The organism is Streptomyces sp. NPDC000345, from assembly GCF_042898825.1.
GTDB lineage: Bacteria > Actinomycetota > Actinomycetes > Streptomycetales > Streptomycetaceae > Streptomyces.
Map to the genome: position 1 here is coordinate 215,671 of NZ_JBIAZE010000008.1, position 207,024 is coordinate 422,694.

The following is a 207,024-nucleotide window of genomic DNA, read 5'->3' on the forward strand; positions in this document are numbered from 1 at the left end:
CCCCGTCGTTCTTCCGGGGCGCCCGCTGTCACGGGATCTCCGGGGGAACCCGCCGTCGTCACGGGTTCCTCGTCTTCAATGATCTCTCCGGTCGCCGTGTTCACGGCGGGGGCCGGCGGAGCCGCCTGGGCGAGCGCCGCGGCGATGGTCTCCGCGGTCTTGCGGCCTATGCCCGGGACCTCGCAGATCTGGTCGATCGTCGCGGCTCGCAGCTTCCTCACCGAGCCGAAGTGCTTGATCAGCGCCTGCTTGCGGGTCTCGCCGAGGCCCGGCACGTCGTCCAGGGGGCCGGCGCGGAAGCGCTTGGCCCGCTTGGTGCGCTGGTAGGTGATCGCGAAGCGGTGGGCCTCGTCGCGGACGCGCTGGAGGAGGTAGAGGCCCTCGCTGGTGCGGGGCAGGACGACCGGGTCGTCGTCCTGCGGCAGCCAGACCTCCTCCAGTCGCTTGGCGAGACCGCAGACGGCGATGTCGTCGATCCCGAGCTCGTCGAGGGCCCGCCGGGCGGCCGCGACCTGGGGCTGCCCGCCGTCGACGACGACGAGCTGGGGCGGGTAGGCGAAGCGCTTGGGGCGGCCCTCGTCGTCCTTGAGGCTGTGGGCGAGGGGGGCTTGCGAGCCGTCGGTCGGGGAACCGCCGGCAGCGAGGGCGGTTCCGTCGGTGAGCGTGATGCCGTCGGTGAGGGTGTTCTCGCCGTCGGCCCACTCGCCCGTGCGCTCCTTCTCGGCGAGGTAGCGCCGGAAGCGGCGGGTGATCACCTCGTGCATGGAGCGGACGTCGTCCTGGCCCTGGAAGCCCTTGATCTGGAAGCGGCGGTACTCGCTCTTGCGCGCCAGACCGTCCTCGAAGACGACCATGGAGGCCACCACGTCGTCGCCCTGCAGGTGCGAGATGTCGTAGCACTCGATCCGCAGGGGGGCGCTGTCCAGGTCGAGGGCCTCGGCGATCTCTTCCAGGGCACGCGAGCGCGTGGTCAGGTCGGAGGCGCGCTTGGTCTTGTGCAGGACGAGCGCCTGCTGGGCGTTGCGCTCCACGGTCTCCATCAGGGCCCGCTTGTCGCCGCGCTGCGGGACGCGCAGCGAGACGCCCGAGCCGCGGCGCCCGGTGAGCCACTCCTGGACGGGCTCGACCGGGTCGGGCAGGGCGGGGACGAGCACCTCCTTGGGGACGGCGTCGCCGGTCTCCTCGCCGTACAGCTGCTGCAGGGCGTGCTCGACGAGGGCGCCGGTGGTGATCTCCTCGACCTTGTCGGTGACCCAGCCGCGCTGGCCCCGCACGCGTCCGCCGCGGACATGGAAGATCTGGACGGCCGCCTCCAGCTCGTCCTCGGCGACCGCGATCAGGTCGGCGTCGGTGGCGTCCGCGAGCACGACCGCGTTCTTCTCCATGGCCTTCTTCAGTGCCTCGATGTCGTCGCGCAGGCGGGCGGCCCGCTCGTACTCCATCTCCTCGGCCGCCTCCGTCATCTGCTTCTCCAGACGGCGGAGGTGGGTGCCGGTGCGGCCGGCCATGAAGTCGCAGAACTCGTCGGCCAGTTCCCAGTGGTCGTCGGCGGAGATCCGGCCGACGCAGGGCGCGGAGCACTTGCCGATGTAACCGAGCAGGCACGGCCGGCCGGTGCGGGCGGCGTTCTTGAAGACGCCGGCGGAGCAGGTGCGCACGGGGAACACGCGCAGAAGCAGGTCGACCGTGTCCCGGATCGCCCACGCGTGCGCGTACGGCCCGAAGTACCTGACGCCCTTCTTCTTGTGGCCGCGCATCACCTGCACGCGCGGGAACTCCTCGTTCATCGTCACCGCGAGGTACGGGTAGCTCTTGTCGTCGCGGTACTTCACGTTGAACCGGGGGTCGTACTCCTTGATCCAGGAGTACTCCAGCTGCAGCGCCTCGACCTCGGTGGACACGACCGTCCACTCCACGGACGCGGCCGTGGTGACCATCGACCGGGTGCGCGGGTGCAGGGCAGCCAGGTCCTGGAAGTAGTTCGCCAGGCGCTGGCGCAGGCTCTTCGCCTTTCCGACGTAGATCACCCGGCGGTGCTCGTCGCGGAACCTGTACACCCCAGGAGAGTCCGGGATCTGTCCCGGCTTGGGGCGGTAGCTGGAGGGGTCGGCCATGTCTCACACCCTACTGGCGCGGGGTGACACTCCGACGGGCCTGTGGACAACCACGGGCCTCCCGACGGGCCTGTGGACAACTCCGGCGCCCGGTGTGACTCCGGACACCGTCCGCCCGGCGGGCTCCGGCCCGGCGGCCGGTCCCCGGGGGTGAGCCTCACGGACCGGCCAACCGCATGTGCCACTCGGGCATCAGGTGTTGTCGGGACTTGGTCAACACGCTTCAATGCGGGGGAACTCGGGGCCCTGAGGGACGCCTTACGGATGTGAAGGAGCCCCCCGGCGTCAGCGGGGAAGCCCCGAAACCTCATGCGACGGTCCGACCAGCCGTCGCGAGCATTCACAGAAAGGCCTCTGCATGCCGCACGCCACACAGCACGCGGACGCCGCCGACGGCGTCGTCGCCGCGCACCTGGACACGGTCCTGCGAGGCGGCCCGTTCCACGTCGCGCTGCGCGCCGCGATCGCCGCCCGTGGACTGCCCCTGCAGCGTGTCCAGCATCATCTGTCGCGTCACGGGGTCAAAGTCGGCGTCACAAGCCTGAGTTACTGGCAGCAGGGCGCCCGGCGCCCGCAGCGCCCCGAGTCGCTGCGGGCCGTCCGCGCACTGGAGGAGATCCTGCGCCTGCCGGACGAGTCACTGATCCGGCTGCTGGAGGACACCGACGGACGGGACGGCACCGCCTCCGCGGCCGGGCAGCCCTCCGGGCGGTCCTACCGCTCCTTCCTGGAGGCCTCCGACGTCCTTGAACGGCTGCACGCCGAACTGGAGTGCCCTCTCGACGGCGGACTGCACACCCTGGGCCACCACGAGCGGGTCCGCATCGGGGCGCGCCGCGAGCTGCTGAGCCGCGAGTCGCAGCACATCGTGCGCGCCCACCGGGACGGCGTCGACCGCTTCGTGGCCGTCCACCAGGGGGATCCCGGCTGCGCGCCCGAGCGGATGACCGTGCACGCCCTCGAGAACTGCCGCGCCGGCCGGGTCCGCCGCCACCACGACACCGGCGTCGTGGTCGCCGAGCTCCTCTTCGACACCCGGCTGCGGGCCGGCGACACCTTCCTCTTCCGCTACGCCGTCGAGGACGGCACCGCCGACGCCTCCCGCGAGTACGTCCGTGGCTTCGGGGCGGCGGGCGGCCAGTACGCCCTGCAGATCCGGTTCGACGAGCAGGCGCTGCCCCTGCGCTGTCACCGGTTCACCCAGCACTCGGCGGCGGCGCCGCGCGGCGGTCGTCAGGAGCTGCCGCTCAGCTTCCGCCACCGCTCGGTCCACCTCGTGGAGCCGCGCGTGCGCTCGGGAATGGTGGGCATCGGCTGGGACTGGGAGTGAACCGGGAGTGAGCGGGAGGGCCACCGGAGGGGATGCGGCGCCGCGAGGACGTAAACGCTTGCGCAATCGTTTACGCGCGCCCTGAAATGAGATAACTTCCCATCCGTAGGGCTCGGGCGGCGGGGGCGGCGTACCGGAATTCCGCCACACCCGCAGGGCCTGGGAGGGAGACGCGATGCCGACCATGGCCGACGTCGCACGGCGCGCGGGCGTGTCCGTGGCGACCGTCTCGCACGTGCTGAACGACACCCGCCCGGTGCTCCCGCACACCCGTCAGGCCGTCCTGGACGCCATCGACGCGCTCGGCTACACGCCCAACACCCTGGCCCGCTCCCTGGTGACCTCCCGCACCCGCTCCATCGGCCTCGCGGTGTCGGCGATCAGCAACCCGTACTTCACGGAGATCCTCCAGGGCGTCGAGACCGCCGCCCTGGAGGCTGGTTACAGCCTGCTGATCGCCGATCCGCACGACGACCCCGAGCACGAACGCAAGGTCGTCCAGCTCCTGCACGAGCGCCGCGTGGACGGCATGATCGTCGCCCCGTCCGCCGACCCGCGCGGGCTCCTCACCTACCTCACCCGGCACACCGTCCCCACCGTGTTCCTCGACCGGCTCGTCGACGCCCCGGGGACCATCGCGGTGGAGGGCTCGGCGGACGGCTCCCCCCGCTTCGACCAGGTCTGCGCCGAGAACACCCAACCGACGGCCCGGCTGGTCACCCATCTCGCCGAGCTCGGCCACCGCCGCATCGGCCTGGTCGCGGGCCTGCCCGGCCTCAGCACCACCGCCGAACGCATCACCGGCTACCGGCACGGCCTGGCCGCCGCCGGGCTCCCCCACGACGAGCGCCTCGTGGCACACGGCGACTCCGCGTCGGCCGGAGCCGAACGGGCCACCGCCGCGCTGCTGGCCCTGTCCGCCCCACCCACCGCCCTCGTCACCGCCAACAACGCGATGACCATCGGCGCCCTGCGCGCCCTGCGCGACCGTGGCCTGTCCGTGCCCGGCGACATCGCCCTGTGCTGTTTCGACGACTTCGCGTGGGCGGATCTGTTCGCGCCCCGGCTCACCGCGATCGCCCAGCCCAGCAGGGAGATCGGCGCCCAGGCCGTGCGGGTGCTCCTCGAACGCCTGGCCGCTCCCGACCGCCCGGCCCGGACGGTACGGCTGCCCTGCGCGTTCGTGCACCGCACGTCGTGCGGCTGCGCGGATCCGTCCGTTCCGCCGATGGGGGCGACTCCGTCCGTGGGGGTGACTCCGTCCGTGGGGGCGACTCCGTCCGTGGGCGCCTCGCAGAGCGGGCGGGGCCGGCAGCCCGCGCCGTCCGAGCAGCCTCAGTGGCCCGAGCGGCCCGCGCCGTCCGAGCAGCCCCAGCACGCCGAGCCGCCCGCACCGTCCGCCCGGCCCGAGCCTTCCGAGCGGGCCCAGCGGTCGGAGCACACCAGGCAGTCCGACCAGCAGCCCCAGCAGTCCGCAGCGTCCCCGAAAGGAACCGCCCCGTGATCGTCGTCGCCGGTGAGGCTTTGATCGACCTGGTACCGCAGGGCACGGGTGCCCTGGCGGGTCTGCGGCCGGCGCTGGGCGGCGGGCCGTTCAACACCGCCGTCGCCCTCGGCCGCCTCGGCTCCCCCGCCGCCTTCTGCTCCCGCGTCTCGTACGACGCGTTCGGGGACGCGCTGCTCGGCAGGCTGCGGGAGTCGGGCGTGGACGTGTCGGCGGTGCAGCGCGGCACCGAGCCGACCACCCTCGCGGTCGCCACCGTCGACGGGAACGGCTCCGCCGCCTACTCGTTCTACGTCGAGGGCACCGCCGACCGCCTGTTCACCGCCCCGGCCGGCCTTCCCGCGGGGACGCGCGCGGTGTCCTTCGGCACCTGCTCGCTGGTCCTGGAGCCGGGCGCGAGCGCCTACGAGGAGCTGCTGCGGACCGCGTCGGGGCAGGGCGTGTTCACCGCGCTGGACCCGAACATCCGGCCCGGGCTGATCCCCGACGCCGATGCCTACCGGGCCCGGTTCAAGAGCTGGCTGCCCTCGGTGGACCTGTTGAAGCTCTCGGAGGAGGACGCGCTGTGGCTGGGCGGCACCCCGCACGAGTGGCTGTCCGCCGGTCCCTCGGCCGTCGTGATCACGCACGGCGCCGACGGGCTGAGCGTCATCACCCGGGACGGGTCCGTGCACGCCGTGCCGGGCGAGCGGGTCGACGTCGTGGACACCATAGGCGCCGGTGACACCGTGAACGCGGCCCTGCTGCACGGCCTCTCGGTGCGGGACGCCCTGTCCCCGGCGGCCCTCGCCGGGCTGGGCGCGGACGGCTGGCGGGAGTTGCTGGGGTTCGCGGCGCGCGCGGCGGCGATCACCTGCTCGCGGGCGGGGGCGGAACCGCCGTACGCCTCGGAACTGGGTGAGGACTAGGGGGTATTTCGAAAGGCGCCGCGGGTGCTGTGCGGGACTTTCGAAACACCCCCTGGACGGCCGTCAGCGGTCTTGCGGCAGACGGACGGTGCCCCACGGGATTTCCCCGTGGGGCACCGTACTGCTCGGGTCCGCTCGGCTCCGCGAAGGGGCGTCTCAGGCCTTGCGGGTCCGCGTGGTCTTCGCGGGTGCCGCCTTCTTGGTCACCGCGGCCGCCTTCTTGGTGGCGGTGTTGTTGGCGGTGCTCGTCCTGGCCGTCGCCGTCTTCCGCGCCGTCGAGGCGGCCGCGACCGCCTTCTTGGCCGCGGCCTTGCGCGGGGCCTTCACCGGCGCCGCGTCGCTGACGCGGTCGGCGCCGAGGATCTCGCGCAGGAACTTGCCGGTGTGGCTGGCCGGTACCCCGGCGACCTCCTCCGGCGTGCCCTCGGCGACGACGAGGCCGCCGCCGGCGCCGCCCTCGGGGCCCATGTCGACGATCCAGTCGGCGGTCTTGATCACGTCGAGGTTGTGCTCGATGACGATGACCGTGTTGCCCTTCTCGACCAGGCCGGAGAGGACCTTCAGCAGCTTGCTGATGTCCTCGAAGTGAAGGCCCGTGGTCGGCTCGTCCAGCACGTAGACCGTGCGGCCGGTGGAGCGGCGCTGGAGCTCGCTGGCGAGCTTCACTCGCTGAGCCTCACCGCCGGAGAGGGTCGTGGCGGACTGGCCGAGCCGGACGTAGCCGAGGCCGACGTCCTTCAGGGTGTTGAGGTGGCGGGCGATCGCCGGGACGGCCTCGAAGAACTCCGTCGCCTCCTCGATCGGCATGTTCAGCACGTCGGCGATGGACTTGCCCTTGTAGTGGACCTCCAGGGTCTCCCGGTTGTACCGGGCGCCGTGGCAGACCTCGCACGGGACGTACACGTCCGGGAGGAAGTTCATCTCGATCTTGATCGTGCCGTCACCGGCGCAGTTCTCGCAGCGGCCGCCCTTGACGTTGAAGGAGAAGCGGCCCGGCTGGTAGCCGCGGACCTTCGCCTCGGTGGTCTCGGCGAACAGCTTGCGGACGTGGTCGAAGACGCCCGTGTAGGTGGCCGGGTTGGAGCGGGGGGTACGGCCGATGGGCGACTGGTCGACGTGTACGACCTTGTCGACGAGGTCGTCGCCGTCCACGCGCGTGTGCCGCCCCGGTACGTTTCTCGCGCCGTTGAGCTCACGGGCCAGGTGGGTGTACAGGATGTCGTTGACCAGCGTGGACTTGCCGGAGCCGGAGACGCCGGTGACCGCGGTGAACACACCCAGCGGGAAGGACACGTCGATGTCCTGCAGGTTGTTCTCGCGGGCGCCGTGCACGGTGAGCTGCCGGGAGGGGTCGCGGGGGCGCCGGATGTCCGGCACCGGGATGGACTTCTTGCCGGCCAGGTACTGACCGGTCTGCGACTCGGCGTTGGCGAGCAGCTCCTTCAGGGAGCCGCTGTGCACGACCTTGCCGCCGTGCTCGCCGGCGCCGGGGCCGATGTCGACGACCCAGTCGGCGACCTTGATGGTGTCCTCGTCGTGCTCGACGACGATGAGCGTGTTGCCCATGTCGCGCAGCCGGACCAGGGTCTCGATCAGCCGGTGGTTGTCGCGCTGGTGCAGGCCGATGGACGGCTCGTCGAGGACGTAGAGCACGCCGACGAGGCCGGAGCCGATCTGGGTGGCCAGGCGGATGCGCTGGGCCTCGCCGCCGGAGAGCGTGCCGGCCGCGCGGTTGAGCGAGAGGTAGTCGAGGCCGACGTCGACCAGGAAGCGCAGCCGCTCGTTGACCTCCTTCAGGACGCGCTCGGCGATCTTCTTGTCGCGGGCGTTGAGCTTCAGCTCGCCCAGGAAGTCGGCGCAGTCGCTGATGGACATGCCGGAGACCTCGGCGATGGACTTGTCCATGATCGTGACCGCGAGGACGATCGGCTTCAGGCGCGTGCCCTCACAGGTGGGGCACGGCACCTCGCGCATGTAGCCCTCGAACCGCTCGCGGCTGGCGTCGCTCTCGGCCTCGCTGTGCCGGCGCTTGACGAACGGCACGGCGCCCTCGAAGGGCGTGGTGTACACGCGCTCGCGGCCGTAGCGGTTGCGGTAGCGGACCTCGATCTGCGTCTTGTGGCCGTGGAGCAGCGCCTTCCTGGCGCGCTGCGGCAGTCCCGCGAAGGGGATGTCGGTACGGAAGCCCAGCGCGTCCGCGAGGGCGCCGGTCAGGCGGCCGAAGTAGTCCTTGGTGTGGCCGTGCGACCAAGGGTGGATGGCTCCCTCGTCGAGGGACTTGTCCTCGTCGGGGACGATCAGCTCGGGGTCGACCTCCATGCGCGTGCCGATGCCGGTGCACTCGGGGCAGGCGCCGAAGGGCGAGTTGAAGGAGAAGGAGCGGGGCTCCAGCTCCTCGAAGGACAGGTCGTCGTAGGGGCAGTACAGGTGCTCCGAGAACATGCGCTCGCGCTCGGGGTCGTCCTCGGGGAGATCCACGAAGTCGAGCACGACCATGCCGCCGGACAGGCCGAGGGCGGTCTCCACGGAGTCGGTGAGGCGGCGCTTGGCGGAGTCCTTCACCGTGAGGCGGTCGACGACCACCTCGATGGTGTGCTTCTCCTGCTTCTTCAGCGTGGGCGGGCTGGACAGCTGGATCGTCTCGCCGTCCACGCGCGCGCGGGAGTAGCCCTTGGTCTGGAGGTCGGCGAACAGGTCGACGAACTCGCCCTTGCGCTCGCGCACCAGCGGCGAGAGCACCTGGAAGCGGCTCCCCTCGGGCAGCTCGAGGACCCGGTCGACGATGGCCTGCGGCGACTGGCGCGAGATCGGGCGGCCGCACTCGGGACAGTGCGGCTTGCCGATGCGCGCGAAGAGCAGACGCAGGTAGTCGTAGACCTCGGTGATGGTGCCGACCGTCGACCGCGGGTTGCGGGAGGTCGACTTCTGGTCGATGGAGACGGCGGGCGACAGACCCTCGATGAAGTCGACGTCCGGCTTGTCCATCTGGCCGAGGAACTGGCGGGCGTACGACGAGAGCGACTCCACATAGCGCCGCTGCCCCTCGGCGAAGATGGTGTCGAAGGCCAGCGAGGACTTGCCCGACCCCGACAGGCCCGTGAAGACGATGAGCGAGTCGCGCGGCAGGTCGAGCGAGACATTCTTCAGGTTGTGCTCGCGCGCGCCACGGACGATGAGACGGTCGGCCACGCCGGTCCGCACCTTTCTTGAGAGAAGTGACAGGGGCGGGGCCCCCGTCTTTCTCAGACTAGGGGGAGCCACTGACAACGCCGGTCGGATTCACCGGTTGACAACAATCCCCGGCCATCCAGCATGCCCGACGTCGCCATCGACCATATAGCACGTGCATTCGATTTCGGGCCACGCTGCGGCACCTTCACCCGAAGGAGTGGCGCGGCTAAGGTCAGCAGCATGATTGATCACGCTCATGACCTGGTGTCTGTACATGACGCGACCGAGCGGCTGCTCAGCGCAGTCGGCAAAATGGACAACGCGGCGGTGAGAGAGCCGTCACGCCTGCCCGGCTGGAGCCGCGGTCACGTCCTCGCCCACCTCGCCCGCAACGCGGACGCCCTGGTGAACGTCCTGGAGGGCCGGCCCATGTACGCCGACGCCTCCGTCCGGGACGCCGACATCGAGCGGGACGCCCCGCGTCCCCTGGAGGTCCAGCTCACGGACCTCGGGGAGAGCGCGGCCCGCTTCCAGGACACCGGGGCGGCGCCCGCCGACTGGTCGCGCACGGTGGAGCTGCGCAACGGCGTGACGGACGTCGCCGCGCGGGTGCCCTTCCGGCGCTGGGTGGAGGTCGAGCTCCACCACGTGGACCTCGGGATCGGCTACGAGCTGGAGGACCTGCCGGCGGACTTCGTCGCGCGGGAGACCGACTTCCTCGCGGAGCGGTTCGCGGGACACCCCGACGTGCCGCCGACCCGCCTGACCGACGGCACACGCGCGTGGCGCACCGGGCGGGAGGCGGACGGCCCGGAGGTGACCGTCACGGGGTCCCCCGCCGACCTGCTGGGCTGGCTGGCCGGGCGCCGCGCCGGAACCGGCCTGAGCGTGGCCGGCGGGACGCTCCCGGCCCTGCCCCCGCTATAGGCTGCCGCCATGACGTACAGCGGAGAGGTGACGGTCGGCGGCCCGGCGGACGTGCACGAGCTCAAGGACCTGATGATCACCAAGATCGCGGTCGGCCCGATGAACAACAACGCCTATCTGCTGCGCTGCCGGGCCACGGACGAGCAACTGCTGATCGACGCGGCGAACGACGCGCAGGCGCTGCTCGGGACGATCGGCGACGACGGCATCGCGTCCGTCGTCACCACGCATCAGCACGGCGACCACTGGCAGGCGCTCGCCGAGGTCGTGGCGGCCACGCGTGCGCGTACGTACGCGGGCCGGGAGGACGCCGGGGGCATCCCGGTGCCGACCGACGTCCTGGTCGACGACGGCGATGTCATCAGGGTGGGGAACGTGGAACTCACCGCGCGGCATCTGGTCGGGCACACGCCGGGCTCGATCGCGCTCGTCTACGACGACCCGCACGGGCATCCCCACGTCTTCACGGGAGACTGTCTCTTCCCCGGCGGTGTCGGCAACACCCGCAAGGACCCCGAGGCGTTCGCCAGCCTGATCCACGACGTCGAGACGAAGCTCTTCGACGTGCTGCCCGACGAGACCTGGGTGTACCCGGGGCACGGCAACGACACCACGCTGGGCGCAGAGCGGCCCCACCTCGCGGAGTGGCGCGCACGAGGCTGGTAGTCGTCCGACGACGACCGCCCCCGTTTCGAAACCGAAGCGGGCGCGGTCGCGCGTTCAGGCCCGTCGGCGCTCGGGGAGCGTCATGCCCCACGGACGGTGGCGTCCAGAACTCCCTCACCGACGCCGGCAGCGCCGGCGGCAATGTTGGTGCTGCTGAGCGTGGTAGTGACTTTCCGTGATCTCCAGCGGGTTGCCCCCGGTCCCGCTGCTCTTGCGTCAGCTCGTGGTGCCCGCGTAGTTGCGCAGGACGTTCAGAGCCCTGTCGAAGGCCGAGTCCCTCTTCTTGTCGAACTCCTCCTTGGTGAAGACCGGCTCCGTGAGGTGCGGCGGAATGCCCGTGCCGTCGAAGGTCCTGCCCGACCGGGTCAGGAATTCCTCGTTCGGCAGCCAGGCCGACATGCCGTTGGGGAGCTTGCGCGGCATGACGTCCCAGAAGACGCCCTGTGTGGGCTGCCCGATCCGGACCGTCTTGCCGGGCCGGTCCATGAGGGCCTGGGTGAAGGTCTCTCCCGCGCTGACGGTCGAGCCGCCGGTCAGCACGGCGACCGGCCCGGTGTATCGGGGGCCTTGGGCGGGCGTGACGTACGCGGGCTGGGGGCGAGTGTGCCGGGTGGGGTCTGCGGGGTCGTTGCGGGCCCGCTTGGAGTAGGCGAGGTAGGGGGTGTCGGTGAGGCGCTCGGCGACGTGGATTCCCAGGGCGTCGGAGCCGCCGCCATTGATCCGCAGGTCGATGATCAGGCCGGTCAGGCGCTGGGTGCGCTCCTGGCTGAGGACCGTATCCAGCGCCCTGTCGAGCTCGGCCAGCTGGGCGGCACAGGGGGCTCCATCGCCCGCGTATCCGCCGAAGCCGGAGATCCGCACATAGCCCTGCCCGCCGGGGAGGTCGGCGTAGGTGATCCGTCCGTTGGCGAAGTCCTGGAGGTTCCGGGCGTCCTGGAGGTTGTGCGCCACGATGAACTTCTTGACCTTGGTGTCCAACTCCTGGGTGGGCAGGACGGTGCCGGGGCGAGCCTGCGCGAAGACGCGGTCGCCGTCCTGAACGGCGACGTGGGAGTCGTAGAGCGGCTTGACCATCTCGCTGAATACGGCGTAGAGCTCGTCCCTGGTCGTCTTCGCGTGCACCTCGGGCCGGTATTGGTCGCGTACGGCGTGCCAGTCGATGCCCTTGGCGGAAAAGAAGGGGTAGTTCTCCTCGAAGGACTGCCAGAAGACGTCAAAGGCAGCGAGCGGCCCCTTGGGAGCCGGACGCGTGCAGGCGTCGGGCAACTCCGGGATCCGGCGCAGGTTCCGGTCGCCGACGGAGCCGTCCACCCGCATGGACCCGCGGTCGCGGCCTCCTCGGGTGCGCACCGTGAGGACAGTGCCGTCGGGCGTGGTGTAGGTGCCGGGGCCGGTCCGCTGCGCGGAGTCGCCCTTGAGGCAGCTGACGGCGGTGGTCTGGTACTCCTGGAAAGTTCCGTTCCGGATCAACAGCACTGTTCCGTAGCCGTCCATGCGCCAGATTCCGTCGGTGGTCGGCTGGTGGGCGGTGGCGGCCGGCGCTGCTTGGCCGACGAGGGCCAGTGCGACGGCGGTGACAGTGACGATGCGCACGATCTTGCCTTCTCTGTAGGCGACTTGCTCGGGACAGCCCCACGCTTGCCGACACAGCGTTCTCCCGGCCATCCGGCTGTCCGGTTGATCGGGGGTGGGGCCAGCCCCCACCCGCCCCACCCATTACCCGCAGTACTCGGGGGTCATCGCGGCCGGCCCGCTGCTGGGCTTGTCCATGGCCACCAGCAGGATGCTGCCGCACAGCGCGTGGCCGAACTCCTCCCAGGTCTCGCCAACGGCCTCCCACCACACGTTCTTGATGTGGCCATCGGCCACGCCATGCGCGTCCAGGGCTGGCCGAGGCGAGCCTGGCCTGCTTGCCGAGGGAGCCGCTGTTTCCCCGGCGGTGTCGGCAACACCCGCAACCTCACACGGGGCGCGCGGTGCTGTACGCGCGCCCCGTGTGAATTCCGCGCACGCGTCGGTGCCCCACGCGCGCTCCCCGCACACGTGGTTGCGCGGTCAACTGGTTGCAGCCCCGCGCGGGATGACGGCTCCGGCGCGGAATGGGCCGCCGGTCTTCGATCCCCGCCCTCGACCGGCGGCCCGGGCAAGCCGTCCCTCCGCTGTTCACGAGAACGCAACACCCGTTCCCAGCATGCGGACAAACGCCCATGTGACCTGGACAGACGTGGATTTGGCTGCCAATCTCCCGCCATGCACCTCGCCCCTCGTGTTCTGCGCCGCGCCGTCGCCGGCGCCACCGTCGCCCTTCTCGCGACCGCGGTCGGCTGCGCTCCGCAGCCCGAGGCCGACGCGTCCGCCACGTCCTCCGGCTCGACCGGAACGACCTGCGCCAAGGGCGAGTTGGCAACCAAGACCGCGGGCAAGCTGACGATCGCCACCGACGAACCCGCGTACGAGCCCTGGTTCAAGGACGACAAGCCGTCCAACGGCGAGGGCTTCGAGTCGGCGGTGGCCTACGCCGTGGCGCAGCGGCTCGGGTACGGCAAGAGCGCGGTCGTCTGGCAGAGCGTGCCGTTCAACAAGGCCTTCGCGCCGGGTGAGAAGACCTTCGACTTCGACATCAACCAGGTGTCCATCAGCGACGAGCGCAAGAAGGCCGTGGACTTCTCGTCCGGCTACTACGACGTGCGCCAGGCCGTCATCGCGCTGAAGGGCACCAAGGCCGCGCAGGCGACCGGCATCGGGGACCTCAGGGGCCTCAAACTGGGCGCCCAGGTCGGCACGACCAGCCTCGACTACATCGACGACGTGGTGAAGCCGACCCGGGAAGCCGCCGTCTACGCCAAGAACGACCAGGCGAAGTCCGCGCTGAAGAACGGTCAGGTCGACGCGATCGTCACCGACCTGCCGACCGCGTTCTACATCACGGCCGCCGAGGTCACCGACGCGAAGATCGTCGGCCAGTTCGAGAACCAGGGCGGTACGCCGGAGCAGTTCGGGCTCGTGCTCGACAAGGGCAGCACGCTCACCTCCTGCGTGACGGACGCCGTGGACGCCCTCCGCAAGGACGGCACCCTGGCGAAGATCGAGCAGCGGTGGCTCTCCGACGCCGTCGACGCCCCGGTGCTCAAGTGACGGTCACGAAGGAGGAGTCCGGCCAGGAGGACGCGGACGACAAGGGCGACATGACCGGGGACGGCAGCGGTGACGCCTACGTCCCGTCGCAGCGGCGGCTGGAGCGCGAGCGCCACCAGCGCACGCGTGCCCGCCGCGCCACGGCGATCGCCGCGCTGTCCACCCTGGTCACCGCCGTCGTCCTCTACCTGGTCGTCGTCAGCGCCCCCGGCTGGCCGCGCACCAAGGAGACGTTCTTCAACGGGCAGTACGCACGCGAGGCGTTCCCCAAGGTCCTGGACGGGCTCTGGCTGAACCTCCGGCTGCTGCTGGTCTGCGGCGTAGCCGTGCTGGTGCTCGGCATGCTCATCGCCGTGGCCCGCACCCTGCGCGGCCCCGTCTTCTTCCCGCTGCGGGTGCTCGCGGCGGCGTACACGGACTTCTTCCGCGGACTGCCGCTGATCATCACCCTGATGATCGTGGTCCTGGGCGTCCCGGCGCTGCGTCTGCAGGGCGTGACGGTCGACCCGGTGCTGCTCGGCGGTACGGCGCTGACGCTGACCTACTCGGCGTACGTCGCCGAGGTGTTCCGCGCCGGCATCGAGTCCGTGCACCCCTCCCAGCGGGCCGCGGCCCGCTCCCTGGGGCTGTCCAACCGGCAGGCGCTGCGCTACGTGGTGCTCCCCCAGGCGGTGCGCCGCCAGGTGCCGCCCCTGCTGAACGACCTGGTGTCGCTGCAGAAGGACACCGGTCTCGTGTCGATCGGTGGCGCCGTCGACGCCGTACGCGCGGCGGACATCATCGTGGGCCGCAGCCTCAACTACACGCCGTACATCGTGGCGGGGCTGGTGTTCGTCGCCCTGACCATTCCGATGACCCGCTTCACGGACTGGGTGACGGCCCGGATGGACCGTCAGCGGGCCCAGGGAGGAACGACATGAGCGACGTCCCGGTGCTGCGGATGCAGTCGGTCCGCAAGACCTTCGGCCACTCGGTCGTCCTGCGGGACGTCGACCTGGAGGTCGCCCCGCACACGGTGACCGCGCTGATCGGCGCCTCCGGCTCCGGCAAGTCCACGCTGCTGCGCTGCGCCAACCTCCTGGAGGACGTCGACGACGGCGCGATCTGGCTGGACGGCGAGGAGATCACCGACCCGCGTGCCGACCAGGACGCGATACGGCGCCGTATCGGCGTGGTGTTCCAGGCGTACAACCTGTTCCCGCACATGACGGTGCTGGAGAACATCACGCTCGCCCCGCGCCGTGTGCACGGCGTCGCGCGCGCGGAGGCCGAGGAACAGGCCAGGGGGCTGCTGGAGCGGCTCGGGCTGGGCGCCAAGGCGGGCGAGTACCCCGACCGGCTCAGCGGCGGCCAGCAGCAGCGCGTGGCCATCGCGCGGGCCCTCGCCGTACGTCCCCGGCTGCTGCTGCTCGACGAGGTCACCGCGGCCCTGGACCCGGAACTGGTCGGCGAGGTCCTGAACGTGGTGCGCGATCTGAAGGGCGACGGCATGACCATGGTGCTGGCCACGCACGAGATGGGCTTCGCCCGCGAGGTCGCCGACCAGGTCTGCTTCCTGGACGCGGGCGTGGTGCTGGAGCGCGGCACGGCCGAGCAGGTCTTCGGTGATCCGCAGCAGGAGCGCACGCAGCGGTTCCTGCGGCGGATCGTGGAGGCGGGCCGCCTGTAAGGGGCGTACGCCTGGAGGCCGGTGCTTACGCGTCCGCCTGTCCCGCCCCGGCGAGCGCGGCGACGCGCTCCACCCCGAACACGTACCCCTGCACCCCGCACCCCGCGATGACACCGTCGGCGCGCAGGGAGACGTACGAGTGGTGACGGAACGTCTCCCGCTTGTGGATGTTGGAGATGTGGACCTCCAGCACCGGCAGGCCGTCGCAGGTGTTGAGCGCGTCCAGGATCGCGACCGAGGTGTGCGAGTAGGCGCCCGGGTTGATCACGATGCCGCAGTGGCCGAGGCGGGCCTCGTGGATCCAGTCGACGAGTTGTCCCTCGTGGTTGGACTGCCGGAAGTCCACCGTGCCGCCGTGCGCCGCCGCCGCCTTCGCGCACATCGCCTCGACGTCGGCGAGCGTGTCGGACCCGTAGATCTCCGGCTGGCGCTGACCCAGGAGGTTCAGGTTGGGGCCGTTCAGGATCATGATCGGGGCTTGGGCGAGGGTGCGGGGCACGGTTCCTCCGGTCCGTTCGGGGGCGGTCCGCCGGGGACCGCTGCTCGGACCCGGTCTATCACGGTGGAAGGGCGCGGCGAGAGGCCGTGTCCGTCACCGGCCGTCCGCCCCCGTCACCCCCGCGCGCCCCCGTAACCGGCCGTCACCGTGGGTAGTTGACCCGACATGCACGATGTACGCACCGTAAGGGCGCCCTCCCTGCCACGGCTCGCCGCCGCCTCGCTCGCGGGGACGGCCATCGAGTTCTACGACTTCTTCGTCTACGGGACCGCGGCCGCGCTGGTCCTGGGGCCGCTGTTCTTCCCGACCTTCTCGCCGCTGGCCGGGACGCTGGCCGCGTTCGGGACGTTCGGTGTGGGCTTCGTGGCGCGCCCGCTCGGGTCGGTGCTGTTCGGACATGTCGGGGACCGGCACGGCCGGCGTCCGGTCCTCGTCGGCTCGCTGCTGCTGACCGGGGCGTCGACGGTCGCGGTCGGGTGCCTGCCGGTGTTCGACAGCATCGGCGTGGCCGCTCCCCTGCTGCTGCTCGTGCTGCGCTTTCTGCAGGGGCTCGGGCTCGGCGGGGAGTGGGGTGGCGCGGTGCTGCTCACGGCGGAACACGCGCCTGCCGAGCGGCGCGGGCTCTGGTCGAGCTTCCCGCAGGTCGGGCCCGCGATCGGGTTCCTTTTCGCCAACGGGGTGGTCCTGGTGCTGTCGGCGACGCTGACGGAGGCGCAGTTCGCCCGGTGGGGGTGGCGGGTGCCGTTCTGGGCGGCCGGGGCGCTGGCCGTGCTCGGGCTGTGGCTGAGGTCGTCACTCCCGGAGAGCCCGCGGTTCCTGGAGATCGGCGAGCACGCGCGTGTACCGCTCGCGGAAGTGGTGCGCGACCACTGGCGACTGGTCCTGCTGACCGCCGGCGGGCTCGCCGTCGGATACGCGATCTTCTATGCCGTGACGACCTGGTCCCTGGCCTACGCCACCGAGCGGCTGGGGGTGAGCCGGACGGTCATGCTGGCCTGCATCATGGCCGCGGTGGTGGTGAAGGGCGCGCTGACACCTGTGGCGGCGATGCTCGGGGACCGTTTCGGACGGCGGACGCTGTGTCTGGCGGGGTGCGCGGCGGCCGCGCTGTGGATGCTGCCGATGGTCGCGCTGCTGGCGACCGGGGCTCCCCTGCCGATGTTCCTGGGCTTCCTGGGAGCGCTGGCCGCGTTCGTCACGATGTTCGGGGTGATCGCGGCCTACCTGCCCGAACTGTACGAGCCGAGGGTGCGCTGCACGGGCGCGGCCGTCGGCTACAACCTCGGCGGTGTCCTCGGGGGCGCCTTGACGCCGATCGTGGCGACGGCGCTGGCGGAGCACTCGGGGCGGGTCCCTTGGGGCGTGGGCGCGTATCTCACCGCGATCGCCCTGCTCAGCCTCGGCTGCTTCGCGCTGCTGCCGGAGACACGGCCGGTGCCGGTGGCGGCCGTGCGGCCCGTCCTGGACTGACCGCCGACGGGAGGGGCCGGCCGCCGTCGGCAGGGTGCTGCGCCGTCGGTCATGGGTTGACCGCCAGTTCCAGATAGGCGGCGAACAGCACGAGGTGCACGCCGCCCTGAAGGGGGGGTGGCCCGTCCCGGCACCACCGTCAGGGAACTGACCACGACGGTCAGTGCGAGCAGGTGTAGGTGGCGCCCAGGCCGAGGACGAGCGGGCCGGAGAGCCAGACGGAGGCGAGGGCGACGGCGGGGATCGTCAGTCCGATGCTGGCCACGGCGGAGCCGCGCGCGAGGTTGAGGCTGGTCTGTACGCGGTCCCGGCGGGCGGAGCGCAGTGCGGCGATGGTCTCGGGAAGCAGCACGAGCAGGGCGATGACCACGCCGACGACGGCTTGGTGCAGGCCGGCCGCCTCCACCCCGGACTCGATCGTGGGTGAGACGCCCTTCGCGAGACCGACCCCTGCGATCAGGGCGAGGGCCGAGGAGCCCCAGACTGATCAGGGCGGTTCGCAAGGACGGTGCGCTCGCGTGGTCGGCGGCGGTGATCACTTCTCCCTGCCGGGTGACCGGCAGGAAGTAGTCGCGGTGTCTGACGGTCTGGGTCGCCACGAACAGTCCGTACAGGATCAGTGAGGACAGCGCGGCGAAGGTGAGCTGGACGGTGGAGAACTCCGGGCCCGGTTTGCTGGTCGTGAAGGTCGGCAGGACCAGACTGAGCGTGGCCAGGGTCGCGACGGTGGCCAGGGCCGCGCCGGTGCCCTCGGCGTTGAAGACGGCCGTGCCGTGGCGCAGGGAGGCGGCGGCCAGCAGGCACAGGCCCACGATGCCGTTGCGGGTGATCATCACGGCCGCGAAGACCGTGTCCCTCGCCAGAGCCGCGCTCTTGTCGCCGCCGTCCACCATCAGGGTCGCGATCAGGGCGACCTCGTGATCGTCACGGCGATCGCGAGGACGAGGGAGCCGAAGGGCTCACCGACCCGGTGGGCGACGACCTCGGCGTGGTGCACGGCGGCCAGCACGGCTCCGGCGAGGACCACGGTCACCAGCGCGACGACCGCCGCGGGCAGGTCGCGGCCCCAGGTCAGGGCCAGGAGCACGACTGCGAGCACCGACACGAGGGACGTCCACCGGGTGGTGAGCGACCTGAGCCGAGCGATCACGCAGCGATCGTCGCAGAGCTGACGGGGCTTCGCATTCCGGCTCCCGGGGGCCGGCGCGCCCCCTGCCTCACTCGAACTCGGTCGTGTCCTGGATGTCGCAGTCGGTGAAGGACGGGGGCCTGGTGCAGAGCGCGGCCATCCGCTCCGCGAACTTGCTCGTCTCGGGGGATTCGCTGTTGCGCATGGCCTCCTCGTGGGAGTCGAACTCGACCAGGACCAGGTAGCGGTTCGGCTGGTTCCTGTCCTTGAGGACGAGGCGGCGCCGGGGGCCGTCGGCGCGGTTCCCGAGGTCCTGCTCCCCCTCCTCGGCGAGCGCCCGCATCTCGTCGATGCGGTCGGTCTCGAAGTCGATGATCTGTACGAACCTCGGTGCAGTGCCCATGGTGCCTCCGCCGGTAGCGGGTGTCTCCGGATGGAGAGCGCCCGTGTTCCAAACAAGCACCGGGAGCGGTGCCCGGCAATGCGCCGCGCACCGCTCCCCGGGCTGGTTGTTCCTACGTCGTCCGTGGTCAGGCCTGGATGCTGTCCTTCGGAGCGCCTTCGCTCGCCGTCTGCGCCGCCTCGGCCGCCGCCTGCTTCTTCGAGGCGCGCAGGCTGGTGATCGTGGTGACGATCAGGACGGAGCAGATGACGCCGAGCGAGACCGGGATGCTGATCTCGGGGACGTGGACCCCGGACTCGTGCAGCGCGTGCAGCACCAGCTTGACGCCGATGAAGCCCAGGATGATCGACAGGCCGTAGCTGAGGTGGACCAGCTTCTTCAGCAGCCCGCCGATGAGAAAGTACAACTGCCTCAGGCCCATCAGCGCGAAGGCGTTGGCGGTGAACACGATGTACGGGTCCTGGGTGAGGCCGAAGATCGCGGGGATGGAGTCGAGGGCGAACAGCACGTCGGTGGTGCCGATCGCGAGCATGACGACCAGCATCGGGGTCATGACCCGCTTGCCGTTCTGCTGGATCCACAGCTTGGTGCCGTGGTAGCGGTCGGCGACGCCGAACCGGCGCTCGGCGGCCTTGAGCAGCTTGTTCTCCTCGAACTCCTCGTCCTCCTCTTCGGCCCGCGCCTCCTGGACGAGCTTCCAGGCGGTCCAGATCAGGAAGGCACCGAAGAGGTAGAACACCCAGGAGAAGCTGGCGAGGATCGCGGCGCCCGCGGCGATGAAGAGGGCCCGCAGGACCAGGGCTATGAGGACGCCTATCAGCAGGACCCGCTGCTGGTACTGCGACGGGACCGCGAACTTCGCCATGATCAGCACGAAGACGAAGAGGTTGTCGACGCTGAGCGACTTCTCGGTGATGAAGCCGGCGAAGAACTCCCCGGCGGGCCGGCCACCGCCGAAGACGAGCAGGCCGAGTCCGAAGAGCCCGGCCAGGGCGATCCAGACGACGGTCCAGATACCGGCTTCCTTGATCGACACGTCATGCGGCTTGCGGCCGATGAAGAAGTCGACCGCGATCAGGGCGGCCAGGCCCACGATGGTGAGAACCCACAGGTTCAGGGAAACATCCACTGCGCCTCCGGCAGTACGTAACGGCAGGTAATCAGCGTCGTCGCGCTGCCGGAGGTCTCTTCCGCCCGGTCCCGGGCCGACGCCCCGGGATCGAGTCGATCCGTATTGACGGGTGCGCCGCAGCAGGGAGTACTCCCCTCCGTGAGGAAGACAGTACCCCAATCACCAAGGAAAGGTAAAGCGATTGGCAAAAGAAGTGCCAAGTTCCCAGGTCAGAGTTCTTTACGTGTACTTGGTACGGGCCGTCGCGACCTGGGCCAGCACCTGCTGGAGCACCTGGCTCCCCGGGGGCACGAGCGCCGGTTCGTACGTCCAGGCGTGCCCCACCCAGGGATCCGCCAGGTGGTCGTCGGGCACCGGGGTCAGCCGGAGCAGCCCGCGCCACAGCGGGTCCAGCAACGGACCGTAACCGGCGGCGTCCTCCCGGTCGGCGACCAGCATCAGATGGACGCCGACGGAGGGACCCTCGTCCGCGAGGTAGCGGAGCTGGTTCACCGCGCGGTCGTCGAAGCCGTGCGGGAAGTCGTTGACCACCAGAAGCTGCTGGGAGGTGTCGAAGCCCGGCGGGAGGGAGTCGGCCGCGCCGCCGCGCACCGCCATCTGCACCAGGTCGACACGCTGGGTCAGCCGGCCCAGGACGTCCGCCACACCCGTCGCGCCGGCGGCCGGCGGGGCGGCGAGCACTCCGGACCGCACGAGCGGTGCGAGCGCCTGGGCGCCCGCCCCGGCCGGGTCGATGACGTGCACGGTGAACTCGCCCGCCGGGTACGCCGCCAGCAGCCTCGCGGTGTGGGCCACCGCGGACACCAGGGCGAGGTGCCGCAGCTCGTGGGAGTCGAGGAGGGAGTCCTCGGACGACTGCGTGGTTCCGCTGTCGAGCCACAGCCCGCGCTCCAGCGGGAGACGGACCAGCAACGGGATGCGCAGGGGGTCGCTCTCGGGCAGGTGGAGGTCCCCCAGACGCAGGGCCATGGGCATCTCCATGGGGACGCGGTAGGCGTGCCAGACCGGGTTGTCCCAGCGGGCATAGGCCGGCGGCAGCGCCGGTTCGACGACATCGGCCTCGGCGGTGAGCTGGACGAGGTCGCGGTCCAGCGCCTCCCGGGCCTGGTCGACGAGCTGGATGTGCCTGGCCTGGGCCGCTTCGCGGGCGGCGTCGCCCTGGCCGCCGATCCTGCTGCGCGGGTCGGACAGGACCTGGTCCAGCTCCTTCTCCAGGCGCGTGTCGGCGAAGTCGACGGCACTGCGGTAGGCGGCCGTGGTGCGGGCCAGGTCCTCGAACATGCCCCAGACCTGGTTGTACAGCCGCTCCTCCATGGACCAGCCGGTCGCGTCACCCGCGACGGGCGTCGCGGGCTGCCCGGGCTGGGCCGGCGGCGCGGTGGGCGCGGGCGGCGGAGCGGCGTTCTGCCGACGGGGGTGGACGTAATTGACCGGGCCGCCCGCGGCGGCGGTCGGGGGCGTCGACTGGGGGTGCGGCACAGGCGCGGAGTCCGGCTGCACCGGCCCCGCCGAGGCGCCCGTCGGCACGGAACCCGTGGGCGCGGAACTCGCCGGCGCGCCCGTCGGGCAGGCCGTCCCCGTACCCGACTGCGGGCTCTGACCCGTGCCGTACGGCCCGTTGGTGCCCTGGCCCGCCGCGTGCGGACCGGGGCCGCCCTGGGCTCCGTACGGGGAGCCGCTCGAGTCCGGGCCGAGTGCGGAGGCGGCAGCCTGCCGGGCGCGGTCGCCGTCGGCCGTACGGGGCGGCGGGGCCGTCACCGAGCGGGCCAGCCCCTGGGCCACCGCCTCGTTGATACCGGCCGCGAGCTGGTGCGCCTGCGGCAGGCCCTGGTCGGTGAGGAGCTCGGCGAGACCTCCCGCGTACCCCTGGCCGACGGCGCGCACCTTCCATGCGCCCTGGCGCCGGTAGAGCTCCAGCGCGACGACCGCCGACTCGGCGCTCAGGCCGGTGAGGGTGTAGGTGGCGACCTCGGTGCCGTCGAGGCCGGTGACCGCGACGGCGGGGGGCGGGACGGAACCGAAGCTGACCGGCCCTCCCCCGTCGCCCGGGGGCAGGGAGAGCAGGACGTTGACGCGGTGCACGCTCTCCGGCATGGCGTCCAGGTCCACCGCGAGACGGTGGTCCGCGGCCGCCTGCCGGGAGACCTCCAGCCCGGGCAGCGTGGGAGAGCCCGGGTGGGCCACCCACTCGACGTCCTGTGCCCTGCCGTTCTCGTCGCTGAGCGTGGCCACGGCCACGACCGGCGTACCGGCCGAGACCCTGATCTCGAGGCGGACCCGGGAGAGCGGGTGGTTCTGCCCCCGCACCAGCTCGGCCGTCATCGCCTGTCCCCCTGTGTCGCGTGTGGTGTTGTCGTGTCCGCGGGCCGGCTCCTGTCTACAGGAGCGGCAGGACGGTGGGCATCAGGTCCTGGAAGGTGCGGCCGTTGGCCGGGGCGCCGAGGGCCGTCATCGTCCAGCCCTGGCCCGAGCGGTGCACCTTGGCCATGATCTGGGCCGTGTAGGCGCCGCCGCCCGCGAGCGTGTAGCGCGCCAGCTCCTGGCCGTTGGTCTCGTCGACCAGACGGCAGAAGGCGTTCTGCACCTCCTGGAAGGTCTGCCCGGTGAAGGAGTTCACGGTGAAGACGATCTGGTCGATGTGGACCGGGACGCGCGCCAGGTCGACGAGGATCGCCTCGTCGTCGCCGCCCTGGCCGACGCCGCCCACCAGGTTGTCACCGGTGTGCCGGACGGAGCCGTCGTCGCTCACCAGGTGACGGAAGAAGACGACGTCGACGGGCTGCTTGTCCGCGAACAGGACGGCGGAGGCGTCGAGGTCGATCTCCCGGGTGCGGGAGCCGAAGAGGCCGCGCCGGGGTGCCGCCTGCCAGCCGAGACCCATGCGGACCGCGGTCAGGCTGCCCCCGTCGTTCTTCTGCAGACTGATGGCCTGGCCCTTGGTCATGTTGACGGTCACGGGCTGATTCCCCTCTCGAACTGTCCCCTGTTGCCGCGGAGTCCGCGGTTGCCGAAAACCCTACGCACAGGCACTGACAGTGCCGTACCCGGGCACGCACTTTGTGTCGGTCTTGCAACACTCGGCGTGTGCGGCCCGGGCGCCGGAACCGCGCGGGTCCGTCAGGCCAGACCCGCCTCCTTCATCTGACGCAGTTCCTTCTTCATCTCGGAGACCTCGTCGCGCAGCCGGGCGGCGACCTCGAAGTGCAGGTCGGCGGCGGCGGCCCGCATGCGCTCCGTCATCTCCTCGATCTGCTGGGCGAGTTCGGCCGCGGGACGGTCGGTGGGCACCGTCTCCTTGGCCTTGCCCTTGGCGGACTTGGCCTTCGCAGCCTTGGCCGCCTTGTCGCCGAGGGAGGGCACCGGGGCCTTGGTGCCCCCTCCGTCCTTCTTCGCCCGGTAGCCGGTGCCGAGCAGCTGCTCGGTGTCGACCTCCTCGCGCGCGATCTGCGCGACGATGTCGTTGATCTTCTTGCGGAGCGGCTGGGGGTCGATGCCGTTCGCCTTGTTGTAGGCGACCTGCTTCTCGCGGCGGCGGTTGGTCTCCTCGATGGCCCGCTCCATGCCCGGGGTGATCTTGTCGGCGTACATGTGGACCTGGCCGGAGACGTTGCGCGCGGCGCGGCCGATGGTCTGGATCAGCGAGGTGCCGGAGCGCAGGAAGCCCTCCTTGTCGGCGTCGAGGATCGCCACGAGCGACACCTCGGGCAGGTCGAGGCCCTCCCGCAGGAGGTTGATGCCCACCAGGACGTCGAACTCGCCGGCGCGCAGCTCGCGCAGCAGCTCGATGCGGCGCAGCGTGTCGACGTCACTGTGCAGATAGCGCACCTGGATGCCGAGTTCCAGGAAGTAGTCCGTGAGGTCCTCGGCCATCTTCTTGGTGAGCGTGGTGACCAGGACGCGCTCGTCCTTCTCGGTGCGCTTGCGGATCTCGTGCACGAGATCGTCGATCTGGCCCTCGGTGGGCTTGACGACGACCTCCGGGTCGACGAGGCCGGTGGGACGGATGATCTGCTCGACGACGCCGTCCCCGCGCGAGAGCTCGTACTTGCCGGGCGTCGCCGACAGATAGACGGTCTGCCCGATGCGCTCCTGGAACTCCTCCCACTTCAGCGGGCGGTTGTCGAGGGCGGAGGGCAGGCGGAAGCCGTGGTCGACCAGGGTGCGCTTGCGGGAGGCGTCGCCCTCGTACATGGCGCCGATCTGCGGGACGGTGACGTGCGACTCGTCGATGACGAGCAGGAAGTCGTCCGGGAAGTAGTCGAGCAGGGTGTTCGGCGGGGAGCCGGGGCTGCGGCCGTCGAAGTGCATCGAGTAGTTCTCCACGCCGGAGCAGGAGCCGATCTGGCGGAGCATCTCGATGTCGTACGTGGTGCGCATGCGCAGGCGCTGGGCCTCCAGGAGCTTGCCCTGCTTCTCCAGCTCGGCCAGCCGCTCGCCGAGCTCCTTCTCGATGTCGTTGACGGCCCGCTCCAGGCGCTCGGGGCCGGCGACGTAGTGGGAGGCCGGGAAGACGTACAGCTGCTGGTCGTCGCTGATGATCTCGCCGGTGAGCGGGTGCAGCGTGGAGAGGGCCTCGATCTCGTCGCCGAACATCTCGATGCGGACGGCGAGCTCCTCGTAGACCGGGAAGATCTCGATGGTGTCGCCGCGCACCCGGAAGGTGCCGCGGCTGAACGCCATGTCGTTGCGCGAGTACTGGATGTCCACGAAACGGCGCAGCAGCTCGTCCCGGTCGATCTCCTCGCCGACCTTCAGGGGGACCATCCGGTCCACGTACTCCTGCGGGGTGCCGAGGCCGTAGATGCAGGAGACCGAGGCGACCACGACGACGTCACGCCGGGTGAGCAGCGAGTTCGTCGCGGAGTGGCGCAGTCGCTCGACCTCCTCGTTGATCGAGGAGTCCTTCTCGATGTAGGTGTCCGACTGCGGGACGTACGCCTCGGGCTGGTAGTAGTCGTAGTACGAGACGAAGTATTCGACCGCGTTGTTGGGCAGCAGTTCCCGGAACTCGTTCGCCAGCTGGGCGGCCAGGGTCTTGTTCGGGGCCATCACCAGGGTGGGCCGCTGGAGCTTCTCGATCATCCACGCGGTGGTGGCGGACTTGCCGGTGCCGGTCGCGCCGAGGAGGACGACGTCCTTCTCGCCGCCTTCGATGCGCTTGGCGAGTTCGGCGATGGCCGCCGGCTGGTCGCCGCTGGGCTGGTAGGGGCTGACGACCTCGAAGGGCGCCACCGTGCGTTCGATGTGAGAGACGGGCCGCATGCCATCAACCGTACGACCACCCACTGACAACGAGGCCGGATCAGCGGTTCTGCGGGGTGCGGGACTCCCGGTGGGGCACCCTGCGGCGGGCGCGCGGCGCGGGACGGCCGGCGGAGTGCCGCACGGGCGGGTGCGCCGGGACGCCGGGCCGGTGCTCGGCGCGGGTCCGGTCGGGCCTGCCCACCACCATCAGCGGGTCGAACACCACGACGACGCCGGCGAGGAGGAGGAAGGCGAGGGGTCCGACCAGCATCGGGGCGAGGAGGGCGGCGGGCGAGTCGCCCTCGGCCGGCGTGCCGGTGGCGTGCAGATGGACGCTCAGGGCCGCCATGCCCGTGTAGTGCATGCCGGTGACGGCCAGCCCCATGACGAGGCTGGCGCCCACGCTCCACGCGAAGCCCCGGACCTGTCCGGCGGCCCACAGGGCGGCGGTGGCGGCGGCCATGGCTATGGCCACGGAGACGGAGACGGTGAACGTGTTGTATTCCAGCTTTCCGCTGAAGCGCATCCCGGCCATGCCGAGGTAGTGCATCGACGCGATGCCCAGGCCGGTGATGGTGCCGCCGGTGAACAGCGCGGTGCCGGTGGCGCCCCGGTAGCCGACGATGAAGATCCCCACGCCCACCATGATGATGGCGACGCCGAGGCTCGCGTAGGTCGTCGGTTTGTCGTAATGGATCGGGGCTCCCGCGACCGTGAAACCCATCATCGCGATGAAGTGCATGGTCCATATGCCGGAGCCGATCGCCGCCGAGCCGAGGGCCAGCCATCCGGGGCGCCAGGAGTGGGCGACGAGCCGGGCTCTGGTCGTGCAGCGCAGGCCGAGAGCACCGCCGAGGCAGGCCATGACGTAGGCCACCAGCGGTGTGACGAGTCCGTAGCTGAAACCGTCGACCGTGCCTTGCATGCGCGGTTGCCCTTCCGCCCCGTTTTGCTTGATTTCCCTGAAACGCGCCCCTCCCCAGGGCCGCGCGAGCGGCCAAGGCTGAGAGAGAGTATGACCCCCACCGGAATGGTCGAACGATTTTCCGGCAAAGAAACACGCCCTTACCCCACATGTGCGGCAGCGGTGAGCGGTCTCGGGCATCTCCGTTCATCGTGTGGTCGTCCCGCACCCCTCCGTCGTTGACTCTGTGCTGTCACAGTTGAGCTGTACGTGATCAACCGACGCGAGGAGTACGTATGCACGCGCGCGCAGTTGCCGCCACGACCACCGCGCTCCTGGGCACCGTCGCCCTTCTGCTCCCCGTCCACGACGCCCGGGCCGGCATCCCCGCCCGGGCCGTGGTGATCGCCCACCGGGGGGCCTCCGCGGTCGCCCCGGAGAACACCCTCGACGCCGTCGACGAGGCCGCCGCCCTGGGCATCCGCTGGGTGGAGAACGACGTCCAGCGCACCAAGGACGGCGAGCTCGTGGTGATCCACGACGACACTCTCCGCCGTACGACCGACGTCGAGGAGGTCTTCCCCGACCGTGCCCCCTGGAAGGTGAAGGACTTCACCGCGGCCGAGATCGCGCTGCTGGACGCGGGCAGCTGGTTCGGGGAGACGTACGCGGGCGCGCGTGTGCCGACACTCGAGCAGTACGTCGAGCGTGTGGAGCGCAACCACCAGAAGCTGCTCCTGGAGATCAAGAACCCCGCGCTCTACCCGGGGATCGAGCAGCAGACGTTGAAACTCCTGAGCAACGAGGGCTGGCTCGACCGGCGGCATCTCGGCGCCCGGCTGATCGTGCAGAGCTTCAGTGCGGAGAGTCTGCGCACCGTGCACGAGCTGAAGCCGGGGGTGCGGACGGGTCTGCTGGGTGCGCCGGCCGCGGCGGACCTGGCCCGGTACGCGGGCTTCGCCGACCTGGTCAACCCGTCGTACACCGCGCTCTCCCGGGACTACGTGGACGCCGTGCACGCGCTGACGGGACCGCACGGCCGACCGGTGCGAGTCTTCGTCTGGACCGTCGACGACGCCTCCACCGCGAGGACCGTCGCCGGATACGGCGTCGACGGCGTCATCACGAACAAACCCGACGTGGTGCGCAGGGCCCTGTACTGGTACTGACCCCGTCGTACCGACCCCGTTGTCAGTGGCGGGCCGTACGGTGGGTCGCATGAGCAGCCACGGGCAGAACGAGCAGCAGGTCGTGTGGGCCGTCGTCGGCACCGACATCGGTCCGCTGCTGCTGGCCGCGACCGGAAAGGGCCTGGTCAACGTCGTGTTCCATGCCACCGACGCGGTCCGCGACACGGCTCTGGGCAGGCTGGCGGACAGGCTGGGCACGGACCCGGTCGAGGCCCCCGGTTCCCCTCTGCTGGCCGAGGCGATAGGCCAGGTCGAGGCCTACTTCGCGGGTGACCGGCGCGACTTCGAGCTGCCTCTGGACTGGTCGCTGATCTCGGGATTCAACCGCCAGGTCCTGCGCGAACTCGCCACCGGCGTGCCGTACGGCGCGGTCGTCGGCTACGGCGACCTGGCCAAGCGGGTCGGGCAGCCGGGGGCGGCGCAGGCGGTGGGCACGGCCATGGGCGCCAATCCGCTCCCGGTCGTCGTGCCCTGCCACCGGGTCGTCGAGAGCGACGGCGGTATCGGCGGGTTCGGCGGCGGTCTGGAGACCAAGCGGAGACTGCTCGCGCTGGAAGGGGTGCTGCCCGAGCCGCTGTTCTGAGGATCACGTCGGGCCCGCCTGGACCGGGTTTCGTCCGCCATGCCTCGCGGGCCGGTGGCGTCCCCCACAGGCCGTCGGGGTTTGGCCGGGCGCGCCGCCCGCCAGAGATGAGGGAAGACCCGAGGACAGGAGACAGGCGCATGGTGCTGGTGGTGTCGGAAGAGGTGCGGGAGGCGGTCGACGCGCGTCGACCTGTGGTCGCGCTGGAGTCCACGATCATCGCGCACGGGCTGCCGCGCCCGCGCAACCTCCAGGTGGCGCTGGAGCTGGAGTCGGTCGTCCGCGCGGAGGGTGCCGTTCCGGCGACCATCGCCGTCCTGGACGGGCGGCCCCATGTCGGTCTGGACAAGGAGCAGTTGGAGCGGGTCGCCAACGAGGACGGGATGCGCAAGCTGGGCCATCGCGACCTGCCGCTCGCGGTGGCCTCGCGGGCGAGCGGGGCGACGACGGTGTCGGCGACGGCGCTGCTGGCGGCCCTGGCGGGTGTGCGGGTGTTCGCGACGGGCGGGCTCGGCGGGGTGCACCGGGAATGGACGGTGACCCAGGACGAGTCCGCCGACCTGGGGCTGCTGGCGCGTACCCGGATCACCGTGGTGTGCGCGGGGGTGAAGTCGATCCTGGACGTTCCGGCGACCCTGCAGCGTCTGGAGACACTGGGCGTGGCCGTCGCCGGTTACGGCACGGACCGCTTCCCGGGCTTCTACCTGTCCGACTCGGGGCATCCGGTGGAGTGGACGCTGGACACGCCCGCGCAGGTGGCCGACGTGATGCGGGCTCAGGACACCCTCGGCGAGCCGGAGTCGGCGCTGATCGTCGCCAACCCGGTGCCCGTGGAGGAGCAGCTCGATCCCGGGCTGCACGCGCGGGTGCTCGCCGAGGCGCTGCAGGCGTGCGAGGAGAAGGGCGTGACCGGCCAGGGCGTCACACCGTTCCTCCTCGACTACCTGGTCCGGCACACCGACGGGGCGTCCCTGAGCGCCAATCTGGCGGCGGTGCGCGGCAACGTGCGGCTGGCGGCACGGATCGCCGCGGCCTGGGCCGAGGTGTGACCGGGCGGCCGGGCGGAGCGGAACGCGCGCACGGCGGGCCGGCGCCGGCTCCGGGCGGGGCGCTTCTGGTCGTCGGGGACGTGGTGACGGACGTCGTCGCGCGCCATCGGGGGCCCTTGGCTGCGGGGACGGACACGGCCGCCGTGATCCGGACCCTGCCGGGCGGCGCGGGCGCCAATGTGGCGTGCTGGGCCGCGCATTGGGGGTGTGCGGACGTACGGCTGCTCGGCCGGGTGGGCGAGGATGCGGTGGCCTGGCACGAACGGGAGCTGACCGCCTGCGGGGTACGGCCCCGGCTCGTCGTCGACCCGCAGGCGCCGACCGGGACGGTGATCTGTCTGGTCGACGCGGACGCCGCGGCCGAGCGGACCTTCCTCACCGACAGCGGCGCCTCACTGCGGCTCGAACCCGGCGACTGGTCGGACGCGCTCCTGGACGGGGCCGGCCGGCTGCACCTGTCGGGCTACCTGGTGTTCTCCGGGTCCGGGCGCGCGCTGGTGCGTACGGCGGTGGCGGCGGCGCGCGCCCACGGAGTGCCGGTGAGCCTCGATCCGGCGTCGGCGGGATTTCTGGCCGCACTGGGCGTCGACCGCTTCCTGGACCTGGTCGAGGGGGTGGACGTGCTGCTGCCCAGCCGTGACGAGGCGTGTCTGCTGACCGGGTTGCCCGACGGGGCGGACGCCGCTGCCGAACTGAGCCGCCGTGTCCCGCTGGTGGTGGCCAAGGAGGGCGCGGCGGGGGCGCTGATCGCGCGGGACGGCAGCGTCCTCACCCGCGTCCCCGCCGTCGCGGCGACGCCCCGGGACACCACGGGCGCCGGCGATGCCTTCACGGGCGCATTTCTGGCCGCCCTGCTCACCGGCGCGGAGCCCGGGGCCGCGGCGGCGGAGGGGTGCAGAGCGGGGGCCCGGGCGGTCGAACAGGTCGGCGCGCGACCACCCGCGCCCGGCACCGCGTCGACGCCGAGGATCGCGGACGGGACCCGCGTCGGCTGAGGCCGGGTCCGGGGGGCCGCGTCAGCGCTGAGGAACACTTCGCTCGCGGGCGGGAAACCCGCCCCGGGCGACCGTCGCCGCGCCTCGCCACCTCGCCGTGCCGCGCCTCTAACCCTTCCGTCCCCACGCCGAGATCATCGGGGCCGTGGCCAGGTCCATGGTGCCGGAGGCGACGTTGGCCAGGTGGCGGTCGATCTCCTCGTCGGTCGCCAGGCCGGCGCTGACGAGCCCGCCCCGGATCTGCCGGACGGTCGCCGACTCCAGGGCCGCGCAGGCCGGTGAGGTGACCGGGAAATAGGCGTCGGCCTCGACCCGTTGCAGCCCGGCCTCGCGGAGCAGACGCGGGAGCTTACGGCCGTAGGAGAGGTCGGCTCCCCGGTCGGCGAGCAGCTTGCGGAAGCCGTGCCGCAGCCGGTTCGCCAGCTGCTGTCCGGGGCCGTGCTCGTCGGGGCAGAGCAGGGGCTGCAGCGCGGGGTCGCCGTCCTCGATCAGGAGGCGTCCGCCGCGGCGCAGGGCCTTGACCATCGAGCGCAAGGCCCGCTCCCGGTCCGGGACATGGACCAGGACGAGCCGGGCGTGCACCAGGTCGAAGCCCTCGGTGGGGGGTTCGTCGACGCCGACGTCGTGGACGCGTACCTCGACCGGCGGCCGGGCGGCCGGGGTCAGCCGGGAGGTGTCGATGTCGGTGGCGACGACCTTGCCGGTGGGGCCGACCTTCTTCGCCAGCCAGGTCACGACGGAGGTGCCGCCGGCCCCGACCTCCCAGCAGCGCCAGCCGGGGCCGACGCCCAGCCCTTCGAGGTGGCGGAACGTCGTGGGGTCGAAGAGTGCGGCGAAGGCGTCGAAGCGTTCCCCCGCCTCGGACTGCTGGTTGTCGAGAAGGTACCCGTCGGTTCGCGTCATGTGCCGATCATCCCAGTTGTCCCGCTTGCCGCAGCCGGTCGACGCGGCCCGGATCGCTCGTCGCGCCCACGGTGACAGGGCGTGGAATCCAGGCGTGGGCGGCCGCCAGTCGCGTCGGAGCGGCCGGGCAGTCCGTCTCGGTGGTGGCCCGAAGTCCCGTCGTCCACAGGCGGGAACAAAGCGGAACCGGCCCTTTCCACAGGCTTTCCCACGGCGGGCGCGAGCCTGGCAGACTGGCTGGCCAGGGCGCAGGAGCGCGACGCGAGGAGATGCACGCAAGGAGATCCACATGACCATGGCGGGGAATCTGCGGAAGGTCACCGGCCTCGGAGGGGTCGGCGGCCTGCGGAAGGTGGCGCGGTTGGCCCGGCGGCGCACCCGGGTCGACCTCAGCCACCCCGCGCGCTCCCCGCTGGGGTCCTCGGTGGTGAACTGCGTGACGTACAGGGACGGCGTCCGGACCCCCGTCAGTGCCGATCTGGTCGACACGGTGGAGCGGGTGCGCAAGAGCAGCCACGGATTCGTCTGGCTCGGTCTGCACGAGCCGACGAACGACGAGTTCGCAGGGATCGCCGAGCTCTTCGACCTGCATCCGCTGGCCGTGGAGGACGCCGTCGAGGCCCATCAGCGCCCCAAGGTCGAGCGGTACGGCGAGACGCTCTTCGCGGTGTTCAAGACGGTGTGCTACGTCGAGCACGAGGAGCTCACGGCGACGAGCGAGGTGGTGAACACCGGCGAGATCATGGTGTTCGTCGGCCAGGACTTCGTGGTCACGGTCCGGCACGGGCGGCACGGTTCGCTGGGTCCGCTGCGCGAGGAGCTGGAGTCGGATCCCGCCCAGCTCGCCAAGGGGCCGTCGGCGGTTCTGCACGCGATCGCGGACCATGTCGTCGACGACTATCTGAACGTCACGGACGCCGTGCAGGCCGACATCGACCAGGTCGAGGCGGACGTCTTCGCGGAGAACGGCGCACGGGCCGACCCCGGACGCATCTATCAGCTCAAGCGTGAGCTGCTGGAGCTGAGGCGGGCGGTGGTGCCGCTCAAGCGCCCGCTGACGGACCTCGCCGACCGGCCGGTGCGGGTGGTCGACCCGGAGATACAGGCTTACTTCCGGGACGTCTCCGACCACCTGCTGCGGGCCACCGAGCAGATCGCCGCGTTCGACGAGTTGCTGAACTCGATTCTGCAGGCGCATCTGGCGCAGGTCACGGTCGCGCAGAACGAGGACATGCGGAAGATCACGGCCTGGGCCGCGGTGATCGCGGTGCCGACGATGGTCTGCGGGGTGTACGGCATGAACTTCGATCACATGCCGGAGCGGCACTGGACGTTCGGCTACCCCCTGGTCATCGGCGTGATATCCGTGGCCTGCCTGGTGCTGTACCGCGGCTTCCGGCGCAACGGCTGGCTCTGAGGGGGCGTCGCCCGGAGACGGGGCGACGCCGGCGGGACGTCAGTACGGGGTGGAGCCGGTCGTGGCGTAGACGCTCTCGGCCCAGGAGGCGATCTGGTCCTCGCTCAGGTTCCGGGCGAGGTCGGCCTCGCTGATCATGCCCACCAGGCGCTTGTTCTCGATGACGGGCAGCCGGCGGATCTGGTGGTCCCGCATCTCGCGGAGCACGTCGCCGACGTCGGCGCTCGCCTCGATCCAGCGCGGGGTGCCCTGGGCCATCTCGCCCGCGGTGACCCTCGACGGGTCGCGGCCCATGGCCACGCAGCCGACGACGATGTCGCGGTCGGTGAGGATGCCGCAGAGCCGCTCGTTCTCGTCGCTGATCGGCAGGGCTCCGACATTGAGTTCGCGCATCAACTGTGCGGCGCGGTCGAGTGTTTCGTGAACGGGGATCCAGCGGGCGCCCCGGTGCATGATGTCTCCGGCTGTGGTCATGGATACCTCCCGGTGCCGGACGGCCGGCGCGGCGCGGGGAGCACCGCTGGTCCCGGCGGCCTCTCCATTCTCGTCGGGCTTGCGGACACCCGCATCTCACCGGTTGCGTCCGGCGCCCGGGTCGCAACCGCACGGCGGGGACGGGCAGAAGCGGTCCGCCGCCTGGCGGAGGGGATGACGCCAGGGCGTGGTGGATCGCCCGCCCCCCCGGGACCGGCTCACCCGCCCCACGCCGGATGGCGCGGATCGTCCGCCCGGACGAGGACGTCGGCCGTGGCGGCCGGGTCGGTCTCCTCGGCGTAGCTGTCGAAGGCGGGCAGAGTCCACTGGTCCGCCTCCGGGGTGCGCCGGCGCAGGGCGGCCGGGGAGAGCTGGACATGGACGGTGAGGTCGAACGGGAACCAGTGCCGCAGCAGGAGGGGGCCGTGCAGCAACAGAAAACCGCCGGGCGGGAGTCGGACGTAGGGGCTGCGCGTGGCGCGGTCGGTGGCGGGGTCCCAGAAGTCGGGGAGGATCCGTCCGTCGCCGCCGGGTTCGAGGGGGCCGAACACCTCGCGCCAGAGGGCGCCGGTGTCGAACCAGCCGCTGGAGTAGGCCTCCACGTCGTGATGGCCGTACTCCAGTCGAACGGAGGCGGGGCGCAGGAAGCCGTGCGCGTCGACGACACGGGACGCGCGGCCTCGTATCCGCAGTGCTTCCGCGACGCGTGCGGCGAGGTCTCCGGGGCGGGCCGCCGGAGCTCCGTCGAAGGCGACGCGGGGCCACGGGCTGCCGTCCGCCGGCTTCAGGTCGAGCAGCCGCTCGGCGAGAAGGTCGCCGAGCCGTTCCCAGGTGATCGCTTCGAGTCGCACACGGCCCATGATGCGTCAGGCGCCGGCCCGGGCGCGCCGGGGTCCTCGTGCACGGGGCCACGTCCCGTGCGCACCGGGCCCGCAGGGACGGGCGGACCGGAGCCCCTGACCACGCGGTGCTGGATACCGCGCCCACCGGCGGGAATGAAGCCCTCATGGCAGCAGTCACGACTCCCCCGTCCCGCACCGGGCTCCTCGTCGTACAGCCGCTTCGGCGCAGGCACTGTGCCGGGTGCCGCCGGGGACCGCAGCCGATGCTGGTCCTGGACGAGGGCGGCCCGCGCTGCCTGGACTGTGCCGATCTGGGGCACCTGGTGTTCCTGCCGCGCGGCGACACGGCACTGACGCGCAGGTCGAGGGAGGAGAGCACGCTCTCGGCGGTGGTGGTGCGGTTCAACCGGCGCAAGGGGCGGTACGAACGGCAGGGCGTCCTGGTCGAGGAGGCGGGACTCGCCCGGGCCGAGGAGCGGTGCCTGGCCGACGCCGAGGCGCGGCGGCGGCGCCGGCTGCGGGACGCGCGGCGGCGGGCCGCGCAGGACGAGCGGTTCACGCAGGCCTTCGCGGCGGAGATCCTGCGGCTGTTCCCCGGCTGCCCGGCGGACCGGGCCGGGGAGATCGCGGCGCACGCCTCGGTGCGGGGCAGCGGGCGGGTGGGGCGCAGCGCGGCCGGGCGGGCGTTGTCCGAGGGCGCGGTCGTCTCGGCGGTCGCGGCGTCCGTACGGCATCTGGACACGCCGTACGACGACCTGCTGATGGGCGGCGTGCCGCGCAACGAGGCGAGGCGGCGGATCGCCGCGCGGACGGAGCGAAGGCTGCGGGAATGGCGGGAGAGCACCGGCGCCGGCTCGCCCGAAGGCACGGGGGCCGGCTCGCCGGAAGACGCCGGGACCGCCGCACAGGGCTGCCGCCCGACCACCGGGAGGCGACCGCACATGACCTCCCCCGTCCCGGCCGCGGTCACCGGGCAGGTACGGGATTTCACTTGAGGTGACTGATCCGACCGGGCAGGATCTGCGCACGACACGGGGAGTTGACGTCGATGGCAGAAGGGCCGTATCCGATGCTCGCGCTGCTGGGAGTACTCGCGACGGGGCTGATGGCGGGGGTGTTCTGTGCCTTCTCGGTGCTGGTGATGCGGGGTCTCGCCGCGTTGCCGCCCGCGCAGGGCGTCGCCGCGATGCGGGCGATCAACTCCTCGGCGATCACCCCGGCGTTCATGGCGCTGTTCCTCGGCTCGGCGGGGCTGTGCGCGGGAATCGCCGTGGTGACGTTCCTGCTGTGGCCGGACGAGGGCAGGATCCCGCTGCTGCTGGGCAGCGCGCTGTATCTGGTCGGTGCGTTCGGGGTGACGGTGACGGCGAACGTGCCGCGCAACGAGGCGCTGAGAAAGCTGGAGCCGGACACGCCCGAGGCGGTCACGTACTGGCCGACGTACGTGCGCGAGTGGACGCGGTGGAACCATGTGCGGGCGATCGCCTCGGTGGCGGCGGCGATCGTGTACGCGCTGGCCCTGCTCTGACTCTCTGCGCGGGTGGCCGGCGGGACGTATCGTGGCCGAAAGAGTGCCGCCCGATGACGCTCGGCCTGTCCACGCGTACGCAAGGAAGACGCCCATGGCCGATCCCAAGGGATTCATGACCACGCCCCGCCAGGACTGGCCCCGGCGGCCGGTCGAGGAGCGGGTCCGGGACTGGGACGAGGTGTACGTCCCCGGGGCCCTTCTGCCCGTCATCAGCAAGCAGGCCGACCGCTGCATGGACTGCGGCATCCCCTTCTGTCACGACGCGTGTCCGCTCGGCAACCTGATCCCGGAGTGGAACGACCTGGTGTCGCGGGAGGACTGGCGGGCGGCGAGCGACCGGCTGCACGCCACGAACAACTTTCCGGAGTTCACCGGGCGGTTGTGTCCGGCGCCGTGCGAGGCGGGGTGCGTCCTCGCCATCAACCAGCCCGCCGTGACGATCAAGAACGTCGAGGTGGCGATCGCCGACCGGGCCTGGGAGGAGGGGTTCACGCCGCCCCGGCCGCCGGACCGGCTCTCGGGGAAGACCGTGGCGGTGATCGGCTCCGGACCGACCGGGCTGGCCGCGGCGCAGCAGCTGACCCGGGCCGGGCACACGGTCGCCGTGTACGAGAGGGACGACCGGATCGGCGGTCTGATGCGGTACGGCATCCCCGCGTTCAAGATGGAGAAGCACCATCTGGAGCGGCGGATCGAGCAGATGCGCGCCGAGGGGACCCGGTTCCGTACGGGGACGGCGGTCGGCCGGGACGTCGGTGCCGCGGAGCTGCGGGCCCGCTACGACGCGGTGGTGATCGCCACCGGGGCCACGGCCTGGCGGGAGCTGCCCGTTCCGGGGCGCGAGTTGACCGGAATACACCAGGCGATGGAGTACCTGCCGCTGGCCAACCGGGTGTGCGAGGGAGATCTGGAGGTCTCGCCGCTGTCCGCCGCCGGCAAGCACGTCGTGATCGTCGGCGGGGGCGACACCGGAGCCGACTGTCTGGGGACGGCGGTCCGCGAGGGCGCGGCCTCGGTGACCCAGCTGGACATCTACGCCCAGCCCGGCGTGGACCGCGACGAGGACATCGACCCCTGGCCGACGTACCCGAAGATCTACCGGCTGTCGGCCGCGCACGAGGAGGCGCGCGACCTGCGCAGCGCGCCGGCGGCCGACGCGGACGCGCGCCTGTTCGCCGCCTCCACGCTCCGCTTCACCGGCGACGAGGGCGGGCAGGTGCGCGCACTGCACCTCGTCGAGGTCGACGCGCTGCGCCGGCCGGTGGCGGGCAGCGGGCGGGCGCTGCCCGTGGACCTGGTCCTGCTGGCGCTGGGGTTCTCCGGGCCCGACCGCGAGGACGGGCTCGTGGACCAGCTGGAACTGGCGCTGGAACCGCGCGGCACGATCGCGCGGGACGCCGGCTTCGCGACGAACGTCCCCGGGGTGTTCGCCGCCGGGGACGCGGCGCGCGGACAGTCGCTGATCGTGTGGGCGATCGCGGAGGGGCGCGCGGTCGCGGCGGCCGTCGACCGCCACCTGTCGGGCAGTTCGCGGCTGCCGGCTCCCATCTCGCCGCACGACCGGCCCATGAGCGTCTAGGGCGCGCCCTCGGCGACGAGGTGACAGGCCTGACGGTCTCGCGCCGATTCTCCGCATTTATGCCCCACTAATGTCCTAAAAGTGGCTTACGGGCTACAGGGATCGGCACAGCGGTGGAATCATCGGAACAGGAGGTGTGCTGTCGCCGTGTCCTGATCCGGGTCGGCAGCGGCCCGCCCCGTCCTTCGTTCCGCCGTCAGGCGCAGGGTCCGGCCCCGCGCGTCCCCCCTGTTGGCGGTCGGTCCTGGAGGGTGTCGATGACGACGCTCGACGAACGTCACGGAGAAGGCGCCCGCGGGGAAGGCCCACGGGACGAGGTCACCCTCGGCCCGGTGGCGGCCCACGGCCCGGCCACCGTCCCTCTGCGGGAGCCCGGCGCCGCGATCCCCGGACGGGCGGGATCCAAGGCCGCGAACCTCGCCCGCGCCGCCCGCGCCGGACTGCCCGTCCTCCCCGGATTCGTGATCCCGCACCGCGCGGGCGGCCATCCGGTGGCCCTCTGGCGGGCCTGGGACGAGCTCTCGGAGGGCGGGGCCCGCCCGCTCGTCGTACGTTCCTCGTCGCCGCAGGAGGACACCGAGGAGTCCTCGCTGGCCGGCCGGTTCGTCTCCGTGCTCGACGTACGCGGCTGGCCCGCCTTCCGTGCGGCGGTGCGGAGCGTGCTCGACTCGGCGCACCGGCCGGACGGGCCCACGGCGCCCATGGCGGTGCTCGTGCAGCCGATGCTCACGGCGCGTGTCGGAGGGGTGCTGTTCGGTGCCGACCCGGTCGAGGGGCGGGCCGACCGGATGCTGGTGAGCGCGGTGCGCGGTGGCCCGGACAGCCTGGTCAGCGGGGCGCAGGCCGGTACCAACTACTGGCTGAGCGGGCACGGTCTGCTGCTGCGGACCGAGGCCGCACGGGCGAAGCCGCTGCTCACGCGCGCGGAGCTGGTCCGGCTGGCGAGGCTCGCGCGGCGGGCCCGGAAGGTCTTCGGCGGGCCGCAGGACATCGAGTTCGGTTTCGACGCCGACGGCCGGCTGTGGCTGTTCCAGAGCCGCCCCATCACGGCGATGGCGGTACGGCCGCCGCGCGGGGCGCGGCTGCTCGGGCCCGGACCGGTCGCCGAGACACTGCCCGGCCTGCTGACGCCGCTGGAGGAAGACCTGTGGGTGACTCCCATGGCCCGCGGGCTCGCCGCCGCGCTCGACATCGCGGGCAGCGCACCGCGTCGGCTGTTGCGGACGGTGCCGGTGGTCACGACGGTCGGTGGGCGCGCGGCCGCCGATCTGCGCCTGCTCGGCGCGGTCGCGCCCGCGCACCGGTGGCTCGCGCTGCTCAATCCGGCGCCGGGAGCGCGCCGGTTCGCAGCGGCCTGGCGGGTGGGGCGGCTGGCCGCGGCGCTCCCGGGTCTGGCCATGGACCTGGCGGCGGACGTCGACCGCCGGCTGGCCCGCATCCCCCCGCCGGCCGGGCTGCCCGCCCCCGTCCTCGCCGCGGAGCTGCGCTGGACCCGCAGGGTCCTGGTGTCGCTGCACGCCCAGGAGACCCTCGCGGGCGCCCTCCTGCGCGAACCCCCGAGGAGCCGCACCGCGGCCGGAACGGCACTCGCCGCCCGCGCCGCCGCCCGCGCCCGGGGCCTGTCCGACGACCGCGCGACCGCCGCGCACCCGGTGATCCTGGCCCTCACCGCACCGAGCCTCCTGGACCGGGGACGGCCACCCCCGGCACGGGCGCCTGCGCCGGAAGGGCCGGAGACGGGGACAGAGACGGAGACGGAGACGGCAGTGACAGAGGCACCGGGGCGGACCGCCGTCGACCGGAGCCGCCACAACGGCGGACCGCCCGGCACCGGCACCTCCCTCACGGCCGTCACCGCCCCGGGCGTCCCCCTCCCCGCCGGCGCCCCCGCGCTCCCGCCCCGCGAGGCCCTCCGGCTGCGGATCCGCTGGGTGCAGGAGCTGCAGGTCCGGCTGGTGCGGGAGGCGGCGCCGCGGGTGGGAGTCGAGGTGGCGGACGCGGCGCTGCTGCGCTGGCGCGAACTCGGCGCCGCGCTCGACGGCGGCGCGCTGCCGGACGACGTCCACGCGCGCGTGCCCCGCCCCGCGTCGCCACCGCTGCCGGACGTCTTCCGGCTGACGGAGGGCGGGGTCGTGGTCGCCGAGCACCATGACGGTCACGGCGGACGGGGCGTGTCCGGGGGCCGTGCGGTCGGGACGGTCTGGGACGGGACGGGCCCCCGGCCCGAGGATCCGGTGCTCGTCGTGCGCACCCTGGACCCCGCGCTCGCCCCCCTGCTGCCCGGCCTCACCGGCCTGGTCGCGCAGACCGGCAGCCCGTTGTCCCACCTGGCGGTCCTGGCGAGGGAGTTCGGCCTGCCCGCGGTCGTCGGCGCCACGGACGCCGTACGCCGCTTCCCGTCCGGGGCGCGGCTCACGGTCGACGGGACCACGGGAGACGTACGACCGGGGGAGGCGCCATGAGGAGAGTCGCGTTCGTCCTCGCCGGCCTGGCCGCCGCCGGGGCGGCCACCTACCTCGTCGTCTACCTGTACTGGTGGCAGTGGCAGCGGGCCCTGATCTGCGGGGTGCTGCTGCTGGTCGTGGAGGTGATGCTGTTCGGCGTCGTCCTGCTGGGGCGGCTGACCAGGATCGAGCAGCGACTGCGCGACACGGACCGGCGGCAGCGGGAACAGGACGCACGGCACGAGGACGTCCACGCCCGGCTCCGGCAGACTCCCGCCGAGCTGGAGGAGGCCCGCTTCCGGTGGCTGGCGGACCCCGCGGACCGTACCTACGTCTTCGTGCCGGTCCTCATGGTCACCGGCGTACTGCTGTCGGGGCTGGCCTGGGTGGTCCAGCGGATCGCCTCCGCGACCGCACGTCCGGCGGAACACCGGCTGGCAGGGCGGCTGGCGGTCCTGACCGCACCCGACCCCGAAGGCCCCGCCCACCGCCATGCCCTCAGCGGCACGCACGGCGGCCACGACGGCTACGACAGCCACGACAGCGGCCACGGCATCCGCGACCGCAACGGCTCGCTCGGCCCCTACGGCCCCCACGACCCGTACGCCTCGTACGACCCCTACGACCCGTACGCCCCCCACCCCTACGCCCCCCTCGACCTGGAGGACCTGCCGCTGCCCGGCAGCTCGCCGCCCTCCCGTGGCCGCACCGCACGCGTGGCCGTGGTGGGGACCGTCGGCGCCGCCCTGCTCGCGGGGACGGTGGTGGGGATCGCCGAGCTCACGCAGACCCGGGAGGAGGCGGAGAACAGGAACAGGGCGACCTCCGTGATCGTCCGGGTCGACATACGGGGACCGGACATGACGGCCGCGCGCAGGACCCTGGCCGCCGAGCAGGTCTGGGAGCGCTGCCGGGACTCCACCTCCGTGCCGCTGCGCCACGCGGCCCTCGGCGACCTCGGCGACGGTCTCTTCGCCGGGACCGTACGGCCCGCGCTCACCGAACACGACCGGCTGCGGCTCACCGGCTGCCTGGAGGACGCGACGCTGGAACGCGCCCATCTCACGGTGGTCGGGATCGGTGACGCGGACGCGGAGGACGGCTGATCGGACACCGGGTGACGCGCGGACCGCCGTGTGGTGCGCATATGCACACGTACACGGACAAGACTCTCAGGGGGCACCCGGGCTACCCTTGGCAGCGCGTCCACGTCCCCTACCGTCTGGTCGCCCATGGCTGTTCTCACCGCTGCCCTGCCCACCCCTGCCCTGCGCAAGCGTCCCCTCCCACGGCGGGCGCTGCGCGTCCTGATCGCCCTGGTCATCGGGTACGTCGCCCTCTGGGCCGCCGGCGCCGGCGGCATCGCGGCTCTGTCGTACTGGGCCCGTGAGGAGACCTCCGCACCCGCGGGCACGCGGACGGTGCAGGGCATCCACAACTTCCAGCCGGTGGGCACCGAGGGACGGCTGTGGCGCGGTGCGGCCCCCTCCCCTGCCGGGTACCGCGCACTGGCGGGCCTGGGCTTCACCACCGTCATCGACCTGCGCGCCGAGGACCTGAGCGCGGCTCAGCTCGCCCACCCCCGTGACGCCGGTCTGAACGTCGTACGCCTGCCCATCCGTGACGGACAGACACCGCGGCCCGAGCAGGTGAAGCGGTTCCTCGCGACCGTCGGGCAGGGACCCGGGAAGGTGTTCGTGCACTGCGGCGCCGGAGTGGGCCGCACCGGCACGATGGCGGCCGCGTACCTCGTGGAGACGGGACAGGAGTCCGCGTCGGGGGCGGTCCGGCGCAACCTCGCGGTCGGACCGCCGTCGATCGAGCAGATCTACTACGGGCTGCACCTCGAACGCACCGAGGCCGAGCAGCCGCCGCTGCCGGTCGTCGCCGTGAGCCGTCTGGTGGACGCCCCACGGCGGATGCTGACCTGGTTCTGACCTCACGGGCCCCGGCCAGGCCGTCGCCGGCCCGCCGGCCCGCGCGGGATCACGGCTTGCGGGCGACCGCCCCGTAGCCCGGGATGACCCCGTCGTCCTGACCGGGGACCGGTTCGCCGAGTTCGGGGTGCCAGTCGGGGACGACCGCCACGCCCGGGTCGACCAGGTCGAGGCCGTCGAAGAACCGGCTGAACTCCTCGCGGGAGCGCAGGGCCAGCGTGACGCCCGCCGCCCTGAGCTTCTCGGTGGCCGCCGCGGACTCCTCCGGGGTGAAGTCGGCGGTGGCGTGGGTCATCATCAGGTAGCTGCCCGAGGGTAGCTCGGCGAGCAGCCGTCCGACGAGTTCGTGGGCGCCGTCCTCGTCGGAGACGAAGTGCAGCAGCGCGACCAGCGACAGGGCCACCGGCCGGCTGAAGTCCAGGATCTTCCCGGCCCCTTCGACGATGGCGGCCGGGTCCCGGACGTCCGCCTGCAGGTACTCCGTGACGCCGTCGGGCGTGCTGCGCAGCAGGGCCGCCGCGTGGGCCAGCACGATCGGGTCGTTGTCGCAGTAGACCACCCGGGCGTCCGGTGCGATCCCCTGGGCGACCTGATGCAGGTTGGGCTCGGTCGGGATGCCCGTGCCGACGTCCAGGAACTGGCGTACACCGTTCCCGGCCAGCCAGCGCGTGGCGCGGTGCATGAAGGCGCGGTTGACTCGTGCCATCACCGGCACGCGCGGGTCGAGCGCGAGCATCTGGCGGCCCATCGCCTCGTCGACGGGGTAGTTGTCCTTGCCGCCGAGGTACCAGTCGTACATCCGCGCCGGATGGGGTCTGCTGGTGTCGATCTGGACGCCGGGGGTGGGTTCCTGCCCGGTCATGAGGCCCTCCGTAAAACACAACGAGTAATCAAGTCAGCACCGAAATAGGGAAGTTGAACGAAAAGACGACCATCGAAAGGCAAGGTACAGGGCAGCCGGGTCACGACAGCAGGAAGTCCGCCTCCCCCGCCTTGGCGCCCTCGATGAACGCCGTCATCTCGTCGGTGGTGTAGATCAGCGCCGGACCGTCCGGGTCGGTCGACTGCCGGACGGCGATCCTGCCGTCGGCGAGCTTCATCGCCTCCAGGCAGTTGCCGCCGTTGCCCCCGCTCCATGGCTTGTGCCAGCCTTCGCTGCCCAAGTCCCGCGCGGGCATGCCGTTGTAGACCCGTTTGCGCGGCTTGATGCGATCCATTCACAGCTCCTTGCGGAAATCCCTGAGGATCTCCTTCGTGCGATGTGCAGTAGCGGCCTGCGCCGCCATGCGGTCCATGACCTCGAGGTGGGTCGCCACCTCGGAGCGCGCGTCGAGATAGACGGCGCCGGTCAGGTACTCGCTGTAGACCATGTCCGGAAGCTCCGGCATGGCGAATCGGAACAGCACGAAGGGCCCGTAGGTGCCGGGGTGCGGCCCGCCCGCGAACGGGGCGACCTGCAGCGTCACATTGGGCAGCTTCGTCGCCTCGAGCAGTTTGTCGATCTGCGCGCGCATCACCTCCGGGCCGCCGACCGGGCGGCGCAGCACCGTCTCGTCCATCACGACCCACAACCGGGGCGCGTCCTGACGAGTGAGCAGTTCCTGGCGTTGCATGCGCAGGGCGACGAGACCCTCGATGTCCTCCGGCCGCGTCTGGCCGATGGCACCGGACCTCAGGACGCCACGCGCGTAGTCCTCGGTCTGGAGCAGACCGGGGACGAAGTGCGGTTCGTACTGGCGGATCAGGGCGGCCGCGCCCTCCAGGCTGACGTGCATCGAGAACCAGCCGGGCAGGACGTCGTGGAACCGTTGCCACCAGCCGGGCTTGTTGGCCTCCTCGGCCAACTGCACGAACCCGTCCGCCTCCTCGTCGGTGACGCCGTACGCCTTCAGCAGCAGCTGGAGGTACGGAATTTTGAGGCCGACCTCGGCCATCTCCATACGGCGGACGGTGGCGGGTGCGACGCGGAGGATTCGGGCCGCCTCCTCGCGCTTGAGCCCTGCGCGTTCCCGCAGATCCAGCAGGCGCCGGCCGAGGACGACCTGTCCGACGGTCGGCGCGGACCGCGGTTCGCTCACGCTCCACCTCCACGAAGAGCCCGGCAGGCCGGTCGCCTTGGCCGCACTGGGCCCCGACCGGCCGGTACCGAAACGAATCCTGACAAGCCTTACGGCGCCATTCGAAGACCCATTCGAAGACCTGTACGACTATGTACGGATCTTCGGCGATCCCAACTGGCGCCGCTCAACGTGCTGTTGCGAGCAGTGTGCCACGGCGTTCCACTACGTCACACAGCACTCTGCATTTTTCAGAGTGACACTTGCCAAGTGTTCACGGCGGGGCGATAGTGGCAAGCGTGATTCCGTCCGCGCCCTTAGGAACAGACGCCGCCGCAGGCCACCCCCAGGGTCTCGGTGCCGCCGATGGGGGTATCCCCGCTCGAGTCGGTTCGGGAGTGGGGGAGGGAGCCGGCCCCGACCAGGCCGCTGCCGAGCGCCGGTTCCGCTTCGAGCTGGCCGCCCACCCGGGTTCCCCCGCCCAGGCCAGACGCCTGGCACGGGCGCGGCTGACCGGCTGGTCGGTGTGCGAGGACACCTGCGACACCGCGCTGCTCGTCATATCCGAACTGGTCACCAACGCGATCGTGCACACGGCCAGCGACATCGTCGTGTGCGAGCTGCTCGACAGCGGCGACGTGGTGCGCATAGCCGTGCGGGACCAGGGCTGCTCTCCCGACGACCCGCATCCCTCTCCGCAGCGCCCCGAGGAGGAGCACGGGAGGGGGTTGCTCCTCGTCGAGGCCCTCTGTCAGTCCTGGGGCGCCCAGGAGCACGGTTCCGGCCTGCTGGTCTGGGCGGACCTGCCGCGCGGTGCCGACGCGCCCGGCGAGGCCGCCGAGCCCGCCGAGGCCGGTGACAGCGCGAGCGCCGACCCGGTCCGCGACCCCGCGGAGCCGCGCGACGACCTCGGCTGGGGCGCCCGCCCCCAGCCCGGCCCCGCCGACGGCTCCGAGGACGAGGACGAGCCCGCGGAGCAGTCCCTGCGGGCGGGGCGGAGCGAGGCACCGGCGCCCCGGGTGGGCCACCCGCACGACCGCACGGCGGGGACGGAGACGCGTGCGACACCCCCGACGCCCTCACACGGCGCGGCGGAGGCGTACGCGGCCGAGTTGATACGCCCGACCTCGCACGACGCCCCCGGGACGGCCCCCCGCACGGTCCGCACCGCCGGCCCCACCCCGCAGGGCGCCCCGGAGCCCGGGACCCACGCGGCCCGGCCGGCCCGTCCCGCCCCGGAGCCCGGGACCCACGCCGGCCGTCAGGCCCACCCCGCCCCGGAGCCCGGCACCCGATCTCCGCAGGTGGCACCCCAGCGCAACCACGGCCCGGAGCACCTCGGCAGGGACCGCGCGGACCAGCACGCGCCGCAGCGACACGCACCGGATCACGACGGCGCCGCCGCCTCCCCCGCCACGCGTCACCGCGACACGGCTCACCACCCCCAGGGCACCGCCGACCGGGACCTGCACGCGCCGCAGTCCCACGCCCCGGAACGCCAGGGACCGAGCCCGCGTGTCCCGGACCCCCGCACCCTGGGGGCCCTCGGCCCGGACCACCGCGCCTTCAACCCCTTCGGTCCGGACCGGCGCAGCCCGGACCAGCACGTGCCCGACCTCTGCGTCCTCGACCACCACGGCCCGAGCCACCACGCGCTGGACCACACTCCCTTCACGCACGCCCCGCTCGGCCACGCCCCTCTCAACCACCGCGCACCGGACCACCGGACCCTCGACCGCCACGTCCCGGACCAGCACGGCACCGAGCACCGCACCCCGGCCCATCAGGTCCCGGGCCACTCCCCCGCCCCCGTCGGCGAGGCCCCCGCGCCACGTCCGTTCCCCGGCGGCGGTGCCGGGCCGGGCGGCACCGGGCTGCCCGCGCTCGAAAGAAGCCGAGAGCGAGGGAGGGCATGAGCGGCGCGCCCCGCCTCCGGCCGGTGCGCTCCCTCGACACCCTCGTCCGCGTGCGGCGCGGCCTGGGCACGGCTCCGGAGCCCCCGCGCCGTCTCGCCGTGCCGGACGGCATGACCGCCCCACTGGGCTGCGACGCCGTGGCCGTCCCCGCCGGGATCGGCCCGCTGCTCATGCCCCGACTGCCCCGCGTGGGCTGCGTGTACGCCGACGAGGCGCACTGGTGGTGGCTCGTCCCGTCCGACTCCGACTACGCCCTGGAGTGGCCCGCCCCGGTGCGCTACACACGGGGGGCGATCGTCCCGGACTCCGTGCCCGTCCCCGATCTCATCCACCGACCGGACGGTACGCTTCCGTACACCCCGCCGATCCCCCTCTACCTGGCCCTGTGCCGCCTCACGGGCACGACGCCCACCTGGTCACGGCCGATCAGCGCGTAAAGCACCGCCGGCCGGGCGGACGCCTCCCGCACCTCCCCGGCCCTCTCCCAGCCCCGCTCGTGCACCCCTTCCGGAACGGGCGGACCCGGCGTACCCAGGGGCCCCGAGCGGTGCGCTCTCCCCGCACCCGGGCGTACGCCCGCGCGCATCGCTCCTCCGCGTCCCGCGCCCTGTCCTCACCCGTCCCCTGCCGCGATAGTGGCCGTTCGTCCACGATCGCGGGAGGCGGAAAAGGTGGGGAAGGCGCACAAACCGAACGGTCCCGACGAACGCGAGGTGTCCGAGTCGGAGCGGCTGCTCTTCGGTGGCCCGCTCCGCTACGACATGGGCTGGAACCAGCACCGCGACGCCTTCCTCGAGCTGAGCTTCCGCGCCATGGTGACCCGGCTGCCCTCCCTGCTGGCCGCGAGCCTGCGGCTGGCCCGGCAGGCCGACCCCAGGGCCGCCCGGATCGTGCTGGGCGCGGAGACCGGCCGCGGTGCGGCCCAGGCGGTGAGCCTGCTCGCGGTGAACTCGGTGCTGGGCCGGCTGATCGCCGGCGGTCCGATCGAGGACCGGCTGCGCGGCGCCCTTCCCGCCCTGCTCGTCATGGCCGCGGTCCTCCTCGTCGGAGCGCTGCTGCGGGCCGCGTCGACGTATGCGACGGGGCGTCTGGAACCCAAGGTGGAGCGGGTGGCGACCGAGCTGTACCTGGAGCGGGCGGCGGTGGTGGAGCTGGCCGCGATCGAGGACCACGCCTTCCACAAGCTGCTGGACACCGCGCAGTACGGCGCCGCGTCCGCCCGTCGCATGATCATGTACGGCACGCGCGTGGTGAACGCGATGATCTCGCTGATGGCGGCGGCCGGTGTGCTGACGGTGCTGCACCCGCTCCTGCTGCCCCTGCTGGTCACCATGACCCTGCCCAGCGCCTGGAGCGCCCTGACGAACGCCCGGCGCCGCTACGAGTCGTTCCACACCTGGGTGCAGCACGCGCGCGCGGGTCATCTCATCGCCAGTCTCCTCACCGAGCCGGCGGCCGCGCCCGAGATCCGTGTGCACGGTGTCGGCCCGTTCCTGCTGAAGCACTTCCGCGCGATGTCGGAGACCGCGGAGGCGGAACAGGCCCGGCTGGCCCGGCTCGCCGCCCGGACCGGTCTGATCGCGGCCACCTGGACGGGGCTGGCGACCGTCGCGACGTACGCCACGCTCGGCGGGCTGCTGCTCACCGGGACGATGGCGCTGGCGGTCGCGGGCACCGCGGTCATCGCGATCCGCAGCGGCTCCACGAGCCTGAACACCCTCGTCCTGGAGGTCAACCAACTGCACGAGGAGGCCCTGTTCGTGGGCGATCTGCAGCGTCTGTACGTCGAGGCGGCCGAGCGGGCGATCCCGGTGGGCGGCGCGGCCCTGCCGGACGAGCCGCGGGAGATCCACTTCGAGAACGTCACGTTCGGCTATCCGGGCGAGTCGACGCGGCCCGCCCTCGACGACGTCACGCTCTCCCTGCCCCTCGGCCGGATCATCGCGCTGGTCGGGGAGAACGGCTCCGGCAAGACGACCCTGGTGAAACTGCTGGCCGGGCTGTACAGGCCGGACCGAGGGCGGATCCTGTGGGACGAGGTGGACGCGGCGGACGCGGACCGGCACCAACTGGCCGAGCGCATCGCGATGGTGGCGCAGGACTTCAAGCGCTGGCCGTTCACGGCACGGGTGAACGTGGCGGTGGGGCGTTCGTCGGCGCCGCTGACCGAGGAACGGCTGACCGGCTCGATCGCGGAGGCCGGCGCCGAGGACGTGGTCGCGGATCTGCCGCGCGGTCTGGACACCCTGCTGGCCCGGCACTTCAGCGGCGGCCACGAGCTGTCCGGCGGCCAGTGGCAGCGCCTCGGCATCGCCCGGGCCGCCTACCGGCGCGGCCACATCCTGATCGTGGACGAGCCGACGGCGGCTCTGGACGCCCGGGCCGAGCTGGAGGTGTTCGAGAAGATCCGGGCGCTGGCGGGCACCGGCCAGACGGTCGTCCTGATCACCCACCGGCTGGCGTCGGTGCGGCACGCGGACCTGGTGCACGTCCTGGACCAGGGCCGGCTGGTGGAGTCGGGGACCCCGGACGAGCTGCTGGCCCGCGGGGGCGTCTACGCGGAGCTGTACGCGCTGCAGGCGGAGCAGTTCACGGTGCAGGTGCCGGCGCGGGCCGTCCCGGAGAAGCTGCCCACACCGCAGGTCGGCTGACGGCTCAGTCGGCGGCCTCGCCGCCCCGCACGATCACCAGGAACGTGTCGGTCGCGAGGTCCATGACGACCTCGGCGGCCATCCCCTCCATGCGTCGTGCGTGCGCGAACTCCTCCGCGGGCCACGATCCGCGCGGCCCGCCTGCGGGAAAGCACTCGAGCACGGTTCGCCCGTTCACCATCTCGCACCTCCAGAAAGCGTCGTACTTGTAGGAGTTAACGCCGTCCGGAGGCCGAGCGGCTCGGCCAGTTGCGTTACTGAGACGTAGTTGACACGGGTTCGGGGCGGACCGTGAGCATTCGGTCACTTTCCGAACATCACGCGCACCGGGTGTGCCGGAAGCCGTACGCGTCGTGACACCGGGCGAGGCCGCTAGACCGCGAGCGGCAGCACGGGCACGGGAGCCGTCAGTCCCGCGCGGTCCCGGCGCACGGCGAGTTCGCCGAGGAGTTCGGCGAGCTCGGCCCGGTACCCCGGGGCGAGCCGGCCGGTGTCGTCGAGGTGGACGGCGCAGGCGGTGGTCGTGTCGACGAGGCGTTCGAGGACGGCGGCGACCTCGTCCGTGCCCTCCGTGTGGCGGGCGAGGGCGGGCAGTTCGTGGGCGGCGAGGGCGATGGCGGTACGGGCCTCGGCGAGGGTGCGGTAGGCCTCCCGGCGCAGGGTCCAGCGGGCCGCTCGGTCGTCGGAGCCCTCGAGGACGTGGGCGAGGTAGGCCTGCGCGGCGTCGCCGGCCGCGGCGAGCCGGGCGCGCACCTGGCCGCCGCGCTCCCCCGGCATCGGCAGATGCCCGACGATCAGCACGATCGCGCAGGCCAGCAGGGTTTCCGCGATCCGGCTGACGGAGGCCTGCGGCTCGCCGCCGACCATCACGAGGGACAGCACGAGCACGGTGACGACGGCGGTCTGCGCGGCGAAGTGCCGGGTGGAGACGGGGACGAGCGCCCCGCAGACCGCGACCAGCGCGACGAGCCCCTCCGGACGGGGCAGCACGGCGGCGAACCCGGCGAACAGCAGCGCCCCGAGCACGGTCCCGGCGGCCCGGCACAGCACCCGGGACACCAGGGGGCCGAGGTCGGGCTTGACGAGGAAGACGGCGGTGGCGGGCAGCCAGTACCAGTGCGTGTGCCGGCCGTACCAGTGGGAGTGGTGCAGGGCCTGGGCGATGGCCGCGCTGGCCCCGAAGCAGAGCGCGACCCGCAGCCCGTACTCGCGTCCGCCGGCTCCGAACGCGGTCCGCAGCAGGTCGCGGGCGCTGCGACGGCGGGTGTGCAGATCGCCGCCGCCGCCCCGGTCGAAGGCCTCCGCGGCGTGCAGCAGCGCGTCGTCGAGGGCGCGCAGGGCGGGCGCGGACCGGGTGGGCGCGGGCAGCGGTCCGCTGGGGGTGTTCTCGCGTACGGCGGCGGCGAGCCGCCGGGGGCCTTCGGCGGCACGTCCGGTGAGGGGGTCCCCGGCCCAGGCCAGGGCGGTCGCGGCCTCGGCGAGGGGCAGGGCGGCGGCGTACTGGGCGTGCAGTCGCCGTTCCGCGGAGGAGCCGGCGCAGCGGCGCAGGCGGGGGCCGGCGAGGGCGTCCTGGGCGTGGTCGAGAGCGGCGGTGAGGGCGGCGCGGCGGGCGGTGGCGTGCCCGGTGCCGGTGGCGTCGAGCAGTCCGGCGACGGCGTCGTACACCCCGGCCACCGCGTCACGCTCGCCGTCGAAGCGGAAGTCGCCGGTCATCGCGCCGGGCGTGGGCAGGGCGAGCCGCAGCGCGAGCAGCCATCCGGCGCCCGCGACGAAGGCGAGGGCGCGCGTCCAGCCGGCCTCCGGCACCGGCATCCCGGCGCCGACGGCCGCCGCGACGAGCAGCTGCGTCCCGGCGCCGGAGGCGACGGGCCCGATGGCGCTCAGCCCGCCGGCGAGAAGCCCCAGTCCGGTGAGGACGGCCGTCAGCGTGACGGCGCCCACGTGGTCCCCGACGTACGTCCCGGCGAGCATGCCGCCCGCTCCGGCGAGCGCGGGCGCTCCGAGCCGCTTGACGGCGGCCCGCCTGCTGCCGGGCCGGTCGTTGATTCCGGCCAGCATGGCGGCGATGGCGGCGACGACCCCGAGGGAGGCGCGCCCGGCGAGGACCGCGACGAGCAGCAGCGGACCGGCGGCCAGCGCACCCCGCGTGACGGCACTCCACGGGACGGGCCCGCGCTGGGCGCGCAGGGCGTGGGCGAGCCAGGGCGGCAGAACTGTGCGAAGCGCAACGGTGGAACGCGGGGACACGAAGCTCCTGTCGTGGCGAGGGCGGGGTGTGCTCTCGGGCGACGGTGGCCGGGGCGGTCAGCGGTGAGCTGTGGTGTCCACGGTACGGGGTGGCCTTGAAGGAAGTGGGGCAGTCGCGTTTCGGTGAGGTGACGGCTTGGACCAATCCCGCTTTCTTTATGAACGCAACTCCCGGAAGGGCACGGATGAACACATCCGGAACGGCACTTCTGATGCCGGAAGGGCGGGAAAGCGGGAGCGGGACCGGAGGCGTAGCCTGCCCCCGGCCCCTGTCGATGCCGCCCAGGTGGCACGCCGGCACGCTTGAGGACCCAGGTCAGTCTCATGTCGTCGTGTCCTGCCTTTGGACCACCGCGCATCGAGCTGCGCGGGCCGGACTTGAACCGGCACTTCGACGTCCGGGGCCCTGGGCCCGGTCGATCCGGCGATCGGCGGCGAATGCTGAGTCTGGAGCGAGAGTCTGAGATTCATCGCGGTCCCGCCCCGACACGCTGTGGGGTACGGACCGTTTCGTCACGACAAGCTTCAGCGTCAGCTTGCGCTCCTCGCGCACCCCGGCCGCAGTGGGCCGGGGGGTCTGAAATGGTTACTCGAAGAGGTAACCGAATACCGCGTCACCGACCCGCTGGTCGACGACCTCGATGCCATTCGCCTCTTCCCGCGCAAATTTCACGGCCTGCTGCAACTTCTCGACCCGGGCCAGGATTTCATTGATCCGGCGGGCCGGAAGGGCTCCGGAGAACTTCACGGTCGTCCAATAACCGACCGGCACGTCCTCGTAGTACACCTCGACCTGCGCCGGGTGCTTGTCGGTCGCCTCCGCCTTCACATGGTTGCGCGGCACCTTCTTGGTGCGCAGGGTCCGCACCGGCTCGGTCTTCCACGCGTCGGTGGAGGGGTCCCGCACCCAGGCCTCGGAGGCGTCGAGGACGGGCAGCTTGCGCACGAACGTATGGAGGTCGACGAGCTGCTTCTCGAGGAAGAGCAGGTAGGAGACGGGCACGTCCGGGACGAGGACCCGCCCGTCCACCTTCACGTCCGCGCGGGCCGTGCAGTTGGCCCAGTCCTTGGTGGCGGTCACGTCGAACAGCCGGGTCAGCGTGGCCGCGGTCTCCCGCAGCACGTCCTCGGCCTGCACCTGCACGCGCGTCGACTCGGGCGGCAGCTGCTCGCCCTCCTCGTCCTTGGGCTGGTAGGTCCGCGAGATGCCGGCCAGCAACGCGGGCTTCTGCAGCCCGTGGTGGGCCGCGGTCAGGTCCTGGTGAGCCTTGGACTTGATGCCCTTCTCGACTGCGATGATCTGATTGAGTTTCGCCACGAGAAGGACCGTAGCAACGGCAACTCTCCTGTCTCCAACGATTATTCGGCGCCGTGCTTTTCCGAGGCCGCCCGTACGCATTCCGCGAGGAGGGACTCCGCCCTTTCGACGACGGTCACGAGCTCACCGGATTCGGCGCTCCCGAGAAGGCCGACGAGTTCGTCGACGCCGCGCAGCCCCGCCCTTTCCAGCAACCGCTTCTCGTTCGTCACCCACTCCCCCGCGCGCCGCCAGCACCGCGTGTCCGGGTTCCGGGCCGCCGCGGCCGCCCCGACCCGGCGCTCCACCGCCGCGCGGGCGGGGGCGCGGCGCAGGCGGCGCAAACCGCCGGCGCGGATCGCGGCGCGGTCCCTCCCGGACGGCGGCACCGAGCGCACGCCGTCCAAGGCGCCGGACACCTGAAGGAGCGGCCCTTCATGCGCCGTACCGGCCCGCGCCCCACACCCTCCCTTTCGGCACCGGCCTGGCGAAGCTCCCCGCCCGGCTCGTCGTCAGCCCCAGGCCCACCAGCGCCTCGGCCAGCCTCACCGCCGCTCCGACGCCGTCGACGACGGGAAGGTCCAGTCGCTCGCTCACCACCCGCTGCAGTCCCGTCATGCCGGCGCAGCCCAGGACCAGCACCTCGGCGCCCGCGTCCCGGGCCCGTTCGGCGGCGGCGAGGAAGGCTGTCTCCGTGCGGTCGCCGGCCCCGGAGCCGAGGTCCAGGACGCGCAGGCCGGTGCCGACGACGGCGGCGCAGTTGCGGCCCACGCCCGCCAGTTCCAGGCTGTCCTCGATCTGGCCGCAGGACCGCTCCAGGGTGGTGACGACGCCGTAGCGGCGGCCGAGCAGACAGGCCAGGTGGGCCGCCGCCTCGGTGATGTCGACGACGGGTACGTCCACGAGTTCCCGTACGCCCTCGCGGCCGTGCTCACCGAAGCCGGCCATGACGACGGCGTCGTAGGGCGGCCCCTCGTAGGTGCGCAGGCCGTCGATGACCGCCGCGGCGGAGAGATAGCTGTCGAGCCAGCCCTCGGCCGACTCGGGCCCCCAGGCGGGGGTCAGTCCGGTCACGGTGGTGCCCGGGCCTGCCGCGGCCCGGGCACCTCGCACGATCTCCTCGGTCATCTCCTGCGTGGTGTTGCAGTTGGTGACGACGATCCGCACGTTCCGCACGCTGCTCAGACCTCCACGGGCTGCTCGGGGGCGGTGTCCTCGGCTCCGGCCGTGCGCTCGCCGCCGGTCGCAAGGACGTACAGGCCGGCCGCGAGGGCCGTGCCGATGAACCAGGAGTACGGGGCGACGTCGCTGAAGGTCTCGACCAGGGCGAGCACCGCGGCGACCGCGGCGGAGGGGAGGAACGCCCACAGGGCCTTGGGGTTGACGCCCTTGCGGTAGTGGTAGCGGGAGCCGGGAGTGGCGTCGAACAGGGCGTCGACGTCGACGCGGCCTCGCTTGACCAGGTAGTAGTCGACCATGATCACGCCGAACAGCGGGCCGAGGAAGGCGCCGAGGCCGCCCAGGAAGTAGTTGACGACGGTCGGGTTGGAGAAGAGGTTCCAGGGGGTCACGACCAGCGCGGCGACGGTGCTGATCATGCCGCCGACCTTGAAGGTGATCTTCTGCGGCCAGACATTGGCGAGGTCGTACGCCGGGGAGACGAAGTTGGCGACGATGTTGACGCCCATGGTGGCGACGGCGAAGGTCAGCGCGGCCAGGACCAGCACCCAGGTGTTGCCGACCTTGGCGACCAGTTCCGCCGGGTCGGTGATGGCCTCGCCGAACACCTCCAGCGAGCCCGCCGTCACGATCACCGACACGACCACGAACGCGGTCGAGTTGACGGGCAGGCCCCAGAAGTTGCCGCGCCGCACCGTCCGGTGGTCGGGCGCGAAGCGGGAGAAGTCGCAGAAGTTCAGCATCAGCGTGCCGTAGGTGGCGAGGATCAGCCCGATCGCGCCGAACCACTGCCGCCACTGTTCTCCGACGGAGACCGGATGCGGGGTGGTGGTGAGGGAGATGGTCCAGTCCGCCTTGGCCAGCACCCAGACCGCCAGCGCGATCATCACCAGCCAGATCGCGGGGCCGCAGAAGTCCTGGAACTTGCGCACCGACTCCATGCCCTGGCTGATGATCAGCGCCTGGACGAGCCAGAGGGAGACGAAGGAGACCCAGCCCAGCGCGTCGAGGCCCAGGAAGGAGCTGTGCGTCCAGGACTCCAGGCCCGGCCAGGCCGCCAGCAGCATCACGTTCACGGCGACGGAGGCCAGGTAGGTCTGGATGCCGTACCACATGATGGCGATCACGGCCCGGATGAGGGCCGGGATGTTGGCACCCCAGACACCGAAACTGATGCGGCTGACGACGGGGAAGGGCACGCCGTGGCGCTGGCCGATCCTCCCCATCCAGTTCATGCCGACGTAGATGAGCACGAAGCCGACGAGGAGGGAGGTGAAGACCTGCCAGACGTTCATACCGAGGACCAGCAGACCGGCCGCGAACGTGTAGTTGCCGAGGTTGTGGACGTCGGACATCCACAGGGCGAAGAGGTCGAAGACCTTCCAGGTGCGCTTGCCTGCGGGGGCGAGGTCTTCGTTGGTGAGCCGGGGGTCGGGGACGAACGCTGGTGCGCCGGTGGCTTCGGCGCTGTCGGCGAGGGACACGGGGCCTCCATGAGCGAGGGGCGGGAAGGGGCCGGGGGGTGGCGGAGGGCTGTTTTCCGAGTCGTTTGGTCGACACCGTTTGGTATACCAAACTGCCGCCATGGTCCTCTCGTCAAGCGTTCCGACCGATGTCCGCCCCGTTACGGCTCCGTAAAAGCACCGCCGGGTCGGCGAAGATGGCACCCATGAGTTCCACGGCGAAGACCGAACCCCTCGGAGCGGTGCGCGAGCGGGTCCTGGCCGCCCTGCGGCAGGACATCATCGCGGGCCGCCTGCGCCCCGGCGACCGGCTCGTCGAGCGCGAACTGGCCGAGCGGTTCGACGTCTCACGGGTACCGGTCCGGGAGGCGATCCGGTCGCTGGTCTCCGAGGGCTTCGTCCTCTTCGAATCGGCGCGCCGCACCGTCGTACGCCGGCTGACGCCCGACGACGTCAAGGAACTCTTCGAACTGCGCGAGGCGCTGGAGGTCTACGCGGCGGGGCTGGCCGCCTCACGGGCCACCCCGGAGGCGCTCGCGGAGCTGCGCGGACTCCTCGGCCGGGCGGCCGCGGCGACCGCCGCCGGGGACGCCGAGACGATCACCGACGTCAACACCCGCTTCCACGACGGCATCCTGGCCATGGCGGGCAACAGTCTGCTGATCTCGGTCATGGAGCCCGTCGACGGCCGGATGCGCTGGCTCACCCGGCAGAACGAGGAGTGGCCCCAGCTCCTCGCCGAACACCGCGAGCTCTACGACGCCATCGCCTCCGGCGACCCCGACCGGGCCCGCGCCCACGCCCTTCGGCACGTCCAGGCCAACTACCGCTCCAGCGTGCGACACCTCTTCGGGAACCCCGCCGCGGAGTCGCCCGGCCAGCCGACCGAACAGTCGTCCGAATAGACTCTCCCGACGCTGTACGCGCAACGGGAGGAGAAGAGGAAATGGTCAGCAGACGTGGGCTGTTGAGCGGAGCCGCACTCGTGGGGGCGGGCGCGATGACCGGCGTGCTCGGCGGTGCCGGAAGCGCCGCCGCCGACGCCCCGCTGGACACCCCGTTCACCCCGGTCACCGCACCGCACCTGGTCGAGGCCGAGCGGATGGTGCAGTACCAACGGCTGCTGGCGGCCGGCCATCTGCCCACCGGCCTCGCCGGGCACTGGCCGCTGGACGGCAGCGGCGCCGACCGCTCCGGCCGGGAACAGCCCCTCACCCTCGGCACCGCCGCAGCCTGGACCACCCTGCGCGCCGGCGGCGAACTGAACCTCGCGGCCGCCGGAGCCTACGCCGCCACCTCCTCCGTGCTGGACACCACCTCACCGTTCACGGTGTCGGCCTGGGTGCGTCTGTCGGACGACACCGCCGACCCCGCCGTTCTGACGAGCATGTACACGGCCGTCAGCCAGGACGGCGCCCGCTGCAGCCGCTTCCTCCTCCAGTACGACGACACCGCCGGCACCTGGGCCTTCAAGGTGCGCAGCGAGGACCAGAGCGTCAAGATCTCGGCGGTGGCCGCCGGCCCCGTCACCGCGCCCGGCACCTGGACCCATCTGACCGGCGTCTGGGACGGCGCCCGCATCCACCTGTACGTCGACGGCGCACCGCAGAGCAGCGCCGACGCGCCCCTGTCCTGGGCCGCCGCCCAGGGCTTCAACATCGGCCGGGCCCGCTGGGACGGCGCGTACGTGAACCGCTTCAAGGGCGCGATCGACGACGTCCGCGCCTACGGCCGCGCCCTGACCGCCGCCGAGATCTCCCTGATCAGCGGGCAGACCGCGCGGGCCAACAACGTCTACCTCGTCGACTCCCCCTCCACCGTCACCTGGGGCACGCCCGACGACCCGGCGAGCTGGATCGCCCACGCGCGCTGCTCGTCCTTCCTCACCTGGGTGCTGAGGCACACCTACGGCTGGGCCACGGACGACTACTTCCGCCAGTACTTCCAGGACCGCATCCCCGAGGCCGCCGACTACCGCAAGGCGTTCACCGACGGCACCGGCGGCCCCCGCTTCCAGCGCATCCGCAAGGTCGCCGACCTGCGGCCGGGCGATCTGATCGCGGTCGACTACCTGGGCAAGGTCGAGGGCAACACCGGGCACATCGTCATGGTCCGCGAGGTCAAGGGCGTCTTCAGCGGGACAGCGGACTTCAGCGGGGAGACCCAGTACGCCGTCCAGGTGGTCGACTGCACCTCCGATCCGCACGGCGTCCACGGAAAGCCCAACTACCCTCAGTATCCCGACACCCGCATGGTCAGCGACGTGGCGGGCGAGAACTTCGAGGGCGTCGGCATCGGCCACATGATGTTCTACGCCTCGGACGCCACCGGCGAGTTCTCCCGGTACCGGTGGAGCGTCAACTCGTCCAAGTCGACGAACACATGGTCCGTGTCGGACCGGCCGGTGTCGGCGGCCCGCATCGTGTGAGCCTGCGTCAGCGCCGGGCGTACGCGTCGGTGGCCGCGACCAGTGCCTCCACCACGCCCGGCGCGGTCGCGTTGTGCCCGGCCTGGTCCACGACCACCAACTCGCTGCCCGGCCAGGCGTGGTGGAGCCGCCAGACGACACCGAGGAGGTTGCCGAAGTCGAGGCTGCCCTGGACCAGGGTTCCGGGCACGCCCTCGAGGAGACGCGCGTCGCGCAGGACCACGCCCTCCGCACCCGCCTCGCCCAGGAAGTGGCCGTTGCCCCAGTAGTACGTGACGGTCCGGGCGAACCCCATACGGAACGCCGGATCCTCGAAACGCTCCACCGACCGCGGAGGCGCGGGGATGGTCGCCGTCTCCCAGTCGGTCCACGCCCGCGCCGCCCGCTCCCGCACCCGCGGGTCGGGCGACTCCAGGAGCCGGTTGTACGCGGCCGCGAGGTTCCCCTCCCGCTCAATGCCCTCCGGCAGACCCGCCAGGAACCGTTCGAAGGCCTCCGGGAAGATCTTCCCCAGCCCCCTGGTCAGGAGCTCCACCTCCGCGTCGGACCCGGTCGCGACCCCGGTCAGCACCAGCTCGCTCACCACCCCGGGGTGCGTCTGCGCGTAGCGCAGCGCCAGCACCGACCCCCACGACACGCCCCACACCAGCCACCGCCCGATTCCCAGCCGCTCACGCAGCAGCTCCAGGTCGGCCAGGAGGTGCGCCGTCGTGTTGACGCTCATGTCGGTGTCGTACGCGCTCGCGCTCGGCGTGGACCGCCCGCAGCCCCGCTGGTCGAGCAGCACGATCCGGTACGCCTCCGGGTCGAACAGCCGCCGCGCCCACGGACCGGCCCCGGAGCCCGGGCCGCCGTGCAGCACCAGCGCCGGCTTGCCGCGCGGGTTCCCGCAGGTCTCCCAGTAGACCCGGTTGCCGTCCCCGACGTCGAGCATGCCGTGGTCGTTCGGTTCGATCTCCGGATACAGGCTCATCCGGGCACCCTAGAGGCCGTGCGCCGCCGGGAGCACGCCCTTTACCGCCGTCGGGCCGGGGCGTCCTCCCCCTCCTCGGCGGTGCCCTGCTCGGCCGGCCCCGCCGCCTCCGCCGCCCTGCGCAGCACATCCCTCAGCATCTCGGGGGTGAGCCGCCCGGTGAAGGTGTTGCGCTGACTGACGTGGAAGCAGCCGAACAGCTCCAGCCCTCCCGGCCCCGCCTGCCTTTCCGGTCCCATCTGCCCTTCCGGCATTTCCAGCCCGTCGTCCCCTTCCGTTCTTTCCAGCCTCACCCGTGTCCCGTGGGTGAAGACCGGCCGTGGCCGGGGTACCGTCCAGCCCGCCTCCGCGAAGGCGGGGAGCGCGGCCTGCCAGCCGAACGCGCCAAGAACGACGACCGCGCGCAGTGTCGGCCGCAGCAGGCGCAGCTCCTGGACGAGCCAGGGCCGGCAGGTGTCCCGCTCCGCGGGGGTGGGCTTGTTGGCGGGCGGCGCGCAGTGCACCGGCGCGGTCACCCGCACGCCGTGCAGCTCCAGTCCGTCGTCGGCGGAGACGGACGTGGGCTGCGAGGCGAGCCCCACGTCGTACAGCGCCCGGTACAGCACGTCACCGGAGCGGTCGCCGGTGAACATGCGGCCGGTGCGGTTGCCGCCGTGCGCCGCCGGGGCGAGCCCGACGATCAGCAGCCGGGCGTCCGGCGGACCGAAGCCGGGGACCGGACGGCCCCAGTACGTCCAGTCGGCGAAGGACGCCCGCTTGGTACGGGCCACCTCCTCACGCCAGGCCACCAGCCGGGGACAGGCCCGGCACCCCGCGACCCGCCGGTCGAGTGCGGCGAGACCGGCGGACCCAGTGGGCCCCAGGGGCCCGGAGCGGTGCGGGGCGTCCATGCCTCCACCGTACGGCCGGTTCCCGCCCCTCCCCTCAGGCGGCTCGGCCGCGCACCGCCCTCACCCAGATCCCGTCCTCCGTCAGATACCGGTCCACTCGCAGGCCCGCCTCCGCCAGCGCCTCCTCGAACTGTTCCTCGGTCAGGGGTCTGGCGCGGAAGGTCTGGGTCCACACCGCGTCCGGGAACGCGTACTCCGCGCGGACCGAGTGGACTCCCTCGCCGACCGGTTCCGAGGACACCATCCGCACGGTGAAGCCGCTCGGGTCGACGCGCTCGCGCGGCAGGTCGGTGTGGTAGTCCGCCCCCTCGCGCTGGATCAGCACGCATCCGCCGTCGGCCACATGCCGGGCGCAGGCGCGCAGCAGGCCCCGCCGGACGTCGGCGTCCCCGCTGTGCACGAGGAACGACGCGAGCATCACCACGTCGAAGGTCTCGCCCAGGTCGAGGGTCTCGATCGAGGCGCATATCGTGCGCGCTCCGCGGACGCGCTCCAGCATCTCGGCGGACTCGTCGACGGCTGTGACCGTGAACCCGCGCTCCAGGAGGGCGTGGGTCACCCGGCCGACCCCGCTCCCCAGTTCCAGGATGTGGGCGCCCGCGGGCACCGCCGCGGAGATGACATCCGGCTCGTCCCCGACGGGCAGTCGGGAGTAGAGCTCGACCGCGCAGCCGTCCGGGGTGATCGCTCCGGGCCCCGTGCCTTCGTGTCCCTCTCGCATGTCCAGCCTCATGCCCGTCCAACGGCCCGGCCTCGGACGGCCGTTCCCGCCCCGCACCGGTTCACCCGTTCGAGCTGCAGGGGGCGAGGTCGAGGAGCGTCTCGGCCAGTTCGCCGGTGTCCGGCAGCACGGCCCCCACCCTCTCTGTCTCCCCTGGAGAACGTCCGGACGGAAGAGTACGTTGCCAGGGAGGAGTGATGGTTCCGATGCGTACGGGCAGTGAACCGACGACAGCGCGCAGTGCACTGCGGGTGCGTTTCTGGCTGAGCGTGTGGGGGCTGGTCTGGGCCGTCTTCGGGACGGCGGCGTTCGCTCTCGCGGGCCGTCCCGGGTGGGCGGCCGCCTGCGGGGTGCTCTGGCTGGTGGTCACCGTGGATCTGGTGATGGTCCTCCGGCACATCCGGCAGGGCCCGCACTACCAGCCGGGCCGTGACATCCCGCCGTACCGGCCGCCGGAGCACCATCACCCGTGAGGTCCGGCTGACCGGGGCCGGTTCCGGGCGGGTGCCGCTCAGGTCTCGAAGCGTGCCGCCTTGAGGTACTGCGGGTTGGGGTCCAGCGCGGCCGCCAGGCGGAAGTGTCGTTTGGCCTGGTCACCGCGTCCCTGCCGCTCGTAGGTGCGGGCGAGCGCGAAGTGCGCGAAAGCGTTGTCCGGCTCCCGCTCCAGGACGACGGTGAACTCCAGCTCGGCGGGCCTGAGTTGCGCGGCGGCGAAGAAGGCTCGGGCGCGCAGCAGGCGGGCGGCGGTGTTCTCGGGATGTGCGGCGATGACACGGTCGAGCAGTTTCACCGCGCCCCGCGGGTCCCGTGCGGCGAGCAGTTGCTCCGCGGCACGGAAGTCGATGACGTGCGTCTCCGGAGTACGTCCGGTCGAACCGCTGATATCGGGCACGGAAAAATCCTTCCCTTGCTGGGAGGGTTCAACGCGCGGAGCGATGCCTCCTATTCCGCGCGCCCTGTCGCCGTGAGCGTTCCGTGGGCCCCTGTCTCCGCGAGGGCTACCGCCTGGTCCGGTGCTCCTCGTGTGCCCCGCGCACGAGCTCGGCCCACACGTCCTTCACCCGCCGCCGCAGCTCCGGCAGCGGCACGTCGTTGTCGATCACGATGTCGGCGATCTCCCGGCGCTGCTCCCTGGTCGCCTGGGCGGCCATCCTGGCGCGGGCGTCCTTCTCGCTCATGCCGCGCAGCCGGACCAGCCGGTCGAGCTGGGTCTCGGGAGAGGCGTCGACGACCACCACGAGGTCGTAGAGCGGGGCGAGGCCGTTCTCGGTGAGGAGGGGGACGTCGTGGACGACCACGGCGTCCTCGGGGGCCGCGGTCTCCAGCTCACGGGAGCGGGCGCCGACCAGCGGGTGCACGATCGCGTTGAGAACGGCCAGTTTCTCCGGGTCGGCGAAGACGATCGAACCCAGCCTGGGGCGGTCGAGGCCGCCGTCCGGGGCGAGGACGTCCTCCCCGAAGGCGTCGACGACCGCCGCGAGTCCCGGCGTTCCCGGCGCGACGACCTCGCGCGCGATGCGGTCCGCGTCGATCAGCACGGCCCCGCACTCGACGAGCAGCCGCGACACCTCGCTCTTGCCGGCGCCGATCCCGCCGGTCAGGCCCACCTTCAGCATGAGCGGAAGCTTAGGGCCTGCCGTCGGCGGCGCCCCCGGCAGGCCCCGGCCCCGGGCGAGGCGGTGGTCAGTTGTCGCCCTCGCGCTCCGCCAGGAAGCGCTCGAACTCCTGGCCGATCTCGTCGGCCGACGGGATGTCCACCGGCTCGGCGAGCATGTTGCCCCGGGTCTCGGCGCCCGCCGCGGCGTCGTACTGGTGTTCAAGGCCCTGGACCAGCGCGGTGAGCTCCTCGTCGCCCTCCTGGATCTGGCGGTCGATCTCGGTCTGGGTCCGGTGCGCGTCCGTGCGCAGGCTGTGCGCGATGCCCGGCAGGACCAGGCCGGTCGCCGCGGTGATCGCCTCCAGGACGGTCAGCGCCGCGTCCGGGTACGCGGAGCGGGCGATGTAGTGCGGGACGTGCGCGGCGACGCCCAGGACGTCGTGCCCCGCCTCCACGAGGCGGTACTCGACGAGCGCCGCCGCGCTGCCGGGCACCTGGGCCTCGTCGAAGGGGCTGCGGTGGCCCGGCACCAGGTCCGTGCGGTTGCCGTGCGGGGTCAGGCCCACGGGGCGGGTGTGCGGAACGCCCATCGGGATGCCGTGGAAGTTCACCGACAGGCGTACACCCAGCCGCTCCACGATCTGCTTCACGGCCACGGCGAAGCGCTCCCACTCGACGTCCGGCTCGGGCCCGGACAGCAGCAGGAAGGGCGCTCCGGTGGTGTCCTGGAGAAGCCGCACCTCGATGGCGGGCTCCTCGTACTCCGTCCAGCGGTCGCGCTGGAAGGTCAGCAGCGGCCGGCGCGCGCGGTAGTCCACCAGTCGGTCGTGGTCGAAGCGGGCGACGAGTTGGTGGGGCAGCGAGTCGAGGAGCCGGTCGACGATCTGGTCGCCGGTCTCGCCCGCGTCGATGTATCCGTCGAAGTGGTAGAGCATGACAAGTCCGGCCGACTCCTGGGCCAGCGCCATGTCGACGACGGCCAGCCCCTTCGGCTCCCATGCGTACAAACCCTGCGGATCAAGCACTTGGACCGCTCCTCCTCGTGTTCGTACATCTCAACGCGCGTGGAGGCACGGTCATTCCCGCCCGGACCCATGATCAGTCGGCTCACACCCGTCTCAGGACAGGCGGGCAGGACAACACCGAGGGGCCGCACCTCGGAAGGTACGGCCCCTCAGTCAGGAGCTACAGCTCAGTGAGCGGCGATCAGCTCTGGCCGCCGGCCAGCTTCTCGCGAAGCGCGGCGAGCGCCTCGTCCGAGGCCAGCGCACCGGAGGTGTCCGCACCCTCGGAGGAGTACGAGCCGCCACCGGACGCGGCCGGAGCCGCAGCCTCGCCGCCCTCGGCGGCAGCAGCCGCGTCGGCCTCGCGGGACTTGATGACCTGCTGCTGGTGCTGCTCGAAGCGGGTCTGCGCCTCGGCGTACTGGCGCTCCCACTCCTCGCGCTGCTTCTCGTAGCCCTCGAGCCAGTCGTTGGTCTCGGGGTCGAAGCCCTCGGGGTAGATGTAGTTGCCCTGGTCGTCGTACGACGCGGCCATGCCGTACAGGGTCGGGTCGAACTCGACCGAGGCCGGGTCGGCACCGAAGGACTCGTTGGCCTGCTTCAGGGACAGCGAGATCCGGCGACGCTCGAGGTCGATGTCGATGACCTTGACGAAGATCTCGTCGTTGACCTGGACGACCTGCTCCGGGATCTCCACGTGGCGCTCGGCCAGCTCGGAGATGTGGACCAGACCCTCGATGCCCTCGTCCACGCGGACGAACGCACCGAACGGAACCAGCTTCGTGACCTTGCCGGGCACGACCTGGCCGATCTGGTGGGTGCGGGCGAACTGCTGCCACGGGTCTTCCTGGGTCGCCTTCAGCGACAGGGAGACGCGCTCGCGGTCCATGTCGACGTCGAGGACCTCGACCGTGACCTCCTGGCCGACCTCGACGACCTCGGAGGGGTGGTCGATGTGCTTCCAGGACAGCTCGGAGACGTGGACCAGACCGTCGACGCCACCCAGGTCCACGAAGGCACCGAAGTTGACGATCGAGGAGACCACACCGGAACGGACCTGACCCTTCTGGAGGGTCGTGAGGAACGTCTGGCGGACCTCGGACTGGGTCTGCTCCAGCCAGGCACGGCGGGACAGGACCACGTTGTTGCGGTTCTTGTCCAGCTCGATGATCTTCGCCTCGAGCTCCTTGCCCACGTAGGGCTGGAGGTCGCGGACGCGGCGCATCTCGACCAGGGAGGCCGGGAGGAAGCCACGGAGGCCGATGTCGAGGATGAGGCCACCCTTGACGACCTCGATGACGGTACCGGTGACGATGCCGTCCTCTTCCTTGATCTTCTCGATGGTGCCCCAGGCACGCTCGTACTGGGCGCGCTTCTTCGAGAGGATCAGGCGGCCTTCCTTGTCCTCCTTCTGGAGGACCAGGGCCTCGATCTCGTCACCGACGGCGACGACCTCGTTCGGGTCGACGTCGTGCTTGATCGAGAGCTCTCGGCTCGGGATGACACCTTCGGTCTTGTAACCGATGTCGAGCAGGACCTCGTCCCGGTCGACCTTCACGATGACGCCGTCGACGATGTCGCCGTCGTTGAAGTACTTGATCGTCTCGTCGATCGCGGCGAGGAAGGCTTCCTCGTTACCGATGTCGTTGACCGCAACCTGCGGGGTGGTGGCGGTGGTCTCGGTGCTGCTCGTCATGTGGGAAAGGGCTCCGGTACGGACATTGAAGTCGTAGGTACTGCTACGCCGGGAGCCCGTATCGCTCTGAAGAAGCCGGACAGCTCAAGAAGCGCCCCACCAGCGAACTGGCGATGCGCCTCGACAACCGAGGGGACATACAACAGATGCGAGCGCAGCCTGCTCCGTCTGAGGCGCGCAGGCCCGCAGCGCAACTTGTAGCATACGGGGGCAGCCGGGCAGGGTCAATGCGCGAAGGCGCACACCCGGGGCAGAACGCCGCATACCCGGCACACAACCTTTCTCCTGAGGCCACGCAGGCCGCAGGAAGCCCCTCCGGTGACACTCCGGTGGCACCGTCGGGCGGGTTGCACGGAAGAGTACGACGAGGGAGCCGATCATCCAAGAGCCCGTATCGCCCGCGCAGGTCCCCGAGCCGGGCTTCGAACCCGAGGCCACCCGGCGCGACGCCGACGTCACGGAGAGCTCCCGGGCCAACCGGGGCTGGTGGGACCGCAACGCGGACGAGTACCAGACCGAGCACGGCACCTTCCTCGGCGACGACCGCTTCGTGTGGGGTCCCGAGGGTCTCGACGAGGTGGAGGCCGAGCTGCTCGGGCCGCCCGAGGACCTCAAGGGCCAGGACGTCCTGGAGATCGGCGCCGGCGCGGCCCAGTGCTCGCGCTGGCTGGCCGCCCGGGGCGCGCGCCCGGTCGCCCTGGACCTCTCGCACCGGCAGCTCCAGCACGCGCTGCGCATCGGTGGGGGTTTCCCGCTGGTGTGCGCCGACGCGGGGGCGCTGCCCTTCGCGGACGGCTCCTTCGACCTGGCCTGCTCGGCGTACGGGGCGCTGCCCTTCGTGGCCGATCCGGTGCTGGTGCTGGAGGAGGTCCACCGGGTCCTGCGCCCCGGCGGCCGGTTCGTGTTCTCGGTGACCCATCCGATCCGCTGGGCGTTCCCGGACGAGCCGGGCCCGGAGGGCCTGTCGGTCTCCGCCTCCTATTTCGACCGTACGCCGTACGTGGAGGTGGACGAGCGGGGCCAGGCGGTCTACGTCGAGCACCACCGCACGATCGGCGACCGGGTCCGCGATCTGGTGACCGCCGGTTTCCGTCTGGTGGACCTGGTCGAGCCGGAGTGGCCGGCCTGGAACACCTCCGAGTGGGGCGGCTGGTCGCCGCTGCGCGGAAACCTGATCCCGGGCACCGCGATCTTCGTCTGTGAGCGCGGCCAGGAGAGCAACCGCTCTCGTTAGACAACGCGCGCGCGTGAGCGCGGGTGACGCACGCGTGCGTGAGGCGCGTGAGCGCGGGCGGCGCACGCGGGCGTGGGGCGCGAGGTCGCGGCCGTACGACACTGGGGGCGTGATCCTCCGTACCGACGCCCTGGACGCGCTGCCCGTGCGCACCGCCCTGCCCGCCCTGAACGAGGCTCTGGACGGGCCCGGCACCGCCGTGCTGGCCGCGCCGCCGGGCACCGGCAAGACCACGCTGGTGCCGCTGGCGCTGGCCGGGCTGCTGGGCGAGGGGCCGGCGCGGCGGGTGGTCGTGGCCGAGCCGAGGCGGATCGCGGCTCGGGCGGCGGCCCGGCGGATGGCGTGGCTGCTGGGCGAGAGAACCGGGGAGAGCGTCGGCTTCACCGTGCGCGGGGAGCGGTCCGTCGGGCGGCACACGCGCGTGGAGGTCGTCACGACCGGCGTGCTGCTGCAACGGCTCCAGCGCGACCAGGAGCTGACGGGTGTCGACGTCGTGATGCTCGACGAGTGCCACGAACGGCATCTGGACGCGGACACGTCGGCCGCCTTCCTGTGGGACGTGCGCGAGACGCTGCGGCCCGGGCTGCGGCTGGTGGCCGCCTCCGCGACGACGGACACGGCGGGGTGGGCGGGGCTGCTGGGCGGGGCGCCGGTGGTGGAGGCCCACGGCTCCTCCTACGACGTGGAGGTGGTCTGGGCTCCCCCGGCCCGTCCGGTACGGCCGCCGCACGGGATGCGGGTGGATCCGGCGCTGCTGGCACATGTGGCCTCGGTGGTGCGGCGGGCGCTGACCGAGCGGTCGGGGGACGTGCTGTGCTTCCTGCCGGGTGTCGGCGAGATCGCCCGGGTGGCGGGGTTGCTCGGCGCCCCGGACGGCGTGGACGTGCTCCAGGTGCACGGGCGGGCTCCGGCGGCCGTGCAGGACGCGGTGCTCTCGCCGGGTGAGCGGCGCCGGGTCGTGCTGGCGACGTCCGTGGCGGAGTCCTCGCTGACGGTCCCCGGGGTGCGGGTGGTCGTGGACTCGGGGCTGGCGCGGGAGCCCCGGGTGGACCACGCGCGCGGGCTGAGCGCGCTGACGACCGTACGGGCCTCGCGGGCGGCGGCGCGGCAGCGGGCCGGACGCGCCGGACGCGAGGCGCCGGGCGCGGTCTACCGCTGCTGGACGGAGGCGGAGGACGCCCGGCTGCCGCGTTTCCCCGCACCGGAGATCAAGGTGGCCGACCTCACCGCGTTCGCCCTTCAGGCGGCCTGCTGGGGCGACCCCGAGGCGACGGGGCTGGCGTTGCTGGATCCGCCGCCTGAGGGCGCGATGGCGGCGGCGCGGGCTCTGCTGACGGCCGTCGGAGCGGTCGACTCCGCCGGCCGGGCCACTCGCAGGGGGGTGCGGCTGGCCCGGCTGGGGCTGCACCCCCGGCTGGGGCGGGCGTTGCTGGACGGGGCCTCGCTGGTGGGAGTGGAGCGGGCCGCGGAAGTCGTCGCGTTGCTGAGCGAGGAGGTTCCGCGGGAGTACGGCGACGATCTGGGCGCCGCTCTGCGCAGTGTCCGGCGCGGGGGTGACGCCTATTCGGGGAGGTGGCGTTCCGAGGTCCGGCGGCTGCGGGCCGTCGTCGGCACGGACGTCAGCGCCTCCCGGCCGCCCGCCGGTGAGTCCCGGCCGCCCGCCGGTGGCTCTCGGCCGCAGACCGGCGTCCCGGCCGGGCCGGGCGCCGGGGACGATCACGTCGCCGGGCTCGTCGCCGCGCTCGCGTTTCCGGAGCGGATCGCCACGCTCGACGGCGGGTCCTACCTCATGGTCTCCGGAACTCGCGCCGAACTCCGCGAAGGCTCCTCCCTGCGCTCCTCCCCCTGGCTCGCCGTCGCCGTCGCCGACCGGCCCGTGGAGAAGGGTCACGCGCGGGTGCAGCTCGCGGCGGTCGTCGACGAGGAGGTGGCGCGAGGGGCGGCGGGTGCGTTGCGCGACGAGCGGGACGAGGTGCACTGGGCGGGCGGGGACGTCGTCGCGCGGCGGGTCGAGCGGCTCGGCGCCGTGGAGCTGGCGGTGCGTCCCCTCACGGGCGCCGACGGCGGTCTGGTACGCGCCGCACTGCTCGACGGGCTGCGGCAGGAAGGGTTCCGGTTGCTGCGGTGGTCCGCCGAGGCGGAGGCGCTGCGGCAGCGGCTGGCGTTTCTGCGGCTGCGTCTGGGCGAGCCGTGGCCTGACGTGTCGGACGCAGCGCTGCACGCGCGCGTGGACGAGTGGCTCGAGCCGGAGCTGGGGCGGGCCCGGCGGCGGGCCGACCTCGCGCGGATCGACGCCGGGGAGGCGCTCGGGCGGCTGCTGCCCTGGGCGTCCGGGGAGGCGGCCCGGCTCGACGAGCTGGCGCCGGAGCGGATCACCGTACCGAGTGGGTCCAGGATCCGGATCGACTACACGGATCCCGAGCGGCCGGTCCTGGCGGTGAAGCTGCAGGAGATGTTCGGGCTGCAGGAGTCGCCGCGGGTCGCGGGGGTTGCGCTGCTGGTGCATCTGCTGTCGCCCGCCGGGCGGCCGGCCGCCGTCACCGCCGATCTCGCGTCGTTCTGGAGGGACGGGTACAGGGGGGTGCGGGCGGAACTGCGGGGGCGGTATCCGAAGCATCCGTGGCCGGAGGACCCGGCGTCCGCCGAGCCGACGCGGCACACCAACGCGCGGCTCAGGCGGTGACCGGTTCCGGTTCGGCCGTCCTGACCGGTGGCGGGTCCGCCGGGCGGCGGCCACGGGCCTCCAGGTACAGCGACAGGGCGAGCAGCAGGGCGCCCAGGGTGAGGAAGCCCCGGGGCAGGTGGGAGGTCATCAGCAGGACCAGGGTGCGGTTGTGCTTGACCAGGGCCACGGTGTGCTCGGTGTAGTCCTCGCGCATCTTCACGTGGCCCGCGAAGGCCGTGACCTTGGCGCGGCCGCCCAGGAGGGAACCGCCGCGCAGTTCCTCCTTGTGGATCTCCTCGCCGTAGACGGGCGCGCCGGTCAGGGGCTCGACCCAGAACCTGCGGACCGTGGTGTACCAGCGGGTGGTGCCGGTCCTGGCGACGGTCTCGGGGGTGATGCCGGCGACGGGCATGGTCTTCGGCATGGGGACCTTGGTCCAGGGGACCGTCTGCTCGAAGTAGTAGACCTTGACCCCGCGGAAGTCCCGGGTGCCCCGGTAGTGGATGGGGGCGGTGGTGCGGGCCTGGGCGTCGAAGTACTCGTAGTCCCGTTTCTCCGTCATGAAGGGCCACTTGAACTCGATGCCCTCGCGGCGGACCGGGTCGCCGTCGACCGTCTCTCCGGTGGCGTGGACGGGTTCCTGGGTGTGGGCGTCGAAGATGTAGCGCTCGGGGACCTTGGAGACCATCTTGCCGTCGGGGCCCTGGACGTAGGACAGGCCGTCCCAGACGACGACGTCCCGCCCCGCGGTCTTCTCGATCTTCTCGGATGCCTCCACGTTGCCCTTGAGGGTCTGCACGACGGTGACCCGGGGGACCGTGCGGGCGGTCATCGTGCCGTAGTCGAGGAGGGTCGCGTTCTTCGCCTCCAGGACCATCGTCTGGTACTCGTTCGCGGGGATCTTGGCCAGACGCGGGAAGGCGTACCAGCGCAGGAGCGGGGACAGCGCCGCGAAGAACACGGCGAGGGCGAGCAGGACCAGGCTTGCCTTGCGGCGCATCTCGACCTCCCTCCGGGGCGGTTACGGGTGGGCGGGCACCGTCGTGAGCAGTGGCTTCGGTGAGGTCTTCCCGGTCGGTGTGCCGAGCGCGGTGAGGGTGAGGACCAGGGCGAGCGCGACGGCGAGTCCGGTGGTGGCGGCGATCAGGGCGCGCATACGGGCCTCCCGGCGGAAACGGCCGACCTCAAGAGCTGACATGACGTCAGGTGCGGCACCGTAGCAACGGGCGGTCGAGATGAGAACACGTCGGACACCACTGCGGCGCCCCTCCGCCGGGAGGGGCGCCGCAGTGGTCGTCGGGCGGTCGTGCGCGCCGGCGGTTACGAGCCGGTGGTGGAGGACCCGCTCGGGGAGGCGCTCGCGCTCGGGTCCGTGGTCGGCTCGCTCGACGGCTCGCCGGGCGTCGGGCTGGGCGACTCGGACGCGGGGGCCGTGACGGTCAGTTCGACGGTGAGGGTCGCTCCGCCCGTGGTGGTGATGCGCAGCAGGAACGTCCCGGTGGTGTCGTCCGCGTACAGCTTCGGCAGCTTCAGCAGGCCGTTGGCGTCGGTCTGAAGACCCGTCAGGGTGCGGACGGGGTTGCCGGAGGCGTCCTTGAAGTAGGGGCCCTTGTCGTTGGCGGTCGGGTCGTCGGCCGACTTCACGAGGGTGGCGGTCGCGGCGACCTTGTCGGCGACGGCCCCCTTGTAGGTGGCCTTCACCTCGACCTGTTCGGCGAACTCGCCGCCCGCGACACAGGTCGGCGCGGTGGTGCCGGTACGGGCGAGGGTGTCGGCGGCGCGCGCGGTGACGGTGGCCTTGTAGTCGAGGGCGGTGATCGTGCGGCCCACGACGGTGGCACGGACGGTGAACGTGCCCGTCTTCTCGCCCGCCTGGAGCGCGGGTGCGACGGCGACGCCCTTGCTGTTGGTGACGACCGCGGCGACGCTCTCGCCGCCGGTGAAGGTGGCGTCGGTGTCGCCGACGATCGTGAAGCGGACCCTGACCTTGGCGACGGCCTTGCCGGCCGCCGTCTCCGTACGGGTGCTGATCTTCGAGGTGAACGCGTCACCCGCCATCGCGGTCAGCTTCGCCGTGCCCGCGTCCTCCAGGTGGTCGACCGTGTCGGTCGGGGTGCTCGGTGCGGGCGGCGTGCTGGGAGTGTCGGGGGCCGGCGGCGTGCTGGGGGGCGTCGACGGGGTGGGCGGCGTGGACGGCGTGGACGGCGTCGACGGGGTGGAGCCGGTGTCGCTGTCGTCGCTGCGGTTGGACGGTACGGAGCCGGTGCCGTCGGGGATCTCGTGGGTGCCCTTGCGGTAGTACTCCAGCCACGACATGACGGTGTTGTAGTAGGCCGTCGAGTTGTTGTAGCTGAGGATCGCGCTGCGCATGCCCGACGTGGTCGACATGTCCCAGCTGTTGCGGCACAGGTAGTGGCCGGCGGCGAGCGCGGCGTCGTAGATGTTGTTGGGGTCCTTCTTGCCGTCGCCGTTGCCGTCGCGGCCCGCCCACGCCCAGGTGGAGGGGATGAACTGCATGGGGCCGACGGCGCGGTCGTGGGTGGAGTCGCCGTCGTAGGCGCCGTCGTCGGTGTCGCTGATGTTGGCGAAGCCGTTGCCGTCGAGGACGGGGCCGAGGATGGGTGTGATCGTGGTGCCGTCGGCGGTGACGTTGCCGCCGCGGGCCTGGCCCGACTCGACCTTGCCGATGGCGGCGAGGAGTTGCCAGGGCAGGTTGCAGCCGGGCTTGGACTCGGCCAGCTCCGCCTCGGCCTTCTTGTAGGCGTCCAGGACGGTCGCGGGGATGCCGGCCTCGGAACTGCCCGTGCCGGTCGGGGTGGTGGCGCCCTCGCTCGGAGCGGGGTTCGGGCTGTTCAGCGGCGGCAGGTCCGTGTAGTACGGCGAGTTGCCGGTGGCGCTGTCGTCGGTGCTCGCGTCCGTGGCGGGGGTGTCGGCGGCGGCCCGTCCGCCCACACCGCCGGCCGTCACGTCCGGGGCCTGGGACGCGGCCAGGGCCGCGACCGCCAGTGCGGCCACGGTGGTGTTGACCGCTCCCTTGCGCAGCCTGCTGCCGAAATGCGCCGACGACATGAAGTGAACCCCTCCCGTGGACGCCCGAGCGCCCGTGTCCTTGTCTGCACCACGTCCGTGGCCACTGTGAGATGCCTGTGGCTGTTGTGACGATCGACCCGCCCCGAGGGTTGCACCCGGAGCGGACCGCGCTGGTCTGTTCTTTTGTTCGACCGTGCCGTACGGCACGGTAACCCCAGCGACCCTACGACAACTTCTTTTGCACCGGCACCCGTTGGACCGCCGATTTCACCGGTTGGCCGCGGCGCGTTCGCACGGGAACCACTCCCGCATACTGGACGTCTTCGGTCACCGTGCCCGTCGAAAACCGCACCATGCGCCACAGGGAGCCGCGTTGCCGTTCACTCTGAGCCACGCGGCGGCGGTGCTGCCCGCCGTGCGCACCGACGGAACCGGCCGCGGACGGCTGGTGCCGGCCGTCCTCGTGGCGGGTTCGTTCGCCCCCGACATGACCTACTACGCGGCGAGCGTCCTGTCCGGGGCCATGGAGTTCGGCGACGTCACGCACTCCTTCCCCGGCGTCTTCACCGTCGACGTGCTCATCGCCTGGGCGCTGGTGGGGCTCTGGCTGCTGCTGCGTGAACCGCTGGTGGCCCTGCTGCCGTCGTCCCGGCGGGCCGGGCCGGCCGCGCTGACCCGCTGTGGAACGCCACGCGCGCGCGTACGGCCCGCGGCCGCGGCGTGGTGGTACGTCTCCGCGGTGCTCGGCGCGCTGACACACGTGGTGTGGGACGCCTTCACGCACCTCGACCGCTGGGGCATGCGACTGTTCCCGGTCCTGGGCGAGAAGGTCGCGGGCTCTCCGCTCTACTGGTATCTGCAGTACGGCGGTTCGGCCGTGGCCGCCGTCGTGCTCGCCGTGTTCGTCGGGTGCGCGCTGCGCCGGGCGCCCGCCGGTGAGCCCGTCGGGGTGCCGTCGCTGTCCGTACGGGACCGGTGGTGGGCCGGGGCGGTGATCGGCGGCTGCGCGCTGGCGGGGGCCGCCCAGAGGGTGACGCGGTGGTGGGCATACCGGGAGCCGCGGGACGCGAGGCCGTGGGAGGTGATCCCGACGGTCTGTTTCGGCGCGGGCGCGGGCCTGGTGCTGGGGCTGCTGCTGTACGCCGTCGGCGTGCGCGTGTGGCGTCCGGCCGCCCGGGGCGCCGTCACCGCGGGCCCCTCGGAGGTCAGGGCGCGGCGGAGCCGTCAGGGCGTGCGCTGAGGGGTGCCGTTGTCGCGACGAAGACCTCGATACGGCGGGGCCGGCGGGGGCCGCGCAGCCGGCCCAGGGAGCCGAGCGCGAGGCGCAGCCGGCCGCGGGCCCGCTCTGCCCACGGACGCGGACTGCCGTCCCGGGGGACGAGCCGGGCCGGGAACCGGGTCACGAGCCGGGCCGGGAGCCGGGCCGGCCGGGGGTGGCTCAGGCGGGCGGCGGCCGCGCGCAGGGCGGTGGCCGGGGTGCCGGGGACGCGGGGTGTGGCGGCGCCGGGCGCGCGGGCGGGGAGCGGTCGGGGCGCGGCGGCCGCGTCGGGGTCGACCCGCGTGTCCGCGGTCGCCGTGGTGTGAACGCGTGCGGTGGCCGTCCGGCGGTGGTGCATGCGTATACCCATGGCCGCATCCTGGCGGGCGGAGGGCGTCGGGGGCGTGTTCTCGGGGGCCACGCGGGTGAGGGCCCTTCGGGCGAAGCACCGGGAGTGACGGACGGGCGGCCACGGGCCCTGCCCGTTGGCAGGGCCCGCTCCTCGACGGGCCTTGAGCCGGCGACGGCCTGCCCGTCCCGGCCCTCGCGCACGGCTCCCGCTCCTTCTCCGGAGGCCGGGGGGTGTGGCGAAAGTCCCGCACAGCACCCGCGGCGCCCGGCTCGCTCCCCCACTCTCGGCTTCGCCCGAGCGGGAGGCACCCCCACCGCGGCACCGACCGAAAGCCCGCTTACGCCCAGTACGTGGACTTTCGTCCGGCACGCCGGGAGCACGCACCGGACACCCCGGGCACCGCACAGGACCTTCGCGACACCCCCTAGTGCGCCGCCGACTCCCAGTCCGGGCCCGCGCCGACCGAGACGTCCAGCGGGGCCCTGAGGTGGACGGCGCCGGTCATCTCGCGGCGGACCAGTTCCTCGACGGCCGCGCGCTCGCCGGGGGCGATCTCCAGCACGATTTCGTCGTGGACCTGGAGCAGCATGCGGGAGGTGAGGTCCGCCGCGCGCAGCGCGCCGTCCACCTTCAGCATGGCGATCTTGACGATGTCGGCCGCGGTGCCCTGGATGGGTGCGTTCAGGGCCATGCGCTCGGCCGCCTCACGGCGCTGGCGGTTGTCGCTGTTGAGGTCGGGGAGGTAGCGGCGGCGGCCGAAGAGCGTCGCCGTGTAGCCCGTCGCCCTGGCCTCGTCGACGGCCCGGCGCAGATAGTCGCGGACGCCGCCGAAGCGCTCGAAGTACGCGTCCATCAGGGCGCGTGCCTCCGCCGCCTCGATGTTCAGCTGCTGGGACAGGCCGAACGCCGACAGGCCGTAGGCCAGGCCGTACGACATGGCCTTGATCTTGCGGCGCATCTCGGCGTCCACCGCGGTGGGCTCGACGCCGAACACCTGGGAGGCGGCCGTGGTGTGCAGGTCCTCGCCGGAGGTGAACGCCTCGATGAGGCCCTCGTCCTCGGAGAGGTGGGCCATCACCCGCAGTTCGATCTGGCTGTAGTCGGCGGTCATCAGGGACTCGAAGCCCTCGCCGACGACGAAGCCGCGGCGGATCGCGCGGCCCTCGTCCGTGCGGACCGGGATGTTCTGCAGGTTCGGGTCCGTGGAGGACAGGCGGCCGGTCGCGGCGACCGTCTGGTTGAACGTGGTGTGGATGCGGCCGTCGGCGGCGATGGTCTTGATCAGGCCGTCGACGGTGACGCGGAGCTTCGCCTGCTCGCGGTGGCGCAGCATGATCACCGGCAGCTCGTTGTCCGTCTGGGTGGCGAGCCAGGCCAGGGCGTCGGCGTCGGTGGTGTAGCCGGTCTTGGTCTTCTTGGTCCTGGGCAGGCCCAGTTCGCCGAAGAGGACCTCCTGGAGCTGCTTGGGCGAGCCCAGGTTGAACTCGTGCCCGGCGGCCGCGTGCGCCTCCTTCACGGCCTGCTGGACGGCGCCCGCGAACATCTGCTCCATGGCCTCCAGATGGGCGCGGTCGGCCGCGATGCCGTGCCGCTCCATGCGGGCGAGGAGGGCGGAGGTGGGCAGTTCCATGTCCTGGAGGAGGTCCGCCGCGCCGACCTCCTCGAGCTTGCCCGTGAAGGCCTCGCCGAGGTCGAGGATCGCGCGGGCCTGCACCATGAGGGCCTCCGCCTCGGCGCCGTCGTCCGCGCCGAAGGCGAGCTGGCCGTCGGCAGCGGCGGCGGGGGCCAGCTCACGGCCCAGGTACTCCAGGGACAGCGCGTCCAGGTCGAAGGAGCGCCGGCCCGGCTTGACCAGGTAGGCGGCGAGGGCGGTGTCCATCCGGACGCCGGTGACCGTCCAGCCGTGCTCGGCGAACACGCGCATGGCGCCCTTGACGTTGTGCAGGACCTTGGGGCGGTCCCCGGCGGCCAGCCAGGCCACCCACGCGTTCTCGTCGGCCTCGTCCAGCTGGGACGGGTCGAACCAGGCGGCCGGTCCGGCGGCGGTGGCCAGCGCGACCTCGGCGACCGAGCCGGTGCCCAGCGCCCAGGTGTCGACGGTGGCGACGCCGAGCGGCTCGCCGCCGTGCTCGGTGAGCCAGCCGGCCAGCTCGCCCGTGGCCAGTACGGTGCCGTCCAGCTGCACACCGCCGGTGATCACCGGAGTCGTCTCGGCCTCGGCGCCGCCCGGGTCGACGGCGAGGAGCCGCTCGCGCAGGGACGGGTTCCGGATCTCCAGGGTGTCCAGGACCATCGCGACGGCCGTGCGGTCGTACGGGGCGCGCTCCAGGTCGGCGACCGCCTTGGGCAGCTCGACCGTGCGGACCATCTCGGTGAGGCGGCGGTTGAGCTTGACCGCCTCCAGGTGGTCACGGAGGTTCTGCCCGGCCTTGCCCTTGACCTCCTCGACGCGCTCGACCAGCTCCGCGAACGAACCGAACTGGTTGATCCACTTCGCGGCCGTCTTCTCGCCGACGCCGGGGATGCCCGGGAGGTTGTCGGAGGGGTCGCCGCGCAGCGCCGCGAAGTCGGGGTACTGGGCGGGCGTCAACCCGTACTTCTCGAAGACCTTCTCCGGGGTGAACCGGGTCAGCTCCGAGACGCCCTTCGTCGGGTACAGCACCGTGGTGTGCTCGCTGACCAGCTGGAAGGAGTCGCGGTCGCCGGTGACGATCAGCACCTCGAATCCCTCGGCCTCGGCCTGGGTGGCGAGGGTGGCGATGACGTCGTCGGCCTCGAAGCCGTCGACGGCGAACCGCGAGACGTGCATCGCGTCCAGCAACTCGCCGATCAGCTCGACCTGGCCCTTGAACTCGTCCGGGGTCTTCGAGCGGTTCGCCTTGTACTCGGTGAACTCCTCGGAGCGCCAGGTCTTGCGGGAGACGTCGAAGGCCACCGCGAAATGCGTGGGCGCCTCGTCACGCAGGGTGTTGGCCAGCATCGACGCGAAGCCGTAGATCGCGTTCGTCGGCTGGCCCGTCGCGGTGGTGAAATTCTCCGCGGGCAGCGCGAAGAACGCTCGGTAGGCCAGCGAGTGCCCGTCCATGAGCATCAGGCGCGGGCGACTGCCGCCGGAGGGGGTGTCGGTCTTCTTCGATGCTGTCTCTGCCACGCCCCCGATCCTGCCACGCCCCACTGACACTCGGTCCCGGCCGCCGTCCCGCCGACCCAGGCGGGTTGCCTCTTCCGCAACCATTGCTCATTGCGCAACCATGGGCTCCGCCCTCCGCACGCACCGGCTGCCCAGGCTGTCGGCGGTGCGTGCGAGGATCGAGGACAGAGCAGTGCACGTGCCGGCGAAGGAGAGCGCAGCGATGGCAACGAAGCCGCCCAAGGCCGACCCGGTCCAGGACGCGCCGCAGGTCGCCGAGCCCAAGCATGCGGCGGCGGGCCTGCCGGCCATCGGGCACACCCTGCGCATGGCGCAGCAGCAGATGGGTGTGAAGCGCACCGCGCTGACCCTGCTGCGGGTCAACCAGAAGGACGGCTTCGACTGCCCGGGATGCGCCTGGCCCGAGCCCGACCACCGGCACGCGGCGGAATTCTGCGAGAACGGCGCGAAGGCGGTGGCCGAGGAGGCGACCCTGCGCCGGGTCACCCCGGAGTTCTTCGCCGCCCACCCCGTCGCCGACCTCGCCGGCCGCAGCGGCTACTGGCTCGGCCAGCAGGGGCGGCTCACCCACCCGATGTACCTCCCCGAGGGCGGCACGCACTACGAGCCCGTCAGCTGGGAGCGCGCCTTCGGCATCATCGCCGAGGAGACGGCCGCGCTCGCCTCCCCCGACGAGGCCGTTTTCTACACCTCGGGCCGCACCAGCAACGAGGCCGCCTTCCTCTACCAGCTCTTCGCGCGTGAGCTCGGCACGAACAACCTGCCGGACTGCTCCAACATGTGCCACGAGTCCTCCGGTTCGGCCCTGTCGCAGACCATCGGCATCGGCAAGGGCAGCGTCCTGCTGGAGGACCTCTACCGGGCCGACCTGATCATCGTCGCCGGCCAGAACCCGGGGACGAACCACCCGCGGATGCTCTCCGCGCTGGAGAAGGCCAAGGCGGGCGGCGCGAGGATCATCAGCGTCAACCCGCTGCCCGAGGCGGGCCTGGAGCGCTTCAAGAACCCGCAGACCCCCAAGGGCCTCACCGCGGGCGCGGCGCTCACCGACCTCTTCCTGCAGATCCGCATCGGCGGCGACCAGGCCCTCTTCCGTCTGCTCAACAAGCTGCTCCTCGAGACCGAGGGTGCCCTGGACGACGCGTTCATCGCCGAACACACCCATGGCTTCGAGGAGTTCGCCGAGGCCGCCCGCGCCGCCGACTGGGACGAGACGCTCACCGCGACGGGCCTCACGCGCGCGGAGATCGAGGAGACCCTGCGCATGGTGCTCGCCTCCGAGCGCACCATCGTCTGCTGGGCCATGGGACTCACCCAGCACAAGCACTCCGTGCCGACCATCCGCGAGGTGGTCAACTTCCTCCTCCTGCGCGGCAACATCGGCCGCCCGGGCGCGGGCGTGTGCCCGGTGCGCGGCCACTCGAACGTGCAGGGCGACCGCACCATGGGCATCTTCGAGCGCCCCGCCCCGGCCTTCCTGGACGCCCTGGAGAAGGAGTTCGGCTTCGCGCCCCCGCGCGAGCACGGCTACGACGTCGTACGGGCCATCCGCGCCCTGCGCGACGGCGAGGCGAAGCTGTTCTTCGCCATGGGCGGCAACTTCGTCGCCGCCTCCCCCGACACCGAGGTCACCGAGGCGGCCATGCGGCGCGCGCGGCTGACGGTGCACGTGTCGACGAAGCTCAACCGCTCCCACGTCGTCACGGGCGCGCGTGCCCTGATCCTGCCGACGCTGGGCCGCACCGAGCGCGACCTCCAGGGCAGCGGCGAGCAGTTCGTGACCGTCGAGGACTCCATGGGCATGGTGCACGCCTCGCGCGGGCGCCTGGCACCCGCGAGCGCCCACCTGCTGTCGGAGCCGGCCATCGTCTGCCGGCTCGCCCGGCGTGTGCTCGGCGAGAGCAGCAAGGTGCCGTGGGAGGAGTTCGAGAAGGACTACGCGACGATCCGCGACCGCATCGCGCGCGTGATCCCCGGCTTCGAGGACTTCAACACGCGCGTGGCGCGCCCCGGCGGCTTCACGCTCCCGCACGCCCCGCGCGACGAGCGCCGCTTCCCGACGGCCACCGGCAAGGCCAACTTCACCGCCGCGCCGGTGGAGTACCCGAAGCTGCCCGAGGGCCGGCTGCTGCTGCAGACGCTGCGCTCGCACGATCAGTACAACACCACGATCTACGGCCTCGACGACCGCTACCGGGGCATCAGGAACGGCCGCCGGGTCGTCCTGGTCAACGCCGAGGACGCGCGCGCGTCCGGGCTCGCCGACGGCTCGTACGTGGACCTGGTGAGCGAGTGGGAGGACGGCGTGGAGCGGCGGGCGCCCGGTTTCCGCGTCGTGGTGTACCCGACCACGCGGGGCTGTGCCGCCGCGTACTACCCGGAGACCAACGTGCTCGTCCCGCTGGACGCCACCGCCGACACCAGCAACACCCCGGCCAGCAAGTCCGTCGTGGTCCGTCTGGAACAATCGACGACCGACTGAGCGTTTGCTCAGTCATCGCGTGACGTGGATCGACGAACGGAGCCGGGCCCCATGGGCGAGCAGCAGCAAGTGAAGTTCCCTCAAGAGGTCATCGACGAGTACGCCGCGCTCGGCGTCGACCTCGTGGCCCTGTTCTCCGCGGGGCATCTCGGCACCCGCATGGGCGTGCAGATCATCGAGGCCTCGGCGGACCGCGTGGTCGGCACCATGCCGGTGGAGGGCAACACCCAGCCCTACGGGCTGCTGCACGGCGGTGCCTCCGCGGTGCTGGCCGAGACCCTCGGCTCGGTCGGTGCGATGCTGCACGGCGGCAGCTCCAAGATCGCCGTCGGGGTCGACCTCAACTGCACCCACCACCGGGGCGCCCGCTCCGGCCTGGTGACCGGCGTGGCCACACCCGTGCACCAGGGGCGCTCCACGGCGACGTACGAGATCGTGATCAGCGACGGGGAGGGGCGGCGGGTGTGCACCGCGCGGCTGACCTGTCTGCTGCGGGACGCCCCGGCCGCGGGCTGACGGCGCACGGGCGCCCCGAGCCGGCATGCGTCGGGCGCCCGTTGCCCTTCCGCGCCCCGGCGGCCTAGCGTCGGGGCATGACAAGGGGAGGGGCACACACGGCGGCGCGGGCGGCGGCCCGGCTGCTCGGACTGGCGTTGCTCGCGGGGGTGTCGGCGACCGCCTGCGGCGACCCGGCGGGGCACGGCACGGCCCGAAGCCCCTCCCCCTCCCCCGCCACCACCGCGCCCGAGGAACTGTGCACCCGCCTCGTCGCCCACTGGTCGCGGGAGGCCCTGGACGGCGGCACCTACGGCGACTACCAGTCGATGGGACTGTCCAACGGCCAGTACGAGATCCTGCGCAGCGTCGTGGACGCCGCGCGGGCGGAGAAGAAACGCCACGGAGCGGACGCCGCCGACGAGTTGATCGACCGTGAGACGCGCGCGGGCTGCACCGAGTGGTACCGCTCCGGCGGCCCGGGCGAAGGTCCCTGGCAGTGAGCGGCATCGGCCCGGTCGAGCCCGGCGAGGGCACGCACGCGTGGGACGCCACCGCCGGTGCGGGCACGCACGCGGGGAGCACCCCCACCGGCGCCCCCGCGCCCTCCCCGCACCCCAGCCCGCACCCGCGCCTCGCCCGCCTGACCCTGCTCTACGCCGCCCACCGCAGGGCCGTGCTCGCCACCGTCACCGCCGTCGGCCTCCTCGCGGGCGGCGGCCTTCTGTACGCGACCCGCCCCCACGGGCGCGAACAGGCCACCCCCCGACCGCCGTTCCCCGCCCAGGTCGTCGACGTCAGCTACCTGGGCGGGCACACCGTCCCGCCGGGCGCCCCGCCCCACACCCTCGCCTTCGAGGTGCTGCTGAACGTGGAGTCGGGCCCGCCGGTCACCGTGACACGGGTGTCCCAGCCGTACGCCGGCGTTTCCCTGACCTCGGATCCCCGGGCTCCGTTCCGCACGGGAGCGGGTTCCGCGCGCAAGATCGTCATCGCCCTGCACGTGACGGAATGCGGGAAAGTGCCGGAGAACGCAGGGCTGCCTTTCATCGACGTAACTCTACGTAATGCGCGTGCAATACAAGTACGGAGTTTCATCCTGGGTCCCCGCTATGCGCGAGACCTCTCCCAGGCCCTACAGGTCGCCTGTAGCAACGATTCCATGTAATCACCAAAACGCCCGAGACGCCTGAACCCATCAGGGTTCATCCTGCGCGTTCTCAACATGCGGACAGGGCGAATCGGCCTGAAATTCGCTGTTCCACCCGTCAAGTACCGCTCTGCATTACCTCGTGTCATAACAAGAGAGTCACAGCATGCTTCAGACCCTCCTCCCCGTTCCCTCCACCCGCTTAGAGTCACGCCCAGTCACCGCGCCACCGGAAAACCCCTTCGGCTCAGCGCTGTACTCGGCCTCTTCCAGGGGGGAGGGCCGCCCAGGGAAAGGACTGGAACGTGCGTCAACGTTCGCTCATCGCCATCACCGCTGCGCTGTCCGCCGGAGCGCTCACCCTCACCGCCTGCGGCTCGCGCGACAGTGACGACAAGGGCTCCGACAGCGGCGGCACCACCGTCACCATCGGCGTCGACGCCCCGCTCACCGGCGACCTGTCCGCGATGGGCCTCGGCATCAAGAACTCCGCCGACCTCGCCGCCAAGACGGCCAACAAGCAGAAGTACGTCGACGGCGTCACCTTCAAAATCGTCGCCAAGGACGACCAGGCGCAGCCCTCCGCGGGTCAGCAGAACGCCACGGCCCTCGTCGCCGACAAGAGCGTCCTCGGCGTCGTCGGCCCGCTGAACTCCTCCGTCGCCGAGTCGATGCAGAAGGTCTTCGACGACGCCAAGCTGGTCGAGGTCTCCCCGGCCAACACCAACCCGGCGCTCACCCAGGGCACCGACTGGGCGAAGTCCAAGAAGCGGACCTACAAGTCGTACTTCCGCACCGCGACCACGGACGCCATCCAGGGCCCGTTCGCCGCGCAGTACGTCTTCAACGACGCCAAGAAGAAGAAGGTCTTCGTCATCGACGACAAGAAGACCTACGGCGCCGGTCTGGCCGCCACCTTCACCGAGGAGTTCAAGAAGCTCGGCGGCACGGTCGTCGGCACCGAGCACATCAACCCCGACTCCAAGGACTTCTCCGCGGTCGCCACCAAGGTCAAGAACTCCGGCGCCGACGTCGTCTACTACGGCGGTGAGTACCCGCAGGCCGGTCCGCTGAGCAAGCAGATCAAGGCCGCCGGTGCCAAGATCCCGCTGGTCGGCGGCGACGGCATCAACTCCGCGGACTACATCCCGCTGGCCGGCTCCAGCGCGACGGGTGACCTCTCCACCTCCGTCGGCGCCCCGGTCGAGGAGCTGGACTCCGCCAAGGAGTTCGTGGCCAACTACAAGGACGCCGGCTACAAGGAGGAGTACTCCGCCTACGGCGGTTACGCCTACGACTCCGCCTGGGCCATCATCGAGGCCGTCAAGAAGGTCGTCGAGGACAACGACGGCAAGCTGCCGGACGACGCCCGCGCCAAGATCACGGCCGCGATGCAGAACGTCTCGTTCGACGGTGTGACCGGCAAGGTCTCCTTCGACGAGTTCGGTGACGCCACGAACAAGCAGCTCACCGTCTACTCCGTCGAGAGCGGTGCCTGGAAGCCCGTCAAGACCGGCACCTACACCGGCTGACCTCCGCCCGCACCACTCCTGAGCCGCGCGGGGCGCTGTTCCACTGGCGCCCCGCGCGGACTCGCATCCGGCCCCACCCGTCGAAACATCCGAACCGTCTCGGAGGACATGCGGTGAACGAACTGCCGCAGCAGCTGGTCAACGGCCTGCTACTGGGATCCATGTACGGCCTGGTCGCCATCGGCTACACAATGGTCTATGGCATTGTCCAGCTCATCAACTTCGCCCACGGCGAGATCTTCATGACCGGAGCGTTCGGCGCTCTCACGGTCTACGTGTACATACTGCCCGACGGCACCGGCATGGCCGTCGCCCTGCCCCTGATGCTCGTCGGCGCCGTCCTGGTCTCCGTGACCGTCGCCGTGGGAGCGGAACGGTTCGCCTACCGTCCCCTCCGCAACGCACCACGCCTCGCGCCCCTCATCACCGCGATCGGCCTCTCCCTCGGCCTGCAGCAGGCCGTGTGGGCCTGGTACCCCGAGGCGAAGTCCGCCCGTGTGTTCCCCCAGATCGAGGGCGGCCCCTTCGAGATCGGCAGCGTCACCATCCAGACCGGTGACATCTTCCTGCTCGTCGCGGCGCCCCTCAGCATGGCCTTCCTCGCCTACTTCGTGATGAAGACCCGCACCGGACGCGGCATGCAGGCCACGGCCCAGGACCCGGACACCGCGAAGCTCATGGGCGTCAACACCGACCGCATCATCGTGATCGCGTTCGCCCTCGGCGCCACCTTCGCCGCCGTCGGAGCCGTCGCCTACGGCCTCAAGTACGGCCAGATCTCCTTCACCATGGGCTTCCTGCTCGGCCTCAAGGCCTTCACCGCGGCCGTCCTCGGCGGCATCGGCAACATCTACGGAGCCATGATCGGCGGCGTCGTCCTCGGCATCGCCGAGACGCTGGCCACCGCCTACATCGCCGACATCCCGGGCATGGACCAGTTCGGCAGCAACTCCTGGGCAGACGTCTGGGCCTTCGTACTCCTCATCCTCGTTCTGCTGTTCCGGCCCCAGGGCCTGCTCGGCGAGCGCGTCGCGGACAGGGCGTGACACCGATGACGACACAGACCACCACCCCCGAGGCGTTCGGCAAGACCGCCTCCGCCCCGGCCGGCCTCATCGGCATCCCCGAGACCGCGGCCCGCGCCCTCGCCGCCGGCGGCTCCGTCCTCACCATCATCTCCACCTTCCTCGCCTGGACCTGGACGGCCGCCTTCCCCGGCGACCTCACCGTCTACGGCTACCCGGGCGGACTGCAGGTCCTCGTCCTCATCGGCGGCGCCCTCACCACGCTGTTCTGCCTGGCCTCCTACTCCGTCAAGGGCCTCGGCTGGCTCGTCCCCGCGGGCGCCGACTCGGCGATCAAGTTCGCCGCCCTCGCCACCTTCGCCACCAGCTGGTACACGGTCATCGCGATCAGCGTCGACCTCGGCGGCGTCGTCAACCTCGAACCGGGCGGCTACGTCGTCGCCGTGGCCAGCCTCGTCGCCTTCCTCGGCGCCCTGGCCCTGCCGTTCGAGCACCCCGAGCCCGACCCGATCGACCCCGACGACACGTCGTGGGAGCACACCAAGCACAAGGCCGCCCACCAGTGGCAGACCGTCAAGGCCGCCTTCGCCACCGGCACCGCGCGCCCCGTCGGCAAGCTCCCCGCCTACGCGGAGATCCTGGTCATCGTCGCGGTCCTCGCCGTCGTCCTCACGGTCTTCACCTACGGCATCGGCACCGAGTACGACGAGCTCTTCATCGGCTTCCTCATCACCGCCGGCTTCGGCTTCGCCGCCCTCAACAAGTCCGGCCTGGTGGCCCAGGCCAGCCAGATCACCGCCCGGCACCAGAACATCACCATCTGCGGCGCCTTCGTCGCTGCGGCGCTGTTCCCCTTCACCCAGACCGACGACCAGTACGCGACCCTCGGCGTCTACATCCTCATCTTCGCCACGGTCGCCCTCGGCCTGAACATCGTCGTCGGCCTCGCCGGCCTCCTCGACCTCGGCTACGTCGCCTTCCTCGGCGTCGGCGCCTACGCCGCGGCCATGGTCTCCGGCTCGCCCAGCTCGCCCTTCGACGTGCACTTCCCGTTCTGGGCCGCCGCCCTGGTCGGCGCCGCCGCATCCCTCGTCTTCGGCGTCCTCATCGGCGCCCCGACCCTGCGGCTGCGCGGCGACTACCTGGCCATCGTCACCCTCGGCTTCGGTGAGATCTTCCGCATCACCGCCAACAACCTGGACGGCACCTCCGGACCCGACATCACCAACGGCTCCAACGGCATCTCCTCCATCCCGAACCTGAACATCCTCGGGTTCGACTTCGGAGCCGTCCACAACATCCTCGGCGTCGACATCGGCCGCTTCGCCAACTACTTCTTCCTGATGCTGATCATCACCGCCATCGTCGTGACCGTGTTCCGGCGCAGCGGCGACTCCCGCATCGGCCGCGCCTGGGTCGCCATCCGCGAGGACGAGACCGCCGCCCTCGCCATGGGCATCAACGGCTTCCGCGTGAAGCTCATCGCCTTCGCCGTCGGCGCCTCGCTCGCCGGCCTCGCCGGCACCGTCCAGGCCCACGTCACCTACACCGTGACCCCCGAGCAGTACCTCTTCGCCGGGCCCATCCCGCCCAACTCCGCCTTCCTGCTCGCCGCGGTCGTCCTCGGCGGCATGGGCACCATCGGCGGCCCCCTCATCGGTGCCTCGCTGCTCTTCCTCATCCCCAACAAGCTCCAGTTCCTGGGCGACTACCAGCTCTTCGCCTTCGGCCTCGCACTCATCCTGCTGATGCGCTTCCGCCCGGAGGGAATGATCCCCAACCGGCGCCGTCAGCTCGAGTTCCACGAGGAAGCGGAAGCGCCCACCGTCCTGACGAAGGCAGGGGCCTGACCACCATGACCACCGACACCACCACCCAGGTCGCCCCCGCCGGCGAGAAGGTCCTCGACGCACGCGGCGTCACCATGCGCTTCGGCGGCCTCACCGCCGTCCGCAACGTCGACCTCCACGTCAACGCCGGAGAGATCGTCGGCCTCATCGGTCCCAACGGCGCCGGCAAGACGACCTTCTTCAACTGCCTCACGGGCCTGTACATCCCCACCGAGGGCGAGGTCCGCTACAAGGGCGACGTCCTGCCGCCCAAGTCCTTCAAGGTCACCGCCGCGGGCATCGCCCGCACCTTCCAGAACATCCGCCTGTTCGCCAACATGACGGTCCTCGAGAACGTCCTCGTCGGCCGCCACACGCGGACCAAGGAAGGCTTCTGGTCCGCCGTCCTGCGCGGCCCCGGCTTCCACAAGGCCGAGGCCGCCTCCCGCGAACGCGCCATGGAACTCCTGGAGTTCGTCGGACTGGAGAAGAAGGCCGACCACCTCGCCCGCAACCTCCCGTACGGCGAGCAGCGCAAGCTGGAGATCGCGCGGGCCCTGGCCAGCGAGCCCGGCCTGCTGCTCCTGGACGAGCCGACCGCCGGCATGAACCCGCAGGAGACGCGGGCGACGGAGGAACTCGTCTTCGCCATCCGCGACAAGGGCATCGCCGTTCTCGTCATCGAGCACGACATGCGCTTCATCTTCAACCTGTGCGACCGCGTGGCCGTCCTCGTCCAGGGCGAGAAGCTCGTCGAGGGCGACAGCGCCACCGTCCAGGGCGACGAGCGCGTCGTCGCCGCCTACCTCGGTGAGCCCTTCGAGAACGCCCCCGGCGACGAAGAGGTGGCCGAGGTCGAAGCGGCCGAGGCACACGCCGCGGCCCCGACGGACGCCGACACCACGACGGACGCCGTGCCCGGCAAGGAGAACGACCGATGACCGCACTGCTCGAAGTCGAGGACCTCCGGGTCGCCTACGGCAAGATCGAAGCCGTGAAGGGCATCTCCTTCAAGGTCGAGGCCGGCGAGGTCGTCACCCTCATCGGCACCAACGGCGCCGGCAAGACGACGACCCTGCGCACCCTGTCCGGCCTGCTGAAGCCGGTCGGCGGCCAGATCAAGTTCGACGGCAAGTCGCTGAAGAAGGTACCCGCCCACAACATCGTCTCGCTGGGACTCGCCCACTCCCCCGAGGGGCGGCACATCTTCCCCCGCATGACGATCGAGGACAACCTCCGCCTCGGCGCCTTCCTCCGCAGCGACAAGGCGGGCATCGAGAAGGACATCCAGCGCGCCTACGACCTCTTCCCCATCCTGGGAGAGCGCCGCAAGCAGGCCGCGGGCACCCTGTCCGGCGGTGAGCAGCAGATGCTGGCCATGGGACGCGCCCTGATGTCCCAGCCGAAGCTGCTGATGCTCGACGAGCCGTCCATGGGCCTGTCGCCGATCATGATGCAGAAGATCATGGCCACCATCGCCGAGCTGAAGTCCCAGGGCATGACGATCCTGCTCATCGAGCAGAACGCCCAGGCGGCCCTGTCGCTCGCCGACCAGGGCCATGTGATGGAGATCGGCAAGATCGTCCTCTCCGGCACCGGCCAGGACCTGCTACACGACGAGTCCGTCCGCAAGGCCTACCTCGGCGAGGACTGAGCCTCCCCGGCACGACGAGGCCCGCGCCCCTTCTCCGGGCGCGGGCCTCGTCGCTCGTGTGCGGGCGTCCTTGTGTACGGGCGTCCTTGGCTACGGGCGTCAGGGAATCAGCCCTTGTTCGCCTTCTTCTCCTCGGCATCCTGGATGACGGCCTCGGCGACCTGCTGCATCGACATGCGCCGGTCCATGGACGTCTTCTGGATCCACCGGAACGCGGCCGGCTCGGTCAGCCCGTACTCCGTCTGGAGGATGGACTTCGCCCGGTCGACCAGCTTGCGGGTCTCCAGGCGGAGCGTGAGGTCGGCGACCTCCCTCTCCAGCTCCTTCAGCTCGGTGAACCGGGAGACGGCCATCTCGATCGCCGGCACGACGTCACTCTTGCTGAACGGCTTGACGAGGTACGCCATGGCACCGGCGTCGCGGGCCCGCTCGACGAGGTCGCGCTGCGAGAAGGCGGTGAGCATCAGCACCGGGGCGATCCGCTCCTCGGCGATCTTCTCGGCGGCGGAGATGCCGTCCAGCTTCGGCATCTTCACGTCGAGGATCACGAGATCCGGCTGGTGCTCGCGGGCCAGCTCGATCGCCTGCTCGCCGTCACCCGCCTCGCCCACGACGCTGTAGCCCTCCTCCTCCAGCATCTCTTTCAGATCGAGCCGGATCAGGGCCTCGTCCTCGGCAATGACGACACGGGTCGTCAGCGGAGGCACGTGCGACTTGTCGTCGTCGGGCGCGTCTACGGGCTGGGGCGACTCGGGGGCGGTCACGGGGGCTCCTCGTTCAGGGCAGGGGTACTGCTGACAAGAGCCTACCCAGCTGCGGTAAGGTGGGGGCACGGCGGGTGGCTGTCGACCTTGTTTTTAAAGGGAGCCCCGGTAGCCCAGCGGTAGAGGCAATGGTCTCAAACACCATACAGCGTCGGTTCGAATCCGACCCGGGGTACTTTTCCTTGTTTTTCAAGGATGTCATTCAGAAGCGGATGTTCTCGTTCTCGTGAACATCCGCTTTCTCACCTCCAAGAACTGACGAAAGCCCGCTACTTGGGGCTGTCGTCCTCCCCCACGTGGTGTACGCGGACCAGGTTGGTCGAGCCCGACACGCCCGGAGGCGAGCCGGCGGTGATGACCACGACGTCCCCCTTCTCGCAGCGGCCGTACTTCAGCAGGAGTTCGTCCACCTGGTCGACCATCGCGTCGGTGGAGCCCACGGGCGGATTGAGGAACGTCTCCACACCCCAGGTCAGGCTGAGCTGTGAGCGGGTCGCCGGTTCCGGGGTGAACGCGAGCAGGGGGATCGGGGAGCGGTAGCGGGAGAGGCGGCGGGCGGTGTCGCCGCTCTGGGTGAAGGCGACCAGGAGCTTCGCGCCGAGGAAGTCGCCGATCTCCGCCGCCGCGCGGGCCACCGCGCCGCCCTGAGTGCGGGGCTTGTTGCTTTCCGTCAGCGGGGGCAGGCCCTTCGCGAGGAGGTCCTGTTCCGCGGCTTCCACGATCTTCGCCATCGTCCGGACGGTCTCCACCGCGTACTTGCCGACGCTCGTCTCGCCCGACAGCATCACCGCGTCCGTGCCGTCGATGACGGCGTTCGCCACGTCCGAGGCCTCGGCGCGGGTCGGCCGGGAGTTCTCGATCATCGAGTCCAGCATCTGCGTCGCGACGATGACCGGCTTGGCGTTCCGCCTGGCCAGTGCGACGGCCCGCTTCTGGACGACCGGGACCTGCTCCAGGGGCATCTCCACGCCCAGGTCGCCGCGAGCCACCATGATCCCGTCGAAGGCGGCGACGATCTCGTCGATGTTCTCGACGGCCTGCGGCTTCTCCACCTTGGCGATGACCGGCAGCCTGCGCCCCTCCTCGTCCATGATCCGGTGGACGTCCACGATGTCCCGCCCGCTCCTGACGAACGACAGGGCCACGACGTCGAAGCCCGTGCGCAGGGCCCAGCGCAGGTCGTCCTCGTCCTTCTTGGAGAGGGCGGGGACGGAGACCGCGACGCCGGGCAGGTTCAGGCCCTTGTGGTCGGAGATGACGCCGCCCTCCACCACGCGGGTGCGGACACGGGGGCCGTCGACCTCGGTGACCTCCAGGCAGACCTTGCCGTCGTCGACGAGGATGCGCTCCCCCGGCGTCACGTCGTCCGCGAGGCCCGCGTACGTGGTGCCGCAGCGGTTGCCGTCGCCTGCCACGCCTTCCTCGACGGTGATGGTGAAGGTGTCGTCGCGTTCAAGGAGTACGGGTCCTTCCGCGAAGTGGCCGAGGCGGATCTTCGGGCCTTGAAGGTCGGCGAGGACGCCGACGCTGCGGCCGGTCTCGTCGGAGGCCTTGCGGACGCGGTGGTAGCGCTCCTCGTGTTCGGCGTGGCTGCCGTGACTGAGGTTGAAGCGGGCAACGTCCATTCCGGCGTCGACCAGGGCTTTGAGCCGGTCGTAGGAGTCGGTGGCGGGGCCCAGGGTACAAACGATTTTTGCTCGGCGCATGAGTCGAGCCTATGACTTACCGATCGGTAGCGAATTGGGAGGACATGACTGCTCAACAACCTTTGAGTGAAGGGTAGTTGACAACTGGTTCATTGTGCGGGGTGCCGCTCTTATGAGCATTCGATATCTGATTCACACGCCCGCTCGATTTCTCCGCCCGCCCGAATGCGCGGTCCGGGTGAATTCACAGGGCCGGTGGAACCATCGTGAATTGCGCGCCGACCTCCGCCCGGACCCTCATCCGCTGCGGCTCCAGATCCAGGGGCTCCGGCGCCGGTTCGATCTCCTCCGCGGCCGCCGACATCCGGCGCATACGGCGCCCGAAGCCGGCCCGGGGACGTCCGGGCACCGAGTCGTTTCCGGTGTCGGCGAGCTCGATCAGCGCGCCCACCGTCGTCCCCAGGGCCTCCGCGTACTCCTTGGCCCGCCGTACGGCGTCCCGTACGGCCTCCTGGCGGGCGCGGCGGTGGACGGGCGAGTCGGGGCGCAGGGTCCACCAGGGGCCCTCCACCCTGGTCAGATCCAGGTCGGCGAGGCGGGTGGTGAGTTCGCCGAGTGCGGTGAAGTCCGTCAGCCCGGCGGTGAGGTGGACCCGGCCGTGGTAGGCGCGGACGCGTTCGCCCCGGCCGCGCTGCCCGAGTTCGGGAGTGAGGGACACGGCACCCGTCGAGACGTCCTCGACGGCGTCGCCGTAGGACTTGATCAGCTCGACGACCGTGGCGTTGCGGCGGGTGAGGTCGTCGAGGGTCGCGCGGCGGTCCTTGCCGCGGGCGGTGACGGTGACGCCGATGCGGGCGAGGTCGGGGTCGGCCTCGATCTCGGCCTCGCCGCGTACCGCGAGGAGGGGGGTCTCGGGGGTGCCGTACGGAGGAAACTGCGGTGAGGTCATACGCCCCACCTTGTCATGGCTTTCCCTTTTGACGGGCCGGAGTTGACCGGTCTGGTCACCAGATCGAAACCTCCGGGACCTGTTGCCTTCGGTCATGGACGGGTCAGAATCTACGCGCGTTTGTCTACGCGCGTCGCTGACCATTCCCCGAGGAGCACGAGACATGCCGTTGAACCGCCGGAAGTTTCTGAAGAAGTCCGCCGTGACCGGGGCGGGGGTGGCGATCGCGGGCGCGGCCGCGGCTCCGTCGGCGCAGGCCGCGGAGGCGAAGAAGCCGGGGAAGCAGCCGAAGCGGTACTCGCTGACGGTGATGGGGACGACGGACCTGCACGGTCACGTCTTCAACTGGGACTACTTCAAGAACGCCGAGTACGCGGACAAGGCGGGCAACGCCCAGGGGCTGGCGCGCATCTCGACCCTCGTCAACCAGGTCCGCGCCGAGAAGGGGCGGGAGAACACGCTGCTGCTGGACGCGGGTGACACGATCCAGGGCACGCCGCTGACGTACTACTACGCGAAGGTGGACCCGATCACCGCGAAGGGTGGTCCGGTGCATCCGATGGCGCAGGCGATGAACGCGATCGGGTACGACGCGGCGGCGCTGGGCAACCACGAGTTCAACTACGGCATCGAGACGCTGCGGAAGTTCGAGTCGCAGTTGCGGTTCCCGCTGCTCGGGGCGAACGCGGTGGACGCGAAGACGCTGAAGCCGGCGTTTGCGCCCTACGTCATCAAGACCTTCTGCGTGCGGGGCGCGCGGCCCGTGAAGGTCGCGGTGCTGGGCCTGACGAACCCCGGTATCGCCATCTGGGACAAGGCCTATGTGCAGGGCAAGCTGGCGTTCCCCGGCCTGGAGGAGCAGGCCGCGAAGTGGGTGCCGAAGCTGAAGTCGATGGGCGCGGACGTGGTGGTCGTCTCGGCGCACTCCGGCTCCTCCGGCACGTCCTCCTACGGTGACCAGCTGCCGTACGTCGAGAACTCGGCGGCGCTGGTGGCGCAGCAGGTGCCGGACATCGACGCGATCCTGGTCGGGCACGCGCACGTGGAGATTCCCGAGCTGAAGGTGACGAACGCGAAGACCGGCAGGACGGTGGTGCTCTCGGAGCCGCTGGCGTACGCGGAGCGGCTGTCCCTCTTCGACATCGAGCTGGTGTTCGAGAAGGGTCGGTGGACGGTCGAGTCCGTGTCGTCGAAGGTGCTGAACTCCAACACGGTGGCCGACGACCCGAAGATCACGAAGCTGCTCGGCGACGAGCACGCGAAGGTCGTGGAGTACGTCAACCAGGTGGTCGGTACGGCGACCGAGACGCTGACGACGGTGGAGGCGCGGTACAAGGACGCCCCGATCATCGACCTGATCACCACGGTCCAGGAGGACGTCGTCAAGGCGGCCCTGGCGGGGACGTCGTACGCGTCGCTGCCGGTGATCTCCCAGGCGTCGCCGTTCTCCCGTACGTCGGAGATCCCGGCCGGCCAGGTGACGATCCGGGATCTGTCGAGCCTGTACGTGTACGACAACACGCTGGTGGCGAAGCTGCTGACGGGTGCGCAGATCAAGGCGTACCTGGAGTACTCGGCGGAGTACTTCGTGCAGACCGCGGCGGACGCCGTCGTGGACGTGGAGAAGCTGACGAACGCGAACAGCCGGCCGGACTACAACTACGACTACGTCTCCGGGCTGTCGTACGAGATCGACATCGCGCAGGCGGCGGGTTCACGGATCAGGAACCTGACCTACAACGGTGCCGCCCTGGACGACGCCCAGCAGTTCGTGTTCGCGGTGAACAACTACCGGGCGAACGGCGGCGGCGCGTTCCCGCACGTGGCCTCCGCCACCGAGGTGTGGTCGGAGTCGACGGAGATCCGGACCCGGATCGCGGAGTGGGTGACCGCGAAGGGTGTGCTGGACCCGAAGGACTTCGCGTCGGTGGACTGGAAGCTCACGCGCAACGGTACGCCGGTGTTCTAGCCGGGCGTCGGGCCTGATGGTCCGGGGCGGCGGCCTCAGATCCCGTCCTTGAGGGGTGTCAGCGTTCTCGGCTGGCGTGCGGGCGGGATCTGGGGCTGTCGTTGTTCCAGGCCGAAGGTGGTGAAGGCGGTGCGGGCGGGGAGCGGGTAGTTCTCCTTGCCGGTGACGGTGTTGAGGATGCTGGCGCCGCGCCAGGCGGCGAGGCCGAGGTCGGGGGCGCCCACACCGTGGGTGTGGCGTTCGGCGTTCTGGACGTACACGGCGCCGGTGACGGCGGGGTCGAGGACGAGGCGGAACTGTTCGTCGATGCGGGGGCGTTCGCTGTTGTCGCGGCGCATGTAGGGGTCCAGGCCCGCGAGGATGCGGTCGAGGGGCCGTTCGCGGTGGCCGGTGGCGAGGACGACGGCGTCGGTGATGAGGCGGGAGCGGGTGTTCTGCTGGGTGTGCTCCAGATGGAGTTCGATCCTGGTGGTCGCGATGCGGCCCGCGGTGCGGACGCGGACGCCGGGGGTGAGGACGGCGTCGGGCCAGCCGCCGTGGAGGGTGCGGCGGTAGAGCTCGTCGTGGATGGCGTCGAGGGTGCCGGCGTCGATCCCCTTGTGGAGCTGCCATTGGGCGGCGACGACCTCGTCGCGGACGGGTTCGGGGAGGGCGTGGAAGTAGCGGGTGTAGTCGGGGGTGAAGTGTTCGAGGCCGAGCTTGGAGTACTCCATGGGGGCGAAGGCCGCGGTGCGGCCGATCCAGAGGAGCTGTTCGCGGCCTGGGGGCCGGTGGCGCAGGAGGTCGAGGAAGACTTCGGCGCCGGACTGTCCTGAGCCGACGACGGTGACGTGGCCCGCGCCGAGGAGGGTGTCGCGGTGGGTGAGGTAGTCGCCGGCGTGGAGGACCGGGACGCCGGGGGCGTCGACGAGGGGGCGCAGGGGGTCGGGGACGTAGGGCTCGGTGCCGATGCCGAGGACGACGTTGCGTGTGTGGGTGCGGCCGAGGGCTTCGGCTTCTCCGTCGCTGTCGAGCTGGGTGAAGTCGACCTCGAAGACGTCCCGGTCGGGGTTCCAGCGGACGGCGTCCACCTGGTGGCGGAAGTGGAGGGCGGGGAGGTTGTCGGCGACCCAGCGGCAGTAGGTGTCGTACTCGGTGCGGCGGATGTGGAAGCGCTCGGCGAAGTAGAAGGGGTAGAGGCGGTGGTGGGCCTTGAGGTAGTTGAGGAAGGTCCAGGGGCTGGCGGGGTCGGCGAGGGTGACGAGGTCGGCGAGGAACGGGACCTGGACGCGGGCGCCGTCGATGAGGAGACCGGGGTGCCAGTCGAAGCGCGGGCGTTGTTCGTAGAAGACGGTGTCGAGCTCGGCGAGGGGGTGGGCGAGGGCGGCGAGCGAGAGGTTGCTGGGGCCGATGCCGATGCCGACGAGGTCGCGGGTGGTGTAGGGGGGTGGGGGCGTGTTCATGCGGGGGTTGTTCCTTCCACCAGATGCAGGAGGGCGGCCAGGTCGTGGGGGTGGGTGTGGGGGTTGAGGAGGGTGGTCTTGAGCCAGAGCCGGCCGTCGACGCGGGCGCGGCCGAGGACGGCTTGGCCGTCGGTGAGGAGGCGGCGGCGTATCGCGGCGACGGCGGCGTCGGGGGCGCCCGTGGGGCGGAAGAGGACGGTGCTGAGGGTGGGCGGGGCCTGGAGTTCGAGGCGGGGGTGCTCCTGGACGAGGGCGGCGAGTTCCCGGGCGCGGTCGCAGACCTGGTCGACGAGGGCGCCGAGGCCCTGGCGGCCGAGGGTCTTGAGGGTGACGGCGATCTTCAGGACGTCGGGTCGGCGGCTGGTGCGCAGGGAGCGGCCGAGGAGGTCGGGGAGACCGGCCTCGGTGTCGTCGTCGGCGTTGAGGTAGTCGGCGTGCTGGTGGAGGGGGATGAGGTCGGTGGGGTCGCGGACGGCCAGGAGGCCGGCGGCGACGGGTTGCCAGCCGAGTTTGTGCAGGTCGAGGGTGACGGTGTGGGCGGCGTCCAGTCCGGTGAGTGCGGCGCGGCGGCGGTCGCTGAAGAGGAGTCCGCCGGCGTAGGCGGCGTCGATGTGCAGACGGGCGCCGTGGGCCCGGCAGCGGGCGGCGACATCGGGGAGGGGGTCGATGAGTCCGGCGTCGGTGGTGCCGGCGGTCGCGGCCACCAGGTGGGGGCCGGGGTGGGTGGTGAGGGCCTCGTCGAGGGCGGCGGGGTCGAGCGTGCCGCCGGGGGCGGGGAGGACGACGGGGGCGGGCAGGCCGAGGAGCCAGGCGGCGCGGGTCAGGGAGTGGTGGGCGTTGGCCGCGCAGACGAGGCGGACGGCGGGGCCGAGGGTCTCGCGGGCCAGGAGGAGCGCGAGTTGGTTGGATTCGGTGCCGCCGGTGGTGACGAGGGCGTCACCGGTCGCCGTCCCGTACACCTGCGCGGCGAGCGCCTTGGTGACCAGTGTCTCCAGTTCGGAGGCGGCCGGGGCCTGGTCCCAGGAGTCGAGGGAGGGGTTGAGGGCGGAGGCGGCGAGGTCGGCGGCGGTGGCGACGGCGAGGGGTGGGCAGTGCAGATGGGCGGCGCACCGGGGGTGCGCGGGGTCGGCGGCGCCTTCGGCGAGGGCGCGGACGACGGTGGACAGGGCGTGCGGGTCGCCCCCCTCGGGGAGTACGTCGCCCACGGCGGCCCGGAGCCGGGCCGCGACCGCTTCGGGGCCGCCGGCCGGGAGCGGTCCCCCGCGTGCGCGTGCGCCCGCGTCCAGCGCGTCGAGGACGGTGGTGAGCAACGGCCGCAGGGCGCCGGTGCCTTCGGGGCCTGAGGCGAGCGGCGGGGTGCTCATGGAGGTACTCCGGGCGGGCGCGGGACAGAGGGGGTATCCAGCTTGTACGCCGTTGCGCAGACACGCCCGAAAACACCGGCGATCGGTACCCGAAAGGGGGTACCGATCGCCGGGGGGAACCTGCCGGTCAGGCGGCGCCGTGGGTGGAGCGCACCTTCAAGGCCCTCGCCAGGTCGTCGAGTTGGTCGGCCAGCTTGCGCCGCAGTGCCGGGATCGGGTCGGCGTCGCGCAGGCAGGCCTCGCCGAGGCGGAGTGCCTCCGGGTCGATGGCGTGGGCGGGGAAGGCCCAGTGGCCCGCGGCGTCGGCGATCGCGGGCCCGCGGCGGGCGGCGACGGCGACGGCGTCCTCGTAGAAGCGGGGGACGTAATCGCTTACGAGGTCGGCCTGTTCGGGCTGCCAGAAGCCCTGGGCGGTGGCCGTGAAGAGGTAGTTGGAGAGGTCGTCGGAGGCGAACATCGACGCCCAGGCCTTCGCCTTGGCCTCGGCGTCGGGCAGGGCGGCGCGACAGCGGGCGGCGCCCTCCCGTCCGGTGGCGGAGGGGTCGCGTTCCAACTCGGCGGCGATGGCGGCCTCGTCGGTGGCGCCGAGGACGGCGAGCCGAGCGAGGACGCGCCAGCGCAGGTCGGGGTCGAGTTCGGGTCCGCCGGGGACGGTGCCGTCGGCGAGCCAGGCGTCGATGGTGTCGGGGTGGGCGGCGACGTTGATGAAGTGGCGTACGGCGATCAGGCGCAGGCCGGGGTGGTCGCCGTCCTCGGTGCGGCGGATGAGGTCGCGGCACAGGGAGGAGAGGGTGGCGAGGGCGGCGGGGCGCTCCTCGGGGGCGGTGTAGCGGTTGGCCCCATGGGCGGAGGCGAAGGCGAGGACGCCTTGGACGAGGGCGAGGTCGGTCTCGTGCGGGAGGTGGGCGCGGGCGGTCGCCAGGTAGGCGGCGGGGGCGAGTTCGCCGTCGCGGACGGCGTCGCGCAGGGCGTTCCAGACGACGGCGCGGGTGAGCGGGTCGGGCAGGCCGCTGAGGCTGGTGGTGATGCTCTGGGAGGACCGCGGGTCGAAGCGGATCTTGGCGTAGGTGAGGTCGCGGTCGTTGAGGAGGAGCAGGGTGGGGCGCTTGCCGAGCGGCAGCGGTTCGCTCTGCGGGATGTCGAGGTGGAGGCGTTCGCGCAGGACGAGGCGGCCGCCGTCGTCGGCGGGATCCTGGTCGTAGAGGCCCACCGCGATGCGGTGGGGGCGGCTGCCGGTGTGCCCGACGGTCAGGTGGTGGTCGCCGTTGTCGCCGGTGACGACGGGGGTGAGGGTGTCGACGCCGGTGGTGCGCAGCCAGGCGTCGGCCCAGGCGTGGACGTCGCGTTCGGTGGCGGCGGCGAGGGAGTCGATGAAGTCGGCGAGCGCGGCGTTGCCGAACCTGTGCCGGCCGACATGGGTGTTGATGCCGGCGAGGAAGTCCTTCTCGCCGAGCCAGGTGACCAGTTGGCGCAGTGCGGAGGCGCCCTTGGCGTAGGAGATGCCGTCGAAGTTGAGGAGGGCGGAGGCGGTGTCGGGGACGGCTTCGGGTGCGACGGGGTGGGTGGAGGGCCGCTGGTCGGCGTCGTAGCCCCAGGCCTTGCGCACGACGCCGAAGTCGGTCCAGGTGTCGGTGAAGCGGGTGGCTTCGGTGAGGGTCTGGTAGCCCATGTACTCGGCGAAGGACTCGTTGAGCCAGATGTCGTCCCACCAGCGCAGGGTGACGAGGTCGCCGAACCACATGTGGGCCATCTCGTGGGCGATGACCATGGCGCGGGTCTGGCGTTCGGTGTCGGTGACGGCGGAGCGGTAGACGAACTCGTCGCGGAAGGTGACGAGTCCGGGGTTCTCCATGGCGCCGGCGTTGAACTCGGGGACGAACGCCTGGTCGTAGGAGTCGAAGGGGTAGGGCTCCTCGAACTTCTCGTGGTAGCGGTCGAAGCACGCGCGCGTGATGTCGAGGATCTCGTCGGCGTCGGCGTCGAGGTGTGGGGCCAGGGAGCGGCGGCAGTGGATGCCGAAGGGCAGGCCGCGGTGTTCGGTGCGCACGGAGTGCCAGGGCCCGGCGGCGACGGCGACGAGGTAGGTGGAGATGAGGGGGGTGGGGGCGGCCTGCCAGCGGCCGTCGCCGAGGTGCCGCGCGATGCCGTTGGCGAGGACGGTCCAGCCTTCGGGGGCGTCGACGGTCAGCTCGAAGACGGCCTTGAGGTCGGGCTGGTCGAAGGCGGCGAAGACGCGTTGGACGTCGTCCATGAACAACTGGGTGTAGAGGTACGTCTCGCCGTCGCTGGGGTCGGTGAAGCGGTGCATGCCCTCGCCCGTGCGGGAGTAGCGCATGGTCGCGTCGACGCGCAGTTCGTGTTCGCCGGCGCCGAGGTTCTTCAGGGCGAGCCGGTTCTCGTCCAGGCTCTCGGGGTCGATCGGCTGTCCGTCGAGGGTGACGGAGCGCAGCTCGGCGGGCTTGATCTCGACGAAGGTGTCCCCACCGGCGCGCGCGGTGAACTCGATGACGGTGCGGGAGCCGAAGGTCTCGTCGCCGGTGGTCAGGTCGAGCTCGATGGCGTAGCGGTGGACGTCGAGGAGCTGGGCACGGTTCTGCGCTTCGTCGCGCGTCAGTACGGACATGAACGACATGCTGCCTGATACCGCAGGCCGGGCACAGGGGCGGATCGGTACGCGCCCTATGTCCCTTCTCGCGCCGGAGGCGCCGGGCCTGAGCCGGGCCGGGCGCCCGCAGATCGCCGGGGTGGATCCCGGGCCGTGACGGGGGTCCGTCAGCCGGCGGTGGGGGCCGTTTCGTGGACGGCGTCCTCGGCGATGCGCTCGTGGTGGCGGATCACCTCGGCGATGATGAAGTTGAGGAACTTCTCGGCGAACGCGGGGTCGAGCTTGGCGTTCTCGGCGAGGGTGCGCAGCCGCTCGATCTGGCGGGCCTCGCGGGCCGGGTCGGCGGGCGGCAGCTGGTGGCGGGCCTTGAGGTGGCCGACCTGCTGGGTCGCCTTGAAGCGTTCGGCGAGCATGTGGACGACGGCGGCGTCGATGTTGTCGATGCTGTCGCGCAGCCGGGCGAGCTCGGCGCGGACGGCCGGGTCGACGTCGCCGGTGCCGGGGGTGTTGCGGGTGGTCATGGGCGATCACCCTAGGGCATCCCCCTGCGGGCGTCCGCGCTGCCCGTACAGTGGAATCGGGTGCTCGGCGTCTTGGGGGTGCGGGCGTGGCCGACGGCGGACCGGTGCAGCACGGCTATCCGCATCTGGAGACGGTGCGGGCGGCCGTCACGGCGTTGTACCGGCGGTTGTCGTACGACACCATCCACCAGTACGGCGCCAGTGTGGCCCCCGCGGACGTGGCGTTCTGCGACACCGACGACCTGCATCTGGGGGCGCAGCGGGTGGCGCGGGAGCTGGTGCGGCACTTCCGGCTGCCGGACGCGCGGATGATCGTGGCGTTCCGGGAGATGGAGCACGCGGCGAACGTGGAGCTGACGGCGGGCCCGGAGTACTTCGTCGAGCTGAACGACCGGTTCCGCAGGCACCGGCGGGACATCGGCGCGGCGCTGGCGCACGAGATCATGCACGTCTGTCTGCACCGTCTGGACCTGTCGTTCCCGGGGACGCGGGACAACGAGATCCTCACGGACACCGCGACGACGTATCTGGGGGCGGGCTGGCTGCTGCTGGACGCCTACCGGGAGGACGCGGCCTCCTCGCAGAAGCTGGGGTATCTGACGCCGGAGGAGTTCGGGTACGTGCTGGCGAAGCGGTCGCAGGTGTTCGGAGAGGATCCGTCGACGTGGTTCACCAGTGCGCAGGCGTACACGGCCTATGTGCGGGGCCGGGAGCGGGCGCTGCGGGACGAGCGGCAGCCGCCGCTGACGGCGGCGGGCTGGGCGGGGCGGCGCCGGTACGCCCGGGACCGTCGGCACGCCCAGGACCACCGCCCCGCGGGGGCACCGGACGTGCCGTACACGTTCGCACCCGACCCCCAGGGGCCGTTGCGGGTGACGTTCCCCTGTCCCACCTGTCATCAGCGGATCAGGGTGCCCGTGAAGGGGCGGGTGCGGGCGAGGTGCGGATTGTGCCGGACGGTTCTGGAGTGCGACACGTAGGTCACGGCGCCCAGGCGACCGGCCCGGGTCAGTCGGCCCGGGACGGTCGGGGAGGTGGCCGTTCGCGGGAGCGGCCCGGGGTCACTCGTGGGAGGTGGCCGTTCGCGGGAGCAGCGCGCACAGGCCCGCGCACGCCACGAACCCGCCGGTCACCCAGGGCATCGCCGCCCCCAGCGCCTCGGTGAGGCCGTCGTCGGCGTGGCCGAAGAACACCGTGCCGACGACCGCCGCGCCGAGCGCGCCGCCGAACTGCTGCGCGGTGGAGAAGATCCCGGAGGCGCCGCCGGCGAGGTCGGCGGGTACGGCGGACAGGACGACGTTCACCAGGGGCACCACCAGGAAGCCGAGGCCGGCGCCGGCGACGACCAGGCCGGGGACCAGCGGCCAGGCGCCGGTGTGGGTGTCGGCGGCGCCGTCGACCGCGGCCCACACCCAGGCGTGCCCACCGGCCATGAGCAGCGCTCCGGCGCCGAGGACGAGCCGTCCGTACCGCACGGCGAGGCTGTCGGCGGCCGGGGCGGTGAGGAAGCCGCCGACGGAGAAGGCGACGGTCAGCAGGCCGGCCTGCAGCGGCGTGTAGCCCTCGCCGGCCTGCAGCCAGACGGCGAAGGCGAGGAAGAAGCCCTGCATCGCGAGGGAGAAGAGGAGCTGGACCAGGACGCCGACGGAGAACGCGGGGAGCCGGAAGGCGCGGGCCGGGAGCAGGGGGACCCTGGTGGTGCCGTGCCGGCGCGCCTCGGACACACCGAGGCCGGTGACGGCGAGCAGGCCTGCGGCCAGGCAGATCCAGCCCCACAGGGGCCAGCCGTTCTCGCGTCCCTGCACCAGGGGCAGCACGACGGCCACCAGGCCGCCCGCGAGGACGAGGCTGCCGAGCGCGTCGGGGCGCCCCGCGGAGCGTTCCCTGGTGGCGGGCACCAGGAGTGCTCCGGCGACGAGGGTGGCCAGGGCGACCGGCACGTTCACCAGGAACACCGAGCGCCAGCCCCAGCCGAACAGGTCGGCGTCGGTGAGTACCCCGCCGAGCAGCAGCCCGACCGCCGAGGCGAACCCGGCGACGGCGCCGTACATGCCGAAGGCGGCGCCGCGTTCGCGGCCCTGGAAGAGGGTGCGGAAGGAGCCGATGACCTGGGGGACGAGGACGGCGGCCAGGACGCCCTGGACGGCGCGTGCGGCGATCAGCTGGCCGGGGGTCTGGGCGATTCCGCAGGCGAGGCTCGCCAGTCCGAAGCCGGCCGTGCCGGTGAGGAAGAGGGCGCGGCGGCCGAGGCGGTCGCCGAGGTGGCCGGCGACGATGAGAGCGGCCGCGAAGCCGAGCAGATAGGCGGAGACCGTCCACTGCAGCTCGCTCGGCGAGGCGTGCAGGTCCGTGCCGATGGAGGGGATCGCGACGTTGACGATGGTGGTGTCGAGGAGGTCCATGAGCGCGGCGACCATCATGACGACGGCGGCGGCCCAGCGGCGCGGATGGGGGGCGGTGGCGCAGGGCGGGGACGGCGTGACGGTGGTGGACATGGCTCTCTCCTGCCGGTGAATTTATTTCGTTCGACCTAACGAAAGACTTGCACCGGCAACGGTCCGTCCGCAAGTGTTTAGTTCGACCGAACGAAATATTCGTCTACCCTGGAGGCATGGCAGAGACCGGAAACGACGCACGGCGGGCCGCGGCCCTCGACCGCCTCATGACCGTGGGCCGGCAGAACAGCGCCGTCACCGTGATGTTCCATTCGGCGGTCGCCGCCCGGCAGGGGCTCAACGCCACCGAGGAGAAGACCCTCGACTTCCTCCAGCGCCAGGGCCCGCTCACGGCGAAGGACCTGGCCGGGCTGACCGGCCTCGCCCCGGCCTCGGTGACCGGGCTGGTCGACCGGCTGGAGGCCAAGGGCTTCGTCCGCAGGGTCAAGCACCCCACGGACAAGCGGCGGGTGCTCGTCGAACTGGACGAGGACAAGCTGGCCGAGCTCGCGGGGTTCTTCGAGGACTGGGCCCGCGACATCGTCGAGGTGTGCGAGGAGTTCGGCACGGAGGAGCTGGAGACCGTGAACCGCTTCCTCGAAGCCATGACCGAGGCCCAGCGCAAGGCCACGGCCCGCCTGACGGACGGGGGCGGGGCGGACGCTTGACGGACCGGGGCGGCGCGGACGCTTGACGGACGGGGGCGGGGCGGACGCTTGGCGCACCGGGGCGGCGCAGCGTGGACGCTTGACGGACCCGGGCGGCGCGGACGCTTGACGGACGGGGGCGGCGCAGCGTGGACGCTTGACGGACCCGGGCGGCGCGGACGCTTGACGGACGGGGGCGGGCGGGCGGCATTGGCCCGGCCCGCCGGCCGAAGGACGAGGACCGCCGCCTCACGGACACAGGCGGTGCGCCCCCTCACGGACGGAAGCGGGACCGTGGGCCCGCCCGACGAACAGGGCCCCGGTCGCCGTCCGACAGCCGTCCGACAGGCCAAGACCGCGCGCCGCAGCGCAGGCGCACGCCGCACGGCCGCTCACGGGCGGAGGCGGGAGGGGGCCGGCCGTCGGCCGGTGGCGGCCGAGGGCGGCGGCCGGGCGCGTGGTCGGCCAACGGGGCTAGGCCCCGTACACCGGCCCCGGCGTCTCCGCCTCGGCGAGCAGTTTCTGTACGGTCTCCCCCGCCTCCGCCGGGCTCCGGCGCGCGCCCTTGTCGGCGGTGGGGCCGGGGCGCCAGCCCTCCATGACGGTGATCCGGCCGGCCTCCGCCTCGAAGACCCGGCCGGTGACGCCGGCGCTGGCGGCGGAGCCCAGCCAGACGACGAGGGGGGAGACGTTCTCCGGGGCCATGGCGTCGAAGCCGGACGCGGGGGCCGCCATGGTCTCGGCGAACGTCCGCTCCGTCATCCGGGTGCGGGCGGCGGGTGCGATCGCGTTGACCTGGACGCCGTAGCGGGCGAGTTCGGCGGCCGCCACCAGCGTCAGGGCGACGATCCCGGCCTTCGCGGCGCTGTAGTTGCCCTGCCCCACCGAGCCCAGCAGCCCCGCCCCGCTGCTGGTGTTGACGATCCGGGCGGCGGGCGTCCGGCCCGCCCTGGCCTCGGACCGCCAGTGTGCGGCGGCATGCCTGAGCGGCAGGAAGTGGCCCTTGAGGTGGACGCGTACGACCGCGTCCCAGTCGTCCTCGTCCAGGTTGACCAGCATCCGGTCGCGCAGGAAGCCGGCGTTGTTGACGAGGGTGTCGAGCCGGCCGTACGTGTCCAGGGCGGTGGCGATCAGGGAGCCGGCGCCCTCGGACGTGGCGATGTCGCCGCCGTGGGCGACCGCCTCGCCGCCCGCCGCCCGGATCTCTTCGGCGACCAGCCGCGCCGGGCCGCCGGCACCGGGCCTGCCGTCCGGGCCCACGCCGAGGTCGTTGACCACGACCCGCGCCCCCTCCGCCGCGAACGCGAGCGCGTGCGCCCGTCCGAGCCCGCGTCCGGCGCCGGTGACGACGACGACCCGCCCGTCGCAGATTCCGCTCATCTCATGTCTCCTTGTTGACAGTTGCGGCGTCGAGGAAGGCGGGCCGCTCCCCTCCCCCGTGCACGGACAGACTCGCCCCGCTGATGTACGCGGCCGCGTCGGAGGCGAGGAAGACGGCAGCCGCGCCCACGTCGGCGGGGAGGGCCAGCCGGCCCAGCGGGACCGTGCGGGCCACGGCCCGGACGCCGTCCGCGCCGCCGTAGTGGAGGTGGGCGAGTTCGGTGTGGACCATGCCGACGACCAGGGTGTTCACCCGCACGTCCGGCGCCCACTCCACGGCCATCGAGCGGGCGAGGTTCTCCAGGCCCGCCTTGGCCGCGCCGTACGCCGCCGTGCCGGGCGAGGGGCGGCTGCCGCTGACGCTGCCGATCATCACGATCGAGCCCTTGACGCGCCTGAGGTGGTCGTGGGCGGCGAGGGACGCGGTCAGGGGGGCGAGGAGGTTGAGCTCGATGACGCGCACGTGCCGTTCGGCGTCGGCGTCCGCGAGCAGGCTGTAGGGGGCGCCGCCCGCGTTGTTGACGAGGACGTCGAGGCGGTCCAGCCCGGCGAAGAACCGCCTTACGGCGTCGGCGTCCCGCACGTCCAGCGACACGAACCGAGCCTCGGGAAAAGGGACTTCCGGCGGCCGGCGGGCACAGACCAGCACCTGCGCGCCGGCCTCGGCGAAGGCCCGTGCGACACCGGCGCCGACGCCCCGGGTGCCGCCGGTGACGACGACGGTCCTGCCGCGCAGCGAGTTATCCACAGGCTCTCCCGCTCGTCTTCGACGGCTGCTAGCTTCGAAGCCTCACACCTAACAAATGTTTGGTGGAAAGGCAGCTGAGTGCGAAGGTAGCTGATGCGTCCATGGGTGTCTCCACCTCGTCCCCGGAAAAGGGGATTTCGCTCGTCACGGTCGACTTCCCGCCGGTGAACGCCCTGCCGGTGGCGGGCTGGTTCGCGCTGGCCGACGCCGTGCGCGCGGCGGGCCGCGACCCGGAGACCCGGTGCGTCGTCCTCACCGCCGAGGGGCGGGGGTTCAACGCGGGCGTGGACATCAAGGAGATACAGACGCGGGGTCCGAGCGCGCTGGTCGGCACCAACCGCGGCTGCTTCGAGGCCTTCGCGGCGGTGTACGAGTGCGAGGTCCCGGTGGTGGCGGCGGTGCACGGCTTCTGCCTGGGCGGCGGCATCGGCCTGGCGGGGAACGCGGATGTGGTGGTGGCGAGCGAGGACGCCACCTTCGGGCTGCCCGAGCTGGACCGCGGCGCCCTGGGCGCGGCCACCCATCTGGCCCGGCTGGTTCCCCCGCACCTGATGCGCGCCCTGTACTTCACCTCGCGCACGGTCACCGCGGCCGAGCTGCGCACGCACGGCTCGGTGTGGCGGGTGGTGCCCCGGGACGGCCTGCGGGCGGCGGCCGTTGAGCTGGCACGGGAGATCGCCGCCAAGGACGGGGAGCTGCTGCGGCTGGCCAAGGAGGCGCTCAACGGCATCGATCCGGTCGACGTGCGCCGCAGCTACCGCTTCGAGCAGGGCTTCACGTTCGAGGCGAGTGTCAGCGGAGTCGCCGACCGGGTGCGGGACAGGTTCGGGAAGGAGGGGGCGTCAGGTGAGTGACAAGACGATGAGCGCCGACGAGGTCGTCTCCCGGCTGGAGAGCGGCATGACGGTGGGCATCGGCGGCTGGGGCTCGCGGCGCAAGCCGATGGCGCTGGTGCGGGCCCTGCTGCGGTCGGAGGTCACCGATCTGACCGTCGTGTCGTACGGCGGACCGGACGTCGGCATGCTCGCCGCGGCCGGCCGCATCCGCAGGCTGGTCGCCGCCTTCGCCACCCTCGACTCGATACCGCTCGAACCGCACTACCGCGCGGCGCGCGAGCGCGGGGCGTTCGACCTGACGGAGGTCGACGAGGCGATGTTCATGTGGGGCCTGCACGCGGCCGCCAACCGGCTGCCCTTCCTGCCCGTGCGGGCGGGGATCGGTTCGGACGTGATGCGGGTCAACCCCGGCCTGCGGACCGTGACCTCTCCCTACGAGGACGGGGAGACGTTCGTGGCCATGCCCGCCCTGCGGCTGGACGCGGCGCTGGTGCACGTCAACCGGGCCGACCGGCTGGGCAACGGACAGTACCTGGGCCCGGATCCGTACTTCGACGACCTCTTCTGCGAGGCGGCGGACGCGGCGTACGTCTCCTGTGAGCGGATCGTCGACACGGCCGAGTTGACGAAGGCGGGCCCGCCGCAGTCGCTGCTGATCGGCCGGCACACGGTGACGGGGGTCGTGGAGGCGCCGAACGGCGCGCACTTCACGTCCTGCGCCCCCGACTACGGCCGGGACGAGGCGTTCCAGAAACGGTACGCGACCATGCCCTGGCCGGAGTTCAGGGCCCGCTATCTCACCGGCGACGAACAGGCGTACCAGTCGGCGGTCGGGGAGGAGTCATGACCGGGGCCGGCCGTGCCGAGTACTGCGTCGTGGCCTGTGCCGAGGCGTGGCGGGGCGGGGGTGAGATCCTGGCGAGCCCCATGGGCCTGATCCCCTCCCTCGGAGCCCGTCTGGCCCGGCACACCTTCTCTCCGGATCTGCTGCTGACCGACGGCGAGGCGCTGCTCCTCTCGCCCGACGGCACGGTGGAGGGCTGGCTGCCGTACCGCCGGCACCTGACGCTGGTCACCGGGGGGCGGCGGCACGTGATGATGGGCGCGAGCCAGATCGACCGGTACGGCAACCAGAACATCTCGTGCATCGGCGACTGGGCCAGACCCCGGCGGCAGCTGCTCGGGGTGCGGGGCGCCCCGGTCAACACCCTCAACAATCCGACGAGTTACTGGGTGCCGAGACACTCGCGGCGGGTCTTCGTGGAGAAGGTCGACATGGTGTGCGGCGTGGGGTACGACCGCGCGGCCGGGGCTCGCCATCACCGCATCCCGAGGGTCGTCTCCGACCTGGGCGTCTTCGACTTCGCCACGCCCGACCGGTCCATGCGGCTGGCGTCGCTGCATCCCGGGGTGACGGTGGAGCAGGTCCGGGAGGCGACGGGTTTCGCACTGGAGGTACCGGAGGAGGTGCCGTACACGCGTGAACCGTCCGCGCGGGAGCTGCGGCTGATACGCGAGGTGCTCGATCCGGGGAACACCCGTGCGAAGGAGGTCGCGGGGTGAGGGAGACCGCGCTCACCCGGCTGACCGGGGTCCGCTGTCCGGTGGTGCAGACCGGGATGGGGTGGGTGGCGGGGCCGCGGCTGGTGTCGGCGGCGGCGAACGCGGGGGCACTGGGCATCCTGGGCTCCGCGACGATGACCGCCGACGGGCTGCGGGAGGCGATACGCGAGGTCAAGTCCCGTACGGACGCGCCGTTCGGGGTCAATCTCCGGGCCGACGCGGGGGACGCCGGTGACCGGGTGCGGATCCTCGTCGAGGAAGGCGTGCGGGTGGCGTCCTTCGCGCTCGCGCCGTCCCGGGAGCTGATCGCCGAGCTGAAGGAGGCCGGGGTCGTGGTGATCCCGTCCGTCGGCGCCCGCCGGCACGCCGAGAAGGTCGCGGCCTGGGGTGCGGACGCGGTGGTGGTCCAGGGCGGGGAGGGCGGCGGGCACACCGGCGAGGTGGCGTCGACGGTGCTGCTGCCGCAGGTGGTGGACGCCGTGGACATCCCGGTGGTGGCGGCCGGGGGCTTCTTCGACGGGCGGGGCCTGGTCGCGGCGCTGGCGTACGGCGCGGCGGGCGTCGCGATGGGCACGCGGTTCCTGCTGACGTCGGACTCGACGGTGCCGGACGCGGTGAAGGCGCGCTACCTGGCGGCGACGGTCCAGGACGTCACCGTGACCCGGGCGGTGGACGGGCTGCCGCACCGCATGCTGCGCTCGGAGCTGGTGTCCGCGCTGGAGGACTCCGGCCGCCCCAGGGCGCTGGTGCACGCGGTGCGCCGGGCGGCGGGCTTTCGCAGGCTGTCCGGGCTGACCTGGCGGCAGCTGGTCCGCGACGGGCTCGCCATGAGGCACGGCAAGCAGCTGTCCTGGAGCCAGGTCCTGCTGGCCGCGAACACGCCGATGCTGCTGAAGTCGGCGATGGTGGACGGCCGTACGGATCTGGGGGTGATGGCGTCCGGGCAGGTCGCCGGGGTGATCGACGACCTGCCCTCGTGCGCGGAGCTGCTGGAGCGGATCATGAAGGAGGCCGAGGAGGTACTCGACTCGCTGGGGGCGCTCAGAGCGGCCTCCTGACCCCCGCCCGTCGGCCCGTCGCCACCGCGCCGCTCCCGGTCACAGCCGCTCGATGATCGTCACGTTCGCCTGGCCGCCGCCCTCGCACATCGTCTGGAGTCCGAAGCGGCCGCGGGTGCGCTCCAGTTCGTGCAGCAGCGTCGTCATCAGCTTGGCGCCCGTCGCGCCGAGCGGGTGGCCGAGGGCGATCGCGCCACCGTTGACGTTGACCTTCTCCGGGTCGGCGCCCGTCTCCTTCAGCCAGGCGAGGACGACGGGTGCGAAGGCCTCGTTGATCTCGACGAGGTCCATGTCGTCGATGGTCAGACCGGTCTTCTTCAGGGCGTGGGCGGTGGCGGGGATCGGTGCCGTCAGCATACGGACGGGGTCCTCGCCGCGGACGGAGAGGTGGTGCACCCGGGCGCGGGGCGTCAGCCCGTGCTCCCGCACGGCCCGCTCGGAGGCGAGCAGCAGGGCGGCCGCTCCGTCGGAGACCTGTGAGGAGCAGGCGGCGGTGACGGTCCCGCCGGGCATGACGGGCTCGAGGGCGGCCATCTTCTCCAGGGACGTGTCCCGGCGCGGCCCCTCGTCCACCGCGACCGCGCCGTGGGCGACGGTCTCCCGCTCGAAGCGCCCCTCGTCGATCGCGCGCAGCGCCCGCCGGTGGGAGCGCAGCGCGAACTCCTCCTGGTCCCGGCGGCTGATGCCCCACTTGGCGGCGATCATCTCGGCGCCGGCGAACTGGTTGACGGGCCGGTCGCCGTAGCGGGCGCGCCAGCCCTCGCTGCCCGCGAAGGGTCCCTGGGTGAAGCCGAGCGGTTCGGCGGCCTGGCGGGTGGCGAAGGCGATGGGGATCTGCGACATGTTCTGCACCCCGCCGGCGACGACCAGGTCCTGGGTGCCGGACAGTACGGCCTGCGCGGCGAAGTGCACGGCCTGCTGCGAGGAGCCGCACTGGCGGTCCACGGTCACGCCCGGGACCTCCTCGGGCAGTCCGGCGGCCAGCCAGCACGTGCGCGCGATGTCGCCGGCCTGCGGCCCGACCGCGTCCAGGCAGCCGAAGACGACGTCCTCCACGGCCGCCGCATCGATGCCCGTGCGCGCGACCAGTTCCTTCAGCACGTGCGCCCCGAGGTCCGCGGGATGGACTCCGGCGAGCCCTCCCCCGCGCCGCCCCACGGGCGTACGGACCGCTTCGACGATGTAGGCCTCGGCCATGGCGACTCCCAGAAATCAGCGGTTATGCACGTACGGCGATCCCGTCCAGCACCATCGACAGGTACTGCCGGGCGATCTCCTCCGGGCTGTGCTGTCCGCCGGGCCGGTACCAGGACGCGGCGACCCAGACGGTGTCGCGGACGAACCGGTAGGTGAGGCGGACGTCGAGGTCGGCGCGGAAGACCCGGTCGGCGACCCCGCGCTCCAGCGTGGACAGCCACGCCTTCTCGAACCGGCGCTGTGACTCGGCGAGGAACGCGAACCGCTCCTGCGCGACGAGTTGCCGGCTCTCCTTCTGGTAGATCGCGACGGCGGCGCGGTGCCGGTCGATCTCCCGGAACGACTCGGTGACCAGCGCTTCGAGGGTTTCGCGGGGTCCGAGGCCGGCGGCGAGGACGGTGTCGTACCCGTCCCACAGCTCGTCGAGGAAGGTGCGCAGGATCTCCTCCAGCATCGACTCCTTGGAGTCGAAGTGGTAGTAGAGGCTGCCCGCGAGCATGCCCGCGTGGTCGGCGATCTTGCGGACGGTGGTGGCGTTGTAGCCCTGCTCGGCGAAGACCTCGGCGGCGGTGCTGAGGAGTTCGCCGCGGCGGTCGCGGGCGGCGGTGGCAGCGGGCGGCTCGGTGGCGGTCACCTGGGGCTTCTTCTTGGTCGGCACGGGCCCATTGTCGTCCTAGGCATGCTGGCTGCTGACGGAGACGACCTCTCCGGTCATGTACGAGGAGTAGCCGGAGGCGAGGAACACGATCACGTTGGCCACCTCCCAGGGCTCGGCGTACCGTCCGAAGGCCTCGCGCGCGGTCAGTTCCTCCAGCAGGCCGGGGGTGGTGACCTTGGCGAGGTGCGGATGCAGGGCGAGGCTCGGCGAGACGGCGTTGACCCGCACGCCGTACTCGGCGGCCTCGATCGCCGCGCACCGGGTCAGCGCCATCACCCCCGCCTTCGCGGCGGCGTAGTGGGCCTGGCCGGCCTGGGCGCGCCAGCCGACGACGGAGGCATTGTTGACGACGACGCCCCCGCCGGACTCCCGCATCAGCCGCAGGGCCGCCCGGGTGCAGCGGAAGGTGCCGTTCAGCGTCACGTCCAGCACACGGCCCCACTGCTCGTCGGTCATGTCCACCAGGTCCGAGGTGCCGCCGAGTCCGGCGTTGTTGACGACGACGTCCAGCCGTCCGTGCTCGCGCACGGCGGTGTCGAACAGCGCGCGCACCTGGGTCTCGTCGGTCACGTCGCAGGGCAGCGCGGCCACCGACGCCGCGCCGAACTCCTCGGCCAGCTCGGCCTCGTACGCCTTCAGGCGCCGCGCGTGCGCGTCGCTGATCAGCACGCGCGCGCCCTCCTCCAGGAAGCGGCGCGCGGTCGCCCCGCCGATGCCCGCGCCGGCCGCGGCGGTGATGACGGCGCTGCGGCCGGCGAGGAGCGCGTGCCCGGGAACGTACGGCGGACCCTCGACGTTCGTCATGACAGCACGCTAACCTACCAAACACTTGTTAGGGAAGCACGCGCACCGAAGGAGGGCGCCCGTGGACCTCGACCACTCCCCCGCCGACGAGGCGTTCCGCGCCGAGGCCCGGGACTGGCTGCGCGCGCATGTGCCGCCGGAGCCGCTCCCTTCGCTGGAGACGGCCGGGGGTTTCGCCGCGCACCGCGCGTGGGAGGCCGAACTGGCCGCGGACCGCTGGTCGGTGGTCGACTGGCCGGCGACGTACGGCGGGCGGGACGCGGGTCTGGTCCGGTGGCTGCTCTTCGAGGAGGAGTACTACGCGGCGGGCGCCCCGGGGCGTGTCAACCAGAACGGGATCGGCCTGCTCGCCCCCACACTCCTGGAGCACGGCACGCCGGAGCAGAGGGCCCGCGTCCTGCCACCCATGGCCACCGGCGAGACCGTCTGGGCACAGGCGTGGTCGGAGCCCGAGGCCGGTTCGGACCTGGCCGCACTGCGCTCCCGGGCGGTGCGCGCTGACGGCGGCTGGCTGCTGAGCGGCCAGAAGACGTGGTCCTCCCGCGCGGCCTTCGCCGACCGCGCCTTCGGCCTGTTCCGCGGCGAACCCGACACCCCCAAGCCCCACCAGGGCCTCACCTACGTCATGTTCGACCTGCGCGCGCCCGGGGTCACCGTCCGTCCGATCGGCCGTCTCGACGGGAAGCCGGCGTTCGCCGAGGTGTTCCTGGACGAGGTGTTCGTGCCGGACGAGGACGTGATCGGCGAGCCCGGCCAGGGCTGGCGGATCGCGATGTCGACGGCCGCCAACGAACGCGGCCTCACCCTGCGTTCCCCCGGCCGCTTCCTGGCGGCCGCCGACCGTCTGCACGCCCTCTGGCGGGACCGGGGCAGCCCCGCGGAGACGAGCGCGCGCGTCGCCGACGCCCTCATCGGCGCCCGCGCCCACCAGCTCTTCACCTACGCGGCAGCCTCCCGCTTCCTGGCCGGTGAACGGCTCGGACCGGAGTCCAGCCTGAACAAGGTCTTCTGGTCCGAGTACGACGTCGCGCTGCACGAGACGGCCCTCGATCTCCTGGGCGAGGAGGGCGAGCTGGCGGACACCGAGTGGGCGCAGCGGTATGTGTTCTCCCTGGCGGGACCGATCTACGCGGGGACGAACGAGATCCAGCGCGACATCGTCGCCGAGCGTCTGCTCGGCCTGCCGAAGGGACGCCGCTGATGCGTTTCCTCCTCGACGCCGAGCAGCGGGCGTTCGCCGGCTCCCTGGACGCGCTGCTCACGGCGGCCGACACCCCGGCGGTGGTCCGGGACTGGAGCCGGGGTGAGCACACGCGCGGGCGTGCCCTGTGGCGCCGTCTCGCCGAGGCGGGGGTGTTCGCCCTGGCGGTGCCGGAGGCGTACGAGGGGCTGGGCCCCCGGCCCGCCGACCTGGCGGTGGCGTTCGTGGAGCTGGGCCGGCACGCGGTGCCGGGGCCGCTGGTGGAGACGGTCACCGCGGCGGCCCTGATCGAGGCACCGGGGCAGGCCGAGCGTTTCCTGCCCGCGCTGGCCTCGGGCGAGTCGATGGCGACGGTGGCATACGAGGGGTCGTACGCGCTGGACGGGGACGCGGCGGCCGTACGGCTCTCCCTGGCACCCGGCGGGCTGCGCCTGGCCCCCGGCCGGGACGGCCCGGTCCGCGCCTCCCTGGATCCCGCCCGCCGGCTCACCCGTCTGCGGCCCGGCGGCGAGCTTCTCTGCGCGCGCCCGCCCCTCGGCCGCGCCCTGCTCTGGGCCCGGCTCGCCACCGCCGCCCAGGCCCTCGGCGTGGGACTGGCACTCCTCGACCGGACGGTGGCGTACGTCGGGCGGCGCACGCAGTTCGGCGTACCGGTCGGATCGTTCCAGGCGGTCAAGCACCGGCTGGCGGACGCGCGGATCGCGGTGGAGTTCGCGCGCCCGCTGGTCTGGGGCGCGGCCGTGACGATGGCACCGGCGGACGTGGCCGCGGCGAAGGTGAGCGCCTGCGAGGCGGCGTACACGACCGCCCGGACCGCGCTTCAGCTGCACGGCGCGATCGGGTACACCGCGGAGCACGATTTGTCGCTGTGGCTGGCCAAGGCCCGCGCGCTGCGGACGGCGTGGGGCACTCCGGCGCAGTGCCGGGCCGCGCTGCTGGCGGCCCGCGCCTGACGGTCAGCCGGTGACCTTGGCGAAGAAGGCGGCCAGGTGGGTCACGGTCCGCCGGATCTTCTCCTCCAGGGTGATGGTCTCGTGCAGCCGGGCGCCGATGCCCGCGTCGCGCAGACCGCGCACGTAGAGCGAGCAGGCGAGGTCGGCGCAGAGATAGGCGCCCACCGAGTTGCCCTGCTGTCCGGCCCGGCCCGCCTTCGGGGCGACCATCAGCGAGACACCGCCGGAGTGGGTGGTCAGGCACATCGAGCACATGCTGCGCCGCGCCTGCCCGACGGCCGGGGCGGCGGCGCGCAGGACGAGGGCCCTGGGCCCGCCGTCCAGCTCGGCGACGAGGTAGGCCCGGCCGGGGGCCTGCGGGTCGCGCCAGCCGAGGTAGTCGAGAGCGTCCCAGGGACGGTCGGCCAGGTCGCGCGGCACGGACAGGCGGGTGGCCTCGCCCTTGGTGCAGTTCACGAAGGCGGCGCGGATCTGCTGCTCGGTCAACGGCTTCATAAACATGACGGTAATTTGCCTAAACCTTTTAGGCAAATGCATAATCGACTCGGACGAGCGAGAGGACGGCGATGGCACGGGTCGGACTGACCACGGAGCGCCTGGTGCGGGCGGGCGCGGAACTGGCCGACGAGGTCGGCTTCGACGAGGTGACCGTCTCGGCATTGGCCCGCCGGTTCGACGTCAAGGTGGCGAGTCTGTACTCGCACGTGAAGAACTCCCAGGACCTCAGGACCCGGATCGCCCTGCTCGCCCTGGAGGAACTCGCCGACGCCGCCGCCGAAGCGCTGGCGGGGCGGGCCGGCAAGGACGCCCTGACCGCGCTGGCGAACGTCTACCGCGACTACGCGCACCGCCACCCCGGCCGCTACGCCGCCGCCCAGCTCCGCCTCGACCCGGAGACGGCCGCAGCGAGCGCGGGCGTCCGGCACGCGCAGATGACCCGGGCGATCCTGCGCGGCTACGACCTCACCGAACCGGACAGCACCCACGCGGTCCGGCTGCTGGGCAGCGTCTTCCACGGCTATGTCGGCCTGGAGCTCGGCGGCGGCTTCAGTCACAGCGCCCCCGACACGGACGAGACCTGGAGCCGCGTCCTGGACGCCCTCGACGCCCTGCTGCGCAACTGGCCGGCCGCCGCGTGACCGGGCCCGCGTGGATCACCACGCCCGTCACCGACGACCTGCTGCGCGGTGCCCTCGACCTGGAACGCACCGAGCACGGAGTGCTGCCGCACCGGCTGCCGGCCCGGGCCCGCGCCCAGTGCTCCGACGACCAGCTGGCGATGGCCGAGTCCCAGCCCTCGGGCGTACGGCTGGTGTTCCGCAGCCGGGCCACCGCCGTGGAGCTGGACGCGCTGCCCACCCGGCGCGTCTACGTCGGCGCCCCGGCACGTCCGGACGGCCTGTACGACCTGCTGGTCGACGGCCGCCCGGCCGGGCAGGCGAGCGTGACGGGCGGCGGCCGCGTCCTGACCGTCGACCTGACCGACGGCACCACCCGCACGCAGTCCGGCCCGGTCGGCACCGTCCGCTTCACCGGGCTGCCGGGCGGGATGAAGGACATCGAGATCTGGCTGCCGCACAACGAGACCACCGAGCTGGTCGCCCTGCGCACGGACGCGCCCGTGGAGCCCGCGCGGCCCTCCGGCCGCAGCGTGTGGCTGCACCACGGCAGTTCGATCAGCCACGGCTCCGACGGGGCGAGCCCCACGGCCATCTGGCCGGCGGTCGCCGCCGCCCGCGCCGGAGTGGAGCTGGTCAACCTGGGGCTCGGCGGCAGCGCCCTGCTCGACCCGTTCACCGCCCGCACCCTGCGGGACACCCCCGCGGACCTGATCAGCGTCAAGATCGGAATCAACCTGGTCAACATGGACCTGATGCGGCTGCGTGCCTTCGGACCCGCCGTCCACGGGTTCCTCGACACCGTCCGGGAGGGCCACCCGAGCGCACCGCTGCTGGTCGTCTCACCGATCCTGTGCCCGATGCACGAGGACACACCCGGCCCGACCGCCCCCGACCTCACCGGAGGGCGGCTGTCGTTCCAGCCGATGGGCGATCCGGCCGAGGTGGCGAGCGGGAAGCTGACCCTGCGCGTCATCCGCGAGGAGCTGGCCCGCACGGTGGAGCGGCGCGCGGCCGAGGACCCGAACCTCCACTACGTCGACGGCCGCGACCTCTACGGCGAGTCCGACGCCGCCGAACTCCCGCTGCCCGACGGCCTCCACCCGGACACCGCCACCCACCGCCGGATCGGAGAGCGCTTCGCCGAGCGCCTCCTCGCCCTGCGACGGACCGCGGAGCGAGCCGTGTGAGGGACCTACGGCCGTACGATCCCCGCCGCCCGCGCCGCCACCAGCCACTTCGGGAACTCGCCGACCAGCCGGTCGTACAGCTCGGCGTCGGACACCCGGCGCGGGTCCGAGCCCGCGTGGAAGAAACCGGCGTTGTCGACCACCCGCTTGCCGGGCACCGCCAGCTCGTCGAGCTTGCGCAGGAAGTCGAACTGCTTGCTGCCCGGGTCGCCGAAGCCGATGAACTGCCAGAACAGCGGCAGCCGCGCCGCCTTGCACAGATAGCGCTCGGCGGCGAGCTTGTTGATCGGGCCGCCGTCGGTCTGGAAGACGACGAGGGCGGGCTCGCGCGCGCCGCTGTCGAGGTAGTGGTCGATGACCGCGTCCATCGCCAGGTGGTAGCTGGTCTTGCCCATGTGTCCGAGCCCCGCCACGATCCGCTCCACGCGCCCCTGGTGGCCGGCGAGCGCGATGTCGGTGACGGCGTCGACATCGGTGGAGAAGAACACGACGGGGACCCGGCCGTCGTCGTCCAGGTGCGCGGACAGGCCCAGCACCCGGTCGGCGAGCGCCTGCACACTGCCGTCCCGGTAGTACGGCTTCATCGACCCCGAGTAGTCCACCACCAGGTAGACGGCGGCGCGCTGCCCGTCGAGGCCGTGCTTCGTGAGGGACACCCCGGCGCTCTTGTAGAGGTTCACCAGCGCGGGAGCGGTCTCCTGGACCTTGCTCAGACTGATCGCGACCATGGCGCACACCCTCCCACATCCGCCGGTGCCGGCTCTCGTGAGCCGGGATCACCGTGACACCGGCTGGGCTCAGCCCTCGACGACCTCGCCGTCGCTCAGCTCCAGCACCCGGTCGGCCAGCCCGAGGAGTTGGGGGTCGTGGGTGGCGACGAGGGCGGTGACGCCCTCGCTGCGGACCACGGCCCGCAGCAGCTCCATGACCGCCAGGCCGGTGGCGGCGTCGAGTTGGCCGGTCGGCTCGTCGGCGAGCAGCAGGGCCGGGCGGTTGGCGAGGGCCCGGGCGATGGCGACCCGCTGCTGCTGGCCGCCGGACAGCTCGGCGGGCCGCTGCGCCGCGTGACCGGCGAGGCCCACCAGGGCCAGCAGCAGGGCCACCCGTTCCTCGCGTTCGCGAAACCCGGTCCGGCGCAGCCGCAGCGGCACGCCCACGTTCTCGGCGGCCGTGAGGATCGGGATGAGCCCGAAGGACTGGAAGACGAAGCCGATCCGGTCGCGGCGCAGTGCCAGCAGCTCGCTCTCGCCGAGCTCCGACAGGTCGGTGCCGTCGAGGACGACCCGGCCGCGCTGCGGGGAGTCGAGCCCGCCGATCAGATGGAGCAGCGTCGTCTTGCCGGAGCCCGAACGGCCCTTGAGAGCGACCAGTTCGCCGCGCCGGACGGCGAAGGAGGCCCCGCGCAGGGCGTGTACGGCCGCGGTGCCCGCGCCGTAGGAGTGATGCAGGCCCTCCACCCGCAGCACCGGCCGCTCGGACGGGTCGCCGGCGAGAGCGGCCCCGGACGCCGGACTGGTCTTCTCGGTCATCACCGCATCCCATACGGAACCCGTCCGGACGGTCAAGAGCGGAACGACCCGTCCTCGAACGCATGTGCCTGACAGGTAACTCCGTGATATGCATGCCGGGTTGGGGGAAGGGCGGCTCGGGCATCGCGTGGGGGAAGAGTGACGGGCTTCGTGCTGCTGCGCCTGCGCGCGCATCGGCTGCTGCTCACGGCCGCCCTGCTCGCCGTCCTGCTGACCACCTCGGTGCTCGCCGCGCTCGCCGCCTTCTCCGGCTCCGTCGGGGACGCTGCCCTGCGCGGCACCCTGGCCGGCCGGTCCGCGGCCTCCGCCTCCCTGGTGGTCGAGGCGGACGTGCCCCGGGAGCGGGGGGAGGCGGCGCAGCGGGCCGTGGCGCGGGAGGCCCGGAAGGCCTTCGGCGGGCTGCCGGTGACCGTGCGGAAGCTGGAGCGGTCGGGGCCGTACGCGCTGCCCCGTTCCCTCCAGGACGCCGACGCCCGCGCCGGGCAGCCGGACCTCACGCACCTCGCCGCCCTCGACCGGTCCCGGATCAGGCTGGTCTCGGGCGCCCTGCCCGGCCGGGTCCCGGCGGCCGGCACCGCTCCCGTGCCCGTGGCGCTGCCCGAGGCGGCCGCCGGCCGGCTGAGGCTGGGGCCCGGGGCGCGCGTCGCGCTCACCGACCGGCTGAGCGGCGCGTCGCTCGAGGTCCGGGTGACCGGCGTGTACCGGGCGGCGGACGCCTCCGATCCCTACTGGCAGGCCGACGCCCTCGGCGGCCAGGGCGTGCGCACCGTCGTCTTCACCACGTACGGGCCGCTGCTGGCCGACGCGTCCGTGCTCGCCTCCGGCCGGGTCGCCCGGGACGGCACCGGCTGGGTGGCGACGGCCGACTACCGGACCCTCACCACCGACGGCATCGGCGCGCTGCGCGCGGCGGCCGCGCGCGCGGCGAAGACGCTGCGCGAGGACCCGGCGCTCGGCGGTGACGCGACCGTGCGCACGGCGCTGCCCGAGGTGCTCGACCGGACCGGGCGGGCCCTGGTGGTGTCCCGGTCCACGCTGATGATCGTCTCCGTGCAACTGGTGCTGCTCGCCGGATACGCGCTGCTGCTGGTGGCCCGGCTGCTGGACACCGAGCGGGCGGGCGAGACCGGGCTGCTGCGGGCCAGGGGCGGATCGCGCGGCCGGATCGCGGGACTCGCCGCGCTGGAGGCGCTGCTGCTCGCCGTACCGGCCGCGGTCTGCGCCGCGCTGCTGTCCGGCCCGCTGGCCCGGCTGCTGGCCCGGTGGTCCTCGCTCGACCGGATCGGGCTCGGGCTCGACACCGCCCCGGCGGGCCGGGTCTGGCTGGTCGCCGGCGGCGTGGCCGTGGCCTGCGCGGTCGCGGTCGTCGCGCCCGCGCTGACGGTCACGGCGAGCGCTCCGGTACGGCTGCGGCGCCTGCGGGCCGCCACCACGGCCGCACCCGTGCGGGCCGGAGCCGACGTCGGGCTGCTGCTGATCGCGGGGGTGGCGTACTGGCGGCTCGACCGGCAGACCGACGCGTCCGGCGGCGGGGCGCTCAGCCGGGACCGGGCCGGGGAGCTGGGCATCGATCCGCTGCTGGTCGCGGCGCCCGCGCTGGCGCTGCTGGCGGGCACGGTGCTGACGCTGCGGCTGCTGCCGCTCGCGGCCCGGCTCGCGGAGCGGTGGTCCGCGAGCGGGCGCGGCCTGCCGGCGGCGCTGGCGGGCTGGCAGTTCAGCCGGCGTCCGCTGCGCGGGGCGGGTCCGGTGCTGCTGCTGGTCATCGCCGTGACGACCGGGATGCTGGCGATCGGGCACGGCGCGTCCTGGGACCGGTCGCAGCACGACCAGGCCGACTTCAGGACGGGCGCCTCCGTGCGGGTCCTCGACAACAGACCGGGCAGCCCCGGGCAGACCGGTCTCTACGCCGGGCTGCCCGGGGCCCGGGACGCGGCTCCCGCGCACCGCACCACCCTGGACCTCTCCGGCGGCCGTACGGCGACGGTCCTCGCCCTGGACACGGCCCACGCCGGCGACGGGATGCTGATGCGCGGCGATCTCGCCGGCGAGCCCCCGGCGGAACTGCTGAAGGCACTGGCCCCGCCCGCGCCGGACGTCCGGCGCGCGATGCGGCTGCCCGAGGACACCCGGCGGCTGGAGCTCGACGTGCGGATCGCCGACCTGCGGGCCCGGTCGGGACGCTCCCCCTCCGGGCGCGCGCCGCAGCTCACCGTGGTCGTGGAGGACGGGTACGGCATCGCGTACCGGCTGGGTGCCGGGAAGGTCCCGGTGGACGGCCGGGTCCACCGGATCGCGCTCGCCGTGGACCTGACGGCGACGGGCCGCCGCGCCGCCCCGGCCGGACCGCTCCGGCTGACGGGGCTGCAGCTCGACGACGCCTCTCCCGTCGGCCGCCCCGAAGCGCACCGGCTCACCGTCGAACGCCTGCTCGCCGCGGGCCGCGACGGATCCGCGCGGACGGTCCCGGCGCCCGCCGGGCTGCGCTGGCGGGGCGACTGGGCCGTGTCGGAGAACGGCGACGTCGTCTCCCGTACGGCCGCCGAGCCCGGCGTGGCGCACGCGGCGCCGCTGACCGTGTCGTACGGCACCGGCGTGGATCCCGACGGGGGTGCCATCGCCCCGCCGGTGTTCACCGTCCGCGTCGACACCGCCGGAGCCGGGGTGCCGCGGAGCCTGTCCGCCGTCGCCACCCGGGACTTCCTGCGGGCGGCGGGGGCCGGTGTCGGCGACGCCCTCGACGTCCCGCTGTCCGGGGAGCGGCTGCGGGTGCGGATCGTACGGGCCGTCGACGAGCTGCCGACGACCGCCACCGGCCTGGACGGGGAGACCGTGGACGGCGGGGCGCTGCTGCTCGACCTGCGGGCCGTCGACGCCGTGCTGGCCCGGCGGGCGAGCGCGCCGCTCACCCCCACCGAGTGGTGGGTGAGTGCCGCCCCCGGCAGGACCGCCGAGGTCGCCGCCGCGCTGCGGGCGCGCCCCGACCTCGCGCCGGACCAGGTGCTGGTGCGCGACGAGACCGCGGCCGAGCTGCTGCGGGACCCGCTCGGTGCCGGGCCGCGCGCGGCGCTGACGGCGGTGGCGGTGGCCGCAGCCGTCCTCGCCGCCGGGGGCTTCGCGGTGAGCGCCGCCGGCGCGCGGCGGGAGCGGTCCGCGGAGTTCGCGGTGCTGCGCGCCCTGGGCACGCCCCGCCGGGACCTCGCCCGGCTCGTCGCGACGGAGCAGGTCCTGCTCGTCGGCTCCGGACTGCTCGCCGGGCTCGCCCTGGGGACCGTCCTGACCCGGGCCGTCGTCCCGCTGGTCGTGCTGACCGCGGACGCCGCGCGGCCGGTCCCGCCCGTCCTCGTCGACCTCCCGGCGTCCCGGGTGGCCCTGCTCCTCGCGGGGGTGGCCGCCCCGCTCCTGCTGATCACCGCCGCGTCGGCGCTGCGCCGTGCCGAGCCGGCGGCCGCGCTCCGCCGTCAGGGGGAGGACTGAGATGCCCCTGGACGACCACGGCGCGCCCTGGGTGCGGACCAGGCTGCGGACCGCACCCGTGGCCGCCGTCGCCTTCGGTGTGCTGGTGCTGGTCACGGCGTTCCTCGCGGCGCTGCTGCCCCGGGCGGTCGAGGCGTACGAGACGGACGGCCTGCGCGAGGCTCTCGCCGCCGCGTCCCCCGCGTCCACCGTGCTGGAGCTGAATGCTCCGCAGCCCGGGCTCGAACTGCCGCGTGAGGCCCGCGAGGAGGCGGTACGGCCGGCGGCGCTCGCGGCGGTGGACGCCAAGGCGTCGGCGCTGCTGCCGGGGCCGCTGCGGGCGGACCCGGCCGAGTCGGCGTACGGGGTGCGGACCGCGAGGAGCCTGGAGGCGCGGGACGCGTCGCTGCCCCGGCCCGACGGGCTGCCGCCCCGGTTCACCCTGCTCGCGCAGTCGGGTGTCGCCGGCCACGCCACCGTGCGGGAGGGGCGGCTGCCCCTCGCCGGACAGCCGGTGACGACGGGCACCAGGGTGGTGGAAGGCGCCGTCACCACGCGGACCGCCCGGACGCTGCGGCTGCGGGCCGGCTCCACCCTCACCCTGGCCGGCTTCACGGACCGGCCGCTGACCGTACGGATCACCGGGATCCTCGAACCCCGGCATCCGCAGCGCGGTTACTGGTCCGTGGAACCGGTGCTGCGCTCCCCCGCCCTGGCCTACGTGAAGAGCGGTCCGCCGCGGTTCTACTGGGAGGCGGGCGTGCTGCTGGCGCCCGAGGCCGCCCCGGTGCTGCTCGGCGGCCAGGGCGAGCCGGAGAAGTACTGGCGGATCGCCCCCGCGACCGGGGCGCTCGACGCGCGGGACGCCCCGGCGCTCGTCGAGGGGGTCGCGTCCCTGGAGGGCGGCCCGGCGCTGCTGCGGATGCGCGAGGTCGCCGGTCCGACGGCGCGGCTGTCCACCGGCCTGGAGCAGGTCGTCGGCTCCTGCACGGCGATCCGTGACGCGATCACGCCCGTGGTGGCGGTCGCGGCGTTCGGGATCGCCGCGGTCGCCGTCGTCGTCCTGGTCATGAGCGGGGGTCTGGCCGCCGCCCGCCGCGACACCGAACTGGCCCTGCTGCGGGCCCGGGGCGGCTCCCTGCGCGGCATCGCCGGGCGGCTGCTGGCCGAGACCGCGGTGGTGGCGGTGCCCGCGGCGCTCTGCGGTCTGCTGCTCGCCGTGCGCGCCGTCGACGGGGCCCGGGTGCTGCCCGCCGCGCTCGGCGCGGCCGCCGTGGCGCTGCTCGCCTGTGCCGCGTTCCCGGTGTGCGCGGTCGTAACCCACCGCAGGCCGCGGGCGCACCGGGAACGCGACGACCTCGCCCACGCCCGGCCCGGCGGGCGGCGCACGGTCGCCGAACTGACCGTGCTGGTGCTGGCCGCGGGCTCGGTGGCGGCGCTGCGCCGCCGTGGTACGGACGGGACGGGTGACCTGCTGGTGAGCGCCGCACCGGTGCTCGTGGGGCTGGTCGCGGCGCTGGTCCTCGTCCGGCTGTACCCGCTGCCCCTGCGGTGGGCCGCCGGCCCGGCCGGACGGCTGCGGGGGCTGGTCGGGTTTCTGTCGCTGGCCCGCGCGGGCCGCTCGTCCGCGGCGGTCGCCACGCTGCCGCTGCTCGCCCTGCTGACGGCCCTGACGACGGCCGCGTTCGGGGGGTCCGTGCTGGCGGGGGTGGCGGACGCCCGGGACCGGGCCGCGCTGCTGGCGACGGGCGCGGACGCGCGGATCTCGACGACCGACGGGAGGCCGGTCCCGGCGGCGGTGACCCGGGCCGTGCGGGACGCGGCGGGCGTACGGAAGGTGACGGGGGTGCGCGTGGAGCGCGCCACCTACGGCGAGGAGAACGCGCTGACGCTGGTCGGGGTCGAGCCGGACGCGTACGCCGGACTGGCCCGCGAGGTGGGACTCGGGGCGTTCCCGGCCGGCGCGCTGCGCGGCGGGGGCACGGTGCTCGGCGCCGTCGCCTCGCCCGGGGTCGCCGAGCGGCTCGGGCGGGCACCGCGCCGGATCATGACGCCGTGGGGCGAGGTGACGGTGCGGATCTCCGCCGTACGGCCCCGCACGCCCGCCGTTCCCGACGGGGACTTCCTCCTGGTGGACGCCTCGCGGACGGCGCGTTCCGGCGGGCCCACGGTGCTGCTGGCGACCGGCGCGGGGCTGGACGCGAGGGCGCTGCGCGGCGCCGGGAAGGAGCTGTCCGTGACGTTGCGGAGCGAGCGGCGTGCGGCGCTGTCCGACACACCGCTGCAGTCGGGCGCCGGGCGGATCTACGGGTGGGCCGTGGTGGCCGGCGCGGGGTACGCCGTACTGGCGATGGTGCTGTCGTTGCTGCGGGCGGCCCCGGAGCGGGCCGCGCTGCTGGCCCGGTTGCGCACGCTGGGCCTGACCACCCGCCAGGGCCGGCGGCTGCTCGGTCTGGAGGCGCTGCCGCAGGCGCTGCTCGCGGCGGTCGGGGGCGTGGCCGCCGGCTGGACGACCGTCGGGCTGCTCGCGCCCGGCGTCGACCTGGACCGGCTGGCGCTGGCCGGCAGCGAAGCGGCGCGGGGGGCGGCCCTGCGGGCGGATCCGTGGTCGCTGGTGCTGCCCGCCGCGGCGACGGTACTGCTGGCGGGCGCGGTGGCCGTCGCGCAGGCCTGGTGGGCGGGGCGCCGGACACCGATCGGTCATCTCAGGGCGGGAGACACGCGATGAGCGGTACGACGGAGTCGCTCGCGGAGCTGGAGCGGCGGGCGGCGGCGCACCGCGACCGGCCCGCGTACGGGCACGACGCCCTGATCGCCTGCGACCGGCTGGTCCGGATCTTCGCCGGGCGCGGCGGGGGCGACGCGGTGGAGGTGCAGGCGCTCCAGGGCCTCGATCTGCTGGTCCGGGAGGGCGAGTTGATGGCCCTGGTGGGGGCGTCCGGCAGCGGCAAGTCGACCCTGATGAACATCCTCGCGGGCCTGGACGTCCCCACCGCGGGCGCCGCGAGGGTGGCGGGCCGCGATCTGCTGGCGATGGACGCCAAGGCGCGGCTGCGCTACCGGCGTGAGGTGGTCGGCTTCGTCTGGCAGCAGACGGCCCGCAATCTGCTCCCGTATCTGACGGCGGCGCAGAACGTCGCGCTGCCGATGCAGCTGGCGGGCGGCCCGCGCCGGAAGCGGGCCGGGCGGGCACAGGAGCTGCTGGCCCTGCTCGGGGTCGCCGACTGCCGTGACCGGCGTCCGCCGCAGATGTCCGGCGGTCAGCAGCAGCGGGTCGCGATCGCCGTCGCCCTCGCCAACTCGCCCTCGGTGCTGCTCGCCGACGAGCCCACCGGCGAGCTGGACTCGGCGACGGGACAGGAGGTGTTCGCGGCGTTCCGCCGGGCCAACGAGGAACTGGGCACGACGATCGTGGTGGTCACGCACGACCAGGCGGTCGCCGGCGAGGTCCGCCGCACGGTCGCGATCCGCGACGGCCGCACCTCGACGGAGGTACTGCGCCGCACGGAGGTCGACGAGGAGGGCCGGGAGTCCCTGGTGGCCCGGGAGTACGCGATGCTCGACCGCGCGGGCCGTCTTCAGCTGCCCGCCGAGTACACGACGGCCCTGGGCATGGCGGACCGGGTGCTGCTGGAGCTGGAGGAGGACCACATCGGGGTGTGGCCGGACGAGAACCGCTGAGGACGTGCGACAGCGCCTGCCCAGTCGTCCGGTCGGGGACTGTGGGGCAGACGCTGTCAGTGTTCCGCACGCCGTTGTACGGGACGTCTTGTGATCCGGGACGGATCAGACCATGAGCGAGCGGTCCGTCGGGCGGATCGGCGCCGGCAGGTCGCTGGCACCGGTCAGGAAGCGGTCGCAGCCGCGGGCGGCCGAGCGGCCCTCGGCGATCGCCCACACGATGAGCGACTGGCCGCGGCCCGCGTCACCGGCGACGAACACGCCCGGCACGTTGGTCTGGAAGTCGGCGTCGCGGGCGATGTTGCCGCGCTCGTCGAGCTCCAGGCCGAACTGCTCGACCAGGCCGTTCTCCCGGTCGGTGCCGGTGAAGCCCATGGCCAGGGTGACCAGCTGGGCGGGGATCTTGCGCTCCGTGCCCGGCTTCTGGGTCAGCTTGCCGTCGACGAACTCGACCTCGACGAGGTGCAGCCACTGGACGTTGCCGTCCTCGTCGCCCTCGAAGTGGGTGGTGGAGACGGAGTAGACCCGCTCACCGCCCTCCTCGTGCGCGGACGTGACCTTGTAGAGCATCGGGAAGGTCGGCCACGGCTGGGAGACCGGGTTCCGCTCCTCGCCCGGGCGGGGCATGATCTCCAGCTGCGTGACGGAGGCCGCGCCCTGGCGGTGGGCGGTGCCCACGCAGTCGGCGCCGGTGTCGCCGCCGCCGATGACCACGACGTGCTTGCCCTCGGCCGAGATCGGGGAGGTGACGTAGTCGCCCTCCTGGACCTTGTTGGCCAGCGGCAGGTACTCCATGGCCTGGTAGACGCCCTTGAGCTCGCGGCCGGGGACCGGGAGGTCACGGGCGGTCGTGGCGCCGGCGGCGATGACGATCGCGTCGTACCGCTTCTTCAGGTCGGTCGCCTTGAGGTCGCGGCCGATCTCGACGCCGGTACGGAAGCGGGTGCCCTCCGCGCGCATCTGCTCGATGCGGCGGTTGATGTGCCGCTTCTCCATCTTGAACTCGGGGATGCCGTAGCGGAGGAGGCCTCCGACACGGTCCGCGCGCTCGTAGACGGCCACGGTGTGGCCCGCCCGGGTGAGCTGCTGGGCGGCGGCCAGGCCCGCCGGGCCCGAGCCGATGACCGCGACGGTCTTGCCCGACAGGCGCTCGGGGGCCTGCGGGGCGACGGTGCCCGCGTCCCACGCCTTGTCGATGATCGAGACCTCGACGTTCTTGATGGTGACGGCCGGCTGGTTGATGCCGAGCACGCACGCCGACTCGCAGGGAGCCGGGCACAGCCGCCCGGTGAACTCCGGGAAGTTGTTGGTGGCGTGCAGGCGCTCCGACGCGGCCGACCAGTCCTCGCGGTAGGCGTAGTCGTTCCACTCGGGGATGAGGTTCCCGAGCGGACAGCCGTTGTGGCAGAACGGGATGCCGCAGTCCATGCACCGGCTGGCCTGCTTGCTGATGATCGGCAGCAGCGAGCCGGGGACGTAGACCTCGTTCCAGTCCTTCAGACGCACGTCGACCGGGCGGGACTTGGCGACCTCGCGGCCGTGGTTCAGGAAGCCCTTCGGGTCAGCCATTGATCGCCGCCTCCATCATCTTCTCGGTGATCTCGGACTCGGAGAGTCCCGCTCGCTCGGCGGCGTCCTTGGCGGCGAGCACTGCCTTGTACGTGCTGGGGATGATCTTGCTGAACCGCTCCGCGGACGCGTCCCAGTCCACGAGGAGCTTCTCGGCGACCGTCGAACCGGTCTCCTCGGCGTGGCGGCGCACCACGTCGTGCAGCCACTGCTTGTCCGCGTCGTCCAGGGCCTCGACCGCGTCCAGGTTGCCGACGTTGACGTTGTCGCGGTCGAGGTCGATCACGTAGGCCACACCGCCGGACATGCCGGCCGCGAAGTTGCGGCCCGTCTCGCCGAGGACCACGGCGTGACCGCCGGTCATGTACTCGCAGCCGTGGTCGCCCACGCCCTCGGAGACGACCAGCGCGCCGGAGTTGCGGACGCAGAACCGCTCGCCGGTACGGCCGCGCAGGAACAGCTCGCCGCCGGTCGCGCCGTAGGCGATGGTGTTGCCCGCGATCGTGGAGTACTCGGCGAGGTGGTCGGCGCCCCGGTCGGGACGGACGATCACCCGGCCGCCGGAGAGGCCCTTGCCGACGTAGTCGTTGGCGTCGCCCTCCAGACGCAGCGTGACACCGCGCGGGAGGAAGGCGCCGAAGGACTGGCCGGCGCTGCCGGTGAAGGTGATGTCGATGGTGTCGTCGGGCAGGCCCGCGCCGCCGAACTTCTTCGTCACCTCGTGGCCGAGCATGGTGCCGACCGTGCGGTTGATGTTGCGGATCGAGACCTGGGCGCGCACCGGCTGGGCGTCGTTCGCCGAGTCGGCGGCCAGCGCGTCGGCGGCGAGCTTGATCAGCTCGTTGTCGAGCGCCTTCTCCAGGCCGTGGTCCTGGGCGATGACCTGGTGCAGCGCCGCGCCCTCGGACAGCTCGGGCACGTAGAACAGCGGGGCGAGGTCCAGGCCCTGCGCCTTCCAGTGGTCGACGGCGCGCTGGACGTCGAGGACCTCGGCGTGGCCGACGGCCTCCTCGATGGAGCGGAAGCCCAGCTCGGCCAGCAGCTCGCGGACCTCCTGCGCGATGAACCGGAAGAAGTTCACCACGTACTCGGCCTTGCCGTTGAACCGGTCCCGCAGGACCGGGTTCTGGGTGGCGATGCCGACCGGGCAGGTGTCCAGGTGGCAGACGCGCATCATGACGCAGCCGGAGACGACGAGCGGCGCGGTCGCGAAACCGAACTCCTCGGCGCCGAGCAGCGCGGCGATGACCACGTCACGGCCGGTCTTCAGCTGGCCGTCCGTCTGGACCACGATCCGGTCGCGCAGGCCGTTGAGCAGCAGCGTCTGCTGGGTCTCGGCGAGACCGAGCTCCCAGGGACCGCCCGCGTGCTTCAGCGAGGTCAGCGGGGAGGCGCCGGTGCCGCCGTCGTGGCCGGAGATGAGCACGACGTCCGCGTGCGCCTTCGACACACCGGCCGCGACCGTGCCGACGCCGACCTCGGAGACCAGCTTGACGTGAATCCGCGCCTGCGGGTTCGCGTTCTTCAGGTCGTGGATCAGCTGGGCCAGGTCCTCGATGGAGTAGATGTCGTGGTGCGGCGGCGGGGAGATCAGACCGACGCCCGGGGTCGAGTGCCGGGTCTTGGCGACCCACGGGTAGACCTTGTGGCCGGGCAGCTGGCCGCCCTCGCCGGGCTTGGCGCCCTGGGCCATCTTGATCTGGATGTCGTCCGCGTTGACCAGGTACTCGGAGGTCACGCCGAAGCGGCCGGAGGCGACCTGCTTGATCGCCGAGCGGCGCGCCGGGTCGTACAGGCGCTCCGGGTCCTCGCCGCCCTCACCGGTGTTGGACTTGCCGCCCAGCTGGTTCATGGCGATGGCGAGGGTTTCGTGCGCCTCCTTGGAGATGGAGCCGTACGACATGGCGCCGGTGGAGAAGCGCTTGACGATCTCGGAGACCGGCTCGACCTCGTCGACGGAGATCGGCGCGCGGCCCTCCGCGCCCGTCTTGAAGCCGAACAGGCCGCGGAGGGTCATCAGCCGCTCGGACTGCTCGTTCACGCGGTCCGTGTACTTCTTGAAGATGTCGTAGCGGGCCGTGCGCGTGGAGTGCTGGAGGCGGAAGACCGTCTCCGGGTCGAACAGGTGCGGCTCGCCCTCGCGGCGCCACTGGTACTCGCCGCCGATCTCCAGGGCGCGGTGGGCCGGCGCGATGCCGGACGCCGGGTACGCCTTGGCGTGCCGGGCGGCGACCTCCTTGGCGACGACGTCGATGCCGACGCCGCCGATCTTGGTGGCGGTGCCGCTGAAGTACTTCTCGACGAAGGCGTCGTCGAGACCGACGGCCTCGAAGACCTGGGCGCCGCGGTAGGAGGCGACGGTGGAGATGCCCATCTTGGACATGACCTTCAGGACGCCCTTGCCGAGCGCGTAGATCAGGTTGCGGATCGCCTGCTCGGGCTCGAGGCCGCTGATGAAGGTGCCCGCGCGCAGCAGGTCCTCGACGGACTCCATCGCCAGGTACGGGTTGACGGCGGCGGCGCCGTAGCCGATCAGCAGGGCGACGTGGTGGACCTCGCGGACGTCACCGGCCTCGACCAGCAGGCCCACCTGGGTGCGCTGCTTGGTGCGGATGAGGTGGTGGTGGACGGCCGCGGTGAGCAGCAGCGACGGGATCGGCGCGTGCTCGGCGTCCGAGTGGCGGTCCGACAGGACGATCAGACGGGCGCCGTTCTCTATGGCGGCGTCGGCCTCGGCGCAGATCTCGTCGATGCGCGCGGCGAGGGCGTCACCGCCGCCGTGCACCCGGTACAGACCGGACAGGGTCGCGGCCTTGAAGCCGGGCATGTCGCCGTCGGCGTTGATGTGGATGAGCTTGGCCAGCTCGTCGTTGTCGATCACCGGGAAGGGCAGGGTGACCGAGCGGCAGGAGGCGGCCGTGGGCTCCAGCAGGTTGCCCTCGGGGCCGAGGGACGAGCGCAGCGAGGTGACCAGCTCTTCGCGGATCGCGTCCAGCGGCGGGTTGGTGACCTGCGCGAACAGCTGGGTGAAGTAGTCGAAGAGCAGGCGCGGGCGGGAGGACAGCGCGGCGATCGGCGAGTCGGTGCCCATGGAACCGATCGGCTCGGCGGCGGCCTTGGCCATCGGCGCCAGGATGACGCGCAGCTCCTCCTCGGTGTAGCCGAAGGTCTGCTGGCGGCGGGTGACCGAGGCGTGGGTGTGCACGATGTGCTCGCGCTCGGGCAGGTCGCCCAGCTCGATCTCGCCGGCCTCGAGCCACTCGGCGTACGGGGCCTCGGCGGCGAGCTGCGCCTTGATCTCGTCGTCCTCGATGATGCGGTGCTCGGCGGTGTCGACGAGGAACATCTTGCCGGGCTGCAGCCGGCCCTTGCGGACGACCTTGGCGGGGTCGATGTCCAGGACGCCGACCTCGGAGCCGAGGACGACGAGGCCGTCGTCGGTGACCCAGTAGCGGCCGGGACGCAGACCGTTGCGGTCGAGGACCGCGCCGACCTGGGTGCCGTCGGTGAAGGTGACACAGGCCGGGCCGTCCCAGGGCTCCATCATCGTGGAGTGGAACTGGTAGAAGGCGCGCCGGGCCGGCTCCATGGAGTCGTGGTTCTCCCACGCCTCCGGGATCATCATCAGCACGGAGTGCGGCAGCGAGCGGCCACCGAGGTGGAGCAGCTCGAGCACCTCGTCGAAGGACGCCGAGTCGGAAGCATCCGGCGTACACACCGGGAAGATCCGCTCCAGGCCCTTGTCACCGAACAGGTCGGAGACGAGCTGGGACTCGCGGGCGCGCATCCAGTTGCGGTTGCCCTTGACGGTGTTGATCTCACCGTTGTGCGCGACGAAGCGGTACGGGTGCGCGAGCGGCCACGACGGGAAGGTGTTCGTGGAGAAGCGCGAGTGGACGAGCGACACGGCCGAGGCGAAGCGGCGGTCGGACAGGTCCGGGAAGAAGGGCTCGAGCTGGCCGGTGGTCAGCATGCCCTTGTAGACGATCGTCCGCGCGGACAGCGACGGGAAGTACACGCCGGCCTCGCGCTCGGCGCGCTTGCGCAGCACGAAGGCCTTGCGGTCGAGGTCGATGCCCTGGCTGGCCCCGTCCGTCACGAAGATCTGGCGGAAGGCGGGCATCGTCGAGCGGGCGGTGGCGCCGAGCAGCTCCGGGGCGACCGGGACCTCACGCCAGCCGAGGACGGTGAGGCCCTCACCGGCGGCGATCGTCTCGATCTGCGAGACGACGTCCTGGATGCCGTCCTCCGGGAGGAAGGCGATGCCGACGGCGTAGGAGCCGGCCTCGGGCAGCTCGAATCCGGCCACCTCGCGGAAGAACGCGTCGGGTACCTGGGTGAGGATGCCCGCACCGTCGCCGGAGTCCGGCTCGGAGCCGGTGGCGCCGCGGTGCTCGAGGTTGCGCAGAACGGTCAGCGCCTGCTCGACCAGCGTGTGGCTCGCCTCACCGGTGAGGGTGGCCACGAAGCCGACGCCGCAGGCGTCGCGCTCGTTGCGGGGGTCGTACATACCCTGCGCAGCAGGGCGAGCATCCATGAAGGACCAGTTCTGGCCATTCGCGGAATGCTGGGACGGCTGGCGCGGCGTACGCATCGGCTCTCCCGTCGTCGTCTCAAGTGGCATGTCTGGCGTGCCGAGGGACGACGTTGGCCCTCTGCGTGTGCGCAAAATTTCGTGCAGGTTACATGATGGAGCGGTTCTCGGGAACCGGATACTCCGTTCCAACATGCGGACGCCACGGGCTCGCGGCGGGGGTACCGCGCGCGTGGCTGGAAGTATGGGGGGACCGAACGGGACAGATCGATGTCCGTCGGTCCGAGGGGGCGGGAGGAGCGTCGTCGTTCACCCCGCGAGTGCGCCCCAGGCGTCATTGCCCACAGCGCTTACGGCTCATGCCCGCTGGTTAACCACTCGAAACCAGTCAGTAACGGCTACTTATGCGGCCCAACGCATAAGTAGCGGTCGACCTATCCTACGGCCGTTCCGAACAAACTGCCCAGGGCGTACGTCACACCGGCCGCCGCGCCGCCGAGCGCGAGCTGCCGCAGCCCGCTGTACCACCAGGTCCGCGCGGTCACCCTGGCCACGACGGCCCCGCAGGCGAACAGCCCGAAGAGCGCCAGCAGGACGGCGGGCCACAGCGCGCTCGCCCCGAGCAGATACGGCAGTACGGGCAGCATCGCGCCCAGCGCGAACGAACCGAAGCTGGACACGGCGGCGACCAGCGGCGAGGGCAGGTCGGAGGGGTCGATGCCCAGCTCCTCGCGGGCGTGGATCTCCAGCGCCTGCTCGGGGTCACGGGAGAGCTGCCCGGCGACCTGCCGGGCCAGGTCGGGCTCGACGCCCCGCGCCATGTACAGGGCGGCGAGCTCGGCCTCCTCGTCCTTCGGGTGCTTCCTGAGCTCCCGCCGCTCGACGTCCAGTTCGGCCTCGACGAGTTCGCGCTGCGAGGCGACGGAGGTGTACTCGCCGGCGGCCATGGAGAAGGCGCCCGCGGCCAGCCCCGCGAGCCCCGTGAGCACGATGGTGTGCTGACTCACCGACCCGCCCGCGACACCGGTCATCAGGGCGAGGTTGGAGACCAGGCCGTCCATCGCGCCGAAGACGGCGGGGCGCAGCCAGCCGCCGTTCACATCGCGGTGGGTGTGGTTGTCACGGTGCGCCTCGTGGAGTGGCGCTTCGACGTCGATGATGGCCATGAATCCCCCAGAACAGGTGAGCCAAGAAGCTAAGGCAAAGCTAACTTTGGACAGGTTCTAATTTCTGACAACGCAAAAATACGCCTCCCGATTCCCGTCCGCCAGGAAGGAAAGGCTGGGCTAACCTGCACTTTTACCTTCGAGCGCTCATTCGATCGCAAGGGTGCACAGATGTCGACCGGGTGACATGAGGGGGTGGGAGGCACGGGTCAACCGCCGATGGTGGGACACATCCGCAAACGGTTCCGCGTCCGTGCGGAGCCTCCGTCAGGAGAGGCCGCGTATGACGACGACCCGTGAACGAGCCCGCGGCGCCCTGCTCGGCCTCGCCGTCGGAGACGCCCTGGGCGCACCGGCCGAGAACCTGAAGCCGTCCGAGATCCGCGCCCGTTGGGGCCGCGTCACGGGCTATGTGACGGAGAACCCGGCCGGAACGGACGACACGGAGTACGCGATCTTCTCCGGTCTCCTCCTCGCCCGGCACGGCTCGGCCCTCACCCAGGCCCATGTCGAGGCGGCCTGGCACGAGTGGATCGCGGACCGTGCCGAAGGACCCTTCCGCGGCGCCGGCTTCAGCGAACGGGGCACGCTGGAGAACCTCCGCCGAGGCCTCGCCGCCCCCATCTCGGCCCAGCACCGCCACGCCTGGAGCGACGGCCTGGCCATGCGCGCGGCGCCCTTCGGCGTCTTCGCGGCGGGCCGCCCCGCCGAGGCGGCCCGCCTGGTCGCCATCGACGGTTCGGTGAGCCATGACGGCGAGGGCATCTACGGCGGCCAGGCGGTCGCCGCGGGCGTCGCGGCGGCGATGGCGGGCGCGTCGACGATCGCGGTGGTCGCGTCCGCGCTGGCCGTGGTCCCGGAGGACTCCTGGACGGCCCGCTCGCTGCGCCGGGCGGTGGCCGTCGCCCACCGCGGCGAACGCGCGGTCCGCTCCGCCGTCGTCATCGGCGGCTACCCCTGGACCGACCTCGCCCCCGAGGCCGTCGCCCTCGCCTTCGGCGCCTACGCGGCGGCGGACGGCGACTTCCCGGAAGCCGTCCTCACGGCCGTGAACATGGGCCGGGACGCCGACACCACGGCGGCCGTGGCGGGCGCCCTCGCCGGCGCCACGCAAGGCGCCTCGGCCATCCCCACGGCCTGGTCGGCCGCGATCGGCCCCGCCCGGGGCAGCTGCCTCCCCTCCATGGCGGGCCACCACGTCCTGGACGTCGCCGAACTGCTGGTGCCGGGCGAGGGGGGCAAGTGGGGAGAGGGCCTGGTCGTACCGGAGTCGGTGTCGGAGCTGCTCCGCCGCGACACCCCGGCCCCCTTCGCCCTGGCGGCGGACACCGACACGGAGGCACCCGTATGAGACCCCCCGGCCCCTGGGACGAAGGCCCGAACACCGCCTCGACACCCGGCGAACACACCCCCGAGGAACCTGCCACCCCACCCGCACCCGCACGCGACGAAGGCGAGAACACCCCCCAGCAGCCACCCGCACCCGCCGACGGCGAGAACGCCCCACAAGGGCCACCCGCACCCGACGACGAAACCCGCACGGGTGGTGCGGGTGGGAGACGACGGGCCGAAGGCGAAGCCGAGGCCCGGTCGACCACGCACCCGCACCCGCCCGCGCACGCACACCGCGTCGAGGGCCTCCTCCTGGGCCTGGCCGCGGGCGACGCCGCCGGCTGGCCCGCCGCACGGCACCGCGCCGCCCGCATGCCCGAGTGGACCCGCCGCCTCACCCGCGAACTGGACACCTTCGCCGAGCGGAACGCCACCACCACCCTCCCCGTCCCCATCGCCCTCAACCAGCCCCCCGAACCCCTCCGCCTCGGCCCCTCCGACGACGCCGAGTGGGCGGCCTTCGCGGCGGAGGCGGTCCTGAGGGCCGGAGACGACACCGTCCTCGGCGACCTCAGCCGGGAACGCCGTATGCGCGCCGCCATCGACCTCACCTGGAACGCGATCGCGAGCGAGGTCGCCGCCGCTGCGGACCGCGCCCCCGAGATCGAGTCCGCCGTCCTCCCGCTCCGCGCCCGCATCTCCGTCCGGGCCGGCCTCGGCAATCTCGCCACCGGCCTGCGCCCCCCGGCGACCGGCCACGACAACCCCCACTACTTCGACGACGCCGCCTGCGTCCGCGCCTGCGTGCTGGCCGTCGCCCACCCCGGCAATCCCCGGCTGGCCGCCGAACTGGCCGAGTTCGACGCCCGCTACACCCAGGACGGCGACGGCGTGCACGGCGCCAGGGCGATGGCGGCGGCCCTCGCCGTGGCCCTGGCCGGGGCGACCCCCGAGGCCTGCGTGAGCGCGGCGCTCGCCGAACTCCCCGAGCACACCGAGATCGGCCGCAACGCCCGCCACGCCCTCGAGCTCGCCCAGGACGCCGACGGCGCCTTCGCCCTGATCCCCCTCCTGGAACACCAGATCGTCGACCACGTCTACAGCTACGGCATCGCGGCGGCGGAAACGGTCCCGGTGGCCCTGGCCCTGGCCCGGGCCGCTCACGGCCGTATCTCCGAAGCGGTACCGGCGGCGGCCTGCCTGTCCCGCGTCGCGGACTCGGCCCCGGCGCTCGTCGGCGCGCTGACGGGTGCCCTCGGCGGCAGAAGCGCGATCCCCGCCTCCTGGCGGGACACCTGCCGTGTCCTGTCCGGCTGCGTCCTCCCCCGCCTCACCGGCACCGATCTGGTGGAACTCGCCGAACTCCTGGAAGCCGCACAACCGGCGTCACCAGGAGGATGATTCGGGCATGACGCCCAAAGAATCAGAAAGCGGTCTCGAAGACCGGATCACCGGCGCCCTGGTGGGCGCGGCGGTCGGCGACGCCCTCGGCGGCCCCGTCGAGGGCTACTCCCCCGACCAGATCCTCGAACGCCACGGCGGCCGCGTCCACGGCATCGTCGGCCCCTGGAACGGCGACGCCTGGCGCACCGCCCGCCCCATCGCCCCGTACCACAAGGGCGACGGCCACGTCACCGACGACACCTTGATGACGCATGCGCTGATCAGGGTCTACGCCCGCGTCCGCGACCACCTGGACGCCTACGCGATCACGGACCACCTGGTCCCGGACCTGATGACCAACCCCCGCTGGATCCCGGAACTGGAAGCCGAGGCCCTCCCCCTCCACCGCCTCTTCCTGGCGGAGAAATGGCTGGTGACGAAACTGCACTACGGCCATGCCGACCCCCGGGAGGCAGGCGTCGGCAACATCGTCAACTGCGGTGCGGCGATGTACATGGCCCCGGTCGGCCTGGTCAACGCGGCCCATCCGGCGGGAGCGTACGCCGAGGCGCTGGACATCGCCGGTGCGCACCAGTCCTCGTACGGCCGTGAGGCGGCGGGCGTCTTCGCGGCGGCGGTGGCGGCGGCCTGCGCCCCGGGGGCCACGGCGGAGTCGGTCGTGTCGGCCTGTCTCGCCCTGGCCAAGGACGGCACCCGCACGGCGATCGAGAAGGTCTGCGAAGAGGCGTCCCGCCACCGGGACTTCGAGTCGGCGCTGCTCCCCCTGCGGCAGGCGGTGGCCCCGTACGACACGGTGGGTCCCGACTACCGGCGGCCCTCGCTCGCCGCCCGCCGCCCGTCCCGCCTGCACGCGATCGAGGAACTCCCGGTCGCCCTGGGCATGTTGCTGGTGGCGAGGGGCGACTACCGCCACGCGGTCCTCGGCGCGGTGAACTACGGCCGGGACTGCGACTCGATCGCGACGATGGCGGGCGCGCTGGCCGGCGCCCTGGGCTCCCCGGTCCCCGACGACTGGTCGAAGCAGGTCGCGGAGGCCAGCCGGCTGGACCTCCGGGAACCGGCCCGCGTCCTCACCGAGGTCACCCGGGAGATCTTCGAGAAGGACGTCCGCGGACGCCGCACCCACGAGGCGGCCTTCACCACCCTCGGAGGCCCGGGATGCTGCGCCTGACCTGGGTCCAACCGGAGGACCTCCTCGGCCACGAACTGCGCCAGGCGACCGAGGACGGCCGGGAGCCCTGGGCCGTCGCGGCCCGCTGGCGAGCGGCGGGCGGCCCGCAGTCCCCCGCCCGGGCGGGGGCGTCGTCCGACCGCGCCTCCCGCTATCTGCGCCAGCTGGCGGAGGACCTGCTGGACGAGCTGGCGGACCTGCCGAGCAGACGGGCGGAGGACGAGCCGACCGACCTGGCCGCCATCCGCCGCAGCTGCGGGCAGTCGTTCCGCCGGGGCGGCACGGACGGCACCCCGCAGCCGCGGGCGAGCGGAACCCGCTCCCGCCCGGCCCCCGGCCCGGCCGCCCTGGAAGCGGCCTGGCTCGGCAGAGCGGCGGGCTGCCTGCTGGGCAAACCGGTGGAGAAACTTCCCCTCGACGCCATCCGCGGCCTCGCCAGGTCCACCGGCAACTGGCCCCTCCACACCTACTTCACCGCCCGGGGCGTCCCCCGGGAACTCCTCGCGGCACACCCCTGGAACCGCCGTTCGGCAGAGACCTCCCTCGCCGAGAACATCGACGGCATGCCGGAGGACGACGACCTCAACTACCCCCTCCTCAACCTCCTCCTGCTGCAACGCCACGGCCGCGGCTTCACCACCACCGACGTGGCACGGCTCTGGCTCGACGAACTCCCGGCAGGCCGCACCTTCACGGCCGAGCGCATCGCCTACCGCAACCTCCTCTGCGGCATCGAACCCCCGCGCACCGCCCGCCACCGCAACCCGTTCCGTGAATGGATCGGCGCCCTCATCCGCGCCGACGTCCACGGCTGGACCAACCCCGGCGACCCGGCCGCCGCGGCGGAACAGGCCCACCGGGACGCCATCCTCACCCACACCGCCAACGGCGTCTACGCGGCGATGTTCACGGCCGCCACCGTCGCGACGGCCGCGGCCGGCACGCACGACGTCCACGCCTGCCTCCGCGCCGGCCTCACGGTGGTCCCACCCCGCTCCCGCCTCGCCGAAGCGATCACCCACGCCGTCCGACTGGCCGAGACCCACCGGGACTTCGACACGGTGGTGGACGAGCTGCACGCCGCCCACAAGACCGCCCACTGGGTCCACGCCGTCCCCAACACCGCCCTGATCGCCGCCGCCCTCACCCACGCGGACGGCGACTTCAGCGGCTCCATCTGCCGTGCCGTCTCCGGCGGTTGGGACACCGACTCCAACGGCGCGACGGCCGGCGGCATCGCGGCGCTCCTCGCCGGCGACCCCGCCGCCCTGCCCGACCGCTGGACGGCCCCGCTCAAGAACCGCCTCGCCACCTCCGTCGCCGGCTTCGACGGCACCGGCTTCGACGCCCTCGCCCAGCTCACCTGGTCCCTCACGCCCCGGAAGGCATTCCGCCCATGACCGACACCGTGGTGCCAGACGGCACGACCCCGGACCTCATCGCCTCCGCCGGCCTGCCGGTGCCCCACGGGTCCGGCGCGGTGGTGCACGCCTCATGACCGAGAAGACCGTCACCGCCACGACCGTGTCGACGCCCCTGCACGGCCTGCGCGTCCTGGACCTCGCCACCCTCTTCGCCGGCCCGCTCGCGGCCACCCTGCTCGGGGACTTCGGCGCGGAGGTCGTCAAGGTCGAGCACCCCGCGAAACCGGACCCCTCCCGGGGCCACGGCCCGGCCAAGGACGGCATCGGCCTGTGGTGGAAGCTCCTCGGCCGCAACAAGCGCACGATCACCCTGAACCTGTCCACCCCCGGCGGCCGCGCCACCCTCCTGCGGCTCGCCGCCACCGCCGACGTGATCATCGAAAACTTCCGTCCGGGCACCCTGGAGAAGTGGGATCTGGGGTGGGAGGAGCTCTCCGCCGCCAACCCCCGCCTGGTCCTCACCCGTGTCACCGCGTTCGGCCAGTTCGGCCCGTACGCCCACCGCCCCGGCTTCGGCACCCTCGCCGAGGCGATGAGCGGCTTCGCCGCGATCACCGGTGAGCCGGGCGCGCCCCCGACGCTCCCGCCGTTCGGCCTCGCCGACTCGATCACCGCCCTGGCCACGGCCTACGCCGTCATGACCGCTCTCGCCGCCCGCGAGCGCACCGGCGAGGGCCAGGTCGTCGACATGGCGATCATCGAGCCGATGCTGGCGGTGCTCGGCCCCCAGCCGCTCTGGTACGACCAGCTGGGATACGTCCAGGAGCGCACCGGCAACCGCTCCGCCAACAACGCCCCGCGCAACACCTACCGCACGGCCGACGGCACCTGGGTCGCCGTCTCCACCTCGGCCCAGTCGATCGCGGAACGGGTGATGCGGCTGGTCGGCCGCCCGGACCTGATCGAGGAACCGTGGTTCGCGACGGGCGCCGGCCGCGCCGCCCACGCCGACGTCCTCGACACGGCGGTCGGCACCTGGATCGCGGCCCGCACCCGCACCGATGTCCTCGCCGCCTTCGAGAAGGCGGAGGCCGCCGTCGCCCCGATCCAGGACGTACGGGACGTGATGGCCGACCCCCAGTACCAGGCCCTCGGCACGGTCACCGCCGTCGAGGACCCCGAACTGGGCCGCATCCGCATGCAGAACGTCCTCTTCCGCCTCTCCGCCACCCCCGGCGCGATCCGCTGGACCGGCCGCCCGCACGGCGCCGACACGGACGAGGTCCTGACGGAACTGGGCCTGACAGCGGCCGAACTGACCGCCCTTCGCGCGGAGGGCGCCCTGTGACCCCGTTCCCCCTCACCTGGCTGTACGCCCCGGGCGACCGCCCCCACACCGTCAGCAAGGCCCTCGCCTCGGGCGCCGACGTCGTCGTCATCGACCTTGAGGACGCCGTCGCCCCGGACCGCAAGGCGTACGCCCGCAAGGCCACCGCCGAGCGTCTCTCCGAACCGCAGCCGGTCCCGGTGCACGTCCGGGTGAACGCCCTCGACGGCCCGCTGGCCTCCGCCGACCTCCAGGCGGTGGCCTCCCTGCCCGGGGTCCGCGGCCTGCGGCTGCCGAAGGTCACCTCCCCTCGGCAGATCGTCCGCATCGCCGAGGCCACCGTGCCGGCCGACGGCGGCGCACCCCCGCTGTACGCCCTCCTGGAGAGCGCCCTCGGCATCGAACACGCCTTCGCGATCGCCGCCGCGCACCCCGCGCTGCGGGGCATCGCCCTCGGCGAGGCGGACCTCCGCGCCGACCTCGGCATCCGTGACGACACGGGCCTCGACTGGTCGCGCTCCCGGGTGATCGTCGCCGCCCGGGCCGCGGGCCTCGCCCCGCCCTCGCAGTCCGTCCACCCCGACACCCGGGACCTGAACGGACTGGCGGCCTCCTGCGCCCACGGCCGCGCCCTCGGCTTCCTGGGCCGCGCCGCCATCCACCCCCGCCAGCTCCCCATCATCGAACGCGCCTACCTGCCGACCGAGCAGGAACTGGACGAGGCCGAGACGATCGTCAAGGCCGCGGTGACGGAACAGGGCGCCCAGGCCCTCCCGGACGGCCGCTTCATCGACGCGGCGGTGGTGGCGGCAGCCCGGCGCACCCTCTCGCTGGCTGCCCGCAGAAGCTGACTTCTCCTTCTCTTCCCCCCGTACGACGAGGGCGCCCGGCAGACCCCGGGCGCCCTCGTCGTCGTAGAACCGGCCGTCAGCTCTTCTTGCCCGCCGACTCGGCCTCGTCCTTCACCTTGTCCTTGTCCTCGTCCTCGGCCTCGGCCGCCTCGGTGTCCGAGGGCTCAGCCGCCGCGGCCTCGTCCTTCGCCTCGGCCTTGGCCTCTGCCGTGGACTCGTCCTCCGGCTCGCCCGCACCGTCGGCCTCGGTCTCGCCGCCTGCGGCATCCGCTCCGGGCTCGACGATCTCCTCCCGGCCCGGCCGCTTCTTCGCCGACACCACGATGTAGGTCACCGCGAGCAGACCCACGGCGATCGCGGTCCAGACGTTGAGCCGGAGGCCCAGGATGTGGTGGGCGTCGTCGATGCGCATGTACTCGATCCACCCGCGCCCCGCGCAGTACGCGGCGACATACAGCGCGAACGCCCGGCCGTGGCCCAGCTTGAAGCGGCGGTCCGCCCAGATGACGAGGAGGGCGACGCCGACGCACCACAGCGACTCGTACAGGAACGTCGGGTGGTAGTAGCCCGGCACCCGGCCGTCCGCCGAGGACGTGATGTGCAGGGCCCAGGGCACGTCGGTCGGCTTGCCGTACAGCTCCTGGTTGAACCAGTTGCCCCAGCGGCCGATCGCCTGCGCGAGGGCGATGCCGGGCGCGATGGCGTCGGCGTACGCCGGCAGCGGGATGCCGCGGCGGCGGCAGCCGATCCACGCGCCGACCGCGCCGAGGGAGATCGCGCCCCAGATCCCGAGGCCGCCCTCCCAGACCTTGAAGGCGTCCACCCAGTCACGGCCCTCGGTGAAGTACAGCTCGTAGTCCGTGATCACGTGGTACAGCCGGCCGCCGACCAGTCCGAACGGCACCGCCCAGACCGCGATGTCGGCCACCGTGCCGGCGCGCCCGCCCCGGGCGAGCCAGCGCTTGTTGCCGAGCCAGACCGCGACGAAGACGCCGATGATGATGCAGAACGCGTAGCCGCGCAGCGGGACGGGGCCGAGATACAGCACTCCGCGCGACGGGCTGGGAATGTAGGCAAGTTCCATGGCAGGTCCGACGCTACCCTGCCGCGGCGGGCCCACGGCGGGCAGCCCGGCTACGGCTCCATAACGGGCCGGTGAGAAACCCTCACCCTTGGTTGGCGTCCTCCACCATCTGCTTGAGCTTCGCCGGGGTCATCGTCTGGTCCTGGTAGATGTTCTTGCCGTTGAACAGCACGGTGGGCGTGCCGCTGAAGCCGCCGTTCCGGAAGGCCTCGTGGGACTTCGCCACCCAGCTGTCGTGCGTGCCCTTCTCGACACAGGCGCGGAACGCCGGCGTGTCGAGGCCCTCGACCTTGCCCGCCAGTTCGATGAGCTTGCTGTTCTTGCTGTACGCGTCGTCCGTCTCGGTCGGCTGGTTCTCGTACAGCACGTCGTGGTACGCGGTGAACTTTCCGACGTCCTGGGCGCAGGCCGCCGCGTTGGCCGCCTTGCGGGAGCCGCTGCCGCCCATGTTGCCGTCGATGAGGGTGGCCAGGTGGTACTCGACCTTGAGCTTGCCGGCGTCCGTCAGCTCATGGATCGTCGGTCTGTACGCCGTCTCGAAGGCCTTGCAGGCCGGGCAGCGGAAGTCCTCCCACACGGTGAGCGTGGACCTGGCGCTCTCCTTGCCGGCCGGGATCGCCAGGGCGTCCTTGCCCTGGGCCCCCGAAGGCGCCACGACCGGGCCGGACTTGGCGCTGTCCTCGTCCTTGCCGGAGTTCGCGGCGAGGACGCCGATCACCGCGGCCAGGCCCAGCACGCAGACCACGCTCGCGCCGACGATCAGTGTGCGCCGCCGCCGCTCGGCGGCCTTCTGCTTCTCGCGCTCCACCGCCAGTCGCTCCCGGGCGGTGCGCTTTCCCTCACGATTCTTCTCGCTCACACCCCCAGAACGAACCGGGGAGGCGCAATGCGCCTCCCCGGTCCCAGGTCCACCCCTTCGAGTGAGCCGACAGGTGTGTCACAGCGTGCGGCGCACACCCTCCGCCAGTTCGCCCGCCAGTTTCCTGACCGCCTCGACGCCGGCCGCGTGGTCCGGGGCGTCCAGCATCCGCTTGACGAAGGCGGAGCCGACGATCACACCGTCGGCGAAGCCGGCCACCTCGGCGGCCTGCCCGGCGTCGGAGACCCCGAGGCCGACGCAGACGGGCAGGCCGGTGCCGGTGGCCCGGGTCCGTTCGACCAGGTCCTGGGCCTGCGTGCCGACCGACTCACGGGTGCCGGTGACCCCCATCAGCGAGGCGGCGTAGACGAAGCCGCTGCCCGCCGCGGTGATCTGCGCGAGCCGCTCGTCCTTGCTGCTGGGCGCCACGACGAAGACCGTCGCCAGGCCGTGCTTCTCGGCGTGCTCCCTCCACAGCTGCGACTCCTGCACCGGCAGGTCGGGCAGGATGCAGCCCGCGCCGCCGGCCGCGGCCAGTTCGGCGGTGAACCGCTCGACGCCGTAGCGGTCGACGGGGTTCCAGTAGGTCATCACGAGCACCGGCTTCCCGGTGGCCTCGAACGCCTCGCGGACCGTGCGCATGACGTCCGCGATCCGCACCCCGCCGCGCAGGGCGATGTCGTCGGCGGTCTGGATGACCGGCCCGTCGAGCACGGGATCGCTGTGCGGCAGACCGACCTCGACGACGTCCGCCCCGCCGTCGAAGACGGCCTTGATCGCCTCGATGCCGCCGTCCACGGTCGGGAACCCGGCCGGGAGGTAGGCGATGAGCGCGGAGCGGCCCTCGGCCCTGGCGGCGGCGAGGGTGTCGGACAGCAGCTGAATGTTCCCGCTCACTTGGCGTCCCCCTCGATCTCGGCGGTGTCGGCCGCGTTGGCGGCGACCTCGGCGTCGGTGTCGTACAGCCCGAAGTAGCGGGCGGCCGTGTCCATGTCCTTGTCGCCGCGGCCGGACAGGTTGACGACGATCAGCCCCTCCGGGCCGAGCTCCTTGCCGACCTCCAGGGCGCCGGCCAGGGCGTGCGCCGACTCGATGGCCGGGATGATGCCCTCGGTGCGCGACAGCAGCCGCAGCGCCTGCATGGCCGCGTCGTCGGTGACCGCGCGGTACTCGCCGCGGCCGCTGTCCTTGAGGTAGGAGTGCTCGGGGCCGATGCCCGGGTAGTCCAGGCCCGCCGAGATGGAGTACGGCTCGGTGATCTGGCCCTCGTCGTCCTGGAGGACGTAGGACCGCGAGCCGTGCAGGATGCCGGGCTCGCCGGCGGTGAGGGTGGCCGCGTGCTCGCCGGTCTCCACGCCGTGTCCGGCCGGCTCGCAGCCGATCAGACGGACGGAGGTGTCCGGGATGAAGGCGTGGAAGAGGCCGATGGCGTTGGAGCCGCCGCCGACGCAGGCGACAGCGGCGTCCGGCAGGCGCCCGGTGCGCTCCAGGAGCTGGCGGCGGGCCTCGACGCCGATGACGCGGTGGAAGTCGCGGACCATGGCCGGGAAGGGGTGCGGTCCCGCGACCGTGCCGAAGAGGTAGTGGGTGTGGTCGACGTTGGCGACCCAGTCGCGGAACGCCTCGTTGATGGCGTCCTTCAGGGTGCGGCTGCCGGACTTCACCGCGACGACCTCGGCGCCCAGCATGCGCATCCGGGCCACGTTCAGGGCCTGGCGCTGGGTGTCGATCTCGCCCATGTAGATCGTGCATTCGAGCCCGAACAGGGCGCAGGCGGTGGCCGTCGCCACGCCGTGCTGGCCTGCGCCGGTCTCGGCGATCACGCGGGTCTTGCCCATGCGCTTGGTGAGCAGGGCCTGGCCGAGCACGTTGTTGATCTTGTGGGAGCCGGTGTGGTTGAGATCCTCGCGCTTGAGGAACACACGGGCGCCACCGGCGTGTTCGGCGAACCGCGGCACCTCGGTGAGGGAGCTGGGGCGGCCGGTGTAATGGACGAGCAGGTCGTCGAGCTCACGGGCGAACTCGGGGTCGTGCTTGGCCTTGTCGTACTCGACGGCGACCTCGTCCACGGCGGCCACCAGGGCCTCGGGGATGAACTTGCCGCCGAACGCGCCGAAGTAGCCCTCAGCGCTGGGGACCTGACCCTCCGGGTCGGGGATGAAGAACTCGCTGGGCATGCGGAAACCTCACGGTGAGTTGGGAATACCTGATCGCCGTGGGGGCGGGGCTCGTCCGACGGTGAGGGACCGTCCGTGGCTCTTGTCGCGCAGTTCCCCGCGCCCCTAAAGGGCGCGCTGCCATCGACGGCCGTTCACCTGTCCCGGTTCGTCTCCGATGACGTACCTGACCCTGCGGCCGTGCACCCTGCGGGCGGGCGCGCGGCAGCCACGGGGACGGCAGCCGCGCGCGAGGCGGGCGTACCGGTCCGTGGTGGCGGCGGGGGTCGTGGGAGTCATCGGGGCCAGCCTAGCGAAAGATCAGCCCCGGCCGTGCCGCAGCGCGGGGTGCTCGCCCGCCGCGACGAGGTCGGCCACCGCCGTCTTGGGGTCGCGGCCGGTCACCAGGGACTCGCCGACCAGGACCGCGTCGGCGCCGGCGTTGGCGTAGGCGATGAGGTCGTGGGGGCCGCGGACGCCGGACTCGGCGACCTTGACGATGCGGTCCGGGATCTCGGGGGCGACCCGCTCGAAGGTGGAGCGGTCGACCTCCAGCGTCTTCAGGTTGCGCGCGTTGACACCGATGATCTTCGCACCCGCGTCCACCGCCCGCTCGACCTCCTCCTCGTCGTGCACCTCGACGAGCGGGGTGAGGCCGATGGAGACGGCGCGCTCGATCAGCGACTCCAGGGCCGGCTGGTCGAGGGCGGCCACGATCAGCAGCGCGAGGTCGGCGCCGTACGCGCGGGCCTCCCACAGCTGGTACGACGTGACGATGAAGTCCTTGCGCAGCACGGGGATGTCCACGCGCGCGCGGACCGCCTCGAGGTCGGCGAGCGAGCCGCCGAAGCGTCGCTGTTCGGTGAGGACGGAGATGACGGCGGCGCCGCCCGCCTCGTAGTCGGCGGCCAGGCCCGCGGGGTCGGCGATGGCGGCCAGCGCGCCCTTGGACGGGCTGGAGCGCTTGACCTCGCAGATCACCTTGACACCGTCGCCCCGGAGTGCGGCGACCCCGTCCTTGGCGGCGGGAGCCTTCGCCGCGCGCTCCTTGAGCTCGTCGAGGCTGACGCGCGCCTGCCGCTCCGCGAGGTCGGCACGGACTCCGTCGATGATCTCGTCGAGCACACTCACGCGAGCGGCCCCCTTCCGGATGGCTGAGAGACGACTGACAGTTCCAGCGACCACGACCGGTGGAAAAGCGATGGTCACTGCGATGGTATCCGGAGGAGGCCGAAGGCCTCACATCCGGTTGAGGGCGGTCCCACTACCTGGACATTCGACTGTTGATCAAGGGTGCAGCCAGCCACCGGACGGCAGGTTCCGGACAACGGTGAAGACCAGCACCAACGCGCCCAGGGACCACATGCGCAGGGGGCCGAGGGCGATCCGCAGGGGGCGTCCGCGGGCCGCGCGGACCACCCAGACGGTCCATACGACGGCGAAGGCCAGATAGGCGACGACGGCCAGCGCGTTGTCGTGCAGGGCGGTCGTGAGGTCGCCGTGGACGAAGGCGTGCGCGCTGCGCAGGCCGCCGCAGCCGGGGCAGTACAGGCCCGTGAGGCGCAGCAGGGGGCAGGCCGGGTAGTGGCCGGGCTCGTTGGGGTCGACGGCCCCGACGTAGGCGAAGGCGCCGGCGACGGCGGCGAGGATCCCGGCGGGCACGGCCAGTCGTCCCACGGCTGTCGGCGTCGTCGTCCGGCTCTCGGCGTTCACGCCTCGCATTCTGCCCGGCGCGGGCCGTACACGCGCGTGAGGGGCGGCCGGTGTGCTCCCGGCCGCCCCTCACACGGGGTCCGGCAGGCTCAGCCCTCGACGCTCGCGGGCTCGGCCGTCGCCTTCGGCGCGACCTTGTGCGCGGGGCGGGCCTCCTTCGGCTGGCCCAGGCCCGCGGCGCGCATGAGGGCGCCGACCACACCGCCGAGGGCCACGATCACCATGCCGGCCCAGAAGCCGACCGGCTGGGCCATCACCATGAACGCGCCCGCGACGCAGAAACCGATGAAGGCGATGGTGACACCGGTCCAGGCGGCCGGGGTGTGTCCGTGGCTGCTGCCCGCCATGACTTGCTCCTCATTACTGTCTGTGGGTCCGTCCGAGCCGGAGGCTCGCGGTCCATTGTCCCGTACGCGGACGCGTCCCGGACGCTGGGGTGGCTTCCGGCGACGTCTGATTCGCCACACCGGGAACCGGACGCGGATCCCGGTCAGGCCGGGTCGACGCCCGTGGGGTCCTCGCCGCGGTCCAGGGCCTTCCAGATCTCCTCGGGCCGGTCGGGGTCGACGGGCCTGGCGTTGCGCCGGCGGGGGGCGCCGCCGCGCTCGTAGCGGCCGGACATCGCAGGCCACTGGCGGCCGTAGCGCAGGGCCAGCAGACCCGCCAGGAGGATCAGGACACCACCGACGACCGCGACGTAGGGCCAGGCGGTGTGGGTGAAGGAGGCGACGGTGGCGGAGGTGTCGCCGGAGGCCTTCGCGGCCTGCTCGTCGAGCGCGGAGTCGTCGGAGGCGCCCATCAGGGCCGCGACGACGATGCCGGCGCCGGAGAGCGCGAGGAGGGCGGAGACCGCGAGGCGGCCGGCCCTGCGGACGGCGAAGACGGCGACGAGCGCGGCGAGGCCCACTATGGCGAGCGCCGCGGGCACGCCCGTGACGTCGCTGCCCTTGGCGGTGAGGGGGAAGGCGCCGCCGGCCACCGTCGCCGTGCCCTGCGACCAGCGCTGCCGGGTGGCCAGCAGGGCCACGGCCGCGCCCAGCGCGCCGGACAGCAGGGCGAGCCCGAGGCTCAGGCGGCCGGCCCGGGCGGAGGCGGCTGATGCGGAACGGGGGTGAGGTACGGCAGTCACGGAGTCCACTATCGCCTGAACCCCGGGCGAACCGTCACCCGGGGCCCAGTGATTCGCGCCCCACTGCCGCGGGCGAGGCCTACCCGCGCAGCCGGTTCGCGGTGTGGACCGCGCGGAGTACCGCCGCCGCCTTGTTACGGCACTCCTGGTCCTCGGCGACCGGGTCGGAGTCGGCGACGATGCCCGCGCCGGCCTGGACGTAGGCGGTGCCGTCGCGCAGCAGGGCGGTGCGGATGGCGATGGCGGTGTCGGAGTCGCCCGCGAAGTCCAGGTAGCCCACACAGCCGCCGTACAGGCCGCGCCGGGACGGCTCCAGCTCGTCGATGATCTGCATGGCGCGGGGCTTGGGGGCGCCGGAGAGGGTGCCCGCGGGGAAGCAGGCGGTGAGCACGTCGAAGGCGGTGCGGCCCCGGGCGACCTTGCCGGTGACCGTCGAGACGATGTGCATGACGTGCGAGTACCGCTCGACGGACATGAAGTCGACGACCTCGACCGAGCCGGGTTCGCACACCCGCCCGAGGTCGTTGCGGCCCAGGTCGACGAGCATGAGGTGCTCGGCGCGCTCCTTGGGGTCGGCGAGCAGTTCGTCGGCGAGGGCCTGGTCCTCCTGCGGGGTGGCGCCGCGGTGCCGGGTGCCGGCGATGGGGTGGACCATGGCCTGTCCGTCCTCGACCTTCACCAGGGCCTCGGGGGACGAGCCCACGACGTCGAATCCGTCGAAGCGGAACAGGTACATGTACGGGGAGGGGTTCGTCGCCCGCAGGACCCGGTAGACGTCCAGCGCGCTCGCCGTGCACGGTGTCTCGAAGCGCTGCGAGGGGACGACCTGGAAGGCCTCGCCCGCGCGGATGCGCTCCTTGATGTCCTCGACGGCCTCCTGGAAGTCGGGGCCGCCCCACCGGGCGGTGTACTCGGGCAGCTCGGAGGGCGGCAGGACCGCCGGTGGCTGGGCGACCGGGCGGGAGAGGTCGGCCTCCATGGCGTCCAGCCGGGCCACCGCGTCCGCGTACGCGTCGTCGACGCCGGTGTCGAGGTCGTTGTGGTTGATCGCGTTGGCGATCAGCAGGACGGAGCCCTCCCAGTGGTCCATGACGGCGAGGTCGCTGGTGAGGAGCATGGTCAGCTCGGGCAGCCGCAGGTCGTCGCGCTCGCCGGGGCCGATCTTCTCCAGGCGGCGCACGATGTCGTAGCCGAGGTAGCCGACCATGCCGCCGGTGAACGGCGGCAGGTCCTCCTGGTGGGGGGTGTGCAGGGCCTCGATGGTGGCGCGCAGGGCGGCCAGCGGGTCGCCGTCGACGGGGACGCCGACGGGCGGGACGCCGAGCCAGTGCGCCTGGCCCTCGCGCGCGGTGAGGGTGGCCGCGGAGCGGACGCCCACGAACGAGTAGCGGGACCAGGACCGGCCGTTCTCCGCGGACTCCAGGAGGAAGGTGCCGGGGCGCTCGGCGGCGAGCTTGCGGTAGAGCCCGACCGGGGTGTCGCCGTCGGCGAGGAGCTTGCGGGTGACCGGGATGACCCGCCGGTCGGTGGCCAGCTTGCGGAACGTCTCGAGGTCCATGGCGGCTGACCTTACTGATCCGAGGCGGCGGCGCCGGAATCGGCGCCGTCCTTGAGCAGGACGTCGGCGTCGAAGCAGGTGCGCGCGCCGGTGTGGCAGGCGGCGCCGACCTGGTCGACCTTGACCAGCAGGGTGTCGGCGTCGCAGTCGAGGGCGACGGACCTGACCCACTGGAAGTGACCGGAGGTGTCCCCCTTGACCCAGTACTCCCGGCGGCTGCGCGACCAGTAGGTGCAGCGGCCGGTGGTGAGCGTGCGGTGCAGTGCCTCGTCGTCCATCCAGCCGAGCATGAGCACCTCACCGGTGTCGTACTGCTGGGCGATGGCGGGGACGAGCCCGTCGGCGCTGCGCTTGAGGCGCGCGGCGATCTCGGGGTCCAGGCGGCTGGGCGAGGGCGTGCTGGTCATGGGTGCCATTGTGCCGCGCGCGACGGACAGTGACGGCCCGCTGTCCACTGGGCGGACCTGTTACGTAGTCGTAGGCTGACTGCATGTCGACCTTCGCCAAGCGTGAACGACTCCTTTTCGCCGACCTCCTGGAGACCGCCGGTCCGGGCGCCCCGACCCTCTGCGAGGGCTGGGAGACGCAGGACCTGGCCGCGCACGTGGTGGTGCGCGAGCGCCGCCCGGACGCGGCCGGCGGCATCCTCATCAAGCAACTGGCCCCCCGCCTGGACAGGGTGATGGCGGAGTTCGCCGCGAAGCCGTACGACGAGCTGATCACCCTGATCCGCACCGGCCCGCCGAGGTTCTCGCCCTTCCAGCTGAAGCAGCTCGACGAGGCGTCCAACACGATCGAGTTCTACGTGCACACCGAGGACGTCCGGCGGGCCCGGCCCGACTGGACGCCCCGGGAGCTCGACTCCGTCTTCCAGGACGCGCTGTGGTCCCGTCTGGAGCGCACCGCGCGCCTGATGGGCCGCGGTTCCCCGACCGGCCTGGTGCTGCGCCGCGCGGACGGCCGCACGGTGGTCGCCCAGCGCGGCACCCCGGTCGTGACGGTCACCGGGGAGCCGTCGGAACTGCTGCTGTTCCTGTACGGCCGCCAGAGCGCCGCAAAGGTGGAGCTGGACGGCGACAAGGAAGCGATCGAGAGGCTGCACAGCGGCAAGCAGCTCGGGATCTGACCCGCCGACCGGGAGGCGCCGCCGTGATCAAGGTCGCCATGACGAGCGTGTACGTCGACGACGTCGCCAGGGCCCACACGTTCTACACGGAGGTGCTGGGCTTCGAGACCCGTCTCCACATGGACCTGGGCGACGGCACCCTGTTCGTGACGGTCGGCGCGCGCGAGGGCGCCCAGCCGGACCTCCAGCTGCTGCTGGAGCCGGGACAGGGCCCCATCGCGGAGCCGTACCGCACGGCGGTGAAGGAGGCGGGGCTGCCGTGCATCGTCTTCTCCGTCGACGACATCGAGGCGGAGTACGAGCGGCTGCGCGCCCTCGGCGTCCGCTTCACCCAGGCCCCGCGGGAGCAGGGCCCGGTCGTGACGGCCGTACTCGACGACACGGTGGGCAACCTGGTGCAGCTCGCTCAGTCGAAGGAGTGAGCCTCAGCGGGGGAGTTCGGCGCGGCGCAGGCCGGGTACGCCGAGGGCGACGACTCCGCCGAGGCCGCACAGCGTCGCGCTGGCCACGAAGACCGGGCCGGTGCCCCAGGCTCCGATCGCGGCGGCGGACAGCGGCATGCTGAGCGGGGTGAGCCCCAGGCTGACCAGGCTGGAGACGGCGGTGACGCGGCCCAGGTACGCAGGATCGGCCTGCGTCTGCAGCAGGGCCCCGCACATGGCTCCGCTGAGCCCGGCGAGCAGCCCGATCAGCAGGGCCGTGACGACGGCGGTGGCGACGGTCGGCATGTACGCGAGGGCGCCGATGGCGAGCGCGCCCGCCAGGATCGACCAGCCGGCGACCCGCCCGGCGTGGGGAAGCCGTCCGCGCAGGGTCAGCAGCAGCGAGGCGGCGCCCGCGCCGACGCCGAACCCCGCGAGCACCCAGCCCATCCCGGCGGCACCCCATCCGCGCTCGTCGGCCAGCAGGGTCAGACCCACGTTGAGCGGTCCGACGAAGCCGAGGTCACCGAGCGCGACGGCGAGCATCAGCGGCCCGAGCACGCGGTGGCGGCGGATGTACCTCAGCCCGGCCGTCAGGTCGGCACGGGCGGTCGTCCTCCGCGCGCCGACGGTGTCGTCCGGCGGCAGGTCCCGCACCCGTACGCAGACCAGCAGGGGCACCGACATCGCGATGAGCAGCCCCGCGAGCCCGAACGCGGCCGCCGCGCCGCCCGCCGCCACGGCGAAGCCGCCGAGGGGGGCGCCGACGACGCCGGCGAACCGGATCGCGAGCCCGCGCATGCCCTGCACGCGCGCGAGCTGGTCACGGCTCGTCATACGGGCGGGCAGGGCGCCCACGGCCGGTACGAACACGGCGTCGACGGTGCCGAAGACCAGGGCCAGCAGGGCCAGCGGCCACAGGCCGGGGCTGGTCACGAACAGCAGGGCGGCCACCGCGAGGACGGCCGCGCAGCGCACGGCGTCGCTGCCGATGACGACCCGGCGCGGGCCCAGCCGGTCGGCGATCACTCCACCGCCCAGCATCAGCAGCGCCCGCGGCACGGCGCTCGCGGTCATCACGAGCCCCGCCTGCGAGGGAGTGCCGGCCTGTACGGCGGCCCAGGACAGGGCGAGGTAGTAGACGCTGTCGCCGGCCATCGAGGAGGTGTAGGCGGCGAGCCAGCGCAGGACGGCGGGGTCGCGGTGGGCAGGCCTGGCACCGGTGAGCGCGGGTGTGAGCGTGGCCGTCACGGGCGGTGGTCCTCTCAGACACGGAACGGGAACCCGTACAGGTGCAGCGCGACATGCTCGCGCCCCTCGGTGTCGCCGTGGGCTTCGGCGGCCCGGCCTTTCTCGTCGTACCTCTTGATCACGTCGTGCAGGGCCTGTTTCAGCTCGGCCAGCTCCGCGGCTGTCAGGCGCAGCAGCGACTCGGAGTCCTGCGCTGCCTCGTTCCACTCCCGCCCCCAGTGCGGACGCTGGTCGAGATAGGTGCGGTACATCTCGGAGCGCTGCTCCTGGAAGAGCCGTGAGGCCGCCAGGTGCGCGGTGACCTTCTCGGGTGCGTCCTGGAAGTCCGTGTCCCGTACGGTCACCCCGTCGGAGGACGGTCGCCACCACCGTTCCCGGCCGTCCGCGCTCTGCGGTTCCGCCGCCTCGATCAACCCGTGCTCGGCGAGCTTGCGCAGGTGGTAGCTGACCAGGGACACCGCCTCGTCGACCTGCTCGGCGAGCTGGGAGGCGGTGGCGGCCTCGGTCACGAACAGCAGGCGGTAGAGCTTCATGCGCAGCGGATGGGCGAGCGCCTTGAGCGTGCCGACATCCGTGATCCGGCGGTTCTCCTTGCGGGCCATGCCCCCACGCTAGACGCGAAAGAAAAATTGCGCAATAAATTTTGCGCAAGTTTCGTTTCGTGTCTCCTCGCACAGAAGCCCCGGCCGCCATCGGGCAGCCGGGGCTGAGAACTCGGCGCGGCGTCAGCGCACCGGGTGGCCCGCCTCTCGCAGGGCCTGCTTCACTTCGCCGATCCGCAGGTCGCCGAAGTGGAACACCGATGCGGCGAGCACCGCGTCCGCGCCCGCCTCGACGGCCGGCGGGAAGTCGGCGAGCTTTCCGGCGCCGCCGGAGGCGATGACGGGGACCGTCACGTGCTTGCGGACGGCGGCGATCATCTCCAGGTCGTAGCCGTCCTTGGTGCCGTCGGCGTCCATCGAGTTCAGCAGGATCTCGCCGGCGCCCAGCTCGGCCGCCCGGTGCGCCCACTCGATCGCGTCGATGCCGGTGCCCTTGCGGCCGCCGTGCGTCGTCACCTCGAAGGACCCCGACCCGGTGCGCCGCGCGTCCACCGACAGCACCAGCACCTGGCTGCCGAACCGCTCGGCGATCTCCTTGATCAGCTCCGGGCGGGCGATGGCCGCCGTGTTGACGCCCACCTTGTCGGCACCTGCCCGCAGCAGCTTGTCCACGTCCTCGGGCGTACGCACCCCGCCGCCGACGGTCAGCGGGATGAACACCTGCTCGGCGGTGCGGCGCACCACGTCGTAGGTGGTCTCGCGGTTGCCCGACGAGGCGGTGATGTCCAGGAACGTCAGCTCGTCGGCGCCCTCGGCGTCGTACACCTTGGCCATCTCGACCGGGTCGCCCGCGTCGCGCAGGTTCTGGAAGTTGACGCCCTTGACGACCCGGCCGTTGTCCACGTCCAGGCAGGGGATGACTCGGACCGCCAGGGTCATGAGTTCACGGCTCCTCTGAATGCCTCTAGTTCCACTTCGACCAGGATGCGCGGGTCGACGAAACCCTCCACCACCAGCAGGGTGGACACCGGACGCACCGCGTCGAAGAACTCCTTGTGGGCCCGGCCCGCGTCGTCGACGTCCCGCTGATGCGTCAGGTACATCCGGGTACGGATCACGGACTCCACTCCGAGTCCGAACGCGCCGAGCGCCTCGACCGCGCTGGTGAAGGCCACTTTGGCCTGCTCGTAGGGGTCGCCCTCCCCGTAGAGCACGCTGCCCTTGAAGGACGTGGTGCCCGCCACCAGCACACGGTCTCCCGCCATGACGGCCCGTGCGAAACCGAAACTCTCTTCCCAGGGACTTCCGCTCTGCACCCGCCGCACGGCTTCGGACGTCATGACGACACAGCCTCCAGGGCCTCTTCCAGGGTGAACGCCTTCGCGTACAGCGCCTTCCCGACGATGGCGCCCTCGACACCGAGGGGCACCAGCCCGGCGAGGGCCCGCAGGTCGTCCAGGGAGGACACGCCACCGGACGCCACGACCGGGCGGTCCGTCGCCGCGCACACGTTCTTCAGCAGCTCCAGGTTGGGCCCCTGCAGGGTGCCGTCCTTGGCGATGTCGGTGACGACGTACCGGGCGCAGCCCTCCTTGTCGAGTCGCTCCAGCGTCTCGTAGAGGTCGCCTCCGTCGCGGGTCCAGCCCCGGCCGCGCAGGGTGGTGCCCCGAACGTCCAGGCCGACGGCGATCCTGTCGCCGTGCTCGGCGATGACCCCGGCGACCCACTCCGGGGTCTCCAGCGCGGCGGTGCCGAGGTTGACGCGGGTGCAGCCGGTGGCGAGGGCGGCGGCGAGGGTGGCGTCGTCGCGGATGCCGCCGGACAGCTCCACCTTGATGTCCATCGCCTGCGTGACCTCGCGGACCAGCTCCCGGTTGTCGCCGGTGCCGAAGGCGGCGTCCAGATCCACCAGGTGCAGCCACTTCGCGCCCGACCGCTGCCAGGCGAGGGCGGCCTCCAGGGGCGAACCGTAAGAAGTTTCCGTCCCCGACTCGCCGTGCACGAGGCGGACGGCCTGGCCGTCGCGGACGTCGACGGCGGGGAGGAGTTCGAGCTTGCTCACAGGGTTCCGATCCAGTTGGTGAGGAGCTGGGCTCCGGCGTCGCCGGACTTCTCGGGGTGGAACTGCGTGGCCCACAGGGCGCCGTTCTCCACGGCGGCCACGAAGGGCTTGCCGTGCGTCGACCAGGTCACCCTCGGCGCGTGCATGGCCTGGTTGTACGTCTCCAGGGACCAGTCGTGGACGGCGTAGGAGTGCACGAAGTAGAAGCGGGCGTCCGCGTCCAGGCCGGCGAACAGCTCGGAGTCGGCGGGGGCGTCCACGGTGTTCCAGCCCATGTGGGGCACGATCTCGGCCTGGAGCGGCTCGACCGCGCCGGGCCACTCGTCGAGGCCCTCGGTCTCGACGCCGTGCTCGATGCCGCGCGCGAACAGGATCTGCATGCCGACGCAGATGCCCATCACGGGACGGCCGCCGGAGAGCCGGCGGTCGATGATCCAGTCGCCGCGCGCCTCCCGCAGGCCCTGCATACAGGCGGCGAAGGCGCCGACGCCCGGCACCAGCAGCCCGTCGGCGTTCATGGCCCGGTCGAAGTCACGCGTGATCTCGACGTCGGCCCCGGCGCGCGCGAGGGCACGCTCGGCGGAACGGACGTTGCCGAAGCCGTAGTCGAAGACCACGACCTTCTTGCTCACCGCGCTCAACTCCACACCTCCAGCCTCATGACACCCGCGACGAGGCACATGCCGGCGCCGATCGACAACAGCACGACCAGGCTCCGGGGCATGTCCTGCTTGACGAAGGAGTAGATGCCGCCGGCCAGGAAGAGACCGACGACGATCAGAAGGGTCGACAGACCGTTCATGGTGTTACAGCGCGCCCTTCGTGGAGGGGAGGATGCCGGCCGCGCGCGGGTCGCGCTCGGAGGCGTAGCGCAGGGCCCGGGCCAGCGCCTTGAACTGGCACTCCACGATGTGGTGCGCGTTGCGTCCGTAGGGCACGTGCACGTGCAGCGCGATCTGGGCCTGGGCGACGAAGGACTCCAGGATGTGCCGGGTCATCGTCGTGTCGTACTCGCCGATCATCGGCGCCATGTTCTCGGGCTCGGTGTGCACGAGGTAGGGGCGGCCGGACAGGTCGACGGTGACCTGGGCGAGTGACTCGTCCAGCGGGACCGTGCAGTTGCCGAAGCGGTAGATGCCCACCTTGTCGCCGAGGGCCTGCTTGAAGGCGGCGCCGAGGGCGAGGGCGGTGTCCTCGATGGTGTGGTGCGAGTCGATGTGCAGATCGCCGTCGGTCTTCACGGTCAGGTCGAACAGACCGTGCCGGCCGAGCTGGTCGAGCATGTGGTCGTAGAAGCCGACGCCGGTCGACACGTCGACCTTGCCGGTGCCGTCGAGGTTGATCTCGACGAGGACCGAGGTCTCCTTCGTCGTCCGCTCTATACGTCCTACGCGGCTCATGCGCTCTGCTCCTTCTTCAACTCACGGACCGCGTCGAGGAACGCGTCGTTCTCTTCCGGGGTTCCGGCGGTCACCCGCAGCCAGCCCGGCACGCCGTTGTCCCGGACCAGGACGCCCCGGTCGAGGATCTGCTGCCAGACCTCGTGGGCGTCGGCGAACCGGCCGAACTGCACGAAGTTGGCGTCGGACGCCGTGACCTCGTAGCCGATCGCGAGCAGTTCGGTCACGAGCCGGTCGCGCTCCGACTTCAGCTGCTCGACGTACTTCAGCAGCGTCCCGGTGTGCTCCAGGGCGGCCAGCGCGGTCGCCTGGGTGACGGCCGAGAGGTGGTACGGCAGCCGGACCAGCTGTACGGCGTCCACGACGGCCGGGTGCGCGGCGAGGTAGCCGAGGCGCAGTCCGGCGGCGCCGAAGGCCTTCGACATCGTCCGCGAGACGACGAGATGCGGCCGCCCTTCGAGCAGCGGCAGCAGCGAGTCGCCGTGGCTGAACTCGACGTAGGCCTCGTCGACGACCACCATCGACGGCTTGGCGGCCTGCGCGGCCTCGTACAGCGCGAGGACCGTCTCGGCGGGCACGGCGGTGCCGGTGGGGTTGTTGGGGGTGGTGATGAAGACGACGTCCGGTCGGTGCGCGGCGATGGCCTTCTCGGCCGCCGCCACGTCGATGGTGAAGTCCTCGTTGCGCGGGCCGGAGATCCATCCGGTGCCCGTGCCGCGCGCGATGAGTCCGTGCATCGAGTACGACGGCTCGAAGCCGATCGCCGTACGTCCCGGGCCGCCGAAGGTCTGCAGCAGCTGCTGGATGACCTCGTTGGAGCCGTTGGCGGCCCACACGTTGGCCGGGCCGACCTCGTACCCGCAGGTGTCGGTCAGGTACGCGGCCAGCCGGGTGCGCAGCTCCACGGCGTCCCGGTCCGGGTAGCGGTTGAGGTCGCGGGCCGCCCCGCGCACCCGCTCCGCGATCCGCTCGACCAGGGCGTCGGGCAGCGGGTAGGGGTTCTCGTTGGTGTTCAGCCGTACGGGGACGTCCAACTGGGGAGCGCCGTAAGGGGACTTGCCGCGCAGCTCGTCCCGTACGGGAAGATCGTCGATTCCGGGGTTCACTTGCTCGTCGGTACCTTCCACCCGAACCTTGCCTTGATCGCCGCGCCGTGCGCGGGCAGGTCCTCCGCCTCCGCCAGCGTCACCACGTGGTGCGCGACCTCGGCCAGCGCGTCCTTCGTGTAGTCGACGATGTGGATGCCGCGCAGGAAGGACTGGACGGACAGGCCCGAGGAGTGGCAGGCGCAGCCGCCGGTGGGCAGCACGTGGTTGGACCCGGCCGCGTAGTCGCCGAGCGAGACCGGCGCCCAGGGGCCGATGAAGACCGCGCCCGCGTTCTTCACCCGGTCGGCCACCGCGGCGGCGTCGGCCGTCTGGATCTCCAGGTGCTCCGCACCGTAGGCGTCGACCACCCGCAGGCCCTCCTCGATGCCGTCGACGAGCACGATCGCGGACTGCCGGCCCTTGAGGGCCGGGACGATCCGGTCGTCGATGTGCTTCGTGGCGGCGATCTGCGGTTCCAGCTCCTTCTCGACCGCGTCGGCGAGTTCGACGGAGTCGGTGACCAGGACGGCGGCGGCCAGCGGGTCGTGCTCGGCCTGGCTGATCAGGTCGGAGGCCACGTGCACCGGGTCGGCCGTGCTGTCGGCGAGGACCGCGATCTCGGTCGGGCCGGCCTCGGCGTCGATGCCGATCTTGCCGGTGAAGTAGCGCTTGGCGGCGGCGACCCAGATGTTGCCGGGGCCGGTGACCATGTTGGCGGGGGCGCAGGACTCGGTGCCGTACGCGAACATCGCGACGGCGGTGGCGCCGCCCGCCGCGTACACCTCGTCGACGCCGAGCAGGGCGCACGCGGCGAGGATCGTGGGGTGCGGCAGGCCGTCGAACTCGGCCTGCGCGGGCGAGGCGAGCGCGACGGACTCGACGCCGGCCTCCTGGGCCGGGACGACGTTCATGACCACGGAGGAGGGGTAGACCGACCGGCCGCCCGGCGCGTACAGCCCGACCCGCTCGACCGGCACCCACTTCTCGGTCACCGAGCCGCCCGGCACGACCTGGGTCGTGTGCGTCGTACGCCGCTGCGCGCGATGGACGAGACGGGCCCGCCGGATGGACTCCTCCAGGGCCGCGCGCACGGCCGGGTCGAGCCGCTCCAGGGCGTCGGCGAGGGCCTGCGCGGGGACGCGGACGGATTCCAGCCGTACTCCGTCGAACTTCTCGGCGAAGTCGATCAGCGCCGCGTCGCCCCGATGATGCACGGCCTCGCAGATCGGTCGCACCTTCTCCAGGGCGGCCTGAACGTCGAAGTCGGCTCGGGGCAGCAGGTCACGCAGGGCGGGGCCCTCGGGAAGGGCGTCGCCGCGCAGATCGATTCGAGAGATCACAGCCCAATTCTCTCAGACCGGCATCCGGCACCGTCCGCGCGTATCAGTGGCTGATACAGAACGTGGCCGGAACCCGGAAGATCACCTTCACGTCTTGCTTCCGTGGGGTCACACAGGGGCATGAACGGCTCGGCGGAGCCGGTGGGCGAGGGAAGCGGGGAAAGGGGGCGGGCAGATGGTGACCGAAGGGGACGGAATCGACACGGGGGACATTCCCGATGACCTGACCGCCGCCGAGGCCGGCATGTGGCAGGCCTTCCGCAACGGCAGCGTGTACGACCTGAGCAGCGGGGACTCGGTCGTCGACGACCCGCACGGCGGTCATCCGTGGGGCGCGGCGCGGACCGTGCGGGCCCGGATCGTCGCCTGGCTGCTCCTCGACGGGCCGCCCGCGCTGGCCGGCCGGGTGTCCTGCCTCAAGCTGGTCGGCGTGCAGATCAACGGCAGCCTGGACCTGGCGGGCGGCACCGTGGTGCCGTACGTGGAACTGCAGCGCTGCCGGTTCGAGCAGGACGTCCTGCTGCCGGAGGCGCGGTTCGCGACCCTGCGCATGGTGGACTGCTCGGTGCCGCGGCTGGAGGCGGCCCGGCTGCACACCGAGGGCGATCTGCATCTCCCCCGCTGCCGCTTCCACAACGGCGTCCGGCTCACCGACGCGCACATCGGCACCGACCTGCTGCTCAACCAGGCGATCGTCTACCGCGACCGCACCGGCCGCTCGGTCTCCGCCGACGGGCTGAGCGTCGGCCAGGACCTCCAGGCGGAGTTGCTGGAGTCGCACGGCGAGCTGAGGCTGCGCAGCGCCCAGATCGGCGTGTCGCTGAGCCTGCGCGGGGCCCGGCTGACCAACCCGTACACCCGGTTCGCGCTGAACGCGCCCCAGCTGACCGTGGAGCGCTCCCTGTACCTGACGCCCGCCGGGGTGGGCGGCCAGGCGCTGAGCGGGACGACGCCCGCGCGCGGGACGCGGGTCCAGCGGTTCGAGTGCCGGGGCGGGGTGCGCCTGGACGACGGGCGGTTCGGGGACGCCGTGGACCTGGAGCAGGCGCGGTTCTCCTTCACGGAGGAGCAGGAGCTGTCGCTGCGCCGGGTCCAGACGCCCGAGCTGCGGTTCCTCGGGGAGAGGCCGCAGCGCGGGAAGGTGGTGCTGTCCGGCGCCCGGGTGATCAACCTGGTGGACCGGGCGAGCGCCTGGCCGGGCCCCGGCAATCTGCACATGGGCGGTTTCGCGTACGAGAATCTGGTGCCGCAGGGCCCGTTCCCGCTGGCCGCGCGGCTGGAGTGGGTGGCCGCCGCGACCGCGGAGTACGCCCCGGAGCCGTACGAGCGGCTGGCGACGGTGCTGCGGGCGGGCGGCGAGGACGAGGACGCCCGCGAGGTGCTGCTCGCCAAGCAGCGCCGCCGCCGGGAGACGCTGCCGCCCGCCGCCAAGCTCTGGGGCTATGTGCAGGACTTGACGGTCGCCTACGGGTACCGGCCGGGCCGGGCGGCGGTGTGGATGGCGGTGCTGTGGGCGGCGAGCTCCCTGGCCTTCGCCAACGCCCCGCATCCCCCCGTCGACCGCGACGGGCACCCGCCCTGGAACCCGGCCCTGTTCACCCTCGACCTGCTGCTGCCGGTGATCGACCTGGGCCAGGTGGGCCAGTGGCAGCTCACCGGCGGCTGGCAGTGGCTGTCGACGGCCCTGATCCTGCTCGGCTGGATCCTGGCGACGACGGTGGCGGCTGGGGCGACACGGCTGCTGCGGCGGGGGTGAGGCCCTGGACCGTGAGCACTGAACAGATGTCACCTTTTACGTTTCCTTGACCTGACGGCGTACAACTTTCCCGAGGTTGCCCGCTCCCTCTGGCGCAACCCGACCTGCGCCTTTTCAATGGGCCGCACGATGGCTCTGCTGCCCCCCTTCATCCGCGCCTCCCGGATCTCCCGGCCGGCCCGGACCGCCGCCCCCCACCACCCCGGCGCCGGGCTCCCCGCCGACGACGAGGTGCTTCTCGACGTGCCCGACGACCGGCTCGGACCCGCGTTGGTCGCGGCGGGCCGGGGTGCCTACGCGCCGGCCGCCGAGCTGCTGTCCCGCACCCGGGAGCGAGCCGAGTGGGAGTACCGCGACCGGTACGTGACCCGGCTCGCCTCCTTCGCCCGCTCGCGCGACGAGTGGTTCGCGGAGTGGCGCGCGGCCGCTCCGCGCGACCCGGACGTGCTGCTGCTCTCCGCCCAGCTCGCGGTGGAACGCGCCTGGCGCTCACCTGCCCGGGCGGAGCTGCTGCGCGAGGTGAGCCCGCTGATCACCGCGGCCGCGCAGGCCGACCACCGCGACCCCGTGCCGTGGCGCATCGCCCTGGACCACGCGCGCGGCACCCGGGCCGGGCACAAGTACCTCGGCGAGCTGTGGACGGCAGCCGTGCGCCGCGCCCCGCACCACTACGGCTGCCATGTGGCCGCCAAGCGCTACCTCGCCGAGTCCTGGCACGGCTCGCACCGCGAGTGCTTCGACTTCGCCGACCGGGCGGCACAGGACGCCCCGGCGGACTCACTGGTCCAGGCTCTCCCCGCCCGGGCGGCCTTCGCCTACCTCACCGACGGCTGCGGCCCGGACGTCCCGCGCGAACGGCTGGACGCGGCGGCCGACCGTGCCGTCGCCCTCTCCGCGCGCTTCCCGTCCCTGGACCCGTGGCCGGCCGAGATCCGCAACCTGCTGGCGTACGTCCTCGTCCGCCTCGGCCGGCTCGACGACGCCCTCGTCCAGCTGCGCCTGATCGGCCCGTACGCCACGTCCTTCCCCTGGGACCGGCTGTCCGACGACCCGCTCGGCCACTTCCTCGCGGTGCGCGAGGACGTGCGCGCGGGGAGGCCCGTGACGGGCCCGTGGCATCCACGAAATGGTCACGGCGACCGAGCGCACCCGGACGACCACTAGGCTTCTGCGCCGTGACCACCGTCCGTCTGCCGCTCTTCCCCCTGAACACGGTGCTGTTCCCGGGGCTCGTGCTTCCGCTGAACGTCTTCGAGGAGCGCTATCGCGCCATGATGCGCGATCTGCTCAAGACACCCGAGGACGAACCGCGCCGTTTCGCCGTCGTCGCCATCCGCGACGGCCACGAGGTCGCGCCCAGCGCCCCGGGCCTGCCCGACCAGACGGCGCTGCCCGAGCGCGGCCCGGCGGCCGGCTTCGGCGAGGACGCCCTCAAGGCGTTCCACGGCACCGGCTGCGTCGCCGACGCGGCCACGATCCGCGAACGCGCCGACGGGACCTTCGAGGTCCTGGCCACCGGCACGACCCGCGTACGCCTCCTCTCCGTGGACGCCTCGGGCCCCTTCCTCACGGCGGAGCTGGAGGAACTCCCGGAGGAGCCGGGCGACGGGGCGGGAGCGCTGGCGGAGGGCGTCCTGCGGGCCTTCCGCCAGTACCAGAAGCGCCTGGCGGGCGCCCGGGAACGCTCCCTGGCGACGGGCGCGGACCTGCCCGACGACCCGTCCGTGGTCTCGTACCTGGTGGCGGCGGCGATGATGCTGGACACCCCGGCCAAGCAGCGCCTCCTGCAAGCCCCCGACACGGCCTCCCGCCTCCGGGACGAGCTGAAGCTCCTGCGCTCGGAGACCGCGATCATCCGCAGCCTGCCCTCGCTGCCCGCGTCGGAGCTGACGCACGGGCCGACGAGTCTCAACTGACGTCCCGACCACCTGAAGGCGCTCACGAAGCATGGCGAAGAAGCCGAAGAAGCAGCAGTCCGGCGGCACCCCCGCCACGGTGGCCCTGGCCTCGGCCGGCGTGGACTTCACGCTCCACTCCTACGACCACGACCCGGGCCACCCGTCCTACGGCGAGGAGGCCGCCGAGGCGATGGGCGTCTCGCCCGACCGCGTCTTCAAGACCCTGGTCGCGGACGTGGACGGCACCCTCACCGTGGCCGTCGTCCCGGTCGCGGGCACCCTGGACCTCAAGGCCCTGGCCTCGGCGGTGGGCGGCAAGCGAGCGGCCATGGCCGACCCCACCCTGGCCGAGCGCGCCACGGGCTACGTCCGCGGCGGCATCTCTCCCCTCGGCCAGCGCAGGAAACTCCCCACGGTCCTCGACGACTCGGCCACGGCCCACCCCACGATCTGCGTCTCGGCAGGCCGCCGGGGCCTGGAGGTGGAGCTCTCCCCCACCGCCCTGGCCGAACTGGCGGAGGCGGTCCTGGCGCCGATCGGCCGCGGCTGAGTCCGCCGGGCGACCCGCGGCACACCGCGGGCGCCGGCCGAAGCACCCGTCCCGTCGGGCGGGCGAGGACGAGACGCCGTCAGGCCGGGGCAGGCGGCACCCCGCCTACGCCGTCAGGCCGGGGGCGGGCGGCACCCCGCCGCCAGGACGTGTTTCGCAGCGTCGTCCGCCCGAAGGGCGGGCCCGGCGGCGTCCGGTCCGTGCGAGCGCAAGGCGGAGCGCCGTCCTGATCAAGGGCGTACCGGGGACGATCCCGGCAAAGCGGATGGAGGTCCCCCCGCTGCGGGAGTGCGTGCCAGGCGTCGCCGGGCGGACGGGCCTCTCGCGACAGGCCCTCAGGTGAGCGGCGCCCCGTAGGAATCCTTGGGGACCGGCCCCTGCGGCACGTGCTCGGGGTCCCGGGGGCCGAACAACGCCGTGAGCCCCAGATGGACCAGCAGCGCGGCCAGCGACCAGGCCAGCAACGCCCCCTTGGCCCCGAGCTTCAGCGGCGCGGAGAAGGTCACCCCCTTGCCCGCGGCCTTGGCCTGCGCGATCACGTCCGAGCCGGGCCCGAGCCACACCCCGAGCCGCCACCCCAGCACCGACCCCAGCAGCCCGCCGACCATCAGCGCCACCACCAGCGGCACACCGCCGCGCCGCCGCCAGGCGAACACCGCCCCCGCGCTCACGGCCCCGAACGCCAGCGCCAGCAGAGTGAAGGTCCCGTCCACCCCGATCGCCTGCTCCCCCTCGGTGTCCTTGAGGTAGACGACCCACTGCCCGCTCACCACGTCACCGACCAGCGGCACCGACGGCGCGAGCCACTTCCACAGCAACCCGAGCAGAGCCCCGGCCAGCGTCACCACCACCGTGACCACGGCGGCTTCCCGCAACTCGGTCTTCATGCCAGGCCCGTCCTGTCCGTACACGGCGTCGTGCGGCGCGGCGGCCGCCACCCCCGCGTACCCGCCCGGCGAGGGCGGCCAGGCACCCTGCGGAGACGGTTCGTGCGGCGGCGGAGGCGGAGTCAGCGGTGCGGTCACCCTGACATCGTGCCAGGCCCGCCTGTGCGGCGCGTCACCGGACGGCGGCCCGGCGGTAGGCCCAGGTGGCGGCGGCCAGCGAAACGACGCCCACACCGGCGCACACGGCGAGGTCCCCGAGCACGAACGCCCAGTCGGGATCCGGTCCGAACGTCCGCGCGAACGCCTCGACCCCGTACGTCGAGGGCAGCAGATCCCGCGCGAACCGCACCGCCTCCGGCATCCGGTCCGGCGGCAGCACCCCCAGCAGCAGCGCCGCCGACATCCCGAGCTGCCCGAGCACGGTGGCCAGCTCCGGCCGCGGCGCGAGCAGCCCGAAGGCCGCGCCGAGCCCGGAGAGCGCGGCACCCGCCAGCGGGATGACGGCCGCGAGCACCCACAGATGCGTCAGCGGCAGTCCGAACAGCACGCACCCGAACACCGCCGTCACCAGCGTTCCGGGCACGGTGAAGGAGGCGTAGGCCCCCGCCGCCCCCAGCACCACGGCGGCGGGCGGCACCGGCAGCGTCGCGTAGTGGTCGAGGCCGCCGCTCGCCCGCAGCTGCCCGAAGTACTGCGCCAGCAGATTGAGCGCGACGAACGCGACGACGAGCACCGCCGAGCCGGCCACGACCGACTCCGCCTCGCTGCCGCCGTCCACGACGCCCCGCATCATGATCAGGATGCCGACCGACTGGAAGGTCGCCACGAACAGCAGCGGGATCCGCGCCACCCGCGCCCGGGACAGCTGCGCCCGGTACACGGCCACGAGCGACGGCCACAGCCGCGCACGGGGCGCCAGCTCGGCGGCGGCAACCCGGACGGTCTCGGTGACGGCCCGGGTGCTGCCCGGCAGAACCTCGGCGGGTACGACACTCACGTGGCGCTGCTCCTCTTCCCTACGGCTCTCACAGCGTCCCATACGGACACGAGGGCACCGTCTGATACGGCCCCGGGCCTCCCCGCGCTCACGCCCTCACCAGCCCCTGCCGCGCGGCCCCGCCCAGCGCCAGGTACACGTCCTCCAGGCTGGGCGTGGCGAGGGTGAAGTCGTCCAGGGCGGCGAAGGCGGCCCCGCCGGTGACGGTGGCGACGATCGCGCGGGCCTCGTCGGGGGCCAGCCGCAGCGTCCAGCGGCGCCCGGACTCCACGGCGCGCTCCCGCAGCGCGGCGACCTCGGGCACGTCCAGCGGCGCCCGCTCCCGCCACACCAGCTCGACCCGCACCTCGCCGGCCACCTGCTCCTTGAGCCCGGCGGGCGTGTCGCAGGCGATGACCCGGCCCTTGTCGAGGACGGCGACCCGGTCGAGCACGGTCTCGGCCTCGATGACGTTGTGGGTGACCAGGAGCACGGTCGTGCCCCGTTCGGCCCTGCGCCGGTCGACGGCGCTCCACACCGCCCGCCGCGCGACGGGGTCCATCCCGGTGGTCGGCTCGTCCAGCACCAGCAACGGCCGTTCCCCCACCAGGGCGGACGCGAAGCACGCCAGTCTCCGCTGTCCGCCGGACAGCTTGCGCAGCGGCCGCCCGGCGATCGGGGTGAGCCCCAGCTCGTCGAGGACGGCGTCCCGCTCCCGCCGGGCCCGGTGTACGTCGAGGCCGCGCAGCCGTCCGGTGGTCTCGGCGGCCAGGGAGACGGTGAGCTCGTCGAGGGCGGTGGACTCCTGGCCGAGGTAGGCGAGGATGCGCGCGGCCCGCTCGGGGTGGCGCACGATGTCGTGCCCGAGGATCTCCACACTGCCCGCGTCGGGCCGCATCAGCCCGGTGAGCTGCCGTACGAGGGTGGACTTGCCGGCCCCGTTCGGGCCGAGCAGCCCGAAGATCTCACCGCGCCGGATGTCCAGTTCCACGGCGTCGGTGGCGCGTACCTCGGGGGTCGCCGGGGTGCCGCGCCGGCCTCGTACCGCCGGGTAGGTCTTGGTCAGTCCGCGCACGGCGCACACGACCTGGTCCTCGTGCCGGATGGCCGATGCCGCGCGCGTACTCACAAGGGACGAGACTACGGGGTCGGGGCGGCCCGGTCGCCGTCGGGGGCGCCCCGAGTGCCCGGTTCGGCCCCCGTCAGTCCCCCGCGGGCGCGTGCTCGGCGGCGGTCCGGACGTCGACCTCGCGCCAGAAGCCCGCCCGGATGGCGTAGCGGTCGTGCTCGTCGATCTGGTCGTCCTTGTGCGCGAGCAGTCCGAAGCGGGCCGCGTACCGGAGCAGCTCGCCGTCGATGCGGTGCGGGATCCGCGGGTACATGCCGGACAGCTTCTGCAGATGGCTCTGGTCGCCGAGCCGCCCCATCCACCGGCGGGCGAAGACCTGCCCCACCTCGTACGGGTCGCCGCCGACGGTGGTGATGTCCTCCTCCCGGTCCGCCCACCGCTGCTCCGCCGTGGTCAGCTGCGCCAGCGTCGGCATGGAGGCGGCCTCGGGGGGCTCGGCGACGACACCGGGCCGGTCGACCCAGCCCCGGTCGGAGGACCAGCGCAGGGTCGCGGTGGCGGGGTGCTGGACCGGGTGGGTGCCGGGCGCGCGCAGGGCCGCCAGGTCCTTGGGGGTGGGGACCCCTTTGGGCGCGGGGACGCGCTCCTGCGTGCCGTCCCGGTCGTCGGAGGCCGCGGTGGTGTGCTCGGGCTCCTCGGAGGGGCGCTCGGCGGCGGGGGCGAGGCCGGCGTCGGGCAGCGGCGCGGAGAGGATCGCGGCGATCTCGGGCCGGGGCGCGGGCGGCGGCGCGCACACCCCGCCGAGCTCCTTGGCGCGTACGGCCTTGGTGATCCACGTACGATCCAGGACGCGCCGCTCGTCGGCCTCCGCGACCAGGTCCTCGGACTGGTTGTAGTCGCCGTCGGCGGCCTGGACGGCCCACAGATGGACGGCGACGCCGTGCTCCTTGGCGGCCATCATGCCGGGCAGCAGATCGCCGTCGCCGGTGACGAGCACGACGTCGGAGCAGGCGCGGTTGCGGGCCAGCTCGGTCAGCTCGGCGTGCATCGCGGCGTCGACGCCCTTCTGGGCCCACCGTCCGTCGCTGCGGGTCAGGGCGCCCAGCCGGACGGTGACCCGGGGCATGACCCGCAGCCTGCGGTGCTCGGGCTGGGGCACGCGGTCGGGGGCGCCGTCGAACCAGTAGATGCGCAGCAGCGGCCGTTCGGTGTCGGACTCGGCCTGTTCGCGCAGGCCCTGGACGAGGGCGGAGTGGTCGACGGTGATCCGGGATCGCGAGGGCTCTCCGGCGAGAAGGCTGGCGGCGGCCCCCAGCAGATACCCGGCGTCCACCAGGACGATGCAGCGGTCCACGCGACTCACCCTCTTCCCTGGAGGTTTGCTTCGGGCTTCCTTCGAGTCTGCCCGACCGTGCGGGGGTTAACGGCCCGAACTCGATCTTCGGCGTGGCGTTTCGGGGCGATCCGCTCCGAGAATCCCTGTCACGGACGGTAATTATCCGAAATGCGTCGTAAGTCAGCCTATGTGAATCTGGTCGCGGCCCTGGCCCCTAGATCCCCCACAGGAGGCAGATCACCATGGCCAAGAACAAGAAGCAGGATCGTAAGCAGCCGCAGTCCGAGCGTGGTCCGCAGCAGGCGCAGCACTCCTCGATGCAGGAGCAGGGCGAGCAGCAGATCGCGCAGGTGACTCCCGCGGACGTCGCCCGCAAGGGCCGGCAGAAGCGCTTCGGTCACAACTGACATCCGCGCGGCGGGCTGTTGCAGCCCAGGCACACCGAGGGGCGCGTCCGGATCCGGACGCGCCCCTCGCGTGGACCACCGCGGGTCCTCGTCAGCCCGCCAGGCAGGACGGCCCGAGCAGCACCTTGAGGTCGCCGAACAGCGCAGGATCGGGCTTGACCCGGTGCCGGTCCAGGCGCAGAACGGTCGTCCTGGTCGGCCCCTGGAGCTTGATCCGGACCTCGCTGTCACCCTTGTGGTGGGTCAGGATCTCGTTGAGCCGGCTGACCATCGGGGGGGTGACCCGGGTGGCCGGGATGGTGAGGACCACCGGCGCGTTGGTGCCCGCGGTGGACAGGTCGGGGACCATCAGCTCCATCGCGACCAGACGGGGCACGTCCTCGCGCTTGTCGAGGCGGCCCTTGACGAAGACCACGGCGTCCTCGACGAGTTGGGTCGACACCAGCTGGTAGGTCGCCGGGAAGAACATGCACTCGATGGAGCCGGCGAGGTCCTCCACGGTGGCGATCGCCCAGGCGTTGCCCTGTTTGGTCATCTTGCGCTGCAGACCCGAGATGATGCCGCCGATGGTCACCACCGCGCCGTCGGCGTGCTCGCCTCCGGTGAGCTGGGCGATGCCCGCGTCCGCCTTGTCGGACAGCACGTGCTCCAGACCGAAGAGCGGGTGGTCGGAGACGTACAGACCGAGCATCTCCCGCTCCTGGGCGAGCAGATAGGTCTTCTCCCACTCCTCGTCCGTGAAGACCACGTCGAGTCCGAAGCCGGGCTCGCTCGTCTGCTCCTCGCCCATCCCGCCGAAGAGGTCGAACTGCCCCTCGGCCTCCTTGCGCTTGACCGCCACCACGTTGTCGATCATCGGCTCGAACTGCGCGGTGAGGCCCTTGCGGGTGTGGCCCATGGAGTCGAAGGCGCCGGCCTTGATCAGGGACTCCGTCGTCCGCTTGTTGCAGACCACGGCCTCGACCTTGTCGAGGTAGTCGGGGAAGGAGGCGTACTTCCCCTTGGCCTTGCGGCACTTGATGATCGACTCGACGACGTTGGTGCCGACGTTGCGGACCGCGGACAGGCCGAAGAGGATCACGTCGTCGCCCTGGGCGGCGAAGTTGGCCTCGGACTCGTTGACGTTCGGCGGGAGCACCCGGATGCCCATGCGACGGCACTCGTTGAGGTAGATCGCCGACTTGTCCTTGTCGTCCTTGACGGACGTCAGCAGCGCGGCCATGTACTCGGCGGGGTAGTTCGCCTTCAGGTACGCGGTCCAGTACGAGACCAGTCCGTACGCGGCCGAGTGGGCCTTGTTGAAGGCGTAGCCGGCGAACGGGACCAGCACGTCCCACAGGGCCTGGATGGCCTCGTCGCTGTAGCCGTTCTTCTGGGCGCCGGACTGGAAGATGGTGAAGTTCTTCGCCAGCTCGTCGGGCTTCTTCTTGCCCATCACGCGGCGGAGGATGTCGGCCTCGCCGAGCGAGTAGCCGGCGATGATCTGGGCGGCCTTCTGCACCTGCTCCTGGTAGACGATCAGGCCGTAGGTGACGTCCAGGACCTCCTTGAGCGGTGCCTCCAGCTCGGGGTGGATCGGGGTGATCTCCTGCTGGCCGTTCTTGCGGAGGGCGTAGTTCGTGTGGGAGTTCATGCCCATCGGGCCCGGGCGGTACAGGGCCGACACGGCGGAGATGTCTTCGAAGTTGTCGGGCTTCATCAGCCGCAGCAGCGATCGCATGGGGCCGCCGTCGAACTGGAACACGCCGAGGGTGTCGCCGCGCTGGAGCAGTTCGAAGGTCGTGGGGTCGTCCAGCGGGAGGCCCAGGAGGTCGATGTCGATCCCCTTGTTGGCCTTCACCATCTTGACGGCGTCGTCCATGATCGTGAGGTTGCGCAGGCCCAGGAAGTCCATCTTCAGCAGGCCGAGCGACTCACAGCTCGGGTAGTCCCACTGGGTGATGGTCACGCCGTCGGTGTGCCTCACCCAGACCGGGACGTGCTCGGTGATGGTCTCGCTGGACATGATCACGCCGGCGGCGTGCACACCCATCTGCCGGACCAGGCCCTCCACACCGCGCGCGGTGTCGATGACCTTCTTCACGTCCGGCTCGTTCTCGTACATCGAGCGGACCTCGCCCGCCTCCGAGTAGCGGGGGTGGGCGGGGTCGGTGATGCCGGAGAGCGGGATGCCCTTGCCGAGGACGTCGGCGGGCATGGCCTTGGTGATGCGGTCGCCCATCGCGTACGGGTAGCCCAGCACGCGCGCGGAGTCCTTGATCGCGTTCTTGGCCTTGATGGTGCCGTACGTGCCGATCATGGCGACCTTGTCGGCGCCGTACTTCTCGGTCACGTACCGGATCACCTCGACGCGCCGACGCTCGTCGAAGTCGATGTCGACATCGGGCATCGAGATGCGCTCGGGGTTGAGGAACCGCTCGAAGATCAGACCGTGCGGGATGGGGTCGAGGTCGGTGATGCCGAGGGCGTACGCGACGATCGAACCGGCCGCGGAGCCTCGGCCGGGGCCGACCGCGATGCCCTGCTTCTTGGCCCACATGATGAAGTCGGCGACGACGAGGAAGTAGCCCGGGAAGCCCATCGAGATGATGGTGTCCATCTCGTACTCGACCTGCTTCATACGGTCGTCCGGGATGCCGTCGGGGAAGCGGCGGTGCATGCCGCGCATGGTCTCCTCGCGGAACCAGCTGACCTCGGTGTAGCCCTCCGGGATGTCGAACCGGGGCATGAGGTCGCGCTTCTCGAACATCCCGGTGGTGTCGATCTGCTCGGCCACCAGCAGCGTGTTGGCGCAGCCCTCCTGCCAGGCGTCCGAGGAGTCGATGGCGTACATCTCCTCCGTGGACTTCAGGTAGTAGCCGGTCCCGTCGAACTTGAAGCGGTCCGGGTCGGAGAGGTTCTTGCCGGTCTGGATGCACAGCAGGGCGTCGTGCGCGGTCGCCTCGTGCGCGTACGTGTAGTGCGAGTCGTTCGTCACCAGCGGCGGGATGCCGAGCTTCTTGCCGATCTCCAGGAGGCCGTCGCGGACCCGGTGCTCGATGTCGATGCCGTGGTCCATCAGCTCCAGGAAGTAGCGGTCCTTGCCGAAGATGTCCTGGTAGTCGGCGGCCGCCTTCAGTGCCTCGTCGTACTGGCCGAGGCGCAGCCGGGTCTGGAGCTCGCCGGAGGGGCAGCCGGTGGAGGCGATGAGCCCCTCGGACCACTTGGCGATGGTCTCCTTGTCCATGCGGGGCCACTTCTGCAGCCAGCCCTCGGCGTACGCGTCCGAGGAGAGCCGGAAGAGGTTGTGCAGGCCGGTCGCGTTCGCCGCCCAGATCGTCTTGTGGGTGTAGCCACCGGAACCGGAGACGTCGTCGCGCTTCTGGTGCGGCTGGCCCCACTGGATCTTGCGCTTGTTGCGCCGCGACTCGGGAGCGACATACGCCTCGATCCCGATGATCGGGGTGATTCCGGCCTTCTTCGCGGAGTGGTAGAAGTCGTACGCCCCGTGGAGGTTGCCGTGGTCGGACATGGCGATGTGGGTCATGCCCATCTCGTTGCACGCGTTGAACATGTCCTTCAGCCGCGCGGCACCGTCCAGCAGCGAGTACTGGGTGTGGACGTGCAGGTGCGTGAACGGCGGCTTTGACACGGCGTGGCCTCCAAGGGAAACACTCGACGACGGGCTGGGGGACAGTCCGGGGGTCAGCGTCGAAGTCTATGCCTCGCCACTGACACTCGGACCGCTTCCCCGCGTACCTTCACACCGGGGTCCGCGGGCACTTCCGCGCGGCTCCGCCCGTTGGAGACGACAGAAACGCTGTCGTACACGTCATGCACCAGGAGGCACCCGCGATGTCGGTCCCGCAGCTCAACGACGAGCACCGCGGCGAGGAGATCCTCGCCGTCTTCGACACCGCGTTCGGCGAGCTCCTGGCCGCCGACCCGGCCGCGTTCCGTGTGAAGTTCCGCAAGATGGCGGCCTCGGCGTTCGCCTTCTACCGGGGCACGGCGGCGCTCTTCTACCACGACCTGGACGGGGAGAAGCTGGGAGGCCCCTACCTCGACGAGCGCACCTCGCGCGTGTGGATCCACGGCGACCTGCACGCGGAGAACTTCGGCACGTACATGGACGCCACCGGCCGGCTGATCTTCAACGTCAACGACTTCGACGAGGCGTACGTCGGCCCCTTCACCTGGGACCTCAAGCGCCTCTCCGCCTCGATCGCCCTCATCGGCTACGCGAAGGCGCTCAGCGACGACCAGATCACCGAGCTGGTGCAGGTGTACGCGGGCGCGTACCGCGAGCGCATCCGCGCGCTGGCCTCCGGCGCCAAGAGCGACGAGGTACCGCCGTTCACCCTGGACACCGCCCAAGGCCCGCTCCTGGACGCGCTGCGCGACGCCCGTTCGCTGACCCGCTTCGGTCTCCTGGACTCCATGACGGAGATCCGCGACTTCGAGCGCCGCTTCGCGCCGGGCGGCGGCTCCATCGAGCTGGACGCGGCCACCCGCTACAAGGTGCTCGCGGCCTTCGACGGCTACCTGGAGACCCTGCCGGAGGCGTCCCTGTCCCGCCCCGACTCCTACCGCGTCAAGGACGTCGTCGGCCGCCGCGGCATCGGCATCGGCTCGGCCGGGCTGCCCTCGTACAACATCCTCCTGGAGGGCCACACCGACGCCCTGGAGAACGATGTCGTGATCTACATCAAGCAGGCCCAGACCCCGGCCGTCTCCCGTCACATCACCGACCCGGCGATCCGCGGCTACTTCCAGCACGAGGGCCACCGCACGGTGATCTCCCAGCGCGCCCTCCAGCAGCACGCCGACCCGTGGCTGGGCTGGACCGAGCTGGACGGCGCGGGCCAGCTGGTCGCCGAGGTCTCGCCGTACGCCGTGGACCTGGACTGGGGCGACATCGACGACCCGGAGGAGATCGCGGGCGTCGTCGCCGACCTGGGCCGCGCCACGGCGACGATGCACGCGGCGGCGGACGACACCTCCGGCGAGTCCCTGGTGCCGTTCTCCACCGAGCGGGCCATCGACGCGGCGATCGCGGCCGACGAGGAGGGCTTCTCCCCTCTCCTGGTGGACTTCGCACACAGCTACGGCGCACGCGCGCGTGCGGACCACCAGGTCTTCGTCGACCTGTTCCGCAACGGCCGGATCCCCGGTCTGTGACAACGGCTCGCTAACAGTCCGCCTTCTCACAGGGCCCCTTTAGGGGTCTCTTACGGGAGTGCGTGACAGACTTCCTCCGCCATGGACATATCCGGGACCCGACTCAGAGCCGTACGCGCGGCGCTGTTCACGGCGGTCGTCGTGACGCTCAGCACCGCGTCGCACGTCCTGCTGTCCCGGGCCCCGCTGCCGTTCAACACGGTGGCCGCCGTCGCGGCCGCCGTGTTCGTCCTCGCGTACGCCCTCGCGGGCCGCGAGTGCGGCTTCGGGCGGATCGCCGCCCTGCTGATCCCGCTGGAGCTGGCGGCCGACACCGTCTTCACCACGGGCCAGCACGTCTGCTACGGCCGCGCGGGCGGTCCGGTGGCAGGCCCGCTGGCCTCGGTCGGCTGGGACGTCCTGTGCGGCGACGGCACCCGCGTCGGCGCCCCTCTGGCCCAGGTCACCGGCACCGATCCCGAACGGCTCGGCGGGCTCCTCGCCCACGCCGACCCGGCCACCGCCTGGCTGCTGCTCGGCGCGCACGTCACCGTCGGCCTGATCGCGGCCGCCTGGCTGCGCCGGGGCGAGCGGGCGCTGGCCCAGCTGCTGCGGGCGACCGCCGCGACCACCTTCCGGCCGCTGCTGCTGGCGGTCGCCGCCGTGACCGTACGACGCGCCCCGGCGGCCCGCCGCCTGCCGCGGCCCGCGCACCGCACGGCCACCGCCCGGGACCTGCTCCTCGTGCACTCCGTGGGCCGGCGCGGACCACCGCGCCCGGCCGACCTCGCCCTCGCCGCCTGAGCGGCACGGCCCGGAGACACCCTTCGCGCGGCCTCGCCCGCGCACCTCACCGAGCACGAGCAGTCCCTCACACGTATCCGCGCACGATCTGTGCGCGTCCCTGATGGAGAACACCGACATGAGCAAGCGGAACAGCCAGGCGGCGAAGACGGCGGCCCGGGAGCGGCTGCGCATCGAGCGCGAGAAGCAGGCCAAGCGGGCGAAGGCCAGGCGGCAGCTCATCGTGGCGGCTTCGGCCGTCGGCGTGCTGGCCGCGGCCGGCGGCATAGGTTACGCCGTCGTCCAGGCCAACAAGCCGGGCTACTGGGAGGAGGCCAAGACCGCCAAGCTGGTCAAGCCGGCCAACACCAGCGGCAAGAACGGCACGACGGTCGTCCTCGGCAAGGACAGCGCCAAGAAGACCCTCGTGATGTACGAGGACGCGCGCTGCCCGGTCTGCGCCCAGTTCGAGCAGACCGTCGGCGCGACGGTGAAGAAGGACTACGACGACGGCAAGTTCAAGCTCCAGTACGTCGGCGCCACCTTCCTCGACCGCAGTCTGACCGGCGAGGGCTCCAAGAACGCGCTGAGCGCCCTGGGTGCCGCGCTGAACGTCAGCCCCGAGGCGTTCCTCGAGTACAAGACCGCCATGTACTCGGCGAAGTACCACCCCGAGGAGAGCGAGGACAAGTTCAAGGACGACTCCTACCTGATCAAGGTGGCGAACACCGTCCCGGAGCTGAAGGACAACACCGAGTTCCAGGACGCCGTGAAGAACGGCACCTATGACCGGTGGGCACTGGAGATGTCCAAGACCTTCGACAAGAGCGGCGTCTCGGGAACCCCGACCCTGAAGATGGACGGCAAGACGCTCACCGGCTCCGACGGGAAGAACGCGCCGATGACCGTCGCCGACTTCAACACGGCGATCGAGGCGGCCCTGAAGGCCTGATCCGACGCTCGGTCAAAGAGCGGGCGAACATTTACACGTTCGCCCGCTCTTTTGTCGTACCGGTCAGTAATCTCATCGTCCGTGACCAGTCGACTCAGATCCTCCGAGAGCGCCGACACCTCGTCAGAGCGCCCCAACCCGCTGTCTCCGCGCCGCCGTACGGTCGTCAAGGCCGCGGCGGCCACTGCTGTGCTGGCCGGCCCGCTCGCCGCCGCCCTGCCGGCCCGCGCCGCCTCGGACACTCCGTCCTTCCTGCACGGTCTCGCCTCCGGCGACCCGCTGCCCGACGGCGTCCTGCTGTGGACCCGGGTGACGCCCTCCGCCGAGGCGGTGCCGGGCTCGGGGCTCGGGCCGGACATCGAGGTCAGCTGGACCGTGGCCAGGGACAAGGCGCTGACGAACGTCGTCGCCAAGGGCTCCACCACCGCGACGGCCGCCTCCGACCACACCGTGAAGGCCGACATCCGCGGCCTGGAGCCGGCCACCGACTACTGGTTCCGCTTCTCGGCCGGCGGCACGGACTCCCCGGTGGCGCGCACCCGCACCGCGCCGGCGGCGGGCGCCCCGGTGGCGAACCTGCGCTTCGGCGTGGTCTCCTGCGCCAACTGGGAGGCCGGCTACTTCTCCTCGTACCGCCATCTCGCGGCCCGCGGCGACCTGGACGCCTGGCTGCACCTCGGCGACTACATCTACGAGTACGGCACCGGCGAGTACGGAGCCCGCGGGACCGTCGTCCGCCCGACCTCGCCCACGCACGAGATCCTCACGCTCGCCGACTACCGCACCCGGCACGGCAAGTACAAGACGGATCCCGATCTGCAGGCCCTGCACGCGAAGGCGCCGGTCGTCGCGATCTGGGACGACCACGAGTTCGCCAACGACACCTGGTCGGGCGGCGCCGAGAACCACACCGAGGGCACCGAGGGCACCTGGACGGCCCGTCAGGCGGCCGCCAAACAGGCCTACTTCGAGTGGATGCCGGTCCGCCCGGCGATCGCCGGCACCACCTACCGCCGGCTGCGCTTCGGCAAGCTGGCCGACCTGTCCCTGCTCGACCTGCGCTCCTTCCGCTCACAGCAGGTCAAGGTCGGCAACGGCTCGGTCGACGACCCGGACCGCACGCTCACCGGCCGCGCCCAGCTCGACTGGCTGAAGGCCGGTCTGAAGGCGTCCGACACCACCTGGCGGCTGGTCGGCAACTCCGTGATGATCTCGCCGTTCGCCATCGGCTCCCTCTCCGCGGACCTGCTCAAGCCGCTCGCGAAGCTGCTCGGCCTGCCCCAGGAGGGCCTGGCCCTCAACACCGACCAGTGGGACGGCTACACCGACGACCGCCGCGAACTCCTGGCCCACCTGCGCTCCAACGCCATCGGCAACACCGTCTTCCTGACCGGTGACATCCACATGGCGTGGGCCAACGACGTGCCCGTGGACGCCGGGACCTACCCCCTGTCGGCCTCGGCCGCCACGGAGTTCGTGGTCACCTCGGTGACCTCCGACAACCTCGACGACATCGTGAAGGTCCCCGAGGGCACCCTCACCGCGATCGCCGCGCCGATCATCAAGGCGGCCAACCGGCACGTCCACTTCGTCGACACCGACCGTCACGGCTACGGCGTCCTGGACATCACCGCCGACCGCGCGCAGATGGACTACTACGTCCTGTCCGACCGCACCAGCGCCACCGCCACCTCCTCCTGGTGGCGTTCGTACCGCACACGCAGCGGTACGCAGAAGGTGGAGCGGACGTACGACCCGGTCTGAGCCGGCTAGAGCGACTCGAGGAAGCCGAGTGCCACCCGCCAGGTGGCCTCGGCGGCCTCCGCGTCGTAGTCCGGCAGGCCGGGGTCGGTGTACAGGTGCCCGGCGCCCGCGTACCGGTAGATCTCCACGTCGGCGCCCGCTCTGCCCATCTGCAGGTACCAGGCGCTCAGCCAGTCGTCGGTCTCGAACGGATCCGGCTCGGCCACGTGCAGCTGGACCGGCAGCCCGTCCACCGAGACGTTGGGCGCGAGGTCCGAGGTGCCGTGCAGGAGGAGCAGGCCGCGCGCCTTCTCGTCGCCGAGGGCGAGGGTCTGCGCGATCGACGCGCCCAGCGAGAAACCGGCGTACACGAGTCCTCTCTCCGAGTAGGGCGCGGCGGCCAGGACGGCTCTCCTCAGCAGCTCGTCCTTGCCGATCTCCTCCTTGTGGGCCATGCCTTCCTCGGCCGTCCCGAACGTACGCCCCTCGAAGAGGTCCGGCGTCCACACCTCGTGGCCGGCCGCGCGCAGCCGGTCGGCCGCCGCGCGCACCGCGGGACGCAGTCCGTAGGTCGAGTGAAAGAGCATGATGTTCATGCGCCCATGGTGCCAGCCTGCACCGACAACCCTGTGAGTGCGCCTCCTCACAGAAACCGCATGTTCAAGGTCCCGCCGACCCGGTTACGTTCGAAGGCATGGAGAACCTGCTCCGACCTGTGATCGTGGTCGGCGGTTCGGTCGTACTGGGAGTACTCATCGGCTGGGCCACCGACCGTCTGCTGTCCAAGGCCGACCGACGGCATCCGGAGACCCCGCTGTGGGGTCTGCTGCGCCGTGGCCGCATTCCGTATCAGCTGGTGCTGTGCGCGGCGATGCTGAGAGGGTCGTACGACGAGGCGCAGCTGCTGGAGGACCACCGCACCGGGATCGGCCAGGTGCTCACCCTGGTGCTGATCGGCTCGGCCGCCTGGCTGGTGATCCGCATCGCGGCGGCGATCGTCGAGACGTCGTACTCCCGCTACGCGCGCGTGCACCGCGACCCGGCCCGGGTGCGGCGGGTCCGCACCCAGGTGTCGCTGATCATGCGGGTGGTGTCGGCCGTCGTCGGAGTGGTGGCGGTGGCGGCGATGCTGCTGACGTTCCCGGCGATGCGGGCGGCGGGTGCCTCGCTGCTGGCCTCGGCCGGCATCCTCGGCATCGTCGCCGGTGTGGCCGCCCAGTCGACCCTCAGCAACATGTTCGCCGGGCTGCAGATCGCCTTCGGCGACATGGTGCGCATCGGCGACACGGTCGTGGTGGACGGCGAGTGGGGCACCGTCGAGGAGATCACGCTGACCTTCCTGACGGTGCGGACGTGGGACGAGCGCCGGATCACCATGCCGGTGTCGTACTTCACCTCGAAGCCGTTCGAGAACTGGTCGCGCGGCACACCGCAGATGACCGGCATCGTCTACTGGCACGTCGACCACACCGCGCCGGTGGACGCGATGCGCGAGAAGCTGCGCGACATCCTGCGCGAGTGCCCGGCCTGGGACGGCCGCGCCTGCGGCCTGGACGTCACGGACACCACCCCGAACACCATGCAGGTGCGGGCCCTGGTCACGGCGAAGGACGCCGACGACATCTGGACGGTCCGGGTCGCGGTCCGCGAGCAGATGGTCCGCTGGCTGGCCAAGGAACATCCGTACGCGCTCCCGCGCGTCAACACGGCGGACGCCACCCTGCCGCCGGGCCGGCTCCCCGGCCAGGCCTCCTCGCGGGACCGGGACGGGGCCGTGCACCGCATGTGACCCCCGGCGGGCTCAGTTGCCGCGCTCGGCGCCGCCGTTCACCTGGATCACCTGCGAGGTGATGTGTCCGGCGGCGGGCGAGGCGAGCCAGTGCAGGGTGGCCGCGACGTCCCCCGGCGTGCCGGCCCGTCCGGTGAAGGTCTCGCCGATGAGCCGCTCACGCCGGGCGGGGTCGATGGCCTCCCCGAAGAACCCGGTGTCCTCGACATAGCCGGGCGCGACGACGTTCGCCGTGATCCCGCGCGGCCCCAGCTCCCGCGCGAGATCACGGGCGTACGGATGCAGCGCGGCCTTGGCCCCGCCGTACGCCCCGCTGCCGGACCCCCGGTAGGCGGCGATCGAGCTGACGAACAGCACCCGTCCGCCCGGGGAGGCGAGCCGGTCCTTGAGGGCCTCGGTGAGCAGGGCGGCGGAGAGGGTGTTGATCCGGAAGTTCACGGTCCACAGGTGCGCGACCCGGTCGAGCGGATCCTCGCTCCCGGCGGCGGGTTCGAGCTGTCCGGTCCCGCCGGCACTGTGGACGAGCACGTCGACGGTCCCGAACTCCGCCGCGACGAACCGGGCGACACCCCTGACGTCCTCGGGCTCACCGAGGTCGGCGGCACGGGTCAGGGCTCCGTCGACCCCGGCCTTCTCCAGCACCTCCGCCCGCCGCCCGAGCAGGAGGACCCGGTCCCCGTCCGCGGCGAAGGCGTGCGCCGCGGCGAGCCCGATTCCCGTACCACCACCACTGATGACGACGTTGCGTGCCATGGGAACCGATCCTATGGACGGGAGGCCGCCGACGCCGAACACCACGGCGGGCGACGACGCTTTCCGGCCAGCCGGCGATCACCGCAGGCTGCGCACGTCCAGATGCCGCAGCACCCGGTCCACGATCTCCGGATCCGCGCCCGGCTCACTGCGCGCCGCCACCACCTCGTGCCGCGCCGCGCTCAGCATCTCGCCCTGGATCCGCCGCACCCGCTTCAGCCGCCGCACCCGCTGCTCGTGCCCCTCACGCCGCTCGTCCTCCCCCACGTCCGGACTGATCCGCACGCCGATGTCGAGGGCCCGCCGCAGCATCTGCTCGGACAGTTCCTCCGGCAGGTCCTCGGCCGCCTCGATCTCCCGCAGCCTGCGCTTGGCCGCCTTCGCCGCCCGCACCGCCAGCTCCTTCTCGAACTCCTTCTCGCGGTCGGTGTCGGACTGCACGTCGAGCCGTTTCACCAGCCACGGCAGGGTCAGCCCCTGCAGGATCAGCGTCGCCATGATCACACCGAACGCGATGAAGATGATCTCGTTCCGGTCGGGGAACGGCGATCCCTCGTCGGTCTCGAGCGGCACGGCCAGCGCCAACGCGACCGACGCGACCCCGCGCATCCCCGACCACCACATGACGACGGTCTCCCGCCAGGTCATCGGGATGTCCTCGTCGTGGTCCCGCCGGGCGTGCAGCCGCTTCGTCAGCCAGGTCGCCGGCATCAGCCACAGCAGCCGCACGACGACGACCACGGCCACGATCACCGCCGCCCAGCCGAGCATCTCCCCCCACCGCCCGGACGCCGTCCGGATCGCGATGTGCAGTTCCAGGCCGATCAGCCCGAACGCGACGCCCGTGACGAGCGTGTCGATGATGTCCCAGAAGGTGTGGCCGGCCAGCCGGGTCAGCACGTCGTCGGGGTCGGTGGCGTACTCGGCGAGGAACAGCGCGGTGGTCAGGACGGCCAGCACCCCCGACCCGTGGAACTCCTCCGCCAGCACGTACGAGGCGTAGGGCACCAGGAGCGTCAGCCCGATCTGCAGGGTCGTGTCCCCGAGCATGTCCAGCAGTCTGTTCGCGCCCCACCCGAGCGCCACGCCCACCGCCACCGCCACCACGGCGGACAGCACGAGGTCAAGGCCGGCCTGCCACGGCGAGAAGGAGCCGCTCACGGCAGCGGCGATCGCGACGTGGTACAGCACGATGGCCGTCACGTCGTTGAACAGCCCCTCGCCCTCCAGGATGGAGACGAGCCGGCGGGGGAGCCCCAGCTGCCCTGCGACGGCGGTCGCCGCCACCGGGTCCGGCGGCGCGACCAGGGCGCCCAGCGCCACGGCCGCGGCGATCGGCAGCCCCGGCACGACCGCGTGGGCGACGACGGCCACGCACACGGTCGTGACGAACACCAGCGCGACGGCGAGCAGGAAGATGGGCCGTTTGTTGGCCGTGAACTGCCGCCACGAGGTCCGCCGTACGGCGGCGTACAGCAGGGGCGGCAGCAGCAGGGGCAGGATCAGGTCCGGCGGGACGTTCACGTTGGGGACGAAGTCGGCCACGGCGAGGACGATGCCGAGCAACGTCATGAGCACCGGCGCGGGCAGTCCGAACCGGTCCCCGACCGGGACGCTCACCACGGCCCCGAGCAACAGGACGAACAGAAGGGCCAGCTGATCCACGGTCAGCGCTCCGAAGGTCTAGACGATCAAGTACATCCAGATCTCCAGCGTCGCACGCGCCCCTGCCGGGCACGTCGCGCGCATCACCGGCGGCACTACGGGAGGGAGCGGCGCATCGACCGGTGCGCGATCCCCGCCTCCATGTCCTGCGGCCCGTACGCCTCGTAGCCCAGCCGCTCGTAGAACCCCAGTGCCCGGGTCTGCGCGTGCAGGTCCACGGCCGTGAGCCCACGTGCGTGCGCCGCCTCCTCGATGGCCCGCACGAGCGCCGCCCCGACGCCGAGCCCGCGCGCCTCACGCACGACGGCCAGCCGCCCCAGCGATCCGACCGCCAAGTCGCCGCCGGTCCGCGCCGCGGCCGCCTCGCCGTACAACAGCCGCCCGGTCCCGAGCGGTACGCCGTCCTCCCGGACCGCCAGCACATGGACCGCGCCGGCGTCGTGCTCGTCGTACTCCAGGTCCTCAGGGACGCCCTGTTCGCGGACGAAGACCTCCTTGCGCACCGCGAAGCACGCCTCCAGGTCGGCGGGGTCCTCGGCGACGCGCACCGCGTACCCGCGCGTGCCGGTCATCCGTAGGTCTCCTCGCGGACCTGGTCCAGGGCCTTCTGCAGGTCGGCCGGGTAGTCGCTGGCGAACTCCGCCCACTGCCCGTCGCCGGGGTGCTCGAAGCCCAGCCGTACCGCGTGCAGCCACTGGCGGGTCAGGCGCAGCCGCTTGGCGAGGGTGGGGTCGGCGCCGTAGGTGAGGTCGCCGACGCAGGGGTGGCGGTGGGCGGCCATGTGGACGCGGATCTGGTGCGTGCGGCCGGTCTCCAGCTTCACGTCCAGCAGGGAGGCCGCGCGGAAGGCCTCGATCAGGTCGTAGTGCGTCACGGACGGCTTGCCGTCGGCGGTGACCGCCCACTTGTAGTCGTGCTGCGGATGCCGGCCGATGGGCGCGTCGATGGTGCCGCTGGTCGGGTCCGGGTGGCCCTGGACGAGCGTGTGGTAGCGCTTGTCGACCGTGCGCTCCTTGAACTGGCGCTTGAGCGACGTGTACGCGCGCTCCGACTTGGCGACCACCATCAGGCCCGAGGTGCCCACGTCGAGGCGGTGCACGATGCCCTGGCGCTCGGCGGCACCGGAGGTGGAGATCCGGTAGCCGGCGGCGGCCAGCCCGCCGATGACGGTCGGACCGCTCCAGCCGGGCGACGGGTGCGCGGCCACGCCCACCGGCTTGACGATCACGACCACGTCGTCGTCGTCATGCACGATCTCCATGCCCTCGACCGGCTCGGCGACGATCTGCACCGGCGCGGGCGCCTGCGGCATCTCGACCTCGAGCCAGGCCCCGCCGTGCACCCGCTCCGACTTGCCGACCACCGAGCCGTCGACCGAGACCTTCCCCGCGGCGGCGAGCTCCGCGGCCTTCGTGCGGGAGAAGCCGAACATGCGGGAGATGGCGGCGTCGACGCGCTCGCCCTCCAGGCCGTCCGGCACGGGCAGGGTACGGATCTCGGGAATCGTGCTCACCCGACGAGTATGCCGGAAGCCTCCGACCCGCCCGTACGGGCCTGTGGACAAACCGAGGGGCGGCCCCGGGGCGGGCTCAGTCCCTGTGGACGGTCCCGTCCGGGTCGAGTCCCTTGAAGGACAGCAGCACGATCAGGATGCCGCCGCACACGATCGCCGAGTCGGCGAGGTTGAAGACCGCGAAGTGCTTCGGCGCGATGAAGTCGACGACCGCGCCCTCGAAGACACCCGGCGAGCGGAAGATCCGGTCGGTGAGGTTGCCCAGCGCACCGCCCAGCAGCAGCCCCAGGGCGATCGCCCAGGGCAGGCTGTAGAGCTTGCGGGCCAGCCGCGCGATCACCACGATCACCGCCGCCGCGATCACCGTGAAGATGACCGTGAAGGCCTCGCCGAAGCCGAAGGCCGCGCCCGCGTTGCGGATGGCCTCGAACTTCAGCCAGTCCCCGATGATCTCGATCGGCGCGTGGTGCTCCAGCTTGGCGACCACGATCATCTTGCTGATCAGGTCGAGGGCGTAGGCGAACGCGGCGACGGCGAAGAGCACGGCGATACGGCGCCTGCCCCTGGGCCGCGCCTCGGTGCTCTCCTGCCCGTCCGGGAGGTCCGGGCCGGGCGACTGCTCCGGCTCGGCCCCCGCCGCCTCTGGGGTATCCGGCGTACCGATGATGCGCTCCGCCTCTGCCACGTGAGTCCCTCGACCTAGGTACCTGACTGAGGACGAGGGTACGACACGCCCCCGCGCCCGCACGCGATCAGTACCGGCGCTCCTGCTTCTGCTTGCACTCGACACAGAGGGTGGCCCGGGGGAAGGCCTGCATCCGGGCCTTTCCGATGGGTTCGCCGCAGTTCTCGCACAGGCCGTACGTACCGGCGTCCAGCCGCTCCAGGGCGTGCTCGGTCTGGATCAGCATCTCGCGCGCGTTGGCGGCCAGCGCCAGTTCGTGCTCGCGCGTGATGTTCTTGGTGCCGGTGTCCGCCTGGTCGTCGCCGGCGCCGTCACCCGAGTCCCGCATCAGCCCCGCCAGGGCCGTCTCCGACGAGGCGAGCTCCGCCCGCAGCCGTTCCATCTCCGACTGCAGTTCGTCGCGGGCCCCCTCGACCTCCTCCGGGGTCCAGGGTTCCTCACCGGGGCGCACCGCGAGTTCGCCCGGTTCCACCGCGGCGAGGCGTGCCTTGGGAACGGCGCTCTTCGCAGCCGCCGTGGCCGTGCCAGGAGTCTTCTTCGCAACCACTGTCGTGGCTCCCGTCTGCTCCGCGGCCGAGGCCGCGCCCACCTTCTTGGCCGTGCTCTTCCTTCCCGCGCCCGCCGCGCCCACGCCCCCGGCGTCCGCGGCCTTGCCGGCGACTGCCGCCTTCCTGCCGGCCGTCCTCCCGCCGGCCGCCTTCCTGCCGGCCGTCCTGGGAGCGGCTGTCTTCCCGGCAGCCGCCTTCTTCGCCGCCGCCGTCGGCGCGACCGCCTCCTCGACGGCCACCTCCTCCACAGCCCCCTTCACGGCTGCGGCCTGCTCCCCGAGAGCCTTCTTCCCCGCGGTCTTCCTCCCGGCGGTCTCCTTACGCACCGCGCTCTTCCGGGCGGGCTTCGCACCGGCGGCCTCTTCACGGGCGACCCGCGCCCCGGCGGCCTTCTCACCGGCGGCCCGCGCCCCGGAGGACTTCCCGCCGGCGGCCCGCGCCCCGGAGGACTTCCCGCCGGCGGCCCGCGCCCCGGAGGACTTCTCACCGGCGGTCGGCTTGCCGGCAGTCGGCTCGCCCCCACTCGGCTTGCCCGCGGTCTCCTTGCCCGTGGCGGGCTTGCCCGCGGTCCCCTTGCCCGTGGCGGGCTTGCCCGCGGTCCCCTTGCCCGTGGCGGGCTTGCCCGCAATCTCCTTGCGGGCGGTCTTCTTCGCGGCGGGCTTGCGGGCACCCGCCCGCTCGGCCGCCGTCTTCCTGGCCGCCGGTTCCGGGGCGACGGCCGCCTCGGCGGCGGCCTTCGCGAGGTCTGTGTCCAGTGCGGCCCTCTCCTTCACCGCCGCCTTCTCGGCAGCGGTCTTCCTGGGGGCGCGCGTCTTGGCGCCCGTCCCGCCACCCGTTGCGGCGGCCGTCCTGGCGCTCGTCCTCCTCGCGGCCGTCTTCCTGCCGGCCGCGGTCCCGCGGGCCGCCGCCCCGCCCGCCTCCGCCGCCCGCACGGTCTTCACCGTCCTGGCGGCACGGCCGGCGTCCTCCGCCAGCGTGCTCTTCTTCCCGCCGACGTCCTTGGCCGCGCCGTCGGAGGCCTTCGTGGACCTGCCGGACGGCTGTACGGCGGTCTTCTTCGCCACCATGGCCGCGGCCCCTTCACATATTGTGATCTTGCACGCGAATCGTGCTGGGACGATAAATCGACTTGAAGGCCGCGGCAACGGGGCACACCGCCCGGATCGCCCGCCTCGCGCACACCACGCGGCCGGCCTGCCTGCGTTGTGCCCAGCTCCCCGCCGGGTAATCCGCCGAGCCGACCGCCCTGGAATCCGAACACGCGTACCCTGTGAACAGGCCTCCATTCGGGTCGCCCCACCCCGGGTCCCACCGCCCGCCCGGGGGCGGCGTAAAGCGGTCGGCCGCGGTCGGTGCGGCGCCGTACACTGGGCGGAGCGAAAAGCGTGGATGGGGACGAGTAGCGGCGTACGCAGCCCAGAGCGACCCGGGGACGGTGGAAGCCCGGGGGCGAGCGCGACGTGAAGATCACCCCGGAGCCGCCGGAAGAAAGCCCGGGCCGTACGGCACAGGCGAGTAGAACCGGCATCGCGACCCCAATGAGGGGGCTCACCGGAGCGCAGGGTGCGCCGGAGGGCCAAGGAGGGTGGTACCGCGGGAGCGCGCCGCACACGGCGTAGACAGGCAACAAGGCTCTCGTCCCTCCGACGGAAGGCAGTACGTCCGCCGGAGGAAGATCGATGACGCAGTACCGCCAGGTGCCCGCCCAGGTCGACCTGCCCGCCCTCGAGCACGCCGTGCTCGACTTCTGGCGCGAGCAGAAGATCTTTGCCAAGAGCCTGGAGCAGTCCGAGGGCCGCCCCGAGTGGGTGTTCTACGAGGGCCCGCCCACCGCCAACGGCATGCCGGGCGCCCACCACATCGAGGCGCGCGTCTTCAAGGACGTCTTCCCCCGCTTCCGCACCATGCGCGGCTACCACGTGGCCCGCAAGGCCGGCTGGGACTGCCACGGCCTCCCCGTGGAGCTGGCGGTGGAGAAGGAGCTCGGCTTCTCCGGCAAGCAGGACATCGAGGCGTACGGCATCGCCGAGTTCAACGCCAAGTGCCGCGAGTCCGTGACCCGGCACACCGACGCCTTCGCCGAGCTGACGACCCGCATGGGCTACTGGGTCGACCTCGACGACGCCTACCGGACCATGGACCCGGAGTACGTCGAGTCGGTCTGGTGGTCGCTCAAGGAGATCTTCAACAAGGGTCTGCTGGTCCAGGACCACCGTGTCGCCCCCTGGTGCCCCCGCTGCGGCACCGGCCTCTCCGACCACGAGCTGGCGCAGGGCTACGAGACGGTCGTCGACCCGTCCGTGTACGTCCGTTTCCCGCTCACCTCCGGTCCGCTCGCCGGCGAAGCCGCGCTGCTCGTCTGGACGACGACCCCGTGGACCCTGGTCTCCAACACGGCCGTGGCCGCGCACCCCGACGTCACCTACGTGGTCGCGACCGACGGCGAGGAGAAGCTCGTCGTCGCCGAGCCCCTCGTGGCCAAGGCGCTCGGCGAGGGCTGGGAGACCACCGGCCAGACCTTCACCGGCGCCGAAATGGAGCGCTGGTCCTATCAACGTCCTTTCGAGCTGGTCGAGTTCCCGGCCGACGTCACGACGCACTACGTGGTCAACGCCGAGTACGTCACCACCGAGGACGGTACGGGTCTGGTCCACCAGTCCCCCGCCTTCGGTGAGGACGACCTCAAGGTCTGCCGCGCCTACGGCCTGCCCGTGGTCAACCCGGTCCGCCCCGACGGCACCTTCGAGGAGTCCGTCCCGCTGGTGGGCGGCGTCTTCTTCAAGAAGGCGGACGAACAGCTCACCGAGGACCTCCAGCAGCGCGGCCTCCTCTTCCGGCACATCCCGTACGAGCACAGCTACCCGCACTGCTGGCGCTGCCACACCGCGCTCCTCTACTACGCGCAGCCGTCCTGGTACATCCGCACCACGGCGATCAAGGACCGGCTCCTCCAGGAGAACGAGAACACCAACTGGTTCCCGGACACGGTCAAGCACGGCCGCTTCGGCGACTGGCTGAACAACAACATCGACTGGGCCCTGTCCCGCAGCCGCTACTGGGGCACCCCGCTGCCGATCTGGCGCTGCGAGGAGGACCACCTCACCGTGGTCGGCTCCCGCGCGGAGCTGACCGACCTGACCGGCACCGACCAGTCGGAGCTGGACCCGCACCGCCCGTACATCGACGAGGTCACCTTCACCTGCCGCCACGACGGCTGCGGCAGGACGGCCACGCGCGTGCCCGAGGTCATCGACGCCTGGTACGACTCGGGTTCGATGCCGTTCGCGCAGTGGGGCTACCCGTACAAGAACAAGGACCTGTTCGAGTCCCGCTACCCGGCGCAGTTCATCTCCGAGGCCATCGACCAGACCCGCGGCTGGTTCTACACGCTGATGGCGGTGGGCACGCTCGTCTTCGACAAGTCGTCGTACGAGAACGTCGTCTGCCTGGGCCACATCCTCGCCGAGGACGGCCGCAAGATGTCCAAGCACCTGGGCAACATCCTGCAGCCGATCCCGCTGATGGACCAGCACGGCGCCGACGCGGTCCGCTGGTTCATGGCGGCCGGCGGCTCCCCGTGGGCGGCCCGCCGGGTGGGCCACGGCACGATCCAGGAGGTCGTCCGCAAGACGCTCCTCACGTACTGGAACACCGTCGCCTTCCAGGCGCTGTACGCCCGTACGTCCCAGTGGGCGCCCAGCGAGGCCGACCCGGCCCCCGCCGACCGCCCGCTCCTGGACCGCTGGCTGCTCTCCGAGCTCCACGCGCTCACCGACCAGGTGACGCAGGCCCTGGAGGCGTACGACACCCAGCGCGCCGGCAAGCTGCTCTCGGCGTTCGTCGACGACCTGTCCAACTGGTACGTGCGCCGCTCCCGCCGCCGCTTCTGGCAGGGCGACAAGGCCGCGCTGCGCACCCTCCACGAGGTCGTGGAGACCGTCACCAAGCTGATGGCCCCGCTGACCCCGTTCATCACCGAGCGGGTCTGGCAGGACCTCGTCGTGCCGGTCACCCCGGGCGCCCCGGAGTCGGTGCACCTGTCGCCCTGGCCGGAGGCGGACCTCTCCGCGATCGACCCGGAGCTGTCGAAGCAGATGGTCCTGGTCCGCCGGCTGGTGGAGCTGGGCCGCGCCACGCGCGCGGAGTCGGGCGTGAAGACCCGCCAGCCGCTGAGCCGCGCCCTCGTGGCGGCCGCCGGCTTCGACGCCCTCTCCCCCGAGCTGCACACGCAGATCACGGAGGAGCTCAACGTCGAGTCGCTCGCGTCCCTGTCGGAGGTGGGCGGCAGCCTGGTCGACACCACCGCCAAGGCCAACTTCCGCGCCCTGGGCAAGCGGTTCGGCAAGCGCGTCCAGGACGTGGCGAAGGCCGTCGCGAACACCGACGCGGCCGCGCTCTCCCTCGCCCTGCGCGAGGGCACGGCGTCGGTGGAGGTCGACGGCGAGACCATCAGCCTCGCCGCCGACGAGGTCATCATCACGGAGACCCCGCGCGAGGGCTGGTCGGTCGCCTCCGACTCCGGCGCCACGGTCGCCCTCGACCTGGAGATCACCGAGGAGCTGCGCCGCGCGGGCCTGGCCCGTGACGCGATCCGGCTGATCCAGGAGGCCCGCAAGAACAGCGGCCTCGACGTCGCCGACCGCATCGCGCTCCGCTGGACCGCGACCGACCCGGCCACCGTCGACGCCCTGACCGGCCATGCCGGCCTGATCGCCGACGAGGTCCTCGCCACGGACTTCGCCCAGGGCGAGGCGGACGACACCTACGGCACGCCGTTCACCGACGAGGGCCTGACCCTGACGTTCCGCCTGCGCAAGGCGTAAGGACGTACGAAGGGCCCGGTCCCCCGCGGGGGACCGGGCCCTTCGGCGCTCGGGCGGGCGCACCGTCACCCTCGTCAACACGCGTAAAAAGGGCGGGACCCCGGATCGGAATCCGGGGCCCGCCCTTTGAACGCTGCCGACGCCTAAGGCGTACTACTGGCCGTCAGTTGTCGTCCTCGTCGATGAGGAAGCCACGCATCGGCGAGGGAGCCTGGCCCATCGGGGAGGGACCCTGCGGACGAACCGGCGCCATCGGCTGAGTCATGGCCGGGGACATCTGCTGCTGCCCGCCGTACGACGGCGCGGCCGGGCCCGGGCCGCCCATGCCCTGGTTACCACCGTAGGACGGAGCGCTGGCGCCGGCCGGTGCCATGGAAGGCGCCGGGGACGGCGGCAGAGAAGCCGTGGCCGGGGTACGCGGCGGGGCGAGGGAGTCGTCGGCCTGGGTCTCCAGCTGACGCAGCTGGGACTCGAGGTACGACTTCAGGCGCGTACGGTACTCGCGCTCGAAGCCGCGCAGGTCCTCGACCTTGCGCTCCAGCGTGGCGCGGGCGGACTCCAGGGAGCCCATCGCGACGCGGTGCTTCTCCTGCGCGTCCCGCTCCAGGGCGTCGGCCTTGGCACGGGCGTCACGCTCCAGACCCTCGGCGCGGCTGCGGGCCTCACCGACGATCTTGTTCGCCTCGGAGCGGGCCTCGGCGATCGCCTGGTCGGCGGTCTGCTGGGCCAGCGAGAGGACACGGGCGGCGCTGTCGCCACCGGGGCCCTGACCGGGGCCGCCCATCGGACCGCCCATGGGGCCGCCCATCGGGCCACCCATCTGCTGCTGCATCGGGGGCTGACCGCCCATCGGGCCACCCATGGGGCCCTGGCCCATCGGACCCTGGCCCATCGGGCCGGGACCCTGCGGACCACCCTGACCGCCGGGACCGGCGGGCAGCTGCGGGGCACCGCTCGGCAGCTGGGGCGGGCCACCCATGGGGCCACCCATCTGCTGCTGCGGCGGGCCCGATATGCCGGCGGGCACCGGAGCGCCGGGACCTCGCATGCCCTGCTGCGGCATCCCCTGCTGAGGCATACCGCCCTGCTGCATGCCGCCCTGCTGGGGCATACCGCCCTGCGGCATACCGCCCTGCTGGGGCATGCCGCCCTGCTGGTCCTGCGGCTCCGGGGGCTTGCGCATGTTCTGCTGGTTCTGGGCAGCAGCACGCGTGGCCGCGGCCAGTTTGGCGCGCAGGTCCTCGTTCTCGCGGAGCAGGCGCGTCAGTTCGGCTTCGACCTCATCGAGGAAGGCATCGACCTCGTCCTCGTCATAGCCTTCTCGGAGGCGGACGGTCGTGAACTGCTTGTTCCGCACGTCCTCGGGGGTCAACGGCATCTCTTCACCTCAACGTAGTCGTCGGCATCGGCAAGACGGTAGTTCACATCGCTCACAGCCGGCTCACGATCGAGATCAGGATGTAGACGATGATCATCAGTACGAAGAAGGACAGGTCGAGCGCCACGCCCCCGAGACGCAACGGCGGGATTACCCGCCGCAGAAGCTTGAGCGGTGGATCGGTGACAGTGTAGGTGGCCTCCAGAACGACCACCATCGCCTTGCCGGGTTGCCATGAGCGGGCGAACTGGAAGACGTAGTCCATGACCAACCGGAAGATCAGCACGATGAGGAACACCATCAGCGCGATGTAGACGACATCCAGGACCACGCCCATGTTCGGTGCTTCCCTCTCCCCTGTTTCCGTGCCGCTCTGTACTGCGTTGTACTTCTTTGTACTGCTTTTTCCGGTCTTGCGTCTCAGCTCTGGTTGAAGAACCCGCCCTCTGCGATGCGGGCCTTGTCCTCCGCCGTGACATCGACGTTAGCAGGCGACAACAGGAACACCTTCTGCGTCACCCGCTCGATGCTGCCGTGAAGACCAAACACCAAACCGGCCGCAAAGTCGACAAGTCGCTTCGCGTCTGTGTCATCCATCTCAGTCAGATTCATGATCACCGGGGTGCCCTCACGGAAGTGTTCCCCGATGGTACGGGCCTCGTTGTAGGTCCGGGGGTGAAGCGTGGTGATCCGGTACGGCTCTCGTTCCGACACGACCTTGGGCATGATCACCGGTGCGTTCTTCTCCAGGGACTGACGTTCTTGTGTGATGGATGCCACGGGCGCGATACGCGCCGGGCGCCCGGATTCCGCGGCGAGCGAAGTGGATCTGGCCACCGGCTCGCGCGGCGCGGGCGGCTGCACGATACGCACCTCTTCGTCCCTCGGGGACTGGTGTGATCCGTGCGACTGGTGGGACTGTTCGTGACGCCGGTGATCCCGCTCGGGTTCCGGGTCGAGCTCGGGTTCGAAGTCGTCATCGGGGTCGAAGCCCCGGCCGTCGTACCCATCGTCCTCCACGAGGCCGAGGTAGACCGCCATCTTGCGCATCGCGCCGGCCATGCTCTGAGTCCTCCGCTCTGTGGTGGATCGGCTTTCGACTGCCAAGTCCCGCGATCCACGTGGCCCTTGTGCCCGCCTACCGGCGGTAATGACCATATTTTCTGCTGTGGTCCGACTTCCTGGCGACGTTACCCGAGCCTGGGGCGGACTCCGAGTACCGCAGTGCCGACGCGCACATGTGTCGCCCCGGCCGCCACGGCCTCCTCGAGGTCCGCACTCATCCCTGCGGAGACCATGTTCGCAGCCGGATGGGCTCGGCGCAGGTCAGTCGACAAATCCATCAACCGCTCGAACGCCGCCCGTTGACGCCCCGCGTACTCCCCGGTCAGAGGTGCGACGGTCATCAGTCCGTCCAGCCGCAGCCCCGGCGAGCCGGCCACCAGATCGGCCAACTCCCGGATCCCGCCGGGCGCCACGCCGCCCCGGTCCCCGCGCGCCGAGTCACCCGCGTCGAGCGCCACCTGGACGAGGCACCCGACCTCCCGCCCGGCGCGCACCGCCTCCTTCGACAGCGCGGTCACCAGCCGGGCCCGGTCGACGGACTGCACGAAGTCCGCGTAACCGACCACAGAGCGCACCTTGTTGGTCTGCAACTGGCCGACAAAGTGCCATGAAAGCGACAGGTCCGAGCAAGTCGCGGCCTTGGGTGCGGCGTCCTGGTCCTTGTTCTCGGCGACATGGCGCACGCCGAGCTGCGACAGGATCCGCACGTCGCTCGCCGGGTAGGTCTTGGTGACCACGATCAGGGTCACTTCCTCCCGCTTGCGCCCGGCGGCCGCGCACGCGCGTGCGATGCGCTCCTCCACCTTCGCCAGATTTCCGGCGAGTTCGTCCTTACGGTCCGTCATGTCCATCAGTCCAGCCAGACATATCCCGCGAGTCGCCCCGTGGCGCGGTCGCGGCGGTACGAGAAGTGGTCCTGCGACTCCCGCGTGCACACCGGCGACTGCTCCCGGTCGCGCACCCCGAGCCGCGCGAGCTGCGCGTGCACCCCGGCGGTCACGTCGACCGCCGGCGTGCCCCAGCTCGTCTCGGCGTGCGCCCCCGGCTCGACGGCGGCCACCTGCGCGCGCATCGCCTCCGGCACCTCGTAGCACCGGCCGCAGACGGCGGGTCCGGTGCGGGCGAGGATCCGGGACGGCTCAGCGCCGAGTTCCACCATGGCCCGTACGGCGGCGGGGACGATCCCGGCGACCATGCCGGGCCGGCCCGCGTGGGCCGCGGCGGCGACCCCGGCGACCGGGTCGGCGAGCAGTACGGGTGTGCAGTCGGCGGTGAGGACGGCGAGCGCGAGCCCGCGCCGCACGGTGACGACCGCGTCGACCGCGGGCACCGGCTCGTCCCCCCAGGGCCCGTCGACGACCGTCACGTCGGCGCCGTGCACCTGGTTCATCCAGACCACGTCTCCAGGGTCCAGCCCCAGAGCCTTGGCGGCCAGTTCCCGGTTGGTGCGTACGGCGCCGGGGTCGTCGCCGACCGCGCCGCCGAGGTTGAGCTCCTCATACGGAGCGGCGCTCACCCCGCCCCCCCGGTCGGTGAAGGCGAAGTGCGCGCCGCTCACGCTCTCGCGCTGTCCTATCACTTCAGGAAGTCCGGCACGTCCAGCTCCTCGGCCGCGCTGTCCGAGTAGGTCCGCGACGGCGGCACCGGCGGGGCGACCGGGAGGTCGGCCACCGGCTCGGGCGCCGGCTCCGGCTCCTCCTTCGGCGTGACGCTGCCGAGCGAGCCGAAGGACGGGCGGCTCTCCGGCTGCCGTACCGGAGTGGGCTCCTCGCGGCGGGGGGAGGCCGTGGACGAGCCGAGGACGTTGTCCCGGCGGGCCGGCGGCTGGCCGCCGTCGAAGCCGGCCGCGATGACCGTGACCCGGACCTCGTCGCCGAGCGCGTCGTCGATGACCGCGCCGAAGATGATGTTGGCCTCGGGGTGGGCCGCCTCGCTGACCAGCTGGGCGGCCTCGTTGATCTCGAACAGGCCGAGGTCGGAGCCGCCGGAGATGGAGAGCAGGACGCCGCGGGCGCCGTCGATGGAGGCCTCCAGGAGCGGCGAGGAGATCGCCATCTCGGCGGCGGCCACCGCGCGGTCGTCGCCGCGGGCCGAGCCGATGCCCATGAGGGCCGAGCCGGCCTCGGACATGACCGACTTGACGTCGGCGAAGTCGAGGTTGATCAGGCCGGGGGTGGTGATGAGGTCGGTGATGCCCTGGACACCCGAGAGCAGGACCTGGTCGGCCGACTTGAAGGCGTCCAGGACCGAGACCTGGCGGTCCGAGATGGACAGCAGGCGGTCGTTGGGGATGACGATGAGGGTGTCGACCTCTTCGCGGAGTTCCGCGATGCCGTCCTCGGCCTGGTTGGCCCGGCGCCGTCCCTCGAAGGTGAACGGGCGGGTGACCACGCCGATGGTGAGGGCGCCCAGGGACCGGGCGATGTTGGCCACGACGGGCGCCCCGCCGGTGCCGGTGCCGCCGCCTTCACCGGCCGTCACGAAGACCATGTCGGCCCCCTTGAGGACCTCCTCGATCTCCTCGCGGTGGTCCTCGGCCGCCTTGCGGCCGACGGCCGGGTTGGCGCCGGCGCCGAGTCCGCGGGTGAGTTCGCGGCCGACGTCGAGTTTGACGTCGGCGTCGCTCATCAACAGCGCCTGCGCGTCGGTGTTGATGGCGATGAACTCGACGCCCTTGAGACCGACCTCGATCATCCGGTTGATGGCATTGACACCACCGCCGCCGACACCGATGACTTTGATGACTGCGAGGTAGTTCTGCGGTGCTGCCACGTCGAAGGCCTCTCGCCTCGAGTTACGTGTCGCCGCCTCGCAGGTGGTGCGAATCCGACGACTGATGCCGAATGGGACGGTCCGTTTCGCCGACCCGAACCCTAACGCTGAAGTTTAGGGTTACCAGTGTGTCTGTTCCTTGGAGTCTTCTGAACAGGACACTAAGTCGACAAGTGGCGCCCGTTCAACGAACACGCCGAACCTCCCGTTTTTCTTTTCACCCTATGTGATCAGCCGTGTCGCTGCCCAACCAGGGTGCTGGCCTGCGCGGATGTGCGTCAACTGCCCGATGACGCAGGGGCCGTGGGCGCGCTGACGTCGAAGTGCCGTGCGGCCGGGGAGGCTTTCATGAGAGCACTGAGGGTACTGGCCTTCAGGGCGCCCTTCTCGGCGCTCCCCCAGGCGACCGTGCGGCCGTCGGTCAGCTCCAGCGAGATGTCGTCGTAGGAACGGACCTTGAGCGCGCGGGTCCGCCGGGCGACGGCGTCCGGCATGTCCCCGGCGACCCTCACCGCCTCGCGCACCAGCCGGTGCTCACCGAAGCGGCGCAGACTCGCGGCACCCGACCCCCCCGAACCCGACGCGGAGACGGCCATTTCGAGGAGCGGTACGTTCTTCAGCGCTTCGGGAATCGTGGCGAAACGGACGCCTTCATCGTCCACTTCCACGAAGTTCGACCCTTTTCGGATAAGCAGAACGGGCTTGCGCTCGGTCACTTTCAGGCCGATTCCATGGGGCCAGGAACGCACCACGTCCACCTCGTCGACGCGGGGCAGCTTCGCCCGCAGACGGGCCTCGATCGCCCCCGTGTCGACGGAGATCAGCGGCGAACCGACCGGCACCGCGGCCGCCTCGCGCACCTGGGCGGGCGTCAGCACGTCCGTGCCGGACACCGGGACGCGCTCGACACGCGTCCACGGAGAGCCGTACAGCACCCACACCGCGCCCCCGCCGAGGAGGACCACGGCGAGCGCGAGGATGATGATCACACGAAGCCGACGGGGGCCCAGCCTGCGGACGAGGGGCGGGCCGGACGACTCCTCCTGGCGTGCACCGCGCTCGGCGGTGGCGGATCCGGCCACGCTCCCTGCCCTTCGCTCACATAGCTCTGCCTGCCGTGCTCAGGCCCCGCCGTCCGGGATCGTCCCGGCGTCGCGGGGGCCTGGCACGCACCGCACCGCCGGCCCGATCCGGACGACAGGCCCTAGCGGTGGGCACGATGGGCGGCGATCGCCTCGTACACCATGCCCACGAGCAGGTCGTCGGCGTCCCGGCGGCCGAACTCACCGGCGGCGCGGGACATCTCGTACAGCCGGTGCGGATCGGCGAGCACCGGCAGGACGTTCTCCCGCACCCACTCGGGGGTCAGTTCCGCGTCGTCGACGAGGAGTCCGCCGCCGGCCTTGACCACCGGCTGGGCGTTCAGCCGCTGTTCGCCGTTGCCGATGGGCAGCGGCACATACGCGGCCGGCAGTCCGACGGCGGAGAGTTCGGCGACGGTCATCGCGCCCGCGCGGCAGAGCATCATGTCGGCCGCGGCGTACGCGAGGTCCATCCGGTCCAGATACGGTACCGGGATGTACGGGGGCATTCCCGGCATCTGCTGGACGTGCGGCAGTTCGTTCTTCGGGCCGACCGCGTGCAGGATCTGGATGCCGGCCTGCTGCAGCCAGGGCGCGACCTGCTGGACCACCTCGTTGAGCCGGCGGGCACCCTGCGAGCCGCCGGAGACGAGCAGCGTCGGCAGGTTGGGGTCGAGGCCGAACATGTGCCGGGCCTCGGGGCGGGCCGCGGCGCGGTCCAGGGTGGCGATGGAGCGGCGCAGCGGGATGCCGATGTAGCGGGCGTCCCGCAGCTTGCTGTCGGGCGTGGAGACGGCGACCCGGGCGGCGTACCGGGAGCCGATCTTGTTGGCCAGGCCCGGGCGGGCGTTGGCCTCGTGGACCACGATCGGCACGCCCAGGCGCTTGGCGGCGAGGTAGCCGGGCAGGGCGACGTAGCCGCCGAACCCGACGACGGCGTCGGCCTTGGTGCGCTCCAGGATCTGCTCGGCGGCCTTGATCGTGCCGCGCAGCCGGCCCGGGACGGTGATCAGCTCGGGGGTGGGCTTGCGCGGCAGCGGTACGGCCGGGATCAGCGCGAGCTCGTAGCCCCGCTGCGGAACGAGCGTGGTCTCCAGTCCGCGCTCGGTGCCCAGGGCCGTGATCCCCACGGTGGGGTCCTGCCTGCGCAGGGCGTCCGCGAGGGCGAGCGCGGGCTCGATGTGGCCGGCGGTCCCCCCACCAGCGAGTACGACATGCACCGAAATTCACCGCTCTCCGGACGAACGCGCCGCCGAGGCACGCCGTCGCATCGTGTTCCATCTCCGAGGTCCCCGGTCGGGCTGGGGACCCCCAGCCCCCCGCTTTCTACCAAAGCGGGGGTGCCGCATCGCAAGCGCCGTCCGCGCAGCGGGGTCGTCGCGTGCGAAGGCGATCAGCAGCCCGATCGCGAACATGGTCGGCAGCAGGGCGGATCCCCCGTAGGAGAACAGCGGGAGGGGGACGCCGGCGATCGGCAGCAGGCCGAGCACCGCACCGATGTTGATCACCGCCTGAGCGGTGATCCAGGTGGTCACACCTCCCGCGGCATACCTGACGAAGGGGTCCTCCGTGCGTCCGGCCACGCGGATACCCGCATAGCCTAGAGCCGCGAACAGGGCGAGCACCGACAGCGTCCCCGCGAGGCCCAGTTCCTCACCGGTGACGGCGAAGATGAAGTCGGTGTGGGCTTCAGGGAGTTGTCCCCATTTCTCCACACTCGCCCCCAGTCCTGAGCCGAAGATCCCGCCGGACGCGAGGGCGTAGATCCCGTGCACGGCCTGCCAGCAGTCCGCGGCCCCCGACTTGGGTTCGGTGGCGCCGATGCAGGCCAGCCGGGCCATCCGGTTCGGGCTCGTTCTGATCAGGACGATGCCGATCGCGGCGGCGACCGAGAGCACCCCGACGAACAGCCGGGTGGGCGCCCCCGCGAGCCACAGCAGTCCGAACAGGATCGCCGTGAGGATGATCGCGGTGCCCATGTCGCCGCCGAGCATGATCAGCCCGAGCAGCATGAAGGCCACCGGCACGAGGGGCACCAGCATGTGCTTCCACTGCGTGAGCAGCTTCTTGTCCTGCTTGCGGGCCAGCAGGTCGGCGCCCCACAGCACCAGGGCGAGCTTGCCGAACTCGCTGGGCTGGATCTGGAAGGAGCCGCCGAGCGAGATCCAGTTCTGGTTGCCGTTGACCGCCATCCCTATCCCGGGCACCTGCACCAGGGCCATCATGAAGACGGCTCCGGCGAGGATCGGATAGGCCAGCGCCCGGTGCAGCTTGACCGGCATCCGGGAGGCGACGAGCAGCAGCACGGCGCCGATGGAGGCGGCCAGGAACTGCTTGCGGAAGAAGAACGAGCCCGGCAGCGACATCTGCAGCGCGGTGATCTGCGAGGCGGAGTACACCATCACCAGACCGAGCACGGTGATCAGCAGGCTGCCGCCGAGGATCACGTAGTACGCGGTCAGCGGCCGGTCCCAGGCCTTGCGCGCGCGCGTGTAGAGCCGCAGGACGGGGTTGTCGCGCGGGGGGCGGGCGGCGGGGGGTCTGCGGACGGCACGCTGAACCGGCGGACGGCCGGTACGGCTAGTGGGCACGACGGCTCCCGTGCGACCGGCGCGACCGCGACTCCCCCGGGGCGCGGGGCGATGACATACGCGGCTGTGCCGCGTGGGCGCGACCAGCCCCCCACGACCCGCAGCCGAACGACACAGTCACGCGTCCTCCCATGGTCCTGGAGCAACCGTCACGGCCAAGGCCCGCCGTCAGGCGAGGTCGCGCACCGCCTGAGCGAACGCGTCCCCGCGCTGGTTGTAGTTGACGAACATGTCCATGGAGGCGCAGGCCGGGGCGAGCAGCACCGTGTCTCCCGCGCGCGCGAGGCGCCGGGCCTCCTGGACAGCCGCGAGCATCGCCCCAGTGTCGGTCCGGTCGAGGTCGACGACGGGTACCTCGGGGGCGTGTCGCGCGAGGGCTTCCCGGATCAGGGCGCGGTCGGCGCCGATGAGGACCACTCCGCGCAGTCGCTTTGCCGACTTGGCGACCAGTTCGTCGAAGGTCGCGCCCTTGGCGAGCCCGCCCGCGATCCACACGATCGACTCGTACGCCGCCAACGAGGCTTCCGCCGCGTGGGTGTTGGTGGCCTTGGAGTCGTCGATGTACGTGACGCCGTCCACGTCGGCCACGTGGGCGATGCGGTGGGCGTCCGGGGTGAAGGCCCGCAGGCCGTCCCGTACGGCCTGGGCAGGCACGCCGAAGGCGCGGGCGAGGCCCGCCGCGGCAAGGGCGTTGGCGACGTTGTGCGGGGCGGGCGGGTCGACGTCGGAGACCTCGGCGAGCTCCTGGGCGTTCTTCTGCCGGTTCTCGACGAAGGCGCGGTCGACCAGGATGCCGTCCACGACGCCCAGTTGGGACGGCCCCGGGGTGCCGAGGGTGAAGCCGACGGCCCGGCAGCCCTCCTCGACGTCCGCCTCGCGCACCAGGTCCTCGGTGGCCTTGTCGGCGACGTTGTAGACGCACGCGACCCGGTTGCCCTCGTAGACACGGCCCTTGTCCTTGGCGTACGCCTCCATGGAGCCGTGCCAGTCGAGGTGGTCGGGGGCGAGGTTGAGGACGACGGCCGAGTGGGCGCGCAGCGAGGGCGCCCAGTGCAGCTGGTAGCTCGACAGCTCCACGGCCAGGACGTCGTACTCCTCGTCCCCGAGGACGGCGTCCAGCAGCGAGACGCCGATGTTGCCGACGGCCGCCGTGCGCAGGCCGGCCGCCTTCAGGATGGACGCCAGCATCTGTGTGGTGGTCGTCTTGCCGTTGGTGCCGGTGACACACAGCCAGGGGGCCGCGTCGGGGCCGCGCAGCCGCCAGGCGAGTTCGACGTCGCCCCAGACCGGCACGCCGGCTTCGGCGGCCGCCGCGAAGAGCGGCTTGTCCGGCTTCCAGCCCGGTGCGGTGACGACGAGTTCGGTGCCTTCGGGCAGGGTGGCCCCGTCACCGAGGCGCACGGTGACGCCCAGTGCCTCCAGCTCGGCGGCCTGCTCACGCGCGCGTGCGTCGTCGCCGTCGTTGACGACGGTGACCCGCGCGCCGAGCCCGTGCAGCACCTTGGCCGCCGGGATGCCGGAGACGCCGAGCCCGGCGACGGTGACGTGCTTGCCCTCCCAGGAGAGCCCCTGCCCATCGGTCACTTGTCTGCTGCCCATCCCGCGTAGAAGAGACCCAGTCCGACGATCACACAGATGCCCTGAATGATCCAGAATCGGACCACGACAAGGACTTCCGACCAGCCCTTGAGTTCGAAGTGGTGCTGGAGTGGCGCCATACGGAAGACGCGCTTCCCGGTCAGCCGGAACGAGCCGACCTGGATGACCACCGACATGGTGATGAGGACGAACAGACCGCCCAGGATGGCGAGCAGCAGCTCGGTGCGGGAGCAGATCGCGAGACCCGCGAGCACACCGCCGAGCGCCAGCGAACCGGTGTCGCCCATGAAGATCTTGGCCGGCGAGGTGTTCCACCACAGGAAGCCGAGGCAGGAACCCATCAGCGCGGCGGAGACGACCGCGAGGTCCAGCGGGTCGCGCACCTCGTAACAGGCGCCGGGGTTGGTCAGGGTCTCGCCGTTGGCGCAGGACTCCTGGTACTGCCAGACGCCGATGAACGTGTAGGCGCCGAAGACGAGAACCGAGGCACCGGTGGCGAGGCCGTCCAGACCGTCGGTCAGGTTCACGCCGTTCGACATCGCGAGGATCATGAACAGCGCCCAGACGACGAACAGCACGGGGCCGATCGTCCAGCCGAAGTCCGTGATGAACGACAGCTTCGTGGAGGCCGGCGTGTTGCCGCGGGCGTCCGCGAACTGCAGCGAGAGCACCGCGAAGGCGATACCGCCGAGCAGCTGGCCGGCCATCTTCGCCTTGGCCCGCAGACCCAGCGACCGCCGCTTGACGATCTTGATGTAGTCGTCCAGGAAGCCGACCAGGCCCATGCCGAACATCAGGCCGAGCACCAGCAGGCCCGAGTAGGTCGGCGGCTTGCCCGTGATGACCTTCGACAGGAAGTACGCCGCGATCGTCGCCAGGATGAACGCGATACCGCCCATGGTCGGCGTACCGCGCTTGCTGGCGTGCTCGCGCGGGCCGTCGTCGCGGATGTACTGGCCGTAGCCCTTGCGCGCCAGCAGCTTGATCAGCAACGGAGTGCCGATCAGCGTCAGAAAGAGGCCAATGACACCCGCGAACAGGATCTGCTTCATCATCGGGCGGAAACCTCACCCTCGGCACCGGTCGCGAGCAGCGCCTGGGCGACGCTCTCGAGGCCGACCGAACGGGACGCCTTCACGAGTACGACGTCCCCCGGGCGCAGCTCGCTGCGCAACAGGTCGACCGCCGCCTGTGCGTCGGACACGTGCACCGACTCCTCACCCCACGAACCCTCGTTATATGCGCCCAGTTGCAGCCAGGCGGCTTCCCTGCCCCCGACCGCGACGAGCTTGCTGACGTTGAGCCGGACGGCGAGCCGCCCGACCGCGTCGTGCTCGGCGAGCGCCTCGTCCCCGAGCTCGGCCATCTTGCCGAGCACCGCCCAGGTCCGGCCCCCCTTCGCCCGTGGGGCTCCACCCATGGCGGCCAGCGCGCGCAGCGCCGCCCGCATGGACTCGGGGTTCGCGTTGTAGGCGTCGTTGACGATCGTCACGCCGTCCGGGCGCTCGGTGACCTCCATCCGCCAGCGGGAGAGGGAGCCCGCCTCGGAGAGCGCGGTGGCGATCTCAGTGACGGACATGCCCAGCTCATGGGCGACGGCGGCCGCGGCGAGCGCGTTCGACACGTGGTGCTCACCGTACAGGCGCATGGTCACATCACTGCACCCGGAGGGTGTGTGAAGACTGAAGGAGGGCTGTCCGCTGTCCGTGAGTCGTACGTTCTCGGCCCGTACGTCCGCTTCGCCGGACTCTCCGAAAAGGACCACCTTCGCCTTCGTACGGGAGGCCATGGCCCGGACCAACGGGTCGTCGGCGTTGAGGATCGCGATGCCGCCCTCGCTCGCCGCGGGGAGGGCCTCCACCAACTCGCCCTTTGCCTGTGCGATCTGTTCACGGCCGCCGAACTCGCCGATGTGGGCGGAGCCGACGTTCAGCACGAGGCCGATCCTCGGGGGCGTCAGACCGGCGAGGTAGCGGATGTGTCCGATGCCGCGGGCGCCCATCTCCAGTACCAGGAAGCGGGTTTCCTCGGTGGCGGACAGGGCGGTCAGCGGCAGCCCGATCTCGTTGTTGAGGGAGCCGGGCGTGAAGACGGTCGGCGCCTTGCGCCGGAGCACCTGGGCGATGAGGTCCTTGGTGCTGGTCTTGCCCGCCGAGCCGGTGAGCGCGACGAGCGTCGTGCCGAGCTTGCGCACGACGTGCCGGGCGAGGGCGCCGAGGGCGGCCTGGACGTCGTCCACGACGATCGCGGGCACGCCGACGGGGCGCGAGGCCAGTACGGCCACCGCGCCCGCCTCGACGACCGCGGCCGCGAAGTCGTGGCCGTCCACGCGTTCGCCGGCGAAGGCGACGAAGAGGCTGCCGGGCACCGCCTCGCGGGAGTCCCGGACGACCGGTCCGGTCACCTGCGCGGACGGATCCGGTATGTCGTACGTCTGCCCGCCGACGACTGCTGCGATCTCGGCGAGGGAGAGGGCGATCACAAGTTCATCCCTGGGTCTGCTGGATAGCTTCGCGAAGCACCTGGCGGTCGTCGAACGGACGGACCACTCCGGCGATGTCCTGGCCCTGCTCATGGCCCTTGCCCGCGACCAGCACGGTGTCACCGGCGTGCGCGCGGGCGACGGCCGCGGCGATGGCGGCGGCCCGGTCCTCGAACAGGACCACCTCGCCGCGCTCGTGCGAGGGCACGGACGCGGCGCCTTCGAGCATCGTCGCGAGGATCGCGAGGGGGTCCTCGGAGCGGGGGTTGTCGGAGGTCAGTACGGCGGTGTCGGCGAGCCGGGCGACGGCGGCGCCCATCGGCGCGCGCTTGGTGCGGTCCCGGTCGCCGCCGCAGCCGAGGACCACGTGCAGCCGGCCCTTGGTGACCTTGCGCAGCGCCCTGAGGACCGACTCGACGGCGTCCGTCTTGTGGGCGTAGTCGACGACCGCGAGGTAGGGCTGGCCGGCGTCCACGCGCTCAAGGCGGCCCGGCACGCCGGGCACGGCGGCCACGCCGTCGGCGGCGGTCTGCGGGTCGAGTCCCGCGACGGCGAGGGCGACGATCGCGGCGAGGGTGTTGGCCACGTTGAACGGGCCGGGCAGCGGCGACTTGGCGGCGATCCGCACGCCGTCGGGGCCGAGGACGGTGAACGTCGAGTCCAGCGGGCCGATGTGGACGTCGGCCGCGCGCCAGTCGGCGTCGGGGTGGCCCTCGGCGGAGAAGGTGACGACCGGGACCTCGGCCTCCCGGACCAGCCGGCGGCCGTACTCGTCGTCGAGGTTGACCACCCCGAGTTTGCTGCGTTTCCGGGTGAACAGCCGCGCCTTGGCCTGGAAGTAGTCCTCCATGCCGGAGTGGAACTCCATGTGCTCCGGGCTGAGGTTGTTGAAGACGGCGATGTCGAAGACGCAGCCGTCGACCCGGCCGAGGACCAGCGCGTGGCTGGAGACCTCCATGGCGACCGCCTCGACGCCGCGCTCGCGCATCACGGCGAACAGCGCCTGCAGATCGGTGGCCTCGGGCGTGGTGCGCTCGGACTTGATGCGCTCCTCGCCGATGCGCATCTCGACGGTTCCGATGAGGCCGGTGGCGCGGGTGGTCTTCAGACCGCCCTCGACCAGGTAGGCGGTGGTGGTCTTGCCGGAGGTGCCGGTGATGCCGATCTGGAGCAGGTCCCGGCCCGGACGGCCGTAGATCGTGGCCGCCAGCTCGCCCATCCGTCCGCGCGGGTCGTCGACGACCAGGACCGGCAGGCCGGTCGCGGCGGCGCGCTCGGCGCCGGCCGGGTCGGTCAGCACGGCGACGGCGCCGAGGCCGGCGGCCTGGGTGACGAAGTCGGCGCCGTGCAGCCGGGCGCCGGGCAGGGCGGCGTACAGGTCGCCGGGCCGGACGGCGCGCGAGTCGTGGGTGATGCCCGTGACGGCAGCGGCGCTCTCCACGGCGGCGGCACCCAGCTGGCCTGCAAGCTCCGCGAGGGGTGTGGCGGAGACCTGGGCCGGCCTGGGCGGTCCCGGATATGTCACGGAAGCGCCCTTCTGGGTGGTTTGGGACTGATCAGCGTGTGGCACGGCGGTGAGCGTACCGGGCTCACCCGCCTGCGGGCGAAGCGAGGAGGCGGGCGAGGCCTGGTTCCCGGGGTCGGGAGTGATCATGGTCACGGGCTGGTTCCTGGCTGGTTCGGCGCTGAACACGGGCGGGCGGCACTGGACGGGACGGGTGGACGGGGTGGACGGGGCGGACGAACGGTACGGACGGGGCTGGCGGTCGGTCGGGGCTCAGGGGGTGAAGGTCACCGGAAGGCTGGCGGGCTTGGCACCGGTCGGCGGGACCTGCAGGGTCTTCAGGGCGAACTCCATGACCTGCTTGAAAATGGGTCCGCAGATCTGGCCGCCGAAGTAGCTGCCCTGGGTGGCGTTCTGGATGGCGCAGTAGACGGTGACGCGCGGTTGGTCCGCGGGGGCGAACCCGGCGAACGACGAGGTGTAGCCCTTGTACTTGCCGGTGGCCGGATCCACTCGGTTGGCGGTACCCGTCTTACCCGCGACGCGGTAGCCGGGAATGCGCGCCTTGGTGCCCGTGCCCTCCTGGTCGTCCACGACCGACTCCAGCATCCGGGCGAGGGTCTTCGCCGTCTTCTCGCTGACGGCCCTGCTCTTCTCGGGTGCGGGGGCCGGGGTGAAGCGGCCGTCCGGGCCCTGGGTGCCGCGTACGAGGGTCGGCTCGACGCGGACGCCGCCGTTGGCGATCGTCGAGTAGACGGACGCCGCCTGGAGGGCGTTGAGGGACACGCCCTGGCCGAAAGGAATCGTGTACTGCTGCGAGGTCGACCACTTGTCCGGCGGGGCGAGGATGCCCTTCGTCTCGCCGGGGAAGTCGATCCCGGTGTAGCTGCCGATGCCGAACTTGCGCAGGTACGAGTAGAGGACCCGGTTGGCCTCGGCCTGGGTCTTGCCGAGCTGGCCGGTGGCCAGGATCGTGCCGATGTTGCTGGACTTGGCGAGCACGCCGTTGAGCGTCAGGTTCCAGGTCGGGTGGTCGATGTCGTCCTTGAAGAGCCGGTCGCCGCGGTGCAGCCGGTTGGGCACGACCACGTGCGTGAGCGGGGTGGCGGCGTTCTCCTCGAGGACGGCGGCCATCGACATGATCTTGGCGGTGGAGCCGGGCTCGTACGCGTCCTGGAGAGCCGCGTTGCCCAGGGCGTCCGGGTTCGCGGTCGTGAGGTCGTTGGGGTCGAAACCCGGCGAGTTGGCCATGGCGAGGATCTCGCCGGTGCGGGTGTCCTGGACGATCACGTAGCCGCGGTCCGCCTTGGACGCCTTGACCTGCTCGGTGATGGCGTTCTGGGCGGCCCACTGGATGTCCCGGTCGATCGTCAGCTCCACGTCGGAGCCGGGTACGGCGGGGGTCTCGGTGGAACCGGCGGTGGGCACCTGACGGCCCCCGGACTGGGCGTAGCGGATCTTGCCGTCCTTGCCGGTCAGGGTCTTGTTCAGCGCCTGCTCGACGCCGCCGCCGCCCTTGCCCTCGGCGTTGACCCAGCCCAGTACGGAGGCGGCGAGGTCGCCGTTGGGGTACACGCGCTTGCTGCTGGGCACGGAGAAGACACCCGCGAGGACGTTGACCGTGGTGCCGTCCGACTCCGCCTTCGTGGTGAGCGCGGACTTCAGGTCCTTGATCTGCTTCCAGACCTGCGGGGTCTGCCGGCCGGCGAGCTTGGCGTAGCGCGCCTTCCTGTCCTTGGGCCGCAGCTTCTCCACGAGCGTGGACTGCTCCTGGCCGAGGATCGGCGCGAGCAGCGCGGCGGCCTGCTCGGGACCGTCGTCGATCTTCAGGTTCTCGCGGTTGAACATCGTGGGGTCGGCGGTGATGTCGTACGCGTCCTCGCTGCTCGCGAGGGCGATCCCGCTGCGGTCGGTGATCTCGCCGCGCTCGGCGGCCAGCACCTGGCCGACGTAGCGGTTCCTGTCCGCCTTGGCGGCGTACGTGCCGGCGTCGACCGCCTGCACCTGGAGGAGGCGGACGACGAAGGCGGCCATCACCAGGGTCAGGGCCAGCCCGACCATGCGCAGCCGGGGGCGGGGGCTGCCGAGCCGGATGACCCGCGGGGCCGGGGGGCGCGGCGCGGCCGGACGGCGGGCCGGGCGGGCGCCGGGGCCCGGCCGCCGCTGGGCCGAGGCCGGGCGGGAGGGCCGGGCGGGGCCGGGCACGCGCCGGCGGGGCGGTTCCCTGTCGGACACTTCCGTCACCTGCCGGGGGTCGTGGGAAGGGCTGCGGTCGGAGCGGGGGCCGCGCTCCCCGCGGGAGCCCCGCTCGGGAGGCCGGGCGACCGCGAGGACGACGGTGACGCGGTCGTCTGGGAGAGGGTGATCGCCTCGGGCGGCCGCACGATCTCGGCGGCGCTCTGGGAGGACCGGCGGGCCGCGGCCGAGGGCACGCCCTTCACGGTGCCGTCGGGGTCCAGGAAGGCGGGGTCGCCGCCGGGGACCATGCCCAGCTCACGGGCGCGGCGCTGCAGGGCGTCCGGGGCGGAGTAGGAGTCGATGTCCCGCTGGAGCGCCTGTTCCTCGTCGGTGAGGTTCTTGGTGTCCTTCTGGAGGTCGTCCTTGTGGAACGCGCCCTCGCTGAGCGCGGAGTTCAGTACGAGCAGCCCGATGAGGCCGCCGCCGAGCAGGAGGACGACGAGCAGGACGAAGGGGGTGCGGGCCGCCTGGCGCGGCCTCTCGGGGAACAGACGGGCGAGCCGGGCGGCCCTCCCCCTGAGTTCGGGTTTCTTGTTCACTCGCCCTCCCCCGCGTCCGGTTTTGCGACCTGCGCCCGCCGCGCGCCCCTCATTCGATGGACTCCCTGATGCGCTCGGCCCCGCGCAGCCGCGCCGGGGCGGCGCGCCGGTTCTCGGCGACCTCTTCCTCGGTGGGAAGTTCGGCACCGCGGGTCAGCAGCTTGAGCCGGGGCTGGTAGCGCTCGGGGACGACGGGCAGCCCGGGCGGCGCGGTGGTGGCGGCCCCGGCCGCGAACACCTGCTTGACCAGCCGGTCCTCCAGTGAGTGGTACGACAGGACGGCGATGCGGCCGCCCACGTCGATCGCCTCGACGGCGGCCGGGATCGCCCGCTCCAGGACGGACAGCTCCCCGTTGACCTCGATGCGCAGCGCCTGGAAGGTGCGCTTGGCCGGGTTGCCGCCGGTGCGCTTGGCGGCCTGCGGCAGGGCGGCCCGGATCAGCTCGACGAGCCGTGCGCTGTTGGTGAACGGTTCCTTGTCGCGTTCGCGCACGATCGCGGAGACGATCCGCTTGGCCTGCTTCTCCTCGCCGTACGCGCGCAGGATCCGCACCAGTTCGCCGGGCGGGTAGGTGTTGAGGACCTCGGCCGCGCTGATGCCGGTCGTCTGGTCCATGCGCATGTCGAGCGGCGCGTCCTGGGCGTAGGCGAAGCCCCGGTCGGCCTCGTCGAGCTGCATGGAGGACACGCCGAGGTCGAACAGGACGCCCTGCACGCGCGCGATGCCGAGCCGGTCGAGCACGTCCGGGAGCTCGTCGTAGACGGCGTGCACGAGGGTGGCGCGGTCACCGAAGGGGGCGAGCCGCTCGCCGGAGAGTCTGAGCGCCTCCTTGTCGCGGTCGAGGGCGACGAGCCGCGCCTCGGGGAACCGCGTCAGCAGGGCCTCGCTGTGGCCGCCGAGGCCGAGCGTGCAGTCCACGACGACCGCTCCGGGGCGCTGCAGGGCAGGGGCCAACAGGTCCAGGCACCGCTGGAGCATCACCGGGACGTGTCGACTCTGGCTCAAGGGGCCCTCTCAGATCCGGCGGGAAGACGCACCGCCGGGTCCCCGCCCTCTCGTATGGGGAAGGCCTGCCGCGGCACGCGGGGAATTCAGTCCAGCAGGGAGATCACCGCCTCCCGCTTCGCGTCACTTTAGTCCACGGTGTCTCGCGGTCAATCAACCGGCCTGCGCGTCGCGGGCGGCCGCCGCCACGAAGCGGGGTACCCGCGGAAATCACCCGGCCGGGTGGCTGTGCCTCACCCCTGTGGCTTACCTCACAAACGCGGCGTGATGACGCTCTTTTTCCGTTCTCACAACGGGACCGCGGGCCGCGTGACCAGTACCGTCATGGTTATGACGACTTCCGCATCCGTAACCACAGAGTCCGAAGGCGCCATACGCGGCACGGTGACCGACCGCCTCGTCGACGCCAACGAGCGGTACGCCGCCGCGTTCACCGATCCGGGCATGGACGCGCGCCCCGTCCTGCACGTGGCGGTCGTGGCCTGCATGGACGCCCGTCTCGACCTGCACGCGGCGCTGGGTCTGGAGCTCGGCGACTGTCACACCGTCCGCAACGCGGGCGGTGTGGTCACCGACGACGTGATCCGTTCGCTCACCATCAGCCAGCGCAAGCTGGGCACGCGCAGCATCGTGCTGATCCACCACACGGGCTGCGGCCTGGAGGCGATCACCGAGGACTTCCGCAACGAACTGGAGATGGAGGTCGGCCAGCGTCCGGCCTGGGCGGTGGAGGCCTTCCGGGACGTCGACCAGGACGTCCGGCAGTCCATGCAGCGGGTGCGCACCTCGCCCTTCCTGCTGCACACCGACGACGTGCGCGGCTTCGTGTTCGACGTGAAGACGGGCCTGCTGCGCGAGATCGACCCCGCCTGACCGGCGCACGCGGCCTGCCGCCGGGCGGCGACGCACCGTCGTCGTCCGCCGCAGTTCGCTGTCGTTTCGCTGTTGATTTCTCACTCTCGGCCACCCCAAAGGCCATAGAACCGACATAACGCGGGCAGTTGTCCACAGGCGAGTGACACGAATCGGTAACGGCAGCAAGAATGCGGTGGTGACGCCACGCCGAACATTTCGCGGGTGGCGCACGTGATTCGGGGTGGGCCGGTCCGCGGTACGGAGCGTCGGCCCGAACATGTACGGGCCGAGGAGGGCCGGGTGACGACCTATGACGAGCGAGCGAGCCTCACGGATCTGACCGCCACTGCGGAGCGTGTCCGCAGTTCGGTGGAGGGAGTGATCGAGGGCAAGCCCGAGGTCGTACGGCTTTCGCTGACCGTGCTGCTCGCCGAGGGGCATCTTCTGATCGAGGATGTTCCCGGCGTCGGCAAGACGATGCTGGCCAAGGCACTGGCGAAGTCCATCGACTGTTCGGTGCGCCGTATCCAGTTCACGCCGGACCTGCTGCCCTCGGACATCACCGGCGTGTCCATCTGGGACCAGCAGCGGCGTGACTTCGAGTTCAAGCCGGGCGCGATCTTCTCGCAGATCGTGATCGGCGACGAGATCAACCGCGCCTCGCCCAAGACCCAGTCGGCGCTGCTGGAGTCCCTGGAGGAGCGCCAGGTCACCATTGACGGGCAGACGTACGAACTGCCCAGTCCCTTCATGGTGGTGGCCACGCAGAACCCGGTCGAGATGGAGGGCACCTATCCGCTGCCGGAGGCCCAGCGCGACCGCTTCATGGCCCGGGTCTCCATCGGATACCCGAGCCCCGAGGCCGAGCTGCAGATGCTGGACGTGCACGGCGGGGTCAGCCCGCTGGACGACCTCCAGCCGGTGGCCCACGCGCACGAGATCGTGAAGCTGATCGACGCCGTCCGCGGGGTCCACGTCGCCGAATCGGTTCGCCGGTACGCGGTCGACCTGGTGGCCGCCACGCGCACCCACCCCGACCTCAGACTCGGCGCCTCGCCGCGCGCGACGCTGCATCTGCTGCGCGCGGCGAAGGCGTCCGCAGCCCTCGGCGGCCGGGACTACGCGCTGCCGGACGACGTGCAGAACCTCGCCGTGGCCGTCCTGGCCCACCGGCTGCTGCCCACCGCGCAGGCGCAGCTCAACCGCCGCACGGCGGAGCAGGTCGTCGAGGAGATCCTGCAGCGCACCCCGGTGCCCACGGGCCCCCAGCACCACGCCTACGGCGGGCTCGGCCAGAGCACGCCCGCGTACCCCCAGCAGCCGCCGCGGAGGCTCTGATGGCCACCGGGGGGACCGGGCAGACCGCGCAGCCGGGGGGCGGCCGCGCCGAGAAGGGCGGCGCCCGGACCGCCCTGGCGGGGCTGACCACCCGGGGGCGCTCCTTCCTGGCCGCCGGCATAGCCGCCGCCGTCTGCGCGTACGTGCTCGGGCAGCCGGATCTGCTGCGGGTCGGCCTGTTGCTGGCCGCGCTGCCGCTGATCTGCGCGGCCGTCGTCTACCGCACCCGTTACCGGGTCGCCGGCAGCCGCCGGCTGGCCCCCGCGCGCGTGCCGGCCGGCAGCGAGGCCCGCGTCCATCTGCGGATGGACAACGTCTCCCGGCTGCCGACCGGCCTGCTGATGCTCCAGGACAAGGTGCCCTACGTCCTCGGCCCGCGTCCCCGCTTCGTCCTGGACCGGGTGGAGGCGGGCGGCCGGCGCGAGGTGTCCTACCGGGTCCGCTCCGACCTGCGGGGCCGCTACCCGCTGGGCCCGCTGCAGCTGCGGCTGAGCGACCCGTTCGGCATGTGCGAACTGACCCGGGCCTTCTCGACGTACGACACGCTGACGGTGATCCCGCGTGTGGAGGCGCTGCCGCCGGTGCGGCTGAGCGGCGAGGCCAAGGGGTACGGCGACGGACGGCAGCGCTCGCTGGCGCTGGCGGGCGAGGACGACGTGATCCCGCGCGGCTACCGCTACGGCGACGATCTGCGCCGGGTGCACTGGCGTTCGACCGCGCGCTACGGCGAGCTGATGGTGCGCCGCGAGGAGCAGCCCCAGCGGGCGCGCTGCACGGTGCTCCTGGACACCCGGGGCGTGGCCTACGCGGGGGCCGGCCCTGACTCGGCCTTCGAGTGGGCGGTCTCCGGCGCGGCGTCCGTGCTGGTGCACATGCTGGAGCGGGGCTTCTCGGTACGGCTGCTGACGGACACCGGCACCTCGGTGCCCGGCGAGGGCGCCGACGGGTTCGCCGGGGCCAGCCAGGAGTCGGCGGACGCCGCCGGGCTGATGATGGACACCCTCGCCGTGGTCGACCACTCCGACGGCGCGGGCCTGTCGCGGGCGTACGACGTGCTGCGCGGCGGCAACGAGGGGCTGCTGGTGGCCTTCTTCGGCGACATCGACGAGGAGCAGGCGGCGATCGCGGCGAAGATGCGCCAGCGCAGCGGGGGCGCGGTGGCCTTCCTGCTGGACAGCGACACGTGGGGGCGTGAACCGAACGGCACGGCCCGTCCGATGAACAGGCAGGAGGAGCGGCTGCGGATGCTGCGAGAGGCGGGCTGGACCGCCGTGAGCGTGCCGCGGGGCGCCGCGCTGAACGAGCTGTGGCGCCAGGCCGACCGGGAGCGGGCGGGTGTCGTGATCGCGGGCGGGACGAGTGCGGGGGAGGCGGGATCATGAGCGGACGGGCTCGGCTGACGCTGTGCTCGGCGGCGGCCACGCTGACGGCGTCGTGCGCCCTGCTGCCCCTGGTCGACCCGGCGACCTGGATCCTCCAGGCGGCGTTCCTGCTGGCGATCCAGTCCGGGGTGGGCGCGGCCGCGCGCCGGGTGCCGCTGGCCCGGCCGCTGACGGTGACCGCCCAGGCGCTGGTCACGCTGGTGCTGCTGACCCTGCTCTTCGCCCGGGAGCACGCCCTGCTGGGGCTGATCCCCGGCCCGGAGGCCTTCCGGCACTTCGGGGACCTGTTCCAGGCGGGCGCCGACGACGTCGGGCGGTACGCGATCCCGGCCCCGCTGTCCGACGGCATCCGGCTGATGATGGTCGGCGGTGTGCTGGTGATCGGGCTGGCGGTCGACACCCTCGCGGTGACCTTCCGCAACGCCGCCCCGGCCGGTCTGCCGCTGCTCGCGCTGTACTCGGTGGCCGCGGGACTGTCCGACGGGGCGAGCGACTGGGTGTGGTTCCTGGTGGCCGCCGCGGGCTATCTGATGCTGCTGCTGGCCGAGGGCCGGGAGCGGCTCTCCCAGTGGGGCCGGGTCTTCGCGGGCGCCCCGCGCACCCCGGGCGGACAGCCGGGGCCGGTGGCCCCGGTGCGCACCGGCCGGCGCATCGGCGTGGCCGCCCTGGGCGTGGCCCTCGTGGTGCCGCTGCTGCCTCTGCCGGCGATCCAGGGCGGCCTGCTGGCCGGCGCCGGGGCGGGCGTGGGGGCGGGCACCGGCGGCGGGGGCACCATCTCCGCGGTCAACCCGCTGGTGTCGCTGCGGGACAGTCTGAACGTGGACGAGGACCGCAAGGTCCTGACGTTGAGCACCAACGCCACCGACCTCTCGGACATGTACCTGCGGATCGTGTCCCTGGACGACTTCGACGGCACCACGTGGAAGCCGTCCAAGCGCCACATCGTGACCGTGCCGGACCGGTTCCCCACGCCCACGGGGCTGGGCCCGGACATCAAGCGCGCGGAGATCACCACCCGGATCTCGGCCGCCGACGGCTACGCCCAGGACTGGCTGCCGATGCCGTACCCGCCGAGCAGCGTGGAGATCAAGGGCAACTGGCGGTACGAACCGGTCGGGATGACCCTCGTCGGCGACCACGGGCAGAACACCAGCGGCAAAACGTACCAGGTGAAGAGCCTCGACCTGCAGCCGACGGCCGCGCAGCTGGCCGCGGCGCCCCGGGCGCCCGGCTCGATCAGGAACGACTACACCAAGGTGCCGGACTCGCTGCCGAAGGTGGTGGCGCGGCAGGCCCGCGAGATCACGGCCGGCGCGACGAGCGCCTACGACAAGGCGGTCGCGCTCCAGGACTACTTCGCGGTGACCGGCGGCTTCGAGTACGACACCGACGTGGAGGTCGGCACCGGCCGCGACGCGATCGCCCGCTTCCTGCGGGACAAGCAGGGCTTCTGTGTCCATTTCTCCTTCGCGATGGCGGCGATGGCCCGCACGCTGGGCATACCGGCGCGGGTCGCGGTGGGCTTCGCGCCCGGTTCCCCGCAGGCGGACGGCTCGGTGGCGGTGGGCCTGAAGGACGCGCACGCCTGGCCCGAGCTGTACTTCGAGGGCGTGGGCTGGACCCGCTTCGAGCCGACGCCGACACGCGGTACGACGCCCACGTACACGGTGCAGGACACGCCGGGCGAGACCACTCCCGACCTGCCGCAGTCCTCCCAGTCGGCGGACGCGGCGCCGTCGGCCGCGCCGTCGGCGAGCACGAGCTGCTCGGCGCAGGACAAGAAGCTGGAGGGCTGCGGGGCCGCGCTGCCGCTGGACCGGGCGGAGCAGAGCGAACAGGGCACCCCGTGGTACGAGATCGCCGGCTGGATCCTGCTGGGGGCCGCGGCACTGGCCCTGCCGCTGCTGCCGATGCTGTGGCGGCTGAGACGGCGGTCGGTGCGGCTGGCGTCGGCCCAGCACTCGGGGGCCGGCACCGGGGCCGGGGACGCCTCCGGCCGGCGCGGGAGCGGTGACCCGGACGGGCCGGGGGCGCAGGGCACCGGTTCGGCGATCCGGCTGGACCCGCCGTCCCAGGAGGCGGCCGAGGCTGCCGTGGCGCATGTCCTGGCGGTCTGGCGCGAGCTGATCGACACCGCCTGGGACTACGGCGTCGAACCGGACGAGGCGCTGACCCCCCGGCGGGCGGCGGCGCGGATCGTCCGGATCGGGGAGCTGGACGAGACGGTGGGCCGGTCGGTGCACCGGGTTGCGGGTGCCGTGGAGCAGGTCCTGTTCGCACCGCGCCCGCGGGCCGAGGCCGGGCTGTCGGACGACGTCCGCCAGGTACGGGCGGCACTGCGGGCGAGGGTCAGCTGGTCCACACGGGTGCGGGCGGTCCTCGCGCCTCGGTCGGCCGTCCGCGCGCTCTGGGACCTCGCGGACCGCTGGGCGGCCGTCAAGGCGTCCTGGACATCCCGGGCGGCCCACCTGGCAGCCCTGCTACGCCGCCCGTCCGGCCAGCAGAGCGGCTGAGCGCGACCGGAGGAGCCGGGGGGGGGGGGCGCGCGCGGGGGGGGGCGGGCCGCGCGGGGGGGGGGGGCGGCGGCAGGCGGCGAGGCGCCAGACGGGGGGGGTGGCGCCGGCGCGGGGGGGGGCG

At 72.2% G+C, this 207,024-nt stretch carries 176 protein-coding genes, 1 tRNA gene and 3 pseudogenes (1 of these 180 only partly in view); 76 read left to right on the plus strand and 104 right to left on the minus strand.

Features of this window, described 5'->3' with window-relative positions; genetic code table 11:
• Positions 1-2,114 carry the 5' portion of an excinuclease ABC subunit UvrC gene (uvrC, locus tag ACFY30_RS21055; RefSeq protein ID WP_390846693.1) on the minus strand. The gene continues 13 nt to the left of window position 1, outside the view, so only the first 2,114 of its 2,127 coding nucleotides appear in the window; it begins with the start codon at positions 2,112-2,114; its stop codon lies beyond the left edge, outside the window.
• A 358-nt stretch (positions 2,115-2,472) separates the two neighbouring features.
• Between uvrC and ACFY30_RS21060 the strand changes: the two genes are divergently transcribed.
• The 3 genes and pseudogenes from ACFY30_RS21060 (at position 2,473) to ACFY30_RS21070 (ending at position 5,856) form a co-directional block, all read left to right on the plus strand.
• Entirely contained in the window at positions 2,473-3,444 is a 972-nt protein-coding gene (locus tag ACFY30_RS21060) for a hypothetical protein (protein WP_390846694.1), read from the plus strand.
• Positions 3,445-3,619: 175 nt separating this feature from the next.
• Positions 3,620-4,684, plus strand: a pseudogene (locus tag ACFY30_RS21065) (LacI family DNA-binding transcriptional regulator); the annotation flags it as partial.
• A 260-nt stretch (positions 4,685-4,944) separates the two neighbouring features.
• Positions 4,945-5,856, plus strand: a complete 912-nt coding sequence (locus tag ACFY30_RS21070) for a carbohydrate kinase (protein ID WP_390846695.1) — start codon at positions 4,945-4,947, stop codon at positions 5,854-5,856.
• A gap of 156 nt (positions 5,857-6,012) precedes the next feature.
• Here ACFY30_RS21070 and uvrA read toward each other — a convergent pair whose 3' ends face one another.
• Positions 6,013-9,045 (minus strand): excinuclease ABC subunit UvrA, encoded by a 3,033-nt coding sequence (gene uvrA, locus ACFY30_RS21075; RefSeq protein WP_390846696.1) that lies wholly within the window; start codon positions 9,043-9,045, stop codon positions 6,013-6,015.
• 222 nt (positions 9,046-9,267) lie between these two features.
• Here uvrA and ACFY30_RS21080 point away from each other — a divergent pair, with 222 nt between their 5' ends.
• The gene (locus ACFY30_RS21080) at positions 9,268-9,954 is read left to right on the plus strand and encodes a maleylpyruvate isomerase family mycothiol-dependent enzyme (protein WP_390846697.1); all 687 of its coding nucleotides are present in this window, start codon (positions 9,268-9,270) and stop codon (positions 9,952-9,954) included.
• Positions 9,955-9,963: 9 nt separating this feature from the next.
• Entirely contained in the window at positions 9,964-10,620 is a 657-nt protein-coding gene (locus ACFY30_RS21085) for an MBL fold metallo-hydrolase (protein ID WP_390846698.1), read from the plus strand.
• A 216-nt stretch (positions 10,621-10,836) separates the two neighbouring features.
• Here ACFY30_RS21085 and ACFY30_RS21090 read toward each other — a convergent pair whose 3' ends face one another.
• Together ACFY30_RS21090 and ACFY30_RS21095 are read right to left on the minus strand one after the other, a co-directional pair.
• The gene (locus ACFY30_RS21090; RefSeq protein ID WP_390846699.1) at positions 10,837-12,213 is read right to left on the minus strand and encodes a S41 family peptidase; all 1,377 of its coding nucleotides are present in this window, start codon (positions 12,211-12,213) and stop codon (positions 10,837-10,839) included.
• 123 nt (positions 12,214-12,336) lie between these two features.
• Complete coding sequence (locus ACFY30_RS21095; protein ID WP_390846700.1) at positions 12,337-12,489, minus strand: hypothetical protein; 153 nt, start codon at positions 12,487-12,489, stop codon at positions 12,337-12,339.
• 381 nt (positions 12,490-12,870) lie between these two features.
• On the opposite strand from ACFY30_RS21095, the gene ACFY30_RS21100 reads away from it, so the two are divergent.
• From ACFY30_RS21100 to ACFY30_RS21110, 3 genes are read left to right on the plus strand one after another with little or no spacing between them, the layout of a single operon-like run.
• Positions 12,871-13,755, plus strand: coding sequence for an ABC transporter substrate-binding protein (locus ACFY30_RS21100; RefSeq protein ID WP_390846701.1), 885 nt, complete (start codon positions 12,871-12,873; stop codon positions 13,753-13,755).
• The gene (locus tag ACFY30_RS21105) at positions 13,752-14,675 is read left to right on the plus strand and encodes an amino acid ABC transporter permease (RefSeq protein WP_390846702.1); all 924 of its coding nucleotides are present in this window, start codon (positions 13,752-13,754) and stop codon (positions 14,673-14,675) included. Before ACFY30_RS21100 ends, ACFY30_RS21105 begins: the two co-directional genes overlap by 4 nt.
• Positions 14,672-15,424: an amino acid ABC transporter ATP-binding protein gene (locus ACFY30_RS21110; RefSeq protein ID WP_390846703.1), complete on the plus strand. Its 753-nt coding sequence runs from the start codon at positions 14,672-14,674 to the stop codon at positions 15,422-15,424. The genes ACFY30_RS21105 and ACFY30_RS21110 overlap by 4 nt, the downstream gene beginning before the upstream one ends.
• Positions 15,425-15,449: 25 nt before the next feature.
• Here the strand turns inward: ACFY30_RS21110 and aroQ are convergent, their stop codons facing one another.
• Entirely contained in the window at positions 15,450-15,923 is a 474-nt protein-coding gene (gene aroQ, locus ACFY30_RS21115; protein ID WP_390655974.1) for a type II 3-dehydroquinate dehydratase, read from the minus strand.
• Positions 15,924-16,088: 165 nt separating this feature from the next.
• On the opposite strand from aroQ, the gene ACFY30_RS21120 reads away from it, so the two are divergent.
• Complete coding sequence (locus tag ACFY30_RS21120; protein ID WP_390846704.1) at positions 16,089-17,393, plus strand: MFS transporter; 1,305 nt, start codon at positions 16,089-16,091, stop codon at positions 17,391-17,393.
• 49 nt (positions 17,394-17,442) lie between these two features.
• Here the strand turns inward: ACFY30_RS21120 and ACFY30_RS21125 are convergent.
• From ACFY30_RS21125 to ACFY30_RS21155, 7 genes and pseudogenes are all read right to left on the minus strand, one after another.
• Positions 17,443-18,543 (minus strand): annotated as a pseudogene (locus tag ACFY30_RS21125) (calcium:proton antiporter).
• Positions 18,544-18,610: 67 nt separating this feature from the next.
• Positions 18,611-18,925, minus strand: coding sequence for a hypothetical protein (locus tag ACFY30_RS21130; RefSeq protein ID WP_390846705.1), 315 nt, complete (start codon positions 18,923-18,925; stop codon positions 18,611-18,613).
• Positions 18,926-19,052: 127 nt separating this feature from the next.
• Positions 19,053-20,054 (minus strand): TerC/Alx family metal homeostasis membrane protein, encoded by a 1,002-nt coding sequence (locus tag ACFY30_RS21135; protein ID WP_390846706.1) that lies wholly within the window; start codon positions 20,052-20,054, stop codon positions 19,053-19,055.
• 222 nt (positions 20,055-20,276) lie between these two features.
• On the minus strand, positions 20,277-22,379 hold the full coding sequence (locus tag ACFY30_RS21140; protein ID WP_390846707.1) for a TerD family protein: 2,103 nt from the start codon (positions 22,377-22,379) through the stop codon (positions 20,277-20,279).
• 55 nt (positions 22,380-22,434) lie between these two features.
• Positions 22,435-23,013 carry a TerD family protein gene (locus tag ACFY30_RS21145; RefSeq protein ID WP_390655968.1) on the minus strand — a complete coding sequence of 193 codons (579 nt, stop codon included), beginning with the start codon at positions 23,011-23,013 and terminating at the stop codon, positions 22,435-22,437.
• Positions 23,014-23,174: 161 nt separating this feature from the next.
• The gene (gene uvrB, locus ACFY30_RS21150; RefSeq protein WP_390846708.1) at positions 23,175-25,319 is read right to left on the minus strand and encodes an excinuclease ABC subunit UvrB; all 2,145 of its coding nucleotides are present in this window, start codon (positions 25,317-25,319) and stop codon (positions 23,175-23,177) included.
• Between the two features lie 40 nt (positions 25,320-25,359).
• Positions 25,360-26,226, minus strand: a complete 867-nt coding sequence (locus ACFY30_RS21155; RefSeq protein WP_390846709.1) for an MHYT domain-containing protein — start codon at positions 26,224-26,226, stop codon at positions 25,360-25,362.
• 275 nt (positions 26,227-26,501) lie between these two features.
• Here ACFY30_RS21155 and ACFY30_RS21160 point away from each other — a divergent pair, with 275 nt between their 5' ends.
• From ACFY30_RS21160 to ACFY30_RS21175, 4 genes are all read left to right on the plus strand, one after another.
• Positions 26,502-27,374 (plus strand): glycerophosphodiester phosphodiesterase, encoded by an 873-nt coding sequence (locus ACFY30_RS21160; protein ID WP_390846710.1) that lies wholly within the window; start codon positions 26,502-26,504, stop codon positions 27,372-27,374.
• Positions 27,375-27,423: 49 nt separating this feature from the next.
• The gene (locus ACFY30_RS21165) at positions 27,424-27,978 is read left to right on the plus strand and encodes a methylated-DNA--[protein]-cysteine S-methyltransferase (protein ID WP_390846711.1); all 555 of its coding nucleotides are present in this window, start codon (positions 27,424-27,426) and stop codon (positions 27,976-27,978) included.
• A gap of 140 nt (positions 27,979-28,118) precedes the next feature.
• Positions 28,119-29,027 (plus strand): pseudouridine-5'-phosphate glycosidase, encoded by a 909-nt coding sequence (locus tag ACFY30_RS21170; RefSeq protein ID WP_390846712.1) that lies wholly within the window; start codon positions 28,119-28,121, stop codon positions 29,025-29,027.
• Entirely contained in the window at positions 29,024-30,022 is a 999-nt protein-coding gene (locus ACFY30_RS21175) for a carbohydrate kinase family protein (protein WP_390846713.1), read from the plus strand. The genes ACFY30_RS21170 and ACFY30_RS21175 overlap by 4 nt, the downstream gene beginning before the upstream one ends.
• A 108-nt stretch (positions 30,023-30,130) precedes the next feature.
• Here the strand turns inward: ACFY30_RS21175 and ACFY30_RS21180 are convergent, their stop codons facing one another.
• Complete coding sequence (locus ACFY30_RS21180) at positions 30,131-30,925, minus strand: methyltransferase (protein ID WP_390846714.1); 795 nt, start codon at positions 30,923-30,925, stop codon at positions 30,131-30,133.
• A 289-nt stretch (positions 30,926-31,214) separates the two neighbouring features.
• On the opposite strand from ACFY30_RS21180, the gene ACFY30_RS21185 reads away from it, so the two are divergent.
• Positions 31,215-32,342, plus strand: a complete 1,128-nt coding sequence (locus ACFY30_RS21185; protein ID WP_390846715.1) for a magnesium and cobalt transport protein CorA — start codon at positions 31,215-31,217, stop codon at positions 32,340-32,342.
• Positions 32,343-32,381: 39 nt separating this feature from the next.
• Here the strand turns inward: ACFY30_RS21185 and ACFY30_RS21190 are convergent, their stop codons facing one another.
• Positions 32,382-32,816 carry a CBS domain-containing protein gene (locus tag ACFY30_RS21190; protein WP_390655960.1) on the minus strand — a complete coding sequence of 145 codons (435 nt, stop codon included), beginning with the start codon at positions 32,814-32,816 and terminating at the stop codon, positions 32,382-32,384.
• Between the two features lie 218 nt (positions 32,817-33,034).
• The gene (locus ACFY30_RS21195) at positions 33,035-33,676 is read right to left on the minus strand and encodes a uridine kinase (protein ID WP_390846716.1); all 642 of its coding nucleotides are present in this window, start codon (positions 33,674-33,676) and stop codon (positions 33,035-33,037) included.
• A 146-nt stretch (positions 33,677-33,822) separates the two neighbouring features.
• On the opposite strand from ACFY30_RS21195, the gene ACFY30_RS21200 reads away from it, so the two are divergent.
• The 6 genes from ACFY30_RS21200 to ACFY30_RS21225 all read left to right on the plus strand — a co-directional run bounded on the left by ACFY30_RS21200 (position 33,823) and on the right by ACFY30_RS21225 (position 41,149).
• Complete coding sequence (locus ACFY30_RS21200; protein ID WP_390846717.1) at positions 33,823-34,653, plus strand: DUF2293 domain-containing protein; 831 nt, start codon at positions 33,823-33,825, stop codon at positions 34,651-34,653.
• A 53-nt stretch (positions 34,654-34,706) separates the two neighbouring features.
• Complete coding sequence (locus ACFY30_RS21205) at positions 34,707-35,186, plus strand: DUF1772 domain-containing protein (protein WP_390846718.1); 480 nt, start codon at positions 34,707-34,709, stop codon at positions 35,184-35,186.
• Between the two features lie 94 nt (positions 35,187-35,280).
• On the plus strand, positions 35,281-36,768 hold the full coding sequence (locus tag ACFY30_RS21210; protein ID WP_390846719.1) for a glutamate synthase subunit beta: 1,488 nt from the start codon (positions 35,281-35,283) through the stop codon (positions 36,766-36,768).
• 257 nt (positions 36,769-37,025) lie between these two features.
• Positions 37,026-39,230 carry a PEP/pyruvate-binding domain-containing protein gene (locus ACFY30_RS21215; protein WP_390846720.1) on the plus strand — a complete coding sequence of 735 codons (2,205 nt, stop codon included), beginning with the start codon at positions 37,026-37,028 and terminating at the stop codon, positions 39,228-39,230.
• Positions 39,227-40,318: a hypothetical protein gene (locus ACFY30_RS21220; protein WP_390846721.1), complete on the plus strand. Its 1,092-nt coding sequence runs from the start codon at positions 39,227-39,229 to the stop codon at positions 40,316-40,318. The genes ACFY30_RS21215 and ACFY30_RS21220 overlap by 4 nt, the downstream gene beginning before the upstream one ends.
• A gap of 126 nt (positions 40,319-40,444) precedes the next feature.
• Positions 40,445-41,149, plus strand: a complete 705-nt coding sequence (locus ACFY30_RS21225; protein WP_390846722.1) for a dual specificity protein phosphatase family protein — start codon at positions 40,445-40,447, stop codon at positions 41,147-41,149.
• Positions 41,150-41,198: 49 nt separating this feature from the next.
• On the opposite strand, the gene ACFY30_RS21230 is transcribed toward ACFY30_RS21225, so the two are convergent.
• The 3 genes from ACFY30_RS21230 to ACFY30_RS21240 all read right to left on the minus strand — a co-directional run bounded on the left by ACFY30_RS21230 (position 41,199) and on the right by ACFY30_RS21240 (position 43,227).
• Entirely contained in the window at positions 41,199-42,011 is an 813-nt protein-coding gene (locus ACFY30_RS21230; RefSeq protein WP_390846723.1) for an SAM-dependent methyltransferase, read from the minus strand.
• A 100-nt stretch (positions 42,012-42,111) separates the two neighbouring features.
• Positions 42,112-42,366 carry a DUF397 domain-containing protein gene (locus ACFY30_RS21235; protein WP_057580268.1) on the minus strand — a complete coding sequence of 85 codons (255 nt, stop codon included), beginning with the start codon at positions 42,364-42,366 and terminating at the stop codon, positions 42,112-42,114.
• The gene (locus tag ACFY30_RS21240) at positions 42,367-43,227 is read right to left on the minus strand and encodes a helix-turn-helix transcriptional regulator (RefSeq protein WP_390655953.1); all 861 of its coding nucleotides are present in this window, start codon (positions 43,225-43,227) and stop codon (positions 42,367-42,369) included.
• 269 nt (positions 43,228-43,496) lie between these two features.
• On the opposite strand from ACFY30_RS21240, the pseudogene ACFY30_RS21245 reads away from it, so the two are divergent.
• The 3 genes and pseudogenes from ACFY30_RS21245 to ACFY30_RS21255 form a co-directional block, all read left to right on the plus strand.
• Positions 43,497-44,198: pseudogene (locus tag ACFY30_RS21245) on the plus strand (ATP-binding protein); the annotation flags it as partial.
• Positions 44,199-45,118: 920 nt separating this feature from the next.
• On the plus strand, positions 45,119-45,559 hold the full coding sequence (locus ACFY30_RS21250) for a hypothetical protein (RefSeq protein WP_390846724.1): 441 nt from the start codon (positions 45,119-45,121) through the stop codon (positions 45,557-45,559).
• A gap of 324 nt (positions 45,560-45,883) precedes the next feature.
• Positions 45,884-47,773 (plus strand): ABC transporter ATP-binding protein, encoded by a 1,890-nt coding sequence (locus ACFY30_RS21255; protein WP_390846847.1) that lies wholly within the window; start codon positions 45,884-45,886, stop codon positions 47,771-47,773.
• A 4-nt stretch (positions 47,774-47,777) separates the two neighbouring features.
• Here ACFY30_RS21255 and ACFY30_RS21260 read toward each other — a convergent pair whose 3' ends face one another.
• From ACFY30_RS21260 to ACFY30_RS21285, 6 genes are all read right to left on the minus strand, one after another.
• Positions 47,778-47,954 carry a hypothetical protein gene (locus tag ACFY30_RS21260; protein WP_390846725.1) on the minus strand — a complete coding sequence of 59 codons (177 nt, stop codon included), beginning with the start codon at positions 47,952-47,954 and terminating at the stop codon, positions 47,778-47,780.
• 191 nt (positions 47,955-48,145) lie between these two features.
• A complete protein-coding gene (locus ACFY30_RS21265) occupies positions 48,146-50,020 on the minus strand; it encodes an FUSC family protein (protein ID WP_390846726.1) in 1,875 nt (624 codons plus the stop codon).
• 586 nt (positions 50,021-50,606) lie between these two features.
• Positions 50,607-51,338: a hypothetical protein gene (locus ACFY30_RS21270; protein WP_390846727.1), complete on the minus strand. Its 732-nt coding sequence runs from the start codon at positions 51,336-51,338 to the stop codon at positions 50,607-50,609.
• 41 nt (positions 51,339-51,379) lie between these two features.
• Positions 51,380-51,724, minus strand: a complete 345-nt coding sequence (locus tag ACFY30_RS21275; protein ID WP_390846728.1) for a hypothetical protein — start codon at positions 51,722-51,724, stop codon at positions 51,380-51,382.
• Between the two features lie 28 nt (positions 51,725-51,752).
• Positions 51,753-52,484, minus strand: a complete 732-nt coding sequence (locus tag ACFY30_RS21280; protein WP_390846848.1) for an aspartate/glutamate racemase family protein — start codon at positions 52,482-52,484, stop codon at positions 51,753-51,755.
• Positions 52,485-52,498: 14 nt separating this feature from the next.
• On the minus strand, positions 52,499-53,980 hold the full coding sequence (locus ACFY30_RS21285; RefSeq protein ID WP_390846729.1) for an NCS1 family nucleobase:cation symporter-1: 1,482 nt from the start codon (positions 53,978-53,980) through the stop codon (positions 52,499-52,501).
• A gap of 185 nt (positions 53,981-54,165) precedes the next feature.
• On the opposite strand from ACFY30_RS21285, the gene ACFY30_RS21290 reads away from it, so the two are divergent.
• Together ACFY30_RS21290 and ACFY30_RS21295 are read left to right on the plus strand one after the other, a co-directional pair.
• Positions 54,166-54,864 carry a GntR family transcriptional regulator gene (locus ACFY30_RS21290; RefSeq protein ID WP_390846730.1) on the plus strand — a complete coding sequence of 233 codons (699 nt, stop codon included), beginning with the start codon at positions 54,166-54,168 and terminating at the stop codon, positions 54,862-54,864.
• 41 nt (positions 54,865-54,905) lie between these two features.
• Complete coding sequence (locus tag ACFY30_RS21295; RefSeq protein WP_390846731.1) at positions 54,906-56,387, plus strand: LamG domain-containing protein; 1,482 nt, start codon at positions 54,906-54,908, stop codon at positions 56,385-56,387.
• Between the two features lie 7 nt (positions 56,388-56,394).
• On the opposite strand, the gene pip is transcribed toward ACFY30_RS21295, so the two are convergent.
• Genes pip through ACFY30_RS21310 form a run of 3 tightly spaced genes read right to left on the minus strand, consistent with a single transcriptional unit; the run spans position 56,395 to position 58,971 of the window.
• A complete protein-coding gene (gene pip / locus ACFY30_RS21300; protein WP_390846732.1) occupies positions 56,395-57,360 on the minus strand; it encodes a prolyl aminopeptidase in 966 nt (321 codons plus the stop codon).
• A 41-nt stretch (positions 57,361-57,401) separates the two neighbouring features.
• The gene (locus ACFY30_RS21305; protein WP_390846733.1) at positions 57,402-58,250 is read right to left on the minus strand and encodes a uracil-DNA glycosylase; all 849 of its coding nucleotides are present in this window, start codon (positions 58,248-58,250) and stop codon (positions 57,402-57,404) included.
• A 34-nt stretch (positions 58,251-58,284) separates the two neighbouring features.
• Positions 58,285-58,971 carry a class I SAM-dependent methyltransferase gene (locus ACFY30_RS21310; RefSeq protein WP_390846734.1) on the minus strand — a complete coding sequence of 229 codons (687 nt, stop codon included), beginning with the start codon at positions 58,969-58,971 and terminating at the stop codon, positions 58,285-58,287.
• Between the two features lie 197 nt (positions 58,972-59,168).
• On the opposite strand from ACFY30_RS21310, the gene ACFY30_RS21315 reads away from it, so the two are divergent.
• Complete coding sequence (locus ACFY30_RS21315; protein ID WP_390846735.1) at positions 59,169-59,444, plus strand: DUF6343 family protein; 276 nt, start codon at positions 59,169-59,171, stop codon at positions 59,442-59,444.
• A 38-nt stretch (positions 59,445-59,482) separates the two neighbouring features.
• On the opposite strand, the gene ACFY30_RS21320 is transcribed toward ACFY30_RS21315, so the two are convergent.
• From ACFY30_RS21320 to rpsA, 4 genes are all read right to left on the minus strand, one after another.
• A complete protein-coding gene (locus ACFY30_RS21320) occupies positions 59,483-59,863 on the minus strand; it encodes a tetratricopeptide repeat protein (protein ID WP_390655943.1) in 381 nt (126 codons plus the stop codon).
• Between the two features lie 106 nt (positions 59,864-59,969).
• Positions 59,970-60,587: a dephospho-CoA kinase gene (gene coaE, locus ACFY30_RS21325; RefSeq protein WP_390846736.1), complete on the minus strand. Its 618-nt coding sequence runs from the start codon at positions 60,585-60,587 to the stop codon at positions 59,970-59,972.
• Positions 60,588-60,654: 67 nt separating this feature from the next.
• Positions 60,655-61,593 (minus strand): PAC2 family protein, encoded by a 939-nt coding sequence (locus tag ACFY30_RS21330; protein WP_390846738.1) that lies wholly within the window; start codon positions 61,591-61,593, stop codon positions 60,655-60,657.
• 181 nt (positions 61,594-61,774) lie between these two features.
• Entirely contained in the window at positions 61,775-63,268 is a 1,494-nt protein-coding gene (gene rpsA / locus ACFY30_RS21335; protein ID WP_067015219.1) for a 30S ribosomal protein S1, read from the minus strand.
• Positions 63,269-63,644: 376 nt separating this feature from the next.
• Between rpsA and ACFY30_RS21340 the strand changes: the two genes are divergently transcribed.
• A complete protein-coding gene (locus ACFY30_RS21340) occupies positions 63,645-64,502 on the plus strand; it encodes a class I SAM-dependent methyltransferase (RefSeq protein WP_390846849.1) in 858 nt (285 codons plus the stop codon).
• Positions 64,503-64,614: 112 nt separating this feature from the next.
• Positions 64,615-67,185, plus strand: a complete 2,571-nt coding sequence (hrpB, locus tag ACFY30_RS21345) for an ATP-dependent helicase HrpB (RefSeq protein ID WP_390846850.1) — start codon at positions 64,615-64,617, stop codon at positions 67,183-67,185.
• Here the strand turns inward: hrpB and ACFY30_RS21350 are convergent.
• From ACFY30_RS21350 to ACFY30_RS21360, 3 genes are all read right to left on the minus strand, one after another.
• Positions 67,175-68,167: a DUF3068 domain-containing protein gene (locus ACFY30_RS21350; RefSeq protein ID WP_390846739.1), complete on the minus strand. Its 993-nt coding sequence runs from the start codon at positions 68,165-68,167 to the stop codon at positions 67,175-67,177. The genes hrpB and ACFY30_RS21350 overlap by 11 nt on opposite strands.
• 21 nt (positions 68,168-68,188) lie before the next feature.
• Positions 68,189-68,323: an SPW_0924 family protein gene (locus tag ACFY30_RS21355; RefSeq protein ID WP_390656200.1), complete on the minus strand. Its 135-nt coding sequence runs from the start codon at positions 68,321-68,323 to the stop codon at positions 68,189-68,191.
• 164 nt (positions 68,324-68,487) lie between these two features.
• Positions 68,488-70,236 (minus strand): lytic transglycosylase domain-containing protein, encoded by a 1,749-nt coding sequence (locus ACFY30_RS21360; RefSeq protein WP_390846740.1) that lies wholly within the window; start codon positions 70,234-70,236, stop codon positions 68,488-68,490.
• Positions 70,237-70,570: 334 nt separating this feature from the next.
• Between ACFY30_RS21360 and ACFY30_RS21365 the strand changes: the two genes are divergently transcribed.
• Complete coding sequence (locus tag ACFY30_RS21365; protein ID WP_390846741.1) at positions 70,571-71,437, plus strand: DUF4184 family protein; 867 nt, start codon at positions 70,571-70,573, stop codon at positions 71,435-71,437.
• Here ACFY30_RS21365 and ACFY30_RS21370 read toward each other — a convergent pair.
• Positions 71,403-71,825, minus strand: coding sequence for a hypothetical protein (locus ACFY30_RS21370; RefSeq protein ID WP_390846742.1), 423 nt, complete (start codon positions 71,823-71,825; stop codon positions 71,403-71,405). The genes ACFY30_RS21365 and ACFY30_RS21370 overlap by 35 nt on opposite strands.
• 406 nt (positions 71,826-72,231) lie before the next feature.
• Entirely contained in the window at positions 72,232-74,958 is a 2,727-nt protein-coding gene (polA, locus tag ACFY30_RS21375) for a DNA polymerase I (protein WP_390846743.1), read from the minus strand.
• A 202-nt stretch (positions 74,959-75,160) separates the two neighbouring features.
• Between polA and ACFY30_RS21380 the strand changes: the two genes are divergently transcribed.
• The 9 genes from ACFY30_RS21380 (at position 75,161) to ACFY30_RS21420 (ending at position 85,125) form a co-directional block, all read left to right on the plus strand.
• A complete protein-coding gene (locus ACFY30_RS21380; protein WP_390846744.1) occupies positions 75,161-77,440 on the plus strand; it encodes an FdhF/YdeP family oxidoreductase in 2,280 nt (759 codons plus the stop codon).
• A gap of 51 nt (positions 77,441-77,491) precedes the next feature.
• On the plus strand, positions 77,492-77,956 hold the full coding sequence (locus ACFY30_RS21385; protein WP_390846745.1) for a PaaI family thioesterase: 465 nt from the start codon (positions 77,492-77,494) through the stop codon (positions 77,954-77,956).
• Positions 77,957-78,033: 77 nt separating this feature from the next.
• Positions 78,034-78,438 carry a hypothetical protein gene (locus ACFY30_RS21390; RefSeq protein ID WP_390846746.1) on the plus strand — a complete coding sequence of 135 codons (405 nt, stop codon included), beginning with the start codon at positions 78,034-78,036 and terminating at the stop codon, positions 78,436-78,438.
• Positions 78,435-79,103, plus strand: coding sequence for a Tat pathway signal sequence domain protein (locus ACFY30_RS21395; protein WP_390846747.1), 669 nt, complete (start codon positions 78,435-78,437; stop codon positions 79,101-79,103). Before ACFY30_RS21390 ends, ACFY30_RS21395 begins: the two co-directional genes overlap by 4 nt.
• 287 nt (positions 79,104-79,390) lie before the next feature.
• Positions 79,391-80,617: a branched-chain amino acid ABC transporter substrate-binding protein gene (locus tag ACFY30_RS21400; RefSeq protein WP_390655931.1), complete on the plus strand. Its 1,227-nt coding sequence runs from the start codon at positions 79,391-79,393 to the stop codon at positions 80,615-80,617.
• Positions 80,618-80,730: 113 nt separating this feature from the next.
• Complete coding sequence (locus tag ACFY30_RS21405) at positions 80,731-81,663, plus strand: branched-chain amino acid ABC transporter permease (protein ID WP_390655930.1); 933 nt, start codon at positions 80,731-80,733, stop codon at positions 81,661-81,663.
• A gap of 5 nt (positions 81,664-81,668) precedes the next feature.
• The gene (locus tag ACFY30_RS21410) at positions 81,669-83,492 is read left to right on the plus strand and encodes a branched-chain amino acid ABC transporter permease (protein WP_390846748.1); all 1,824 of its coding nucleotides are present in this window, start codon (positions 81,669-81,671) and stop codon (positions 83,490-83,492) included.
• 5 nt (positions 83,493-83,497) lie between these two features.
• Positions 83,498-84,412, plus strand: coding sequence for an ABC transporter ATP-binding protein (locus ACFY30_RS21415; RefSeq protein WP_390846749.1), 915 nt, complete (start codon positions 83,498-83,500; stop codon positions 84,410-84,412).
• Positions 84,409-85,125 carry an ABC transporter ATP-binding protein gene (locus tag ACFY30_RS21420; protein ID WP_390655927.1) on the plus strand — a complete coding sequence of 239 codons (717 nt, stop codon included), beginning with the start codon at positions 84,409-84,411 and terminating at the stop codon, positions 85,123-85,125. Before ACFY30_RS21415 ends, ACFY30_RS21420 begins: the two co-directional genes overlap by 4 nt.
• Positions 85,126-85,232: 107 nt before the next feature.
• Here the strand turns inward: ACFY30_RS21420 and ACFY30_RS21425 are convergent, their stop codons facing one another.
• Positions 85,233-85,889: an ANTAR domain-containing response regulator gene (locus ACFY30_RS21425; RefSeq protein WP_390846750.1), complete on the minus strand. Its 657-nt coding sequence runs from the start codon at positions 85,887-85,889 to the stop codon at positions 85,233-85,235.
• Positions 85,890-85,991: 102 nt separating this feature from the next.
• Here ACFY30_RS21425 and ACFY30_RS21430 point away from each other — a divergent pair.
• Positions 85,992-86,064 (plus strand) — tRNA-Leu (locus ACFY30_RS21430).
• Between the two features lie 94 nt (positions 86,065-86,158).
• On the opposite strand, the gene pyk is transcribed toward ACFY30_RS21430, so the two are convergent.
• Together pyk and ACFY30_RS21440 are read right to left on the minus strand one after the other, a co-directional pair.
• Entirely contained in the window at positions 86,159-87,595 is a 1,437-nt protein-coding gene (gene pyk, locus ACFY30_RS21435; protein WP_390846751.1) for a pyruvate kinase, read from the minus strand.
• A 184-nt stretch (positions 87,596-87,779) separates the two neighbouring features.
• Positions 87,780-88,484, minus strand: coding sequence for an SIMPL domain-containing protein (locus tag ACFY30_RS21440; protein ID WP_390846752.1), 705 nt, complete (start codon positions 88,482-88,484; stop codon positions 87,780-87,782).
• Between the two features lie 163 nt (positions 88,485-88,647).
• On the opposite strand from ACFY30_RS21440, the gene ACFY30_RS21445 reads away from it, so the two are divergent.
• Complete coding sequence (locus ACFY30_RS21445; protein WP_390846753.1) at positions 88,648-90,453, plus strand: bifunctional metallophosphatase/5'-nucleotidase; 1,806 nt, start codon at positions 88,648-88,650, stop codon at positions 90,451-90,453.
• A gap of 35 nt (positions 90,454-90,488) precedes the next feature.
• On the opposite strand, the gene ACFY30_RS21450 is transcribed toward ACFY30_RS21445, so the two are convergent.
• From ACFY30_RS21450 to ACFY30_RS21465, 4 genes are all read right to left on the minus strand, one after another.
• Positions 90,489-91,895, minus strand: a complete 1,407-nt coding sequence (locus tag ACFY30_RS21450; protein ID WP_390846754.1) for a lysine N(6)-hydroxylase/L-ornithine N(5)-oxygenase family protein — start codon at positions 91,893-91,895, stop codon at positions 90,489-90,491.
• A complete protein-coding gene (locus ACFY30_RS21455; protein WP_390846755.1) occupies positions 91,892-93,259 on the minus strand; it encodes a pyridoxal phosphate-dependent decarboxylase family protein in 1,368 nt (455 codons plus the stop codon). The genes ACFY30_RS21450 and ACFY30_RS21455 overlap by 4 nt, the downstream gene beginning before the upstream one ends.
• Before the next feature lie 127 nt (positions 93,260-93,386).
• Positions 93,387-95,882, minus strand: coding sequence for an aminopeptidase N (gene pepN / locus ACFY30_RS21460; RefSeq protein ID WP_390846756.1), 2,496 nt, complete (start codon positions 95,880-95,882; stop codon positions 93,387-93,389).
• Positions 95,883-96,031: 149 nt separating this feature from the next.
• Entirely contained in the window at positions 96,032-96,385 is a 354-nt protein-coding gene (locus ACFY30_RS21465; protein ID WP_390846757.1) for a chorismate mutase, read from the minus strand.
• A gap of 86 nt (positions 96,386-96,471) precedes the next feature.
• Here ACFY30_RS21465 and ACFY30_RS21470 point away from each other — a divergent pair, with 86 nt between their 5' ends.
• The gene (locus tag ACFY30_RS21470; RefSeq protein WP_390846758.1) at positions 96,472-97,365 is read left to right on the plus strand and encodes a hypothetical protein; all 894 of its coding nucleotides are present in this window, start codon (positions 96,472-96,474) and stop codon (positions 97,363-97,365) included.
• A gap of 81 nt (positions 97,366-97,446) precedes the next feature.
• Here the strand turns inward: ACFY30_RS21470 and ACFY30_RS21475 are convergent, their stop codons facing one another.
• Entirely contained in the window at positions 97,447-98,880 is a 1,434-nt protein-coding gene (locus ACFY30_RS21475) for an MFS transporter (RefSeq protein WP_390846759.1), read from the minus strand.
• Positions 98,881-98,996: 116 nt separating this feature from the next.
• On the opposite strand from ACFY30_RS21475, the gene ACFY30_RS21480 reads away from it, so the two are divergent.
• Entirely contained in the window at positions 98,997-99,488 is a 492-nt protein-coding gene (locus ACFY30_RS21480) for a MarR family winged helix-turn-helix transcriptional regulator (RefSeq protein ID WP_390846760.1), read from the plus strand.
• A gap of 453 nt (positions 99,489-99,941) precedes the next feature.
• Here the strand turns inward: ACFY30_RS21480 and ACFY30_RS21485 are convergent, their stop codons facing one another.
• Together ACFY30_RS21485 and ACFY30_RS21490 are read right to left on the minus strand one after the other, a co-directional pair.
• Entirely contained in the window at positions 99,942-100,847 is a 906-nt protein-coding gene (locus ACFY30_RS21485) for an SDR family oxidoreductase (RefSeq protein WP_390846761.1), read from the minus strand.
• A gap of 1 nt (position 100,848) precedes the next feature.
• Positions 100,849-101,595 (minus strand): SDR family oxidoreductase, encoded by a 747-nt coding sequence (locus tag ACFY30_RS21490; RefSeq protein ID WP_390846762.1) that lies wholly within the window; start codon positions 101,593-101,595, stop codon positions 100,849-100,851.
• Positions 101,596-101,696: 101 nt separating this feature from the next.
• Between ACFY30_RS21490 and ACFY30_RS21495 the strand changes: the two genes are divergently transcribed.
• The 4 genes from ACFY30_RS21495 to ACFY30_RS21510 are packed head-to-tail and all read left to right on the plus strand — an operon-like array spanning position 101,697 to position 105,052.
• Positions 101,697-102,449, plus strand: coding sequence for an enoyl-CoA hydratase family protein (locus ACFY30_RS21495; protein WP_390846763.1), 753 nt, complete (start codon positions 101,697-101,699; stop codon positions 102,447-102,449).
• On the plus strand, positions 102,442-103,278 hold the full coding sequence (locus ACFY30_RS21500) for a CoA transferase subunit A (RefSeq protein WP_390846764.1): 837 nt from the start codon (positions 102,442-102,444) through the stop codon (positions 103,276-103,278). The genes ACFY30_RS21495 and ACFY30_RS21500 overlap by 8 nt, the downstream gene beginning before the upstream one ends.
• On the plus strand, positions 103,275-103,994 hold the full coding sequence (locus ACFY30_RS21505) for a CoA-transferase subunit beta (protein ID WP_390846765.1): 720 nt from the start codon (positions 103,275-103,277) through the stop codon (positions 103,992-103,994). The genes ACFY30_RS21500 and ACFY30_RS21505 overlap by 4 nt, the downstream gene beginning before the upstream one ends.
• Complete coding sequence (locus ACFY30_RS21510) at positions 103,991-105,052, plus strand: NAD(P)H-dependent flavin oxidoreductase (RefSeq protein WP_390846766.1); 1,062 nt, start codon at positions 103,991-103,993, stop codon at positions 105,050-105,052. The genes ACFY30_RS21505 and ACFY30_RS21510 overlap by 4 nt, the downstream gene beginning before the upstream one ends.
• A gap of 39 nt (positions 105,053-105,091) precedes the next feature.
• Here ACFY30_RS21510 and ACFY30_RS21515 read toward each other — a convergent pair whose 3' ends face one another.
• The 3 genes from ACFY30_RS21515 to ACFY30_RS21525 are packed head-to-tail and all read right to left on the minus strand — an operon-like array spanning position 105,092 to position 107,711.
• On the minus strand, positions 105,092-106,249 hold the full coding sequence (locus ACFY30_RS21515) for an acetyl-CoA C-acetyltransferase (protein ID WP_390846767.1): 1,158 nt from the start codon (positions 106,247-106,249) through the stop codon (positions 105,092-105,094).
• 22 nt (positions 106,250-106,271) lie between these two features.
• Positions 106,272-106,907 (minus strand): TetR/AcrR family transcriptional regulator, encoded by a 636-nt coding sequence (locus tag ACFY30_RS21520; protein WP_390846768.1) that lies wholly within the window; start codon positions 106,905-106,907, stop codon positions 106,272-106,274.
• 15 nt (positions 106,908-106,922) lie between these two features.
• Entirely contained in the window at positions 106,923-107,711 is a 789-nt protein-coding gene (locus ACFY30_RS21525) for an SDR family oxidoreductase (protein WP_390846769.1), read from the minus strand.
• Between the two features lie 61 nt (positions 107,712-107,772).
• Here ACFY30_RS21525 and ACFY30_RS21530 point away from each other — a divergent pair, with 61 nt between their 5' ends.
• Together ACFY30_RS21530 and ACFY30_RS21535 are read left to right on the plus strand one after the other, a co-directional pair.
• Entirely contained in the window at positions 107,773-108,912 is a 1,140-nt protein-coding gene (locus ACFY30_RS21530) for an acyl-CoA dehydrogenase family protein (RefSeq protein ID WP_390846770.1), read from the plus strand.
• Positions 108,912-109,865: an acyl-CoA dehydrogenase family protein gene (locus tag ACFY30_RS21535; RefSeq protein ID WP_390846771.1), complete on the plus strand. Its 954-nt coding sequence runs from the start codon at positions 108,912-108,914 to the stop codon at positions 109,863-109,865. Before ACFY30_RS21530 ends, ACFY30_RS21535 begins: the two co-directional genes overlap by 1 nt.
• A gap of 3 nt (positions 109,866-109,868) precedes the next feature.
• Here ACFY30_RS21535 and ACFY30_RS21540 read toward each other — a convergent pair whose 3' ends face one another.
• Positions 109,869-110,360: an FBP domain-containing protein gene (locus ACFY30_RS21540; RefSeq protein WP_390846772.1), complete on the minus strand. Its 492-nt coding sequence runs from the start codon at positions 110,358-110,360 to the stop codon at positions 109,869-109,871.
• A 71-nt stretch (positions 110,361-110,431) separates the two neighbouring features.
• Between ACFY30_RS21540 and ACFY30_RS21545 the strand changes: the two genes are divergently transcribed.
• Both ACFY30_RS21545 and ACFY30_RS21550 read left to right on the plus strand, forming a co-directional pair.
• Positions 110,432-111,004, plus strand: a complete 573-nt coding sequence (locus tag ACFY30_RS21545) for a TetR/AcrR family transcriptional regulator (RefSeq protein ID WP_390846773.1) — start codon at positions 110,432-110,434, stop codon at positions 111,002-111,004.
• A complete protein-coding gene (locus tag ACFY30_RS21550) occupies positions 111,001-112,173 on the plus strand; it encodes a GDSL-type esterase/lipase family protein (RefSeq protein WP_390846774.1) in 1,173 nt (390 codons plus the stop codon). The genes ACFY30_RS21545 and ACFY30_RS21550 overlap by 4 nt, the downstream gene beginning before the upstream one ends.
• A 5-nt stretch (positions 112,174-112,178) precedes the next feature.
• On the opposite strand, the gene ACFY30_RS21555 is transcribed toward ACFY30_RS21550, so the two are convergent.
• Together ACFY30_RS21555 and ACFY30_RS21560 are read right to left on the minus strand one after the other, a co-directional pair.
• A complete protein-coding gene (locus ACFY30_RS21555) occupies positions 112,179-112,901 on the minus strand; it encodes a vWA domain-containing protein (RefSeq protein WP_390846775.1) in 723 nt (240 codons plus the stop codon).
• Positions 112,902-112,970: 69 nt separating this feature from the next.
• Positions 112,971-113,702 carry an ABC transporter ATP-binding protein gene (locus tag ACFY30_RS21560; RefSeq protein WP_390846776.1) on the minus strand — a complete coding sequence of 244 codons (732 nt, stop codon included), beginning with the start codon at positions 113,700-113,702 and terminating at the stop codon, positions 112,971-112,973.
• A 138-nt stretch (positions 113,703-113,840) separates the two neighbouring features.
• Between ACFY30_RS21560 and ACFY30_RS21565 the strand changes: the two genes are divergently transcribed.
• From ACFY30_RS21565 to ACFY30_RS21575, 3 genes are read left to right on the plus strand one after another with little or no spacing between them, the layout of a single operon-like run.
• Positions 113,841-117,176: an ABC transporter permease gene (locus ACFY30_RS21565; protein ID WP_390846777.1), complete on the plus strand. Its 3,336-nt coding sequence runs from the start codon at positions 113,841-113,843 to the stop codon at positions 117,174-117,176.
• Between the two features lies 1 nt (position 117,177).
• Positions 117,178-119,883, plus strand: a complete 2,706-nt coding sequence (locus ACFY30_RS21570) for an ABC transporter permease (RefSeq protein ID WP_390846778.1) — start codon at positions 117,178-117,180, stop codon at positions 119,881-119,883.
• Positions 119,880-120,836: an ABC transporter ATP-binding protein gene (locus ACFY30_RS21575; protein WP_390846779.1), complete on the plus strand. Its 957-nt coding sequence runs from the start codon at positions 119,880-119,882 to the stop codon at positions 120,834-120,836. Before ACFY30_RS21570 ends, ACFY30_RS21575 begins: the two co-directional genes overlap by 4 nt.
• Before the next feature lie 105 nt (positions 120,837-120,941).
• Here the strand turns inward: ACFY30_RS21575 and ACFY30_RS21580 are convergent, their stop codons facing one another.
• The 3 genes from ACFY30_RS21580 to ACFY30_RS21590 all read right to left on the minus strand — a co-directional run bounded on the left by ACFY30_RS21580 (position 120,942) and on the right by ACFY30_RS21590 (position 128,105).
• Entirely contained in the window at positions 120,942-122,405 is a 1,464-nt protein-coding gene (locus tag ACFY30_RS21580; protein WP_390846780.1) for a glutamate synthase subunit beta, read from the minus strand.
• Complete coding sequence (gene gltB, locus ACFY30_RS21585; protein ID WP_390846781.1) at positions 122,398-126,999, minus strand: glutamate synthase large subunit; 4,602 nt, start codon at positions 126,997-126,999, stop codon at positions 122,398-122,400. The genes ACFY30_RS21580 and gltB overlap by 8 nt, the downstream gene beginning before the upstream one ends.
• Before the next feature lie 374 nt (positions 127,000-127,373).
• Positions 127,374-128,105 carry a VIT1/CCC1 transporter family protein gene (locus ACFY30_RS21590; protein WP_390846782.1) on the minus strand — a complete coding sequence of 244 codons (732 nt, stop codon included), beginning with the start codon at positions 128,103-128,105 and terminating at the stop codon, positions 127,374-127,376.
• Positions 128,106-128,388: 283 nt separating this feature from the next.
• Between ACFY30_RS21590 and ACFY30_RS21595 the strand changes: the two genes are divergently transcribed.
• From ACFY30_RS21595 to ACFY30_RS21620, 6 genes are all read left to right on the plus strand, one after another.
• Complete coding sequence (locus ACFY30_RS21595; RefSeq protein ID WP_390846783.1) at positions 128,389-129,456, plus strand: ADP-ribosylglycohydrolase family protein; 1,068 nt, start codon at positions 128,389-128,391, stop codon at positions 129,454-129,456.
• A complete protein-coding gene (locus tag ACFY30_RS21600; RefSeq protein ID WP_390846784.1) occupies positions 129,453-130,838 on the plus strand; it encodes an ADP-ribosylglycohydrolase family protein in 1,386 nt (461 codons plus the stop codon). The genes ACFY30_RS21595 and ACFY30_RS21600 overlap by 4 nt, the downstream gene beginning before the upstream one ends.
• A gap of 7 nt (positions 130,839-130,845) precedes the next feature.
• A complete protein-coding gene (locus ACFY30_RS21605; protein WP_390846785.1) occupies positions 130,846-132,012 on the plus strand; it encodes an ADP-ribosylglycohydrolase family protein in 1,167 nt (388 codons plus the stop codon).
• Positions 132,000-133,412: an ADP-ribosylglycohydrolase family protein gene (locus tag ACFY30_RS21610; protein ID WP_390846786.1), complete on the plus strand. Its 1,413-nt coding sequence runs from the start codon at positions 132,000-132,002 to the stop codon at positions 133,410-133,412. Before ACFY30_RS21605 ends, ACFY30_RS21610 begins: the two co-directional genes overlap by 13 nt.
• Positions 133,413-133,506: 94 nt before the next feature.
• Complete coding sequence (locus ACFY30_RS21615; RefSeq protein WP_390846788.1) at positions 133,507-134,724, plus strand: CaiB/BaiF CoA transferase family protein; 1,218 nt, start codon at positions 133,507-133,509, stop codon at positions 134,722-134,724.
• On the plus strand, positions 134,721-135,554 hold the full coding sequence (locus ACFY30_RS21620; RefSeq protein WP_390846789.1) for an HpcH/HpaI aldolase/citrate lyase family protein: 834 nt from the start codon (positions 134,721-134,723) through the stop codon (positions 135,552-135,554). Before ACFY30_RS21615 ends, ACFY30_RS21620 begins: the two co-directional genes overlap by 4 nt.
• 76 nt (positions 135,555-135,630) lie before the next feature.
• Here ACFY30_RS21620 and lgt read toward each other — a convergent pair whose 3' ends face one another.
• From lgt to hisI, 11 genes are all read right to left on the minus strand, one after another.
• Positions 135,631-136,638 (minus strand): prolipoprotein diacylglyceryl transferase, encoded by a 1,008-nt coding sequence (gene lgt, locus ACFY30_RS21625; protein ID WP_390846790.1) that lies wholly within the window; start codon positions 136,636-136,638, stop codon positions 135,631-135,633.
• Between the two features lie 82 nt (positions 136,639-136,720).
• On the minus strand, positions 136,721-137,497 hold the full coding sequence (locus tag ACFY30_RS21630) for a DsbA family protein (protein ID WP_390846791.1): 777 nt from the start codon (positions 137,495-137,497) through the stop codon (positions 136,721-136,723).
• A gap of 78 nt (positions 137,498-137,575) precedes the next feature.
• The gene (trpA, locus tag ACFY30_RS21635) at positions 137,576-138,394 is read right to left on the minus strand and encodes a tryptophan synthase subunit alpha (RefSeq protein WP_390846792.1); all 819 of its coding nucleotides are present in this window, start codon (positions 138,392-138,394) and stop codon (positions 137,576-137,578) included.
• The gene (gene trpB, locus ACFY30_RS21640) at positions 138,391-139,674 is read right to left on the minus strand and encodes a tryptophan synthase subunit beta (protein ID WP_390846793.1); all 1,284 of its coding nucleotides are present in this window, start codon (positions 139,672-139,674) and stop codon (positions 138,391-138,393) included. The genes trpA and trpB overlap by 4 nt, the downstream gene beginning before the upstream one ends.
• Positions 139,675-139,779: 105 nt before the next feature.
• Positions 139,780-139,953: a tryptophan biosynthesis modulator TrpM gene (trpM, locus tag ACFY30_RS21645; protein ID WP_390846794.1), complete on the minus strand. Its 174-nt coding sequence runs from the start codon at positions 139,951-139,953 to the stop codon at positions 139,780-139,782.
• 21 nt (positions 139,954-139,974) lie between these two features.
• The gene (trpC, locus tag ACFY30_RS21650) at positions 139,975-140,784 is read right to left on the minus strand and encodes an indole-3-glycerol phosphate synthase TrpC (protein WP_390655887.1); all 810 of its coding nucleotides are present in this window, start codon (positions 140,782-140,784) and stop codon (positions 139,975-139,977) included.
• A gap of 156 nt (positions 140,785-140,940) precedes the next feature.
• Positions 140,941-141,375 carry a DUF2752 domain-containing protein gene (locus tag ACFY30_RS21655; protein WP_390846795.1) on the minus strand — a complete coding sequence of 145 codons (435 nt, stop codon included), beginning with the start codon at positions 141,373-141,375 and terminating at the stop codon, positions 140,941-140,943.
• An 80-nt stretch (positions 141,376-141,455) separates the two neighbouring features.
• Positions 141,456-141,713 carry an HGxxPAAW family protein gene (locus tag ACFY30_RS21660; protein WP_390655885.1) on the minus strand — a complete coding sequence of 86 codons (258 nt, stop codon included), beginning with the start codon at positions 141,711-141,713 and terminating at the stop codon, positions 141,456-141,458.
• Positions 141,714-141,856: 143 nt separating this feature from the next.
• A complete protein-coding gene (locus ACFY30_RS21665; RefSeq protein ID WP_390846796.1) occupies positions 141,857-142,504 on the minus strand; it encodes a TIGR02234 family membrane protein in 648 nt (215 codons plus the stop codon).
• A gap of 70 nt (positions 142,505-142,574) precedes the next feature.
• Positions 142,575-144,053 (minus strand): anthranilate synthase component I, encoded by a 1,479-nt coding sequence (locus tag ACFY30_RS21670; protein WP_390846797.1) that lies wholly within the window; start codon positions 144,051-144,053, stop codon positions 142,575-142,577.
• An 11-nt stretch (positions 144,054-144,064) separates the two neighbouring features.
• Complete coding sequence (gene hisI, locus ACFY30_RS21675; RefSeq protein WP_390655882.1) at positions 144,065-144,460, minus strand: phosphoribosyl-AMP cyclohydrolase; 396 nt, start codon at positions 144,458-144,460, stop codon at positions 144,065-144,067.
• An 83-nt stretch (positions 144,461-144,543) separates the two neighbouring features.
• Here hisI and ACFY30_RS21680 point away from each other — a divergent pair, with 83 nt between their 5' ends.
• Positions 144,544-145,179: a TIGR03085 family metal-binding protein gene (locus ACFY30_RS21680; RefSeq protein WP_390846798.1), complete on the plus strand. Its 636-nt coding sequence runs from the start codon at positions 144,544-144,546 to the stop codon at positions 145,177-145,179.
• A gap of 23 nt (positions 145,180-145,202) precedes the next feature.
• Complete coding sequence (locus ACFY30_RS21685) at positions 145,203-145,601, plus strand: VOC family protein (protein ID WP_390846799.1); 399 nt, start codon at positions 145,203-145,205, stop codon at positions 145,599-145,601.
• Positions 145,602-145,604: 3 nt separating this feature from the next.
• Here the strand turns inward: ACFY30_RS21685 and ACFY30_RS21690 are convergent, their stop codons facing one another.
• From ACFY30_RS21690 to hisD, 10 genes are all read right to left on the minus strand, one after another.
• Positions 145,605-146,852, minus strand: a complete 1,248-nt coding sequence (locus ACFY30_RS21690; RefSeq protein ID WP_390846800.1) for an MFS transporter — start codon at positions 146,850-146,852, stop codon at positions 145,605-145,607.
• A 14-nt stretch (positions 146,853-146,866) separates the two neighbouring features.
• Entirely contained in the window at positions 146,867-147,454 is a 588-nt protein-coding gene (locus ACFY30_RS21695; RefSeq protein ID WP_390846801.1) for an ArsR/SmtB family transcription factor, read from the minus strand.
• A 123-nt stretch (positions 147,455-147,577) separates the two neighbouring features.
• A complete protein-coding gene (hisF, locus tag ACFY30_RS21700) occupies positions 147,578-148,333 on the minus strand; it encodes an imidazole glycerol phosphate synthase subunit HisF (RefSeq protein ID WP_390655879.1) in 756 nt (251 codons plus the stop codon).
• Positions 148,330-148,734 carry a RidA family protein gene (locus tag ACFY30_RS21705; protein ID WP_390655878.1) on the minus strand — a complete coding sequence of 135 codons (405 nt, stop codon included), beginning with the start codon at positions 148,732-148,734 and terminating at the stop codon, positions 148,330-148,332. The genes hisF and ACFY30_RS21705 overlap by 4 nt, the downstream gene beginning before the upstream one ends.
• Positions 148,731-149,456, minus strand: a complete 726-nt coding sequence (gene priA / locus ACFY30_RS21710; protein WP_390846802.1) for a bifunctional 1-(5-phosphoribosyl)-5-((5-phosphoribosylamino)methylideneamino)imidazole-4-carboxamide isomerase/phosphoribosylanthranilate isomerase PriA — start codon at positions 149,454-149,456, stop codon at positions 148,731-148,733. Before priA ends, ACFY30_RS21705 begins: the two co-directional genes overlap by 4 nt.
• Positions 149,453-150,097, minus strand: coding sequence for an imidazole glycerol phosphate synthase subunit HisH (hisH, locus tag ACFY30_RS21715; RefSeq protein WP_390655876.1), 645 nt, complete (start codon positions 150,095-150,097; stop codon positions 149,453-149,455). Before hisH ends, priA begins: the two co-directional genes overlap by 4 nt.
• Positions 150,094-150,258, minus strand: a complete 165-nt coding sequence (locus ACFY30_RS21720) for a hypothetical protein (RefSeq protein ID WP_390655875.1) — start codon at positions 150,256-150,258, stop codon at positions 150,094-150,096. Before ACFY30_RS21720 ends, hisH begins: the two co-directional genes overlap by 4 nt.
• A gap of 4 nt (positions 150,259-150,262) precedes the next feature.
• Positions 150,263-150,856, minus strand: a complete 594-nt coding sequence (gene hisB / locus ACFY30_RS21725) for an imidazoleglycerol-phosphate dehydratase HisB (RefSeq protein ID WP_133910108.1) — start codon at positions 150,854-150,856, stop codon at positions 150,263-150,265.
• Positions 150,853-151,962 carry a histidinol-phosphate transaminase gene (locus ACFY30_RS21730; RefSeq protein ID WP_390846803.1) on the minus strand — a complete coding sequence of 370 codons (1,110 nt, stop codon included), beginning with the start codon at positions 151,960-151,962 and terminating at the stop codon, positions 150,853-150,855. Before ACFY30_RS21730 ends, hisB begins: the two co-directional genes overlap by 4 nt.
• A complete protein-coding gene (gene hisD, locus ACFY30_RS21735) occupies positions 151,959-153,284 on the minus strand; it encodes a histidinol dehydrogenase (RefSeq protein WP_390846804.1) in 1,326 nt (441 codons plus the stop codon). The genes ACFY30_RS21730 and hisD overlap by 4 nt, the downstream gene beginning before the upstream one ends.
• Positions 153,285-153,462: 178 nt before the next feature.
• Here hisD and ACFY30_RS21740 point away from each other — a divergent pair, with 178 nt between their 5' ends.
• The 4 genes from ACFY30_RS21740 to ybaK all read left to right on the plus strand — a co-directional run bounded on the left by ACFY30_RS21740 (position 153,463) and on the right by ybaK (position 157,488).
• Positions 153,463-155,040: an oxidoreductase gene (locus ACFY30_RS21740; protein ID WP_390846851.1), complete on the plus strand. Its 1,578-nt coding sequence runs from the start codon at positions 153,463-153,465 to the stop codon at positions 155,038-155,040.
• Positions 155,041-155,157: 117 nt separating this feature from the next.
• The gene (locus ACFY30_RS21745) at positions 155,158-156,204 is read left to right on the plus strand and encodes a hypothetical protein (RefSeq protein WP_390846805.1); all 1,047 of its coding nucleotides are present in this window, start codon (positions 155,158-155,160) and stop codon (positions 156,202-156,204) included.
• 11 nt (positions 156,205-156,215) lie between these two features.
• Positions 156,216-156,956 carry an LON peptidase substrate-binding domain-containing protein gene (locus tag ACFY30_RS21750; protein ID WP_390846806.1) on the plus strand — a complete coding sequence of 247 codons (741 nt, stop codon included), beginning with the start codon at positions 156,216-156,218 and terminating at the stop codon, positions 156,954-156,956.
• A 31-nt stretch (positions 156,957-156,987) separates the two neighbouring features.
• A complete protein-coding gene (ybaK, locus tag ACFY30_RS21755) occupies positions 156,988-157,488 on the plus strand; it encodes a Cys-tRNA(Pro) deacylase (RefSeq protein WP_390846807.1) in 501 nt (166 codons plus the stop codon).
• A 335-nt stretch (positions 157,489-157,823) separates the two neighbouring features.
• Here ybaK and ACFY30_RS21760 read toward each other — a convergent pair whose 3' ends face one another.
• From ACFY30_RS21760 to ACFY30_RS21775, 4 genes are all read right to left on the minus strand, one after another.
• Positions 157,824-158,513, minus strand: a complete 690-nt coding sequence (locus ACFY30_RS21760; protein ID WP_390846808.1) for a DUF2567 domain-containing protein — start codon at positions 158,511-158,513, stop codon at positions 157,824-157,826.
• A 34-nt stretch (positions 158,514-158,547) separates the two neighbouring features.
• Positions 158,548-159,372 carry an ABC transporter permease gene (locus ACFY30_RS21765; RefSeq protein ID WP_390846809.1) on the minus strand — a complete coding sequence of 275 codons (825 nt, stop codon included), beginning with the start codon at positions 159,370-159,372 and terminating at the stop codon, positions 158,548-158,550.
• A gap of 88 nt (positions 159,373-159,460) precedes the next feature.
• The gene (locus tag ACFY30_RS21770) at positions 159,461-160,435 is read right to left on the minus strand and encodes an ABC transporter ATP-binding protein (RefSeq protein WP_390846852.1); all 975 of its coding nucleotides are present in this window, start codon (positions 160,433-160,435) and stop codon (positions 159,461-159,463) included.
• Between the two features lie 118 nt (positions 160,436-160,553).
• The gene (locus ACFY30_RS21775; protein WP_390846810.1) at positions 160,554-161,774 is read right to left on the minus strand and encodes an NYN domain-containing protein; all 1,221 of its coding nucleotides are present in this window, start codon (positions 161,772-161,774) and stop codon (positions 160,554-160,556) included.
• A gap of 224 nt (positions 161,775-161,998) precedes the next feature.
• Between ACFY30_RS21775 and ACFY30_RS21780 the strand changes: the two genes are divergently transcribed.
• Positions 161,999-162,163, plus strand: a complete 165-nt coding sequence (locus ACFY30_RS21780) for a hypothetical protein (protein WP_390846811.1) — start codon at positions 161,999-162,001, stop codon at positions 162,161-162,163.
• 91 nt (positions 162,164-162,254) lie between these two features.
• Here ACFY30_RS21780 and dnaE read toward each other — a convergent pair whose 3' ends face one another.
• Positions 162,255-165,794, minus strand: a complete 3,540-nt coding sequence (gene dnaE / locus ACFY30_RS21785) for a DNA polymerase III subunit alpha (protein ID WP_390846812.1) — start codon at positions 165,792-165,794, stop codon at positions 162,255-162,257.
• A 203-nt stretch (positions 165,795-165,997) separates the two neighbouring features.
• Between dnaE and ACFY30_RS21790 the strand changes: the two genes are divergently transcribed.
• The 4 genes from ACFY30_RS21790 to ACFY30_RS21805 all read left to right on the plus strand — a co-directional run bounded on the left by ACFY30_RS21790 (position 165,998) and on the right by ACFY30_RS21805 (position 170,801).
• The gene (locus tag ACFY30_RS21790; protein WP_390846853.1) at positions 165,998-167,323 is read left to right on the plus strand and encodes a DUF2252 domain-containing protein; all 1,326 of its coding nucleotides are present in this window, start codon (positions 165,998-166,000) and stop codon (positions 167,321-167,323) included.
• An 81-nt stretch (positions 167,324-167,404) separates the two neighbouring features.
• Positions 167,405-168,106, plus strand: coding sequence for a hypothetical protein (locus ACFY30_RS21795; RefSeq protein WP_390846813.1), 702 nt, complete (start codon positions 167,405-167,407; stop codon positions 168,104-168,106).
• A gap of 118 nt (positions 168,107-168,224) precedes the next feature.
• Positions 168,225-169,037 (plus strand): DsbA family protein, encoded by an 813-nt coding sequence (locus ACFY30_RS21800; protein WP_390846814.1) that lies wholly within the window; start codon positions 168,225-168,227, stop codon positions 169,035-169,037.
• An 81-nt stretch (positions 169,038-169,118) separates the two neighbouring features.
• Positions 169,119-170,801: an alkaline phosphatase D family protein gene (locus ACFY30_RS21805; protein ID WP_390846815.1), complete on the plus strand. Its 1,683-nt coding sequence runs from the start codon at positions 169,119-169,121 to the stop codon at positions 170,799-170,801.
• 5 nt (positions 170,802-170,806) lie between these two features.
• Here ACFY30_RS21805 and ACFY30_RS21810 read toward each other — a convergent pair whose 3' ends face one another.
• Complete coding sequence (locus ACFY30_RS21810) at positions 170,807-171,376, minus strand: dienelactone hydrolase family protein (protein WP_390846816.1); 570 nt, start codon at positions 171,374-171,376, stop codon at positions 170,807-170,809.
• Between the two features lie 98 nt (positions 171,377-171,474).
• Here ACFY30_RS21810 and ACFY30_RS21815 point away from each other — a divergent pair, with 98 nt between their 5' ends.
• The gene (locus ACFY30_RS21815; protein ID WP_390846817.1) at positions 171,475-172,569 is read left to right on the plus strand and encodes a mechanosensitive ion channel family protein; all 1,095 of its coding nucleotides are present in this window, start codon (positions 171,475-171,477) and stop codon (positions 172,567-172,569) included.
• Between the two features lie 12 nt (positions 172,570-172,581).
• Here ACFY30_RS21815 and ACFY30_RS21820 read toward each other — a convergent pair whose 3' ends face one another.
• The 6 genes from ACFY30_RS21820 to ACFY30_RS21845 form a co-directional block, all read right to left on the minus strand.
• Positions 172,582-173,322, minus strand: a complete 741-nt coding sequence (locus ACFY30_RS21820) for an SDR family NAD(P)-dependent oxidoreductase (RefSeq protein WP_390846818.1) — start codon at positions 173,320-173,322, stop codon at positions 172,582-172,584.
• Between the two features lie 78 nt (positions 173,323-173,400).
• Positions 173,401-174,987, minus strand: a complete 1,587-nt coding sequence (locus tag ACFY30_RS21825) for a Na+/H+ antiporter (RefSeq protein ID WP_390846819.1) — start codon at positions 174,985-174,987, stop codon at positions 173,401-173,403.
• Positions 174,988-175,082: 95 nt separating this feature from the next.
• Entirely contained in the window at positions 175,083-175,559 is a 477-nt protein-coding gene (locus ACFY30_RS21830; RefSeq protein ID WP_390846820.1) for a GNAT family N-acetyltransferase, read from the minus strand.
• A complete protein-coding gene (locus ACFY30_RS21835) occupies positions 175,556-176,500 on the minus strand; it encodes an RluA family pseudouridine synthase (protein ID WP_390846821.1) in 945 nt (314 codons plus the stop codon). Before ACFY30_RS21835 ends, ACFY30_RS21830 begins: the two co-directional genes overlap by 4 nt.
• 76 nt (positions 176,501-176,576) lie before the next feature.
• Positions 176,577-177,185, minus strand: coding sequence for a signal peptidase II (gene lspA / locus ACFY30_RS21840; protein ID WP_390655854.1), 609 nt, complete (start codon positions 177,183-177,185; stop codon positions 176,577-176,579).
• 67 nt (positions 177,186-177,252) lie between these two features.
• Positions 177,253-178,800 carry a TraR/DksA C4-type zinc finger protein gene (locus tag ACFY30_RS21845; protein ID WP_390846822.1) on the minus strand — a complete coding sequence of 516 codons (1,548 nt, stop codon included), beginning with the start codon at positions 178,798-178,800 and terminating at the stop codon, positions 177,253-177,255.
• 612 nt (positions 178,801-179,412) lie between these two features.
• Here ACFY30_RS21845 and ileS point away from each other — a divergent pair.
• The gene (ileS, locus tag ACFY30_RS21850; RefSeq protein ID WP_390846823.1) at positions 179,413-182,556 is read left to right on the plus strand and encodes an isoleucine--tRNA ligase; all 3,144 of its coding nucleotides are present in this window, start codon (positions 179,413-179,415) and stop codon (positions 182,554-182,556) included.
• A 163-nt stretch (positions 182,557-182,719) separates the two neighbouring features.
• Here the strand turns inward: ileS and ACFY30_RS21855 are convergent, their stop codons facing one another.
• The 16 genes from ACFY30_RS21855 to rsmH form a co-directional block, all read right to left on the minus strand.
• Positions 182,720-183,934, minus strand: a complete 1,215-nt coding sequence (locus ACFY30_RS21855) for a DivIVA domain-containing protein (RefSeq protein WP_390846824.1) — start codon at positions 183,932-183,934, stop codon at positions 182,720-182,722.
• A 52-nt stretch (positions 183,935-183,986) separates the two neighbouring features.
• A complete protein-coding gene (locus tag ACFY30_RS21860; protein ID WP_055633825.1) occupies positions 183,987-184,271 on the minus strand; it encodes a YggT family protein in 285 nt (94 codons plus the stop codon).
• 83 nt (positions 184,272-184,354) lie between these two features.
• Positions 184,355-184,996, minus strand: coding sequence for a cell division protein SepF (locus tag ACFY30_RS21865; RefSeq protein ID WP_390655850.1), 642 nt, complete (start codon positions 184,994-184,996; stop codon positions 184,355-184,357).
• Between the two features lie 128 nt (positions 184,997-185,124).
• Positions 185,125-185,844, minus strand: a complete 720-nt coding sequence (locus ACFY30_RS21870) for a YggS family pyridoxal phosphate-dependent enzyme (protein WP_390846825.1) — start codon at positions 185,842-185,844, stop codon at positions 185,125-185,127.
• A 5-nt stretch (positions 185,845-185,849) separates the two neighbouring features.
• Positions 185,850-186,578 carry a peptidoglycan editing factor PgeF gene (gene pgeF / locus ACFY30_RS21875; RefSeq protein WP_390846826.1) on the minus strand — a complete coding sequence of 243 codons (729 nt, stop codon included), beginning with the start codon at positions 186,576-186,578 and terminating at the stop codon, positions 185,850-185,852.
• A complete protein-coding gene (gene ftsZ / locus ACFY30_RS21880; protein ID WP_390846827.1) occupies positions 186,575-187,771 on the minus strand; it encodes a cell division protein FtsZ in 1,197 nt (398 codons plus the stop codon). Before ftsZ ends, pgeF begins: the two co-directional genes overlap by 4 nt.
• A 278-nt stretch (positions 187,772-188,049) precedes the next feature.
• Positions 188,050-188,853 (minus strand): cell division protein FtsQ/DivIB, encoded by an 804-nt coding sequence (locus tag ACFY30_RS21885; RefSeq protein WP_390846828.1) that lies wholly within the window; start codon positions 188,851-188,853, stop codon positions 188,050-188,052.
• Positions 188,854-188,975: 122 nt separating this feature from the next.
• Complete coding sequence (murG, locus tag ACFY30_RS21890) at positions 188,976-190,073, minus strand: undecaprenyldiphospho-muramoylpentapeptide beta-N-acetylglucosaminyltransferase (protein ID WP_390655846.1); 1,098 nt, start codon at positions 190,071-190,073, stop codon at positions 188,976-188,978.
• Positions 190,074-190,079: 6 nt separating this feature from the next.
• Positions 190,080-191,444, minus strand: coding sequence for a putative lipid II flippase FtsW (gene ftsW / locus ACFY30_RS21895; protein ID WP_390846829.1), 1,365 nt, complete (start codon positions 191,442-191,444; stop codon positions 190,080-190,082).
• Between the two features lie 168 nt (positions 191,445-191,612).
• The gene (gene murD, locus ACFY30_RS21900) at positions 191,613-193,043 is read right to left on the minus strand and encodes a UDP-N-acetylmuramoyl-L-alanine--D-glutamate ligase (protein ID WP_390846830.1); all 1,431 of its coding nucleotides are present in this window, start codon (positions 193,041-193,043) and stop codon (positions 191,613-191,615) included.
• Positions 193,025-194,098: a phospho-N-acetylmuramoyl-pentapeptide-transferase gene (gene mraY, locus ACFY30_RS21905; protein ID WP_390655843.1), complete on the minus strand. Its 1,074-nt coding sequence runs from the start codon at positions 194,096-194,098 to the stop codon at positions 193,025-193,027. Before mraY ends, murD begins: the two co-directional genes overlap by 19 nt.
• Positions 194,095-195,525, minus strand: coding sequence for a UDP-N-acetylmuramoyl-tripeptide--D-alanyl-D-alanine ligase (murF, locus tag ACFY30_RS21910; RefSeq protein ID WP_390846831.1), 1,431 nt, complete (start codon positions 195,523-195,525; stop codon positions 194,095-194,097). Before murF ends, mraY begins: the two co-directional genes overlap by 4 nt.
• Positions 195,526-195,529: 4 nt before the next feature.
• Positions 195,530-197,185, minus strand: coding sequence for a UDP-N-acetylmuramoyl-L-alanyl-D-glutamate--2,6-diaminopimelate ligase (locus ACFY30_RS21915; protein ID WP_390846832.1), 1,656 nt, complete (start codon positions 197,183-197,185; stop codon positions 195,530-195,532).
• A gap of 117 nt (positions 197,186-197,302) precedes the next feature.
• On the minus strand, positions 197,303-199,264 hold the full coding sequence (locus ACFY30_RS21920) for a peptidoglycan D,D-transpeptidase FtsI family protein (protein WP_390846833.1): 1,962 nt from the start codon (positions 199,262-199,264) through the stop codon (positions 197,303-197,305).
• 5 nt (positions 199,265-199,269) lie between these two features.
• Positions 199,270-199,806 carry a septum formation initiator family protein gene (locus tag ACFY30_RS21925; RefSeq protein ID WP_390846834.1) on the minus strand — a complete coding sequence of 179 codons (537 nt, stop codon included), beginning with the start codon at positions 199,804-199,806 and terminating at the stop codon, positions 199,270-199,272.
• 49 nt (positions 199,807-199,855) lie between these two features.
• Positions 199,856-200,812 (minus strand): 16S rRNA (cytosine(1402)-N(4))-methyltransferase RsmH, encoded by a 957-nt coding sequence (gene rsmH, locus ACFY30_RS21930; RefSeq protein WP_390846835.1) that lies wholly within the window; start codon positions 200,810-200,812, stop codon positions 199,856-199,858.
• A gap of 330 nt (positions 200,813-201,142) precedes the next feature.
• Here rsmH and ACFY30_RS21935 point away from each other — a divergent pair, with 330 nt between their 5' ends.
• The 4 genes from ACFY30_RS21935 to ACFY30_RS21950 all read left to right on the plus strand — a co-directional run bounded on the left by ACFY30_RS21935 (position 201,143) and on the right by ACFY30_RS21950 (position 206,900).
• Positions 201,143-201,685 carry a beta-class carbonic anhydrase gene (locus ACFY30_RS21935; protein WP_390846836.1) on the plus strand — a complete coding sequence of 181 codons (543 nt, stop codon included), beginning with the start codon at positions 201,143-201,145 and terminating at the stop codon, positions 201,683-201,685.
• Between the two features lie 282 nt (positions 201,686-201,967).
• Entirely contained in the window at positions 201,968-203,005 is a 1,038-nt protein-coding gene (locus ACFY30_RS21940; protein ID WP_390846837.1) for an AAA family ATPase, read from the plus strand.
• A complete protein-coding gene (locus tag ACFY30_RS21945; RefSeq protein ID WP_390846838.1) occupies positions 203,005-204,387 on the plus strand; it encodes a DUF58 domain-containing protein in 1,383 nt (460 codons plus the stop codon). Before ACFY30_RS21940 ends, ACFY30_RS21945 begins: the two co-directional genes overlap by 1 nt.
• Complete coding sequence (locus tag ACFY30_RS21950) at positions 204,384-206,900, plus strand: DUF3488 and DUF4129 domain-containing transglutaminase family protein (RefSeq protein ID WP_390846839.1); 2,517 nt, start codon at positions 204,384-204,386, stop codon at positions 206,898-206,900. The genes ACFY30_RS21945 and ACFY30_RS21950 overlap by 4 nt, the downstream gene beginning before the upstream one ends.
• Positions 206,901-207,024: the final 124 nt, after the last annotated feature.

Excerpts from the sequence above, each read along its gene's own strand:
- ACFY30_RS21290 (WP_390846730.1), top strand. The coding sequence starts at position 54,166 with ATGAGTTCCACGGCGAAGACCGAACCCCTCGGAGCGGTGCGCGAGCGG.
- hisF (WP_390655879.1), bottom strand. The coding sequence starts at position 148,333 with ATGACCCTGGCGGTCCGAGTCATCCCCTGCCTGGACGTGGACAACGGC.
- pyk (WP_390846751.1), bottom strand. The coding sequence starts at position 87,595 with ATGCGCCGAGCAAAAATCGTTTGTACCCTGGGCCCCGCCACCGACTCC.
- ACFY30_RS21380 (WP_390846744.1), top strand. The coding sequence starts at position 75,161 with ATGGCAACGAAGCCGCCCAAGGCCGACCCGGTCCAGGACGCGCCGCAG.
- ACFY30_RS21390 (WP_390846746.1), top strand. The coding sequence starts at position 78,034 with ATGACAAGGGGAGGGGCACACACGGCGGCGCGGGCGGCGGCCCGGCTG.
- ACFY30_RS21255 (WP_390846847.1), top strand. The coding sequence starts at position 45,884 with ATGGGCTGGAACCAGCACCGCGACGCCTTCCTCGAGCTGAGCTTCCGC.
- ACFY30_RS21590 (WP_390846782.1), bottom strand. The coding sequence starts at position 128,105 with ATGGCCATCATCGACGTCGAAGCGCCACTCCACGAGGCGCACCGTGAC.
- ACFY30_RS21385 (WP_390846745.1), top strand. The coding sequence starts at position 77,492 with ATGGGCGAGCAGCAGCAAGTGAAGTTCCCTCAAGAGGTCATCGACGAG.
- ACFY30_RS21355 (WP_390656200.1), bottom strand. The coding sequence starts at position 68,323 with ATGCGCGCCCTGATCGCCGCCACCACCGGACTCGCCGTCGCGCTCGCC.
- ACFY30_RS21515 (WP_390846767.1), bottom strand. The coding sequence starts at position 106,249 with ATGGCCGAGGCCTACATCGTCGAAGCGGTCCGTACGCCCGTGGGGCGG.
- trpB (WP_390846793.1), bottom strand. The coding sequence starts at position 139,674 with ATGCCCAGCGAGTTCTTCATCCCCGACCCGGAGGGTCAGGTCCCCAGC.
- ACFY30_RS21220 (WP_390846721.1), top strand. The coding sequence starts at position 39,227 with ATGAGGAGAGTCGCGTTCGTCCTCGCCGGCCTGGCCGCCGCCGGGGCG.
- ACFY30_RS21085 (WP_390846698.1), top strand. The coding sequence starts at position 9,964 with ATGACGTACAGCGGAGAGGTGACGGTCGGCGGCCCGGCGGACGTGCAC.
- ACFY30_RS21450 (WP_390846754.1), bottom strand. The coding sequence starts at position 91,895 with ATGAACACGCCCCCACCCCCCTACACCACCCGCGACCTCGTCGGCATC.
- pip (WP_390846732.1), bottom strand. The coding sequence starts at position 57,360 with ATGAGCCTGTATCCGGAGATCGAACCGAACGACCACGGCATGCTCGAC.
- ACFY30_RS21170 (WP_390846712.1), top strand. The coding sequence starts at position 28,119 with ATGGTGCTGGTGGTGTCGGAAGAGGTGCGGGAGGCGGTCGACGCGCGT.
- ACFY30_RS21225 (WP_390846722.1), top strand. The coding sequence starts at position 40,445 with ATGGCTGTTCTCACCGCTGCCCTGCCCACCCCTGCCCTGCGCAAGCGT.
- ACFY30_RS21600 (WP_390846784.1), top strand. The coding sequence starts at position 129,453 with ATGAGACCCCCCGGCCCCTGGGACGAAGGCCCGAACACCGCCTCGACA.
- ACFY30_RS21180 (WP_390846714.1), bottom strand. The coding sequence starts at position 30,925 with ATGACGCGAACCGACGGGTACCTTCTCGACAACCAGCAGTCCGAGGCG.
- ACFY30_RS21780 (WP_390846811.1), top strand. The coding sequence starts at position 161,999 with ATGGCCAAGAACAAGAAGCAGGATCGTAAGCAGCCGCAGTCCGAGCGT.
- ACFY30_RS21475 (WP_390846759.1), bottom strand. The coding sequence starts at position 98,880 with ATGTCCACCACCGTCACGCCGTCCCCGCCCTGCGCCACCGCCCCCCAT.
- ACFY30_RS21080 (WP_390846697.1), top strand. The coding sequence starts at position 9,268 with ATGATTGATCACGCTCATGACCTGGTGTCTGTACATGACGCGACCGAG.
- ACFY30_RS21580 (WP_390846780.1), bottom strand. The coding sequence starts at position 122,405 with ATGGCTGACCCGAAGGGCTTCCTGAACCACGGCCGCGAGGTCGCCAAG.
- ACFY30_RS21415 (WP_390846749.1), top strand. The coding sequence starts at position 83,498 with ATGACCACCGACACCACCACCCAGGTCGCCCCCGCCGGCGAGAAGGTC.
- coaE (WP_390846736.1), bottom strand. The coding sequence starts at position 60,587 with ATGCTGAAGGTGGGCCTGACCGGCGGGATCGGCGCCGGCAAGAGCGAG.
- ACFY30_RS21800 (WP_390846814.1), top strand. The coding sequence starts at position 168,225 with ATGAGCAAGCGGAACAGCCAGGCGGCGAAGACGGCGGCCCGGGAGCGG.
- ACFY30_RS21505 (WP_390846765.1), top strand. The coding sequence starts at position 103,275 with ATGACCGGGGCCGGCCGTGCCGAGTACTGCGTCGTGGCCTGTGCCGAG.
- rpsA (WP_067015219.1), bottom strand. The coding sequence starts at position 63,268 with ATGACGAGCAGCACCGAGACCACCGCCACCACCCCGCAGGTTGCGGTC.
- ACFY30_RS21790 (WP_390846853.1), top strand. The coding sequence starts at position 165,998 with ATGTCGGTCCCGCAGCTCAACGACGAGCACCGCGGCGAGGAGATCCTC.
- ACFY30_RS21440 (WP_390846752.1), bottom strand. The coding sequence starts at position 88,484 with ATGACCTCACCGCAGTTTCCTCCGTACGGCACCCCCGAGACCCCCCTC.
- ACFY30_RS21110 (WP_390846703.1), top strand. The coding sequence starts at position 14,672 with ATGAGCGACGTCCCGGTGCTGCGGATGCAGTCGGTCCGCAAGACCTTC.
- ACFY30_RS21230 (WP_390846723.1), bottom strand. The coding sequence starts at position 42,011 with ATGACCGGGCAGGAACCCACCCCCGGCGTCCAGATCGACACCAGCAGA.
- ACFY30_RS21235 (WP_057580268.1), bottom strand. The coding sequence starts at position 42,366 with ATGGATCGCATCAAGCCGCGCAAACGGGTCTACAACGGCATGCCCGCG.
- ACFY30_RS21350 (WP_390846739.1), bottom strand. The coding sequence starts at position 68,167 with ATGCGCCGCAAGGCAAGCCTGGTCCTGCTCGCCCTCGCCGTGTTCTTC.
- ACFY30_RS21360 (WP_390846740.1), bottom strand. The coding sequence starts at position 70,236 with ATGTCGTCGGCGCATTTCGGCAGCAGGCTGCGCAAGGGAGCGGTCAAC.
- ACFY30_RS21845 (WP_390846822.1), bottom strand. The coding sequence starts at position 178,800 with ATGGTGGCGAAGAAGACCGCCGTACAGCCGTCCGGCAGGTCCACGAAG.
- ACFY30_RS21810 (WP_390846816.1), bottom strand. The coding sequence starts at position 171,376 with ATGAACATCATGCTCTTTCACTCGACCTACGGACTGCGTCCCGCGGTG.
- ACFY30_RS21210 (WP_390846719.1), top strand. The coding sequence starts at position 35,281 with ATGGCCGATCCCAAGGGATTCATGACCACGCCCCGCCAGGACTGGCCC.
- ACFY30_RS21165 (WP_390846711.1), top strand. The coding sequence starts at position 27,424 with ATGAGCAGCCACGGGCAGAACGAGCAGCAGGTCGTGTGGGCCGTCGTC.
- ACFY30_RS21545 (WP_390846773.1), top strand. The coding sequence starts at position 110,432 with ATGGCACGGGTCGGACTGACCACGGAGCGCCTGGTGCGGGCGGGCGCG.
- ACFY30_RS21215 (WP_390846720.1), top strand. The coding sequence starts at position 37,026 with ATGACGACGCTCGACGAACGTCACGGAGAAGGCGCCCGCGGGGAAGGC.
- ACFY30_RS21465 (WP_390846757.1), bottom strand. The coding sequence starts at position 96,385 with ATGACCACCCGCAACACCCCCGGCACCGGCGACGTCGACCCGGCCGTC.
- ACFY30_RS21795 (WP_390846813.1), top strand. The coding sequence starts at position 167,405 with ATGGACATATCCGGGACCCGACTCAGAGCCGTACGCGCGGCGCTGTTC.
- ACFY30_RS21830 (WP_390846820.1), bottom strand. The coding sequence starts at position 175,559 with ATGACCGGCACGCGCGGGTACGCGGTGCGCGTCGCCGAGGACCCCGCC.
- ACFY30_RS21155 (WP_390846709.1), bottom strand. The coding sequence starts at position 26,226 with ATGCAAGGCACGGTCGACGGTTTCAGCTACGGACTCGTCACACCGCTG.
- ACFY30_RS21485 (WP_390846761.1), bottom strand. The coding sequence starts at position 100,847 with ATGAGCGGAATCTGCGACGGGCGGGTCGTCGTCGTCACCGGCGCCGGA.
- ACFY30_RS21655 (WP_390846795.1), bottom strand. The coding sequence starts at position 141,375 with ATGCGAGGCGTGAACGCCGAGAGCCGGACGACGACGCCGACAGCCGTG.
- ACFY30_RS21295 (WP_390846731.1), top strand. The coding sequence starts at position 54,906 with ATGGTCAGCAGACGTGGGCTGTTGAGCGGAGCCGCACTCGTGGGGGCG.
- ACFY30_RS21540 (WP_390846772.1), bottom strand. The coding sequence starts at position 110,360 with ATGAAGCCGTTGACCGAGCAGCAGATCCGCGCCGCCTTCGTGAACTGC.
- ACFY30_RS21695 (WP_390846801.1), bottom strand. The coding sequence starts at position 147,454 with ATGGCCCGCAAGGAGAACCGCCGGATCACGGATGTCGGCACGCTCAAG.
- pepN (WP_390846756.1), bottom strand. The coding sequence starts at position 95,882 with ATGTCCGTACTGACGCGCGACGAAGCGCAGAACCGTGCCCAGCTCCTC.
- ACFY30_RS21575 (WP_390846779.1), top strand. The coding sequence starts at position 119,880 with ATGAGCGGTACGACGGAGTCGCTCGCGGAGCTGGAGCGGCGGGCGGCG.
- ACFY30_RS21120 (WP_390846704.1), top strand. The coding sequence starts at position 16,089 with ATGCACGATGTACGCACCGTAAGGGCGCCCTCCCTGCCACGGCTCGCC.
- ACFY30_RS21870 (WP_390846825.1), bottom strand. The coding sequence starts at position 185,844 with ATGACGGACCGTAAGGACGAACTCGCCGGAAATCTGGCGAAGGTGGAG.
- ACFY30_RS21865 (WP_390655850.1), bottom strand. The coding sequence starts at position 184,996 with ATGGCCGGCGCGATGCGCAAGATGGCGGTCTACCTCGGCCTCGTGGAG.
- ACFY30_RS21615 (WP_390846788.1), top strand. The coding sequence starts at position 133,507 with ATGACCGAGAAGACCGTCACCGCCACGACCGTGTCGACGCCCCTGCAC.
- ACFY30_RS21555 (WP_390846775.1), bottom strand. The coding sequence starts at position 112,901 with ATGGTCGCGATCAGTCTGAGCAAGGTCCAGGAGACCGCTCCCGCGCTG.
- ACFY30_RS21310 (WP_390846734.1), bottom strand. The coding sequence starts at position 58,971 with ATGCGAGAGGGACACGAAGGCACGGGGCCCGGAGCGATCACCCCGGAC.
- ACFY30_RS21100 (WP_390846701.1), top strand. The coding sequence starts at position 12,871 with ATGCACCTCGCCCCTCGTGTTCTGCGCCGCGCCGTCGCCGGCGCCACC.
- ACFY30_RS21705 (WP_390655878.1), bottom strand. The coding sequence starts at position 148,734 with ATGACGTCCGAAGCCGTGCGGCGGGTGCAGAGCGGAAGTCCCTGGGAA.
- ACFY30_RS21660 (WP_390655885.1), bottom strand. The coding sequence starts at position 141,713 with ATGGCGGGCAGCAGCCACGGACACACCCCGGCCGCCTGGACCGGTGTC.
- ACFY30_RS21060 (WP_390846694.1), top strand. The coding sequence starts at position 2,473 with ATGCCGCACGCCACACAGCACGCGGACGCCGCCGACGGCGTCGTCGCC.
- ACFY30_RS21315 (WP_390846735.1), top strand. The coding sequence starts at position 59,169 with ATGGTTCCGATGCGTACGGGCAGTGAACCGACGACAGCGCGCAGTGCA.
- ACFY30_RS21820 (WP_390846818.1), bottom strand. The coding sequence starts at position 173,322 with ATGGCACGCAACGTCGTCATCAGTGGTGGTGGTACGGGAATCGGGCTC.
- ACFY30_RS21855 (WP_390846824.1), bottom strand. The coding sequence starts at position 183,934 with ATGCCGTTGACCCCCGAGGACGTGCGGAACAAGCAGTTCACGACCGTC.
- ACFY30_RS21610 (WP_390846786.1), top strand. The coding sequence starts at position 132,000 with ATGCTGCGCCTGACCTGGGTCCAACCGGAGGACCTCCTCGGCCACGAA.
- uvrB (WP_390846708.1), bottom strand. The coding sequence starts at position 25,319 with ATGCGGCCCGTCTCTCACATCGAACGCACGGTGGCGCCCTTCGAGGTC.
- ACFY30_RS21445 (WP_390846753.1), top strand. The coding sequence starts at position 88,648 with ATGCCGTTGAACCGCCGGAAGTTTCTGAAGAAGTCCGCCGTGACCGGG.
- ACFY30_RS21815 (WP_390846817.1), top strand. The coding sequence starts at position 171,475 with ATGGAGAACCTGCTCCGACCTGTGATCGTGGTCGGCGGTTCGGTCGTA.
- gltB (WP_390846781.1), bottom strand. The coding sequence starts at position 126,999 with ATGCGTACGCCGCGCCAGCCGTCCCAGCATTCCGCGAATGGCCAGAAC.
- ileS (WP_390846823.1), top strand. The coding sequence starts at position 179,413 with ATGACGCAGTACCGCCAGGTGCCCGCCCAGGTCGACCTGCCCGCCCTC.
- ACFY30_RS21745 (WP_390846805.1), top strand. The coding sequence starts at position 155,158 with ATGGGCCGCACGATGGCTCTGCTGCCCCCCTTCATCCGCGCCTCCCGG.
- ACFY30_RS21410 (WP_390846748.1), top strand. The coding sequence starts at position 81,669 with ATGACGACACAGACCACCACCCCCGAGGCGTTCGGCAAGACCGCCTCC.
- trpM (WP_390846794.1), bottom strand. The coding sequence starts at position 139,953 with ATGACTCCCACGACCCCCGCCGCCACCACGGACCGGTACGCCCGCCTC.
- ACFY30_RS21370 (WP_390846742.1), bottom strand. The coding sequence starts at position 71,825 with ATGGGTATACGCATGCACCACCGCCGGACGGCCACCGCACGCGTTCAC.
- ACFY30_RS21595 (WP_390846783.1), top strand. The coding sequence starts at position 128,389 with ATGACGACGACCCGTGAACGAGCCCGCGGCGCCCTGCTCGGCCTCGCC.
- ACFY30_RS21935 (WP_390846836.1), top strand. The coding sequence starts at position 201,143 with ATGACGACTTCCGCATCCGTAACCACAGAGTCCGAAGGCGCCATACGC.
- ACFY30_RS21250 (WP_390846724.1), top strand. The coding sequence starts at position 45,119 with ATGAGCGGCGCGCCCCGCCTCCGGCCGGTGCGCTCCCTCGACACCCTC.
- ACFY30_RS21525 (WP_390846769.1), bottom strand. The coding sequence starts at position 107,711 with ATGACGAACGTCGAGGGTCCGCCGTACGTTCCCGGGCACGCGCTCCTC.
- ACFY30_RS21200 (WP_390846717.1), top strand. The coding sequence starts at position 33,823 with ATGGCAGCAGTCACGACTCCCCCGTCCCGCACCGGGCTCCTCGTCGTA.
- ACFY30_RS21680 (WP_390846798.1), top strand. The coding sequence starts at position 144,544 with ATGTCGACCTTCGCCAAGCGTGAACGACTCCTTTTCGCCGACCTCCTG.
- ACFY30_RS21260 (WP_390846725.1), bottom strand. The coding sequence starts at position 47,954 with ATGGTGAACGGGCGAACCGTGCTCGAGTGCTTTCCCGCAGGCGGGCCG.
- ACFY30_RS21185 (WP_390846715.1), top strand. The coding sequence starts at position 31,215 with ATGACCATGGCGGGGAATCTGCGGAAGGTCACCGGCCTCGGAGGGGTC.
- ACFY30_RS21605 (WP_390846785.1), top strand. The coding sequence starts at position 130,846 with ATGACGCCCAAAGAATCAGAAAGCGGTCTCGAAGACCGGATCACCGGC.
- lgt (WP_390846790.1), bottom strand. The coding sequence starts at position 136,638 with ATGGAACTTGCCTACATTCCCAGCCCGTCGCGCGGAGTGCTGTATCTC.
- hisI (WP_390655882.1), bottom strand. The coding sequence starts at position 144,460 with ATGACCAGCACGCCCTCGCCCAGCCGCCTGGACCCCGAGATCGCCGCG.
- ACFY30_RS21420 (WP_390655927.1), top strand. The coding sequence starts at position 84,409 with ATGACCGCACTGCTCGAAGTCGAGGACCTCCGGGTCGCCTACGGCAAG.
- ACFY30_RS21570 (WP_390846778.1), top strand. The coding sequence starts at position 117,178 with ATGCCCCTGGACGACCACGGCGCGCCCTGGGTGCGGACCAGGCTGCGG.
- ACFY30_RS21495 (WP_390846763.1), top strand. The coding sequence starts at position 101,697 with ATGGGTGTCTCCACCTCGTCCCCGGAAAAGGGGATTTCGCTCGTCACG.
- ACFY30_RS21535 (WP_390846771.1), top strand. The coding sequence starts at position 108,912 with ATGCGTTTCCTCCTCGACGCCGAGCAGCGGGCGTTCGCCGGCTCCCTG.
- ACFY30_RS21455 (WP_390846755.1), bottom strand. The coding sequence starts at position 93,259 with ATGAGCACCCCGCCGCTCGCCTCAGGCCCCGAAGGCACCGGCGCCCTG.
- ACFY30_RS21130 (WP_390846705.1), bottom strand. The coding sequence starts at position 18,925 with ATGGGCACTGCACCGAGGTTCGTACAGATCATCGACTTCGAGACCGAC.
- ACFY30_RS21195 (WP_390846716.1), bottom strand. The coding sequence starts at position 33,676 with ATGGGCCGTGTGCGACTCGAAGCGATCACCTGGGAACGGCTCGGCGAC.
- ACFY30_RS21140 (WP_390846707.1), bottom strand. The coding sequence starts at position 22,379 with ATGACGGCCGAGCTGGTGCGGGGGCAGAACCACCCGCTCTCCCGGGTC.
- mraY (WP_390655843.1), bottom strand. The coding sequence starts at position 194,098 with ATGATGAAGCAGATCCTGTTCGCGGGTGTCATTGGCCTCTTTCTGACG.
- hisB (WP_133910108.1), bottom strand. The coding sequence starts at position 150,856 with ATGAGCCGCGTAGGACGTATAGAGCGGACGACGAAGGAGACCTCGGTC.
- ACFY30_RS21480 (WP_390846760.1), top strand. The coding sequence starts at position 98,997 with ATGGCAGAGACCGGAAACGACGCACGGCGGGCCGCGGCCCTCGACCGC.
- ACFY30_RS21720 (WP_390655875.1), bottom strand. The coding sequence starts at position 150,258 with ATGAACGGTCTGTCGACCCTTCTGATCGTCGTCGGTCTCTTCCTGGCC.
- ACFY30_RS21205 (WP_390846718.1), top strand. The coding sequence starts at position 34,707 with ATGGCAGAAGGGCCGTATCCGATGCTCGCGCTGCTGGGAGTACTCGCG.
- ybaK (WP_390846807.1), top strand. The coding sequence starts at position 156,988 with ATGGCGAAGAAGCCGAAGAAGCAGCAGTCCGGCGGCACCCCCGCCACG.
- murD (WP_390846830.1), bottom strand. The coding sequence starts at position 193,043 with ATGGGCAGCAGACAAGTGACCGATGGGCAGGGGCTCTCCTGGGAGGGC.
- ACFY30_RS21860 (WP_055633825.1), bottom strand. The coding sequence starts at position 184,271 with ATGGGCGTGGTCCTGGATGTCGTCTACATCGCGCTGATGGTGTTCCTC.
- ACFY30_RS21950 (WP_390846839.1), top strand. The coding sequence starts at position 204,384 with ATGAGCGGACGGGCTCGGCTGACGCTGTGCTCGGCGGCGGCCACGCTG.
- ACFY30_RS21945 (WP_390846838.1), top strand. The coding sequence starts at position 203,005 with ATGGCCACCGGGGGGACCGGGCAGACCGCGCAGCCGGGGGGCGGCCGC.
- ACFY30_RS21190 (WP_390655960.1), bottom strand. The coding sequence starts at position 32,816 with ATGACCACAGCCGGAGACATCATGCACCGGGGCGCCCGCTGGATCCCC.
- ACFY30_RS21305 (WP_390846733.1), bottom strand. The coding sequence starts at position 58,250 with ATGGACGCCCCGCACCGCTCCGGGCCCCTGGGGCCCACTGGGTCCGCC.
- ACFY30_RS21160 (WP_390846710.1), top strand. The coding sequence starts at position 26,502 with ATGCACGCGCGCGCAGTTGCCGCCACGACCACCGCGCTCCTGGGCACC.
- ACFY30_RS21560 (WP_390846776.1), bottom strand. The coding sequence starts at position 113,702 with ATGACCGAGAAGACCAGTCCGGCGTCCGGGGCCGCTCTCGCCGGCGAC.
- ACFY30_RS21670 (WP_390846797.1), bottom strand. The coding sequence starts at position 144,053 with ATGGACCTCGAGACGTTCCGCAAGCTGGCCACCGACCGGCGGGTCATC.